Origin of the sequence: Arthrobacter sp. NyZ413 (genome assembly GCF_049390645.1) — a bacterium.
GTDB lineage: Bacteria > Actinomycetota > Actinomycetes > Actinomycetales > Micrococcaceae > Arthrobacter.
Genome location: NZ_CP155434.1, coordinates 3,544,735 through 3,773,504 on the forward strand (window position 1 = coordinate 3,544,735; position 228,770 = coordinate 3,773,504).

210 protein-coding genes, 1 tRNA gene and 1 pseudogene (2 of these 212 only partly in view) are annotated in these 228,770 nt (G+C 63.2%); 97 read left to right on the forward strand and 115 right to left on the reverse strand.

Going from position 1 to position 228,770, the window contains the following annotated elements; genetic code table 11:
* The 6 genes from ABCW42_RS16545 to ABCW42_RS16570 form a co-directional block, all read right to left on the reverse strand.
* Window positions 1–65: the 5' end (the start) of a hypothetical protein gene (locus ABCW42_RS16545; RefSeq protein WP_423182210.1), read on the reverse strand. 685 nt of this gene lie to the left of the window's left edge; only the first 65 of its 750 coding nucleotides appear in the window; its start codon is at window positions 63–65; the stop codon falls past the left edge of the window.
* Window positions 66–95: 30 nt separating this feature from the next.
* Window positions 96–728 (reverse strand): hypothetical protein, encoded by a 633-nt coding sequence (locus ABCW42_RS16550; protein WP_423182211.1) that lies wholly within the window; start codon window positions 726–728, stop codon window positions 96–98.
* Between the two features lie 2,300 nt (window positions 729–3,028).
* Window positions 3,029–3,451: a hypothetical protein gene (locus ABCW42_RS16555; protein WP_423182212.1), complete on the reverse strand. Its 423-nt coding sequence runs from the start codon at window positions 3,449–3,451 to the stop codon at window positions 3,029–3,031.
* A gap of 60 nt (window positions 3,452–3,511) precedes the next feature.
* A complete protein-coding gene (locus tag ABCW42_RS16560) occupies window positions 3,512–4,489 on the reverse strand; it encodes a beta-ketoacyl-ACP synthase III (protein WP_423182213.1) in 978 nt (325 codons plus the stop codon).
* A 150-nt stretch (window positions 4,490–4,639) separates the two neighbouring features.
* Complete coding sequence (locus ABCW42_RS16565) at window positions 4,640–6,283, reverse strand: SulP family inorganic anion transporter (protein ID WP_423182214.1); 1,644 nt, start codon at window positions 6,281–6,283, stop codon at window positions 4,640–4,642.
* Between the two features lie 11 nt (window positions 6,284–6,294).
* Window positions 6,295–6,705 carry an ArsR/SmtB family transcription factor gene (locus tag ABCW42_RS16570; RefSeq protein ID WP_423182215.1) on the reverse strand — a complete coding sequence of 137 codons (411 nt, stop codon included), beginning with the start codon at window positions 6,703–6,705 and terminating at the stop codon, window positions 6,295–6,297.
* A gap of 207 nt (window positions 6,706–6,912) precedes the next feature.
* On the opposite strand from ABCW42_RS16570, the gene ABCW42_RS16575 reads away from it, so the two are divergent.
* The 4 genes from ABCW42_RS16575 to ABCW42_RS16590 all read left to right on the forward strand — a co-directional run bounded on the left by ABCW42_RS16575 (window position 6,913) and on the right by ABCW42_RS16590 (window position 11,744).
* Window positions 6,913–7,056 carry a hypothetical protein gene (locus ABCW42_RS16575; protein WP_423182216.1) on the forward strand — a complete coding sequence of 48 codons (144 nt, stop codon included), beginning with the start codon at window positions 6,913–6,915 and terminating at the stop codon, window positions 7,054–7,056.
* A gap of 164 nt (window positions 7,057–7,220) precedes the next feature.
* Window positions 7,221–7,826: a DNA-binding response regulator gene (locus ABCW42_RS16580; protein WP_423182217.1), complete on the forward strand. Its 606-nt coding sequence runs from the start codon at window positions 7,221–7,223 to the stop codon at window positions 7,824–7,826.
* Window positions 7,823–9,574 carry a hypothetical protein gene (locus ABCW42_RS16585; protein ID WP_423182218.1) on the forward strand — a complete coding sequence of 584 codons (1,752 nt, stop codon included), beginning with the start codon at window positions 7,823–7,825 and terminating at the stop codon, window positions 9,572–9,574. Before ABCW42_RS16580 ends, ABCW42_RS16585 begins: the two co-directional genes overlap by 4 nt.
* Window positions 9,575–10,223: 649 nt before the next feature.
* Window positions 10,224–11,744, forward strand: coding sequence for a hypothetical protein (locus ABCW42_RS16590; protein ID WP_423182219.1), 1,521 nt, complete (start codon window positions 10,224–10,226; stop codon window positions 11,742–11,744).
* 255 nt (window positions 11,745–11,999) lie between these two features.
* Here ABCW42_RS16590 and ABCW42_RS16595 read toward each other — a convergent pair whose 3' ends face one another.
* From ABCW42_RS16595 to ABCW42_RS16605, 3 genes are read right to left on the reverse strand one after another with little or no spacing between them, the layout of a single operon-like run.
* Entirely contained in the window at window positions 12,000–13,463 is a 1,464-nt protein-coding gene (locus ABCW42_RS16595) for a dihydrolipoamide acetyltransferase family protein (RefSeq protein ID WP_423182220.1), read from the reverse strand.
* A gap of 2 nt (window positions 13,464–13,465) precedes the next feature.
* Window positions 13,466–14,590: an alpha-ketoacid dehydrogenase subunit beta gene (locus ABCW42_RS16600; protein WP_423182221.1), complete on the reverse strand. Its 1,125-nt coding sequence runs from the start codon at window positions 14,588–14,590 to the stop codon at window positions 13,466–13,468.
* Complete coding sequence (locus ABCW42_RS16605; protein WP_423182222.1) at window positions 14,587–15,816, reverse strand: thiamine pyrophosphate-dependent dehydrogenase E1 component subunit alpha; 1,230 nt, start codon at window positions 15,814–15,816, stop codon at window positions 14,587–14,589. The genes ABCW42_RS16600 and ABCW42_RS16605 overlap by 4 nt, the downstream gene beginning before the upstream one ends.
* A gap of 170 nt (window positions 15,817–15,986) precedes the next feature.
* Between ABCW42_RS16605 and ABCW42_RS16610 the strand changes: the two genes are divergently transcribed.
* On the forward strand, window positions 15,987–16,451 hold the full coding sequence (locus tag ABCW42_RS16610; protein ID WP_423182223.1) for an Lrp/AsnC family transcriptional regulator: 465 nt from the start codon (window positions 15,987–15,989) through the stop codon (window positions 16,449–16,451).
* A 215-nt stretch (window positions 16,452–16,666) separates the two neighbouring features.
* On the opposite strand, the gene ABCW42_RS16615 is transcribed toward ABCW42_RS16610, so the two are convergent.
* Window positions 16,667–16,798, reverse strand: coding sequence for a hypothetical protein (locus ABCW42_RS16615; protein WP_423182224.1), 132 nt, complete (start codon window positions 16,796–16,798; stop codon window positions 16,667–16,669).
* Window positions 16,799–17,123: 325 nt separating this feature from the next.
* Between ABCW42_RS16615 and ABCW42_RS16620 the strand changes: the two genes are divergently transcribed.
* Complete coding sequence (locus ABCW42_RS16620) at window positions 17,124–18,623, forward strand: polysaccharide biosynthesis tyrosine autokinase (protein WP_423182225.1); 1,500 nt, start codon at window positions 17,124–17,126, stop codon at window positions 18,621–18,623.
* 125 nt (window positions 18,624–18,748) lie between these two features.
* On the opposite strand, the gene ABCW42_RS16625 is transcribed toward ABCW42_RS16620, so the two are convergent.
* The 6 genes from ABCW42_RS16625 to ABCW42_RS16650 all read right to left on the reverse strand — a co-directional run bounded on the left by ABCW42_RS16625 (window position 18,749) and on the right by ABCW42_RS16650 (window position 26,735).
* Window positions 18,749–19,837 carry a glycosyltransferase family 4 protein gene (locus ABCW42_RS16625; RefSeq protein WP_423182226.1) on the reverse strand — a complete coding sequence of 363 codons (1,089 nt, stop codon included), beginning with the start codon at window positions 19,835–19,837 and terminating at the stop codon, window positions 18,749–18,751.
* On the reverse strand, window positions 19,834–21,033 hold the full coding sequence (locus ABCW42_RS16630) for a glycosyltransferase family 4 protein (RefSeq protein WP_423182227.1): 1,200 nt from the start codon (window positions 21,031–21,033) through the stop codon (window positions 19,834–19,836). The genes ABCW42_RS16625 and ABCW42_RS16630 overlap by 4 nt, the downstream gene beginning before the upstream one ends.
* Complete coding sequence (locus tag ABCW42_RS16635) at window positions 21,034–22,230, reverse strand: polysaccharide pyruvyl transferase family protein (protein ID WP_423182228.1); 1,197 nt, start codon at window positions 22,228–22,230, stop codon at window positions 21,034–21,036.
* Between the two features lie 859 nt (window positions 22,231–23,089).
* Window positions 23,090–24,037 carry a hypothetical protein gene (locus ABCW42_RS16640; protein WP_423182229.1) on the reverse strand — a complete coding sequence of 316 codons (948 nt, stop codon included), beginning with the start codon at window positions 24,035–24,037 and terminating at the stop codon, window positions 23,090–23,092.
* Between the two features lie 48 nt (window positions 24,038–24,085).
* Entirely contained in the window at window positions 24,086–25,360 is a 1,275-nt protein-coding gene (locus tag ABCW42_RS16645) for a hypothetical protein (protein WP_423182230.1), read from the reverse strand.
* Window positions 25,361–25,376: 16 nt separating this feature from the next.
* Window positions 25,377–26,735, reverse strand: coding sequence for a hypothetical protein (locus ABCW42_RS16650; RefSeq protein WP_423182231.1), 1,359 nt, complete (start codon window positions 26,733–26,735; stop codon window positions 25,377–25,379).
* Window positions 26,736–27,277: 542 nt separating this feature from the next.
* Here ABCW42_RS16650 and ABCW42_RS16655 point away from each other — a divergent pair.
* From ABCW42_RS16655 to ABCW42_RS16670, 4 genes are all read left to right on the forward strand, one after another.
* Window positions 27,278–28,705, forward strand: a complete 1,428-nt coding sequence (locus ABCW42_RS16655) for a sugar transferase (protein ID WP_423182232.1) — start codon at window positions 27,278–27,280, stop codon at window positions 28,703–28,705.
* A gap of 38 nt (window positions 28,706–28,743) precedes the next feature.
* Window positions 28,744–30,624 (forward strand): DUF4012 domain-containing protein, encoded by a 1,881-nt coding sequence (locus ABCW42_RS16660; protein WP_423182233.1) that lies wholly within the window; start codon window positions 28,744–28,746, stop codon window positions 30,622–30,624.
* A 185-nt stretch (window positions 30,625–30,809) separates the two neighbouring features.
* On the forward strand, window positions 30,810–31,412 hold the full coding sequence (locus ABCW42_RS16665; RefSeq protein WP_423182234.1) for an LPXTG cell wall anchor domain-containing protein: 603 nt from the start codon (window positions 30,810–30,812) through the stop codon (window positions 31,410–31,412).
* A gap of 345 nt (window positions 31,413–31,757) precedes the next feature.
* Window positions 31,758–32,357, forward strand: a complete 600-nt coding sequence (locus tag ABCW42_RS16670) for a low molecular weight phosphatase family protein (protein ID WP_423182235.1) — start codon at window positions 31,758–31,760, stop codon at window positions 32,355–32,357.
* 20 nt (window positions 32,358–32,377) lie between these two features.
* Here the strand turns inward: ABCW42_RS16670 and galU are convergent, their stop codons facing one another.
* The 3 genes from galU to ABCW42_RS16685 form a co-directional block, all read right to left on the reverse strand.
* A complete protein-coding gene (gene galU / locus ABCW42_RS16675; protein WP_423182236.1) occupies window positions 32,378–33,268 on the reverse strand; it encodes a UTP--glucose-1-phosphate uridylyltransferase GalU in 891 nt (296 codons plus the stop codon).
* Between the two features lie 107 nt (window positions 33,269–33,375).
* Window positions 33,376–33,852 (reverse strand): carboxymuconolactone decarboxylase family protein, encoded by a 477-nt coding sequence (locus ABCW42_RS16680; protein WP_423182237.1) that lies wholly within the window; start codon window positions 33,850–33,852, stop codon window positions 33,376–33,378.
* Window positions 33,853–33,953: 101 nt separating this feature from the next.
* Window positions 33,954–34,931 (reverse strand): alpha/beta hydrolase family protein, encoded by a 978-nt coding sequence (locus ABCW42_RS16685; RefSeq protein ID WP_423182238.1) that lies wholly within the window; start codon window positions 34,929–34,931, stop codon window positions 33,954–33,956.
* Between the two features lie 145 nt (window positions 34,932–35,076).
* On the opposite strand from ABCW42_RS16685, the gene ABCW42_RS16690 reads away from it, so the two are divergent.
* The 4 genes from ABCW42_RS16690 to ABCW42_RS16705 all read left to right on the forward strand — a co-directional run bounded on the left by ABCW42_RS16690 (window position 35,077) and on the right by ABCW42_RS16705 (window position 37,671).
* Complete coding sequence (locus tag ABCW42_RS16690; protein WP_423182239.1) at window positions 35,077–35,412, forward strand: YciI family protein; 336 nt, start codon at window positions 35,077–35,079, stop codon at window positions 35,410–35,412.
* A 30-nt stretch (window positions 35,413–35,442) separates the two neighbouring features.
* A complete protein-coding gene (locus ABCW42_RS16695; protein ID WP_423182240.1) occupies window positions 35,443–36,729 on the forward strand; it encodes an RNA polymerase sigma factor in 1,287 nt (428 codons plus the stop codon).
* Entirely contained in the window at window positions 36,726–37,064 is a 339-nt protein-coding gene (locus ABCW42_RS16700) for a YciI family protein (RefSeq protein ID WP_423182241.1), read from the forward strand. The genes ABCW42_RS16695 and ABCW42_RS16700 overlap by 4 nt, the downstream gene beginning before the upstream one ends.
* Window positions 37,065–37,128: 64 nt before the next feature.
* Complete coding sequence (locus tag ABCW42_RS16705; protein WP_423182242.1) at window positions 37,129–37,671, forward strand: sugar O-acetyltransferase; 543 nt, start codon at window positions 37,129–37,131, stop codon at window positions 37,669–37,671.
* Between the two features lie 7 nt (window positions 37,672–37,678).
* On the opposite strand, the gene ABCW42_RS16710 is transcribed toward ABCW42_RS16705, so the two are convergent.
* The gene (locus ABCW42_RS16710) at window positions 37,679–38,413 is read right to left on the reverse strand and encodes a TetR/AcrR family transcriptional regulator (protein ID WP_423182243.1); all 735 of its coding nucleotides are present in this window, start codon (window positions 38,411–38,413) and stop codon (window positions 37,679–37,681) included.
* A 73-nt stretch (window positions 38,414–38,486) separates the two neighbouring features.
* On the opposite strand from ABCW42_RS16710, the gene ABCW42_RS16715 reads away from it, so the two are divergent.
* Together ABCW42_RS16715 and ABCW42_RS16720 are read left to right on the forward strand one after the other, a co-directional pair.
* Window positions 38,487–39,197, forward strand: coding sequence for a DUF4386 domain-containing protein (locus tag ABCW42_RS16715; RefSeq protein WP_423182244.1), 711 nt, complete (start codon window positions 38,487–38,489; stop codon window positions 39,195–39,197).
* A gap of 186 nt (window positions 39,198–39,383) precedes the next feature.
* Window positions 39,384–39,941, forward strand: a complete 558-nt coding sequence (locus ABCW42_RS16720) for a DUF1326 domain-containing protein (RefSeq protein ID WP_423182245.1) — start codon at window positions 39,384–39,386, stop codon at window positions 39,939–39,941.
* A gap of 86 nt (window positions 39,942–40,027) precedes the next feature.
* Here the strand turns inward: ABCW42_RS16720 and ABCW42_RS16725 are convergent, their stop codons facing one another.
* From ABCW42_RS16725 to ABCW42_RS16760, 8 genes are all read right to left on the reverse strand, one after another.
* A complete protein-coding gene (locus ABCW42_RS16725) occupies window positions 40,028–40,807 on the reverse strand; it encodes an enoyl-CoA hydratase/isomerase family protein (protein ID WP_423182246.1) in 780 nt (259 codons plus the stop codon).
* A gap of 11 nt (window positions 40,808–40,818) precedes the next feature.
* Window positions 40,819–42,054 (reverse strand): 1,2-phenylacetyl-CoA epoxidase subunit PaaE, encoded by a 1,236-nt coding sequence (gene paaE / locus ABCW42_RS16730; protein ID WP_423182247.1) that lies wholly within the window; start codon window positions 42,052–42,054, stop codon window positions 40,819–40,821.
* 10 nt (window positions 42,055–42,064) lie between these two features.
* Window positions 42,065–42,613, reverse strand: coding sequence for a 1,2-phenylacetyl-CoA epoxidase subunit PaaD (gene paaD, locus ABCW42_RS16735; protein WP_423182248.1), 549 nt, complete (start codon window positions 42,611–42,613; stop codon window positions 42,065–42,067).
* Window positions 42,610–43,557, reverse strand: a complete 948-nt coding sequence (gene paaC, locus ABCW42_RS16740; RefSeq protein WP_423182249.1) for a 1,2-phenylacetyl-CoA epoxidase subunit PaaC — start codon at window positions 43,555–43,557, stop codon at window positions 42,610–42,612. The genes paaD and paaC overlap by 4 nt, the downstream gene beginning before the upstream one ends.
* Window positions 43,554–43,847: a 1,2-phenylacetyl-CoA epoxidase subunit PaaB gene (paaB, locus tag ABCW42_RS16745; RefSeq protein ID WP_423182250.1), complete on the reverse strand. Its 294-nt coding sequence runs from the start codon at window positions 43,845–43,847 to the stop codon at window positions 43,554–43,556. The genes paaC and paaB overlap by 4 nt, the downstream gene beginning before the upstream one ends.
* Window positions 43,844–44,839, reverse strand: a complete 996-nt coding sequence (gene paaA, locus ABCW42_RS16750; RefSeq protein WP_423182251.1) for a 1,2-phenylacetyl-CoA epoxidase subunit PaaA — start codon at window positions 44,837–44,839, stop codon at window positions 43,844–43,846. Before paaA ends, paaB begins: the two co-directional genes overlap by 4 nt.
* Before the next feature lie 241 nt (window positions 44,840–45,080).
* Complete coding sequence (locus ABCW42_RS16755) at window positions 45,081–45,551, reverse strand: DUF805 domain-containing protein (protein ID WP_423182252.1); 471 nt, start codon at window positions 45,549–45,551, stop codon at window positions 45,081–45,083.
* A 106-nt stretch (window positions 45,552–45,657) separates the two neighbouring features.
* Complete coding sequence (locus ABCW42_RS16760) at window positions 45,658–46,293, reverse strand: PAS and ANTAR domain-containing protein (protein WP_423182253.1); 636 nt, start codon at window positions 46,291–46,293, stop codon at window positions 45,658–45,660.
* A 245-nt stretch (window positions 46,294–46,538) separates the two neighbouring features.
* On the opposite strand from ABCW42_RS16760, the gene ABCW42_RS16765 reads away from it, so the two are divergent.
* The gene (locus tag ABCW42_RS16765; RefSeq protein WP_423182254.1) at window positions 46,539–47,585 is read left to right on the forward strand and encodes an LCP family protein; all 1,047 of its coding nucleotides are present in this window, start codon (window positions 46,539–46,541) and stop codon (window positions 47,583–47,585) included.
* Window positions 47,586–47,819: 234 nt separating this feature from the next.
* Here ABCW42_RS16765 and ABCW42_RS16770 read toward each other — a convergent pair whose 3' ends face one another.
* Complete coding sequence (locus tag ABCW42_RS16770; protein ID WP_423182255.1) at window positions 47,820–48,782, reverse strand: plastocyanin/azurin family copper-binding protein; 963 nt, start codon at window positions 48,780–48,782, stop codon at window positions 47,820–47,822.
* 561 nt (window positions 48,783–49,343) lie between these two features.
* Between ABCW42_RS16770 and ABCW42_RS16775 the strand changes: the two genes are divergently transcribed.
* The 4 genes from ABCW42_RS16775 (at window position 49,344) to ABCW42_RS16790 (ending at window position 53,792) form a co-directional block, all read left to right on the forward strand.
* Window positions 49,344–49,964, forward strand: coding sequence for a TasA family protein (locus ABCW42_RS16775; protein WP_423182256.1), 621 nt, complete (start codon window positions 49,344–49,346; stop codon window positions 49,962–49,964).
* Window positions 49,965–50,056: 92 nt separating this feature from the next.
* Entirely contained in the window at window positions 50,057–51,028 is a 972-nt protein-coding gene (locus tag ABCW42_RS16780) for a signal peptidase I (RefSeq protein ID WP_423182257.1), read from the forward strand.
* Between the two features lie 188 nt (window positions 51,029–51,216).
* Window positions 51,217–52,332, forward strand: coding sequence for a histidinol-phosphate transaminase (hisC, locus tag ABCW42_RS16785; RefSeq protein WP_423182258.1), 1,116 nt, complete (start codon window positions 51,217–51,219; stop codon window positions 52,330–52,332).
* Window positions 52,333–52,424: 92 nt separating this feature from the next.
* Window positions 52,425–53,792: an amino acid permease gene (locus tag ABCW42_RS16790; RefSeq protein WP_423184928.1), complete on the forward strand. Its 1,368-nt coding sequence runs from the start codon at window positions 52,425–52,427 to the stop codon at window positions 53,790–53,792.
* 26 nt (window positions 53,793–53,818) lie between these two features.
* Here ABCW42_RS16790 and ABCW42_RS16795 read toward each other — a convergent pair whose 3' ends face one another.
* The 3 genes from ABCW42_RS16795 to ABCW42_RS16805 all read right to left on the reverse strand — a co-directional run bounded on the left by ABCW42_RS16795 (window position 53,819) and on the right by ABCW42_RS16805 (window position 55,692).
* On the reverse strand, window positions 53,819–54,577 hold the full coding sequence (locus tag ABCW42_RS16795; RefSeq protein WP_423182259.1) for an ABC transporter permease: 759 nt from the start codon (window positions 54,575–54,577) through the stop codon (window positions 53,819–53,821).
* Window positions 54,570–55,349: an ABC transporter ATP-binding protein gene (locus ABCW42_RS16800; protein WP_423182260.1), complete on the reverse strand. Its 780-nt coding sequence runs from the start codon at window positions 55,347–55,349 to the stop codon at window positions 54,570–54,572. Before ABCW42_RS16800 ends, ABCW42_RS16795 begins: the two co-directional genes overlap by 8 nt.
* 163 nt (window positions 55,350–55,512) lie before the next feature.
* Complete coding sequence (locus ABCW42_RS16805) at window positions 55,513–55,692, reverse strand: hypothetical protein (protein WP_423182261.1); 180 nt, start codon at window positions 55,690–55,692, stop codon at window positions 55,513–55,515.
* A gap of 305 nt (window positions 55,693–55,997) precedes the next feature.
* Here ABCW42_RS16805 and ABCW42_RS16810 point away from each other — a divergent pair, with 305 nt between their 5' ends.
* The 4 genes from ABCW42_RS16810 to ABCW42_RS16825 all read left to right on the forward strand — a co-directional run bounded on the left by ABCW42_RS16810 (window position 55,998) and on the right by ABCW42_RS16825 (window position 61,184).
* The gene (locus ABCW42_RS16810) at window positions 55,998–56,618 is read left to right on the forward strand and encodes a TasA family protein (RefSeq protein ID WP_423182262.1); all 621 of its coding nucleotides are present in this window, start codon (window positions 55,998–56,000) and stop codon (window positions 56,616–56,618) included.
* A gap of 97 nt (window positions 56,619–56,715) precedes the next feature.
* Window positions 56,716–57,168 (forward strand): hypothetical protein, encoded by a 453-nt coding sequence (locus tag ABCW42_RS16815; RefSeq protein WP_423182263.1) that lies wholly within the window; start codon window positions 56,716–56,718, stop codon window positions 57,166–57,168.
* Window positions 57,169–57,296: 128 nt separating this feature from the next.
* Window positions 57,297–59,525 carry a S9 family peptidase gene (locus tag ABCW42_RS16820; protein ID WP_423182264.1) on the forward strand — a complete coding sequence of 743 codons (2,229 nt, stop codon included), beginning with the start codon at window positions 57,297–57,299 and terminating at the stop codon, window positions 59,523–59,525.
* A gap of 39 nt (window positions 59,526–59,564) precedes the next feature.
* A complete protein-coding gene (locus tag ABCW42_RS16825; protein ID WP_423182265.1) occupies window positions 59,565–61,184 on the forward strand; it encodes an ATP-binding protein in 1,620 nt (539 codons plus the stop codon).
* Window positions 61,185–61,288: 104 nt separating this feature from the next.
* On the opposite strand, the gene ABCW42_RS16830 is transcribed toward ABCW42_RS16825, so the two are convergent.
* The 3 genes from ABCW42_RS16830 to ABCW42_RS16840 form a co-directional block, all read right to left on the reverse strand.
* Window positions 61,289–61,465, reverse strand: coding sequence for a hypothetical protein (locus tag ABCW42_RS16830; RefSeq protein ID WP_423182266.1), 177 nt, complete (start codon window positions 61,463–61,465; stop codon window positions 61,289–61,291).
* Window positions 61,466–61,549: 84 nt separating this feature from the next.
* On the reverse strand, window positions 61,550–62,488 hold the full coding sequence (locus tag ABCW42_RS16835; RefSeq protein ID WP_423182267.1) for a response regulator transcription factor: 939 nt from the start codon (window positions 62,486–62,488) through the stop codon (window positions 61,550–61,552).
* A gap of 56 nt (window positions 62,489–62,544) precedes the next feature.
* Entirely contained in the window at window positions 62,545–63,120 is a 576-nt protein-coding gene (locus tag ABCW42_RS16840; protein WP_423182268.1) for a GNAT family N-acetyltransferase, read from the reverse strand.
* 255 nt (window positions 63,121–63,375) lie between these two features.
* On the opposite strand from ABCW42_RS16840, the gene ABCW42_RS16845 reads away from it, so the two are divergent.
* Genes ABCW42_RS16845 through ABCW42_RS16855 form a run of 3 tightly spaced genes read left to right on the forward strand, consistent with a single transcriptional unit; the run spans window position 63,376 to window position 65,873 of the window.
* The gene (locus tag ABCW42_RS16845; protein WP_423182269.1) at window positions 63,376–63,858 is read left to right on the forward strand and encodes a hotdog fold thioesterase; all 483 of its coding nucleotides are present in this window, start codon (window positions 63,376–63,378) and stop codon (window positions 63,856–63,858) included.
* 7 nt (window positions 63,859–63,865) lie between these two features.
* Window positions 63,866–65,218 (forward strand): phenylacetate--CoA ligase PaaK, encoded by a 1,353-nt coding sequence (paaK, locus tag ABCW42_RS16850; RefSeq protein WP_423182270.1) that lies wholly within the window; start codon window positions 63,866–63,868, stop codon window positions 65,216–65,218.
* A gap of 52 nt (window positions 65,219–65,270) precedes the next feature.
* A complete protein-coding gene (locus tag ABCW42_RS16855) occupies window positions 65,271–65,873 on the forward strand; it encodes a TetR/AcrR family transcriptional regulator (RefSeq protein WP_423182271.1) in 603 nt (200 codons plus the stop codon).
* A 173-nt stretch (window positions 65,874–66,046) separates the two neighbouring features.
* Here ABCW42_RS16855 and ABCW42_RS16860 read toward each other — a convergent pair whose 3' ends face one another.
* The 3 genes from ABCW42_RS16860 to ABCW42_RS16870 form a co-directional block, all read right to left on the reverse strand.
* Complete coding sequence (locus ABCW42_RS16860) at window positions 66,047–66,454, reverse strand: VOC family protein (protein ID WP_423182272.1); 408 nt, start codon at window positions 66,452–66,454, stop codon at window positions 66,047–66,049.
* A gap of 175 nt (window positions 66,455–66,629) precedes the next feature.
* On the reverse strand, window positions 66,630–68,726 hold the full coding sequence (gene paaZ, locus ABCW42_RS16865) for a phenylacetic acid degradation bifunctional protein PaaZ (protein WP_423182273.1): 2,097 nt from the start codon (window positions 68,724–68,726) through the stop codon (window positions 66,630–66,632).
* Window positions 68,727–68,836: 110 nt separating this feature from the next.
* The gene (locus tag ABCW42_RS16870) at window positions 68,837–69,607 is read right to left on the reverse strand and encodes a tyrosine-protein phosphatase (RefSeq protein WP_423182274.1); all 771 of its coding nucleotides are present in this window, start codon (window positions 69,605–69,607) and stop codon (window positions 68,837–68,839) included.
* Between the two features lie 153 nt (window positions 69,608–69,760).
* Between ABCW42_RS16870 and ABCW42_RS16875 the strand changes: the two genes are divergently transcribed.
* The 7 genes from ABCW42_RS16875 to ABCW42_RS16905 all read left to right on the forward strand — a co-directional run bounded on the left by ABCW42_RS16875 (window position 69,761) and on the right by ABCW42_RS16905 (window position 77,259).
* Window positions 69,761–70,774, forward strand: coding sequence for a LacI family DNA-binding transcriptional regulator (locus ABCW42_RS16875; RefSeq protein WP_423182275.1), 1,014 nt, complete (start codon window positions 69,761–69,763; stop codon window positions 70,772–70,774).
* Between the two features lie 149 nt (window positions 70,775–70,923).
* On the forward strand, window positions 70,924–72,159 hold the full coding sequence (locus ABCW42_RS16880; protein WP_423182276.1) for a sugar ABC transporter substrate-binding protein: 1,236 nt from the start codon (window positions 70,924–70,926) through the stop codon (window positions 72,157–72,159).
* Window positions 72,160–72,169: 10 nt separating this feature from the next.
* The gene (locus tag ABCW42_RS16885) at window positions 72,170–73,159 is read left to right on the forward strand and encodes a carbohydrate ABC transporter permease (RefSeq protein WP_423182277.1); all 990 of its coding nucleotides are present in this window, start codon (window positions 72,170–72,172) and stop codon (window positions 73,157–73,159) included.
* A gap of 133 nt (window positions 73,160–73,292) precedes the next feature.
* A complete protein-coding gene (locus ABCW42_RS16890; protein ID WP_423184929.1) occupies window positions 73,293–74,045 on the forward strand; it encodes a carbohydrate ABC transporter permease in 753 nt (250 codons plus the stop codon).
* Between the two features lie 114 nt (window positions 74,046–74,159).
* Window positions 74,160–74,927 carry a ThuA domain-containing protein gene (locus ABCW42_RS16895; RefSeq protein WP_423182278.1) on the forward strand — a complete coding sequence of 256 codons (768 nt, stop codon included), beginning with the start codon at window positions 74,160–74,162 and terminating at the stop codon, window positions 74,925–74,927.
* Entirely contained in the window at window positions 74,924–76,075 is a 1,152-nt protein-coding gene (locus tag ABCW42_RS16900; protein ID WP_423182279.1) for a Gfo/Idh/MocA family protein, read from the forward strand. Before ABCW42_RS16895 ends, ABCW42_RS16900 begins: the two co-directional genes overlap by 4 nt.
* 38 nt (window positions 76,076–76,113) lie before the next feature.
* Entirely contained in the window at window positions 76,114–77,259 is a 1,146-nt protein-coding gene (locus ABCW42_RS16905; protein ID WP_423184930.1) for a Gfo/Idh/MocA family protein, read from the forward strand.
* 48 nt (window positions 77,260–77,307) lie between these two features.
* On the opposite strand, the gene ABCW42_RS16910 is transcribed toward ABCW42_RS16905, so the two are convergent.
* The 6 genes from ABCW42_RS16910 to ABCW42_RS16935 all read right to left on the reverse strand — a co-directional run bounded on the left by ABCW42_RS16910 (window position 77,308) and on the right by ABCW42_RS16935 (window position 82,976).
* On the reverse strand, window positions 77,308–77,901 hold the full coding sequence (locus tag ABCW42_RS16910; RefSeq protein WP_423182280.1) for a GNAT family N-acetyltransferase: 594 nt from the start codon (window positions 77,899–77,901) through the stop codon (window positions 77,308–77,310).
* A gap of 114 nt (window positions 77,902–78,015) precedes the next feature.
* Window positions 78,016–79,230, reverse strand: coding sequence for an FAD-dependent monooxygenase (locus ABCW42_RS16915; RefSeq protein ID WP_423182281.1), 1,215 nt, complete (start codon window positions 79,228–79,230; stop codon window positions 78,016–78,018).
* Between the two features lie 90 nt (window positions 79,231–79,320).
* Window positions 79,321–80,184 carry a 3-hydroxyacyl-CoA dehydrogenase family protein gene (locus ABCW42_RS16920; RefSeq protein WP_423182282.1) on the reverse strand — a complete coding sequence of 288 codons (864 nt, stop codon included), beginning with the start codon at window positions 80,182–80,184 and terminating at the stop codon, window positions 79,321–79,323.
* On the reverse strand, window positions 80,181–80,978 hold the full coding sequence (locus tag ABCW42_RS16925) for an enoyl-CoA hydratase/isomerase family protein (protein WP_423182283.1): 798 nt from the start codon (window positions 80,976–80,978) through the stop codon (window positions 80,181–80,183). The genes ABCW42_RS16920 and ABCW42_RS16925 overlap by 4 nt, the downstream gene beginning before the upstream one ends.
* A complete protein-coding gene (locus tag ABCW42_RS16930) occupies window positions 80,978–82,201 on the reverse strand; it encodes a thiolase family protein (protein WP_423182284.1) in 1,224 nt (407 codons plus the stop codon). Before ABCW42_RS16930 ends, ABCW42_RS16925 begins: the two co-directional genes overlap by 1 nt.
* Window positions 82,202–82,319: 118 nt before the next feature.
* The gene (locus tag ABCW42_RS16935; RefSeq protein ID WP_423184931.1) at window positions 82,320–82,976 is read right to left on the reverse strand and encodes a pentapeptide repeat-containing protein; all 657 of its coding nucleotides are present in this window, start codon (window positions 82,974–82,976) and stop codon (window positions 82,320–82,322) included.
* A 209-nt stretch (window positions 82,977–83,185) separates the two neighbouring features.
* Between ABCW42_RS16935 and ABCW42_RS16940 the strand changes: the two genes are divergently transcribed.
* Complete coding sequence (locus tag ABCW42_RS16940; RefSeq protein WP_423182285.1) at window positions 83,186–83,911, forward strand: dienelactone hydrolase family protein; 726 nt, start codon at window positions 83,186–83,188, stop codon at window positions 83,909–83,911.
* Window positions 83,912–84,014: 103 nt separating this feature from the next.
* On the opposite strand, the gene ABCW42_RS16945 is transcribed toward ABCW42_RS16940, so the two are convergent.
* Window positions 84,015–85,511, reverse strand: coding sequence for an amino acid permease (locus ABCW42_RS16945; RefSeq protein ID WP_423182286.1), 1,497 nt, complete (start codon window positions 85,509–85,511; stop codon window positions 84,015–84,017).
* A 209-nt stretch (window positions 85,512–85,720) separates the two neighbouring features.
* Between ABCW42_RS16945 and ABCW42_RS16950 the strand changes: the two genes are divergently transcribed.
* The 5 genes from ABCW42_RS16950 (at window position 85,721) to ABCW42_RS16970 (ending at window position 90,123) form a co-directional block, all read left to right on the forward strand.
* Entirely contained in the window at window positions 85,721–86,449 is a 729-nt protein-coding gene (locus ABCW42_RS16950; RefSeq protein WP_423182287.1) for a lysostaphin resistance A-like protein, read from the forward strand.
* A gap of 162 nt (window positions 86,450–86,611) precedes the next feature.
* Window positions 86,612–87,049, forward strand: a complete 438-nt coding sequence (locus tag ABCW42_RS16955) for a VOC family protein (RefSeq protein WP_423182288.1) — start codon at window positions 86,612–86,614, stop codon at window positions 87,047–87,049.
* 21 nt (window positions 87,050–87,070) lie between these two features.
* The gene (locus ABCW42_RS16960; protein WP_423182289.1) at window positions 87,071–88,024 is read left to right on the forward strand and encodes a 1,4-dihydroxy-2-naphthoyl-CoA synthase; all 954 of its coding nucleotides are present in this window, start codon (window positions 87,071–87,073) and stop codon (window positions 88,022–88,024) included.
* Window positions 88,025–88,034: 10 nt separating this feature from the next.
* On the forward strand, window positions 88,035–89,168 hold the full coding sequence (locus tag ABCW42_RS16965) for an AMP-binding protein (protein ID WP_423182290.1): 1,134 nt from the start codon (window positions 88,035–88,037) through the stop codon (window positions 89,166–89,168).
* Window positions 89,169–89,241: 73 nt separating this feature from the next.
* A complete protein-coding gene (locus ABCW42_RS16970; RefSeq protein ID WP_423182291.1) occupies window positions 89,242–90,123 on the forward strand; it encodes a 1,4-dihydroxy-2-naphthoate polyprenyltransferase in 882 nt (293 codons plus the stop codon).
* Between the two features lie 64 nt (window positions 90,124–90,187).
* Here the strand turns inward: ABCW42_RS16970 and ABCW42_RS16975 are convergent, their stop codons facing one another.
* On the reverse strand, window positions 90,188–90,499 hold the full coding sequence (locus tag ABCW42_RS16975) for a DUF4229 domain-containing protein (RefSeq protein WP_423184932.1): 312 nt from the start codon (window positions 90,497–90,499) through the stop codon (window positions 90,188–90,190).
* Window positions 90,500–90,577: 78 nt separating this feature from the next.
* Between ABCW42_RS16975 and ABCW42_RS16980 the strand changes: the two genes are divergently transcribed.
* On the forward strand, window positions 90,578–90,955 hold the full coding sequence (locus ABCW42_RS16980) for a PLD nuclease N-terminal domain-containing protein (protein WP_423182292.1): 378 nt from the start codon (window positions 90,578–90,580) through the stop codon (window positions 90,953–90,955).
* 134 nt (window positions 90,956–91,089) lie between these two features.
* Here the strand turns inward: ABCW42_RS16980 and ccsB are convergent, their stop codons facing one another.
* From ccsB to ABCW42_RS17005, 5 genes are all read right to left on the reverse strand, one after another.
* Entirely contained in the window at window positions 91,090–92,163 is a 1,074-nt protein-coding gene (gene ccsB / locus ABCW42_RS16985) for a c-type cytochrome biogenesis protein CcsB (protein ID WP_423182293.1), read from the reverse strand.
* Window positions 92,163–93,761, reverse strand: coding sequence for a cytochrome c biogenesis protein ResB (resB, locus tag ABCW42_RS16990; RefSeq protein WP_423184933.1), 1,599 nt, complete (start codon window positions 93,759–93,761; stop codon window positions 92,163–92,165). The genes ccsB and resB overlap by 1 nt, the downstream gene beginning before the upstream one ends.
* A 197-nt stretch (window positions 93,762–93,958) precedes the next feature.
* Window positions 93,959–94,714, reverse strand: a complete 756-nt coding sequence (locus ABCW42_RS16995) for a cytochrome c biogenesis CcdA family protein (protein ID WP_423182294.1) — start codon at window positions 94,712–94,714, stop codon at window positions 93,959–93,961.
* A gap of 13 nt (window positions 94,715–94,727) precedes the next feature.
* Window positions 94,728–95,363 (reverse strand): TlpA family protein disulfide reductase, encoded by a 636-nt coding sequence (locus tag ABCW42_RS17000; protein WP_423184934.1) that lies wholly within the window; start codon window positions 95,361–95,363, stop codon window positions 94,728–94,730.
* A 2-nt stretch (window positions 95,364–95,365) separates the two neighbouring features.
* On the reverse strand, window positions 95,366–96,031 hold the full coding sequence (locus ABCW42_RS17005; RefSeq protein WP_423182295.1) for a histidine phosphatase family protein: 666 nt from the start codon (window positions 96,029–96,031) through the stop codon (window positions 95,366–95,368).
* Window positions 96,032–96,235: 204 nt separating this feature from the next.
* On the opposite strand from ABCW42_RS17005, the gene ABCW42_RS17010 reads away from it, so the two are divergent.
* The 3 genes from ABCW42_RS17010 (at window position 96,236) to ABCW42_RS17020 (ending at window position 98,843) form a co-directional block, all read left to right on the forward strand.
* Window positions 96,236–96,784, forward strand: a complete 549-nt coding sequence (locus tag ABCW42_RS17010; RefSeq protein WP_423182296.1) for a YceI family protein — start codon at window positions 96,236–96,238, stop codon at window positions 96,782–96,784.
* Between the two features lie 202 nt (window positions 96,785–96,986).
* On the forward strand, window positions 96,987–97,640 hold the full coding sequence (locus tag ABCW42_RS17015) for a hypothetical protein (RefSeq protein ID WP_423182297.1): 654 nt from the start codon (window positions 96,987–96,989) through the stop codon (window positions 97,638–97,640).
* Between the two features lie 303 nt (window positions 97,641–97,943).
* A complete protein-coding gene (locus ABCW42_RS17020) occupies window positions 97,944–98,843 on the forward strand; it encodes a hypothetical protein (RefSeq protein WP_423182298.1) in 900 nt (299 codons plus the stop codon).
* Between the two features lie 53 nt (window positions 98,844–98,896).
* On the opposite strand, the gene ABCW42_RS17025 is transcribed toward ABCW42_RS17020, so the two are convergent.
* Both ABCW42_RS17025 and ABCW42_RS17030 read right to left on the reverse strand, forming a co-directional pair.
* Window positions 98,897–99,604 (reverse strand): redox-sensing transcriptional repressor Rex, encoded by a 708-nt coding sequence (locus ABCW42_RS17025; protein WP_133205043.1) that lies wholly within the window; start codon window positions 99,602–99,604, stop codon window positions 98,897–98,899.
* A 50-nt stretch (window positions 99,605–99,654) separates the two neighbouring features.
* Entirely contained in the window at window positions 99,655–99,909 is a 255-nt protein-coding gene (locus tag ABCW42_RS17030; protein ID WP_133205044.1) for a glutaredoxin family protein, read from the reverse strand.
* Window positions 99,910–100,050: 141 nt separating this feature from the next.
* Here ABCW42_RS17030 and ABCW42_RS17035 point away from each other — a divergent pair, with 141 nt between their 5' ends.
* Window positions 100,051–100,869, forward strand: a complete 819-nt coding sequence (locus tag ABCW42_RS17035) for an HAD family hydrolase (RefSeq protein WP_423182299.1) — start codon at window positions 100,051–100,053, stop codon at window positions 100,867–100,869.
* A gap of 205 nt (window positions 100,870–101,074) precedes the next feature.
* Here ABCW42_RS17035 and ABCW42_RS17040 read toward each other — a convergent pair whose 3' ends face one another.
* From ABCW42_RS17040 to ABCW42_RS17050, 3 genes are all read right to left on the reverse strand, one after another.
* Entirely contained in the window at window positions 101,075–101,173 is a 99-nt protein-coding gene (locus tag ABCW42_RS17040) for a 30S ribosomal protein bS22 (RefSeq protein ID WP_003792170.1), read from the reverse strand.
* Window positions 101,174–101,346: 173 nt separating this feature from the next.
* Window positions 101,347–101,559: a helix-turn-helix domain-containing protein gene (locus ABCW42_RS17045; RefSeq protein WP_133205046.1), complete on the reverse strand. Its 213-nt coding sequence runs from the start codon at window positions 101,557–101,559 to the stop codon at window positions 101,347–101,349.
* Window positions 101,560–101,718: 159 nt separating this feature from the next.
* Window positions 101,719–102,858: a 3-deoxy-7-phosphoheptulonate synthase gene (locus ABCW42_RS17050; protein ID WP_423182300.1), complete on the reverse strand. Its 1,140-nt coding sequence runs from the start codon at window positions 102,856–102,858 to the stop codon at window positions 101,719–101,721.
* A gap of 402 nt (window positions 102,859–103,260) precedes the next feature.
* Between ABCW42_RS17050 and ABCW42_RS17055 the strand changes: the two genes are divergently transcribed.
* Entirely contained in the window at window positions 103,261–104,277 is a 1,017-nt protein-coding gene (locus tag ABCW42_RS17055; RefSeq protein WP_423182301.1) for a LacI family DNA-binding transcriptional regulator, read from the forward strand.
* On the opposite strand, the gene ABCW42_RS17060 is transcribed toward ABCW42_RS17055, so the two are convergent.
* Window positions 104,267–105,025, reverse strand: a complete 759-nt coding sequence (locus tag ABCW42_RS17060) for a FadR/GntR family transcriptional regulator (protein WP_423182302.1) — start codon at window positions 105,023–105,025, stop codon at window positions 104,267–104,269. The genes ABCW42_RS17055 and ABCW42_RS17060 overlap by 11 nt on opposite strands.
* A gap of 79 nt (window positions 105,026–105,104) precedes the next feature.
* Here ABCW42_RS17060 and ABCW42_RS17065 point away from each other — a divergent pair, with 79 nt between their 5' ends.
* Window positions 105,105–106,424 (forward strand): alpha-hydroxy acid oxidase, encoded by a 1,320-nt coding sequence (locus tag ABCW42_RS17065; RefSeq protein ID WP_423184935.1) that lies wholly within the window; start codon window positions 105,105–105,107, stop codon window positions 106,422–106,424.
* Between the two features lie 29 nt (window positions 106,425–106,453).
* Here the strand turns inward: ABCW42_RS17065 and gdhA are convergent, their stop codons facing one another.
* Both gdhA and ABCW42_RS17075 read right to left on the reverse strand, forming a co-directional pair.
* Window positions 106,454–107,791: an NADP-specific glutamate dehydrogenase gene (gene gdhA / locus ABCW42_RS17070; RefSeq protein ID WP_423182303.1), complete on the reverse strand. Its 1,338-nt coding sequence runs from the start codon at window positions 107,789–107,791 to the stop codon at window positions 106,454–106,456.
* A 1,149-nt stretch (window positions 107,792–108,940) separates the two neighbouring features.
* On the reverse strand, window positions 108,941–109,531 hold the full coding sequence (locus ABCW42_RS17075; protein ID WP_423182304.1) for an ArsR/SmtB family transcription factor: 591 nt from the start codon (window positions 109,529–109,531) through the stop codon (window positions 108,941–108,943).
* Window positions 109,532–109,732: 201 nt separating this feature from the next.
* Between ABCW42_RS17075 and ABCW42_RS17080 the strand changes: the two genes are divergently transcribed.
* Window positions 109,733–110,311, forward strand: a complete 579-nt coding sequence (locus ABCW42_RS17080; protein ID WP_423182305.1) for a hypothetical protein — start codon at window positions 109,733–109,735, stop codon at window positions 110,309–110,311.
* A gap of 1 nt (window position 110,312) precedes the next feature.
* Here the strand turns inward: ABCW42_RS17080 and ABCW42_RS17085 are convergent, their stop codons facing one another.
* On the reverse strand, window positions 110,313–111,524 hold the full coding sequence (locus tag ABCW42_RS17085; RefSeq protein WP_423182306.1) for an acetoin utilization protein AcuC: 1,212 nt from the start codon (window positions 111,522–111,524) through the stop codon (window positions 110,313–110,315).
* Between the two features lie 111 nt (window positions 111,525–111,635).
* Here ABCW42_RS17085 and ABCW42_RS17090 point away from each other — a divergent pair, with 111 nt between their 5' ends.
* Window positions 111,636–113,066 carry a TrkH family potassium uptake protein gene (locus ABCW42_RS17090; RefSeq protein ID WP_423182307.1) on the forward strand — a complete coding sequence of 477 codons (1,431 nt, stop codon included), beginning with the start codon at window positions 111,636–111,638 and terminating at the stop codon, window positions 113,064–113,066.
* A gap of 40 nt (window positions 113,067–113,106) precedes the next feature.
* Window positions 113,107–113,745, forward strand: coding sequence for a potassium channel family protein (locus tag ABCW42_RS17095; protein WP_423184936.1), 639 nt, complete (start codon window positions 113,107–113,109; stop codon window positions 113,743–113,745).
* Window positions 113,746–113,758: 13 nt separating this feature from the next.
* Here the strand turns inward: ABCW42_RS17095 and proC are convergent, their stop codons facing one another.
* The 7 genes from proC to ABCW42_RS17130 form a co-directional block, all read right to left on the reverse strand.
* Window positions 113,759–114,589 carry a pyrroline-5-carboxylate reductase gene (proC, locus tag ABCW42_RS17100; RefSeq protein ID WP_423182308.1) on the reverse strand — a complete coding sequence of 277 codons (831 nt, stop codon included), beginning with the start codon at window positions 114,587–114,589 and terminating at the stop codon, window positions 113,759–113,761.
* Window positions 114,590–114,866: 277 nt separating this feature from the next.
* Window positions 114,867–115,703 (reverse strand): sugar phosphate isomerase/epimerase family protein, encoded by an 837-nt coding sequence (locus ABCW42_RS17105; RefSeq protein ID WP_423182309.1) that lies wholly within the window; start codon window positions 115,701–115,703, stop codon window positions 114,867–114,869.
* 1 nt (window position 115,704) lies between these two features.
* Window positions 115,705–116,772 carry a Ppx/GppA phosphatase family protein gene (locus ABCW42_RS17110; protein ID WP_423182310.1) on the reverse strand — a complete coding sequence of 356 codons (1,068 nt, stop codon included), beginning with the start codon at window positions 116,770–116,772 and terminating at the stop codon, window positions 115,705–115,707.
* Window positions 116,773–116,842: 70 nt separating this feature from the next.
* The gene (locus tag ABCW42_RS17115) at window positions 116,843–117,307 is read right to left on the reverse strand and encodes an SseB family protein (RefSeq protein ID WP_423182311.1); all 465 of its coding nucleotides are present in this window, start codon (window positions 117,305–117,307) and stop codon (window positions 116,843–116,845) included.
* Window positions 117,308–117,416: 109 nt separating this feature from the next.
* Entirely contained in the window at window positions 117,417–120,140 is a 2,724-nt protein-coding gene (gene topA, locus ABCW42_RS17120) for a type I DNA topoisomerase (RefSeq protein WP_423182312.1), read from the reverse strand.
* Window positions 120,141–120,226: 86 nt separating this feature from the next.
* Window positions 120,227–120,856, reverse strand: a complete 630-nt coding sequence (locus ABCW42_RS17125) for an ArsR/SmtB family transcription factor (RefSeq protein ID WP_423182313.1) — start codon at window positions 120,854–120,856, stop codon at window positions 120,227–120,229.
* 16 nt (window positions 120,857–120,872) lie between these two features.
* Window positions 120,873–122,573 carry a DUF7059 domain-containing protein gene (locus ABCW42_RS17130; RefSeq protein ID WP_423182314.1) on the reverse strand — a complete coding sequence of 567 codons (1,701 nt, stop codon included), beginning with the start codon at window positions 122,571–122,573 and terminating at the stop codon, window positions 120,873–120,875.
* A gap of 313 nt (window positions 122,574–122,886) precedes the next feature.
* On the opposite strand from ABCW42_RS17130, the gene ABCW42_RS17135 reads away from it, so the two are divergent.
* Complete coding sequence (locus ABCW42_RS17135; protein WP_423182315.1) at window positions 122,887–123,132, forward strand: hypothetical protein; 246 nt, start codon at window positions 122,887–122,889, stop codon at window positions 123,130–123,132.
* A 12-nt stretch (window positions 123,133–123,144) separates the two neighbouring features.
* On the opposite strand, the gene ABCW42_RS17140 is transcribed toward ABCW42_RS17135, so the two are convergent.
* Window positions 123,145–124,038 carry a rhodanese-related sulfurtransferase gene (locus tag ABCW42_RS17140; RefSeq protein WP_423182316.1) on the reverse strand — a complete coding sequence of 298 codons (894 nt, stop codon included), beginning with the start codon at window positions 124,036–124,038 and terminating at the stop codon, window positions 123,145–123,147.
* Window positions 124,039–124,161: 123 nt separating this feature from the next.
* Here ABCW42_RS17140 and ABCW42_RS17145 point away from each other — a divergent pair, with 123 nt between their 5' ends.
* Both ABCW42_RS17145 and ABCW42_RS17150 read left to right on the forward strand, forming a co-directional pair.
* Window positions 124,162–124,857, forward strand: coding sequence for a GNAT family N-acetyltransferase (locus ABCW42_RS17145; RefSeq protein WP_423182317.1), 696 nt, complete (start codon window positions 124,162–124,164; stop codon window positions 124,855–124,857).
* 102 nt (window positions 124,858–124,959) lie between these two features.
* The gene (locus tag ABCW42_RS17150; RefSeq protein WP_423184937.1) at window positions 124,960–127,284 is read left to right on the forward strand and encodes a DEAD/DEAH box helicase; all 2,325 of its coding nucleotides are present in this window, start codon (window positions 124,960–124,962) and stop codon (window positions 127,282–127,284) included.
* Between the two features lie 163 nt (window positions 127,285–127,447).
* Here ABCW42_RS17150 and ABCW42_RS17155 read toward each other — a convergent pair whose 3' ends face one another.
* The 7 genes and pseudogenes from ABCW42_RS17155 to ssd all read right to left on the reverse strand — a co-directional run bounded on the left by ABCW42_RS17155 (window position 127,448) and on the right by ssd (window position 132,869).
* The gene (locus tag ABCW42_RS17155; RefSeq protein WP_423182318.1) at window positions 127,448–127,837 is read right to left on the reverse strand and encodes an Rv3654c family TadE-like protein; all 390 of its coding nucleotides are present in this window, start codon (window positions 127,835–127,837) and stop codon (window positions 127,448–127,450) included.
* Complete coding sequence (locus tag ABCW42_RS17160) at window positions 127,834–128,418, reverse strand: TadE family type IV pilus minor pilin (RefSeq protein WP_423182319.1); 585 nt, start codon at window positions 128,416–128,418, stop codon at window positions 127,834–127,836. Before ABCW42_RS17160 ends, ABCW42_RS17155 begins: the two co-directional genes overlap by 4 nt.
* A gap of 89 nt (window positions 128,419–128,507) precedes the next feature.
* Window positions 128,508–128,666, reverse strand: a pseudogene (locus ABCW42_RS17165) (DUF4244 domain-containing protein); the annotation flags it as partial.
* Between the two features lie 501 nt (window positions 128,667–129,167).
* Complete coding sequence (locus ABCW42_RS17170) at window positions 129,168–129,800, reverse strand: type II secretion system F family protein (RefSeq protein WP_423182320.1); 633 nt, start codon at window positions 129,798–129,800, stop codon at window positions 129,168–129,170.
* Window positions 129,800–130,564 carry a type II secretion system F family protein gene (locus ABCW42_RS17175; protein WP_423182321.1) on the reverse strand — a complete coding sequence of 255 codons (765 nt, stop codon included), beginning with the start codon at window positions 130,562–130,564 and terminating at the stop codon, window positions 129,800–129,802. Before ABCW42_RS17175 ends, ABCW42_RS17170 begins: the two co-directional genes overlap by 1 nt.
* Entirely contained in the window at window positions 130,561–131,853 is a 1,293-nt protein-coding gene (locus ABCW42_RS17180) for a TadA family conjugal transfer-associated ATPase (protein WP_423182322.1), read from the reverse strand. Before ABCW42_RS17180 ends, ABCW42_RS17175 begins: the two co-directional genes overlap by 4 nt.
* On the reverse strand, window positions 131,850–132,869 hold the full coding sequence (ssd, locus tag ABCW42_RS17185; protein WP_423182323.1) for a septum site-determining protein Ssd: 1,020 nt from the start codon (window positions 132,867–132,869) through the stop codon (window positions 131,850–131,852). Before ssd ends, ABCW42_RS17180 begins: the two co-directional genes overlap by 4 nt.
* A 462-nt stretch (window positions 132,870–133,331) precedes the next feature.
* On the opposite strand from ssd, the gene ABCW42_RS17190 reads away from it, so the two are divergent.
* Together ABCW42_RS17190 and ABCW42_RS17195 are read left to right on the forward strand one after the other, a co-directional pair.
* Window positions 133,332–135,026, forward strand: coding sequence for a bifunctional 3'-5' exonuclease/DNA polymerase (locus ABCW42_RS17190; protein WP_423184938.1), 1,695 nt, complete (start codon window positions 133,332–133,334; stop codon window positions 135,024–135,026).
* Between the two features lie 245 nt (window positions 135,027–135,271).
* Complete coding sequence (locus tag ABCW42_RS17195; protein WP_423182324.1) at window positions 135,272–135,469, forward strand: YegP family protein; 198 nt, start codon at window positions 135,272–135,274, stop codon at window positions 135,467–135,469.
* 110 nt (window positions 135,470–135,579) lie between these two features.
* On the opposite strand, the gene ABCW42_RS17200 is transcribed toward ABCW42_RS17195, so the two are convergent.
* From ABCW42_RS17200 to ABCW42_RS17210, 3 genes are read right to left on the reverse strand one after another with little or no spacing between them, the layout of a single operon-like run.
* The gene (locus tag ABCW42_RS17200) at window positions 135,580–136,260 is read right to left on the reverse strand and encodes an NUDIX hydrolase (protein ID WP_423182325.1); all 681 of its coding nucleotides are present in this window, start codon (window positions 136,258–136,260) and stop codon (window positions 135,580–135,582) included.
* A complete protein-coding gene (nth, locus tag ABCW42_RS17205; protein ID WP_423184939.1) occupies window positions 136,257–137,051 on the reverse strand; it encodes an endonuclease III in 795 nt (264 codons plus the stop codon). Before nth ends, ABCW42_RS17200 begins: the two co-directional genes overlap by 4 nt.
* Window positions 137,052–137,056: 5 nt before the next feature.
* Complete coding sequence (locus ABCW42_RS17210; RefSeq protein ID WP_423182326.1) at window positions 137,057–138,235, reverse strand: hypothetical protein; 1,179 nt, start codon at window positions 138,233–138,235, stop codon at window positions 137,057–137,059.
* A 449-nt stretch (window positions 138,236–138,684) separates the two neighbouring features.
* Here ABCW42_RS17210 and acs point away from each other — a divergent pair, with 449 nt between their 5' ends.
* The 6 genes from acs to ABCW42_RS17240 all read left to right on the forward strand — a co-directional run bounded on the left by acs (window position 138,685) and on the right by ABCW42_RS17240 (window position 147,167).
* Window positions 138,685–140,721 (forward strand): acetate--CoA ligase, encoded by a 2,037-nt coding sequence (gene acs, locus ABCW42_RS17215; protein WP_423182327.1) that lies wholly within the window; start codon window positions 138,685–138,687, stop codon window positions 140,719–140,721.
* Between the two features lie 173 nt (window positions 140,722–140,894).
* Entirely contained in the window at window positions 140,895–142,211 is a 1,317-nt protein-coding gene (locus tag ABCW42_RS17220) for an ABC transporter substrate-binding protein (RefSeq protein WP_423182328.1), read from the forward strand.
* Window positions 142,212–142,336: 125 nt separating this feature from the next.
* Window positions 142,337–143,341, forward strand: a complete 1,005-nt coding sequence (locus ABCW42_RS17225) for a carbohydrate ABC transporter permease (RefSeq protein ID WP_423182329.1) — start codon at window positions 142,337–142,339, stop codon at window positions 143,339–143,341.
* On the forward strand, window positions 143,338–144,246 hold the full coding sequence (locus tag ABCW42_RS17230; protein WP_423182330.1) for a carbohydrate ABC transporter permease: 909 nt from the start codon (window positions 143,338–143,340) through the stop codon (window positions 144,244–144,246). Before ABCW42_RS17225 ends, ABCW42_RS17230 begins: the two co-directional genes overlap by 4 nt.
* A gap of 6 nt (window positions 144,247–144,252) precedes the next feature.
* On the forward strand, window positions 144,253–146,358 hold the full coding sequence (locus ABCW42_RS17235; RefSeq protein ID WP_423182331.1) for a beta-galactosidase: 2,106 nt from the start codon (window positions 144,253–144,255) through the stop codon (window positions 146,356–146,358).
* Between the two features lie 29 nt (window positions 146,359–146,387).
* Window positions 146,388–147,167, forward strand: a complete 780-nt coding sequence (locus ABCW42_RS17240) for a DeoR/GlpR family DNA-binding transcription regulator (RefSeq protein WP_133205076.1) — start codon at window positions 146,388–146,390, stop codon at window positions 147,165–147,167.
* 36 nt (window positions 147,168–147,203) lie between these two features.
* Here ABCW42_RS17240 and ABCW42_RS17245 read toward each other — a convergent pair whose 3' ends face one another.
* Both ABCW42_RS17245 and ABCW42_RS17250 read right to left on the reverse strand, forming a co-directional pair.
* A complete protein-coding gene (locus ABCW42_RS17245; protein ID WP_423182332.1) occupies window positions 147,204–148,223 on the reverse strand; it encodes a LacI family DNA-binding transcriptional regulator in 1,020 nt (339 codons plus the stop codon).
* A 13-nt stretch (window positions 148,224–148,236) separates the two neighbouring features.
* The gene (locus ABCW42_RS17250) at window positions 148,237–149,439 is read right to left on the reverse strand and encodes a Gfo/Idh/MocA family protein (protein ID WP_423182333.1); all 1,203 of its coding nucleotides are present in this window, start codon (window positions 149,437–149,439) and stop codon (window positions 148,237–148,239) included.
* A gap of 239 nt (window positions 149,440–149,678) precedes the next feature.
* On the opposite strand from ABCW42_RS17250, the gene ABCW42_RS17255 reads away from it, so the two are divergent.
* From ABCW42_RS17255 to ABCW42_RS17270, 4 genes are all read left to right on the forward strand, one after another.
* The gene (locus tag ABCW42_RS17255; RefSeq protein ID WP_423182334.1) at window positions 149,679–150,635 is read left to right on the forward strand and encodes a carbohydrate ABC transporter permease; all 957 of its coding nucleotides are present in this window, start codon (window positions 149,679–149,681) and stop codon (window positions 150,633–150,635) included.
* Window positions 150,636–150,647: 12 nt separating this feature from the next.
* Window positions 150,648–151,598 (forward strand): carbohydrate ABC transporter permease, encoded by a 951-nt coding sequence (locus ABCW42_RS17260; RefSeq protein ID WP_423182335.1) that lies wholly within the window; start codon window positions 150,648–150,650, stop codon window positions 151,596–151,598.
* Between the two features lie 99 nt (window positions 151,599–151,697).
* Window positions 151,698–153,050: an ABC transporter substrate-binding protein gene (locus ABCW42_RS17265; RefSeq protein WP_423182336.1), complete on the forward strand. Its 1,353-nt coding sequence runs from the start codon at window positions 151,698–151,700 to the stop codon at window positions 153,048–153,050.
* Between the two features lie 184 nt (window positions 153,051–153,234).
* A complete protein-coding gene (locus ABCW42_RS17270; RefSeq protein ID WP_423182337.1) occupies window positions 153,235–155,424 on the forward strand; it encodes an alpha-galactosidase in 2,190 nt (729 codons plus the stop codon).
* Window positions 155,425–155,592: 168 nt separating this feature from the next.
* Here ABCW42_RS17270 and aroQ read toward each other — a convergent pair whose 3' ends face one another.
* Both aroQ and ABCW42_RS17280 read right to left on the reverse strand, forming a co-directional pair.
* A complete protein-coding gene (gene aroQ, locus ABCW42_RS17275) occupies window positions 155,593–156,057 on the reverse strand; it encodes a type II 3-dehydroquinate dehydratase (protein WP_423182338.1) in 465 nt (154 codons plus the stop codon).
* A 176-nt stretch (window positions 156,058–156,233) separates the two neighbouring features.
* Window positions 156,234–157,418 carry a MarP family serine protease gene (locus tag ABCW42_RS17280; RefSeq protein WP_423182339.1) on the reverse strand — a complete coding sequence of 395 codons (1,185 nt, stop codon included), beginning with the start codon at window positions 157,416–157,418 and terminating at the stop codon, window positions 156,234–156,236.
* Window positions 157,419–157,666: 248 nt separating this feature from the next.
* Between ABCW42_RS17280 and ABCW42_RS17285 the strand changes: the two genes are divergently transcribed.
* On the forward strand, window positions 157,667–158,344 hold the full coding sequence (locus tag ABCW42_RS17285; protein ID WP_011775987.1) for a Crp/Fnr family transcriptional regulator: 678 nt from the start codon (window positions 157,667–157,669) through the stop codon (window positions 158,342–158,344).
* Between the two features lie 187 nt (window positions 158,345–158,531).
* Here ABCW42_RS17285 and ABCW42_RS17290 read toward each other — a convergent pair whose 3' ends face one another.
* From ABCW42_RS17290 to ABCW42_RS17300, 3 genes are read right to left on the reverse strand one after another with little or no spacing between them, the layout of a single operon-like run.
* Complete coding sequence (locus ABCW42_RS17290; protein WP_423182340.1) at window positions 158,532–159,443, reverse strand: NUDIX hydrolase; 912 nt, start codon at window positions 159,441–159,443, stop codon at window positions 158,532–158,534.
* 17 nt (window positions 159,444–159,460) lie between these two features.
* Entirely contained in the window at window positions 159,461–159,997 is a 537-nt protein-coding gene (locus ABCW42_RS17295) for a RidA family protein (RefSeq protein ID WP_423182341.1), read from the reverse strand.
* 2 nt (window positions 159,998–159,999) lie between these two features.
* Entirely contained in the window at window positions 160,000–160,155 is a 156-nt protein-coding gene (locus ABCW42_RS17300; RefSeq protein WP_009359196.1) for a DUF4177 domain-containing protein, read from the reverse strand.
* A 37-nt stretch (window positions 160,156–160,192) separates the two neighbouring features.
* Between ABCW42_RS17300 and ABCW42_RS17305 the strand changes: the two genes are divergently transcribed.
* The 5 genes from ABCW42_RS17305 (at window position 160,193) to ABCW42_RS17325 (ending at window position 167,585) form a co-directional block, all read left to right on the forward strand.
* Window positions 160,193–162,499 (forward strand): transglycosylase domain-containing protein, encoded by a 2,307-nt coding sequence (locus ABCW42_RS17305; protein ID WP_423182342.1) that lies wholly within the window; start codon window positions 160,193–160,195, stop codon window positions 162,497–162,499.
* Window positions 162,492–163,454: a metallophosphoesterase gene (locus tag ABCW42_RS17310; RefSeq protein ID WP_423182343.1), complete on the forward strand. Its 963-nt coding sequence runs from the start codon at window positions 162,492–162,494 to the stop codon at window positions 163,452–163,454. Before ABCW42_RS17305 ends, ABCW42_RS17310 begins: the two co-directional genes overlap by 8 nt.
* A 334-nt stretch (window positions 163,455–163,788) precedes the next feature.
* Window positions 163,789–165,618 carry an ABC transporter ATP-binding protein gene (locus tag ABCW42_RS17315; protein ID WP_423182344.1) on the forward strand — a complete coding sequence of 610 codons (1,830 nt, stop codon included), beginning with the start codon at window positions 163,789–163,791 and terminating at the stop codon, window positions 165,616–165,618.
* The gene (locus tag ABCW42_RS17320) at window positions 165,615–167,432 is read left to right on the forward strand and encodes an ABC transporter ATP-binding protein (protein WP_423182345.1); all 1,818 of its coding nucleotides are present in this window, start codon (window positions 165,615–165,617) and stop codon (window positions 167,430–167,432) included. Before ABCW42_RS17315 ends, ABCW42_RS17320 begins: the two co-directional genes overlap by 4 nt.
* A 76-nt stretch (window positions 167,433–167,508) precedes the next feature.
* Window positions 167,509–167,585 (forward strand) — tRNA-Pro (locus ABCW42_RS17325).
* A gap of 280 nt (window positions 167,586–167,865) precedes the next feature.
* On the opposite strand, the gene ABCW42_RS17330 is transcribed toward ABCW42_RS17325, so the two are convergent.
* Window positions 167,866–168,087, reverse strand: a complete 222-nt coding sequence (locus tag ABCW42_RS17330; RefSeq protein WP_133205090.1) for a hypothetical protein — start codon at window positions 168,085–168,087, stop codon at window positions 167,866–167,868.
* Between the two features lie 138 nt (window positions 168,088–168,225).
* On the opposite strand from ABCW42_RS17330, the gene ABCW42_RS17335 reads away from it, so the two are divergent.
* Entirely contained in the window at window positions 168,226–169,653 is a 1,428-nt protein-coding gene (locus ABCW42_RS17335; protein WP_423182346.1) for a helix-turn-helix domain-containing protein, read from the forward strand.
* Between the two features lie 24 nt (window positions 169,654–169,677).
* On the opposite strand, the gene ABCW42_RS17340 is transcribed toward ABCW42_RS17335, so the two are convergent.
* Both ABCW42_RS17340 and purD read right to left on the reverse strand, forming a co-directional pair.
* The gene (locus ABCW42_RS17340; RefSeq protein ID WP_423182347.1) at window positions 169,678–170,613 is read right to left on the reverse strand and encodes a phosphoribosylaminoimidazolesuccinocarboxamide synthase; all 936 of its coding nucleotides are present in this window, start codon (window positions 170,611–170,613) and stop codon (window positions 169,678–169,680) included.
* Between the two features lie 3 nt (window positions 170,614–170,616).
* On the reverse strand, window positions 170,617–171,927 hold the full coding sequence (gene purD, locus ABCW42_RS17345) for a phosphoribosylamine--glycine ligase (protein ID WP_423184940.1): 1,311 nt from the start codon (window positions 171,925–171,927) through the stop codon (window positions 170,617–170,619).
* A 199-nt stretch (window positions 171,928–172,126) separates the two neighbouring features.
* On the opposite strand from purD, the gene ABCW42_RS17350 reads away from it, so the two are divergent.
* Both ABCW42_RS17350 and ABCW42_RS17355 read left to right on the forward strand, forming a co-directional pair.
* Complete coding sequence (locus tag ABCW42_RS17350) at window positions 172,127–173,143, forward strand: asparaginase (protein WP_423182348.1); 1,017 nt, start codon at window positions 172,127–172,129, stop codon at window positions 173,141–173,143.
* 33 nt (window positions 173,144–173,176) lie between these two features.
* Window positions 173,177–173,545: a sterol carrier family protein gene (locus ABCW42_RS17355; RefSeq protein WP_423182349.1), complete on the forward strand. Its 369-nt coding sequence runs from the start codon at window positions 173,177–173,179 to the stop codon at window positions 173,543–173,545.
* A gap of 62 nt (window positions 173,546–173,607) precedes the next feature.
* Here the strand turns inward: ABCW42_RS17355 and ABCW42_RS17360 are convergent, their stop codons facing one another.
* The 4 genes from ABCW42_RS17360 to ABCW42_RS17375 form a co-directional block, all read right to left on the reverse strand.
* A complete protein-coding gene (locus tag ABCW42_RS17360) occupies window positions 173,608–174,621 on the reverse strand; it encodes an endonuclease domain-containing protein (RefSeq protein ID WP_423182350.1) in 1,014 nt (337 codons plus the stop codon).
* A 133-nt stretch (window positions 174,622–174,754) separates the two neighbouring features.
* Window positions 174,755–175,519: an SDR family oxidoreductase gene (locus ABCW42_RS17365; protein ID WP_423182351.1), complete on the reverse strand. Its 765-nt coding sequence runs from the start codon at window positions 175,517–175,519 to the stop codon at window positions 174,755–174,757.
* A gap of 16 nt (window positions 175,520–175,535) precedes the next feature.
* Entirely contained in the window at window positions 175,536–176,291 is a 756-nt protein-coding gene (locus tag ABCW42_RS17370; protein WP_423182352.1) for an aspartate/glutamate racemase family protein, read from the reverse strand.
* An 86-nt stretch (window positions 176,292–176,377) separates the two neighbouring features.
* Window positions 176,378–177,946, reverse strand: a complete 1,569-nt coding sequence (locus tag ABCW42_RS17375; protein ID WP_423182353.1) for an NCS1 family nucleobase:cation symporter-1 — start codon at window positions 177,944–177,946, stop codon at window positions 176,378–176,380.
* A 350-nt stretch (window positions 177,947–178,296) separates the two neighbouring features.
* On the opposite strand from ABCW42_RS17375, the gene aceE reads away from it, so the two are divergent.
* Window positions 178,297–181,044 carry a pyruvate dehydrogenase (acetyl-transferring), homodimeric type gene (gene aceE, locus ABCW42_RS17380; protein ID WP_423182354.1) on the forward strand — a complete coding sequence of 916 codons (2,748 nt, stop codon included), beginning with the start codon at window positions 178,297–178,299 and terminating at the stop codon, window positions 181,042–181,044.
* 70 nt (window positions 181,045–181,114) lie between these two features.
* On the opposite strand, the gene ABCW42_RS17385 is transcribed toward aceE, so the two are convergent.
* Complete coding sequence (locus ABCW42_RS17385; RefSeq protein ID WP_423182355.1) at window positions 181,115–181,312, reverse strand: YegP family protein; 198 nt, start codon at window positions 181,310–181,312, stop codon at window positions 181,115–181,117.
* A gap of 198 nt (window positions 181,313–181,510) precedes the next feature.
* Between ABCW42_RS17385 and nboR the strand changes: the two genes are divergently transcribed.
* The gene (gene nboR / locus ABCW42_RS17390; protein ID WP_423182356.1) at window positions 181,511–182,188 is read left to right on the forward strand and encodes a nicotine blue oxidoreductase; all 678 of its coding nucleotides are present in this window, start codon (window positions 181,511–181,513) and stop codon (window positions 182,186–182,188) included.
* On the opposite strand, the gene ABCW42_RS17395 is transcribed toward nboR, so the two are convergent.
* From ABCW42_RS17395 to ABCW42_RS17415, 5 genes are all read right to left on the reverse strand, one after another.
* On the reverse strand, window positions 182,185–184,986 hold the full coding sequence (locus ABCW42_RS17395) for a molybdopterin-dependent oxidoreductase (RefSeq protein WP_423182357.1): 2,802 nt from the start codon (window positions 184,984–184,986) through the stop codon (window positions 182,185–182,187). The two genes, nboR and ABCW42_RS17395, sit on opposite strands and share 4 nt — an antisense overlap.
* Complete coding sequence (locus ABCW42_RS17400; protein WP_423182358.1) at window positions 184,976–185,938, reverse strand: FAD binding domain-containing protein; 963 nt, start codon at window positions 185,936–185,938, stop codon at window positions 184,976–184,978. The genes ABCW42_RS17395 and ABCW42_RS17400 overlap by 11 nt, the downstream gene beginning before the upstream one ends.
* Window positions 185,929–187,146, reverse strand: coding sequence for an XdhC family protein (locus ABCW42_RS17405; RefSeq protein WP_423182359.1), 1,218 nt, complete (start codon window positions 187,144–187,146; stop codon window positions 185,929–185,931). The genes ABCW42_RS17400 and ABCW42_RS17405 overlap by 10 nt, the downstream gene beginning before the upstream one ends.
* Before the next feature lie 317 nt (window positions 187,147–187,463).
* On the reverse strand, window positions 187,464–189,044 hold the full coding sequence (locus ABCW42_RS17410) for an NCS2 family permease (RefSeq protein WP_423182360.1): 1,581 nt from the start codon (window positions 189,042–189,044) through the stop codon (window positions 187,464–187,466).
* Window positions 189,045–189,050: 6 nt separating this feature from the next.
* Window positions 189,051–189,545: a nucleoside deaminase gene (locus ABCW42_RS17415; RefSeq protein ID WP_133203680.1), complete on the reverse strand. Its 495-nt coding sequence runs from the start codon at window positions 189,543–189,545 to the stop codon at window positions 189,051–189,053.
* A 389-nt stretch (window positions 189,546–189,934) separates the two neighbouring features.
* On the opposite strand from ABCW42_RS17415, the gene ABCW42_RS17420 reads away from it, so the two are divergent.
* Both ABCW42_RS17420 and ABCW42_RS17425 read left to right on the forward strand, forming a co-directional pair.
* Window positions 189,935–191,335: an 8-oxoguanine deaminase gene (locus ABCW42_RS17420; RefSeq protein WP_423182361.1), complete on the forward strand. Its 1,401-nt coding sequence runs from the start codon at window positions 189,935–189,937 to the stop codon at window positions 191,333–191,335.
* 33 nt (window positions 191,336–191,368) lie between these two features.
* A complete protein-coding gene (locus tag ABCW42_RS17425) occupies window positions 191,369–192,100 on the forward strand; it encodes a DUF2510 domain-containing protein (RefSeq protein WP_423182362.1) in 732 nt (243 codons plus the stop codon).
* 115 nt (window positions 192,101–192,215) lie between these two features.
* On the opposite strand, the gene ABCW42_RS17430 is transcribed toward ABCW42_RS17425, so the two are convergent.
* Window positions 192,216–192,392, reverse strand: a complete 177-nt coding sequence (locus ABCW42_RS17430; protein ID WP_423182363.1) for a hypothetical protein — start codon at window positions 192,390–192,392, stop codon at window positions 192,216–192,218.
* A gap of 411 nt (window positions 192,393–192,803) precedes the next feature.
* Between ABCW42_RS17430 and pucL the strand changes: the two genes are divergently transcribed.
* Window positions 192,804–193,718: a factor-independent urate hydroxylase gene (pucL, locus tag ABCW42_RS17435; protein ID WP_423182364.1), complete on the forward strand. Its 915-nt coding sequence runs from the start codon at window positions 192,804–192,806 to the stop codon at window positions 193,716–193,718.
* Window positions 193,719–193,885: 167 nt separating this feature from the next.
* Complete coding sequence (locus ABCW42_RS17440) at window positions 193,886–195,373, forward strand: nucleobase:cation symporter-2 family protein (protein ID WP_423182365.1); 1,488 nt, start codon at window positions 193,886–193,888, stop codon at window positions 195,371–195,373.
* 104 nt (window positions 195,374–195,477) lie between these two features.
* On the opposite strand, the gene ABCW42_RS17445 is transcribed toward ABCW42_RS17440, so the two are convergent.
* Entirely contained in the window at window positions 195,478–196,233 is a 756-nt protein-coding gene (locus ABCW42_RS17445; RefSeq protein ID WP_423182366.1) for an IclR family transcriptional regulator, read from the reverse strand.
* 232 nt (window positions 196,234–196,465) lie between these two features.
* On the opposite strand from ABCW42_RS17445, the gene ABCW42_RS17450 reads away from it, so the two are divergent.
* From ABCW42_RS17450 to ABCW42_RS17470, 5 genes are all read left to right on the forward strand, one after another.
* Window positions 196,466–197,872, forward strand: coding sequence for an NAD-dependent malic enzyme (locus ABCW42_RS17450; RefSeq protein WP_423182367.1), 1,407 nt, complete (start codon window positions 196,466–196,468; stop codon window positions 197,870–197,872).
* Window positions 197,873–197,895: 23 nt separating this feature from the next.
* Entirely contained in the window at window positions 197,896–199,506 is a 1,611-nt protein-coding gene (aceB, locus tag ABCW42_RS17455) for a malate synthase A (RefSeq protein WP_423182368.1), read from the forward strand.
* A 2-nt stretch (window positions 199,507–199,508) separates the two neighbouring features.
* The gene (locus ABCW42_RS17460) at window positions 199,509–200,774 is read left to right on the forward strand and encodes a DUF6986 family protein (protein ID WP_423182369.1); all 1,266 of its coding nucleotides are present in this window, start codon (window positions 199,509–199,511) and stop codon (window positions 200,772–200,774) included.
* Between the two features lie 10 nt (window positions 200,775–200,784).
* On the forward strand, window positions 200,785–201,597 hold the full coding sequence (locus ABCW42_RS17465) for a bifunctional allantoicase/(S)-ureidoglycine aminohydrolase (protein WP_133203671.1): 813 nt from the start codon (window positions 200,785–200,787) through the stop codon (window positions 201,595–201,597).
* A gap of 183 nt (window positions 201,598–201,780) precedes the next feature.
* On the forward strand, window positions 201,781–202,980 hold the full coding sequence (locus ABCW42_RS17470) for a serine hydrolase domain-containing protein (protein ID WP_423182370.1): 1,200 nt from the start codon (window positions 201,781–201,783) through the stop codon (window positions 202,978–202,980).
* 83 nt (window positions 202,981–203,063) lie between these two features.
* Here ABCW42_RS17470 and ABCW42_RS17475 read toward each other — a convergent pair whose 3' ends face one another.
* The 3 genes from ABCW42_RS17475 to ABCW42_RS17485 all read right to left on the reverse strand — a co-directional run bounded on the left by ABCW42_RS17475 (window position 203,064) and on the right by ABCW42_RS17485 (window position 205,155).
* Entirely contained in the window at window positions 203,064–203,297 is a 234-nt protein-coding gene (locus ABCW42_RS17475) for a hypothetical protein (protein WP_133203669.1), read from the reverse strand.
* A gap of 71 nt (window positions 203,298–203,368) precedes the next feature.
* Window positions 203,369–204,241, reverse strand: coding sequence for an NAD-dependent epimerase/dehydratase family protein (locus ABCW42_RS17480; protein ID WP_423182371.1), 873 nt, complete (start codon window positions 204,239–204,241; stop codon window positions 203,369–203,371).
* A 74-nt stretch (window positions 204,242–204,315) separates the two neighbouring features.
* Window positions 204,316–205,155, reverse strand: coding sequence for an SGNH/GDSL hydrolase family protein (locus ABCW42_RS17485; protein WP_423182372.1), 840 nt, complete (start codon window positions 205,153–205,155; stop codon window positions 204,316–204,318).
* 239 nt (window positions 205,156–205,394) lie between these two features.
* On the opposite strand from ABCW42_RS17485, the gene ABCW42_RS17490 reads away from it, so the two are divergent.
* Entirely contained in the window at window positions 205,395–207,977 is a 2,583-nt protein-coding gene (locus ABCW42_RS17490; protein WP_423182373.1) for a bifunctional lysylphosphatidylglycerol flippase/synthetase MprF, read from the forward strand.
* A gap of 5 nt (window positions 207,978–207,982) precedes the next feature.
* Here ABCW42_RS17490 and ABCW42_RS17495 read toward each other — a convergent pair whose 3' ends face one another.
* The 4 genes from ABCW42_RS17495 to ABCW42_RS17510 all read right to left on the reverse strand — a co-directional run bounded on the left by ABCW42_RS17495 (window position 207,983) and on the right by ABCW42_RS17510 (window position 211,797).
* The gene (locus ABCW42_RS17495) at window positions 207,983–209,869 is read right to left on the reverse strand and encodes a glycoside hydrolase family 15 protein (protein WP_423182374.1); all 1,887 of its coding nucleotides are present in this window, start codon (window positions 209,867–209,869) and stop codon (window positions 207,983–207,985) included.
* Window positions 209,866–210,450 (reverse strand): adenylate kinase, encoded by a 585-nt coding sequence (locus ABCW42_RS17500; RefSeq protein WP_423182375.1) that lies wholly within the window; start codon window positions 210,448–210,450, stop codon window positions 209,866–209,868. The genes ABCW42_RS17495 and ABCW42_RS17500 overlap by 4 nt, the downstream gene beginning before the upstream one ends.
* A 127-nt stretch (window positions 210,451–210,577) precedes the next feature.
* Entirely contained in the window at window positions 210,578–211,510 is a 933-nt protein-coding gene (locus ABCW42_RS17505; RefSeq protein ID WP_423182376.1) for a threonine/serine dehydratase, read from the reverse strand.
* Between the two features lie 2 nt (window positions 211,511–211,512).
* The gene (locus ABCW42_RS17510) at window positions 211,513–211,797 is read right to left on the reverse strand and encodes a hypothetical protein (protein ID WP_423182377.1); all 285 of its coding nucleotides are present in this window, start codon (window positions 211,795–211,797) and stop codon (window positions 211,513–211,515) included.
* A gap of 261 nt (window positions 211,798–212,058) precedes the next feature.
* On the opposite strand from ABCW42_RS17510, the gene ABCW42_RS17515 reads away from it, so the two are divergent.
* From ABCW42_RS17515 to ABCW42_RS17525, 3 genes are all read left to right on the forward strand, one after another.
* Entirely contained in the window at window positions 212,059–214,227 is a 2,169-nt protein-coding gene (locus ABCW42_RS17515) for a transglycosylase domain-containing protein (RefSeq protein ID WP_423182378.1), read from the forward strand.
* A 295-nt stretch (window positions 214,228–214,522) separates the two neighbouring features.
* Window positions 214,523–216,223, forward strand: a complete 1,701-nt coding sequence (locus ABCW42_RS17520; protein ID WP_423182379.1) for an alkaline phosphatase family protein — start codon at window positions 214,523–214,525, stop codon at window positions 216,221–216,223.
* Between the two features lie 240 nt (window positions 216,224–216,463).
* Complete coding sequence (locus ABCW42_RS17525) at window positions 216,464–216,808, forward strand: hypothetical protein (RefSeq protein WP_423182380.1); 345 nt, start codon at window positions 216,464–216,466, stop codon at window positions 216,806–216,808.
* A 58-nt stretch (window positions 216,809–216,866) separates the two neighbouring features.
* Here ABCW42_RS17525 and ABCW42_RS17530 read toward each other — a convergent pair whose 3' ends face one another.
* Complete coding sequence (locus tag ABCW42_RS17530; RefSeq protein ID WP_423182381.1) at window positions 216,867–217,163, reverse strand: hypothetical protein; 297 nt, start codon at window positions 217,161–217,163, stop codon at window positions 216,867–216,869.
* 108 nt (window positions 217,164–217,271) lie between these two features.
* Window positions 217,272–217,940, reverse strand: coding sequence for an alpha/beta fold hydrolase (locus tag ABCW42_RS17535; RefSeq protein ID WP_423182382.1), 669 nt, complete (start codon window positions 217,938–217,940; stop codon window positions 217,272–217,274).
* Window positions 217,941–218,142: 202 nt separating this feature from the next.
* Between ABCW42_RS17535 and ABCW42_RS17540 the strand changes: the two genes are divergently transcribed.
* Window positions 218,143–219,648: a CHAD domain-containing protein gene (locus ABCW42_RS17540; RefSeq protein ID WP_423182383.1), complete on the forward strand. Its 1,506-nt coding sequence runs from the start codon at window positions 218,143–218,145 to the stop codon at window positions 219,646–219,648.
* A 21-nt stretch (window positions 219,649–219,669) separates the two neighbouring features.
* On the opposite strand, the gene ABCW42_RS17545 is transcribed toward ABCW42_RS17540, so the two are convergent.
* A complete protein-coding gene (locus ABCW42_RS17545) occupies window positions 219,670–219,972 on the reverse strand; it encodes a DUF4193 domain-containing protein (RefSeq protein ID WP_423182384.1) in 303 nt (100 codons plus the stop codon).
* Between the two features lie 94 nt (window positions 219,973–220,066).
* Window positions 220,067–220,567, reverse strand: a complete 501-nt coding sequence (locus ABCW42_RS17550; RefSeq protein WP_423182385.1) for a MarR family winged helix-turn-helix transcriptional regulator — start codon at window positions 220,565–220,567, stop codon at window positions 220,067–220,069.
* A gap of 110 nt (window positions 220,568–220,677) precedes the next feature.
* Between ABCW42_RS17550 and ABCW42_RS17555 the strand changes: the two genes are divergently transcribed.
* The 3 genes from ABCW42_RS17555 to ABCW42_RS17565 are packed head-to-tail and all read left to right on the forward strand — an operon-like array spanning window position 220,678 to window position 222,664.
* Window positions 220,678–221,454, forward strand: a complete 777-nt coding sequence (locus ABCW42_RS17555) for a hypothetical protein (RefSeq protein WP_423182386.1) — start codon at window positions 220,678–220,680, stop codon at window positions 221,452–221,454.
* Window positions 221,451–222,281 (forward strand): SDR family NAD(P)-dependent oxidoreductase, encoded by an 831-nt coding sequence (locus ABCW42_RS17560; protein WP_423182387.1) that lies wholly within the window; start codon window positions 221,451–221,453, stop codon window positions 222,279–222,281. The genes ABCW42_RS17555 and ABCW42_RS17560 overlap by 4 nt, the downstream gene beginning before the upstream one ends.
* A complete protein-coding gene (locus ABCW42_RS17565; RefSeq protein ID WP_423182388.1) occupies window positions 222,278–222,664 on the forward strand; it encodes a nuclear transport factor 2 family protein in 387 nt (128 codons plus the stop codon). The genes ABCW42_RS17560 and ABCW42_RS17565 overlap by 4 nt, the downstream gene beginning before the upstream one ends.
* A 23-nt stretch (window positions 222,665–222,687) precedes the next feature.
* On the opposite strand, the gene ABCW42_RS17570 is transcribed toward ABCW42_RS17565, so the two are convergent.
* Window positions 222,688–223,290, reverse strand: coding sequence for a DUF1992 domain-containing protein (locus ABCW42_RS17570; RefSeq protein ID WP_423182389.1), 603 nt, complete (start codon window positions 223,288–223,290; stop codon window positions 222,688–222,690).
* A gap of 136 nt (window positions 223,291–223,426) precedes the next feature.
* On the opposite strand from ABCW42_RS17570, the gene ABCW42_RS17575 reads away from it, so the two are divergent.
* The 3 genes from ABCW42_RS17575 (at window position 223,427) to ABCW42_RS17585 (ending at window position 226,673) form a co-directional block, all read left to right on the forward strand.
* A complete protein-coding gene (locus ABCW42_RS17575; protein WP_133203656.1) occupies window positions 223,427–223,678 on the forward strand; it encodes a DUF2630 family protein in 252 nt (83 codons plus the stop codon).
* A gap of 3 nt (window positions 223,679–223,681) precedes the next feature.
* The gene (locus ABCW42_RS17580; protein WP_423182390.1) at window positions 223,682–224,167 is read left to right on the forward strand and encodes an NUDIX domain-containing protein; all 486 of its coding nucleotides are present in this window, start codon (window positions 223,682–223,684) and stop codon (window positions 224,165–224,167) included.
* A gap of 121 nt (window positions 224,168–224,288) precedes the next feature.
* Window positions 224,289–226,673 (forward strand): ATP-binding cassette domain-containing protein, encoded by a 2,385-nt coding sequence (locus ABCW42_RS17585; RefSeq protein ID WP_423182391.1) that lies wholly within the window; start codon window positions 224,289–224,291, stop codon window positions 226,671–226,673.
* Between the two features lie 11 nt (window positions 226,674–226,684).
* Here the strand turns inward: ABCW42_RS17585 and ABCW42_RS17590 are convergent, their stop codons facing one another.
* From ABCW42_RS17590 to ABCW42_RS17600, 3 genes are all read right to left on the reverse strand, one after another.
* Window positions 226,685–227,341: a GntR family transcriptional regulator gene (locus ABCW42_RS17590; protein WP_423182392.1), complete on the reverse strand. Its 657-nt coding sequence runs from the start codon at window positions 227,339–227,341 to the stop codon at window positions 226,685–226,687.
* A gap of 132 nt (window positions 227,342–227,473) precedes the next feature.
* Complete coding sequence (locus ABCW42_RS17595; protein ID WP_423182393.1) at window positions 227,474–228,469, reverse strand: transketolase family protein; 996 nt, start codon at window positions 228,467–228,469, stop codon at window positions 227,474–227,476.
* A protein-coding gene (locus ABCW42_RS17600) for a transketolase (protein WP_423182394.1) crosses the window boundary here: on the reverse strand, window positions 228,466–228,770 show its end. 601 nt of this gene lie beyond the right edge of the window; 305 of the gene's 906 nt are visible here — the last part of the coding sequence; its start codon lies beyond the right edge, outside the window; its stop codon occupies window positions 228,466–228,468. Before ABCW42_RS17600 ends, ABCW42_RS17595 begins: the two co-directional genes overlap by 4 nt.

Genomic DNA, 228,770 nt, shown 5'->3' on the forward strand with positions numbered 1-228,770 from the left:
GAGAGTACACACATAATCAATCCGGCAACGATCCGGATCCTTTTCTCCCGCGCCGTTGGTTTCATTCCCGAATCATCGTCCCGTCACCCCTGATCTCACGGTTTAGCATCCTCAGCAGTAAGCTCCAGGAACTTGCCCGCGCGCCGGAAGTCACGTAGGGCATAGGCTTGGCCAGCCATCGCTGTAACCAACGCAGCTGCCATCAGCCACCAAAATACGATATGGCCGCCGCTGTCCTGAGCAAACAAGAACAATGGAACTGTCGGCGAGTAGATCAGCTGGGTTGCGAGGCGTCTTCGGAGTTGTACCGCGGCGGCCCGCTTGACGACAAGGTGTTCCGGCTCAATGCCTGCCTTCCCAGTGATCTGCCGCCGGAGGTGCTTTTTCTCCTGACGCTCAAGCGAAGTCAGGACATCGATCTTGTCATTTTCGACGGCGGTGTCGATTCTCTTCGCGATGTAGCCAAAGCTTCCGACTAGTGAACAAACGCCCGCAAGAAGCCAGCCAAGTGTCAGAAAGTTGAGTCCATCTCGGTACGTACCGCCGGTGAGAACAACCTCGCCCCAGGCCACGAGTGCCAGAAGAACCACAGGCCCTATCGGGAAATAGATCGTGTAATAAGCCTTCAGTGCACGCTCCAGGCCTTTGTCCCGCACACCTCGGGCACTTCGGGTAGCTCTTGCCCACCGATCATCGGATTTGGCCATGAGATCATCAAGCCCGCTCATGCTCCCCCCATCGACTGCTTCGACGCCGACAGCCGCCCCTGTCCCTGAGCCTGCCAACAGGTTCGTCGTCAAAAAAGAGTGTCGAATACCTGTTTGCAGAGCTGTAGCTACCGGAACATCGACCGTTAGCCCCCGGCAACGGCAGCGGAGCATGCTCCGCCTTGTTAACTTTGCGGCCCTGCGATTGCCTTGTAGCCTGCCCTAAAATTGCGAATACGAAAACATGAATATTGGGGGATATAACAGGATGACGGAATCAAGAGAGGCCACTCGTGCCTTTACCGCGCACAGGGAACACGAAGAAGAGCCAAAAGAAGCACCGACAGGGCCCGTGGCAGCGGAATTTCCGTTCTTTAGCTCGATGGTGAGCCACGACTGGGAAGCACTCGGTTACCCGAGCCAGAAAGTGGCACGGTTCTGGGACACCAGCAGGAGTGGATCACGACAAGGTGTGGATCCACCGACCTTCAAGCCACCATCCCGCCGAAGGACGAAACATCCGCCTTGACCTAGCAACGTTCTGGGACCACTTTTCAGGACGGGCAATTCACTTTAGGAATCCGCTGCCGCCGACAACTTCAAAGGAAGCATCGCCGGCCGTGAGCCAGCGGACTTAATACTCAATTTCGTCAAAGTGACCACTCAATTTGACTAGATCTCACACTCATTGACATTGGCTCGACCTTACGATACCCCCAGGGCGGCACCGATCCTGATAATTCCACATTCATAGAAGACAGGACCTCTAGCCGGACCTTCAGTTGAAATCTATATTTGGGGAGTCGATTTTCGATGAAGAAGATATCAACCTTGGCTCAATCCGCGATGGTTGCGGCTTTGGTATTAGGTGTGACGGTTACCGGTGTAGGAGCCGCAAATGCGGCATCGCCTCAAACCGTGGCAACGTCATCCCATAATGGAGAGCCGCCTTCGAGCGAGTCTGGAGTCATCAGCACCGTTGAGCCCGGGACCACCACCATACGGTCACAGTCGGGCACTCAGGTAATTGGAATTTCGGTACCGGGTAGCTCCGCCGAGGCCACTCCGGCTGAGCTGAAGGGCGTTCCGGACGGCCATTTCGTCGGCGAAGGTGCCCCTATCTTGTCCACCCGCCTATCGGAAGCGGCGACAACAACCTACGAGACCCAAAGCGGCTCGCAAACACTGATTACTATCGAGTCACCCAAGGCTTCTCGGGATTACCGTTTCCCTTTGGCACTGCCGCCCGGCGCCTCAGCCAAGGTTGAGGCTGACGGCTCGGTCTTGATTCGAGACGACTCAGGACGAGTCACGGGTGCATTTGTCGCCCCCTGGGCATTCGATGCGAACGGGAACTCCGTGCCCACATCATTCTCCATCAACGAGGGCTCACTTGTTCAGCATGTTGAATTCAATCCGGCAACGGCATTTCCTGTAACGGCCGACCCAACGAGCATTCAGTGGGTCCCGTGGCCAGTGCTCGCCATCAGTGGCGCCGAATTGAGAGTCCTTGTTGGCCTGTCCACAGCAGTATTCGTTGGCGGTGCTTGGTCGGGTTGCACATTCAGCAAACTGACAGGCCCGGCGGCAAAGATCGTAAGCATGATTTGCAAGGTGACCGGTGCAGGGGGAGTCGCATCTGCCGTCGCTATCATCAGCAATTCCTACAGAAATGCAAACCTCATTGGCGGAAAATGCTACGGCGTGAGTCTCACTAACCCCTCCGCCCCTCTCCGGGACATGCCGTCAAGAGACTGCGGACTCTGAGGGAGGTCACCATGAATTGGTTTCGTTGCGCTCATCCACCGATTTTCACTGCATCGTTGGCGCCCCTCTTTATGAGCAATTGGGATGTTTGGATCCGAATCCTCCTGCCCCTCCTGGCTCTGGCCTCGTACGTGATCAATGAAATAGTCCTACACCGAAAAGAGAAAGCCGCACTCGCGCGTGCGGCGGAACTCGATAAAAGGGACGCGATGATGCACGCGTATCGCGAACCACATCCGTAATCGTTCCCTATCCCGTGTGACTTACAAGTGGGGTGGCGCACTCTGGTGCGGCACCCCACATGTAATTAAGTTCTCGGCGAGAGCTGGTGCGGAACACATGCTCAAGATCGACTCTGGGTCCGTCCGTCGTACCATCAATCGCGGGGTCACGTACGGCCCATTTGAGGGCCTCAAATGGGCCGTACGTGACCCCGCGTTGCGCCGTTGCCATCGTCTTTGGGACGGGTTAGCCGAGCTGTGCGCCCTTGTTCTCGTGCTTCTGGACGGTGGTGCCCGCGAGGGTGGCCCAGTCCTTGACGTAGCTCGGCTTCATTATTGGCGGGCGGGTTTCTCTGCCGGGGAGGTGGTGGCACCGGACAGGTAGCTCAGGCATGCGGTGTATTCGGCCATGACGTCGTCGAAGTCCCGCAACCGGGGCGCTGCGGCAGGATCGGTGACCGGGTGGATGAGCTGTGGCTGGCAGCTGCGTTTTCCCGTGGTCAAAGTGGCGATGCCCCAGTCCGTCGTGGCGGGACTGGTGGTGATCCCTACTCCTTCGAAGGGATCCGCGAGGAGGTTCCGCGCGACGGATGCCCAAGCCAGGAGGTGGAACTTCCGGGCGGCGTCGTGGTGGATTTCCTCCCCGTGCGTGAGTGCCTCGTGCGCTTTGGCGGCGAGGTTGTCCCATTCCTTGGCGGAACGCACGAGCAAGTGCGCGGCGAGGGTTTTTTCCTGAAGTTCTTCTAGCAGGGTCAAAGGTTTGGTCCTTCTTCGAGTCAATGAATGCGCGGTATGGATGTGTCCCGGTTGCGCGGCTCAGGCGGCGGGGGTGTGGATGACCTGTCCGGCATAGGCGAAGCCTCCACCGAAGCCAAAGAGCAGAACGGGGGCGTTGGGCGGAAGGTCGCCGTTGCGGATGAGTTTGGCCAGGGCGATCGGGATGCTGGCCGAGGACGTGTTCCCGGAAGTCACGACGTCACACGCGGTGATTTCCGCCGGGATGCCCAGTTGCTTGGCGAGGGGCTCGATGATGCGAAGGTTGGCCTGGTGGGGGACGAACCCTGCGAGCTCTTCAGGCCGGACGCCGGCAACCTCGCACGCAGCCAGGGCGTGTTTGGCTGCCTCGCTGATGGCCCAGCGGAACACGGACATGCCTTCTTGCTGGAAACGCATGCCGGGCTCCTCGATCCGGACCGCGCTGGACAGGGCAGGCACTGAACCCCAATGGACCGGCCCGACCCCGGACGTGGAGGATGCGGTGAGAACGAGCGCGCCCGCGCCGTCGCCGACCAAGACGCAGGTGGTGCGGTCGGTCCAGTCGGTGAAGTCACTGAGTTTCTCGGCGCCGATCACCAGCGCGGTTGTTGCCGCGCCTGAGCGGATGGCTTGGTCTGCGACGGCGAGGGCATGGGTGAATCCCGAGCAGGCGGCGTTCAGATCAAACACGGCTGGACTGTTTGCCCCGAGCGCTGCCGAGACCCGCCCCGCAGTGCTGGGCGAACGGTCCTGGGCCGTGGTGGTGGCCACGACGATCAGGTCAAGGTCTTCGGCGCTGATTCCGGCGTGGCCAAGCGCGTCCTGCCCTGCACGGATGGCCATGTCCGCAACGGTTTCGGTGTCGGCGATCCGGCGTTCCCGGATACCAACCCGGGTGCGGATCCATTCATCGCTGGTCTCCACCAGCCCGCTCAGCTCTTCATTGTCCAGGATCCTGGAGGGCTGGTACGAGCCGGCTCCGAGAAGACGGGAACCTCCGGCGGTGCGGGATGGTCGGGGGTGGATCGGTGCTTTCATCGTGACTCCTGAATCTGGCAGATGGCGTGGGGGTTCGCGGCAAATCGGCCGAGCGGTGCCGTTTCGTGGGCCGTGGCAGCCGCGCCCCGGTGTTCAAGGGGTTGCCCTGGTGTCTTCATTCCCGGGGCTTTCTTCCAGGGCGAGGATGTTTCATCCGCCCGTAACGGTGCCAGGGCGCGGTCCTGGACGGTTGACGTGGCTGCGGGCGTGTTCGACGGCCCGTGCGAGGTCCGTGAAGAGGTGTTTGTGGTGGCGCAGGGAATCGATGACGCCAACCTTGGTGACCAGCCGCAGGTGACGGTCTTGGACACCCTTGATCAGAACCGTGATACCGCGCCGTTCCAGCGCTTGAACCATCTCGGTGATGACCCGGGCGCCGGTCGCGTCCAGGATCTGCAGCTGGGACATCCGGATGATCACAACATCGACGTTGCTGATCTCATTGACCCGGTCCAGGACGCGTTCGGCGGCGGCGAAAAACAAGGCGCCGTCGAGGCGGAACACCGCAATGTGTTCATCCCCGTCCAGGGCAGGGCCAGGAATTTCTTCACGGTGCACTCCGGACGAACGCACCAGGGAACGCAGAGCGAAGAACGCCGACACGGCGATTCCGATTTCCACGGCCTCGATCAGATCGAACGAGACCGTGATTACGGCGGTAGTAAAGAACACGACGGTATCGGCACGGGTGGAACCGATCACGGCCCGCAGCGCGGGCAGGGACACCATTCGGATGGCGGTGACCATGAGAACGCCGGCGAGTGCTGCCAGAGGGATCCGGGAAACCACGGTGGTGGCAAGATAAACCACTGCCAGCAGTACGAGGGCGTGGGTCAGGGCAGCGAGTCGGGTCCTGCCCCCGGATCGGATGTTCACCGCGGTCCGGGCAATCGCACCGGTGGCCGGCATGCCGCCGAAAAATCCGGACGCGATGGACGCCAAGCCTTGGCCTAGCAGTTCCCGGTCCGCATCGTATGGGCCGGTATCGGAGATCGAGGCCGCGACACGGGCCGAAAGGAGCGACTCGATCGCAGCAAGCGCGGCAATCGTTGCGGCCGGCCCGGCCAGTGCCGTCACCGTACCCGGATCCAAGACGGGCAGGAGCGGTGTCGGCAGGGAGCCAGGTAGCGCTCCGATCCGTGCCACCGGAAGGGAAAACACCTCAGCGATGAGGCCGGCAAGAACGATTGCCACCAGGGAAGCCGGAATGCGCGGATGGATCCGGGGAGCGGCGACCATGACCGCCGCGACCACCCCCACCAGCGCCAGGGCCGGCACGGCGCCACCCCAATCCACCCCGTCCAGGGCCTGAAGAGCGAAAACTGCGGCGTTCGTTGACCTCCCCGCGCTCGAGGCAAACGCCGCCGGGATCTGTTGCAGGAAAATGATCACCGCGATCCCGACCGTAAAACCCTCGATCACCGGCCAGGGAATGAAGGACACCACCCTGCCAAGCTTCAACACACCGGCGATGAGCACGATCACCCCGGCCAGGACCGTGACCGCGGCCAACGCTCCCGGCCCATGGGCGGCGATGATCGGGGCCAGGACCACCACCATGGCTCCGGTCGGGCCCGAGACCTGCACATGAGAGCCGCCGAACACGGCGGCGACCAGCCCGGCGACCACCGCCGTGATCAGGCCGCTGGCAGCGCCGGCACCGGAACTGACTCCGAACGCCAATGCCAACGGCAGCGCCACGATGCCCACCGTCATACCGGCCAGCAAATCCACCCGCCACGAGACGGGCAAGAGGGCGTAATCCGCGCGGCCAGGCAACAGCGCCCGGGCCACGGAAAGTACTTTCACTTCGAACCGGCCGGCGCAGCGATCGCGTCAGAGGATTCCAGTTGGTCCCGCGTCGTGCGCAAAATCTCACCCAGCAGAGAACGGGCCACCGTCAACAGCTCGGCAACCTGCGGATACGCCAAGGAATAAAACATCTGCAAGGCCCGGCGCTCGGAAACGACCAAGTGGTAGCGGCGCAGCACCGACAAGTGCTGAGACAGGTGCGACGCCTCCAGACCCGTGGCGGACAACAAGTCCGTTACCGACACCTCGGGTGCTTCCGAAAGGAGCTCCAGCACCCGGATGCGCACCGGATGCGCCAGGCCCTTGAACAGGTTCGCCTTGACCTCGTACAACGGGGCTCGAAAATCCGAAAACACCACCCCACCGTCACCACCCTTCAATTTACTATTTGATGGATCCATCATCCAATATATCCAGGGAAGAGCAAAAGCGTCTAGGAAACGGGCGCAAGCGGGGCATGAGCGGCGCCTGATCGTGGGCCGGGCCACGAAGTATCGTTGTCCGGCGTTCATGCCGTCGCCTCGTTAGCCCCAACCCCACCCACCACCCCCAAGTCGCGTTACCCGAACCCCACCCAGCCAACTGAAATCAGCGGGAGCTATGATCCCGGCATGGGGAACTACAAAGCGGGATACCTGGCTCGGGATGAACGCCGCGAGCGCCGGAAGCGGTTCCAGCAGAAGCTGGCCTACGTGGGGCTGGGCATCCTGGCCGCCGCCACCGTCGTGGTGGTCACGTTCGCGCTGCGCCACTGAGCCAAGGGACACCTGAAGCCAAAGCACCAACTCAACCACCCGCCGTCGTGATCCATTCGGAAACGTAACCTACTTGCCCGTCAAGAACCCGTTCGGGATAGCCTTAAATGGTGGGGGATACTGGGTGGGTTCGCCGGGTGCTTGTTGTCGAAGATCAACCGCTCATGCGCGCGCTCGTTGCCGAGGCCCTCAAGGGCGCTGAATTCGAAGTTCACCCCTGCGCGTCCGCGGCTGACGCTATCTCTGCCTTCTCCACCATTGATCCCGATGTCCTTGTCACGGACATCGATCTGGGTTCCCGGCCGAATGGTGTGGAGCTGGCGCAGATCGCGAAGGCGCTTTCGCCTGGGTGCGCGGTGGTTTTCCTCACCAATTACCCGTCGGACGCTGCTTTTCCTGATTTGCCGCCTGGCTCGACGTTCGTGAACAAGTCGTCACTCGATTCGGTGGACGGACTTGTCGGCGCGGTGAGGTCGACACTTCAGGACCACGCGGTGACCGTGACGCCGCCTTCGACCACCGAGGCCGCGAAGATCGGCGAGCTGACAACCGTGCAAATGGATATCCTGCGCCTGATTTCGGAGGGCTGGTCCAATGCGGAAATCGCCAATCAGCGCGGCAGCAGTGTCCGCGCTGTGGAGAAGGCGGTATCGCGCACGTTCGAGGCCCTCGGCGTGAACCGGAGTCCGAGCGTCAATCCGCGGGTTGCCGCGGCGGCGTTGTACGCGCGGGTTTTCGGGTGGCCGGCCCCGGACGATCGTTCCACATGAGCGGCCGCTCCCCCGCACGCTGGGTTCGTGCGATCGGCAGCAGGAATGCGTTGAGCCTGTGGTCGTGGCTGCTGACTTTGCCCATTGCGCTGACGGTGATGAACATGTTCCTCGGGACGAACACGGCGGTGGAGGAGGGAGCCGGGACGGCGCTCATCTTTGCTGCGCACCTGGTGCTCGGGCTTCTGGGCATCCTCCTCCGCCCTTTGATCGCGGCGCGCTTCAGCCTGGAAGGCAGGGTGACGACGTCGTTCGTCGCCTTCGCGTTCTTGGGCGCCTGCCGCCCGCTCCTGGTAGCCGGTGCTGCGCGGGGTTTGAACATCGCCGACCTCAGCGAGGACCTGTGGGCGCGTGTCCTCATCAATGCGGCGGCGGCCATGGTGGTTCTCCCGGTGATCGCGGTCCTGGTGGATTCCGTCCGCGGGCACGCCGTGCTCGAACGCCGCCTCCGGAAGGCGCGCGCAACTATCCAGGCGCAGCTCGGGTTCGACGAGGACCAGTTGCGCTCAATTCGCAGCAGCTATGTCGGCGAACTTTCAGGGCGCCTCGAGGCGGCTTTTTCGGAGAGTACGACGGCGGCCCTCGACCGTTCGGGGGCTTCTCATCTTTTGCGGACAATCGCCGACGAGGTGGTCCGGCCCATGAGCCATCGACTCTTCCACGACGATACGCCGTGGCCGGTCCAAGCAGCCGCTCCCCATTCACCTTCCCGTGCTGAGAGCCTGCGCGGCTTGGTGAGTTCCATCAGGCCTGCGCCTGTTGGATTGCCGGTCTTGCTTTTCGCCATTCTTATCGGAGTGCGTCTCCTGACGATCTACAGCTTCCAGTTCCTGCTGGTCCAGTGGGCCGCAGCTGGGGTGTTACTCCTCGCCGGCAACATCGCCGCTGCCCGGATGACGCGGAGAATCACGAGTACTGTGCGGCGGCTTTCCGTCATGGTTCTTTGCTACGCCGGTTCGACTGCTGTTTCAGCGTCGTTGTCCTGCCTGCTGCAGGACATGTTCGGTTTTGCACCGGTCTTTTACTGGAATGCCCTGTGGGCCTACCCGCTGACCGCGTTCACGGTGGCGGTTCTTCAAGCTGCCGACCGGCAGCGAAGAAGGCATGAGCTCAGGTTGGCGAACTCCCTGAACCAGCAACTCAAGCTCGCCGACAGAACCCACCAACAACTGCTACATACACGGCGAAGGGTGGCCCGGATCCTGCATAACAGCGTGCAGGGAAACCTGATCGCGAATGCCCTTGCATTGACTGGGCCCTCCAGGGGTTTTAGCGGCGACGATCTTTCCTCTGTCAGGGATATCCTGTCCCAGGCGGTGAACAATGCGCAGGACGAGATCCTCGCGGAGCCTACCGAAACAACAGCAAACTCCGTTTTCCGGATCCAGGAGCTTCTCGGTACCTGGGAGCGGGTTCTAAGCCTGACGTGCGAGGTCGAGCCCGAAGTCTGGGCCCTGTGCGACGACGACCCCGCCAGGGCCGACGCGATCATCGAGGTGTTGTCTGAAGGCTTCACGAACGCCATCCGACACGGCGAAGGCAACAGCGTCCGGGTGTCGATGTCGACGCCCGATTCAGGCCAGTCTCCTCGGACTGCAGGCAGGATCCTGGTAACCATCAGCTCGCCGGGCCGGCTCCAACCCCAGCCCGGCCTGAGCCTCGGGATGACGACACTTCAGACCCTGGTTCCGGAGCTGACGCTGAGCGAGGAAGACAACAACGTGGTGCTGCGGGTTGTTGTTCCGTGAGGTGGAGGCACGGAGTCCATGGCGACGGCGGGAAGGCCGATCCCTGTCGGGCTCATCGGGTTCTCTCAAAATAGAAAAATAATCAATTACAAAGCAGGCTGATGATTTCCTCAGGCAAGGAATTCGACTCACCACACCATCAAATCGCCGGTGATAGCCCCTGGAAAATGCAAGCTTTTCTCTAAGGTTCCCTTAATTCCAGCGTCTTTCCTTTTGTCGCCAAGATGAGGTTTTTGGGTACTTGGTTCCAGACCTGACATTCGGCCCGACTAGCCCGAACTCATGAGCCTTGCTTCGCCGACACCTCTATAGTTGCCCGTCATTACCGGCGTCTAAGCTCGATCCACCACTCGCACGGCCCGGCCACACTGATCGGCAATTGCTTGGATTTATTGGCGTATTGGCGAGTAAGGAGGGAATTGGCAGCGTACGAAAGTGCGTACCTAAATGCAAGCGAGCAAGTACCGAGGGCGAAAAGTCGCGTACTACCTACTGTGGTTTAGGCACTTCCAGACATTTAGCGTTCTACACGTACTGATTAACCAGTGAGGATCCGGAAGGAACCGTCGACTTCTAGGGCGAGTGCCACTGCAACCAGCCTGGCTAATCAACTGGTCTTGTGATGTCTTCTGGGATTTGGTGGTGAACCATGTATAAGGAATCTGGGGTAGAAGAGACGCCGCTGACGGACGGCCGGCGCATAAGGCGGCGAGGACTCTTCCTTGGCGCTCTGGCAACCGCGACAACGGGAGCTTTGGCTGTATCAGGCTTCGATGCGACTCCTGCTGAGGCCATGGAACCGTCAGCATCGATCAGCAGTCTGCCTGACCTTTCTTCGACTATTGAGACAGAGGTGGCAACTCCGGGCAAGCTTGCAAGGGACGCTCTCGACACGGTATTTTCGCCGGTCAACGGTGGAAACACGACGAACGGTCGTGCCCTCTCCCTGGACACGCCAACTTTCGATGGGTCGTTTGCGTTTTCAAAAATCAGCAACAATCAGGACGGGCTTATCGCCGTCCGAAACTTGTCAGTCTCTGGGGGATTCGGAGGCCAAGTGGGCCAAGGTGGCAACATCTCCTACTTCAAGGCTATTGGCATAGCAGCACACCACGATGGACCTGGCAACTACGACCATTTTTGGGGATCGGTGCAACACGACGGAACCCGAGAGGCTGGGATGTTCATAGGCGACATCACCGGTCGGCGGGGCGGCAACGTGTATGGCGGCCATTTTCGGGTCCAGTCAGAGACGACCGCGCCCCCATACTTGGTCGGATTGGCATTGGAACTGATCCCGAATGTGCCAAAATCAAGTCAATTAATGAAAATACTGGGGGCGGGGATACCTGCAAATTCACCGACTACGTCGGTCACTCTCACGACGGCAGAGCAGTTGACTTCTGGGACAAACTTATCATTTGTCGCAGCTGACTCCTCAGTCGTAGTGGCTTACGTTTCCTCGACCATGTCCGCGCCTTCAAATGCTATACCCGTAACCAGTTTCACTACTGCATCGCCAATCTTAAGCGGGAGCAAGGTCACTGTTGGTGTCAACTCAACCTACCTAGGACTAGATATCCAGAATAATGGTTCCCAGGCGACTTCGGCTGCCGTCTCAGTGTCACACCACGGGACAGCGACCACTCCGTTCGTGTTCGGTCTGAACTTCGATTCATCAGCTGCATCAGCGAACGGCACGGCGATTATGATCGGCGGTTCATGGGGCAGCGGGGTCAACATGAACGCGAACACAATCACGCAGGCTAGCTCCATTGTCGCCGTCGGCTCCTCGCCAAACAGAGACGTCCGCCTGGTTGACAACCTGCTTCTCGACAACGCGCGGCACATCAAATTCAAGGACTCCAACGGCGTTGGCCAAAAGGCGATTGGAGCAACATCGTCAAACAACCTGCGATTCAAGCTCATCTCCGGCGGCACACAATTTGAGTTTTACGACTCGTCCGAAACTATTCTTTTAGCGCGAATTGCTAGTTCGGGACGCGCGGATTTTTCACTTGCGGGCGTCACAACGAAGTACACCTCTAGTGCAACGCAACCGGCATACCTTACCGACGGTCAAGTTGAAGTCTGGCACGACACCGGCTCAGGCACTGACTACTTGGTCGTGAATGTCCACGGTGTTTCAAAGAAAGTAGCACTCTCATGAACAAGCTCAGAATTTCGCACCTCGTCGTCCAGCCCGTGCTAGTTCTCGACGATGGAGAGGAGTTAACATCTGGCCCTCAACTTGAGGCCGCACCAGTTTCCATCTCACAGATTGAGGACTATGTCGCCCGGCTGAGGGAATTTGTATCCCAGCAGAACGCGACTAGCGGCCTCAATATGTAGCAAATTCCGCACATGTCGAGCTATGACTGCGTGGCTAGCACGCTACCCCGGTGCCCTTCAAAAGAGCACACCCCTACATATCCGCCAACGCCGTCCCCGGATTCTCGATCGCATCCGCTACGTACCTGAGGAATCCTGCGGCGGTCTCGCCGTCGCACACCCTGTGGTCGAACGCCAACGTCAGCTCAGTCACCTTACGGACGGCCAACTGACCATCGACCACCCACGGCTTATCGATGATTCGGCCGAGGCCGAGCATCGCGACCTCAGGGTAGTTGATGATCGCCGCCGAACCGTCAACTCCGAACACTCCGTAGTTGTTCAGGGTGAACGTTCCGCTGGCCAATTCCGTTGGTGTAGCTTTACCGTCCCGCGCGACGGCGGTCAGCCTGCGGATTTCCGCGTCGAGTTCCCGTGCGCTCATCAAGTGAGCATTCCGGACGGAAGGCACCACGAGGCCTCGATCTGTTTGGGCGGCAAAACCGAGATTGATTCCGTCGAAGGCTACGATCTCCTGTGTCTCTCCGCCGGCAGCGTCTTCAGTGGTGACGATTCGAGTGTTGAGTTCTGGGAATTTTTTTAGCCCGGCTGTGACGAAACGAGCGATGAAGGCAAGCAGCCCGGGAGTCGTCTGGGCATCCTTCTTCTTGAGTTCGGCGCGCATGTCCAGAAGGGCAGTAGCATCGACATCTACCCAAACGGTCGCCTCGGGGATCTCCGACCGGCTGCGGGTCATGTTCGCCGCAACAGCCTTCCGTACGCCGCGGACAGGCGTACGGGATGCGACAACCAAGCCCGTTCTTGCGTCCAGCGTCGAATCTTCGGTTCGGGATTCAACCTCCGGGCGCGGTGGTGTAGGCGACGCGACCGCCGGTTCGGCGATAGCGGCCTCGACGTCGCGGCGAAGAATGAGCCCGCTCTCCCCCGAGCCAGCTACGGAGTCGAGAGAAACACCGTGATCCCGTGCCATTTTCCGGACCAGCGGTGAGATCACTGCCGAGAGCTTCCCCGGAATCCGCGTCCGCGCCAAGGACAAGTCGGCAAAGTCAGGAGTCGCGGCCACAGCCACGGCAGAAGCGCTAACCTTCCGTGGCCGGGTGCGCCGAGCCTCACCACTGCCGGAGGTTCCGTACCCGATAAGGACGTTTCCGGACCCAGCCTTCTCCTCGGTCCTGTAAGCCTCCGCTTCCACCGAAGCTGCAGATGGGGCAGGCGCCGGGGCGGCGGGCGCCTGTGTATCAGCCGGCAACGCGGCCTCCGGAGAAGAGGACCCAGCCGGAACCAGGGCACCAACCGGAGCCACCGAGATCAGCGGTTTGCCAACTTCGAGCGTTTGACCGGTTTCACCGTGCAGCGTGGCGACAATGCCCGCATAGGGCGACGGCACTTCCACCATGGACTTCGCGGTTTCCACTTCGGCGATCGGCTGATCTACCCGGATCTCGTCGCCGACTGCCACAAGCCAGTTCACGAGCTCGGCTTCAGTGAGTCCCTCGCCCAGGTCCGGAAGGCGGAATACCTGCAAATCTGCGCTCATAGTCAGTTCTCCCACTGAAGGTCGTCAACGGCGTCGAGAATACGGTCGACGCTCGGAAGGTAGTAGTGCTCCAGTTTGGGAGCAGGGTATGGAACATCGAAACCAGTGACTCGGCGGATAGGCGCAGCCAGGTAGTGGAAGCAGCGCTCCTGCACACGGGCAACGATTTCAGAGGACACTGATGCGAAACCGTGGGCTTCGGCGATGACGACGGCGCGGCCCGTTTTACGCACGGACGCGGACACCGTTTCGTCGTCAAACGGCACGATTGAGCGAATGTCGATCACTTCAAGCGAACGGCCTTCTTCGGCAGCTGCCGCTGCTGCGGCGAGTGCCGTTGGAACGGACGGTCCGTAGGCAATGAGCGTCGCGTCGCTGCCCTGGCGTGCGACGGCGGCACGCCCCTCGCTGCTGGACCTCTCGGAACGGTGGGCGTCGTGCTCGGCACGAAGGGCATCCAGGTCCACTTGGTCCTTGGACCAGTAGAGCTTCTTGGGTTCCATGAACATCACGGGATCGTCGGAGTCGATGGCTTCGCGGAGCATGCGATAGCCGTCAGCGACGGTGGCCGGCGTGTAGACCTTGAGGCCGGCGGTGTGGGCGTAATAGGACTCTGAAGAGTCGCAGTGGTGCTCCACCCCGCCAATCCCACCGGCGTAGGGAACACGGATGACGATGGGCAGCTTGATGGCGCCTCGGGTTCGATTGTGCATCTTGGCTACGTGGCTGACGATCTGTTCAAAGGCCGGGTAAGCAAAAGCGTCGAACTGCATTTCAATGACAGGACGCATTCCATTCATGGCCATGCCGACCGCCATGCCGACAATTCCCGATTCTGCCAAAGGGGTGTCGAAACAGCGTTGTTCGCCGAAGGTTGCCATGAGTCCGTCGGTGATTCTGAAGACGCCACCTAAGCGGCCCACGTCTTCACCGAATACCAACACCGAGGAGTCTGCCTCCATCGCATGGACCATGGCCGTATTGAGTGCCTTTGCCATCGTGATGGTCTGCGGGCCGGAAGCTTCGGCGATCGCTGCAGCGCTTGCTGCTGCGCTGGCGGTAGCGGAGCTGACGTCACCGGTAGCAGCATGCTCAGTGGCGGCGGATGTGCTGACGGCGGGGCTCATTTGCCTGCCTCCTTCTGGCTTGCGTCACGGGCGAGTTCATCGGCGAGCAGGGCGGACTGCTCCAGGAGTTGCGGGGTCGGTTTTGAGAAGACGTACCGGAAGAGGTTCTGCGGATCCACCGGGACGTCCTCCCCCAAGCCTTCGCGAAGTTGGGTCGCAACGGCCTCGGCTTTCGCTGCGATGCGGCTGGCTTCATCGTCGTCGAGCAGTCCACGGCCGCTGAGGTAGGCAGTCATGCGCGTGATCGGGTCTTTCGCCGTCCACGCTGCGACTTCGCTGTCTTCGCGGTAGCGGGTGGCGTCATCGGCGTTGGTGTGCGCTTGCATTCGGTATGTGTGGGCTTCGACCAGGAGCGGGCCGGATCCTTCGCGGGCCAACTTCACGGCCCGGTCCAGGACGGCGAGCAGCGCCACGAGGTCGTTCCCATCCACACGTTCGCCCGCCATGCCGTAACCGACAGCCTTGTGTGCAAGCGAGGGCGCAACTGATTGGTGGCTCAGCGGCACGGAAATGGCGTATTTGTTGTTTTGGACGAAGAAGATGACTGGCAAATGGAAGACGGCGGCGAAGTTAAGTGCTTCATGGAAGTCGCCTTCACTGGTTGCACCGTCGCCGCACATCGCGAGTACTACGGTGTCTTCGCCGCGCAGTTTGGCGGCATGGGCGACGCCGACAGCGTGCAACAACTGGGTGGTCAGCGGCGTGCACTGGATACCGACTTTGTGTTTGGCCGGGTCGTAGCCACCATGCCAATCGCCGCGGAAAATCGTCATGGCCTCTACCGGATCTACGCCACGGGACATGACAGCGACAGCATCTCGGTAAGTAGGAAAGAGCCAATCGCCTTCGCGAAGGCACAGCGCGGCAGCAACCTGGCATGCTTCCTGACCGTGGCTGGACGGATAGACGGCCATTCGACCTTGGCGGACCAAGGCCGAGTTCTGATCGTTAACTCGGCGCCCAACGACGAGTTGTTCATACGCTGCCATGAGTTCGGTGTCACCCGGAATCGGGTACTCATGGCCAGGTTCAGCGCCTTGTTCGCCTTGCGAGTTGAGTGCGCCGGAAGGGTCCACCATTTGGATCTGGTGGCGGGCCGGCAGCATGTAGTCTTCCACGCTGATTCCGAACTTGCGCCGAACTTCGGACGCCTGCTCGTTCTCATCCATTTCGTCCGGCCGAGCGTCAGCCAGACCTTGTTCCTTGTGGTCTGCGGAGATCGTCATTGGTCCGTCCTTCTGTTTCCACTATTTCACTCCAGTATGTTCCTTGGAGAAGTTTCGTATCCAGCCCCGGCCGGAATCGTGGAAAGGTATGCTGGAAAGCACTGCATTGAAAGACAAATTGCAAATGTGAGCTGGGTAACGGACTCAGCTGTGGACGAATTGGAGGCGCGATGGCCGAGTCCGAAACGGATCAGGTGGAGGTTCCCCTTGACCAGGTAGACCGGGACATCATCGCGGAACTGACCCGGGACGGGCGCATGTCGGTGACCCAGGTAGCGGAGAACGTGCACATCAGCCGGGCGCACGCGTACACACGAATCTCGCGCCTAACGAGCGAAGGTGTCCTTACGAAGTTCACGGCGCTGGTGGATCCCATCAAGGCGGGCCTGAAGTCGTCGGCTTACGTCACGCTCAAGGTCCAACAGCATTCCTGGCGAGAACTCCGTGAAGAACTACGGCTTATTCCCGAGGTTCAGCACATCGCCCTTGTGGGTGGCGACTTCGATGTGATCCTCTTGGTCCGAGCCACAGACAACATCCACTTACGCCGCGTCATCTTCGACCGGCTTCAGTCAATGCCCGGCGTTCAGGACACCCAGACGTTCCTGGTATTTGAGGATCTGGATACGAGGTAGGTCCGAGCTTCTGAAGGTGACAACCCGTTCCTAGTCGTGCCTACGCCACAGGACAAACGCAAATAGTAGCGGGGGCGCAACAAGCGGGTTGAGTCATCTTTGCCTTCACTCGCATTCGGAGCCGAAAGCTCAGGAGGCCAGCACCTGCAGGGACACCCAAGGCCGACAACATGATTGCGAGGCCCGCAACGTAGTGGGTAAGGGACACGGGATGGTTATCGAGATAGAGCCAGGTAGACGACGGCAGCCGTAACCAGGAGCAAGACGATCAATCCGCCGATCTTGAACCGCCTCCGGGTCGGTTTCCGATACGGGTTGATGTCGACGTAAGGCAAAGCGTCCTCCATTTTCTTCGTATTCCTGAAAGATCCCTGAATAAGTATCGGCCATTTCGCGCCGCATGTAACTGCGATTGCGACTCCCCCTCGACTCAACGCGGTATCAGCGTTCTTGTCGTGGAGCCCGGCATAGTATCGAGAACCATTATCAGTGGCCGCCAAGCCTTCAGGGCAAGCGATGAAGCATGCGAAGAACGAACTTCAAACCGTAACCGTGACGTCGAGACCGATGGTACCGACGGCCCGCGGGTACACTCGTAGCAACCGCACTTATCTAGCTTTCCTAAGCCCGTCGTTCAACTCGCTTGGGAATTCGACACAGGGGGAACCGAGTTTGGATCTACGCGACTACTTGCGCGTCTTGCGGCGCAACTGGATTCTGATTGTAGCGGTCGCACTCATTGGAGTCCTGGCCGGCGGAACAGCTTCCATCGTAGTGAAGCCGACATACACTTCCGACACCCAGTTGTTTGTCGCAATACAGAGCTCTGGATCAGTGCTGGAACTTCAGCAAGGTAACACCTTTAGCCAGGCCCGAGTGCAGTCATATGTTAAGACGGTCGGAACTCCAGTGGTTCTTCAGCCCGTCATCGATAGTCTGGGCCTGAACGAATCGGCGGACGATCTAGCCAAAAATGTCAAGGCAACGTCAGACGTCAACACTGTCCTCATCACAATTTCCGTCAGCGATAATTCGCCAGTACAAGCCGCAGCAATCGCTGAAGCCGTGGCAAACAGTCTCATCAAAGCGGTCGACACGCTGGAGAAGCCCAAGGCTGGCGGAACGTCCCCCGTCGGGCTGTCAATAATTAAACCGGCAAAAGCACCCGTCTCGCCCTCGGCGCCGAACACGCGACTCAACTTGATTATTGGCCTTTTGATTGGCCTGACCCTCGGGGCGACGGCTGCCGTTCTTCGCACTGTCCTGGACAACCGCATCCGCAGTGAGGTTGACCTTCGCAAAGTGACGGACTCCCCACTGCTTGGCGGAATCGCATTCGATCAAGACGCGGCGAAAAGGCCTCTTCTTACTCAGGCCGCTCCGCAAAGCCCGAGGGCAGAGTCATACCGACAATTACGTACTAACCTTCAATTCGCGAATGTCGCGGGACACGCTAAAACGGTTCTGGTTACGTCCTCGGTGCCGGGTGAGGGAAAGAGCACGACGGCAACTAACCTTGCAATTGCTCTCGCTCAATCCGGGCAATCGGTCTGCCTAGTGGATGCGGACCTCCGCCGGCCAATGGTCAATGAATACCTCGGTTTGGATCGGAGTGCAGGCCTGACAACTGCTCTCGTTGGCGCAGCAGATCTCAACGAGCTCCTCCAGCCGTGGGGCACCGAGAACCTATACGTGCTCGTGTCGGGCCAGGTGCCACCGAATCCAAGTGAGCTGTTAGGTTCCGACGAAATGCGGGACCTTCTCAGCCGACTCGAAGAAGCATTTGATTGCGTCGTCGTCGACACCCCGCCATTGCTGCCCGTAACGGATGCTGCGGTGCTGTCACAGCACGTGGGCGGTGTGGTTGTAGTAGCCGGGTCAAACAAGCTCAAGCAGCACGACCTCCAGAAGTCGCTCGCCGCTCTAAAAATGGTCGGTTCAAACGTCTTGGGTATCGTCTTGAATCGCTTGCCCGCAAAGGGACCAGATTCCTATGCTTACAGCAACTACAGTTATGAGTCAGCGGATCGTTCGCATGGCCGAAAAGGACGCTCGTCCGTCCGTCGTTCCCGCAGCACGACCAGCGAAGATCACTACGAAGACGATCGCAATACAGAAGACGAATTGCGTCCGGCGAGTCTGTTCCCAGTGGACCGCGTGGGAAGGCAGTAAGGGCTGCTACGCCTAAAACCGTAAGACGAGGTTGACGCGTCCCTAAGTGGGGAATCAATAAAGCACTGGAGGACTGCTCCCAAGCAATCCTCCAGTGCTTTTAATTCATTTACGCAGTCAAACCGTCATGACGGGTGAGATTGATACCACGATTCATACAAGTCAATCGAACGCTCCCAAGTCATGCCTGCCACCCGCTCCTGGGCTAGCACAGCCCGCCTTTTGCTAGCCTCGTTGTCTGGGGACAGAAGAGCACGCCTAAGTCCAGCTTGGTCGTCCGCAGAAACATATCGGGCTGATTCACCACACAATTCCTGATGCGGTTCGATGTCGCTGAGAAGAAGTGGAACACCTAGCGACATAGCCTCTAACACAGCCATCGGCTGCGCCTCCAGCTTTGAAAGTGACAGGTACAGAGACGCGCCTTTCAGTATGGAAAGTGCCGAGGGGCGTTCTTGATGGCCAACGAAGACTATTTCTTTGCCAGTCGCCAGTCGGCGAAGTTGGTCCTCATACTCCCCCGAGTAGGAGCCTCCGCCCCCACCCACTACGACCAGCGGCCCAAGAGTATTAGCGATTTCCTTGCTGTAAGCATTAATAATCGTTTCAATATTCTTCTCGGGAGTCAGCCTGGACATTACTACTGAATACTTATCCGGTAGTTCAATATCAATATCGGCAGAAGAATCGTGGAAACTAAACCCATTAGGAGTGAACTGAACTTCACAGCCAAGCATACGACCCAATTCAGTACCGACCGATTCGGAAACGCACGACACTGAACTGGCGTTCTTTAGTGATCGGACTGCTATCTTGCGGAAGATCCAACGAGCGGGCGCTGGCCATTTTCGCCTTTCCCAATCGAGGCCATGCGCAGTCACCAATGTCGGAGCATCACCGAAGGCTCGTTTGGATAGGGCTAGCGGGAACGCAGGACCGACCCCATGAATATTTACTATATCCGGCTTAAGCCGGCGGATCTCGACAAGTCCCGACAAGATCTGTGAGGCGGTGTGCCAGTACTTTCCCTTAACGGTCCTCGTTTCATGAACCTGGAAGCGATTGCCATTACCAGCATCCTCACCTAATTCACCGACGAAGACGTGCACCTTCATCTCACGGGCAGCCAATCCATCCGCGACATTTTCAACAACGACTTCCAGCCCGCCGTGCCGGGCCGGAAAATTGCGTGATCCAACGAGAGCAACTTTCAAGATACACACCTCATAGCGTTGATTTGACCAGTGTAGACGCGATCGAGTTCATCCATATGCCTATCCCACGAGGTTTCCGTCCGAAATCTTTCTAGATCTCCGTCGATATACTGGATCGCATCGATTGCCCGAGAAAGCTCAACGGAACTTAGGTCAGCAAGGACGACCGTTCTGGCGCCGATAGTTGAAAGTTCGGGCAGTCCGCCCCGCGCAGTGACGAGTAGAGGCACCCCGTCAGCAGCAGCTTCCAAAGCCGACAGCGGAGCGTTTTCGGGCCATGTACTCGATACGACTTGCGCGAGGCAATCGCGACGTAAAGCAGCCAAGGTGCTTTGGTCTGCGTGCCCAACAAACTTCACATCCGAACGTTTTGAACGACCGATCTCTTCGAGCTCGGTCCTTATGGGTCCATCCCCCGCAACTACCAAGGGGACACCCAGGGAACCTGCTGCTGAAATCAATTCCCCAACTCCCTTCTCCCTTGAGAGCCGGCCCACATAAAGGAGGTATCCGCCAGAACCTACCCAGTCTTGACCGCTTGGCTCCACAGGATTTCTAACAAGATCAATATCGACTAAAGGTCCAATCCAACTCGACCTTAGAGCGTCTGCCATAAACTTCGACGGACCTATAACTCGGTCCGGAATCATACGGCGGGACCTTACTAACAGCGCTTCCAGGCCAACCACCGACGACCAGGCCAGACTGTCATGGTGGCATTTTTCCCGGAGAAGCCTCGGAGATACTTTGATCGTGCAGGAGAAGCAATCCGCGTTGTTGACATTAGCGACGTACGCTGGGCAGATAAGCTTATAATCATGCGCCGTGCATACTGACGGTATTTGATGCGATCGAATAGCCGAAATTATAGAAGAACTAAGCTGGTGTGCGTAATTATGGAGGTGCACAATATCAGGACTAAATGCCGCCAATGCTTTATCCACTGCATCGGCCGCAAAGCGAGACCATAAAACGTCCTTCGCAGCCTTTAACTTTGCCACGCCCTCAAGCTTATGATAGTCGGGCACGTCAAGACCAAACGTTCTGATATCTTCAGAAAGCATTGATGTATCCGGATCGGCCCCCAAGACAGCGACATGATGACCGGCACTGTTTTGATGAGAGGCAGTCCGTAGCATGTAGTTCTCGGCCCCACCTTTCGGGTACGCGAACTTGTTTACATGCAGAATTCGCATCTAAGCCTCCATAACGGACTGCCGAGTAAGCACTGCTTGCTCTGCGCCTTTTTCCGCAATAAACTCGGACGTTATACGCGTTTGAATTGAATTAATCGATTCATCTACAAGAGTATGCAGACCCGCCAACTCTAGTACCCCCCTGTGTTTTGGCTCATACCCCACCACCTTCGTCTGTGTTCCAACCGCAAGACCAGCCAACGCTGCGTGTAGCCGTTCACAGACGGCAAAACGCGCACCGCTCATATGAGTTAGGACTTCAGAATATTTTCGCAGCTTATGGATACTTACCTTGAGCTGCGGATTAACACCACGAATGAGCTCGGCAACACGCTCACACTCTTGGTCGTCCCGTCCATCTTGAAGCCGGTTGTCCCAATAGTGCATGGCGATTAGCGATACTCGAGCACCAGGATCAAGGGTGGAAACGTAGTCCCTCATGTGTGGCCATATTTTGGGTTCCTTCGGTCGGTCATTGCCATAGAAGTCGCTGCCGAGCGGAGCCACGACCAACGCGGTGATACGTTGAGGGTCTGTTCGGTCAACAGACACATTCAACCAAGCCAAATCGGGAACACAATCAGAATGCAATCCAAGTCCCAACAAGATATTCTGTGTGGTCATCTCCCGACTTCTCCAACGAACGCCGCGACCAAAAAATCTAAGGGCAAGACTAAGCGAAGTTCTCTTGGCTGAACTGATGCTGATTGGCATCGTCTCTACGTCGATCTTTAGGCCGATTGCAACTCGATAGAGCGCAAGTGTAATCAGAGACTCTCGCAAATACTTATCGCCCAAATATCCGCCACCGACACCGACAACTCGATCAGCTCTGACGATCTCGCTAAGCCATGCCGTGCGAAGGGTTCGCGAACACGCCCTAAGAAGCGATTTTCGAGTGCTGGTCGGGATAGGCAGTATGCTCGTAACCAGTGCAAGAAGTATTCCTGATACATCCCTGAAGAGCATGGACAAACGTCCGGCGGCATCGAACGTGCGCCACCGAACCCTGCTCAGAGGCTTGAAGCAAAACTCTGTTCCTGAAAATTCCGGGTCGGCTTCAAAACCCGCCTTGTCGGTGCATAAAACAACCGGTAAAACGCCGTAACGGCTCCGAACTGACTCAATCGAAAGACGGACAAGTTCACCGTCTCCTACGTTTGTGGGACTGTAGGCATCTGATATCAGGATTCTCATCTATTGACCCTCCAGTCTGCTTTCCCCATGACTACCTTTACAAGAAAAATTCCGTTCGTAAGACTGCGAGTCCTAACGCTGAAACGAATCGATCGAAGCAGCACAGCCAAAGGAATCAGCAGGCGGAACCAAGCGTGACCGTACTCTGTTATGAAGTTAACCTTTGATTGCAGCTGGCTCGCGGCAACACTAACTGGATACCGCAGCGATGTGGAAGCTCCAGTGTGGGTAGCAACCGAGGGGAGAACGGAAATCTCAAATGCCCCAGCCCGCTGCGAATATCGATATACCCAATCAGATTGTTCCAGCCAAAAGAACTCATCTCGCAGAGGGACCGAGCGCAAATAATCCAACGGAACAGACAAGACTGAGCCCGACGGTGCGAACGGTGGACATTGCACAGTTTGAGTCTCCTGTCCCAAGGTAGCGATGCTCCTACGTGTCACACCTTCACCAAAGAGGAGAGCGCAAAGCTGTTCCCCGCCCGTCGTCGCTCGACGGACGTTTTCCAACATTCCACGCGAATCAAGTACCCGTGGTACAGCCATGCCACTTTCGACTGAAAGTAATGCTCCTACTGATTCTTTAGCAAGGCTCGCGTCGGGGTTAATCAGAAGAAGCCGACCTGAGAACTTCGGGTGAAGTCCCACAACATATGAGACAACTCCGGCAAACCCTCGGCGGGAGGGAGTTTCTGACACTGTCACACCACCGATGTCTGAAGGTGCGTTCCCGCTGCAATCATCCACAGCAAGAACCAAGGTGTCCGGGTTCTCGCTGGCATAAGCGACTGCGCCTTGAAGAGCCAGACGAACCTGAGCAGATGCGTGGCCGAAGGTAATACAAAGAATGATATCTTTCACTTTAAGCCCCTCTTTATACAAGAATGAAACATGTAAGAATTCCTTACCTTGGCCACTAATTCCGAATTGACGGACTGAATTCGCTCGTCCAAAAGCAAATCCTGGTCCAAAAAACTGCGGTCTTGCGACAAGGAATCCAATCCAAGCCGATAAGTAAATATGTCATCTGCATGAACGACGACCTGGGGAATGCCGGCTGCTGCAAAGTCATAAAACTGAGGGTTTAGTCCACGATCGAACTGGTCGTGATGGACATTCACCACAAGTTCACGATTGGCCCGAATTTGCTCTAAAGTCGCGAGTCGCGAGGCTGATGGACGCAAGATCACGCCCGGTATATTCGGCCAGCCTGTTCCTTGGAGAATGAGCTTCGATCTCCCGACCAATTGTTTAGCCAGTTCAATTCGCTCAGGATACGGGGAACCAACCATTACAACCGAACTCGGTTCATATGTATCAGAGCTCAACAGCGCCGGATCGATCAATGTCGATCCCCAGGGCATGATTCCCTTAACACTACAACCATCAGGAATCAGACGAAGCCAAGACTCATCGGCTGAGAGTACCCTGTCAAAAATACTCCAGTTCGTGGTTTCGACCCTGCGCGCTCCTAGCGGAGCATCACCGATCAATGCGACTAACTCCGCACATCGTGACTTGAGGGACCTCAGCATCCGCAAACTAAATCGGTGAGGCGAAACGACAAAAATCGCCCTGTAGCTTTCGTGACGAGATAGGCAAGAAGCGTTCAAACGTCTAAGCCCTTCGATGCCTGAGAATGGTGAACTCATCAAAAGACGGTCCAATCGACGGCGTATATTCCAAAGAATGACCGAATCACAGGTATCACCGTTACGCGTCATTGCTTGAGCCATTTCGACGGGCCCAACGCCCCACCAACCGAGCCCGGCGACCGCAAATCTGTCCGGCAAGACTTCCCCCATTCAACGCAAAAAACATTAGGCCAATTTAGGCGGTGACGTAGCAAAAAATTAAGTAAAGACCACAGAAATACCGGCGATCAGAATCCCGGCAATAGAAGGAAGCCACACAGTTCGACTGGATGCCCAGCTGCGCGCATTTTCCCAATATAGTAAATAGAAAACTAGACAGCTGAGCAATTCCACGAGGCCAATAGCAAAGATAGCTCCCGCTAAATTGCCCACACTAATCAAAAGCCACTTAATACCAACGCTCCCCGCGCACGTTATAACACTACCGATGAGTAGCCGGTGAGTTCTTCTGTCGGAATAGATCATCGTTGTTGTCGGTAAATGGCTAAAGAACAGCGGTATGGCCGAAAACAACATAGCCATTTCAATGAAGGTAGCTTCAAACGGTAGCAAAACATGGGCTGCTTCGAGGCCCAGGAGAATAACGACCCCACAAAAACTTGCCGGAAAGACTATGGCTTGGGTGCGAGTTGAGAGAGCACGCAACCGCCGGGCCTTTGTCCTTAAGCGCAGCGAAGATATGTCTCGCGCTTCGTACTGCGCCAATGAGCCCCGCACTAGCGCAAGGGCGTCAAATATTCGAGTCACAACGCCGTAAAATGCTACCGATGGGAGTGGAGCACCAAATGCCGCTAGGATCACCAAATCGACCCGACCGTAGACGATTGCCAGTAGCAGACTTCCCGAAATACCTTGAGATTCACGAACCAGGCCCGGCAGCAGGGCATTTGATAATGGAAGCCTACTGCGAGAGAGTAGGATTCCAAGTGCAATCACATTTCCGAGGGAAGAAAACGCGATCATTGCCGCCGAACTGTAAAACGAGCCGAGGATAATGCCGGCGCCGGTCAAGATACCGTTTGTCACTAAAGCAACAAAGAGTGACCTATCCCCCAGTTTTGCGCCGACCCAGACAGCCTCCATGTCCGCGTAGAATAGTCGGCTAACGATGAAGAAGGCCACCGACCCGAATACAGCGAGTTGGCCGATGAATATTCCGATTCCGATACTTAACGTGACCAGTAGTATTGCCAATAAAATTCGGAATTTCAGGACTACCTGAGGGAAGCCTAACCGCAGTTCACCAGAAGAGATCCTTCGGGCCAGGATCCGGTCCAGCCCTAGGCCGGCAACCGTTGCCGCAGCGGAAGCATATCCGACCTGATATACATATTCACCGACTACTGTCAGGTCAGAAGCAAATTGTGTTGCGACCAGCAAGCTAAATCCTGAAGCAGCAGCATAAACCAACCGTCCAAAAGGCAGATAAGACTTGTGGATAGCGGTCCTGATGCTCGAAGAGACATTGTTCATTGAGTACTTCAAAACGTCAAACCTTTGAAGCTAGGGGTAACTTGCTGGCATCACTATCTCTGGAAAGCCTCGCATTATTCCAAAGGACAACACCGGTGATCACAACCGATGCCGCTAGGAACTGCATTGACACTAGGTAACTTCCGTAAAACGAAAGCAAAATCCCAAAAGCGAACCAATTGCGAAGGTTAGGCACCCAGCGAAGCACAAAAGCCATCAAGGCGCCCATTATCGCGGCCACGAGCAATCCTCCGATGGATCCAAAATCTGCGTTTGCTCCAGCCCAGACCGGTGTGGCGACGGCACCGACCGACGTTGCAGAGAATCCGACGGCTGTTGTCATCCACAATTCAGGATCTGGTGCCAAGTTGATGGCATGAAGTAGACCGCCAAAAATAAAACCGTTTGGCGGTCGGCTGTCATAATTCTGTAAGACTTCGTGAACTACCAGGCCATTACGTGCAGCATAGAAGATGCTGGGCCCAAGGATGTCTGAAATCCATCCTGCTACACCCCCAATATCCTGCAGTCGGTTTTCATAGACCTGTTGAATACCTTCAGCTGTTCTAGCGGTGTAGATCTTGATAATCGACACAATAGCAAGAACGCCGCCCAGTACGATATAAAACCGCTGGCGTTTGCCCACTCTTCCGGTGCTCATCAGGGAGGATGACGTGGCGAGCCCTACCAGATATCCACCTAGGAGCAGCCTGCTGGCCGTACCTAACACTAGAATCGCCACGATTACTTTTAAGGTGACCGTTAGTTTCGATTTTTTGCTGGTTAGGAAGGCTGCAGTAATTGGAAGTACGCCGCTGAGCAATCCCAGATATGGATTTACAGTGAGCAGCCCATTTAGCCTACTAGCATCTCCCTGAAGAAGGGGAATGCCTGATGTGAAGCGCGCAAGTAACACAACCGCCGATCCAATCAGCAGAAAAGCGTGAAGAGACAGAGGGACAATCTGTGTTGCCTTGTCGCGGCTTACTGAGAAACTACGATTACTGATCGTCGCTATCGAAATGGCGAAAACATTGGAAAAGGCGATGGCGAATGCGGATGTGGAAGAGTCGATAGTTAGATAGCCAAGGTATTCGACTTCACCCGCAGCTCCGAAAAGCATGAGCATGTTTCCGGCAAAGCAGGCAGCTAGGAGTGGTCGCACACTCTTGCTTGTGACGCACAATAATAGCGGCGCAATCGCAGCAACGGGACCTGCATCAGGACTGAGGATAACTAGTAGGGTCGATATTGCCGAAAGTGCAATTAGAAACGGAAAACCGATCAGAAGGGATGTCGACAGCGAGGTGTGCCTCGCTTGGATCTCATCGGAGAAATCCCTCCGATTGCTAGGACCAAGGGTTTTAGGATCCATTGTGGTCCCCGTGATGGGCTTGGCGGGAGAAATGCAGACTGCAAGCCTGTTCGCCGAATGTAGACAGGTCCGGGGGAACCGTCAGATCGGCGAGGACAGCGGGTACCACGCCTATCAGTCGGCGATCGCCAGAACACATCAGATCAGGCTGATCCAAGTTCGTTCCCCCTATACGATGTTTGGATGTGGAGGCCGAGCCGCCTTTGCACCACCCCGATTGTAGCGGGACTATCCAGATGCTCTCGTCTCCCAACCGGAGCAAGTCTCGAGATGACATGGACGCACCAATCGAATCGGGCAACTGGTGCGCACGTGTGACACCGAGCGGACGGAACCCGCAGCCACCTGCGACGGCCAGGTCTGGCATAAGTGCCACCTGAAGAAATTTTCCGACACTCGATGGCAGATTCCGGTTGTCCAGTAACTGAACGAACGATTTGCCAGTTCTTGCAACATTACCTTGATGTGCTGCGCCGATGTATTCTGTCGGCGGGGTCACCCATAGATGAATACGATGCGGCTATTGGGGATGAGTGGGGGCAATGCCTGATTGGCGATTAAGAACTTCGCGCGTTCTTCGGGTTCTCGATGCGTTCGTTGTTGTCTGGGCCGTGGCGGGTGCGTACGTCATTCGGTTTGGCGTCGAACCAAGCTTCGAAATAACTCACGACTCACCGAACTATGTTTGGCTTTCGATAGCGATTGTCGTCGCATGGTGGCTGATGCTGGGCGCCTGGAACAGCCGGCATAGTCGAATCCTTGGAGCGGGCCAAGACGAATACAAGCGTGTTGCAGCCGCCTCTCTTTGGTTGTTTGGCCTGATAGCTATCTTCTCCTACGTGTTTCGGATCGAAACCGCAAGAGGATATGTAGGCGTTGCTCTTCCCGTTGGACTCTGCGGCCTGCTTCTCGGTAGGTGGTTGTATCGACAGCACCTCAGCGTTGATAGACAGCATGGCGCGAGCATGTCACGTTTGTTACTGCTCGGCGGTCCGAGCGCTGTCGCGCACTTGGCGGCGTCACTCCGGCATGCCAAGCATGCTGGATACCTGCCGGTCGCCGCCTATATGCCTGGTACTTCGGGTAGCCCTGAGATCGAAAAAGATTCAGGACTTCGGGTTCTGGGTCACGAAGCCGACACCAAATCAATACTCATCGCCATTGAGGAATGCGGCGCAGACGCTGTGGCAGTTTCGGCCGGCGTCCAGCTACATCCGCAGACGATCCGGCAGTTGGGTTGGGAGTTGGCATCGAGAAACATCGGTCTGATTATGGCTCCTGCTCTGACAGACATCGCGGGCCCGAGAATTCATACTCAGCAGGTATCTGGACTCCCTTTGATCCACGTCACTACGCCGACTTTAGAGGGAGGACAACGCGTAGCGAAGCGACTGTTTGATGTGGTCGTTTCAGGTCTCCTGATCGTTCTGACCCTCCCTCTGATGGCGGTACTTTCGCTCTTTGTGAAGATCGACAGTCGCGGCCCGGTCCTATTCAGGCAGGAACGAGTCGGAATAGAGGGCGCTACTTTCGATATGTTGAAATTCAGGTCGATGGTCGTCGACGCTGAGGCTCGACGTGCCGAACTTGAGCAGCGCAATGAAGGAAATGGCCTGCTCTTTAAGATCAAGGATGACCCGAGAATCACTCGCATAGGCGGCGTCCTCAGGCGTTACAGCCTTGATGAGCTGCCACAACTCTTCAACGTTCTGACAGGTTCCATGAGCCTTGTAGGTCCTCGTCCACCGTTGCGACGCGAGGTCGACGCCTATGAACAAGACGTGCGACGACGACTCTTGGTGAAGCCGGGACTTACCGGCCTCTGGCAGGTGAGCGGTCGCTCCAACCTGTCCTGGGAGGATTCGGTGCGTCTAGATCTCTATTACGTCGAAAACTGGTCACTCGCGGGTGATCTCGTAATTATGCTACGAACGGCTCGTGCGGTCTTTGGCAAAAGCGGCGCCTACTAGATGGGATTTCTTCATGACCTCAAAACGATTAGGAACCAATGACTGACGATCCCAATCTGAATTTGATTTCTGACGGTACCAAGTCGAATCAACCACGGAAGCCCGTGCGAGACCGACGACGTCGATTCCTCCTGTCGACCGGCATTCCTTTAGCCGCGGCGCTTTTAGTATCCGGAGCTTGCGTTCTTTGGCTCGGCGCAAAAGCCACGACAATCAAGTCGGAGCTTGAGGCGTCTACGCAGTTGGTGCCCAAACTCAAAGAGAGCATGCTGCAGAACCGTTCTGCCGAGGCATCATCAATCGCCAACGAACTGCAACAACACACAGCAGCAGCCCGCGAAGCCGCGTCTGACCCGCTTTGGTCACTCGCCTCGGCAGTACCATGGCTCGGCGCAAATTTTTCTGCTACTGCTGAAGTGGCCAGATCGGCAGACGACGTCGCTACTCGGGGTGTCGCTCCTTTGGTGGGAATCTATGATTCGATCAATTGGGACAAACTGATGCCAAGCAGTAACGGCAGCGATCTGGAGCCAATTCGGAAAGCGGCTCCAGCAGTTGCTTCCGCTGCTCAGGCCGTGCGGGCTTCGGCTGAGCGTCTAAATGGAATCAACGCCGACAATTTGCTCCCGCAGATCTCAGGACCGCTTGTCCAGGCTCGGCAACAGCTAGGCTCTGTCGTCGATGAACTTGACACGGCCGCAGATGCTGCCCGGCTTGCCCCAAGCATGCTGGGGGCGGACGGTCCTAGACACTATCTACTCCTTGTCCAGAACAGCGCCGAGGCGCGCGCTACCGGCGGTATTCCAGGGGCTTTGGTTGTTCTCACTGCTGACAAGGGCAAAGTAAGTCTTTCAGCTGAAAGTAGCGCCACCGAGCTGGGGACGTTCAGCCCCCCAGTCCCAGTCGACACCGAGCAAGAGCGTATATTTAGCAATCGCCTGGGCACTTTTATGCAGGACGTCAACTTCACGCCCGATTTCCCTACCGCTGCGAGCACAGCCATAAAAATGTGGAAGCAAAAGAAGGGCGAACAGCTCGACGGTGCCGTCTCGATCGACCCGGTGGCTCTGGGCTACATATTGGACGCCACGGGCCCTGTCAGCCTTCAAGATCCAGCTGTTAGGGCCATCGCCGATGGTAAGCTCCCGAGCCAACTTACCGGGGCTAATGTGGTAAAGACCCTTCTTTCAGACGTATACGCCGGTATAAAGGAGCCGAAGGCTCAAGACGCGTATTTCGCAGTCGTAGCTAAGGAAGTCTTTGGCGCCCTCACATCCGGCAAAGGCGAAGCCAAGAAGCTTCTGGCTGGAGTTGGAAAAGGTGTTGAAGAGCGAAGAGTTCTTCTTTGGTCAGCCGACGCGACAGAGCAGTCCGTCCTTGCTAGATACACGCTTAGCGGTTCGATTTCTGGGCCCAGCGTGCCCGGAGCCCAGTTTGGCGCCTACTTTAACGATGGCACGGGTGCAAAGATGGACTTTTACATCAAGCAAAAGGTTCAACTGATCACACAGTGCCCAAGCGGCGGTTACGGGACCGTCAAGGTACGGATCACCATGACCAACACGGCGCCGCTAGATGCAGCGACAACGTTGCCGGCATACGTCACGGCAGCAGGAGCGTATGGCGTGCCAGCAGGGTCCGTTCAGACCAACGTGATCGCCTACGGTCCAGCCCAAGCCCAAGTCGAGACTGCAACGCAGAACGATAAACAGGTCCCGTTCGGAGCCCAGCGTCACGATGACCGTCCCGTCGGCACGCTTTCCGTCCGTTTGGCTCCAGGCGAAAGCAGCACGTTAGAATTCACATTCAGTAAGATCGTCCAGCAGAGCCAGCCCACAGTAGTTGTCACGCCTTCCGTCGAACCCGTTAGCGAAGTAGTACTCCCGACCCAAACGGAGAGTTGCAGTACCACCAGGTAGACAGCGTGTAAACCCTTTGTAACAGCTTTGGATTTACTTTGCGGAACCCGCTCGGGGGATGATAGCTTCTTTCTCGGGTAGGTCTCAGATTTCAGTTCACGTGTCCGTGGTGGATGAAATCACGCATCAACACAATTGGAATGCGTACTAATCTCAAGTACGTACCAGGTCTCAGGGGGACAAAATTGAAGAAATCACTTGCAGTGCTCGCGCTCGCGGGCAGTATCGCACTCGCCGCATCCGCTCCGGCCATGGCCGTTGATTACCCGGCACCGGCCCAGCAGGGCACCGTATCCAGCGCCACAGTAACCGTTGGCGGAACCGTCGTGTTCTCCGGAGCTGGCTTCACGCCCGGCGAAACCATCAACGTCACGATCACCTTTACCGCTGCTCCTCAGGGCGCGGCAGCACCCGGCACGGGCGGCGGCATCGCCTTGGCTGTACCGGGAGCCCTTTCCCTCGCACCGACAACGGTAACGGCCGTTGCTGACGGCTCGGGCGCTTTCTCCACCAACGTCACGCTATCTGCAGCCGGAACTTACCAGCTGACCGCAGTAGGCGCTACGTCCGGCCACACGGTCACCGCAACGGTGGTCGCCGCCGGCGTCAGCCCCGCAGGCCTCGCCAACACCGGGTCTGGCGCTACCAGCACCGGTACGGGTCTGGCTAACACGGGTGTCGACTCCAGCCTGGTTCTCTGGGGCTTGGTCGGCGCCGGTGCGCTGGTAGCCGGTACCGCCTCGGTAGTTGTGGTTCGTCGCCGCGCGAAGGCCGAAACCGCAGCCTAAAGTGCTACTAAAGGAGGGGTTGTTTCCGATTATCCGGAAACAACCCCTCTTTGCTTTGCGCATGCTGTAATTTATGACCATGGGGAGACACTGGCGAAAGCGGAAAAGGCTGAGCTTGAATTTTGATGCACTTTCGCTTCCACCGATTCCTTACATAAGTAAGCAGACGTGGTCAATCGCTTTGCTGATCGTCCTCGCCCTTATTTCTTTCGCTGTGGCGGCAATCGCCCTCGCGCGGGGCTGATGCCAGCCGTTCAGCGCCTAGGTCAAAGCTCGATCACATATAAATTTTTAAAAACATCTGCACTACCCTGCACACACCAGTCAAGTAAGAGAGCACTACCCGTGGATTTGCCCCGCCCCGTTCGGATCCTCACCGTTTGCACCGGCAACATCTGCCGCTCCCCCGTCGCTGAACGGCTACTTCAAGCGGGGCTCGACCAAGTCCTCGCCGGTGGGTTCGAAGTCAGAAGTGCCGGCACTCGGGCAATGGTCGGCGAGCCGATTCAACCCCTCTCGGCGGATGTTATCCAAACATATGGCGGCTCTCCGGGTCATTTTGCGGCCCGCCAGCTCACGCAGAAGATCCTGAAGGAACAGGACCTGGTGCTCACCATGGCATCCAGCCACAGAGGTGAAGTCCTCCAGCTTGACCCTTCCCTTCTCAAGCGAACCTTCACGATCCGCGAATTTGCCCGGATGGTAAGTGCCCTTGAAGAACGTGACGACGACACCTCCGGCGTCGACCACCTGACATTCTGGCGAGACCTACCGGCACGGGCGTCGTCCGTGCGACACCTTGTCCTCGCCGCACAAGCCTCAGACAATGACGTAGCGGACCCCTACAAGCAAGGCGCCGACGCATACCTCAGGATGGAGGACGAGCTTGCACCAGCCATCCTGAGGATCCTCCGCTTCGCGCGCCTCTCCATGCAACGCGCATAACAAATCCGCTACTAGGGTCCCTAGCCCAAGAATTCCTTCATCCAGGACTTCAGGTCTTCGCCAAACTCGGCCCGTTCTGAAGCGATCGTGATAACGGCCTTCAGGTAGCTGAGCTTGTCGCCGGTGTCGTACCGGCGCCCGCGGAAGACCACACCGTAAACACCGACGCCCTCGCCTTCGCCCGCCGCGAGGGTCTGGAGTGCATCGGTCAGCTGAATTTCGCCGCCGCGCCCGGGCCCCGTCTCTTCGAGGACATCGAAAACGGCAGGGTGCAGCACATATCGTCCGATAACAGCCAGGTTCGATGGTGCTTCTTCAACCGAAGGCTTCTCGACCAGGCTATTCACACGGACATAGTCCCCGCCAGGGACAACTGAAACATCAGCGCACCCGTAGGCGCTGATCTGGGACGGTTCAACCTCGATAAGAGCAATTACCGACCCGCCAGTCTTGGACTGGACGTCAATCATGATGGAGAGAAGCTCGTCATCCTCATCAATGAGATCGTCACCCAGCAGCACCGCAAAGGGCTCATTCCCTACGTGCTGCCTGGCACAAAGTACGGCATGGCCCAAACCCTTAGGTTCGCCCTGACGGACATAATGAATCGGGCCGAGACCGGACGCGTGCTGCACGGTGGCGAGACGAGTCTCGTCGCCCTTCAATTCCAAAGTGCGTTCGAGTGCAGGCGCACGATCGAAATGGTCTTCCAACGAACGCTTGTTGCGCCCGGTGATCATCAGGATGTCATCGAGACCCGCCTTAACGGCTTCCTCCACCACATACTGAATGGCCGGCTGATCAACTACCGGCAGCATTTCCTTCGGCATAGCCTTAGTGGCAGGCAAGAATCGAGTACCCAACCCGGCCGCAGGAATAACAGCTTTGCGAACTAATCCCCCCATATTCATGGGGTAATCATACGAATTGGTGTTTCTAAGCGCGAATAGACGTTTCGAACACGGGTAATCTAGCTCAAGATGACGCAAATTACCGCAGAGTAACCAGCAAAGATGCTCTAACTCCGGGCTTTCCGCACCGGATGCCCGCTGAGGATCGACAGCCGATTGAAAGCATTGATTCCGATCCCGGCCATACAAAGCACGCTGATCTGCTCCTCCGTGTAAACCTGACGCGCCCGTGCGAATAGTTCCGGGGTTGGATGCTCGACACTCATGCGTGTGATCTGTTCAGCGAGTTCGAGGGCCACCTTTTCAGCCTCATTGAAGAGTTCCACCTCTTCATACACCGGGATCAGGGACAGTCGCTGCTCCGTCTCGCCATAGCTGAGAGCGCGACGATGATGGAGGTCCAAGCAGAACGCGCAACCGTTGATCTGCGAGGCACGGTAATTCACCAACTCCAAGGTGGTCCGCGGAATCCCTGCCCTATCCGCGGCCGCATTCACCTGCTCGGCATATGCGTTGAGCGCTTGATAGGCCCCTGGCAACTGCTTATCCAAATAACTTGCAAGGCGCGGCGTGTTTTCACTCATCCAGCGAGCCTATCTGAGGAAACCGGACACCCTCGCCCCGCCCCACTCACCCCCACCCCCGCAACCGACGCCGCCCAGCCCGCGCCAGCCCGCCGTCGTCGTTATTTCACCGTATCCGCCAGCCAGGTGAGGATCGTGTCCAGGCTCTCGGGGTCCAGGTGGGTGCCGGGCTCGTTGTAGCCCGTGCCGGGTGACGCGAGGACCTCGGCCTTGCTGCGCGTATCTTCCTTGAAGACGTGGTTGGCGTTGGGCGGGAACGCGAAGGTCACGTTCGGCATCCCGGTAGCGGCTTCCTGCAGGGGGTGCCCATCGGCGTGGAAGTCGATCTGCAGGTCCTTTCCACCGATCAACACGAGGGTAGGAATCCGCACCATTCCCAACGAGTCCAGGCTGGACTCCACCCACAGCTCGCGTGCGAGCGGCAGGTTCATCGGGGCCTCGAAACTCGCGAGCACCATCTTCACGCTGTCCGGAATGCCGGGATCCGGGTTCATCGGCAGCCCCTCCGCGTATCGCGACGCTGCCTCCTCCACCTTGGCCATCATCTCGGCACCCCCAGGAACCTGGGCAGACTGAAGGGCCAGCTGGGACAGCAACACGGCCTGGATCGGCCGGCCAGGCGGCGCCGCAAGGATGATCCCGACGAACGGAAACTCCTGCTGGCTCGTGGCGTAATGCAGCACGTGAAGCGTGCCCTCGCTGTTTCCGAGCCCCACAATCCGTGCGGAATCAACGAAATCCTTGCCGGCGAGCACCCCAACGGCGGCGACCAACTCGTCCAGGTGGGACTGCATGCTCACGGATCCCAAAAGCTTCGTGACGTTTTCTATCGCCCGCGGACCCGACGCCCGTTTGTCGTAGCGGATAGACGCGAAACCGGCATCAGCGAACGCCTCCGCGAAGAGCTTGGCGCTCCCGTTCCCGCCCGGGATCAACGGCGAGCACCAATCCCTATCCGTCGGGCCACTGCCGGCAACCAGAACCACCGCCGGAAACGGACCATCGCCGTCGGGCCGGACAACCGTGCCCTCCATGGTGATGCCGTCCAACTCCCAGGACACCTCGATAGAACTCGCCATGCCCACAGTCTCACAGCGGACTACTATCGGGACAAGCGTCCTCACGCAGGCCCGCCGATACATTCCAGAAAGAAATTCTTCCCCGGGTGTCCTTTTGGGGCGGGCACATCCGTCGTAGGGGTATCGACAAGAAATAGGAGTGAACATGGAATACATGCTTTTCATCTGCACCGATCCCACCGCGCCGAAGTACGTGGCCGAGGAGGACAACATTGAGGAATGGGTAGCCGAAATGGAAGGACGCGGCGTCACCCGGCACGGGGACCGCTTGCGTCCCGTCCAAGACGCCACCACCGTAACCGTACGCGGGGGTGAAGTGCTGGTGTCCGACGGGCCGTTCGCCGAGACGAAAGAATGGATCGCAGGGTACGACGTCATCTCCTGCGCAGACCTCGACGAAGCCGTGGAAATCGCCTCCAAACACCCCATGGCCAAATTCGGCAAGATCGAAATCCGGCCCGTATGGCCACTCGGCCTGTAAGCGACAGGTGCTACGTGAAAGGATGCAGGCGTGCCCGAGCTGACGGAGGTCCAATCAGCCATCACGGCAGCCTCGGCCTCGGAGAGCGCACGGATCAACGCAACGCTGATCCGCGTAACGGGCGACTGGAGCCTGGCCGAAGACTGCGTACAAGACGCCTTCGCCCGCGCCATGGCTGACTGGCCCATCCGGGGCATCCCGAAAAACCCCGGCGCCTGGATCACCACCGTAGCCAAGAACCGCGCGATCGACCGCCTCCGCAGCGCGGCCAGCGAAAAACGGGCACTCAGTGAGCTCGCCATCCTCTCGGAACTCAAGGAACTGCCCGAAGAGCCCGACGGCGGACCAACACTCGACGACGACCGCTTACGGCTCATCTACACCTGTTGCCATCCGGCCCTCCCCATGGAAGGCCGGGTGGCGCTCACCCTACGAACAGTCGCAGGCTTGGGGACCAACGAGATCGCCCGCGCGTTCCTCGTCTCCGAATCCACCATGTCCAAGCGGCTGGTCCGTGCCCGGGCCAAGATCAAGGAAGCAGGAATCCCCTACCGGGTGCCACCGCCGGAGCTTCTCGGCGAGCGCACCGCCGGCGTCCTGGCCGTGCTGTACCTCATGTTCAACGAAGGCTACTCCGCCACCGGCGCCGACTCCTTGACCCGTGACCCGCTCGTCAAGGAAGCAATCCGGCTGGCGCGCTTGCTTGTCAGCCTGCTCCGCAGTTCCCCTCAACAACCGGAGGCACTCGGGCTGCTGGCGCTCATGCTGTTCCACCACGCACGCCGGCGCTCGCGACTCGACGACTACGGAGACATCGTCACGCTCGAGGACCAGGACCGCACCCTCTGGGACACGGCCTCGGTCACCGAAGCGAGCGGTTTGCTCACGACGGCGGAGCGAACCGCCGTCGAGCACGGCACCCCGCCGGGGAGCTACCGTATCCAGGCCGCTATCGCGGCCTGCCACATGGCGGCGCCCGAATTCGACCGCACCGATTTTGGCCGCGTTGCGTCGCTCTACGAGGCGCTTTCCCGCGTTGCGCCCTCGCCCGTCGTCGAACTTAACCGGGCTGTCGCCGTCGCGATGTCCCAAGGGCCCGAAGCGGGACTTGGCCTCATCGAGGAACTGGACCACAAGCGGTCACTCGACGGGTACTACCTGCTGCCGGCCGCCAAAGCCGACCTCCTCCGACGCCTCGGACGGACCACCGAGGCCAACCTCGAATACCAACGCGCCCAGGCACTCGCACCGAGCGACACCGAACGCCGCTACCTCAGCAAGCGGCTGGCAGAGACCACCCTCAAGGAGCAGAAATGAAGCACCTCCTCTTGATCCCCAACAACTTCGACACCTGGAACGCGCTCCCGCAGGACGAGGTGGACGCGATCATGCAAGCCCACGCCACGCTGCAGGCCGAGCTCCGCGCCAACGGAGAATTTGTCGAGGCGCACGAATTGGGCGAAGAAGCCACCTACGTCACAACGAACGGCGGCGAGCGCACCGTCACCGACGGGCCGTTCATGGAGACGAAGGAAATCGCGGCCGGGTTCTACATTGTTGACTGCGCCGATACCGCCCGGGCCGTGGAGATCGCGGGCAAGCTGGGCGAAGCGCGGTTGTGGCCGATCGAGGTCCGCCGCATGGACCCATAGCTATTCCCTCCCCGCCCACGGGGCTTTCTTGATCCATGCGGCGGGGGCGCGAGAGGATCGGGGAATGTCCCGCGACCGTTTCATGCGTATCCACAGTCCCGAGTTCACTGCCATGAGCGAGCGGGTCCTGCAAGTCACCCAACTGACCTCACGGCTCAACGTCTTGCCGTTCGACGACGAAGCGGGAAAAGCGGAGCTGTTCGAGCAAATCCTCGGGCGGCCGCTTCCTCCGCGCGTCACGATCTATCCGCCCTTCTACACGGACCACGGCCTTCGCCTCGACCTCGCCGAGCGCGTGTTCATCAACCAGGGCTGCACTTTCCTGGACTATGCGGGGATCCGGATCGGCGAGCGGACCATGATCGGCCCGAAGGTCACCTTCATCACCAACGGCCACCCGGTAGACCCGAAAGAACGGCGGCTTTGGCTGACGGGCGCGCCCATCGACGTTGCGGAGAATGTGTGGATCGGTGCCGGGGCCACGATTCTGCCGGGCGTGAGCATCGGCCGCGACGCCGTGATCGCCGCCGGTTCGGTGGTCGCCGACGACGTTCCGGCCGCCACCCTGGTGACCGGCACCAAAGCCAGCGTCCGCCGGCAATGGTGACAATTCCCTAGCTGTGGGCGCGGCCCGCTGAGCTCCAGCCCCGTTGGTGGAGCCGTTCGACGCCGTCGAGAAGGACGTCCAAGGCGAATTCGAACTCGAATTGGTCGTCGCATCCTCCACCGAGGGCGGTGCCGTCATCATGTGAGCCGATGGTCGCGATCGTGACGATGTGCGGATACCGCTGCGCGACCTCGCGGAACATCATGGCCTGCATTTCGGGATCGGCGGGCGGTGCCGGCGTCGGGAAAACCTCCTGGGTGAATCCCCACATCCTGCTGCCGAGTGCATGCATTGCATGGTGCGTGAGGTCCGCGGAAAGCCCGCCAGCCAGGAACATTCCGATCAACGAATTCATGTAGTCCAGCACGATCGGCGGAGCCTGCGTGCGCGACTCGATCACCTGCGGCGCCCAAGGATGCCGCAGCAGCGCACGACGAGCCGAAAGAACCCTCTCCCGCACACCGCACTTCCAGTCAGGCCCGGTGGCCGGTGGATCAATCTCGGCCACCACCACGCTGACCATACCGTCAAGGAGTTCCTCCTTGTTGGCCACGTGCTTGTACAGAGCCATGGGAGCCACACCCAGTTCCTGCGCCAGGTTGCGCATGCTCAGTGAGTCGATTCCCGCCTCGTCAGCCAGTACGACGGCGGCACGCAGCACGCGCTCGCGGCTCAGCGGGGCGCGGCGCAGGACAGCCGTCCCTCCGGCGCCGTTGCCGGTCTGGTTGTGACTCCTTGACATGGTGTACAGCGTACACCTACTATCTCAAATATCGAAGGTGTACGCCGTACACCTCACCCCCTCGGAGGCTCCAATGACAGCAGCAGCGAATCCCGCCCGCATGGATCGAAACCGGAAAACAGCACTCCTTGCCGGCGCGCTTTACCTGGCAACTTTTGTCTCCATCCCCACCCTTACGCTCTACGCGCCGGTCCACGAGCGCGGCTACGTCACGGGCTCCGGCCCGGACACAGGCGTCATGGTGGGCGGCGTCCTGGAGATGGTTGTCGCCTTCGCCTGCATCGGAACGGCCGTAGTGCTCTATCCGGTGGTCAAGAGGCAAAACCAGTCGCTCGCGATGGGGTTCGTAGCGGCACGTACCTTGGAAGCCTCAACGATCGTCGCCGGCGTCGCCTGCTTGCTGGCCGTCGTCAGCCTGCGGGAGGCCGGAGCCGGAGCGGACGCAGTTGTCAGCGGCCAAGCCTTGGTGGCGCTGTACGACCGCTTCTTCCTCCTGGGCCAAAGCCTCATCCCGGCCATGAACGCGTTGTTGCTGGGCTCTTTGCTCTACAAGTCCCGCTTGGTTCCGCGGGTCCTTCCCGTGCTGGGCTTCATCGGCGCCCCGCTGCTGCTCGCCTCCAACGGGGCAACCATGTTCGGCCTGATCGATCGCATCTCGCCGGTTTCAGGCATCGCCACTCTGCCGATCGCGGTGTGGGAACTCTCCCTGGGCGTATGGCTCGTGGTCAAGGGATTCAAGCCCTCCCCCATCATCAGCAACGCCCAAGCTCCAGTCGTTGCGTGACGGCTCAGCCCTTCTCCTGCTGGCCTTGTCCCGCTGAACCTGGCCATCGTTGACACCCTCCAGCGGCCATCGTTGACACCCTCCAGCGCCGCGAGGAGACTTTCGATTGGGGGTGCCTCGCTTCGAAAGGAGCCCGAAATGCCGTGGCATTTAGAGGGTACTTATTTTGAGAATTGCAATTGCGATATGGTCTGTCCGTGCTCGACTTCCGGGCTGACCGCACCGGCGGATAACGACCGCTGCAACGTGGCGCTGGCCTTCCACGTGGAATCGGGTGATGTGAACGGAGTGGACGTCGGTGGCCTGACGGTCTGCATCGTTGCCGACACTCCCGCACTGATGAGCGACGGGGGTTGGAAGGTCGGAGTTTTGGTAGATTCCGCCGCTTCGAGCGAACAGGCCGAAGCCCTCGGAGCAGTCTTCGGCGGCCAGCTCGGCGGACCCATGGAGGGCTTGACCCCGTTGATCGGGGAGATGGCAGGGATGGAGTCCCTCGAAATGGCCTACGCCGACGATGGGCGTGTGCACCGCGTCAGCATCGGAAGTGCCGTAGACATGGCAGTCGAAGACTTCGTGTCCCCGCTGGATTCCACGGGGCAAGGAGTGAAAATCAGCGGCGTCGGATTCCCAGCCGACACCCTGGCAGCGGGAACCTCCAGCACCGCCCGGGTGGACGTCTTCGGAATGACGTGGGATAACTCCGGGAAGAACTCGTTCTCCGCCCCGTTTGCCTGGTCCGCCTAGCGGCCGAACATAGCCGCCGAACCGCAAGGGTGCACGCCACGGTAGGATCCCTCATCTGCTTTGGGTCCTACCGTGGCCCCCTGCATCTACCCCTTGAAGACCGGGGCGCGTTTCTCCTGGAAGGCCCTGAAACCTTCGGCATAGTCCTCGGTCTTGCACAGCCGGGCCTGCTCGCTGTTTTCCTCTGACATGGAAGCCCACAGGCCAAGGCGCTTGTCGCGGATATCGGCCACCAGCTGCTTGCTGGCCAGGAACGCGCCGGTAGCACCCTCGGCCACCCGCTCCACCACAGCCCGCGTTCCGGGCAACAGATCCTCGTCAACCATCACGCGGCTGAACATGCCCAGCGCAACGGCCTCTGTCCCGCTGATCAGGTCCGCGGTGTAGATGAGGTCCAAGGTGCGGTGCATGCCAAGACGCTCAGTGAAGTACCAGTGCCCGCCCGAATCCAAGGTGGCGCCCAGCTTCGCGAACGGCGAGCCGAACTTCGCCGACTCCGCCACGTACACCACGTCCGTGGCCAGCAGAAGCCCGAGTCCGACGCCCAGGCACGCACCATGCGCCGCCGCGAACGTCGGAGCCGGGAAGGCAGCCATCTTCTTCAACAACGGCTCCACCAAGCCATTGAGGTAAGCCTTCGCGTCGTCACTTTCCGGATCGACGCCCGCGATGTCCCGGCCGGCGCAAAAGGCGCGGCCCTCTCCGCGAAGCAGCAGCGCCCGGACCAGACCGCTCGAGGCGGCGGCAGCAGCGTCGTCGTACGCTTTGTCCAGTTCCTTGAGCCCCGCCTCGTCAAGCGAGTTCAGCTTTTCCGGGGCATTGAGGACAATTTCGGCGATGCCGTTGGCGATGGAGAGCTCGATCATTCGTTTCTTCCTTAGACGTCGAAATCGACCGTGACGGATTCACTGGTGGGGTGTGCCTGGCACGTCAGGACGTATCCCTTGTCCAGCTCATCCTGCTCCAGCGCGTAATTCTCGTCCATGCTGACCGTGCCCGTAATGAGCTTCGCGCGGCACGTTCCGCAGACGCCCCCGGCACACGCGAACGGCACATCCGGACGCACACGCAAAGCAGCGTTGAGGATGGATTCCCGGGCGTGCGTGGGGCTCGCGACATCGCCCGTCAGGCCATCGAGCTTGAAGGTGATCTTGAACGTCTCCTGCGACTCGTCCTCCACAACGGGTCGGCCGGCGTTGCCCTCGGGACGATCCGGCCGACCCGTGGTGAACAGCTCGAACCGCACCCGGTCAGGCTCAACGCCGCGTGCCGCGAGGGTATCCCGGCACAATTGCACCAGCTCGAACGGGCCACACAGGAACCACTCGTCCACATCCTCCGCATGGATGGCCGTGCCCAGCAATTGCTGGAGCTTCTCGGCGTCGATACGGCCGGTCATGAGCGGTGCGATGCGCTGCTCACGGGACAAAACATGGTGCAACGCCAGGCGCGACGGGTACTTGTCCTTCAAGTCCGCCAATTCCTCCAGGAACATGACGTCCATTGCGGCTTTGTTCGCGTAAATCAGGTCGAATCGGGTCTCCGGGTTCGCCGCCAACAGCGTGCGGGCGATCGCGATCACGGGTGTGATGCCGGAACCGGCCGCTATCGCGACGAACGAACCGGCGTCGCCGAATTCGCCGGCCATGTCCTGCGGATTGTTCATGGAATTCATGACGTTCCGCTCAACGGCTTTGCCGTCCTTGCCATGCTTGGAGACGAACGCACCCATGGGACTCATGACGTCGAGCGCGTCGCCAGCCTTGAGCTCCGCGTTCGCCCACGTGGAGAACACGCCGCCCAGGTCCTTCTTGACGGCCACGCGGATCTCGCTGCTGCCATCCGCGAAACTCTTCGGTTCGGCGCAAATCGAATAACTGCGCCGGACTTCCTTCGGCTCGCCCTTCTCATCCGGGAGCGTGGTCCGGAGCGCAACATACTGACCCGGAAGGTAGTCATACTGGCCGGCAAGCTCTGCGGGAACACCGAACGTGACTTCGATGGCGTCTTCGGTGAGCCGCCGGACTTCCGAGACGATCAGCGAATGAAAAGACGCACGACGGCGGCCTGTGGCCTCAGCCTCTTCGGCGGCGGTTTGGCGGACAACGGGCATGTCAGATTCCTTACAGGACTTTGAAGTAGTCGAACGGTTCCTGGCAGTCCTGGCAAACGTAAAGCGCCTTGCAGGACGTGGAACCGAAACGGGTGAGTTCCTTGGTGTTCAGCGACGAACACCGCGGGCATTTCACGGCGAGCTTGAGCCGGATAGGACCGGAATGGCCACCGGCCGCCGCCTTGCCGGAGGGCGGGGCGATGCCATACTCCTGCAGCTTGGCCTTGCCCGAATCCGTCATCCAGTCCGTGGTCCACGCCGGGGCCAGGACCAGTTCCACGTGGACGCTCGGGTAGCCCTCTTTGCGGAAGACCGCTTTGAGGTCGTCACGAATGGCGTCCATCGCCGGGCAGCCCGAGTAGGTCGGCGTGATGGTGACCTGGACCGCAGGGACCAGTCCGCCGTCGTCGAACAGCTTCACGCTGCGAAGGATCCCCAAATCCTCAATGGTGAGCACCGGGATTTCCGGATCGCAGACCGTGGCGGCAATGGCCCACGCCTTCTGCTCGGCCGTCTTTTGCGTCTTGGCGCTCGACTCCTGCACGAACACGACGGTCACCAGCTTGCCCCGGGATGCTCGCGGGCGAGCACCTGCATCTCGGCGAGCAAGTAACCCAAGTGCTCGGAATGCTTGCCCCGCCGGCCACCGCCCAACGACTGCGGAATGCCAGCAAGGTTGAGTTCCTGCTCGAGCCCGGCTTCGGTGAGAATCTCACCGGTGAGCTGATCGAACTCGGCGCGGAGGCTCGAGGGCAGGACTCCCGTGTTGGATTCCGCGAGGCGTTGCGTGAGTGAATCGTCCTCGAAGAGTTCGTCCACGTACGGCCACACGAGCTTGAAGGCCCGGACCATACGACGGCGGGACTCTTCCGTTCCACCCGCGAGCCGCAACACCCACTGGGCACTGTGATCGCGGTGGTAGTCCACCTCTTTGAGCGCCTTCGCAGCGATGGCCGCCAAGGTTTCGTCTGCCGAGCCGGACAGCCGCTTATACAGTTCGAACTGGTAGTGGCTCACGATGAACTGCCGGGCGATGGTCACCGCGAAGTCCCCATTGGGCTGCTCGAACAAATGGGCCGAACGGAATTCGTGCTCCCTGCGGAAGTACGCGAGATCGTCTTCGGACTTACCCCAAGCCGCACCCGCGTAGGTGAGGAACGAACGGGCATGTCCCAACTGGTCGAGGGCGATATTGCCCAGGGCAACGTCTTCCTCGAGCTCGGGAGCGCGGGAAATCCAATGTCCCAGGCGCTGGGCGAGGATCAGGGCGTCGTCGCCCAGGCGGAGTGCATACTCCGCGGTGTCCTCGCTTGGCTTTACCTGTCCCCTGCGGATTTCGAGGGCAATGTCCTCCGGACGAAGGGCATTCCCCGGCGTGATGCGGGTAGCGCTCGCTGAACCGTCGCCTGAAGCACCGGCTCCGCTCACGCCGACGGAGATATCCCCGTGGCCTTCGATGGCGAAGTCTGTTGTGTTTTCGACTGCGTTTTCCGGGGCCGTCACAGGTGCTTCACGCCTTCGCTCTTGGTGTAGTACGTCGCGTGGCGGTAATCCTTGCCCTGCGGAGACTCGAAGAACGAACCCTTGGAATCGGGGTCGCTCGAGGAAATGGCGTCGGCCGGAACCACCCAGATGGACACGCCTTCATTGCGCCGCGTGTACAGGTCGCGGGCATTGCGCAGCGCCATCGCCGCGTCAGGCGCGTGCAAGGATCCGGCGTGGACATGCGAAAGACCACGGCTCGAGCGGACGAAAACTTCCCACAAGGGCCAGGCGTTGGTTTGGTCGCTCATGCTGCGTATTCCTTCTCTGCTTGCTTGCGCGCGTATTCGGCCGCTGCCTCGCGGACCCACGCGCCGTCGTCGTGCGCTTCACGGCGGCGCTCAAGCCGCTGCGCGTTGCACGGACCGCGGCCGGCGAGAACGTCTTTGAACTCGTTCCAGTCCAGCGGGCCATGCTCCCACTTCTTGGTTTCCTCGTTGAAGCGGACCTGGTCATCCGGGAGCGTGAGGCCCAGGACCTTGACCTGCTCCACCATCATGCCGACGAAGCGGCTGCGCAGTTCGTCGTTGCTGAAGCGCTTGATGTTCCAGGCCATGGACTGCTTGGAGTTGGGCGAATCGTCGTCCGGCGGACCGAACATCATCAGCGCCGGCGCGTACCAGCGGTTGACGGCGTCCTGCGCCATCTGCTTCTGGGCTTCCGTGCCGTTGGACAATTCGAGGAGGATTTCGAAACCCTGCCGCTGGTGGAACGACTCTTCCTTGCAGATGCGCACCATCGCGCGTCCGTAGGGGCCGTAGCTCGCGCGGCACAGGGGAACCTGGTTACAAATGGCGGCACCGTCCACCAGCCAGCCGATCGCGCCCATGTCCGCCCAGGAAACCGCGGGGTAGTTGAAGATGGACGAGTACCGGGCCTTGCCGGCGATCAGGTCATCCATCATTTTGTCGCGGGACTGGCCAAGCGTTTCCGCCGCCGAGTACAGGTACAGGCCGTGGCCTGCCTCGTCCTGAACCTTGGCCATGAGGATGGCCTTGCGCTTGAGGCTCGGAGCCCGGGTGATCCAGTTTGCTTCGGGCTGCATGCCGATGATCTCCGAGTGCGCATGCTGCGAAATCTGGCGAAGCAAAGTCTTGCGGTAAGCCTCCGGCATCCAGTCGCGGGGTTCGATCCGCGAGTCCTCGGAGATGATGCGGTCAAAGTACGCCTGACCTGCTTGCTCCCGCTCCCGCTCTTCGGGGGACAGCTCAGGGGGCACAGACTGCAGATTCTGCGATGCCATGATTGCTCCTAAATATTTACCGACCGTTCGTTCAGAATATGCGGAAGGCGCGAGATGCGTCAAGCGTTCGGACGGGTCACCAAAAGGAGCACGACGGCGGGCGGGCGGGCTTCCGTAAGCCACCCACCCGTCATCGGGGCGTTGCCCCCTCAGGGTGAGTACCGGCGTCGGGGGCTCACCCACATGGGTGAGTACCGGCGTCGGCAGCTCACCCACATGGGTGAGTACCGGCGTCGGCGGCTCAAGCCTGGGGCGGATACGGCTGTTGTGGGTACGGCGGATATGCCTGCATGGGCCGGTCGAAGCGCTGGCCCCTCGGATTGGGCGGCAGGATCATGAGGATGAGCAGCGCAATCCAACCGAGCACGGGAACAACAATGAGGAGCAAGAACCAGGCTCCAAGATTGACGTCGTGCAGGCGCCGCGCCCCCACGGCGAGCGAGGGCACCACGGTGGCCAGGAACCAGACGCCGCCCAAGGCGGTTGAAGCACCGGTATTGCCGCTTCCGTTTGACCCGATCGCGTTGATGAGGCCGGAGATAATGGCCGACGCGAGGGCCCACCACCAATATTCGCTGCGGCTGGCCCGCCCATGGAAGACGGCATACTTCTTCCAGAAACGTTTGAATGCCTCCACCGGCGGAGCCCCGTAGTACGGCAAGTCGAGGGGTACGCCAGCTGGAGGAAGATTCTGAGGCTGATAATTGGTCATCGTTCAAGCCCTTCCACGCAGAGGATTCGACACCCGTATGGTAGGCGCGTTCAGGCCACGGGAACAGGGCATTTTGCTTGCCTCGGCTGCTGCACCAGGCCCCGCCTCAACCGCGGAGCGCGCGGATGAACTCCTCCACGGCTTTGGGCCCTTCATTGCTGTCGGCGAGGCGGATCAATTGGTTCGCGAGCACCGCGACCTTGACGTTCGCGCGACTGCTGGCACTGACGAGCAACTGGAAGGCTTCGTCCGAATTGATCATCAACCAGCCCATGAGGATGCCTCGCGCCTGGTTGATCGCGCCGCGGGTGGCATGGGCACCTGCGACCGCATCCCGCGCGGCTTGCGAGGTTTCGCGATGGATTGTGGACGTCAGGTCCATCGTTGTGCCGTCCAGGCGCGAGACGATTCCCTCATCGTTGAGGCGTCCCACGCCGGCCGTCATGACGCGGCGAATGTGTTGCCGAGCATCGACGATTCGATGGTAGATACAGAAATGGCCACCGTCCCGGAACACTTCCTCGAGAATCGCCCGGATCCGCGGCCGATCCTCCGGATGCTTGTGGGACATCAGCAGCTCGAACGAAGGTACCACTTCCCCACGTTCGTAGCCGTGTAGATTGAAAAGGCCGTCGGACCACTCGGCTTTCCCGGTGAGCGGATCGAAGTGGAAACTGCCCGCCATGAGTCCAACGGCGCCCAACGCACTGGAATACGCATGGGGGCCGTCTAGAATGGCCATGACTACCTCCTTCTGGGGATGAGGTTCCGGCGATTGATTCGCGTCGGCAACCGAATTACTAAGTAAGCTTACTAATTTCCGTAGTCCCCAGAATACACAGGATTCCCGCCGTTCCGGCTATTCGAACGGCCCGTGACACGGCCTCCGATCCGTCAGGAAAATGCGCGTCCTTCGCAACCGATTTGTATCCGAAATGAAGCCTTCCCTGCCCGTTTTTAACCCACCCGAGTGGTAGCGTCCGGGTCATGAACGGACGACGGCGACTGTGGCTGGCATCGGGATTGGCAGTTCTGCTTGTGATAGGCGTGGTTTTGGCCGTGGTCCTCACCCGCAGCGGCCAGACCACGGCCGGCCCCACGCCGTCGAGCGTTTCCGCCTCCGCAACCGCCACCCCGTCCGCCACCAAGAAGGCCTCAACGCCGCCTCCGGCACCGGCTGCGCCCGCGCCACCTACAATAGCCAACCTTCCCGCGGCGCCCATGAACATCCTGGTGATTGGCAGTGACAGCCGGGAAAACGCCCACCAGGAAGCCGATCAGACAGCCACCACCGGAGTGGCTTCCGATCAGCGCTCGGACTGCCTCATGCTCATCCATGTCCCGGCCGACCGGCACCTGGTCTACGGGATCTCGATCATGCGGGACACCTGGATCAATGTCCCGGGCTACGGCACAACCAAGGTCAATGCCGGCCTGGGACTCGGTGGAATCGACCTCACCACACGAACGGTCGAATCGATGTTCGGAATCCACATCGACCACACTGTGATGCTTGATTTCCATGGCTTCAAGTTGCTCACGGACGGACTCGGCGGGATCGACGTCAATGTTCCGCAGGACTTCACGTCCACCATCGAAACCCAGCACCATTTCACGGCCGGCGTGAACCACCTCGACGGCCAAGCAGCCCTCGAATTCGTCCGTGAACGCCACGCCTTCGCCGACGGCGACTACACCCGGGTGCGCGACCAGCAGATCTTCATGCGAGCCCTCTTGAGCAAGCTCTCCACTTCGCTCAAGGAACCGGCAACCGTCCTGGCGCTCGTCAACTTCGCTGCCAACGACCTCACGGTGGACGGCGGCTTCAACCCGGTGTCGGTGGCGATCCTGGCCTACGGAATGCGGACCATCGACCCCGCCGCTTCGGTGTTCTTCACCTTGCCCAATGCGGGTCCCGGAACGTCGTCCGACGGGCAGTCAATCATCATCCCGGACTATGGCGCCATCGCAGCCGTGGGCGCCGCGGTTCGCGACGACACACTCGCCCAATACGCAGCCGCCCACGGCTTCTGACACACCCCCTCCCCGAGACGCCCGCTCACATCTGGCCGCTTTCGACCAGACGCCCGCTCACATGACGTGAGCAGGCGTCGGGGAAAAGACCGCCATACCCGAGCGAGCGTCGGGGAAAAGACCGCCATAGCCGAGCGAGCGTCGGGAATCACCCCCCTAATCTCAGACGCCCGCTCACATCTGGCCGCTTTCGACCAGACGCCCGCTCACTGGAGACCTAATGATCTGCGACCACTATTCCTCCACAACCACCGTGCCGATCATGCCCAAGTAGTCGTGCAATGCACAGATGTAGTCGTACTCCCCGGCCTTGTTGAAGGTCACGGTGAACGTGGAGTTCGGTGCCAAGATGCCGGAATTGAGTTGTCCGCCGGTGTAGTTACCCGGATCGCCCAGCGGCGGGAACGGATTGGCCGGCTCGGTGCCGAAGGTTACCGTGTGCGGCTCGCCCATGCCGGTGTTCTGGAACGTCACGCTCTCGCCAACGTGCACCACAACGTTGTCCTCGATGAACCGCATGATCATGGAAGTTCCGTTGTCGCCACCCAAGATGACTGTGTGGTTGTCAGCTTGGTCGCGGGCTTCGTTCCATTGCTGGTAGCCATCACGGATGATTGCCTGCTCCGCGCGGCTCACCCGGTTGTCATACTGCGACTGCGTGTATGGGTAGTCCGTGCCCTTATCCCGCACGTGGACGGTCCCCTTCATCGCCATGCCGTGCACCAGGCAGTAATACGTGAAGTCACCGGTGTTCGGGAACGTCAGGGTATATGTCTCCACCGCTGGGAGGCCGCTATCCGAAACGTTGGACATCACTCCGGAGTTGTAATAGGAGTGCCCGTCATAGCTCGTGCCACCTTGGGGTAGCGCGTAAACAGGGTTGAACGGATCAAACGGTTGCGTGGATTCGATTGTTTGCCCGGCAGCGAGGAAAGTGACGGTGTGTATTTCGCCTGCATTGGCCTCCCACGTCACGCTGTCATCGGCATTGATGAAGATGTTCTTCGGGAGGAAGGACATTCCTTGGATTGCCTGGTCCGGCGATTCGGAACCGACCTGGACGGTCCAATTCCGGGGCGACTTCCCGCCGTCGGCCGCTGCAGTACCGCTCAGGGCGACAGGCAGGACGAGGGCAGCGAGTAAAGCGATCAGCACGCGAAAGCGCGGCTTTTTCAGGGGTTGTGGATGAGCAGTCATAAGACTCATTCCTTTGGAAACTAGCTGAGCGGCTGATATCCAGCCTGGAAATTTGTAGGCGCCGGAGACCATGGCGTCGTGTGACGGTGACTCGGTTCCTTGATTTTCCGTATGAACTTCAGCTCGTGGCTGCTGCCCATCCCCCGCATACGGTGCGGCGCCACGACATTGGTGCCAAGCAGGATCCTCCCTTACTCGAAAGGGACAACCAGCCAGTTCCGTAGGCAGGGCAAACCCCATTGCGGAGCGGTGACGACACGGCAAAAACCGGTCGGAATTGGGCGCGAGATTTAAAAACCATCGTGCTCCGGGGAGGGGAATTTGTCGAGACGCTCATGCATCAGACGTGAGCCGGCGTCGGGAAAAACCCCGCAAGACGTGAGCCGGCGTCGGGAGTTTGGGGGCTTGGGAGGGCCTTGAGCGGATCTTTAAGCAATCTTGAACCAAGCCTCACCAGACCCTTGCACTGTCCTAAACCACCTCCACCACACTAAAACCAACAACAACAAAGGCAGCACAGCCACCACAAACCACAACAAGAACAGAAACGGAAAACCGACCATGGGCCTGAACCTGAAAACCACCACCGGCAAAGTCATCGCCTCCCTGGCCCTCGTCGGCACCGCCGCCGGCGTCGCAGGACTAGGCACCTACGGCGCCTTCACCTCCTCCACCTCCGCCAGCGCCGCCGTCGGATCCGGAACCGTCAACATCGCCCTCGGCGCCTCCGGAGCCACCAACCGGCTCTCCGTCGCCGCCACCAACATCGTCCCCGGCGACACCATCCAGCGAGTGGCCACCCTCACCAACGCCGCCGGCAACCAGAACCTCTCCGCCATCACCCTCACCGCCGCGGCCACCACCAGCTCGAAGCTGGACACCGACGCCACCAACGGCCTGCAGGTGGTCGTCGACAAGTGCTCCACCACCTGGACCGAAGCCGGCACCGCCCCGGCCTACACCTACACCTGCTCCGGAACCACCACCCAGGTCCTCGCTACCCGGGCCGTCGTCGGAGCGAACCTCGCCCTGGCCAACCTGTCCTCCCTGACCGCGGGCAACACCGACAACCTGCGCGTCACCCTCACCCTGCCCACCGCCGCGGACAACACCTTCCAAGGCCTGAACAGCGTGGTCGGCTTCACCTTCACCGGCACCCAGCGCACCGCCACCAACCAGTAACACCCCGCAAGCCAGCCCTCCGCCGTCTCCCCCCTGACGGCGGAGGGCTTCCCACCGAACAGCACCAAAGCACATCGATCGGAGCCATCGCCATGACCGCGCCCCTCGTCCGCAACGCGCAACGGATTGATCGGACTGCTGAGAGCCCGGATGGCCCGGAACCACGGCAGAAGCGGTTTATCGCCAAGGCAGCGTCGGTCGCAGCCCGGGTGATCACAACAACTATGATGATCGCGGCAGTTGCAGGGTTCTTGTTCCTCGCGGTCGGACCCCGCGTCCTGGGCTACCAGACCTCCACCATGCTCACGGGCTCCATGTCTCCACTGATCAACCCTGGCGACGTCGTCGTGACCGTACCCGTTCCGGTCTCCGATCTGAAGGTCGGGGACATCATCACGTACCACATCCCTGTACAGGACCAACGCGTCGAAACGCACCGGATCGTGAAACTGGATGTCAACAGCCAGGGCACCGCGACGGTGCAGACCAAAGGCGATGCCAACAACGGCGCCGACCCCTGGACCGCCACCCTCGCCACCCCGACGGTCGACCGCGAAATCTTCACCATCCCCCACCTCGGCAACGCCATCCGCGCCCTCCGCGACCCCCTGGTCCTGAAGGTCCTGATGTACGGCGCCCCCGCCGCCGTCGTGATCATGCTCCTGGCCTCCATCTGGCGCAAAAAGCCTGAAAACACCCCCACCGAACCAAACCAGCCCACCCTGGATCGTCGCCCGCTCAAGCGTTTGGCCAAGGAATTGCGGAGCAAGGAAGCGGCCAACAAGTTCGCGGCAACATACACCCGCATGCTGCCGGTCCGCGTCGGGCGCATCGGCGAGGCCTTGGGCACCGGTGACGATACCCGCGCCATGGACGCCGTCCTCAGCCTGAAGGCAAGTTCCGCGATGGTCGGGGCGCTCGGAATGGAAGAGCGCTGCGTCCGCCTCGAACGCGCACTGATTGCGAGGGACCGCGCCGCGGCCGCGACCGCAGGCGAAGGGATCGAGCGGCACCGTCCGCAATTGGAAAAGGCGCTTGGCACTACTGCCCGGCACACCGCCTGAACGTGCCCTGTTCGATCACCCCGTTTTTCTGCCTCTCCGCTCAAATGGCGTACAAAATGTAAGCCTTTTGACGTGCCGACCGGCAAGATTTGTACACAAAGCACAGATGCCGCCTGACCGGTTGTCAGGGCGCGTTTCGGACTGTCAACGTGAGTCATCCCACTGTTCTTCGTGAAGGAGATCACTTTATGACCACCAACAGGCCCCACGCGTCCACCGTTGAACGTGTGCCCCTGCGGTCCGCACTGCACAACCTTCCCGCATACAAGCCCGGCAAGGTTGCCGCGGTTTCCGGAACCACCCAGTACAAGTTGTCGTCGAACGAGAACCCGTATCCGCCATTGCCGTCGGTCCGGGACGTCGTTGCCGAAGCCGCGGCAGGCATCAACCTTTATCCGGACATGGCGTGTGCGGAAATCACCGAAGCTATCGCGAAGCGCTGGGACGTCCCCGCGGCCTCCGTGAGTTTCGGCGCCGGTTCAGTCGAGGTGGCCTCCCAGATCATCCGCGCGGTTGCCGGCGAGGGTGACGAGGTGGTCTTCGCTTGGAGGTCGTTCGAGGCGTATCCCATCCTGACGGGCCTGGCCGGGGCGAAGGCCGTCCACGTTCCCCTGACGGCTGACGAACGCCACGACCTTCCGGCGATGGCGGCGGCGGTCACGGAACGGACCCGGCTCATCTTCGTGTGCACACCCAACAATCCAACCGGCACCTCCGTGACGGCCGACGAGCTGCACGCATTCATGGCGGCCGTCCCGGAAGATGTCCTGGTTGTCATCGACGAGGCCTACGTACATTTCAACGTGGATGCGGCGGCGGCCCAGGGAATCGACTTCTTCCGCACGTATCCGAACGTAGTTGTCCTCCACACCTTCTCCAAGGCCTACGGACTGGCCGGATTGCGCATCGGTTACGCGATCGCGCCGGACTACATCTCCACTGCCCTGCGCGCCGTTGCCATTCCATTCGGCGTCTCCGCCCTCGCCCAGAAGGCCGCGCTGGCAAGCCTCGATGCCGAGGACGAAATCGAAGCCAGGATCACTTCGCTGGTCACCGAACGCGAAATGCTCCATGCCGAACTGCTCAGCATCGGTTGGGACGTCTGTCCTTCCGAAGCCAACTTCGTGTGGCTCCGCACGGGCGAGGCCACACAGGAACTCGAAACGGTCTTCACCGAGGCTGGCGTCATCGTCCGCGCCTATCCGGGTGACGGTATCCGGATCAGCGTCGGAACCCCCGAAGCGAACCGGCAAGCCGTCCAAGCGGCCAAGGCCGCCTTCAACCGACTCGCAGCGGAAAGGTAAGAACGTTGAACTCGACAGTAACCACCGATTCGCCCCGATCCAGCACTCCTTCAACCGGGACCGTCCGGGGACTGAAGCCCCGCCAACTAACCATGATGGGCCTGGGCGGAGCCATCGGCGCAGGCTTGTTCCTCGGCAGCGGCAAAGGCGTCGCGGCCGCAGGTCCGGCCATCCTCATCTCGTACATCGTGGCCGGAGCGTTGGTTGTCCTCATCATGTGGATGATCGGCGAACTCTCCGCAGCCAACCCTGCCAGCGGCGCATTCTCGACCCACGCGGAAACCGCCTTCGGACCCGTCGCCGGATACACCATCGGGTGGTTGTACTGGGTCCAGTTGGCCGTTGTTGTGGCGGCGGAAGCCGGAGGGGCGGCAGCGATCCTGACCGGCGTCCTTCAATCCGCCCCGGCCGGGACGCCCATCCCGCCCACCTGGCTCCTGGCCACCGTGTTCATGGCGGTACTCACAGCAGTGAACATGTTCGCAGTGTCCAAGTATGGCGAGTTTGAATTCTGGTTCGCTTTCATCAAGGTCGCCGTCATCCTTGCCTTCCTCATTGTCGGCGCGCTGCTTCTTTTGGGCGTCCTCAACGGAAACAGCCCGGGATTCTCCCACTTCACCGATTTCGCCCCGAAGGGCGCAGCCGGGATCGGCGCAGGATTGCTGATTGTGATCTTCGCTTTCGGCGGGACGGAGATTGTGGCGATTGCCGCGGGCGAGACGAGGAACCCCGAAAAGAGCGTGGCCACCGCCATCCGCACAGTAGCTTGGCGGATTTGCGTCTTCTATGTCGGCTCGGTGTTCATCATCGTTTCGATCCTCACCCCGGAGGCAGCCAACTCCCCCGAAGGCCCGTTCGCCGCCTTGCTGAATGTCGCCGGAATGCCCGCAGCCGGAACTGTAATGGCCTTGGTTGCTGTATTCGCCCTGCTCAGTGCCCTGAACGCCAACATTTACGGCGCTTCACGCATGCTGCATTCCCTCGCCCAGCGGCGGCATGCCCCGGCGCATTTGAAGAAGACCGGCACCAACAACGTTCCCCGTGCCGCAGTGCTGTGGACCGTGGTCTTCGGTTTCATCGCTGCCATGCTCGAAGCGATCTTCCCCGGAAAGGTCCTTGAGACCCTCCTGGCCATCGTCGGCTCAACCATCATCGTCATCTGGGCCGCCATCGCCGCATCCCAGATCAAGCTCCGGCGCAGCAGGGATCTAGCCACAACGCCGTCGGCGGCCCCTACGACCTACCGGATGCCGCTCTTCCCGTACTTGTCCTACACCGCCGTCGGACTTTTGGTGCTGATCGTCATCGTGGCAATGCTCGACGACGGAACGCGCACCCAGCTGCTGCTCACCTTTGCTGCCACCGCGCTTATCGCCGCCAGCGGGGCTGTTGTAACCCGCCGTACGAATAAAACCCCGGCACATCAGGAGGAACCAGAACTCCAGGAGGACCTCGCATGACCTCCGAAATCCTCGACGGCTGAGTGTTACTGCGGCTCCCAACGGAACCAGCGAATACCGATTACGGCAAACACCACGATGTAGCCGAAGCACACCAGGAGGGCGCCCGTCTCGGTTGCTCCCCACGTCGAAAGGCTCAGCACACCGCTGAACAGGTTGATCAAGGCGCCCACAGGCGTCCAGGCGGCGAAGTTCTTGAAGTCATCGCCCAGGATGCCTGTGGAGCCGAGGATTCCCACGAGGATCAGCAGGATGAACAAGACCCGGCCGATCGCGTTGATGGCGGTGGCCGATTTGACCAGCCCGACGAGCGCCTGCCCGATGCTGAGGAACACCGCCCCGCCAAGCACGGCGACGGCGAGCAGCAAAAGGTATTCGCCCGGCGTGTAGTACGTGCTGTGCATGATGCTGCCCACCACCAGGACGACGATCCCGACAACCAGGTTCGTCACGAGCTGCACGCCGAGCCGGCTCGCCATGATGGCCCACGTGGGTGTTGGCGTGACCCTTAGCCGCTGGAACACGCCGGCTTCGCGGTCACGCGCCACGGTGATCGAGTACCCGATGAGCGCCGAGGACAGCAGGCCATACGTGATCGCCATACCGATGAGGAAGCCGGTATTTCCCAGCTTGCCGCGATTGGTGGTCACGAGGATGACGATGGGGAGAACGAAGTTGAGGATCAGCGCTTGCCTGCTGCGCAGCATGACGGTGGTGTCTGCCCGCACGAGCGAACGCAGCGTCAGCCCGATCGGCGGCCTAAGCGGAGCAACGGTTTCAGTCACGGATGGCACTTCCTGTCAGTCCGATGAAGACATCTTCCAAAGTGACGTCGCCGCGGGAAACGGCCACTACGCGTGGATCGTCGCGGTGCATCGCCACGAGCTCATTTGGCGCACCCAAAGCCTGGAGGCGGCCACGGTCAATGATCGCAACGCGGTCACAGACCGCTTGTGCCTCCTCCATGGAATGGGTGGTCAACAGAATGCTCCCGCCCCTTCGGCGTGAGCCCTCGATCCGGTCCCACAACTGGCGGCGGGATTGTGGATCAAGGCCCGACGTCGGTTCATCAAGCAAGAGGATGGGCGGATCATGGATGGTGGCCACCATGAGCGAAAACCGTTGCTGTTGGCCGCCCGACAGCTTCTTGAACGGCTTCGCCGCTTCCTGCGCCAGCCCCGCATCTGCAAGCCGCTCGCGCAGTTGCCGCCGCTGGAGGTTCAAACCATACAGTCCCGAGTACAAGCGGGCGAGTTGCTCGATGGTCAGCTCCGATTGGAAGCTCGACGCCTGGAGTTGCACGCCCAGTTTCGCTTTGACGGAAAGCGCCGAGCGCTCAGTGTCGGCACCATCAACGGTGACGCGTCCGCCGTCGGGCTTCCTGAGCCCTTCAATGACGCTCAACGTGGTGGTCTTTCCGGCCCCGTTGGGACCGAGGAGGCCGAAGATCTCGCCCCGCCTGATGGAAAAGCTCAAGCCGTCGACGGCGGTCTGCACCCCGTAGCGCGCAACGAGGTCCTGAACCTCAAGAATCAAGGGGCCTTCTGCATCACTCACCCGGGCTACCTCCATCGTCGGGACGCTCCAACACGAGCATAAGCACGCCCCTTCTGGATGCGAGGTACCCGCCCGCTGGGAATGTGCTGTGAATCGGCACGTGAGATCTCGGCCCTTTGGACGCTCCAAAGGGCCGAGATCCCACGTCTGGATGAGCGGGTGCCTAGCGTGCCTTGCTGTGCATCACGTGCTTTGTGCGCGAGTAGTCGTCCAAGGCGTACGCGGAGAGGTCGCGGCCATTGTTCGCCGCCCTGGCGATGGTGGCGCCGAAGCACAGGATCGACGGCGAAGAGACCGTCCAGCGCAACCTCGGGATGCTTTCCGACGCGGCCAAAACACTCACGGAGCAATTGACAAGCACGATGCCGGCGAGCGCCTAAGCATCCTTTCGGCGTACTGACTTCGGGCCCCAACGCCCGCACAGATATGACACCCCATCGGGGAACCCCCGCGCTCATGACGTGAGCGGGGGTTTTTCGTGGGCGTTGGAGCTTTAGAACGCCTTGAGCGGATCTTTAAGCAATCTTGAACCAAGCCTCACCAGACCCTTGCACCGTCCTAAAACACCTCCACCACACTAAAACCAACAGCAACAACGGCAGCACAGCCACCACAAACCACAACAAGAACAGAAACGGAAAACCGACCATGGGCCTGAACCTGAAAACCACCACCGGCAAAGTCATCGCCTCCCTGGCCCTCGTCGGCACCGCCGCCGGCGTCGCAGGACTAGGCACCTACGGCGCCTTCACCTCCTCCACCTCCGCCAGCGCCGCCGTCGGATCCGGAACCGTCAACATCGCCCTCGGCGCCTCCGGAGCCACCAACCGGCTCTCCGTCGCCGCCACCAACATCGTCCCCGGCGACACCATCCAGCGAGTGGCCACCCTCACCAACGCCGCCGGCAACCAGAACCTCTCCGCCATCACCCTCACCGCCGCGGCCACCACCAGCTCGAAGCTGGACACCGACGCCACCAACGGCCTGCAGGTGGTCGTCGACAAGTGCTCCACCACCTGGACCGAAGCCGGCACCGCCCCGGCCTACACCTACACCTGCTCCGGAACCACCACCCAGGTCCTCGCAACCCGGGCCGTCGTCGGAGCGAACCTCGCCCTGGCCAACCTGTCCTCCACCACCGCGGGCAACACCGACAACCTGCGCGTCACCCTCACCCTGCCCACCACCGCGGACAACACCTTCCAAGGCCTGAACAGCGTGGTCGGCTTCACCTTCACCGGCACCCAGCGCACCGCCACCAACCAGTAGCACCCCGCAAGCCAGCCCTCCGCCGTCGAACACTGGGAAACGACGGCGGAGGGCACCCTGTTTGCTGGCATAATGCCCCGAGTGAAAGCCGTGGACCTTGCGTAGAAGCCGAACCACCGCCGACGCCGCGAAGACGAGTGTCTTCGCGCGCATCGCAGCTGTGCTCGCGGCCGCCACGGTCCTTGTCTTTGCACCCGGCATCGCACAAGCCGCCTTCAACACCTCCACGGGATCGGCCCTCCCGGTCGGCACCGCCTCCATGGCATCTACGGCCACGGTCAGCGCCAGCTGCACCGGCTCAGGCCTTGCCATCACCGTCACGTCGTGGGGACTCGCCGATCCGCGTTTCCTCGGCCAGATCACCATCACCAGCGGCGGAAGCACCGTTTTCACGGGCACCAGCAACCAGGCCGGCGGCGGCAGCTACACGGCCAAGATCACGCCCCACGCCGGAACCTGGAACTGGTCGGTGAGCAACGTATACGCCATCCCCAACAGCAGCAACGCCTGGACCGGGCCGGGCGTCACCGGTTCCTTCACCTGCACCTGAGGCCGCCCGCGCCGCCGAGGCCCAAAGGCCGCCGGGCCACCGCAGGCGGAGGCCGCCGCCCAACCCCGGAATGTACCCTTCCAGCGAAACGGCCGCTCAATGTCGGACAGGCTTTATATATTGAGAGCATGACCCAGATTTCCGGCGCCACCCAGCCGTCCACGCCTTTGGTTCCCCCCGTCGCCAAGAAGGTGCCCACCACTCGTGAGCACCATGGCGATGTGTTCGTGGACAACTACGAATGGCTGCGGGACAAGGAATCGGTTGAGGTCATCGAGCATCTCAAGGCCGAGAACTCTTACCAAGAGGCGGTCACGGCGCACCAGGAACCGCTGCGGGAAGCGATTTTCCAGGAAATCAAGGGCCGCACCCTCGAGACCGACCTCTCCGTCCCCCACCGCAAGGACGATTGGTGGTACTACGCCCGCTCGGTTGAGGGTCAGGAGTACGGGATCCACTGCAGGATCCGCGCCGCGAACTCGGGCGACGCCGTTGCCGACTGGACCCCTCCGGCGGTGGAGCCTGGCGTCGAACTTCCCGGCAAGGTGGTCCTCCTGGACGGCAACGTCGAGGCTGAAGGCAAGCCGTTCTTCGCGGTCGGCGGGACGGCGGTCACGAAGGACGGCAACCTCTTTGCCTACGCGGTAGACAACGCCGGCGACGAACGGTTCACGCTACGCATCAAGGACTTGCGGACGGGCGAGTTGTTGCCCGACGTCGTGGAGAACATCTTCTACGGCGTGGCCTTCTCCCCCGACGGCACGCGGATCTTCTACACCGTGGTGGACGATTCCTGGCGGCCCTACCAAGTGAAATCGCACGTCCTGGGGACTCCGGTCAGCGCGGACGAGGTCATCTACCAAGAGGACGACGTCGCCATGTGGCTCGGCTTCGAGCTCTCGGCCGACCGCCGGCATTTGGTGCTCAGCATCGGGTGCTCGGAATTCAGCGAGACGCGCCTCATGCGCTTGGACGAGCCCGACGCCGGATTGGTCACCGTGATCCCGCGCGACGAGCGTATCCTCTACGAAGCCGAGCCGTTCCTCCTGACGGGCCCCGATGGTCAAGAGACCGAAACCATCCTGCTCACCCACAACAAGGACGCCATCAACTCGATGGTGTCCATTGTCGACGCCGACGAATTCATCAAGCCGCTCGCTGAGCAGCGTTGGCGGACAGTCGTGGAGCATTCCGACGCCGTTCGCGTCAATGGCGCGGGCGTCACCTCGACGCACTTGGTGGTTTCCGTGCGGCAGGACACGATCGAACGCGTGCAGGTACTGCCGCTCGAGGGGCTGGGGACGGCCGCGCAAGGTTCCGCCGTCGAGCCCTTCTTCGACGAAGAACTGTACACAGCCGGGGTTTCGGGTTCGGATTACTCCGCGCCGGTGATCCGGATCGGCTACACCTCCTACTTCACGCCGTCGCGGGTTTACGACTTCGTGCTTCCGACCCCCGAACTGCCCGGCGGCGAACTCTTGCTCCGCAAGGAAAGCCCTGTGCTGGGCGGCTACTCCGCCTCCGATTACGTCGCCACCAGGGAATGGGCGACGGCGGCCGACGGCACGCGCGTGCCGCTGTCCGTCCTGCGGCACGTTTCCGTCCAAAAGGACTCCACGGCAGCTGGCTTGGTGTACGGCTACGGTTCTTATGAGGTCAGCATGGATCCGGGCTTCGGGATCGCCCGGTTGTCCTTGCTGGACCGCGGAATCGTAATGGTCATCGCGCACGTGCGCGGCGGCGGGGAACTAGGCCGGCGCTGGTACGACGACGGCAAGAAACTCAACAAGAAGAACACCTTCACGGACTTCATCGCGGCAACCGATTGGCTAGCAAATTCAGGTTGGGTGGCACCGGACCGGATCGCCGCTATGGGTGGATCCGCCGGCGGACTCCTGATGGGTGCGGTGGCGAACCTCGCTCCCGAAAAGTACGCCGCGATCGTGGCCGCGGTCCCGTTCGTGGACGCGCTCAACACCATCCTTGATCCGGAACTTCCGCTCTCCGCCTTGGAATGGGAGGAGTGGGGCAACCCGATCACGGACCCCGAAGTGTACGAATACATGAAGTCCTACACCCCGTACGAGAACATCCGTGCCGTGGACTACCCGAAGATCGCTGCGGTCACATCGTTCAACGACACCCGCGTGCTGTACGTGGAACCCGCCAAATGGGTGCAATTGCTACGCGCGGAAACCACGGGTTCGGAACCGATTGTCATGAAGATCGAAATGGACGGCGGCCACGGCGGCGCCTCGGGCCGTTACGTGCAATGGCGTGAGCGCGCGTGGGATTACGCGTTCGTCGCGGATTCACTTGGCGCAATTGACCTGCTTCCGGGGGCCGGCCTGAAGTAACCTTCTCCATTGGAAGCCAAACGGACCGTAGGAGTTGCAGTGGATAGTCCCGTGTCGAAAGAAACGCCGCTCCACGCATTGGTCGCGGACCTTGATCCGGTTCGCCTGGCGGAGACGTCCGAGGCGCTCACCGCGGCGGGTTTCCTGGTGGATTCAGCGTCCGACGCCGGTTCGCTCGCCGCTGCGTTGGAGACGTCGCCACACGATCTGGTGGTGTTGGACAACGGGCTTCGCGAAACCGTTGGCAGCCGTGACGTGCCGGTCCTTTTGATGGTGGATCCCGAAGACGAATTCGATGTGGCCGCCTTGGACATCTGGACGTCCGCCGATTACGTCTACAAGGCGCAGTCTCCGGATTTCAGGGCCCACAGGGCGTTGGTCCTGGTCGCTCGTGCGTCCGAGCGGATGCGTCGCCATGCCGAGACTGAGTCACTGCGCGGAAAGCTGCGGAACGTGTCCGCGGCCATGCGGTCCACGATCGACCCCGACCGGATTGCCCGGCACCTGGTGGACGGAATCGGCGAGGCCTTGAGCGCGGAGCATGTCTGGTTCACGACCTTCCCGGATGCCCGCGTCACCCAAGTCAGCGCAGAGTGGAACGCTCCGGGACTATCGAGTGCAATCCTGCCGCCGGAACTCAGGGACCCCGTGTCGACGTTCGACCTCGCGGCACACTTATGGGCCGAAACCGAGGTACAGCACCCAGCAACGCGGACCGGCGGGGCCGGTACGGATGGCGACGAACCGCCGTCGAACTCCCTTGTTGTGCCGTTTGGCGAGGGTGACCTGGTGCTCGGAGTCATGTGGATCGAACGCCCGGCCACGTTCCGCGAATGGACCCGCGCCGAGATCGGCCTGATCCAGCACGTGTCCGGGAACTTGGCGTACGCGCTCATGCAAAGCCACTTGATCGGGGCGCAACAGCAAGTCATGCTCAAGCTCCAGGAATTGGACCAAGCCAAGACCGACTTCCTCCATACGGTCAACCACGAGCTCCGGACACCGCTGACATCCATCACGGCCTACGTGGACATGATCCTCAACGGCGCGGGCGGGGAGATCCCGCCGGGGGCCAGGCGGATGGTGGAGGTTATTTCGCGGAACACCGAGCGGCTCCGGCGATTGATTGAGGACATGCTCACTGTTTCGCACCAGGACAGCTCAAGCGACCTCAAGTTCAGCAGGGTGAACGTGGCCACCATGCTCAAGCTCGTGGTCGCCGCGCTGCAACCCCTTGCCGACGCCCGCTCGCTGTCCCTGAGCGTGGAGAACGCGCCCGGAACCGTCACCGTCCAGGCGGACGAGGCGAAGCTCGAACAGGTCTTTTCCAACATCGTGAGCAACGCCATCAAGTTCACGCCCGACGGCGGCTATGTGGCCGTGAGCAGCGGGATCGCCTCCGAACCGGGTGAATCTCCAAGCGTGGTGGTGCGGGTTGAAGACACTGGCGTGGGCATCCCCGAAAAGGAACTCAGCCAGGTGTTTACGCGTTTCTTCCGCGCGTCGAACGCCTCCACTGCGGCTATTCCCGGCAGCGGACTCGGCCTGGCGATCGCGCACGACATCGTCAAGCGCCATTCAGGCGAGCTGGATATCGAATCCGGGCTGGGCGTGGGAACCACGGTCTTGGTCAAACTTCCGCTGGACACAGAAGACTAGGCTAAGCCGCACCGTTTGGGTGCAAGCCGCCGGGCCGCACAAAAATCAACACCGCCCCTCGCTGAGGCCAGGGGCGGTGTTGAAGCTGAAGTTGCCGCGTGGGCTTAGTTCGGCCACCAGCCGATCTGCGTGGAGTAGACCGTTGTGGTGGTGCCGGTGGAAATGGTAGTTCCGGTGGTGACGGTGTCATGGCTGGTCTTGGGCGCGGCGTTGGCCGGGGTGACAAACCCGCCAAGGGCCAGCAAGCCCGCCATGAGAAGTGTGGCGGCAAATTTTTTCATGCAGTGCTCCTTCGAGCCGTTGACGAAGTGGAGGGTGACACTTTCAGCTTAGGAACGGTACTTAAAGGTTCCCTTAAGATCCCCTCAGTTTTCAGCAGTCTTTGCCGCCAGCCGATATCCCACCCCACGGACCGTCTCCACCCAGCGCGGCGACATGGCCGAATCTCCGAGTTTCCGGCGGAGATTGGCGATGTGCACCTGGATGGCGCGTTCCTCGGATTCGCTGACGTACGCTCCGGTTTCGTACTCGCGGGCGTGGAGCCAGCGGGCCAGCCCCTGGGTGCTGCGGACCACACGGCCCGTCTCCATCAGCGCCTGGAGGATGTCGAACTCGGTGCGGGTCAATTGCACCTCCACGTTGCCGATCCGGGTTGTGCGCGTAGCCACGTCCAGGTGGAGGCCGTTGTGTTCCATCCCGGAGACTTCCGGGCCTGGTGCACTGGCGGCTTCCGGTGCGGGCGCCCCGGCGATTGCCTGCGCGGTTACTTGCTGGACCGTGCTTCCTCGCTCGGCAGGGCTTACTTGCTTGGCAGGGCTTCCTTGGTGGAAAGCGGCCGTTTGCGGGACAGCGCCCGACGGCGGCAGCTCCGCCGTCGCAATCGCTCCACTTTGGTTGGTCAACAGCTTGCTGCCACGGGGCCTCCGCAGGAGGGTTTCGACCCGGGCTTGAAGCTCGCGCGGACGGAATGGCTTGGTGACGAAATCGTCCGCGCCAACAGCCAATCCTTGGAGTGTGTCGACCTCGCGTGCGCGGGCGGTCAGCATCAGGATGTAAGCATCGCTGAATTCGCGGACGCGGCGGGTGACTTCGATCCCGTCGATATCGGGCAGTCCGAGATCCAGGGTAATGACGTCCGGGTTATGGCGGCGGACCGCGTCCACTCCGTCAAGTCCGTTCCCGGCTGCGTAAACCTCAAGTCCCGACGCCTCGAGGACGGCATGGACTACTTCACGGATGTCGTCGTCATCCTCAATTACTACGGCAACGCCCGGTGCGCTCACGTTAAGATCCCCATCTCTCATGCTCAGCCCACCTTAACCCCAGGCATGCCTGGCTTGGCCACGTATTTCAGAGTACGTCATGTGGCAGGTTCAGGGCTTGTTTTGCGGGCCCGCCACTCGGAGTCGAGCATGGCGTAGATGACTTCACTGGACCATTGGCCCTTGTAGTGCCAGTTGTCCACGAGTTCGGCTTCGCGGCGCATGCCCAGCCGCTCGCACAGGCCGGACGATGATGTGTTCCGCGCATCCAGCTTGGCGTCGATCCGATGGAACATGAGCGTCTCGAAGCCAAGCTCGAGCACGGCTTCGGCAGCTTCCGAGGCGTACCCGTGTCCGCGGCTTTCCGGAGCGAGAATCCAACCGATCTCGGCCTGGCCCGTGCCCGGAAGCCATTTGAGGACGATTTCTCCGAGCAGTCCTGGCATGTCCGCACGCTCGATGGCCAGGCATACCCAATCGCCTTCCTGCTCGAACGTGAAGTTGGCGTAGCGTCCCAGGGCCTCCATGGCTTGGGTGAGGCTCAATTCCTGCCGGAGGAGGAAACGCGCCGTCTCCGGCAAGGACTGGTAGGCGTGGAATCGCTCCAGGTCGGTGGCTTCGAATCGGCGGAGGATAAGCCTCGGCGTCCGGAGGGGAAGTTCGATGAGCGGCATGGTTCGAGGCTACTACCCCTTCCTATCCCCATCGATTGCTGAGCAAGTGTCGCTTTTTGTCGCCCCAAAACGGCACTTACGTGGGCCCACGCCGGCGAGGGCCCACGCCGGCGAGGGCGCCGGCCTGAGCGTGCGAAGGCTGGGAGCCGGTGGGGACCGTGGATGGAGGCTACAAACCCGGCCCCCTCTTGACAGTTCAAGCAAACTGGGATTACCTAATGAACATTCGGTAAATAAAGCTGGAGGCAATGACGCATGGTTGAGACCACCCTTTCTGGCGCAACGCAGCACCAGATCCTCAAGAACGACTACGCCTCCGAGTGGATGGGCCTTGAGGTGCTCAAAGTCAGCGACGGGCACGCCACCGTCCGCATGACCCTGCGGCAGGAAATGCTCAACGGCTTCGGCATGGCCCACGGCGGAATGATCTTCGCCTTCGCCGACTCCGCTTTCGCCCTCGCCTGCAACCCGGCCAACCCCACGCCGTCGGAAGCCGACACCATCACTGTGGCGGCCGGCGTCGACATCAACTTCCTCAAGCCGGCCTATCAAGGCCAGGTGATCACCGCCGTCGCAGACCGCCGCGCCAACAGCGGACGCAGCGGACTGTACGACATCCAGATCTTCGCGATCGACAAAACGGAACTGGCGGCCTCCGGCTCACCCCAGGATCCGGGCAGCTACGGCGAGCTCATCGCCGAGTTCCGTGGCCGCAGCCGCACCATCTCCAAGAAGTAGGAAGACCATGACACAGAACACCGTCACCGCTCCTGACGCCCCGCTTAACACCCCGCAGCTGGACCGCGAAGAAACCATCTCCCGCGACGAACTCGAGGCCCTCCAGCTCAGCCGCCTCCAGCACACTGTGGCCTATGCCTACGACCGCGTCCCCCTGTACAAGCGCAAGTTCGACGACGCCGGCATCCATCCGAGCGATCTTCGCGAACTGTCCGACCTCGGCAAGTTCCCCTTCACCACCAAGGAAGACCTCCGCCAGGAATACCCCTTTGGCATGTTCGCCGTTCCCCAGAACGAAGTAGCCCGCGTCCACGCGAGCTCGGGCACCACGGGCCGGCCCACCGTCGTCGGGTACACGAAGAACGACCTCGCCAACTGGGCTGGCCTCGTTGCGCGTTCACTCCGGGCTTCCGGCGTGCGGCCCGGAATGAAGGTCCACAACGCCTACGGCTACGGACTGTTCACCGGCGGCCTTGGCGCGCACGCGGGAGCCGAAGCCCTCGGCTGCACCGTCATCCCGATGTCCGGCGGGCAGACCGAACGCCAGATCCAGCTCATCCAGGACTTCAAGCCGGACGCCATCCTCGCGACACCCACCTACCTGCTCACCATCGCCGACGCCATGGCGCACATGGGAGTCGATCCGGCGTCGACCTCGCTCAAATACGCCGTGCTAGGCGCCGAACCGTGGACCGAAGAAATGCGCCACGAACTCGAAACCACCATGAACATCAAGGCCTGCGACATTTACGGCCTCTCCGAAGTCATGGGTCCCGGCGTCGCTGGCGAAGCCGTGGAAACACAGGACGGTTGTCACATCTGGGAAGACCACTTCCGCCCGGAAATCATCGACGCGTTCAACCCCGTAGTAGGTACCGACGCGGTACTGCCCGACGGCGAACCCGGCGAGCTGGTCTTCACCTCGCTCACCAAGGAAGCCCTGCCGATCATCCGCTACCGCACCAAGGACCTCACGCGCCTACTCCCCGGAACCGCCCGCCCGGCGCACCGCCGCATGGGCCGCATCACCGGCCGTAGCGACGACATGATCATCCTCCGCGGCGTGAACCTCTTCCCCTCGCAGATCGAGGAAATCGCCCTGCGCATCCCCGAGCTCAGCCCGCACTTCCAGCTCGAACTCACGCGCCCGGAAGGCAAGCGCATGGATTCGATGACGGTCCGGATCGAACGGCGTGAGACCGTATCAATCGAGCAGAGCGCGACGGCGGCACGCGCCTTGCAGGAGCAGATCAAGATCCACGTGGGTTCTTCGTGCACGGTGGACGTCGTGGAGCCGGGCTCGCTTGAGCGGTCCAACGGCAAGCTGCGGCGCGTCTACGACCTGCGTCCGAAGAGGTAACCTACCCGTCGCGTGGCGGGTCCAACCGACCGTTCATGAGAAAATGGCCAGCATGCCTAGCGAAACAGCAACCAAGCGGGGACGCCCCGGATACGACCAGCAATCGGTGCTGCTCATCGCCGTCGACGTTTTCAACCGCCACGGTTACGACGCGACGTCGATGGGCATCCTGGCCGAAAACCTCGGGATCTCAAAGTCTGCCATTTACCATCACGTACCGTCCAAGGGCGACCTCCTGAAGCTCGCCCTTGAGCACGCTTTGGGTGGGCTCGAGGCCATCCTGGAGCAGCCGGAGGCGGTCACTGGTGCGGCCGACGCGCGGCTTGAATTCGTGTTGCGGCAGACAATCGCGGTGCTGGTGGAGAGGTTGCCGTTCGTTACGCTGCTCCTGCGTCTGCGGGGCAACACGGACATCGAACGCGACGCGTTGGAACGGCGTCGGGCTTTCGACCACAAGGTGGCCGCGCTCATCTCGGATGCCCGGGAAGAAGGCACGCTGCGCCAGGACATCGACCCCCGCACCGTGACCCGGCTGCTGTTCGGAACAATCAACTCGATTGTGGAGTGGTACAAGCCAGGCGGATCCCTGTCCCCCGAGCGCCTCGCCGACGACGTCATCACCATGGCGTTCGACGGCCTCCACGCCTCGGCTTAGCTCCCGGCGCCCTACCCCCGCACGCCCGCTCACATCCGGCGCCCTACCCCCGCACGCCCGCTCACATCCGGCGCCCTACCCCCGCACGCCCGCTCACATCCGGGCCCAAATCACGGAACGCTCCTGCAGATGATGATCTGCAGGAGCGTTCAGAGTGCTGTTCGAGAATGATTTTAGAGCTGGTATTCGGCCTGGACGCCCAAGCTTTCATGAACGCACAGAACGTTGTTTTCCGTGTCCATGAACCAAGCGCACCTATCGGCGTCCGTTGTGCAAATGTGGTGTTCGGTCTTGAGGTCCGGGAGGTCGTAGTCCCGGAATTCGACGCCGTTCGCCTCCATTTCCGCGACTGTCCGCTCGATGTCACTGACTTCAAAGGAAAGGGCCGTGTGCGTTGAGTGCATACCGTCCTTGATAGGCATCAACTGCAGCATGGTCCCGCCGTCGATGCCAAACAAATCGCTTCCATCCCATGTCATGCCGCGGTGCGGGAGGCCGAGCTTTTCCGCATAAAAGCTGCGGGCTCGAGCTACGTCGTCAACGGGCAAGACGGTTGTGGCTGTTCTGAGTGCTAGGTTCACTTCGCCACCTCCTACGCTGAAAATCTTACGCCGGGCGGCCGCGGAAAGAACTTGTGAGCGAGCGCCTGGCCCAACCCCCGCATACGTGAGCGAGCGTCGGGCCCAACCCCCACACACGTGAGCGAGCGTCGGGCCAAACCCCCGCATACCTGAGCGAGCGCCGGGAAGAGCCAGGCTACTTCTCCACGAGGGTCAGCACGTCGTAGGTGGCCACGATTTCGTCATTCTGATTGGTGAGCACGGCGTCCCAAGCAACCTCTCCATACGCGTCGGTCTCGCGCGGCGTGATCTTCTTGGCGGTCAGGGTGACCCGGATGGAATCCCCCGCAGCCACAGGCGTGATGAATCGCAGGTTCTCAAGCCCGTAGTTGGCCAGGACAGGACCCGGGGCTGGCTCTACGAACAGTCCGGCCGCCCAGCTCAGCAAAAGGTACCCGTGGGCGACGATGCCCGGGAAGAACGGATTGGCTTCCGCGGCTTCCTGGTTGGTGTGGGCATAGAAGGTGTCGCCGGTGGAATTGGCGAAGGCCGTGATGTCGTCCAGCGTGACTTGCCGCAGCTCGGAGCGCACGGCGTCGCCGATCCGCAAAGTAGCCAAAGACTTCCGGAACGGGTGCGTGCCTTCGGTTTCCACCGTGAAGTTACGGTCGGCGCCGGTGTGCCAGACGCCTGTCACCGCGGTGAGCATGTTAGGAGATCCCTGGATGGCGGTGCGCTGCATGTGGTGCATGACGGAGCGGATACCGCCAAGCTCCTCGCCACCGCCCGCACGTCCGGGGCCGCCGTGAACAAGGTGCGGCACGGGTGAGCCGTGGCCGGTCGACGAGCGGGCGTCCTCGCGATTGAGCATCAGGACGCGGCCGTGGTGTGCGGCAATCCCGGTAACCAACGCCGCAGCGACTGCGGGATCATTTGTGCAAACGGATGCGACCAGCGAACCGCCGCCGCGGGCGGCGAGGCGTACGGCGTCGTCGAGGTCCGAATACCCGATCACGGACGAAACCGGACCAAAGGCCTCCAACGAGTGGACGGCTTCAGCTTCCACATCGGCCCAGCTCAGGACGACAGGCGACATGAACGCGCCTCCCTCGACGACGCCCACAGCGCCGCCTTGCGAGGTGACCGACGGCGAATCGAGGGTTCCGTACGCAAGCTCACCGCCGGCGTCGAGCATTGACTGGACGGCGGCACGGACGTCGGCGAGTTGCTCGAGCGACGCGAGGGCACCCATGGTGACGCCGTCCGCGCGGGGATCGCCGAGCACGACGCGTTCGTCAACCCGCGCACCGATGGCGGCAACGACGTCGGACACCAACTCCCGGGGCACGATTGTGCGGCGGATCGAGGTGCACTTCTGGCCGGCCTTGACCGTCATTTCGGTCACGACAGACTTGATGAAGGCGTCGAATTCGGGGGTGCCGGGAACGGCGTCGGGCCCGAGGATCGCGGCGTTGAGCGAGTCGGTTTCCGAGGTGAATCGGACGCCGCCGCGGACCACGTTGGGGTGGGATTTCAGGGAGTTGGCCGTCGACGCCGAACCCGTGAACGCGAGCAGGTCCCGGTAATCGAGGTGGTCCAGCAGCTCGCGGGCCGAGCCCGAAATGAGCTGCAGCGAACCTTCGGGAAGGATCCCGGATTCGACAATTGCCCGCACGACTGCCGCGGAGACGTAGCCCGTGGGGGTGGCCGGCTTCACGATGGTGGGGACGCCGGCGATGAACGCGGGCGCGAACTTCTCAAGCATGCCCCACACGGGGAAGTTGAACGCGTTGATCTGCGCCGCGACGCCGGGGATTCGGGTGTAGATGTGCTCGCCGGCGAATGATCCGTCACGCGAGAGGATTTCCATGGGCCCGTCGACCACCACCTGCGAGTTCGGCAGTTCGCGGCGGCCCTTGGAGCCGAAGGTGAACAGCACGCCGATGCCGCCGTCGATGTCCACCATCGAGTCGATCTTGGTGGCCCCGGTCTTGAAGGACCACTCGTAGAACTCCTCGCGGCGGCCGTTGAGGTACTGGGCAAGTTCCTTGAGCTTGAGCGCGCGCTGGTGGAACGTCAGCTTGCCGAGTTCCCGCTGGCCGACGGTTCGGCCGTAATTGACGACGCCGGCCAGGTCCAGCCCGTCGGTGTTGACCGTTGCGAGGACCTCGCCGGTGCTGGCATCGCGGACGGGGATGCCCGCGCCGCCGCTTGGGGTCCACCATGCGCCTTGGACAAAACTGGGCACGGTTTCAACAGCTGTGGCTTCCGGAGCGACTGCGGTACTGGTCATCGTCGACGGGTCCTTCCAAGGCACGGGCACGATACGGATTGAACGGCCGCAAATTACTGACCGGCCGTTCGGTAATATTCCCAGAATACATGAGAGCCCCGGTCTGCACACTAGTTCCGCAGCGTACGACGACGGCGCGCGGCCGGCTTGGGCGCCACAGGCACCGCAGGTGCGGACAGCTTCGCCCGAAGTGCCGCGATCTGTTCGGCGGACAGCGAGTTCTCCGCCAGGAAGGCGGCAGCGTCCAGGCTGCCCACGAACTCCAACAAGCTAGAGGTCCGCGACGCCAGCATTCTTTCCAACGCATCGTCTTCCAGGAATCCATCATGAGCATGCGGGGCGGGGTGGTTGCGGTGCCGTTCATTGATCCCGCGCATCCCTTGCTGGTATCCGCGGACGATTTCCTGGTCGTCGATGCCCGCCAAATTCTGCAGCATCACCGCAATGATCCCGCTGCGATCCCGCCCCGCCGCGCAATGGATAACCACGCCGGCCGGCGCCATGGCAATTGCTTGGAACACGGCCGCGAGCTTGTCCGGGAAGAGGCGAAGGTAGTCGGCATAGTGCGCGGGGTCTTTGAGATAGGGGCCGAAAAGTTCGGTGAATTCTTCGCTGTCCGGGTCCTCGGTGGGGCAATGAACGATGTCGAACCGCGACGTCGCTTCCGTGGAAACCTGCGGGTCCGTGTCGCGCGGCTGCTGTTCCCGCAAGGTGCGCAAATCGATTACGGTGCGGACGCCGTCGTCGTACATTTGCCGCCAACCGACCTCGGTGAGCCACTCCCGCCGGCCCATCCGATAAACGCTGCCCGCAATATGCCAAGCGTTCACGGCGCCATCCCAGCGGACCTCCGACTGCGCGACCGAAACCATCCGATCCATACCGCACAGCTAACCACAGGAGGCAGCAAGAAGTGAGGGGGTGGTTGCGCGGAATTCGTGATCCATGTCATACTCTTTCTCGATACGCATCGACGATACGTATCGACAGATATGATTCACCGAGAACGCGTGAGCGACGAGGAGGCCCGGAACATGCCTACGAGCAAGGATGTCGCCCTGGCAGCCGGCGTCGCGCAGAGCACGGTTTCGTACGTGCTGAGCGGCAAGCGACCCATTTCCGAGAAGACCCGGAAAAAGGTCGAGGCCGCCATCGAGCAGCTCACCTACCAACCCAACGCCGGTGCCCGTGCTTTGGCAGGGCGCAGGACCCACGTGATCGGCTTGGTCATTCCGTTCATCCCCGAGCTGGAAATGGGATCGATCATGGAATTCGTCTCCGTGATCGCAAGCACGGCGCGGCAATTCGACCACGACATTCTCCTGGTCACGGACGACGAAGGTGCTGCCGGATTGCACCGGGTCGTCGGGCAGCAGATTTGCGACGGCCTGATCCTCATGCAGATCGAGGACGAGGACGAACGCCTCCCTGTGGCCCGAAGCCTGAACGTCCCGGTGGTGCTGATCGGCATCCCCCGCGATCCCTCCGGCCTGGTCTGCATCGACGCCGACTTCGAAATGGCAGGTGAGCACTCCGTCCGGGATCTCGCGGCGGCCGGCCATTCCGTGATTTCGGTCATTGACTGGCAGCCCGCAGTGATGGCCCGGCACGTGAACTACGTCGACCGATTCATGCACGGCACGGATGTCGCGGCGGAAGCACTGGGCGTAACCGTGCTCCATCTCCCAGGCGGGACCGACCGCGCCACCATTTCCGAATCGGTCCACAAGGCCCTCGCCAGCACCACCGGCAAGCCCGCATTCATCGCCCCAGATCGCACCATTCAGGACATTCTGCGCCGGATCCTGGGCAACCGGGGATTGACTCCGGGCGTCGACGTTTCCGTCATCGGCAGCGCCTCACCCACGCTCGCCGAACTCCAACCCATTCCGCTTTCCACTATCGACCTGCGGCCGGCAGAAGTATCCCGGCGGGCAGTCAAAATCATGTGCGAACTCCTCGAAAATGACTCCCAGGGACCACACGAATCCCTTGAGCTGGTGCCAACGGTCATAACGCACCGTTCCAGCACGCTCCGCCCGCAGTGACTCGCCACCCCTGACCCACACTCCGGCAACAAGCACGCCCCAGCAACAGTCATCGAACCACTATCGATACGCATCGTCGATACGCATCGACAAAATGACAATCGACACCCTGCACCCCACCCACCCACAACCCACCAAAGGACCAGACAATGAAGTCAGCTATCAGGACTCGCCGCCCGCTCGCCTTGGCCGTAGCAGCGCTGGTTGGGCTGCCGCTCGCCATCTCCGGTTGCGGCACCAACGCCTCCGCTTCTTCCTCGGAAGCCGTGAAGGAAATCTCCGTGATGGACTACTACAACAACGAGCCGGACAAGAGCTTCATCGGCGATGCCCTGACGGCCTGCGGTACCAAGGCCGGCGTCACCATCAAGCGGGAAACCGTTCCGGGCAAGTCGCTCATCTCCAAGGTGCTGCAGCAGTCCTCCTCCAAGACATTGCCGGACGTCCTCATGCTCGACAATCCGGACCTGCAGCAGATTGCCGCCACCGGCGCACTGGCGCCCCTCAGCGACTTCAACATCAGCACCGCCGACTTCGCCCCGGGCGTACTTAGCGCCGGTACCTACAAGGACAAGGTGTACGGCCTTGCACCCACGGTGAACACGATCGCGCTCTTCTACAACAAGGACATCCTGGCGAAGGCCGGAGTCACCCCGCCCACCACGTGGGACGAACTGAAGACCACGGCAACCAAGCTCACTTCAGGCGAGCAGTATGGCCTGGCCTTCAACGCCAACCCGACGTACGAAGGTACGTGGCAGTTCCTCCCTGTCATGTGGTCGAACGGCGGTGACGAGAAAAACATCGACTCTCCCGAAACCGCGCAGGCCCTCCAGCTGTGGACGGACCTGGTCAAGGACGGATCGGTGTCTTCCTCCGCGCTGAACTGGACCCAAGCGGATGTCAAGGACCAGTTCATGGCCGGCAAGGCTGCCATGATGGTCAACGGCCCGTGGCAAATCCCCGCCTTGGACAAGAACACCGCACTGCATTACGGCGTCGTAAAGATTCCGGTCCGTGAAGCCAGCCAGACGGAGATCGCGCCGCTCGGTGGAGAAGTGTGGACGGTTCCGCAGACCGGCAACAAAGCCCGCCAAGCGAAGGCCGCGGAAATCGTGGCGTGCATGAACAGCGACGAAAACCAGATGTCCATGGCCAAGGCCCGCAACACCATTCCATCGAAGACCAGCCTTGCGGCGAAGTTCGCCAGTGAGAACCCGAAGCTTGCCACCTTCACGGACCTCATCAAGACCGCCCGAGCCCGCACCGGTGAACTCGGCGAAGGATGGCCCGCCCAGGCAACCAAGATCTACACCGCCATCCAGACCGCACTGACGGGGAAGGCCTCGCCGGCCGACGCCCTCAAGCAAGCCCAAGGCCAGTAAGCAGGCGGACATGTCCCTTAGTACAGACGTTTCGCTCACCAACTCGGGCCTGAGAAAACCGGGGCCCAGGCAGGAAGGGTCCCAGTCCCCCTCCCAGCCTGCCCGCCGCCGCAGCCGCCAACGCCGCGAGCGCATCTTCCAATGGCTGTTCCTCGTCCCCGCCGTGATCTACATGGCCCTGTTCTTCGGCTACCCCGTGGTCAAGAACGTCATGATGAGCTTCCAGGACTACACCACCGCCACTTTCTTCACCGGGGAGGCACCCTGGGTGGGGTTGGCGAACTACGCGACGGTGCTGTCGTCGTCGTTGTTTTCAACGTCGCTGACCAACACGGCGCTGTTCACGATCGGTTCGATCGTTGGCCAGTTCGTGATCGGCTTGGCGCTGGCGATCTTCTTCCAGCGCAAGTTCCCGCTCAACGGCATCCTACGTTCGTTGCTCCTGCTCCCCTGGCTGCTCCCACTCATCGTCTCGAGCGCCGTGTGGCGGTGGATCCTGGACAAGGACAGTGGCGCGTTGAACCGATTCCTGGGCCAGTTGCACATCGTGGACACGGGCATTCCGTGGCTTACCAGCACGTCCCTGGCACTGATCGCAGTGGTGGGCGTGAACATCTGGATTGGTATCCCGTTCAACCTGACCATCCTCTATGGCGGCCTCCAGGAAATCCCCGATGAGCTCTACGAGGCAGGTTCGTTGGACGGCGCCACCGGGTGGAAGGCATTCCGGCACATCACGTGGCCCATGCTGCGTCCCGTGGTGAGCGTGGTCCTGGTGCTTGGCGTCGTGTACACGCTCAAGGTGCTGGACATCATCCTGGGCCTGACAAACGGCGGTCCCGCCAATTCGACCCAGACCATCGCCACCCAGTCCTACGCCTTGTCCTTCCAAGAATTCAAGTTCGGCGAGGGCGCTGCGCTGGGCAACGTCCTGGTGATCATTTCCCTCGTGTTCGCGGTCCTGTACTTGCGTGCCAGCCGCCGGTCCGTCGATGAGTGAGGAAACCATGACGACGACGAAAATCACCACCCGCCGTTCGGCGCCTGCGAGCGCGTCCCAGCACGCGAAAACCAGTGCGCCCGAGCGCAAGAAGTGGGGCTACGCGGTCCTGGCCATCGTTTTCCTGGCCATCATGTTGTTTCCGGTTTACTGGATGATCAACGCCTCGCTGCAGCCAAACGGCACCACGCTGGAGACCTCGTGGTTGCCCTTGAAACCGGACTTTTCGGGCTACGCCACGGCCATCAGCGAGCAGGGCGGGAACCTGGGAACCAGCCTGATCATCTCCTTGGGGAGCGTGGCACTCTGCCTGGCCATCGCGGCACCCGCGGCTTACGCTTTGGCCTATTTCAAGGTCCGGGGCGCGGGCGTGGTCCTGTTCGCGATCCTGATCAGCCAAATGATTCCGGGCATCGTGGTGGCCAACGCGCTCTACGCGGCCTATAACGACCTCGGCCTCCTCAACTCCATCCCGGGCCTGATCCTGGCCGACTCGTCCCACGGCATCCCGTTCGCGATCCTCATCATCAGGGCGTTCATGAACGGCATGCCGGCCTCGGTCATCGAAGCGGCCCGCGTGGACGGCGCTGGGCATGTGAGGGCTTTCTGGTCCATCGTGGTGCCGCTGAGCAGGAATTCGCTCATCACGGCGGGGCTCTTCACCTTCCTGTTCACGTGGAGCGATTTCCTCTTCGCCCTGACCCTGACCACCACTGAGGCCGTGCGTCCCGTGACCCTGGGCATCTTCCAGTACATCGGCGCCTACGTGAACGACTGGAGCTCGGTTATGGCCACCGCGGTCCTCGCATCCATCCCCGCGATCATCCTGCTGGTCGCCGCGCAAAAGTACATCGCGGCGGGCACAACCGGCGGAGCTGTCAAGTAGCGGCGGTCAAGTAAGCAGCTCACGACGGCGGCACGCACCGCAGGTGCCGAACCCGCCGCCCCGGCAACGCACCGCCGTCGGGCCCCAAACCACCAACCTTCCAAGGAGAAAACCATGTCTGAACCCATCCGCGTCACAGTGTGGAGCGAAAACCGGCACGAGAAGCGCGACGAACTGGTCGCCCGCCTGTATCCCGAGGGAATGCACGGCGCCGTGAAGGCCGGCATCGAGGAAAACCTCGGCGCCAACGCGGTTGTCCGCACGGCCACGCTCGACGAGCCCGAACACGGACTCACCGAGGACGTCCTTGCCAACACGGACGTCCTGACCTGGTGGGGGCACATGTCCCACGCCGACGTCGACGACGAAATCGTTGAGCGCGTCCACCGGCATGTCTTGTCCGGAATGGGCTTGATCGTGCTGCACTCGGGCCATTGGTCCAAGATCTTCACCAAGCTCATGGGTACCTCGTGCACGCTCCGCTGGCGTTCGGAACAGGACCGCGAACTGGTGTGGACAGTTGATCCCACGCACCCCATCGCGAAGGGCGTTCCGCACCCGATCGTGATCGACCAGCAGGAAATGTACGGCGAATTCTTCGACATTCCCACGCCCGAGGAACTCGTTTTCATCAGTTCCTTCAGCGGCGGCGAAGTCTTCCGTTCCGGCTGCACTTTCCGCCGCGGCCACGGCAAGATCTTCTTCTTCAGCCCGGGCGACCAGGACTACCCGGTCTACCACCACAAGGACGTCCGCCGCGTCATCTCCAACGCCGTCGAATGGGCCGTCACGGACCGCCCGGAACGCGCGTACCCGGAACTGCTCCGCTACGAAACCAACGACTTCTTCAACGGCAAGAGCTACCAGGGAGCCAACGCATGAGCACCCCGTTCGCAACGATTCCCGACGACGGCACCCCGCTTCGCGTCGTCGTCGTCGGTGCCGGGGGCATGGGCCGCGCCTGGCTGCGGACCGTCGAGGAGTCGCGCCTGGTCGAGTTGGCGGGCATCGTGGACTTGGACCTCGACGCGGCCCGCGCCGGTGCGGCGTCGATCGGGCGCCCCGACCTTCCGGTAGGCACCGGGACCGCCCAGTTGGCGTCCGACGTCGGAGCCCAAGCTGTCATCAACGTCACCGTCCCGGTGGCCCACCACCCGGTCACCACCGAAGCGCTGGCGGCGGGACTGCCGGTCCTGGGCGAAAAGCCCGTAGCATCCACCGTGGCCCAGGGCCTGTCCTTGGCGGCTGCGTCGGAACTCACGGGGCAGTTGTTCATGGTCAGCCAATCCCGACGCTACAACCGGCACCTTTTCGAGGCGAAGCGGCTGGCTTCTGGTTCCTTGGGCGCGGTGGGAATCGTTTCGGCCGAGTTCTTCAAGGCTCCGCAATTCGGCGGCTTCCGCGACGCCATGGACCACCCTCTGCTTTTGGACATGGCCATCCATCAGTTCGACATGGCCCGGTTCCTCCTCGACGCCGATCCGGTCTCAGTATTTTGCGAGGAATACAACCCGTCCTGGAGCTGGTACCGCGGCGACGCCGGGGCCACGGCAATCTTCGAGATGACGGGCGGCGAGCGCTTCGTGTTCACCGGGAGCTGGTGCAGCCCGGGCCGGGAGACGTCGTGGAATGCTGCGTGGCGGATCAGCGGCGAGCACGGCACGGTCCTGTGGGACGGCGACAACGAGCCGATCGTGGACATTGCCCCGGGCACCGGCGCTTCCGTCGCAAGTGCCCCCGCCGCCGAGGACCCCGGGCAGGAAATCGCCGGATCCCTGCGTGATTTCGTCGCGGCCTTGCGCAGCGGGAGCACTCCGATGGGCCAGGTTCACCAGAACATCATGAGCCTCGCCATGGTGGAAGCTGCCATCCTGAGCGCTTCCACCGGCACCCGGGTTTCCGTGGATGCCCTGCTGGAGGAATCGTATGCGGAGGCTGTCCTCGCCGAGCGCGACCCCGCCGTCCTCGAAGTGCTGAAGTCCTGGACCTCCGTCCGCGGCGCCTTGGCTGGCGAAAGCGTGGCGCTGTGAGCAAGAAGTTGAGGGTCGGGCTGGTGGGTTACTCCTTCATGGGAGCCGCGCACTCGCAAGCCTGGCGGACCGCGCCGCGGTTCTTCGACCTCCCGCTCGCGCCGCAACTGACCGCGTTGGTCGGGCGGAACGAGTCGGCGGCCCGTGCGGCCGCAGCGAAACTCGGTTGGGACTCAGTCCACACCGACTGGCGCGAGCTGATCGAGCGGGACGATATCGACGTCGTCGACATTTGCTCGCCCGGGAACACGCACGCAAAGATCGCGATCGCGGCCCTCGAAGCCGGAAAGCACGTGCTGTGCGAAAAGCCGCTGGCCAACACCGTGGCGGAAGCCGAGCGGATGACCGAAGTTGCATCCGACGCCGCGGCCCGCGGCGTGTACTCGATGTGCGGCTTCACCTACCGGCGCACCCCGGCGCTCGCGCTGGCCAAGCGGATGGTCGACGACGGCCGGCTCGGCACCATCCGCCACGTCCGGGCGCAGTACCTGCAGGATTGGCTCAGCGACGAAAACGCACCCATGACCTGGCGGCTGGACAAGTCAAAATCCGGTTCCGGATCACTCGGCGACATCGGCGCCCACAGCATCGACGCCGCCCAGTGGATCACGGGACGCACCATCAGCGGCGTCTCGGCGATGCTCGAAACGTTCGTGAAGGAACGTCCGATCGGCGGCGAGATGGTCGGCTTGGGCGGGCATGGCGCCGTCGGCCATGACGTGCCGCGCGGGACGGTGACAGTGGACGACGCGGCGATCTTCAGCGCACGCTTCGGCGGGCCGGCTGCCGACGGCGGGCCGATCGGCGTCTTCGAGGCCACCCGTTTCGCGCTCGGACGCAAGAATGCCATGCGCCTTGAGCTGAATGGAACCCTCGGTTCGGTGGCCTTCGACTTCGAGGACATGAACGTGCTGCAGTACTACGGCGCAGCGGACGGGCCGGACGCCGGTTTCCGGCGGATCATGGTTACGGAGCCGTCCCATCCTTACGTGGGAAACTGGTGGCCAACCGGCCACGGGCTTGGCTACGAGCACGGCTTCACGCACCAAGTGGTGGATTTCGTGACTGCGATCGCCGAAGGCCGGCAGCCCGAGCCTTCCTTCGCCGACGCGCTCCAAGTCCAGAAAGTGCTCGAAGCGGTCGAAGCCAGCGCGGCAGCCGAGAGCCGCTGGCAGAGCGTGTGAGCGAAGGCCCGGTCGAAACTCCCGCCGACCGGGCCTCCGCCGTCTACCCTAAAAACGTTTGGCGAGCCGGAATTCCAGGCCGTTACGGACGGCCGGCCATTCATGTTCGAGGATCGAAAACACGACGGTGTCCCTCAGGACGCCGTCCAATGTGCGCGAGTGGTTGCGGAGCACGCCGTCCTGCTTGGCCCCGAGGCGGGCGATAGCCTCCCGGGACTGGTGGTTGAGCCAGTGGGTACGGAATTCGACGGCGGGACAGCCCAAGGTCTCGAACGCGTGGCGAAGGAGCAGAAGCTTGGAATCGGGGTTGCTGCCGCTGCCGTGCGCCGAAGCGGCGTTCCACGTGGAACCGATCTCGACCCGTGGCGTGACGACGTCGATGTTCATGTACGTTGTCATGCCGATCAGCCTGCCGTCGGCTTTCAAGCGCGTGGCGAAAGGCAGCATGGTGCCTTTGTCCTGCAAGGCGAGGCGGCGGTCGATCTCGGCGGCCATGCCTTCCGGCGCCGGCACTGAGGTGTACCAGAGCTTCCACAGTTCGCCGTCCTTGGCCGCGTCCACCAAGCCGTCATGGTGTTCCTGGCTCAAGGGCTCCAACGTCACGAACCGGCCATCGAGGGTCACGGGTGCAAAAGGGGTCACCCCGCCAGCCTAACCGACCCGAGTTTGTGTACAGGTAATGCCCTTAAAAAGGCCTCTTAAGGGCATTACCTGTACACAAACTCCAAGGGGTTAGTCGGTCCAAACGGACATCTACTACGAGCTACTCGGCGGTACTTCCGGGGGCACCCAGCCGCTTATCCGTTCGAGCGGACGCATGGCGGCTCGCGGAGGGGTCAGCCGGATCAAGGCGTTGCGCAGGGCCACCGTCACTGGGTTGGTTATCTGGCTGAAGCGTCCCATTTGGCGGGCTGAACGGGCAATGGCTTGGGTGCGTGGCCGGCGGTCACGGTCGTAGCGAAGGAGCGCCTCCCGAACATCGTCCGACGCCGCGAGGTGCGCCGCCAATACTGCGGCATCCTCAATCGCCTGGCATCCGCCTTGGCCAAGGTCCGGGGTCATGGCATGGGCGGCGTCACCCAAGAGGACCGCCGTTCCGCGCACATAACTTGGAAGATCGGGCAGATACTCGACGTCGAGCCGGAGGATCTGCTCGGCGGGAGTTGCCTTGATGAGCGCCTCGATGGGCTCGTGCCAACCCGCCAGGAGCTTCAACAACAACTCTTGCTCGTTCGCGTTCCGTAATCCAAAGGCGGCAGGAAGCTCGGCAAACCAGTAAGTCCGGCCACCGGTCAGGGGAAGATAGCCGAATTTCACGCCGCGGCCCCACGTCTCTCCCCCACCGGTCGTGGGCACAGTGCCCGGCGGAGTGACTCCGCGCCACGTGGTGTGGCCGCTGTAGACGGGCGGCAGCGCACCAGGCGAAATGTGAGGCCTAAGAGTGCTGTTCACACCATCCGCGGCCACGACGACGTCGGCGCTCATCTCAAGCTGCCCGTCCGGTCCCCGGGCAAGCAGCTTAGCCCGCCCACCGCCGTCGGACGCCAACCATTCCAACGCCACGGCCTCCACTCCGGTCCGGACGCAATCAGCCGGGAGGGCGCCGAGCAGGATCGAGTGCAGATCGGCGCGGTGCAAGAGGACCACGTCGATCAGCGGCGCCTCGCCCGGTTTCGCCCGCGTGACCCAGCGGCCGTTCGGAAGCCGCAATCCGCCGTCGGAGCTCAATGGCGCGGCGACGGAACGGATTTCCTCCGCCACACCCAACCTCTCGAGCACGCGCATAGCGTTCGGCCACAAGGAAATCCCCGCACCGCCGTCGCCCGCCTGGGAACGACGCTCAAGCACAGTGACGGGCCACCCGAGCTGCCGCAACGATATTGCCGCGCAAAGGCCACCAATGCCGGCGCCGACAACCACCGCCGAGCGCGCGGTTCCGGCACCCGCCGGCACAGGCTCGTTCAAGCTCACTCCGCCAGCCTAACCGACCAGAGTTTGTGTACAGATAACGCCTTTAAGAAGGCCTTTTAAGGGCATTATCCGTACACAAACTCCAGGGGGTTAGTCGGTCCAGTCGAAGAATCCCTTGCCGGTCTTACGTCCGAGCTCGCGGCGGGCCACTTTGTCGCGCAGGATCTGAGGCGGGGCGAACCGCTCCCCCAGCGTCGAGTGCAAATATTCAGCGATGCCCAGGCGCACGTCCAAGCCAACGATGTCCGTGGTCCTGAGCGGCCCGGTGGGGTGCTTGTAGCCCAGGACCATCGCGGCATCGATGTCCTCCGCGGAGGCCACGCCTTCTTCCACCATGCGCATCGCCTCGAGCGCGATCGCGACGCCCAGCCTCGAGGACGCGAAACCCGGAGCGTCATTAACGACGACGGCGGTCTTGCCGAGTGCCTCGGTCCAGCTTTTCGCCGTGGTCGCCAACTCGGAAGAAGTTTCCTTGGCCAGGACAACCTCGATGAGCGTTGACGCGGGCACCGGGTTGAAGAAGTGCAGGCCCAGGAAATTCGCCGGCCTGCGGAGCTCGGAGGCGAGGCCTGAGACGGAGAGCGACGACGTGTTGGAGGCCAGGAAGGCATCCGCGGACAGGTGCTCCTCCACAGCTTTGAGGGCGGCGACCTTGAGTTCGTAATCCTCGGGAACGGCCTCGACTACCAGACCGCAATGCACGAAGGATTCGTAATCGGTGGACGTGCTGAACCGTGCCAACGCCGCTTCCGCGGTTTCGTTCAGGGTGCCGCGTGCTGCTGACTTGGCGACGGCGTCGGCAACCCTGCCGTGCGCACCGGCCGCGGCTTCGTGGTCGCGTTCAACCACGATCACGGTGGCGCCTTTCACCAGGAAGGCATGGGCAATGCCGGCGCCCATGCGGCCACCGCCGAGGACACCTACAACATGCGGGATGGCAAGGTTTGTGGTCATTTCCGGGTCCTGTCTGCGGTGTCTGGCTTGTTGGACTTTTTCTCTGCTTTCTTGTCCAGGAACGCCTGCATGCGGTCGAACTTGGCTTGCGATTCGAAGAGCATCCCTTGCGCCAACGTGTCGATTACGGGGTGCGCCTCAGCCGGAGCATGGAAGACCGATTTGGTGATCCGGACGGCGAGGGGATCCTGCTTGGCGATCCGGTCCGCGAGGTTGTGGGCGGCTTCCATGAGCACGGGTGCTTCGTGGATTTGGGTGATGAGGTTGATCCGGAGGGCTTCCTCGGCACGGAGTACGGCCCCGGCCAAGAGGATTTCCTTGGCCATCGGCTCGCCGACGAGTTCCTTCAGCCGCCACGTGGCCCCGGCTGCCGCCATGATGCCGAGCCCGGTTTCCGGGTTGCCGATCCGCAGGTTGGGCGTCGCGATGCGGAAATCCGCCGCGTAGGCCAGCTCGGCTCCGCCGCCCAGGCAGTAGCCGTCCAAAGCTGCGATGACCGGCATCGGGAGCTTCGCGATGCGCACGAAGATGCTGGAGTTGATCCCGCGCAGGGCGTCGTCCCGGCGGCGTTCCCGCAGTTGGCCGATGTCCGCGCCGGAGGCAAAAACCCCTTCGACGCCGGCGATGATCAGGATTTTCGGCTCGCGCTCAAGGTGGTCGCAGACCCGATGGAGTTCGTCCACCATCTGCTGGTCGATCGCGTTCCGGACCTCGGGACGGTTCAGGAGTACCGTGACGCGGTCCTCGCGTTCCTCGACGATCAGGGTCCCGAACTTTTCGGAAGTCAGTGCCATTACACGCCTTCCAGGAGGAGCGCCGCGCCCTGCCCGACGCCGATGCACATCGTTGCAAGCCCGATCTTCCGGTCAGTGACTCCGAGCTCACGCTCCATGCGGCCGAGCAACGTGATCGCGATCCGCGAACCGCTGGAACCGAGCGGATGCCCCAAAGCGATGGCGCCGCCGTCGTTGTTGACGATGCCCGCGTCCAGGCCCAACCGCCGCATGGTCGCTAGCGATTGCGTCGCGAAGGCTTCGTTGAGTTCGACGGCGCCAAGGTCGCCGACCGTGAGGCCGGACCTGGCCAGGATCTTCTGCGTGGCCGGAACCGGGCCGATGCCCATGATTTCCGGTTCACAACCTGCCGAGCCGCCGTCGATTATCCGTGCACGCGGCACGAGGCCGAATTTCTCGATAGCGGCCTCGGAGGCGACGATAATGGCGGACGCGCCGTCATTGAGCGAAGACGAATTGCCTGCCGTGACAACAGAACCGCCCGGAACGACGGGCCGGAGTCCGGCGAGGACCTCCAACGTGGTGCCTTCCCGCGGCCCTTCGTCCGTGTCCACCACCGTTTCGCCCTTCCGCGTTTTCACGGTGACGGGCACGATTTCGTCCTTGAAGCGGCCCGCTGCGATCGCGGCGAGGGCCCGTTCGTGTGAGCGAACCGCGAAGGCATCGGCGTCCTCGCGGGTTATTCCGTCCACCTTCGCCACTTCTTCGGCGGTTTCAGGCATTGAGTAGGTCATCTTGCCGTCGCGGGAAAGCTCGCCCTTGGTGAAGAGCGGATTGGCGAACCGCCATCCGATGGAGGTATCGAAAATCTGGCCGGGCTTGGCGAAGGCCGTGGCAGGCTTCTCCTGGACCCACGGCGCACGGCTCATGGACTCAACGCCGCCGGCGACGACGATGTCCGCGGCACCGGCCTTGATCATGTGGCCGGCCATGGTGATGGCGCTCATGCCCGAGGCACAGAGCCGGTTGACCGTGATGCCCGGGATGTGGAGGGGTAGTCCGGCAAGGAGGGTTGCCATGCGGGCAACGTTGCGGTTTTCCTCACCGGCGCCGTTTGCGTTGCCGAGGATGACTTCGTCGATGGCATCGGGATCAATGCCCGCCCGTTCCACGGCTTCACGGACTACGAGCGCTGCGAGGTCGTCCGGCCTGACGGCTGAGAGCGCGCCGCCGTAACGGCCTACAGGGGTGCGGGCACCGCCAACAAGAAAAGCCTCGACCATGGGAACATCCTTCGCGAAGGGAATGGGGCCGGCTGAATAATTTACCGACCGTTCGTTCTATAAAGATTACACGGAGCCGCCCGGTGGTCAACAGTGCCAGGCGGCTCCGGCAATCCGCTCACACCACCCGGATTCCCAAATGGCCGGCCAACAGGGGTGCCAACAAGCTGAGCTGGTAGTCGTCGACCACAACCCCGGACAGGCCGCCGATCCCGTTGATCGTCCGGAAATCCGAGCCGCGCAGGTCCACATCCTTGAGCTTTGCCCCGGTGACATCCAGGGTGCCTATGGTGCATTCCTTCAGCACGACGCGCGTGGCCGTGCAGGCCCCCAGGTCGAGTTCGTTGATGATGCAGCCCGTGATCTGGACGTCCATCATCTTGGATCCGCGGAGGTTGAGGAAGTCCAGCTTGCCGCCGTCGATCCTCACCGAGTGCCAGGCGCCCTCATACATTTCCGCCGAGCCCCAACGCGGATTGCTGATCTCCACTTCGCGCCAGGACGTGCGCGCGGCCGGGAACACCGGGGCGTAGGGCTCGTTCAGGATGCAGTCGCGGAACGTGGCACCCCGCAACTGGGCCTCATTGAAGGAAACGCCGTTGAAATCGCATTCGATGAAGTCGGCGCCGCTCAACTCCGCCCCGTCCGCGGCGGCATGGTTGAACCGAATGCCGTCGTAACGTTCGCCGCGCTGGAAATCCGGCGAGGGTTCGTCACGAAGTCCGTCGAGTGTGAGGGGCGAAATCCGGGGCGCGGCTACCTTCGCGGCCGCCATCAGAGCACCCGCGATTTCGCTGTGGCAGCCGGAGTGGCTGGCCTGTCCGATTCCATACGCGGGCTGACGTGCTTGCTGGGTGTGGCGCTGAAGTACATGCATCGAGCCTAACCGCGACCCCCGACAACGGCAGCCGCCCCTTGCGTACCCGGGCTGGATGGCAAAAACTGGCCCTGACCAGCAAGCGGACCCGCCACCGAAAGGATCCCATGGCGAACATCGACCTCAGCACGGAAAGCAAGGCCGCCGGCGGCTCACTGGCACTCCAGGGGTACTTGGCCGAGCCCCGCGGCGACGGGCCTTTTCCCGGCGTCGTGCTTGTCCATGAAGCATTCGGGCTGGACGACGTCATGCGCCGCCACGCAGACAGGCTTGCCGATGCCGGTTACCTGACACTCGCCGTCGACCTCTTCAGCGACGGCGGCGCGAGGCGCTGCCTCGTGGCGACCATGCGGTCCATGGCGACGGGGACCGGCCGCGCATTCACGGATATCTCGACGGCGCAGGCCTGGCTGCGGAGCAACCCCAAATGCACGGGCAAACTGGGCGTGATCGGCTTTTGCATGGGAGGCGGATTCGCGCTGCTCACGGCCCGCGACGACTTCGATGCCGCCTCGGTGAACTACGGCCGCCTCCCGCAGGATCCCGAGGAGGCACTGGCAGGGGCCTGCCCGGTGGTGGGCAACTACGGGGGTATGGACAAGACCCTCGCCGGCGCGGCCGGGAAGCTGGAAGGCATCCTCACGAAACTCGGGATCGAGAACGACATCAAGGAATTCCCGACGGCGGGCCACGCCTTCATGAACGACGTCCCGGTTGGCCCCCGGGCACTGCGACCGCTCATGCGGGTGATGGGCATTAAGCCCGATCCGACCGCCGCCCCCGAAGCCTGGCACCGGATCGAGGAGCACTTCGCGAAGTACTTGAAGGGCTAAGCAGAGCGCCGTCGTCGAGATCGCCGGAACGCGACCGAGTCGCCGAAAGGTTCGGGCGAGCTGGCACCGTTCCGGCGAGTTCGCGTCCGGGAGACCGTGAACGCTAGCTGAACAGTTCGCTCTTGGGTTCGTTGTTTTTGACTTTCTGCCAGCCGAGCCAGAGGACCAGGGCGAAGAACGGGATGGTCGCGAGCGTCCACAGGCCCAGGAGGAACACCTCGCCGGTGGCCTTGTCCGTCATGGTGTCCATGCCGATCAGCACGGTGATGGCCAACAGGGCGACCAGGCCGGCCCAGCTGGTCCACGGGGAACCGGGCATGGGCAGGGACGAGACTTTGCCTTTCTTCTTCCGCAACGCGATCTGGCTCGCGAAGATCGAACCCCAGGTGAAGATCACCCCGATCGATGCCGTGTTCAGTGCCAGGTCGAACGCGTGCGAGCCGCCCAGCCAGATGTTGAGCAGGATCCCCACCAGGTACACCGCGCCGATGGCCAGGATCGCCGCGTACGGCACGTGCCGGGAGGACATCTTCGTCAGCCACTGCGGAGCATGCCCATTGTTCGCCATGGTGCGGAAAATCCGCCCGATCGAGTACAGCCCCGAATTGCACGAGGACAACGCCGCCGTGATCACGATCATGTTCATCACATCACCCATCCAGCCCAGGCCCATCTGCCCGAACACCGTCACGAACGGCGAGGTGCCCGCGTGGTACTGGTCCGAAGGCAGCAGCATCGCCAACAGCGTCACCGAACCGACGTAGAACACCACAATGCGGATCACGACGGCGCGGATCGCCTTGGGCACTTCACGTTCCGGATTCTGCATCTCACCGGCCGTGATGCCCACCAGCTCGATCGCGTTGTACGCGAAGATCACCGCGTTCAACACCAGGATCATCACCAGCCCGCCCTTGGGGAACATCCCCCCGTCCGCGGCGAACAAGTTGGCCGGGGAGGCGTGCCCGGCACCGACCTGCGCGTTGGTGACCACCATGAACGTGCCCACCACCAAAAAGACCAGGATCGCCGCGACCTTCAGGCACGAGGCCCAGAACTCGAACTCACCGAACGCCTTGACGCTGAACAGGTTCACGGCCACCAGCAGCACCAGCGCGGCCACCGCGGACGCCTCCACGGGCACGTTCGGGAAGAAGAACTGGAAGTACAAGCCGATCGCGATCAGCTCGGCAATGCCCGTCATGGCCCAGTTGATGAAATACATCCACCCGGACAGGTACGCGCCCTTCCTGCCGAACATCTCCCCCGCGTAGCTGACAAAGGAGCCCGAGGTCTGGCGGTACATGATCAGCTCACCGAGCGCCCGCATCAGCAAATAAGCGATCACCCCGGCAATGGCATAAGAGAAAATCAACGCCGGCCCCGTCGAGGCCAGCCGCCCGCCGGCACCCATGAACAAGCCGACGCCGATCGCGCCGCCCATCGCGATCATGGTCACATGACGACGGCTCAGAGTCTTCTGATAACCCTCGGCGCTGAGGTTCTCGGAAGTGCTGAGGTTTTCGGAAGTTGTGATTGTGCTGGGCGCTGCCAGGGTTCCCGGCTCGCGCTGAAGGTCGGTTGTGTTGTTTTGAGGCACAGCTGTTCCTTGTGGGTTGAGGAGATGCCGGCTCCCGGCTTCGCGGGGATCGATGCAATTCGAGCTATTGGCCTTTTGGCGCGTCGAATAAATAGCGAAACCACGGAAGCGTCGAAGGTAAATCCGGCAGATCCATTCTAGCCGGTGATTTGACTGTGACGTGACGGGGGCAACAGGAGCACCCCGCGCCGGGGATTAGGCTGGACCTCATGGGCACCATTCCGCCAGCCGGAAGGCTGTACCGTTTCTCGGCCCTGGACGCCGTGGCGTTCGGGCTCTACGTCGTTTTGGCGGCCGTCCTCACTGCGGCGCCGGCGCCGGTCACCAACCTGGTACGCCAAGCCATTCCCGACGCCGCCACGGCCGTTTTCGCCGTCAACGTCGCCTTTTACGTCCTGGTCGGGCTGTTCGCGGTTACCGCCGCGTGGCGCGTGATCGCAAGGGACATGCGCATTCTTGCCACGAGGCCGTGGTTCACCGTGGCCATGATTCCCGTATCGATCGTGGCGATGCTGGTTCTGAGCGCCATCCTGGTGAGCTTGACCGGCTCAGCGGCGGCCTCGCAAAACCAACTAGGCCTTCAGTCACTCGTCCAACAATTGCCGCCATGGTACGTGGTGCCCCTCCTGGTGGTGCTGGGACCCTTCGTCGAGGAATACCTGTTCCGGCATTTGCTCATCGGCAAGTTGTCGCGGCACGTCAACATCTGGCTCTGCTGCGCGTTGTCCGTGGCGTGCTTCGCAGCCGTCCACGTGGTGGGGCGGGAAGGGCTGGCCCTCCCCGCCCTCGCCCCATACTTGGGCATGGGCGGGATCCTCGTGGCCGCGTACGTCTGGACAGGCAAGAACGTGATGTTCTCCTACTTCATCCATGCTTCCAAGAACCTGCTGGCCGTCATCCTCATCTACGTGGTGCCGCAACAGCTCTTGGGCGGCTGACTCCGGCGGTGCAGCTAACTCCGGCGGTGCGGCTAACTCCGGCGGTGCGGCTAACTCCGGCGGTGCGGCTAACTCCTGCAACGCCGTCAACTCCAGCAACCCGGACAAAACCTGGCCGCAAGGCACTTCCGTGGCTGCGCGCCGTCGTCGTACGTTCGGTGCATGGCACTGAACTTTCAGGTAGTAGTCGACTGCACGGATCCCCACATGCTCGCCGATTGGTGGGCCGAAACGCTCGAGTGGGTGGTGGAGCCGCAGGACGAGGCGTTCATCCGGTCCATGGTCGAGCAAGGCTTCGCCACTGACGAAGAGACCACCACGCACAACGGCAAGCTCGTGTGGAGAACAGGGGCGGCCATCATCCCCTCGGAAGACCAGGACAAGGCCACCGGCAAGCGGGTGCTGTTCCAGGCCGTTCCGGAAGGCAAGTCCACCAAGAACCGCGTCCATTTGGACGTCCGGCTCGCAGGGCGGGACAAGGACGTGGTCCGTGCGGCGCTCGAAGAACGCGGCGCGGCTTTCCTTTGGACCGCGGGCCAGGGGCCGCACGAATGGCACACCATGGCCGACCCCGAGGGCAATGAGTTCTGCATCAGCTGAGCGGATTACTAGACTCGGAGGGTGAACACCGACTTCCCCGCCAAGGTCTCCGACGTCTTCGACCCCTCGCGCTGGCGAACAGTATCCGGCTTCGACGACTTCCAGGACATGACCTACCACCGGCAAGTGGAACGCTACGCCGACGGCTCCGTGAAGCGTGACCTTCCCACGGTCCGGATCGCGTTCAACCGCCCGGAAGTCCGCAATGCCTTCCGTCCGGGCACCGTGGACGAGCTCTACCGCGCCATGGACCACGCCCGGATGACTCCGGACGTGGCAACGGTCCTCCTGACGGGCAACGGCCCCTCCCCCAAGGACGGCGGCCATTCGTTCTGTTCGGGCGGAGACCAGCGGATCCGCGGGCGGGACGGGTACCGCTATGCCGACGGCGAGACACAGGAAACCATCGACCCCGCCCGCGCCGGCCGACTACACATCCTGGAGGTCCAGCGGCTCATGCGGACCATGCCCAAGGTGGTCATCGCCGTCGTCAACGGTTGGGCCGCGGGCGGCGGGCACTCGCTGCACGTCGTCTCGGACCTCACCATCGCCTCCCGCGAGTATGGCAAGTTCAAGCAGACGGACGCCACCGTGGGAAGTTTCGACGCCGGATACGGCTCGGCGTTGCTCGCGCGCCAGATCGGGCAGAAAGCCGCGCGCGAAATCTTCTTCCTCGCCCGCGAATATTCCGCGGAGGACATGGTCCGCATGGGCGCGGTCAACGAAGCGGTGGACCACGAACGGCTCGAGGAAGTCGCCTTGGAGTACGCCGCCGATATCGCCCGCCAGTCTCCCCAGGCCATCCGGATGCTGAAATTCGCCTTCAACCTGGCCGACGACGGCCTGGCCGGCCAACAGGTTTTCGCGGGCGAGGCGACGCGCCTGGCTTACATGACGGACGAAGCCGTGGAGGGCAAGGAAGCCTTCCTCGAAAAGCGCGATCCGGACTGGTCCAGCTTCCCCTACTACTTCTAGGAGATCCGCCATGGACATCGATCCCGTCCTCAAAGCCCTCGCCGCAGCCCTCCACGGTGAGGGTCCCGCCGTCGAAATCATCGTCTCCGCGGACGGCGCACCGCACGCCATCGCGGTGCCGACGCCCGGTTTCGAAGACGCCGCGGTAGTGGTCCGCACCTCCGGTTCCACCGGCACGCCCAAGGCCACGGTGCTTGGCGTGGAGGAGCTTGCCGCCTCGTCGATGGCCACCGCCATGGCACTCCGGGGCGAAGGGCAGTGGCTGCTCGCCCTCCCGTTGCAGTTCGTCGCAGGGGTCCAGGTGCTGGTGCGTTCACTTTTCGCCGGCACGCGGCCGTGGGTCATGGACCTTTCGGGCGGCTTCACCCCGGAAGCTTTCACCACGGCGGCGGAAGAACTCACGGACACCACCCGTTTCACGGCATTGGTACCCACCCAATTGCAGCGGCTCCTCGACTCGCCCTCACCCGAAACGCTCGCGGTCCTCCGCCGTTTCAACGGCATCCTCCTCGGCGGCGCGCCCGCGTCAGCGGCCCTTCTGGGCGCCGCCAAGGATGCTGGACTCAAGGTGGTGAGCACCTACGGCTCCGCCGAGACGTGCGGCGGCTGCGTGTACGATGGCACTCCGCTGGAAGGCGTCCAAGTGCGGATCGACGACGACGGCCGAATCCTTTTGGGTGGCGATACCGTGGCTTCGGGCTATTTGGACGCGCCTGAGGCGAGTGCAGGCGCCTTCTTCGAGGAAGACGGCGTCCGCTGGTACCGGACCAACGACCTCGGCGAGCTCAGCGCCGACGGCACCCTCACCGTGCTCGGCCGCGCCGACGACGTCATCGTCACCGGCGGCGTCAAAGCCTCCGCCGCGTTCATCCAGGCAGAGCTGGAAAAGCTCGACGGCGTCACGGCGGCTTTCGTGGCAGGCGTGCCTTCGCGTGAATGGGGCCAGGCTGTGGCGGCTTACGTCGCGGTCGAGGACAGCTCTGCCGAAAGCATCGAAAGCTACAAGGCCCGCAGCCAGGACGTGCTTGGCACCCTCGCCCCCAAGACCATCCTGACCACCGACGGGCTCATCATGCTTCCCAACGGCAAGCCCGACCGCCTGGCCATGATCGAACTTCTCACCGAGGTGCATCAGGGAGAATAGATAAGTTCTCTCCTGCGTCAACAACTTTCGCCCCCAACGCGAACACCCTGCGAATCAACACGAGGTACTCAACGTGGCAACAGCTGCACAATGGATCCAAGGCGCCCGATTGCGCACACTGCCGGCCGCGATCGCGCCGGTGCTGATCGGCACCGCGGCCGCCTATGAACTGCAGTCCTTCAGAGTCCTGAACGCCATCCTCGCCGCGTTGGTGGCCCTTCTCCTCCAAATCGGCGTCAACTACGCCAACGACTACTCCGACGGCATCCGTGGCACCGATGAGGACCGCGTGGGGCCGCTGCGGCTGGTCGGTTCGGGTGTGGCCCGTCCGGAACACGTCAAATGGGCCGCGTTCGGCGCCTTTGGCCTGGCGATGGCATTCGGGTTGGTCTTGGTGATCATCACCCAGGCGTGGTGGCTGATCCTGGTGGGCGTCGGCTGCGTCCTGGCCGCCTGGGGGTACACCGGCGGGAAGAACCCGTACGGCTACATGGGCCTCGGCGACCTCTTCGTATTCGTTTTCTTCGGCCTCGTGGCAACGCTCGGCACCACCTACACCCAGGCCGGGCAGGTGAGCCTCCCGGCCGTCATCGGTGCGATCGGAACCGGGCTGATCGCCTGCGCCTTGCTCATGGCCAACAACGTCCGCGACATCCCGACCGATACAGCCGCAGGTAAACGGACCCTGGCTGTCCGGCTCGGCGATCGTCACGCTCGCGAAAGCTACGTCCTGATGCTGGCAGTTGCGATCTTGCTGGTGGTGGTCCTGGCACCCACCAGGCCGTGGATGCTGATCGTGCTCCTGCTGATCCCGGCCTGCCTCATGCCGGCATGGCTCATGGTCAACGGTCGCAAGCGCAAGAGCCTCATCCCGGTACTCAAGCAGACCGGCTTGATCAACCTTGGATTCAGCGTGCTGTTCTCGCTCGGCCTGGTGCTGAGCCACGGCTTCTAGAACGCCCGCTGCCCGGTCCCAGGGAATACGGGCCTAGGCTTCCTTGGGACGGCGGTCGTCGGGCCTAGGCTTCCTTGGGCCGGCGGTCGTTTTCCACCTTGACCTCGGGGTTTTCATCCACGATCCGGTCTTCGATATCGGCGTCTTCGATCTCCAGCGCAGAGCGGATGGGCTTGGCGCGGCCGGAGAAGCGCTCGCGCATTGATGCCGTGGCGTCGTCGCGCTGCTTCTTGAAGAACAGGAAGCTGATGGCGAAAGCTATCAGCCCGGCATAGATCGCCGCCAGCAACAAACCGATGTGGAGGAGGGCGAACACCACGAAGAGCGGCAGGAAGAGCCCAAGGCGGATCAAGGAGTACTTAATGAAAGGCACCAGGCAAGTTTACCGTCACAGCCTGATTGCACCCTGATGGTGGAACTACCGCCATCAGCTCCGACGACTAGACTTGACGTTATGCTCCGCGTAGTTGCCGTTGTGGTCGTCTTGCTCGTGTACGTCTATGGCCTGGTGGACGTCATCCGCACGGACCGCCGCGAGACTCGCGCAATTTCCAAAACAGCCTGGTTCCTCGTCGTTTTCCTGCTGCCGATCCTCGGCACGGTCTTGTGGTTCCTCCTGGGCCGCCCCTACGCCAACCGCGCTTACACCCAGCCGGTGAGCCATACAACGGCTCCCGACGACGACCCCGAGTTCCTGCGGAACCTTGAGGCCCGCCGTCGCAACCAGGCCGAAGCCGAGCGCCTCAAGAAGCTCAAGGCCGAACTCGACGCCAAGGAACGCAAGCTCAAGGACGGCAAGAACGCCGAGGACAGCGGCGACGTCAGCAACTAACGCTTCTTCCTGACCTCTTGTGAAACGGGAACGACGGCGGCACGCCCACCGAAGCGGGGTGTCGCCGTCGTTCTTTGCTCAAAAAGGGTCAGGAACAGCTCAAAACGGGTCAGGAACACGGGAGACCTGGAAACTTAGGACGGCAGCCCCGAGTATGAGTGCAGTCCGTTGAAGAACACGTTCACCACCGTGAAGTTGAAGATCACGCACAGGTAGCCCGTAATCGACAGCCATGCCGCGCGGGTTCCCGTCCAGCCGCGGGTGGCACGGGCGTGCAGGTAGCCCGCGTAGACCACCCAGATCACGAAGGTCCAGACTTCCTTGGTGTCCCAGCCCCAGAAGCGACCCCAGGCTTTCTCGGCCCAGATGGCGCCGAACATGAGGGTGAAGGTCCAGCCCACGAATCCCACGGTGTTGATGCGGTAGGACAGGTTTTCGAGGCTCAGCGCATTCGGTACGAGCCGCATGAAGCCAAGCTTGTCCACCCCGCCGGCCGCCAAGGTTTTCTGCCGATGCGATTGCAGCAACTGCAGGGCTGACATGGCAAATGTCAAAGTGAACAGGGACGCGGACATCACGGCGATGGAGACGTGGATGACCAACCAGTAGCTTTGCAGTGCCGGAACAAGGTGACCTACCGGGGTCCAGTAGGTCACGGACGCGGCCACCATCATGATCACGGCGAGGCCCAGCACGAAGGTGCCCAGGAACCGCAGGTCGCGGCGGATGAGCGAAAGAAGGAAGACCGCGACCACCAGGAACGCACCCGTGGTCAGGAACTCGTACATGTTCCCCCACGGCACACGGCCCGCGCCGATAGCGCGGGTGATCACACCGGCCGCATGGATCGCCACACCGATGATGGCGACTGCCACGGCCGCACGGGCCGGAACGCGGCGCTCAGCGGCGTACTTCATGTCGCCGCCCGCGGTCTGGCTGACGGACTCAACGGCCGACGTCGGACGCTCGGCACGGCCGGCCGGCCCACCGACGTCGTTGCCACCGGCCCGGCCAGCCGCAACCCGAACCTTGGCCTCGGCGGCGACCGACGAAGCGGCCGAGGCCGCCTTGAGGTCTACCGCCCGCAGCGTCTTGCTGCTCTTGGCGAGGTCCCACGCGAACGCGATGAACGCCACCGTATACGTGCCGGCCGCGAGCAGCATGAACAGCTCGCTGTATTGGCCCATGGTTTCGTTGATGGGGAACATTACTGGTCCTTCGAGGTTGAGGAAGAAACGGTGTCGGTGGGTTGCTCGTCGGAGGAGAACCATTCACGGTGGAGCTGTTCGCGGATCGCGGCCGCCTCTCCAGCAAGCCTATGGTCTTCACCGCGGGCAAGGAGGCCGTACTCCACCATTGTGCGCCCATCCTCGTGGGTTCCGGTCCGCACCCAAACGCGTCGGCGGTTGAGGAACAGCGAAAGCAGCAGGCCTGCGACGGCGAGCAGGGCGAACACCAAGGCGCCGGACTGGCCAGGGTTGTGGTGGATGTCGATACCTATGTACTTCTTGACGCCGTCGAACGTGATGCTTCCCTTGCCGCCCGGCAGGGTGTAGGTGCCGCCCGGAGCGAGCGCGATGGCCTTCTGGGCCAGGCCGCGGCCATTGAGCGGAGTCAGCTTGGACACATCGAGCTCGAAGACGTTCTGCGGGGCACCCTTGTTCAGCCCGAGGTCGCCATAGTACGAGTTGAGGTTCAACTGCGGGTTGACGAGTTCGGGATCGCCGCTGTAGGACACACCCTGGTCTGTCTCCATCGCCGTGGGCAGGAAGAAGCCCGCGAAGCCGAGCTGATCGGGCTTCGCGTCGGGAACCTTAATGACCACCGAAGAGTAGTAGTTGTCACCCTGCAGCTTGGCCACCACGGGACCTTGCAACGCAACGTTTCCCGCACCATCGCGGACGGTGACCACCGGGGCGTACCCGTTGCCGGTGAGGTAGATGCTGGTGTCGCCGAGCATCACGGGATCGTTGACCTTGAGGGTTTGCTGCTTGGCCTGCGCGTTCGGAGATTCCTTCGTGGTGACCGCGGCGGTGTAGTCGATCGGTTGGCCGAAGTGGGACGGCGATTCGCGGTCGAACGTAGCATCGAACTTGTTCAGCTGGATGGAGTAGGGCTCCAGCCAGCTGCTTTGGAAGTTGGTTCCGGGGCTGAACTGGTCATAGCCGACCAGTGTGTTCACGAACGTGTCGCCTTCCACCAGGATGCGCTGGCCGCTGTACCCGAACAGCCCGCCGATCGCCACGGAAACCAGTACACCGATCAACGACGTGTGGAAGACCAGGTTTCCCACTTCCTTGAGGAAGCCGCGTTCGGCACCCAGGGACGGCAGCGCGCCGTCGAGGTCGCGTACTTCCACCCGGTAGCCGCGCTTCTTCAGTACGGCGGCGGCGTCCTGGATAGCCTTCGACGCCGGGATCCCGGCTTCGGCGGGGAGCACAAGGGTTCCGTACTCCGGGAGTCGCGACAACCGCTTGGGCGTCCGCGGCGGCTGGGAGCGCATGGCCTTGTAGTGCGCGATTGCCCGGGGCGTCACGCAACCGATCAAGGAGATGAACAGCAGGATGTAGATCGCCGAGAACCAGACCGACGAGTAGACGTCGTACAGCTGCACGGAATCCAGGATCTTGCCGTAGTCCGGGTGGTCCTGGATGTACTGCGTGACGATTGCGGGGTTCGCGGGCCGCTGCGGGAACAGCGAACCCGGAACGGCGGCGACGGCCAGCAGGAGCAGGAGGAACAACGCAGTGCGCATGCTGGTCAGCTGGGTCCACGCCCAACGCAGCATGCCCTTGATGCCGAGCATCGGCAGTGCCGCCTCGGCTTTGGCCTTGTCCACTGCCTTCGCCGCGGCTTTGTCGGCCTTGGCTTTCGCCTTGTCCTTGGCGGGTTTGCCGGCGGTTTTGCCAGCGGTTTTGCCGTCGGTTTTGGCAGCGGCTTCGCCGCCGTCCAGTTTCGTGGCGGACGTGGGGGAATTCTCTTTACCTTGCACAGGCTCGCTCATCAGATCGGCAACTTCACATCGGTTTGGAACCAGTACTGCAATTCGGTGACCCAGGCGCTCCACAGTCCGGTGGCCATCAAGAGTCCCAGAAGGATCAGGATGCCCCCGCCTGCCCTCTGGATGGCCAGGCGGTGCTTGCGGAAGAAGGACAGGACGCCTATCCCCCTGCGGACTGCGATGGCGATCAGGAGGAACGGAATGCCCAGGCCGAGGCTGTAGACAAACGCCAGCAGGGCCCCTTTCGTGGCGGAGGACCCGCCCGAGAGGCTCAGCAACTGGACGGCTGAATAGGTGGGGCCGATACATGGCGCCCAGCCGAGGCCGAAGGTGATCCCCAGCAAAGGCGCACCCCACAGGCCGGCCGGCGGCTTGGCGTGGATCTTGGCGTCACGCTGCAACCACCCGAAACCGCCCAGGAAAACCACGCCCATGATGATCACCAAGAGGCCCAGTATTTGGGTGATCCACGTATTTTGGCGGCCCGTGATGAGGGTGCCCAGCTGGCCGAACGCGCCGCCGAACAGGACGAAGACCACGGAGAAACCGAGGACGAAGAGTCCGATTCCGGCGAGCATGCGCCCGCGCTTCTGTTTCTGGAGGTCGACGCCGGTCAGCCCGGTCACGTAGCCGAGGTAACCGGGAACCAAGGGAAGGACGCAGGGCGAGAGGAACGAGACGAAGCCCGCCAGCAAGGCCACGGGGATGGCCAGCAGCAAGGATCCGCTCAGGATGGTCTCGGCGAAGGGGCTATTCACGTTGTCCGGGCACCTACTCGGCAACCGCTGAGGTAATGAGCGCCTTCAAGGTGCCCTTTTCGATTTCACCCAGCACGCGGGAGGCAACCTTGCCTTCCTTGTCGAGCACCAAAGTAGTGGGCACCGCTCCCGGCGGGACGATGCCGGACACGGACAACAGCACGGCTCCGTCCTGGTCATTGAAGCTCGGGTAGCTGAGGTTGAAGGTCTTGTCGAACGCGTCAGCCGTGGCTTTCTCGTCCCGGAGGTTGACGCCGTAGAACTGGACGCCCTGAGGCTTGAACTCTTGGTGGAGCTCCTCGAGGATGGGCGCCTCGACCCGGCACGGTGCGCACGCGGCAAACCAGAAGTTCAGGACGGTCACCTTGCCCACGAAGTCCTGCGGAGTCACCGCGGTTCCGTCGAATAGCGTGCCCTTGATGTTCACCGGCGCCTTGCGGTCTGCCTTGGCGAACTCCGTCACTGAACCGTCTCCTGCGACGTAGTTCTTGTTGTCGCCGGCTTTTGCCTGCTTCGCGAGGTCGTCCTGCTGGGCGCACCCGGACAGCCCGACGGTGAGCGCGGCGATCGCCGCTCCCCCGGCGGCGAGGATGCTTCGGCGCGATGCCAGGGCGGAATTCATGGTCTTGCGGTTGGCGTTTCGGTCCATCGTCATGCTCCGGGCGTACTCGCGGCGCCGGGCAGCAGCACAGCGGCCGGTTCGGTGTAGTCGACCCGCGCAACCTTGCCGCCGTCGTCGAACACCAACGACGTCAAAGAGGTGAGGGTGCATTGGCGCCTGCGGGGGTCATGCCAAAGCGGCCGGCCTTCGGCGGCGAGCCGGGTGGCGTAAATGGGAAGCTGGTGGCTCACCAGGATGGCTTCGGCGCCATCGCCGCCAAGCTCAATCGCCTTCAGGCGGGCGTCGTCGACGGCGGCACGCACCCGGGCGGCCTGCTCCTTGTACGGTTCGCCCCAGGACGGGCGGAGCGGATTGCGGTATTCGAACCAGTGCTTGGGCTTGATGAACTCGGAAATGGTGGCGTGCAGTCCTTGGAAGTGGTTTTCGGCCTCGATGATCCTCGGCTCCGTGTGGATCCTGAGGCTCAGCGCCTGGGACGTAGGCAGCGCGGTTTCCTGCGCCCGCGTGAGCGGCGAGGAAGCGAGGTAGACGATGTTGGCACCCTGCGCGGCCCGTGCGGCGAAGTGGTCCGCGAGCATCTGCGCCATTTGACGGCCGCGGTCGGAGAGGTGGAACTCAGGCAACCGACCGTACAAAATGGCGTCGGGATTGAAGACCTCGCCATGGCGGAGCAGATGGACAGTTGCTTGGGGCATGTTTACCAGTTTCTCAAAGAAGGCGGTCGATCTGAAATCTTCTACATTTCGTAGAACCGAAACTTTCACGTAAAAGTTCCCTGAAGGTGGAATAAAAGATGCATTTGCATGTTTATACTGGACACAAGGTTCGGTTGACACTTCAACCAAAGCGAGGCCGAACGTCCGACGAAGCTACAACCACACCTTCCTTAGGAGAACGCCATGACTCTTCCCGCCAACGTCACCACCGGAACCTGGACCCTCGACAACTCCCACAGCGAGATCGGCTTCACCGTCCGCCACGCCGGCATCAGCAAGGTCCGCGGCCAGTTCACCGAAGCCGAAGCCACCCTTGAACTTGGCGGCAGCCTCGCCGATTCGAAGGTCAACGCCAGCATCCAGACCAACAGCTTCAACTCGGGCGACGTCAACCGCGACGGCCACGTCAAGGGCGAGGACTTCTTCGACGTGGAGAAGTTCCCCGAGATCACGTTCGTCTCCCGCCACGTCAAGGCCAACGGCGACAGCTTCGACCTCGTCGGCGACCTGACCATCAAGGGCGTTACCAAAGAGGTCGCCATCGAGACCGAATTCAACGGCGTGGCCGTTGACCCCTTCGGCAACACCCGCGCGGGCGTTTCCGGCGAAACCACCATCAGCCGCAAGGAATTCGGCCTCACCTGGAACGCAGTACTCGAAGCCGGCGGCGTGCTGGTCAGCGACAAGGTTGTCATCAACCTCGAACTGGCCTTCATCGCACCCGCCGCCTAAGTCCCGCACGACCGGCCGGCTAGCCAAAGCCACCGCTGAATGGCACCTTCGGGGCAGCACACCAAGCAGTGTGCAGCCTCGAAGGCGCCATTTCGTCTCTTGCGGAATCACCCGCCAATTGTTCGCCTAAAACCCGATGCTTAGCAGCGAATTGGCCAAGAATTTCCTAGGAATCCTTAAACCTCAGGTCTACAGTGAAGCCATGAGTAACCCAAACGAAGCTCCACAGCCTCAGCAGCCCGGCAATGTCCCTCCTGCGGGTTACCAACCTCCGCAGGAATACCAAGCACCTCCGTCATACCAGGCTCCACCGTCCTACCAGGCACCGCCGTCGTACCAGCAACCGGCACCCGGTAGTGCGCAGGCAGCTTATGGCGTCCCCCTCTCGGGCCGTGACAACACGCCTCCCGCGGGACTCGGGTACGCAGCACCTGCGAGGAACACTTTCGGCCTCGACTTCAACAACATCGCCCAGCGCTTCCGCGACACCACCGGCGTCCCGCAGCAATTGACCATTTCCTACTGGCTTTGGATTGCGGCGGCCGTCCTGGGCATCCTGCTCAGCATCGTGAACGTCGGCATCATTTCCAGCCAACTCGGCGGAGTCTTCATCGGGGCCGCGATCACTGGCCTGGTCTTCGGAATCATCTTCGCCGCGTTTTACGTCTTCTGCGCCATCCGGCTGAAGGAAGGTGCCCGCTGGGCCCGGATCGTCCTCACCGTGCTTGGCGCCTTCGCCCTCATCGGACTTTTCGGCCAAATGATCACGGGCAACCTGAGCTTCATTGGATCGGCTGCCGCCGTTGCGGCCGCCGTCCTCATGTGGCTCCCCGAGTCCCGGAAGCACTTCCTGTAGCAAGCACATCCTTTTAGCAAGCACGGCACTCAAGCTGAAGGCCGCGGTGTCCCCGGGGGGACGCCGCGGCCTTCCTTATTCCTACATACCGTTGGGGCCTTTGACCCCCTGCGGGGCGCGGCCGGGCGTAGTCAGGCGCCTGCAGACCGCGCCTTATCCGGCACCTTCCCCACGCAGGCAGAATTCTTTGCACGAATCCGCCCGCGTGCTCTGCCCCCGGGGTACGGTGGACTTAAGCCGAGCTGGGGGCAGGGCACGTTGCACCCGGCAGCCGTATCTGCAGTCGACATGCAAAGGAATGCCATGAGCACCCCTCCGTATCCGCCGTCCACTCCGGGCGAGAACCCCGAGCCCGAGCAGCCGAAGTACGGCCAACAGGCACCGCAGAATGGGCAACAGACTCCGCAGAACGGGCAACCTTCCGCCCCGCAGTACGGTCAGCAGGCTCCCCAGTACGGGCAACAAGCACCCCAGTACGGCCAGCAAGCTCCCCAGTACGGCCAGCAATCGCCATACGGACAGCAGTCCTCGGGCCAGCCCCAGTACGGACAACAGGCTCCCCAATACGGACAACCGTCCGCTCCCCAATACGGCCAGAATGCCCCATTTGGCCAGAATGCCCCATACGGCCAAGGTAGTCAGTACGGCCAAGGCGGGCAGCCGTCCGCGCCGCAGTACGGCCAAGGTGCCCAATACGGCCAGGGCGCCCCGTGGCCGAGCCAATTGCCGGCCCGGACGTCCGGCGTGCCCCAGCTCGTGAACATCTCCTTCTGGCTCATCATCGCGGCCGGCGTCCTGACCCTGATCGGAATTCCGTTCGAGATCGCGGTGTTCAACTCCCCCGAGGGCAAGAGCATGATCGACCAAGCCCTGTCCGCCCGGGGCACCAGTACCTCCGGCGTGGACACCAACAGCATCATCGGCGTCATCACCACTGTCACCGTCATTTTCTCGGTGATCTTCGCCGGGCTCTACGCCTTGGTTGCGTTCAAGGTGCGCAAGGGCAAGAACTGGGCCCGCATCCTGGGGACCGTTTTCGCCGCTCTTTCGCTGTTTGGACTAACTCAGCTCGGCTTGGGCACCATCACGATCCTCTTGGGCGTCGCCGCGATCGTCCTGTTGTACCTGCCGGGCTCGGCACCGTACTTCCGGAAGGCGCAACCATTCGCCAACCCCTACGGACAGGGTCCGTACGGCCGCTAGGCATCCTCGAAGCCTGACAAGAACGCGAACACGGGCGCAGTCCCGGCTTGGCCCTAGAGCGCCTGGCCCGGGGTCTGCGCCCGTTGTGCGTGATAGGCGAGGATCTGCAGTTCGGTGGCCATGTCCACTTTGCGCAGGTTCACGTGCGGCGGGACTTGCAAGAGCACGGGGGCGAAACTGAGGATGCTGCGGATGCCGGCATTGATGACCCTGTCACAAACGTCCTGGGCAACCGCGGCGGGCAACGCCAGAACCACCATGTTGGTGCCGGTCCGCTGCAGGACCAATTCGAGGTTCGCGGCGTCGCTGACCCGCAACCATCCGACTTCGTTCCCGATGACCATGGGGTCCGCGTCAAGGATCGCGACGACGTCGAAACCCCGCGACTCGAATCCCCCGTACCGGGCCAGGGCCTTGCCCAGGTTACCGGCGCCTACGATTGCGACCTTCCAGTCGTGCGTCAGGCCGAGCGCGGCCGCGATGTGCCGGCTCAGGTACTGGACCTCGTATCCCACGCCGCGGGTTCCATACGATCCGACATACGAGAGGTCCTTGCGAAGAGTGGACGAACTCACGCCGGACGCTTCCGCCAACGCATCGGAAGAAACACGTTCAACACCTTCGGCAAGGAGCGAATTCAGCGCGCGCAAATAGAGCGTCATCCGGGCCACGGCCGCGGGCGGTATCTGCTTGGAAGCAGAGTCCTTGTCCCCGGGCACAGCCTCGGCGGACGGTTCCAGCGCAGTCACGTTCTTCTCCATTGCGTTGCTTTGTTTCCCACTCTATTGCCAACAAAGCACCGGGCGCATGTTCAGGCGGCCAAGGCCTTCTTGAGCACCCTCTCCAATCGCGCCTCATCGATTTTCCAAAAATCGCGCTGGATTCCATCCACGAAAACCACCGGAATCTCTTCCGCATACTGCTCGCGAAGTGCCGGGTCTGCGTCGATGGACTGTTCAGTCCACCCAAGCCCGAGGCTGGATGTGACGCGCTCGACGGCGGCACGCGCCGCGGTGCACAGGTGGCAGTCAGCTTTGGTGAGGAGTACGACGTCGGGATGTGGCATGTTTCAAAGGTAACCGGGCGTTGCGCCAGCGTCGAACACGGCCGCGGGCCAGGCGGCCAGGCCGCCGTCGGGCTCTGTCCAAAAAGTCCGACGCGACCACGCTGGACGGCAGCGGGCCAGGCAAGTGACTAGACTCGTGGCATGCCCGACGAGAAGAACGCCGCTGTGGCCACCGCGCCGGCTGCCACGCAGCAACACGGCGAAGCCGCATTCTTCGACGTCGATAACACGCTGATGAAGGGCGCCAGCCTCTTCCATGTGGCCCGGAAGATGTACGAACGGAAGGCGTTCACACTCACCCAGGCCGCCGGCTTCGCATGGAAACAATTCAAGTTCGTCTTGCGCGGCGAAAACATGGAGGACGTCCATGCCGTTCGGGATTCTGCCCTGACCCTCGCGGCCGGGATCAAAGTTTCCGAAATTACGGCGCTGGGCGAAGAAGTCTACGACGAAATGATCGAGTCCCGGATCTGGCCGGGAACCAAGGCCTTGGCCGAACAGCACCTGCGCGTCGGGCGGAAAGTCTGGCTGGTGACCGCCACTCCAATCGAGGTTGCCAGCGTGATTTCCACCCGCCTTGGCCTGACGGGCGCCCTGGGTACCGTGGGTGAAATCAAGGACGGCGCCTTTACCGGCAAGCTTGTGGGCGAAATCCTGCACGGAACCGCCAAGGCAGTCGCGGTGCAGGGCGTCGCGGACCGGGATGGCCTGGACCTCAGCCGCTGCTGGGCATACAGCGATTCGCACAACGACATCCCCCTGCTGACCCTGGTAGGCCACCCTGTGTGCATCAATCCGGATGCCCGGCTGCGCCGCCATGCCAGGGAGAACAACTGGCCCGTCTACGACTTCCGCTCAGGCCGACGCGCTGCCACCTTCGGCCTCAAGGCTGCCACCGTGGGCGGCGCAGTGTATGGATTGTGGCGCGGATTCTCGAAATTCCGCGGGCCGCGCCTCTAGCCTTCGCCCCTCCCGCGACGCGCATCCGGTTTCCCGACGCCAAGAATGCCTTTCGCACTAGGAATTCCCGTGTCGAAAGTCATTCCCCGCGTCGCCAACCAAGTCCCGCGTCGCCAGCCAAGACCCGCCATCGCCAGCCCGGCCCCCACGCAAAAATGCCCGCCACCTCAAAAGGCGACGGGCATTTACGCTTTGTGAAGTATTTCTACTTCTTGTTGCGGCGCTGGTGGCGAGTCTTGCGAAGCAGCTTGCGGTGCTTCTTCTTGGCCATACGCTTGCGGCGCTTCTTAATAACTGAACCCACGAAAGTTCCTTACCAACTAGATGAAAGGTCCTGTCTGTTGGAAAAGGTCCGCGGACAGAGCAGCAGACTAAACAACTGACAGATTCTTACAATGACGTAAAACGTTCCTTAACAGGGTACCGCCTATCGAGGGCACCCAATGACCGTTGGCCCCGGCCGGGAACCAGCAGGACCTAAGCGGTCTCCGAGTTTCCATCGACCACTGCACCCTTGAGGTACTGGTCAACTGCTTCTTCGGGGACACGGAATGACCGCCCGAAACGGACGGCCGGCATGTCACCCGAGTGGACCAGGCGGTACACGGTCATTTTGGAAACCCGGAGGACTTCGGCAACCTCAGCCACGGTCATGAACCGCGCGTTCGAGAAGTTGGTCTCTGCGGACATTCTCCATATTCCTTTGCTCTCAGCGATAGACGGCGAACCCCAGCATTCATAACCTGGTGTGCCGATGCTGAGCCATCAAACAACCATGTGCTAGATACTCTAGAGGCTGCTGGTACCAAAGTGAAAGTCTTTCGGCTGAGAGTCCGCAGATCAGAACCGCTAGGCCGCGGCTCCCAAACGGCGTTTCCGCGAGGATGCCGCGAGCTGGTCCAGGACGGACACCGTCACGTCCCATTCCATGCAGGCGTCGGTGACGCTTTGGCCGTACACGAGCGGCTGGTCGCCCAGCGCCTGCCGCTCGACGTCGAGGTTCTGCGCCCCGCCCACAAGGAAACTCTCCAGCATGACGCCGGCAATCGCCGTCGTCGGATCCGCTTCCAGCTGGGCGCCGATTTCCAAGGCGACTTCCGCTTGGCGGTGGTGGCTCTTGCCGCTGTTGGCGTGGCTCGCATCAACGATCAGCCGCGGGTTCAGCCCCTTCGCGGAGAGCTTCTCCGTGGCCGCTGCGACGTCGTCGGCAGAGTAGTTGGGGCCTTTGCGTCCGCCACGCAGGATCACGTGGGTATCCGGGTTGCCGGCGGTCGCCACGAGGGCGGCCCGGCCGTCACCGTCGATCCCGAGGAACGCCTGCGGCGCCGCGGACGCACCGCAAGCATCGATCGCTACCTGGAGGTCGCCGTCGGTCCCGTTCTTGAAGCCGATCGGCATGGAAAGCCCGGAAGCGAGCTGGCGGTGGATCTGGCTTTCGGTGGTACGGGCTCCGATGGCGCCCCAGGCCACGAGGTCCGCCATGTATTGGGGACTGATGGGCTCAAGGAATTCAGTAGCCGTCGGCAAGCCGAGGGCCGTGACCTGCCGGAGGAAGCCGCGGGCGGCACGGAGTCCCGCGGCGATGTCGTGGCTGCCGTCCAAGTGGGGATCGTTGATGAGGCCCTTCCAGCCGACTGTGGTGCGCGGCTTCTCGAAGTAGGCCCTCATGACGACCAGGAGGTCTTCCTTGTGCCGTTCGGCCTGGCTGACCAACCGGCGGGCGTATTCCAGGCCGGCCTTCGGATCGTGGATGGAGCATGGGCCCACGATGACCAGGAGGCGGTCATCCACGCCGTCCATGATGGCCCGCACTCCGTCACGTCCGCGTTCGACGACGGCAGAAGACTTCGCGTCCAGCGGCAGTTCGGCGATGAGCTCCTGCGGGGACGGCAGCGGTTCGAAGCGGCTGACGCGCAGGTTCGACGTCGATTGTGCTGCCGGGTTTTCGTCGAGGCGGTGTGTGTCGGGCTCTGCGGCGATGCTGGTCATGAAAGGGGTCCTGTCCTGAAGAGGAGCGGACCCTGCTCAGAGCCCGCCTGGAAATGGCGAAGGGCAGAGAATCATCTCTGCCCTGTTGGCTCTGGAGGATTGTTGGATGCGTGTCAGTTAGACGCGGGCCCCTCCAGAGCCAACGAAAAATACGCATACCAACGCTTAGTCATAGGCACACCATAGCGCCCGGCATTGCTCCCGGCAAAATCGCGTCCGCGTGGCCGATGCGCGACGGCGGGTGGCCGGCCGCCGTCGCTATCTTCCACATGAGCGTCCGGCGCCGGGTCCGAAATGCAACGACATCAAGGGAAAACGTTTCCCGGCTCGCTATAAACTCATGTCAGAACAAAAGTCGCCGCCCCGACCCGGGCGCGGCAACGGCCTTCCGGAAAGGAAACCATGGCAGGCAGGGCAACGACGCGGCGGGTGGGCATCGCCGATGTGGCATCCATGGCCGGCGTCTCGCATGCCACCGTTTCCCGCGTCATGAACGGTAACACCACGGTGGACGCCGTTATCGCCGAGCGCGTCCGCGCCGCGGCCAAGGAACTGAAGTACAAGCCGAATCCCGTGGGCCGAAGCCTCGCCCTGGGAAAGACGGACACCATCGGCATCGTGGTTCCGGACTTGTCCAACCCAACGTTCCAAGCCATCCTCCGTGGGCTCAGCATCGCCGCAGCCCGCGACGGGTACCGTGTCCTGATCGCAGATTCTTCCGAGGTCAGGAGCGAAGAGGCCATCCTCGCGAGCGAAGCCAGGCGTCGGTGCGACGGCGTGGTGCTTTGCGCTCCCCGCATGAGCGACGCCGAACTTGAGGAACTTGCCCCCACGCTCCATCCGCTCGTCCTCATCAACCGGACCACCGATTCCGTCCCCACGCCAAGCCTCGTGGTGGACTACGGCAAGGGAATCCAGGAGCTCGCTGCCCACCTTGTTGAGCTCGGCCACCGCAAACTCGCTTACCTGACCGGCCCGGACCGCAGCGCCTCCAACGTCCAGCGGCTCCGGGGCCTTGAAAAGTTCAAGCTCGAATATCCAGGCATCGACCTCCAGTACTTGCCGGGAGGAAACACGTACGACGCCGGATTCGAGTCAAGCGACGTTGTCGCCGCGTGCGGGGCCACAGGAATCCTCGTGTTCAACGACGTCGCAGCGATGGGCCTCCTCAGCGGGCTCAATGAACGCGGAATCCGGGTGCCGGAAGACCTGTCCCTCACAGGCTTCGACGACATGCCTTTTGCCCGGTACACGATGCCGCCCTTGACCACCGCCGCGGTGCCCATCTCGGACCTCGGCGACCTTGCATGGCGCCGAATGCGTGACCAGATCCAGAGCAATGACGCCGCGACCCCCACCAACTACTTCCCGCCGCGGATCGAACTCAGGGGCAGCACGGCCCCACCGGTCACGCGGTAGTTTCCGCGCGGCTCGTTGAACCGGCGGCGCTCGTTGAACCGGCGCGGGCCGGGGCTTCCGCAGGATTCTGTCCCAGCCCCGCCTCCCGGTAGTACCCCTCGATGTGGGCCGCCACCAGCCCAGCCGCCCGGCCGCCGTCGTGATGGTTCACGGCCGCCAGGATGGCGCGGTGCTCGCGCCGCAAGCGGTCCGCAGTGGTGTCCCAGTCCGGCAGGTTTGAGGTGAGGGCAGCCGCGTAGCCCTCGATCGCTTCCCGCAACGACCCCATGATGGCGCTCACCACTGCATTCCCCGCGGCTTCGGCCAGCGACAAATGGAAGGCGACGTCCAGGGCGAGGAAGTCGTCGACGGCGGTGCTCGCGTCCATCCGGTCCAGGAGCCTTCCGGCTTCCAACAGTTCCGGGGCGTCGGCGCGGGCACGGGACACCGCCCAGGATTCGAGCAGGATCCGGGTCTGGACGATGTCCGCCACCGGCAAATGCTGCGTGGCGACGTGCAGGCGCAGCGCCGAACCAAGGGCCGTGGCCGGTTCCGCGATCACTACCGTTCCGGCATCCTTCCCGGAGCCGACGCCTGCCCGCACCACGCCCATTGCCTCGAGGATCCTGATGGCCTCGCGCACCGAAGTCCGCGAGACTTCCAGTTTTTCGGCCAGCGCCCGCTCCGCGGGAAGGCGTCCGCCGAGGACCAAGTGGCCATCGGACAGTTGCTTCTCGATCCACGCCAGGACGAGCTCGTGCGTTCTCATGGATAAATAGTAGTTGATGTGGTTGGACCACATGGAATAGAGTGTGGTCCAACCACACGTTGCGACTCCGGAGACCACCATGACGCAGACCGCCCAGCCCACCTCCACTCCCCCTGGCGGCACCCCTGCCGCGCCGAACGCGCAGCCCCGCGCCGCCGTCGCCGGGCTCCCTCCCGCGCTCAAGCGCCGGATCCCCAAATACTCGGACCTCGCCCCGCTCATGAAATTCAAGAAGCCGGAATTCAGCAACGCCGCCAGGCTTCGCCGCGCTTCCACCATTTGGGAACTCCGCGACCTTGCAAAGCGCCGCACGCCGCAGGCACCGTTCGACTACACCGACGGCGCCGCCGAAGCGGAAATCACCCTGCGACGCGCACGCCGGGCCTTCGAGGACATCGAATTCCGCCCGGGCATCCTGCGGGACGTCTCCAACATCGATCTCCGCACCAAGATCCTGGACAAGGAATCCGCCCTCCCGTTCGGAATCGCGCCCACGGGCTTCACGCGTATGATGCAGTCCGAAGGTGAGTACGCGGGCTCGCAAGCCGCCGAGGCCGCCGGCATTCCGTACACGTTGTCCACCATGGGGACCGCTTCCATCGAGGACGTGGCGGCAGCCGCGCCGAACGGGCGGAACTGGTTCCAGCTGTACTTGTGGACGGACCGGGACCGCTCGCTGGAACTCATCGAGCGCGCCGCCAAGGCCGGAAACGATACCCTCATGGTCACGGTGGACACCGCCGTCGCGGGCGCCCGCCTGCGGGACGTGCGCAACGGCATGACCATTCCCCCGGCACTGACCGTGAAGACCGTACTGGACGCGTCGTACCGTCCCGCCTGGTGGTTCAACTTCCTCACGCACGAGCCACTGACCTTCGCCTCGCTCTCGCGTTACACCGGCACAGTGGCAGACCTCATCAACTCGATGTTCGATCCCACCCTGACCTTCGACGACCTCGACTGGCTGCGCGAAACATGGAAGGGAAAGCTCGTGGTCAAAGGCATCCAGACGGTCGAGGACGCGCGCAAGGTAGTGGATCACGGGGCGGACGGCGTGGTCATTTCCAATCATGGCGGCCGCCAACTGGACCGGGCACCGATCCCCTTGCACCTCGTCCCCGACGTCGCTGCCGCGCTGGCTGCGGACAACAGCAACGCCGCGATCATCCTCGACACGGGCATCATGAGCGGGGCCGACATCATCGCTGGTTTGGCCCTCGGCGCTGACTTCGCGCTGATCGGCCGCGCCTACCTCTATGGGCTCATGGCAGGTGGCCGGGCCGGCGTGGACCGCACTATCCAGATCCTGGAAAAGGACATGGCCCGCACCATGGCCTTGCTGGGGGTTACCAAGCTTTCGGAACTCAACCCGGACCACGTGCGGCTCCTGCAGCACTAGCTCGGGTGGGCGCGCGTGCGATGGGTGGGCTAGATGAGGCCCTGCGCCAACATGGCGTCGGCGACCTTCACGAAGCCGCCGATGTTCGCACCCAGGACATAATTGCCCGGCGCGCCATATTCCTCCGCGGTTTCGGCACAACGATCGTGGATGCCCACCATGATTTCCGTAAGGCGTGCTTCTGTGTATTCGAAGGACCAGGAATCGCGGCTGGCGTTCTGCTGCATTTCCAACGCCGACGTCGCCACACCACCGGCGTTGGCTGCCTTGCCCGGGGCAAACAGGATGCCCGCGTCCTGGAAAACGGCAACGGCTTCACGGGTGGAGGGCATGTTGGCGCCTTCGGCGACTGCCAGCAGACCGTTGCTGACCAGCTTCGCCGCCGCGTCGCCGTCGAGCTCGTTTTGCGTCGCGCATGGCAACGCAACGGTGCCGTTGACGTCCCAGACCGAGCCGCCGGCCACATGGCTGGCGCCCCGGCGGCGCTCTGCGTATTCAGTGAGGCGCCCCCGTTCGACTTCCTTGATCTGGCGGAGCAGCGCGACGTCGATGCCGGCCTCGTCAATCACGTAGCCCGCGGAGTCGGAGCAGGCCACCACGGTCGCGCCAAGCGCCTGGGCTTTGGCGATGGCGTAGATGGCCACATTGCCCGAACCGGAGATCACGACGCGTTGGCCATCGAAGGACTGGCCCCTGGTTTTGAGCATCTCCTGCGCAAAGATGACCGTGCCGAAACCGGTGGCTTCCGGACGGACCAAGGAGCCGCCCCAAGAGATTCCCTTGCCAGTCAGCACGCCCGACTCGTAGCGGTTGGTGATGCGCTTGTACTGGCCGAACAGGTAGCCGATCTCGCGGCCTCCCACGCCGATGTCGCCGGCAGGAACGTCCGTGTATTCGCCGATATGGCGGTACAGCTCGGTCATGAAGGACTGGCAAAAGCGCATGATTTCAGCGTCGGAGCGGCCCCGCGGATCGAAGTCCGAGCCACCCTTGCCGCCACCGATCGGCATGCCCGTCAGCGCATTCTTGAAGATCTGTTCGAAGCCGAGGAACTTGACGATCCCCAAGTAGACCGAGGGGTGGAAGCGCAGTCCGCCCTTGTACGGGCCCAAGGCTGAATTGAACTCGACGCGGAAACCACGGTTGACGTGAACGCGTCCGGCGTCATCGGTCCACGGGACGCGGAAGATGATTTGGCGTTCCGGTTCGCACAGGCGCTCAAGGACAGCGCCTTCCAGGAATTCCGGGTGCCTGTCATGCACCGGGCCGAGGCTTTCAAAGACCTCGGTAACGGCCTGGTGAAATTCCAGCTCGCCCGGGTTCCGCGCCAAAACGGTGTCCCGGACTGCTTCCAGCCTCGAATCCATGTGACTCCCTACAACTTCTGCGCCGGACGGCGGGTCTGCGTACAATCCCGTCATGCTCGCATTAGTCGCGCGGCAGTTTCCATTCGAACCGATTACGACCAATCAGCCCCGGAGCGCATCCTCATGATCCGAAGGACCCCCTACGCGGGCCTCCGGCCGGGGCCCATTCACATTATTGCTTCCGGGATGTCGAATCGCCTCCCAATGAGTACGCGAATGGCCCAGACTAAAGGCTGATCTTCTAGCTCAACGCCCTTGTCCCCGTAAACTATGCCCGTTTCGCTGCCCACTGCATCGATGTCAAAAAGCCTGAGGATCTCGCTCACACGAAACTGATACTCGGTCGAGGTCATTTGGCGAGACGCGCGTACTGGAATTGTGCTGAGTTTACGCTCGACCTCAGCCTGGATGGATTCATTCACTTGGGCGGTTCACATTACTTCCGCACCAGTCGCTCACCGTCTCGATGTTTCCACTGCTTTCCACTCTCCAGTTCACCGTCCTGGTTCCATAGTTGAAGCCATGATTATATCCGCCGCCGTCCGTGTTGCGCAGGGCGGTGCCGGAATAGAACAGGACCGGTGCGCTGTACTGAGTCGTCAGGGATACCCATGCGACCTGACCCGTAGGGCAGCTGGGCGAGCCGCTGGCCCTCGTGGTTGCTGCCTGCGCGGGCATCGCGGATGCGGCTAGCAATGCCGTTGCCGCACAAATGCCAATCGTGCCGACTTTTCGAGTTTTCAATGCTTCCCCCTGAGCGTCCGGATGGGAATTTTCGATTCAAGCCCACCACTTGGTCTAAACGGTCCTGGAACTTCGAAAATGCCAAAACGTCATTCTCGCCTCCCGATAGTAAAGACGAATGGGACTTGGAAGAATAGACGATTTCGCAAGCGCGAACAAGATCTTTTGACAAACAGGTCAGAGGACTTTTTTGGAAATCCCTCAATCGATTTCTACTGGCCTCCTAGTGTCTTCGTGACATCGCGGCAAAGGGTCTGATGTATTTGTCAGCACTCAATTCACGCTCGAGACCACTCAAAACGTAGTTTCTACGTACTCAATTTCGGCTTTTTACCACTCAGCAGGTCCGGGAAATACCTCAGCAGAAGCCAATCGCGGCGCGACCGGGATCACCCCCGCTTGCCGCTACTTCTTCCGCCCGAACTTCGGCAGGTTGGGCAGGTTCGGCAGGTTCGCCAGGAGGTCGGCGGCTTTCGTGGCGGCGCGGCCCACGGTGCGGCCGATCTGTTGCGGAACGGTATCGTCAGCTCCCGCGGGAAGCTCGATGGCGACAGGGGCCGCATCAGCCAAGCGCCCGACGGCGGCGGCCGCCGGAAGCGCGACCAGCGGTTCGGCGTCGGGCTGGGTCAGCGCCTTCCGGGCCGGGGCGTGCGCGGAAACGCCGGTCTGCGCGGAAACACTCCGTGAGCGGGAGGTGGACTCCGGGGCGATTGCTTCGACGGCAGGCTTGGCCGGGCCGACGTCAAACGTCGCCAACCAGCTTGCGACGCCGGCAAGCGGCTTCGGATTCAAGGTGTAGTAGCGTTTTTGCCCTTGGGCCCGCATGCTGACGAGGTCTGCCTCGCGGAGTACTTTCAAATGCTTCGAAATGGTGGGCTGGCTCGCTGCGAGCTCCTCCACCAGTTCCCCCACAGCTTTGTCGCCGGAGCGGAGGGATACCAGGATTTCTCGCCGGGTTGCCTCCGCAATGACGGCAAATACGTCGTCAGTCACCATGACAACCACCCTAGCGACATATACGTCAAAAGGCATCAACTATTTCGAGTAGGTACCCGTAAGTGAATACACCGGTTCCGCGCATGCGTTGACCGGCTCGCTGCCCGGTGCTAGAACGAATGCACGCCCCCCTCCTCAAGCGGCGGGCCGCCAGGCGAAGGCCCTGGACAGCTTGCCTTGGACAGCACGGAACGGGATGCCATGACCGATTATTTCCGCCGGCAATTGTTCAACGTGATTGCCGCTGTATTCCTGCTTCTTTTCGTGGCCGTCTGGATCGCCGTTCTTTTCCGTGTCCTCACTTGGATACCGGAAGGAGACGCCACCGCACCCAGCCTCAACGGCGCCCTGGTCACAGCGGCCGGCGTCCTGGCGACCTCACTCAGTTCCCTGACGGCTTCGGCTTTGGGCTTCACCATTTCCGAAGTGCGCCGGGACCGGGCAGCCGAACCCGGCCCGACCCAGGCCGCGGGAGCCCCGACCGCGGGAGCCCAAACCTCGGGATCCCCGACCCCAAGGCCCCAAGCAGCGGGCGCCCAAGCCCCGGGGCCCCTAGCCCCGGGCGAGGCTTCGTACCCGAGCGAAGTTGCGGAGCGGCTGTCCGGGCGGATCATCGCGGCGATCATGGTCTACATGGTCATCGGCCTGTTGGTCCTGGTGATCTGGCTCTTCAAAGGCACGGCATCAACGGACCTCATCGGCGCGTTCGCGCTGTCCTTGCTTGGCTGGCTCGTTGGTGCGGCCGGCGTCGTATTCCAATCGGAGAAACCGAGCCAATGAGCTAGTCGAACCACGGATCGAGCCCGTAATACGGGAAGATTTCCTTTCGGGTGGCGATGACCGTGCGGTCCACGGCGTCGGCGGGGTCGTACCCGACTTCCCACGAACGCCACCACGTATCCACGCCATCGCCCATCAACTCGGGCGCCGATTCCCCGTACCGCTCACGGACATAGCTCCGGAATTCCTGCGGTACCGGGGCGGACAACTGTACGGGACGCTGGGCGACGATGCCGATCAGGTGGCTCCACGTCCGCGGCACCACTCCGGTGATGTCGTAACCGCCTCCCCCGGTGGCGATCCAGCGGTTCCCGCAGAACCTGGCAGCCAGGCCCGCGACGGCGTTGGCGGCTTCGCGCTGACCGTCCACGCTGAGGTTGAGGTGCGTGAGGGGATCCAGCTTGTGGGAGTCGCAACCGTGCTGGCTCACGATCACCTCGGGTTCGAAGGCCTGCACGAGCTGTGGCACCACCGCATGGAACGCACGCAGCCACCCCGCGTCACCGGTCCACGCAGGCAGTGCCACGTTCACGGCTGTACCCAGGGCGTCCGGACCTCCGGTCTCGTTGGCGAAGCCCGTTCCGGGAAACAGCGAGATCCCGCTTTCATGCAGGGAAATGGTCAAGACCCTGGGGTCGTTCCAGAAAATGCTCTGGGTGCCGTCGCCATGGTGGGCGTCCACGTCGATGTACGCGACTCTCGCGACGCCGCCGTCGAGCAGCCTCTGGACGGCGAGGGCGGCGTCGTTATAAATGCAGAAGCCGCTGGCCCGGTCACGCGCGGCATGATGCAGGCCGCCGCCGAAATTGACTGCTCTCACGGCCATCCCGGACAGGACCGCTTCGGCGGCCAGCAGCGAACCGCCCGCGAGCCGGGCACTGGCCTCGTGCATTCCCGCGAATGCGGGGTCGTCCTCGGTGCCCAGCCCGCGGTCCGGATCCGGCGTCGCGGGGTCCGCACTGACGCGCCGCACCGCGGCAACGTATTCGGCGCTGTGCACGGCCTGGAGTTCGACGTCGGACGCGAGGCTTGGTGCCTCAACGGACACATGTGCCAAATCGAACAGTCCGAGCGCCTTTGCGAGCCTCGCGGTCAGTTCGAGGCGCTCGGGGGCCATGGGGTGCGAAGGCCCGAAATTATAGGCAGTCATGGCGGGATCCCACGCAACCGTCGTTGGCAGCGCGGACGGATGGAGGCCGGACCGGGAAGTCATCAATGACAGGCTACCCGAGCGACAAGGGCTGTCGGCCCCGTCCCGGCTGTACTTTAGTGGTTTACTACTCAAGAAAGCAGAATCAATCGACCAGAAGCGAACAGCACTGCCATGACTCAGAGCCAGTCGAGGTCCGCGGGCCCGGCCAGCTGGCAATCCGTCCAGCCGGAACGGGGAGGCCTGTGGATCTTCACGGGCATCCGTGACTTCATCGACAACATCGCCAACTCCTCACCGGCGCGCCTGGCGCTTACGGCGTTCGGCCTCGCGATCTTCCTGTTCACTGGATTGCTCTCGCTTCCCGCGGCCTCGGTGGACGGATCAGTCACACCGCTCCACCAAGCCTTGTTCACCGCCGTCTCGTCGGTGTGCGTCACCGGCCTGACGGTAGTTTCGACGGCGGCCCACTGGACGTTCTTCGGCCAACTCGTCATCCTCGTGGGCATCTTCGTGGGCGGTTTGGGAACCCTGACCCTCGCCTCGATCCTGGCGCTCATGGTCAGCAAGCGGCTCGGCGTCCGGGGCAAGCTCATCGCCCAGGAAGCCATGAATGCCGGCCGGCTCGGCGAAGTGGGTACCCTGCTCCGCATCGTCATCACAACATCCGTGGTGATCGAAGCCATCCTCGCCCTGGCCCTGATACCGCGGTTCATCACCCTGGGCGAAAACTTCTGGCTTGCCGTCTGGCACGGCGTCTTCTACTCGATTTCCTCGTTCAACAACGCCGGATTCACCCCGCACTCCGACGGAATCGTGCCCTACGAGACAGACCTGTGGATCCTCGTCCCCCTCATGGTCGGCGTGTTCCTGGGAAGCCTGGGCTTCCCCGTCGTGCTCGTGCTGCGGCAGAACGGCCTGAACTGGAAAAAGTGGAACCTGCACGCCAAGCTGACCATCCAGGTTTCCCTGATCCTCCTGGTTGCCGGCGCTGCCCTCTGGGGCCTGATGGAGTGGGACAACACCCGCACCATTGCCAACATGAGCCTTGGCGACAAGATCACCCATTCCATCTTCGCCTCTGTCATGACGCGGTCCGGCGGCTTCAACCTGGTTGACCAAGGCCACATGGAACCCACCACCAGGCTCCTGTCCGACGCCTTGATGTTCGCCGGCGGCGGTTCGGCGTCGACGGCGGGCGGCATCAAGGTGACAACGGTAGCCGTCATGTTCCTCGCCATCGCGGCCGAGGCCCGGGGTGACTCCGACGTGAAGGTCTACGGGCGCACCATCCCCCAAGGCACCATGCGGGTGGCGATCTCCGTGATCGTTGCCGGCGCAACGCTTGTTGCCGTTTCGGCCCTCCTGCTCCTCCAGATCAGCGGCGCTTCCCTTGACCGGGTCCTGTTCGAAACCATTTCCGCCTTCGCCACGGTCGGCCTCAGCACGAACCTCAGTGCCGAGCTACCGCCGTCGGGCGTTTATGTCCTCGCGGTCCTCATGTTCGCGGGCCGCATCGGCACCATCACCCTCGCATCCGCCTTGGCCCTCCGCCAACGCAGCCAGCTCTATCACTACCCCGAAGAAAGGCCGATCATTGGCTAACACATCAGGCGCCCCCAACCGGCCGGCGCACAACGCGCCCGTGCTGGTCATCGGCCTGGGCCGCTTCGGTTCAGCCACCGCGGAACAGCTCGTGAAGCAGGGCCGCGAAGTCCTGGCGATCGAACGCGACCGGAGCCTGGTCCAGACCTGGGCATCCGTCCTGACTCACGTCGTGGAAGCGGATGCCACGAACATCGACGCACTCCGCCAGTTGGGCGCCCAGGAATTCAGCTCCGCCGTGGTGGGCGTGGGAACATCGATCGAGTCCTCGGTGCTGATCACGGTGAACCTCGTGGACCTGGGGATCGAGCACCTCTGGGTCAAGGCGATCACGCCTTCGCACGGAAAGATCCTCACCCGGATCGGCGCCAACCACGTCATCTACCCCGAGGCCGACGCCGGCGTTCGCGCCGCCCACCTCGTGTCCGGACGCATGCTGGACTTCATCGAGTTCGACGACGACTTCGCCATCGTGAAAATGTACCCGCCCAAGGAGACTGTGGGCTTCACCTTGGACGAATCCAAGGTCCGGTCCAAGTATGGTGTGACGATCGTGGGCGTGAAGTCCCCTGGTGAGGACTTCACGTATGCCCGGCCCGAGACGAAGGTCTCCGGCCGCGACATGCTGATCGTGTCCGGCCACGTGGACCTGCTGGAGCGCTTCGCGGCGCGGCCGTAGCCCGCCAGGCGGGCTAGCCCAGTTGCCGGGTGATTTCCGCGGCCCGGGCCGCTGCCGCGCGGGCGCCATCGGCGATGATCGAAGGGATGCCGCCTTCGTTGAAGGCCGCGATGGCACGCTCGGTGGTGCCGTTCGGACTCGTCACGGCAATGCGGAGGGCTGTGGGGTCCGCCCCCGGCTCGGCGAGCATGAAACCGGCACCTGCCACCGTCTCGCGCGAAATCTTGAGGGAAAGATCCGGATCCAAGCCGAGTTCGACGCCGGCAGCCGCCATGGCCTCGGCGAGGTAGAACGCGTAGGCGGGGCCGGAACCGCTGATGGCGGACAAGGCATCCACTTGTTCTTCCGGGATCTCCACGACAGTGCCTGCTGCCGCGAGGATGTCCTTCGCCTGCTGGAGTTGTGCATCCGTGCAATTGGTTCCAGGAGAGACCGAGACCACGCCGCGGCCAAGCTTGGCAGGGGTGTTGGGCATGGTGCGGATAACGGGCTGCCCCTCCGGCAAGGCCGCCTCCAACTGGGCAATGGACACGGCTGCGGCAACACTGATCACGATGGTGTTCTGGCTAAGAACCGGGGAAATCTCGCGCGCGAGGTCGGCGATTCCCACAGGCTTGACGCCGAGGATGACAATGGACGCACCCTTGGTGGCAAGTTTGTTGTTGTCCGGTTCCTCGACGCCGGCGATGGCCATGACGCCGTGCCGTTCAGCCAGTTCGGCGGCCCGTTCAGCGCGGCGCACGGTGGCGACGACGTCCGAAGGATCCGTGCCGGCAGCGAGGAGGCCACCCAAAATGGCCTCGTTCATGGACCCACAGCCAAGGAATGCGATTCGGTTGCTCATGGCTCCATGATGCCAGTTCAACGCGGCCGCCGCAGTCGGACCAGGATTCCCAGCTTGTTCACAAGGTTATTGCAGCCTGCGCCCAACATTGATCCGTAATTTGGTTATTACCTCATTGAGGGTGCGAGTGATGAGGCGGGCATGGGGATGTCCGCCCACAAAGCACCGGTGTCGAACGGGTTTCCCCCCATTTTCCCGATTCGACACCGGTGCTTTCGCGTTTAACGCAAGCGTTCGACGGCGGCACGCGGCCGCCGTCGTCAGCTTGCTTGGGTACCTAAATCTCGAAGGCACCCACGAGCGGGGCGCCCAAATGCTGGCGCGCGAAACGGAGGGTCTCGGCAAGCCACTCTTCGCGCTCCCCCGCGGCCTTCGCCTTGCGCGTGGAGATCTCGGCCACCACGGCTCCCTCGAAGCCGCTCAGTGCCAAGTGTTGCAGGACCTCGGCGCACCGCTGGGTCCCGTAGCCCGGGATCAAGTGCTCGTCTTTGCCCGAGCCGGAGCCATCCGTGAGGTGCACGTGCCGGAGCTTGCTTCCCAGCGCACGGACCGCCTCAAGGCTGTTCGCCCCGGCAGTGGCGGCATGCGAGAAATCCCACGTGACGTCGTCGTAATCCTGCCCCACCGGATCCCAGTGCGGAAGGTAGGCGAGGGCCTCCCGGCCGCGCACGCGCCACGGGTACATGTTCTCGACGGCGATGTGCACTTGGTACATCGCGGCGATCTCGCGGACGCCGGCAGCGAAGTTCTCCGCGTAATTCGATTGCCAGCGGAACGGCGGATGGACCACTACCGTGTTGCAGCCGACCTCGCGGGCCATCTGGCAGGACATCTCGATCTTGTTCCACGCCGGACCCCAGACCTGCTGCGTGAGCAACAACGTGGGAGCGTGGATGGACACGATCTGCTGGTCGTACCGGTGGCTCAACTGGATGAGCGCATCCGGGTTTTGGCTGGTGGCGTTATTGGTCACCATCACTTCGACGCCGTCGTAGCCCAGGTCCTGGGCCACGGCAAAAGCGTCATGGACGCTGAGCGGATAGACAGAAGCGCTGGATAGCGCCACCGGGATGGTCGGTATGTCTTCTTGGGAGTGCTCGACGTCGGTGCTCATCTTAGTTGGCCTGCCTCCCTGCGGCGGGGATCGGGACGGACATGGCAGCTTCAGGGGCCGCCGCGCCGAGGTTGGCGCCCACGCGGGGCACCGGTACCGCGCCGCCGAGGCCGACGTGCGGGGCCGGTTCCAACGGGCCGTCGAAGATCAATTGGTCCAATCGGCGAAGGATCAAGCCTTCGCGCAAGGCCCACGGACAAATTTCCATGCTTGGGTGTTCGAACAGTTCCAATGCGGTTTCGGCCACCACGGATCCGGCGAAGACTTGTCTGGCGCGCGCGTCCGAGACTCCGGGAAGATACAAGCGGTCCTCCACAGTCATGGCCGACATCCGTTGCGCCCACAGCCCCAGGTCCGTGGCGTGGAGTTCGCGCTTGACGTACGGGCCGGCCGCGCTCGGTGCGGCACCGGCGATGCGCGCCAGCGAACGGAAGGACTTGGACGTTCCCGCCACCAAATTGGCCCGGCCCAATTGCTTGAACTCCCGCACCACCGGCTTGAGGGTTTGGCGGACGTACTTGCGCAATTCCTTGACGCTTTTGGCCGAGGGCGGATCGTCGGGCAGCCAGTCCCTGGTCAACCTGCTGGCCCCGAGCGGGACCGAGACGGCGAGCTCGGGAAGTTCGTCCTGGCCGAACGCCATTTCGAACGAACCGCCGCCAATGTCCAGGTTAAGGATCGGGCCGGCACCCCAGCCGTACCAACGCCGGACCGCAAAGAAGGTCATTGACGCCTCTTCGCTGCCGGTCAGTTCCTGCAGGGTGACGGTGGTCTCGTGCTTGACCCGGGCCAGGACCTCGGCTCCGTTGGTGGCTTCGCGGATGGCCGACGTACAAAACGCCAGGAGGTCCTCGGCCTTGTGGCGGGCCGCGAATTCCCATGCTTCGAGCACGAACTCGATCAACTCATGCTGGCCGGCGTCGTTGATATTGCCTTCAGGGTCGAGGAACTGGACCAGCGACAGGGGCCGCTTGTGGGAAGCAAACGCCACCGGGCGTGCGCCCGGGTGCGCATCCACCAAAAGCAAATGGACGGTGTTGGAACCGATGTCTAGGACGCCAAGACGCATTCTGCCATTATTCCCCGATTCGAAGCATGTGAAGCAAGTACGACTCCCGATTCGTGCTGCGGGTTGCCGGTTATTCCTGGGGGCCGTCGGCGGCGGTGTCCGTAGCGGACTCGGCGCCGGCTTCATCGGCGCGCTTGAAGTCGCGCCGGACTTTGGCGATGCCTTCCGGCCCCATTTCGAAGCCGTGCTGGCTGCCCGGGTTGATCACCAGGCCAAGCTGATCGCCGATGCTGTCCAGGATCGCCGCGCCACGGGTGCCGAGGACGTTCGGAGCAGCTTCGAGGAACTGCGCCTCAACCCGGCTCGGGTGGCTGAACACGGCAAGGACGGGCTCGTCGTCGGCGTTTGCCAGGATGAGCGGTTCAACGGCGGCATCCGGCGCATCCAAAGAGTCTGCGCTGAGGATATAGACCTCGTTGTTCAAGAAGGACAAGATGACGTCCACCGGGTTCGCTTCGGGGAGCCCGGCCTTGGCAAGTTGGGTTTCGAGGTCGTTCAACGGCTGCGATTCCTGGGCGGTTGGCTGTTCAGTCATGTTTCCACGAGATCACGTCTGCCACACCGGATGCAATTCGCGACACCTGAGTTTGTGTACAGCTAACACCCCCTAAACGCTCGTTTAAGGGGTGCCAGGTGTACACAAACTACTTCTTGGCGGGTGCCTTCTTGGCCGGCGCCTTGCGGGTGGCAGTGCGCTTGACAGGGCCCTTGGCACGCTTCTCGGCCAACAATTCGATGGCTTGCTCGCGGGTCAGTTCCTCCAAGGACGTTGCGCGCGGAACCGTGATGTTCGTGACGCCGTCGGTGATGTACGGACCGAAGCGGCCTTCCTTCACCACGATGTTCTTCTCCGACACAGGATCCGGCCCGAACTCAGCCAGAGGCGGAACGGCTGCACGGGCACCGCGCTGCTTCGGCTGGGAGTAGATCTCCAAGGCCTGTTCCAGGGTGATCGTGAAGATCTCCTCTTCCGTGGCGATCGAGCGCGAATCGGTGCCCTTCTTCAAGTAGGGACCGAAGCGTCCGTTCTGCACCGTAATCGGGTTGCCTTCGGCGTCCTCGCCCAGCACGCGCGGGAGGCTCATGAGCTGCAGGGCGTCGTCAAGCGTAATGGTGTCGACGGACATGGACTTGAACAACGAGCCGGTGCGTGGTTTGGCCTTGACGGGCTTCTTCGGCGGCTTGGGCTTGCCGTTCTTGTAATACTCCACCGGCAGGGCGGCCAGCTGTTCGTCGGTCATCTCAGGGATGATCTCGGTGACGTAGGCGCCATAGCGGCCGTTCTTCGCGACGACGGTGTGGCCGGTGTGCGGATCCACGCCCAGGACGCGTTCCTCGGGAGCTGCCGTTTCCATCAGCTCCACGGCTTTGGCGGCCGTGAGCTCGTCGGGCGCGAGGTCTTCCGGGACGTTGGCCCGCGCCGACTCAACCAGTTCACCGGTCTTGGGGTCGACGGTGGGAATGGAGCTTTCCAGGTATGGGCCGAACTTGCCGACGCGCAGCGTAATGCCCTCGGCGATCGGCACGGAGTTGATCTCGCGCGCATCGATCTCACCCAAGTTGTTGACGATGCTCAACAGGCCGGGATCGGCGTCTTCGCCGTAGTAGAAGTGCTTGAGCCACGCGGCGCCGATAGCCTGGCCGTTGGCGATCTTGTCCAGGTCGCCTTCCATGTCCGCCGTGAACTCGTAGTCCACGTAGTCATGGAAGTGCTGCTCGAGGAGCCGGATCACCGAGAAAGCGATCCAGCTTGGCACCAGCGCGGAGCCTTGCTTCCGGACGTAGCCGCGGTCCTGGATCGTCGAGATCGTCGAAGCGTACGTGGACGGGCGGCCAATCCCGCGTTTCTCCAGTTCCGCCGTGAGCGACGCTTCCGTGTACCGGGGCGGTGGTGAAGTTTCGTGTCCGACGGCGACAATCTCCGAAGCGGTCAGCGAATCGTCCTTTGCCACGTTGGGCAGGCGACGCGCCTCATCGGAGTCGTCGTCCCCGCGGCTTTCGTCCTTGCCCTCTTCATAGGCGGCGAGGAAGCCCGGGAAAGTAATGACGGTGCCCGAGGCCGAGAATTCGGCGTCGCGTCCATCGCTCGCCACAGCGCCCAGGCGGATGGTGGCGGTGGAGCCCTTGGCGTCGGCCATCTGCGAGGCGATGGTGCGTTTCCAGATCAATTCGTAGAGCCGGAAAGCATCGCCGCTGAGCTGGCTCGCCACCTGGGCGGGAGTACGGAACGAGTCACCGGCGGGACGGATGGCCTCGTGGGCTTCCTGCGCGTTGGCCGCCTTGTTCGCGTAAACCCGCGGGGACTGCGGCACGTACTCGGGGCCATACAGCTCCGCGGCCTGCCGCCGAGCTGCGGTGAGGGCTTCATCGCTCAGCGCCGACGAGTCGGTACGCATATAAGTGATGTAGCCGTTTTCATACAGGCGCTGGGCGATCTGCATGGTGCTCTTGGAGGAGAAGCGCAGCTTGCGGCCGGCTTCCTGCTGGAGCGTCGACGTCGTGAACGGCGCCGCCGGGCGGCGCGTGTACGGCTTGGTGTCCACCGAGCGGACGCGGAAGTCCGAGTTTTCCAGCCCGGCTGCCAACGACGTCGCGAGTTCCTCATTAAGGTGAACCACGTTCGAGGAGGTAAGGACGCCGTCGTCGTTGAAGTCACGGCCGGTGGCCACCTTGGCGCCGTCCACGGCAGCCAGTTTCGCTTTGAAGCTCGCGGATTCGGTGCCGAACTGGCCCGTCAAGTCCCAATAGGAAGCAGCCTTGAACGCCATGCGTTCGCGTTCGCGGTCCACCACCATGCGGGTCACCACGGACTGCACGCGTCCGGCCGAAAGGCCCCTGGCCACCTTGCGCCACAGGACGGGCGAGATCTCGTAACCGTAGAGGCGGTCCAGGATACGACGGGTTTCCTGGGCATCCACGAGAGCGCTGTCGACGTCGCGCAGGTTGCCCATGGCGCGGTGGATGGCTTCCTTCGTGATTTCGCCGAAGGTCATGCGGTAGACGGGAACCTTGGGCTTCAGGACCTCCAAGAGGTGCCACGCGATGGCTTCGCCCTCGCGGTCCCCATCTGTTGCGAGGTAAAGTTCGTCGGCGTCCTTCAGCTGGGCCTTGAGTTCGGCAACCTTTTTCTTCTTGTCCGGGGACACCACGTAATACGGCTTGAAATCGTTTTCGATGTCCACGGCGAACTTGCCCACCGAGGTCTTCTTCAGTTCTGCAGGAAGGTCCGAGGGCTGCGGGAGATCGCGGATATGACCGATCGAGGCCTCGACAATGAAGCCTTCGCCAAGGTACTTGGCAATGGTCTTGCTCTTGGCCGGAGACTCCACGATCACGAGTTTCTTGCCGGTTTTTGCCTTGCTGGGCACGGTGCTCCTACAGAAAAAAGAAATGCTTGGGCTGGTGCCCATACTGGCCTAGTTCACCATATTTTGCAGAATCGTGCTCTTGGGGACTAGCTGGTGGTGGGCGTCCGATCATCCGGAATCATCGACCACATAGTAGCGATCCGCACAGCGCCGTCAGGAATCCGGGTGGGATCTTCGAGCTCGTATGACCTGATGAGATCTTGGAATTTTGCCTTGAGGTCCGCCCTCTGGTCCGGGGTCAGGTACAGCAAATCGCTCGACAGGACCATGGCGGCCGCTTCGTTCGCGGCTTCGCCGCGCTGCCGCCGCTCGCCGCGGGCCCGGGTGAACGCCGTCGCCCTCCGACGGAAGGCGTCCAGTTCGAGTTCGACGACGGCGATCTCCGGGCTGGGCGCGTTGCCGCCGGACTTGATGGTGAAGTCCGAACCTGCGGCCTTCCAACGCCTTTCGCGTGCGTCGCCTTCATTGTCCGCCGCGGTGACGATCCCCCACTTCTGCAGGGCCCGCAAGTGGTAGCTCATGGCGCTCGGGGTGAGGCCCGTCTGGGCTGCCAGCTCAGTGGCCGTGCGGCTGAGTTGCGTGGAGTAGAGCTCGGTAATGACCTCGAGCCGTGCCGCATGGGCAAGCGCACGGATGGCTTTGGGGTCGGTGATCTCCACCGTCTTCCCGGGCCGTCGCCGGCGTTTCGGGGTGGCCAGCCCGTTTGATTCGTTCACTGGATCAGCTTATCCGTCAGTCGGCGTCCGTTACCTCGGGCAACAGGAAACCGTCCCGAACCAGGTTGGCTACGTCTGAAAGCAGCCCGGCGCGGAAAACGTCGTCGTCGAAATCGTCCCCGCCACCCAGCAACGCGGACAAGGCGCCGATCAGCTGCCCAACCGACAACTCGCCGTCGCACGCTGATACGAAACCGGCCAGCTCGGTGCTCAGCAGGTTCGTCCGGCGCAGTCCCGCGCCTTGGCGCAGCAGGATGACGCCGGGATGTTCGGCGCCCGGGCGCTGGTGGCGTTCCTCGGTGACGTCGTCGGCCACCACCAAATGGGCCTCGACGAGATCGTGGGCGTCCAGCCAATCGGCGCGCTCGATCGCCCCGGCAAGGTGCGGACCGATCGGTTGCTCGATCGGGTAGGTGATCTCCTCGAAACGCGTCGACCCCTCCCTTGAATCGTCCGCATCGTCCGCCGGCCGGCGCAGCCAGATCATGCCAAAACCGACAGCCTCGACGTCTCGCGACGCGAAATCACTCAAGTACGCTCCGTACGCATGCCGGTACAGCTCGCGGTCGCGGCCCTCCGAAGCGTCCTGCAGCCACGTCTCGGCGTAAAACTCAGGGCTCACCTGTTCCCGCTGGATGAACCAAGCGTCGGTGCGGGACTGGCCGGTGCGCGACTGGGCGAGCCAGGACGCCGGCCGCTCGCTCCATGCACTGCCCGCTCGAACTTCCCAATTTCCGAGCATCTGCGCAGTGCCTCCCGGCGCAAGCACGTCAGGCAAGGTACGGACCAGCTGGGCGACGATCTCATCACCCGGCAGTCCGCCGTCGCGATAGGTGAACTGATCCGACGCTTTCTCGCCCTCCGTCCGTGGAGTGATGACGAACGGCGGATTGGACACCACCAGATCGAACGTCTCACCCGCCACCGGCTCCAGAAGTGAGCCCAGCCTGAGGCTCACGCGGGATTCGAGGTCCGTTGGATCGAGGCGCAGGGCATCCGCGTTGAGCAACAAGTTGAAGCGGGTGAACGCGAGGGCGCGCTCGGAAATGTCCGTCGCCGTCACGTGCTCGCTGTGATGGAGGAGATGGAAAGCCTGGATTCCACAGCCGGTCCCGAGGTCCAGCGCACGCTTCGACGGCCTTCGAATGGTGGTTTGCACGAGTGTGGTGGACGCCTGCCCGATGCCGAGGACGTGGTCGTGCCGGAGCACGCCGGGCTGCTGGTGCGCGGCCAAGTCGCTCGCGACCCACAGTTCGACCCCTTCTGCTTCGTCGTCTTCCGGGACCCCGCCCCAACCGTAGGGGCGCAGGTCCACTTTGGCGGCGACAGCACCGCCGTCGTTCCTCACCGCCAGGCCGAGCTCGACGAGTCCCGCCGTACGGGTCCGCGGCAAAGCGGCGTCGACGTCGCCATCGCTTTGCGGGACGGCTAGGAGCCACAAGCGCACGACGACGGCGAGCGCGGCTTTCGCCCGGTCCGTCGCCGCGCCGGGGGTGAAGTTGTGCGGTTCGGTGGCGATCAATGCCGGGATGATCTGGTCCCTGGCCAGCGCGGCGTTCGCGGACTCCCCGAGCAGTTCAGCGACTCCGTCCAAGGTGTACCCGACATTCCGCAGGTCGTCCGCAAGCGCACTGAGCAGTTCGGGGAGGTCGCTGCGGGGCGCATCGACGGCGGCGGGAGTATTTCCCGGGATGGTGGGCGTTGCGGGTTCGGTCACTGTGCAAGTCTATGGTGCCGGTCCGACGGTATTAATGCGGGGACCGGCGATCAATGTGGGGACCGGCGCCACCGGCCGGCCGACGGCTCGGCGACCTGCTCCGAGCGGGTAGCGTTGAACCATGGCTTTTCACCTTTCCACTTGGCGCCGCGCTGCGCTGGTTGCTGTCGGCGCGGGATCTCTTGCGTTGACAGCATGCGCTCCGTCAGTTTCGGTCGACAACGCAGATATCCCCGCCTGGAAGGCGACAACCATCCCCTCCGCTCCAGGAGTCGTCTTTGAAGACTCGGGAAAAATCCCGAACCGTGATCCCGTGAGCAAGGAGGTGCCGAGCATCGCCGCCGGTACCTACACCTTGACTGTCGCATGCGATGGCGGCGGCAAGGCCTTCTTCGACGTGTCCGTTTCCGGCAAGCAATTGACCGAGGCCGGAGCTGCCTGCAACGGAAGCCGGGAAACAGCCCGGATCAAGATCGCCGCGGCCGGCCCGCTGAGCATCAGCGCGAGCAGCGTGGATGCCCCGCTGATCTACGCATACCAGCTGGTCCCTACTCCCTAGGGCAGGGCGGGCCTAAGCTGCGCAACCTTCAGGGCAGCGCAAGGTTTCAGGGCTCGACGCGCAATCAGCGCAGTACAGCGTGAGGTTGCGGCAGCTCGGGTTGGAGCAGTTCTCGAACTTGTTCGTGGGCGCTTGGCACCGGACGCAGGCGCCGATGGCCTTGGCGTCTTCGCTGAATTCCATGTGCATGCGCTTATCGAAGACATACAGGGACCCCTCCCACAGGCCTTGGTCCTTGTAGGTTTCGCCGTAGCGGACAATACCGCCGTCGAGCTGGTAAACCTCCTTGAACCCCCGGTTCACCATGAGGCTCGAGAGGACCTCGCAACGGATACCACCCGTGCAGTAGGTGACCACCGGCTGGTCCTTGAGGTCGTCGTACTTTCCGGAGTCGAGTTCCTTGATGAAGTCGTGAGTGGTGGCGACGTCAGGAACAATTGCGTCCTTGAACTTGCCGATCTGTGCTTCAAAGGCGTTACGGCCGTCGAAGAACTTGACCTCTTGACCGGCGGATTTCTTGGCCTCGAGGAGGTCATGCAGTTCGTTTGGCTTGAGGTGTTTTCCGCCACCGACCACGCCGTTTTCGTCTACCTTCAATTCACCGGGTGCACCGAAGGATACGATCTCGTCGCGGACCTTCACGCTGAGCCGCGGGAAGTCTTCGGCGCCGCCTTCGGACCATTTGAAATCAATGCCGTGGAAGCCTTTGTATTCCTTGGTGGTCTTTACGTATTGCTTGACCTTGTTAAGCTCGCCGCCCACTGTGGCATTGATGCCATCCCGGGAAATCAGGATTCTTCCGGTCAAACCCAGCTTCTCGCACAGGGCACGCTGCCAGAGCCGCACCGCGTCCGGGTCCGCGATCGGAGTAAAGCCGTAGAAGAGAACTATCCTGTTTAAAGCCACGAATCAAGGGTACTTGGTGGCTCCAAACCGGCATGTTGAACGGACGTTCGCCCCTCTAAGTGTTAATGGAGCTGTTACTGAGGCCCACTGTTGAATCCGAGACTGCTGGCATAGTCTCTCTACATGAGCCATGACGCCTTGGTTGAAGACATCACTCAGCTGTTGGACGTATGGGTTGCCGGCTGGGCCGGCTCCCGCGGTTACGAAACGCAAAGGGAAGGCCGCTTCCCTGCCGCGCTGCGCGCGGACAAGACAGGCGAATGGGAATACTTCGCCCACGACCCCTCGGAAGCCGAATTCGCTGCCTTGGCTGCGAAGACTGCCGAGGCGGAAAGCCGGATCCTGACCATCCTGACTAACGACGTTGCACGCTATACGGAACTGGCACGCCAACACCGACTTAACATCACCTCCGATTCCCAAACCATGATGATCGTGGACATGCGTACGCAAGATGCGGAAGACCCGTGGCTTTCGGACGATGACCTCAAGCTCAAGACGTCATCCAAGAAGGGCGTCCACTACGCGGTGGTACGTGCGGGAGATGAAGTAGCGGCCAGCGGCCAGGTATTCGTGGTCAAGCAGACAGCCGTGTTCGACAAGATCGTCACGGAGCCCAACTTCCAGCGCCGCGGCCTGGGAAGCTTCATCATGAAGGCCCTCGCCGCCAAGGCTTTTGAGCACGACGTCGAAAGCGGGCTCCTCCTTGCATCCTTGGACGGGCAGCACTTGTACTCGCACCTGGGGTGGAAAGACGTGAGCCAGGTCCTGATGATGTCCACCAAGCCGATCGAGGAAACCGACCTGTCCTTGGCCTAGGGCACACCTGCGTCGCCCTTAGAGGCTTGGCTTTGGCACTGCGCCGATGACCGTCGGTTTCGCGTGCGATGACAGAATGTTCTGGTGAACGCGACTGAATCCATGATCTCCCTGCTGGGCAACAGCCCGGACCCGGAGCAGTTGCGGCACGTCCACACCATCCCTGCACGGCAAGCGGTCCACGAAGCGTGGCCGGAGTGGGTTCACACGGACATCGTGGACGCCTACGGCAACCTGGGCATCCAGGAACCGTACCGTCACCAGATTGAAGCAGCCGACATCGCCCACTCAGGGCAGCACGTGGTTATCGCGACAGGCACAGCCTCCGGAAAGTCGCTCGCCTACCAGCTGCCCGCGATCGACGCGATCCACCGTTCGGAATTGCGGGTGCTGTCCGAACCGGGCAAGATCCACGACGACGGCGCGGTCACGCTCTACCTCTCCCCCACCAAGGCGCTTGCCGCCGACCAGTTGGCGGCGATCCGGGCTCTGAAGCTTCCTACCGTCCGGGCGGAAACTTACGACGGCGATACCGATCAGTCCCAGCGCCGTTGGATCCGTGATCACGCCAATTTCATCCTTGCCAATCCCGACATGCTGCACTTCGGAATACTGCCGAACCACGCGTGGTGGGCGCGGTTCTTCCGTCGGCTGCGGTATGTCATCGTGGACGAAGCACACAGCTACCGCGGGGTGTTCGGATCCCATGTGGCAAACCTGATGCGCCGCCTCCGGCGGATCTGTGCTTACTACGGAGCTGGAACCTCGTTTCCTGAGCCTGTATTTATCGCTGCTTCTGCGACAGCTTCAGATCCTGGCGCATCGTTTTCCCGGCTTATCGGTGCCCCCGCACGCGAAGTTTCCCAGGACTGCTCGCCGCACGGCTCCACCACCGTAGCCTTTTGGGAACCAGCCCTGACGGACCTCAAAGGCGAAAACGGGGCCAAATCCCGGCGGACGGCTGTAGCGGAGACGGCTGACCTCCTGGCAAACTTGGTCTCTTCCCGCGTGCGGACCATTGCGTTCATCAAGTCCAGGCGCGGCGCCGAGACGATTTCCTCAATTGCCAAGAGGCTCCTCGACGAAGTGGACCCCAGCCTCCCGCAGCGGATTGCAGCCTACCGTTCGGGTTATCTTCCCGAAGAACGGCGGGCACTCGAAAAGGCTTTGCGCTCGGGTCAACTGCTTGGCGTCTCCAGTACCTCCGCGTTGGAGTTGGGGATCGATATTTCGGGGCTCGACGCAGTTTTAGTGGCGGGCTGGCCCGGAACAAGGGCTTCCCTCTTCCAGCAGATCGGCCGCGCAGGCAGGGCCGGACAGGATGCCGTTGCGGCATTCGTCGCAAGCGACGACCCCTTGGACACATACCTTGTCAACCATCCGGAGGCGATCTTCGACGTATCGGTTGAGGCGACCGTCTTTGACCCGGGCAACCCGTATGTCCTTGGCCCGCATTTGTGCGCGGCGGCCGCCGAGCTCCCGATCGGTCCCGGCGAGCTTGAACTGTTCGGCCCCACAGCCGAGGGCATCCTGAACCAGCTGGTGGATCAGGGATATTTGCGGAAACGGCCAGCAGGCTGGTTTTGGACGCACCCGGAGAGCGCCGCCTCGATGGTGAACCTTCGTGCGGACGGCGGCGGCCCAGTAAGCATCGTTGACTCCGAAACAGGATCATTGCTTGGCACGATGGATTCTCCGCAGACGCACTACCAGGCGCACACGGGAGCCATCTACGTCCACCAAGGTGACAGCTACCTGGTTGAAGACCTGAACGAACAAGACCACTGTGTGATCGTCCGCAGAACCAATCCCGACTATTACACGACAGCGCGGGACGTAACCCAGATCGAGGTCCTGCAGACCCTCCGTTCCGTGGAATGGGGCGATGTCTCCGTCCACTTCGGAGAGGTGAAAGTAACAACACAGGTGGTCTCCTTTCAACGGAAGGCTTTGATATCGAATGAGGTCCTTGGAGAAGAGCCACTCGAACTGGGAGCGAGGGATCTGTTCACCAAGGCCGTGTGGTTCGTGGTCCACAACCGATCGCTGACAAACGCCGGTTTGGTCGAGGCACAATTCCCCGGCGCGCTCCATGCCGCCGAACACGCCGCCATCGGCCTCCTCCCCCTCGTGGCGTCAAGTGACCGCTGGGACATCGGCGGCGTCTCAACAGCACTCCACGCCGACACGGGAGTCCCCACGATCTTTGTATATGACGGCCACCCTGGCGGTGCTGGTTTTGCCGAGCGTGGGTTCGAGAAGGCCAAAGTATGGTTGACCGCCACAAGGGATGCGATCAAAGCCTGCGAATGCGACAACGGCTGCCCCTCCTGCGTTCAGTCCCCCAAATGCGGCAACAAGAACAACCCCTTGGACAAAGCCGCTGCTGTCACCCTGATCGATGTGCTGCTTCGGGACGCCATGTAGGAATCGGGCCCCGAGCCAGGTTCGGCGGCAGGTTGTGGGGACTCGGTATGGATGCGTGATCCGGATGGGCCGAGCCCCGCGAGCGGTGCATGACGGATGGAGCTCCGCCAATTCATCGTGGCTCTGCAGAACGGTATCGGTAGCCGCGAATGGTAGTCCCGGCCTAGGGCGGCGGGCCGGCCCGTGCACGGCCCGTAGCTGTTCCGACCATGCCCCGGTCCACGCGGGTTGTGACGTCCACAATCTCACCCCCGCTCACGGCGCAGTTCGCCAGCGACGCTCCGTGCCGCACCGCTGTTTCGCCGGCGGTAGTGCAAGGATCTCCGGCTGTCAGCCCGCGGGCGGCGTCAGCTCCGGCGAGAGCTGCTAGATCCGCGGCTGAGGCTGCGCGGTGGGCGACGATCGCAGCTTGGGCAAGCAGGAGAGCTGCTCCCATGCAAATCATGACCACAAGGCCCAAGGCGAGAGCCAAGACCGTGCCCGCCCCGACCTCCTGGCCGCGGGTGTGGGCAAGTTGGCCGCGAGAGTGGGCGCGGGCGATACCGGCCCTCACGCGGCACTCTCTTTGACGAGTGATTGGAGACCTGCGACGGGCCCTGGGCCATTGAAGTCAACAGCTCCGGCACCTTTACGAGACATAGAGCCTGCAGCCTCCTGCGGCATCTCGACTTTTGCCGACGCCACGGCAGAAAGCTTCCACGGAATAAGCGAGCCGAGCGGACCAGCCACTTTGGCGGAGACGGTGACTACGATCCATCCTCCGTCCTCCGCGACGATCGTCGAGGCCGCATCGCCCGCAAGCTTTCGGACAATGCCTTCCACAGCCGTACTTCCGTCCCCGCGGGCAAGTGCCCTAGCACCGGCTTTGGCTGCTTCCTCCAATCGAAGCTGCGTAATTCCCGCAGAAGAACCCGCCAAGAGCAGCGCCAGAAGGAGCAACACTGCCGGCAAGGTAACAGCGAACTCCGCGGTCACGGCCCCGAGGTCCGGCGTGGCGCGTGACTTGCGCCGCCGAACCAGGTTCCAGCGCGCGAGGCTCGGGCTATTCGGACTTCGCTTGGCTGCGAGCCACGTGAACTGGCGAGGCCACACATCTTGCGCTGCTCGTTCCACCGGATGTGCCGCTGATTTCACGGGTTGGTCCACTAGTGTCGCCGGCTGCCCAGCCAGTCTCACAGGGCGGGGCGCGACCGCGACCCAGTCCGCATGTCTGTTCGTTTGGGTCATGGCAACGAGAGCGCGCTACGAATGAGATTGAGGAGGAATCCACGTACTTCCTCGGAGCGAAGGATGACTACCAGGAGGCCGGCAAAGCCCACCGCGGCGAGGGTGGCGATGGCATATTCCGCCGTTGCCATTCCAAGCTCGGATCCTGTGAGGCGCTCCTTCTTTGGCTTCGGGCCCCTAGCCTTCCGATCCTGCGGCTTCCCGTTCTTCGACCCCCGTGAGCGGGCAGAGTCTCCGTGGAAGGCAGCGCCACCGGCGTCATCACCTGAATGAGAACCGCTGGGCGGCATCCCGTCGGTCATGTTCATAGGTTCCGGAAATAGCTCGTGAACCTGAGCAAGCGCGGGGCTGCCGGGTTCAGCGCTACCACGGCCGGGGCTGAGAGCCTCGCCACGGGCTTCCGGCCCCGTTTTTGTCCGATGAAGAAGAGGACGAGGACCTTGGAGTAGAGCATCCATTGTGCTGTTCATGTCAGTTCCTTTCGCTGGCTCCGGGCTTGGTTGCCGGGCGTACTTCGACTCTTCCGTTCTGGCTCGGCCTCCAAAAGGACCCAGCTTCCGTAAGTGGAAAACTCGTCATCGATGCGCTGTGTGGAGGACGACTCACGCTCCCGCAAGATGAGACCCCGGCACGTGAGCGGTCAACAAAAAGGGCGTCTACCCGTCCGGAAGCAATGCCAGGAGGACCGGAACCACGCCAAGACAAATGAATGCCGGCAAGGAACAGAGGCCAAGAGGGACAACAAGCTTCACTCCAAGGGCAGCAGCCCGCTTTTCCGCCGCCCTGAATTGTTCCCGGCGGAGGCGTGCTGCCTGGGCGTAGAGGATCGCCGACGAGGGCGCACCCGTCAGTGCAGCGAAAGTGAGCGCTTCCTTCAGTTTGCTTGCCTCCACGCTTTGTTGCGCGGAACTCCGCCATGCGGTCTCCCAGTCGGTTCCTATGTCCAGGGCGGATACGACTGCCCGGAGGGGACCGCCGACCTGTTTGGGCGCGCAGTGGGCAATCAAGTCGAGCGCACGTCCGAGGCTTGCCCCCGAATCGAGCATTGCGGCCACGAGTTCGAGCATCATGGGGACGTTTCGCAGCTCTCCCGAAGCAGCTGGCGACTCCCGGGCTTGACCCGGTCCCGGATGCCTGGAGTTCCCCGCTTCCAAACTGCGTCCCTCCGGCGGGGAGGCCAGTCTCCGGAGGGCCGTTCGGCGTCGGATCCTTCCGGGGTTTGCGGACACGAGAATTACCGCGGCAGCCAAGACAACGGACAGTCCAAAAGCGGCAGATACAGCATCCATTACCGACCACCTGCAGCTGCACGCACCAAACGCGAAGACCACACCCTGCCCGCTATAGTCAGGACGATCCCGCCCGCAAGGGCCGCCCACCCGACGCCGTTGGCCAGCAAAATGCTGAACGGGTCCACGCCTAGCAGCAGTCCGAGCGCAAGTCCGAAAATCGGCAACCAGGTCAACAAACGCACAGTGGCTTTGGGACCTGCGAGCGCTGTTTGGCGTGCGTCGTCGGCATCGTCCTCTGCTTCGAGTTGGGAGGCGAAACGCGTCAGGACATCCGCCAAGGGACAACCGCTCGCCTCAGCAACATCCAAGCACGCGGCGAGCTCCCCCCAAACCCTTCGATCCACCGGGCACGGCTGCAGAAGATCACCGCCGGCAGATGTCCTGATGGCTTCCGCAACGGATGTGCCCATCATGGATGCCGCCCTTGCTGCTGCGAGGACCTGGAGCGATCCCGGCCCCAGCGCGGCCGCTTCCGGTCCTCCTCCGCGCGTGCCGTGAGCCGGCTTCGCACCGTGCACCATCCACAATTCGTCCCACAGTTTCGACGCCGAGCGGCCGCCACGCAGCAATGCCGACAATTGCTGGACGAGCACTGTCAGCGGCAACGGTTCGACGCGGTCGCGCCTCCGGAACCCCATCGCTTGCGAACCTGCCTCGACAGCGGGCTGCAAGGCCCGCACAATTCTTATCCGGAGCTGGCCTGAAGGCAGGAAGGCCACCCACACCGCAGCGACAAGGGTGAGCGTGAGCAAGCCGGTCATGCAGCAGCCCCCAACGGGCCGCTGCGTGCACTCAAATCCTGCAGATCGCCTTCGCCATGATGCCCGGATCCGTGCGACCGGCTGGATGGTTCCGGCACCAACTCGGGATCGATCTCAAGGCGACTTGCAAGATCCCGCCATGCCGGACCTGCGACGGCAACATCGGAGCGCACTTCAACGGCGGGCACCACGGTTTGGTCCTTTGTGCCTTCGGCCAACAATCCAATGCAGGACACACGCCTGCCAGTTGGAGTCCGTTCCACGTGGACCACGGCGTCCAGCGCTGTTGAAATCTGCAGTCGGATAGCTTCCGGGCTGAGGCCGGCAAGTGCGCCCAAGGAAACAAGCCTTGCCGGGACGGCGGCCGCCGTGTTGGCGTGGATCGTCCCTCCGCCACCGGTATGGCCGGTATTGAGTGCGGTCAATAGCTCACGGACCTCGGCTCCACGGCATTCGCCGACAATCAGCCTGTCCGGACGCATCCGAAGCGCTTGCCGAACGAGCTCGCCGAGGTCGAGGATGCCACCGCCTTCAAGGTTCCCATGCCTGGATTCGAGGCAAACCACGTGGGGATGCACGGGATTCAGTTCCGCGGCGTCTTCTATCAAGACAAGCCGCTCTTTGGGATTACTCAATCCCAGGAGCGTGGACAAAAGTGTGGTCTTCCCAGAGCCCGTGGCACCGCTGATGAGGAAGCTCAGCCTCAGCCGGACCATGGATTCGAGAATCTGCTGCACCGGTGCCCCGAACATGCCGCTGACTCGAAGCTCGTCCATGGTGAACACCTCTTCACGCCGGATACGCACGGACAAGAGAGTTCCGGCCGTGGATATCGGCGGAAGCACCGCATGCACCCGGTAGCCGCCGTCGAGGCGGACATCGACGCAAGGCGAACCGTCGTCAAGCCGCCGACCACCTGCCGCGACCAGCCTGCCAGCGAGTGCCCGGACTTGGGATTCCCCCTCAAAATGGATGGGGGCGCGTTCCAGGCCCTGCCCCCGGTCGACCCACACGGAATCAGGACCGTTCACGAAGATGTCAGTCACCGCGACGTCCCGAACCAATTGTTGGAGCGGTCCCAGTCCGCTGAGTTCGGCGCTGATTGATTCCACGGCTGCAAGGGCGCCTGCGGTTCCGAGCAGGCGCCCGGTGGCATGGACCGCTTCGGCAACCCGCGACGGGGTAACCGGACGGGCATCGGACATGATTTCCTCCCTGACAGTCTCAAGGAGTGCGGCGTCCAGTTGCCGGGGACGGCGTCGGCGTCCCGGGAATCCCTGGCTGCTCATTTCGTTCCGTCGTCGAGCAGTTGGAGGACCGAAGCCGCAAAGCGACGCACTGCTTTGCGTTTCCCGAATTCGAGAAGTTGGCCAAGCTCGGCTGCCCTTGGGGCCCCTCGGAGTTCAGGGAGCACACCGAGGAGAGGCAGGCCCAGGGATTCAGCCACCAAGGTCCCGTCAAGGGCAGACTCGGCGTCCCCTCGAATGACCAAGGACAAATCCACCGGCGGCAGTTCGTGGAGGAGGCGTGCTGATGCGACAGCCGCGCGGAGTTGGGCACGGGCTACCACGAGGATCTTGTCGCAGTCCCACGCGAAACCGCCGATCGATTCGGTTCCACGGCCGATATCCACAATGACGAGCTCAAAGCCGCGCCTGGCTGAATCCAGCATTGCTGTGACGGCGTCGGGGTCCGCGTCGAGGGGACCGTCCCTGCTGCCTGGCCACGACAGGAAGGAAAAGCCACCGGCGACCGGCAAGGAATCGCTGAGCCTGGCGGAGCCGATGCTGCCGCTCGCACCGGCGAGGTCGGGCCAGCGCAGCCCGGGGACGTCTTCCGCAGCGAGGCAAAGCTCAAGGCCCCCGCCCCGTGCGTCGCCGTCCACGAGCAAAGTGCGGATCCCGTGAACTGCCGCTTCCTGTGCCAACCACACCGCAGCAGTGGAAGCCCCGGCTCCGCCACATCCTCCGACGACGCCGAGGACCAGGCCTCCCGGGTCAGGGGTTTGCGAGGCATTGAGGAACTCGGCCAGCCACGCCGAGGCATCCGGCAGTACAGCGACGCGTTCCGCGCCGGTGGACGCGGCTAATTGCCACAAGGAATCGCCTTCTCCGTTGAGGCCAAGCAGCACGGAAGGTGCACGACGACGCGGTGGAACCTCGAGGACATCGCTCCCCAGGAGAACCATGCGCGCGGAATCCCATGCCGGCAAGGCTTCGGAAGAGTCGGGAACCGTCCGGAGTCCCGTCCCGACCGCTGCCGCAACTCTTTCCGTCTCCGCTTTCAACCGGGGATTCGCAGTCACAAGCAAGACTTCACCGGAATCGACCGGGACCCAGGATTCCTCCGATCCGGCTTCCTGTCCACGACCGGGGGATCTGCTCCGACGCTTGCCGCGGTCATGGACCGGTGGCGTCCGGACTGACCTGTCCGCCCGCGGAGGCGAGGTTCCGTCGCGGCTATGCCGGGACCGGGATTCTTCAGGAGTGGGACCGTCCCCTCGGGATTCGACGTCTCCCGCGACGCGAAGTTGGTTCCGAAGGTGATCACTCTGCTTTAGATGTTGGCCGCTCATGAAGCCACTGTGGACGAGCGCGCCATGCGCTTGAAGGCCCGATCTCACGTATGTGGACAAGTAACCTGAAGTTTCGGTGTGGAGGAACTGTTAACCAAGCACGCCGCCCCCGGGCAAACGCCCTCAGAAACCCGGACCGCATCCGTCCGCAACGTGCAGGATTCCGCCTAACGGCAAGGCACAATTGTGACCATGTATTTGCTGCTCGCCGCCCATCCCGACGGCGCAGCCATACAGGAAATCACCGCCGCCGGATTAGCCGCCGGAGAGCCGCGCGTCGTAGCGCTGGCCGGTCTGGCCGACGTCGTACGCGTTCTGGAGGAAAGGCGCCCCCGCTGGGTTTGGAGCCGGACGCAGGACTGGTACCCGGCGCTGCTCAACGCGGGAGTCGAAGTGGAGCGTTGCCACGATCTCGCGCTGTGCCGGGCCATCCTGGTCCATTCGGAATTCACGGCCCACACCGCCTACGCCCGCAACGCCGAAAAACTGACCCAGGACGACGACGTCGTCCCTCCGCAGCGGGCTCTTCAGGCTCCGCCGGCCCCGGCCGACCAGGACGCGCTCTTTGACGACCTCGCTCCACGCGCCGCCCGGCCCGGCCTCGACGACGTCCGTGACGAGTTCGCCGCGCAGCAGCAGGCACTTGGCCAAGCGTCCCTGGAGGACCGCCGTCGGCACAGATTGAAACTGTTGTTGGCAGCAGAGTCGGCGGCTGCCATTATTGCCGCCGAAATGCAGTTCACCGGGGTGCCGTGGCGGGAACAGTTACATGAAGGGATCCTGGCAGCCTACCTTGGTCCGCGCCCGCCGCTCGGCCACCGTCCCGCCAGGCTCGAGGCATTGTGCAACGAACTCCGGACTATGCTCAACACCCCCGCATTGAACCCGGATTCACCGCAGGATCTCATCCGCGCCCTGCACCGGAACGGCATCGAAGTGAAGTCAACGCGTCAGTGGGAACTCAAGGAATCGAAGCATCCGGCAATCGGGCCGCTGTTGGAGTACAAGAAGCTTTCCCGCCTGTTCACTGCGAACGGTTGGTCCTGGCTCGACGCTTGGGTCAGCGGCGGGCGTTTCCGCCCCGAATACGTGGTGGGCGGCGTGGTTTCCGGCCGTTGGGCGTCCAGGGGCGGAGGGGCGTTGCAGATCCCTCGCCAAATCCGGGGTGCCGTCCACGCCGATCCGGGATACAAGTTGATCGTCGCGGACGCGTCGCAGCTTGAGCCGCGGGTTTTGGTTGCGCTGGCGCAAGACACGAAGATGGCCGAGGCCGCGCGGGACAAGGACCTCTACGCGGGTATCGCAGCCCAAGGCTTCGGCGGCGACCGCTCGAAAGCGAAAATTGCGCTCCTCGGCGCGATCTACGGCGCTACGACGGGCGAATCCGGCCGGCTCATGCCCCAGCTCACCCGGACTTATCCGCGCGCCGTCGGCTTTGTTGAGCAGGCAGCCCGCGACGGCGAAGCCGGCCGGACGGTGACGTCGCGGTTGGGCCGTAGCAGCCCGCCGCCGTCGGAACGCTGGATACGGAGCCAGCAGTCGACGACGGCGGAGGAGCAGCGCCGGGCGGACGCCATCGCGCGTTCGCGCGGCCGTTTCACGCGGAACTTTGTGGTCCAGGGTTCCGCCGCGGACTGGGCCTCCTGCTGGCTGGCCGAACTCCGACGGCGGCTCCGCGGCATGCGGGCGAACGGCTCGGGCACAGGGGAACTTGTGTTTTTCCTGCACGACGAGGTGATGGTCCATGCGCCTACGGACTCGGTGGAGCGATGTGTCAAGGCGATCGAAGAGGCTGCCGCCGCCGCGAAGGAGTTGCTGTTCGGACGGATCCCCGTGGAGTTCCCGGTGAGCGTCGCTGTGGTCGATTCGTACGACAAGGCAAAATAGGCGCTTTTGACCACGAGGACCATAGCGTCGGGTGCCGCGGAATGCGAGTCATATGGCGGAATCGAAGCTCGTATGACCGGAAAGGGTCACATACCCCAAAGTAACTTCAGCCAGCCCCATCGTTCTGGATAGTCTCGACTCATGGCGTTCAAAGTGAGGGACGCCACATTCTAGGACACAATACTTCTAGGACACAGTGCAAAGACGCACTCACCGTGCGGGCAAGATATGAGGGGGACAGCACAATGGCCGGAAAATTCGAAATTCTCAAAGACGGCGAACACAGCTACCGTTTCCGACTGATGTCGGCGGACGGTACGGTGGTAGCCGAATCTCCCGAGTTCCAACACTTGGAGGCCGTAGTGGCAGGGATCAAAGCCGTGCGGGAAAATGCGGCGACGGGCCTCGTGGTGGACCACTCGAAGCAGCGCCGGGCCGCGTAGCGCGGCCGAGCCGTAGCGCGCTCCGGGCGCCGGGCCGCGTAGCGCGGCCCGGACCACCGCAATAAGCCCGGACCACCGCAATAAGCCCCGGCCACCGCGGTAAACGCAGCCTAGATCTCGATCTCCAGCAACCGTTCCGTATCCCAGGGAACGGTCCACCCGAGCGCGTCGAAAAGGCCGTTGAGCACCATCCCGGTAAAGCCCCAGACCACGAGTCCGTTGATCTTGAAGACCGGGCTCGAAAAGGTCCGGCCGGTTCGTGTCAGGGTTCCCGTGAAGCGGTTTTCCGGGTCAAGGAGGTCCCGGACCGGCACGCGGAATACTTGTGCCGATTCGGCGTAATCCACTACCCGTACTGGAGACGGCGAAGCCCACCACGCCAGCACCGGGGTGACGACGAAGTTGCTGCGCGCGAGTCCGAGTTCGGGCATGACACCCAGGATCTGGACGCCGCTGCTGTCCAGTCCGGTCTCCTCCTCGGCTTCCCTGATGGCGGCCGCGATGGGAGATTCGTCCCCGGGATCGATGCTGCCTCCGGGGAACGCGACTTGGCCGGGGTGGTCGTCCAAGGTGTGCGCGCGTTCGAGGAGCAAGACATCGAGGTCGGCAGGAGCAACTGGTTTCTGCGAATGCGCCGGGATGTTGTCCAGCACCCCGAACAGCATGAGCACAGCCGCTTTCCGGGCCTTGTCCGGGTCGACGGCGCCGGCAGCGATCCGCGGATCCGGACCGGGATGCTCGCCTAGATCGACCTTGGTAATGAGGCTGACCAGGTCCTCAAGCGCCGTCATCCCGGCCTCCTTTGGGATTCCATCCGGATTTCTGCCGCGCGGTGGGTCTCGGCGAGTAGTTGGGCCAGGAGTGCCTCTTTTCCTGGCGCGAGTTCGTATTTGAGCAGTTTGGCGGCCTTCACGGGGTCGGTTTCGCCTTCGCCGTAGCTGGGGCACCAATTCGCCACCGCGCATGCTCCGCACGCCGGCCTGCGGGCGTGGCAGACCCTGCGTCCGTGGAACACCACCCGGTGCGAAAGCATGGTCCAGTCCCGGGGCTCGAACAGTTCCGCGACATCGAACTCGATCTTTACCGGATCTTCGGACGTCGTCCACGCGAACCTGCGCGCCAAGCGGCCGAAGTGCGTGTCAACGGTGATGCCGGGAATGCCGAAAGCGTTGCCCAGCACCACGTTCGCGGTTTTACGCCCGACCCCGGGAAGCGTCACCAGGTCCTCCAACCGTCCCGGCACCTCGCCGTCGAACTCGTCCACCAGGCGCGTGCTCAGTGCCAGGACGTTCTTCGCCTTGGCCCGGAAAAACCCGGTGGGCTGCAGGATGGCTTCCAGCTCCGCGAGTTCCGCCTCGGCCATGCTCCGGGCATCCGGGTAGCGCGCGAACAAGACCTTGGTGACCTGGTTGACCAGCACATCGGTGGTCTGTGCGGACAACACCGTTGCCACGACAAGCTCGAATGGATTGCGGAAATCGAGCTCGGCATGTGCGTACGGATACAGCTCGGCGAGGGCCTTATTGATCCGGCGGGCCCGGCGCTTCCGGGCCAGCGGGGTTTCGAGGGTGTCCACGGCCAGCCTGGTTACCCGCGTTCGATGTTGCTGAGGTCGCGGAGGACGCCCACTCTGCCGTCGGCGTCCTGCACGAGGAATTCGTTGCCGCGGTCCTCGAGGGCCAGGATCCACGTGCCGGGTTCGATGGTGAAAGCGGTCATCCCTGTGTGTTCGTCAATCACGCTCCGGGGGTGGGCGACGGCGAACCAGAATGCCTCATAGTCGCTCCCGTGTTCGTCGTGGTCCCGGCGCGTCGCGGGATCGACCGTGGCACCGATCGTCTGGTGGGCTTGGGTGGCCGGCGTGGCTGGCGCCTCAGGTTTGCTCGCCTCGGTTTTGGTTATGGTGCCGATGTGCTGGGTGGCAGCGTTGCTCGCCGCGGCGTCGACAAGCGGCGTTGCCATGGTGGCGGCAGGCGTGAGCGGTCCTGCCGGAGCCGCCTCTTCCGCAGCAGCGGGGTGCTCGTCCGCGGGCAGGTGGGCTTCGCTATTGGCAGTCGCCGTGGTTCCGGCGCCCGCTCCTACCGGCGCGCCCGCGGGAGTTACCACGGGGGTAACGACGGCGGCAGGTGCGGCAAAGTTCGGCTCGCTCGCTGCCGGGGTGGCCGGCTTGGGAGTTGCCGGCTTTGGCGTGGCCGGTTTCCGAGTGGGAACGGCCGCCTCACGGGCAACGATGTGGGCCGGCAGCTCCACCCGGCCCTCGAAATCCCTCTTGAGGACCGGCAAATGCGGGGCCAGGACGGTAGCGACAAGGAGGCCGAGCGAACCAATCAGGCCCACAAAGACAAAGGGATTGAATGCGCCCGCGGTAGTCAGGAAGAAGAACGCCACGGAGAACGATGCGATCACCGAGGCGAATTGGTCGATTGACAGCGAACCAATCCTCAGGACGTTCCCGGGCTGCAGGCGCCGTGCCGCAAACAGTGCGGCAACTACGAGGGGAAGGATGATGCCCAGCGCGAGGAAGAAGAGGTTGTTCAGGTTCCACAGGTTGTACTGCCTGCCAACCATCGGAAGCAGGGATCCGACAAAGAGGATCAAAGTGGAACCGAAAACGGTCAGGTCCCGGATGGTGAAAGGACCCAGCACCGCTTGGTACTTCGTGGAGTCCTGGTTGCCGGGTTTTGGCGTTTCGCTTCCAGGTGATGCTTCCGAGGCCGATTCCGGCGCCTTCGCACCGCTCGTCGGACCTAGGCTCGTCTGGTTCATCTGCAAATCTCCTTTAATACAGCGGCGCCCGGGACGCGGCCACCCCAAGTTGCACCCGGTGCTCTCCGGACCAGGAGGGGCGCCAAGTTCTCGCGTCTCGAGTCCACTTCAGCCTATTCCAACCGTCTGACAGTCCACTAGTTGAAAGGTGACCCCCGGCTGGGACGATTACGCGTCCGACGGCGGGCGGCAATCCGGCGTGTTCGCTGACAGCGAGTGCCAGAAAGGCGTGATTCACCGCCGTTCGTCGCGAATCAGGTGCCGCTCACGGTCCTCATTGTGACGGCAGACACTTCTTCCCAGCTCATGGCGCTAAGGTGGGTTCCGGAAAAGCACTTTGCGGAATTCCGTGAGGCGCCGCAACCCCGTGCCGTGCATCGCTCGCTCGGGGAAACGCGGCCTACAACGGCTTTCCGCGCGGGCAGAGATCGATGAATGATGAGGTTCACATGTCCCAGGACACCAATGGATCGACGACCACCGCTGCAACCGGTTCCGACGGGGCAGGCAATGGCGATGCCCTTGAAAATCTTCTTCATGAGGGGCGGCAGTTCCCTCCTTCCGCGGAGTTTGCCGCTGATGCGGTAGTAAGCACCGGGGAATACGCGGAGGCAAACACCGACCGGCCCGCGTTTTGGGCGAAGCAGGCCCGGGAATTGCTGACCTGGGACAAGGACTTCAGCCAGGCCCTTGACTGGTCGGATCCGCCGTTCGCGAAGTGGTTCGTCGGCGGGCAGGTCAACGCGGCGTACAACGCACTGGACCGGCACGTGGAGAACGGGCTCGGGGACCGGGTGGCGATCTATTTCGAGGGCGAGCCCGGCGACACCCGCAGCTACACGTATGCCGAACTCGCCCAGGAGGTCCGCAAGGCCGCGAACGCCTTCGAATCCCTGGGCGTGGCCAAGGGCGACCGGGTGGCCGTGTACCTGCCGATGATCCCGGAAGCCGTGATCACCATGCTCGCCTGCGCCCGGATCGGCGCTGTGCACTCGGTAGTGTTCGGCGGGTTCTCCGCCGACGCGTTGCGGTCCCGGATCGACGATGCCGAAGCCAAGCTGGTGGTCACCGCGGACGGCACGTTCCGGCGCGGCAAGCCCTCCCCGCTGAAGCCCGCCGTGGACGAAGCCCTCACCAAACCCGGCCACACCGTGACCAACGTCGTGGTCGTCAAACGCAACGGCGAGGACGTCAACTGGGTCGAGGGCCGGGACCACTGGTGGGACGACACCGTCGGCACCGCACCCGGCGACCACACCGCCGTCGGGCATAATGCCGAGCACCCGCTGTTCATCCTCTACACCTCCGGGACCACGGGCAAGCCCAAGGGCATCCTGCACACCACCGGTGGGTACCTGACCCAGACCGCGTACACGCACAAGGCCGTGTTCGACCTGCACCCGGAGACGGACGTGTTCTGGTGCACCGCCGACGTCGGATGGGTCACCGGGCACTCGTACGTCGCCTACGCGCCGCTCATCAACGGAGCCACCCAGGTCATGTACGAAGGAACCCCGGACTCCCCGCACCAGGGCCGCTGGTGGGAAATCGTGGAGAAGTACAAGGTCTCCATCCTCTACACCGCCCCCACCGCGATCCGGACCTTCATGAAATGGGGACGGGACATCCCGGCCAAATACGATCTGTCCTCCATCCGGGTCCTGGGCTCGGTGGGCGAACCGATCAACCCCGAAGCCTGGATGTGGTACCGGGAAGTCATCGGCGCCAACGCGGGCAAGAACGGCGAAACCAAGGAACACCCCGCCCCGATCGTGGACACCTGGTGGCAGACCGAAACAGGCGCCCAGATGATCGCGCCCCTGCCCGGAGTCACGGCCACCAAGCCCGGCTCGGCGCAGGTCCCGCTGCCGGGCATCGCGATCGACGTCGTGGACGAAACGGGCGAATCCGTTCCGGACGGGCACGGCGGCTACCTCGTGGTCCGCGAACCCTGGCCCGCCATGCTCCGCGGGATCTGGGGCGACCCCGAACGGTTCAAAGACACCTACTGGTCCCGTTTCGAGGCCATGTACTTCGCCGGAGACGGCGCCAAGAAGGACGAAGACGGGGACATCTGGCTCCTGGGCCGGGTGGATGACGTCATGAACGTCTCCGGCCACCGGCTCTCGACGACGGAGATCGAGTCCGCGCTCGTCTCCCACCCCGCCGTGGCCGAAGCAGCCGTCGTCGGCGCCGCCGACGAAACCACCGGCCAGGCCGTCGTCGCGTTCGTCATCCTCCGCGGCGACGCACAAAACAACGGCGACGAAACCGTGCTGGAACTGCGCAACCACGTCGGCAAGGAAATCGGCCCCATCGCCAAACCCAAGCACATCCTCATCGTCCCCGAACTACCCAAGACCCGCTCCGGCAAGATCATGCGCCGCCTCCTCAAGGACGTCGCCGAAGGCCGTGAGGTCGGTGACGCCACCACGCTCTCCGACCCCACGATCATGTCCCAGATCGCCGAATCCCTCCGGAAGTAGGCCTAAGCAAACAAAAAAGGCGGCGGTTCTCCCCTTCGGGAGGGCCGCCGCCTTCGTCATGAAACGCCCGAAGCAAGAATGTTATATTTAGTTCTTTCATGTTCCCTTTTGAGCGGTTATAGTCGGAGTTACGTGAGATAACTCACAAGCACCACGCTTTCAAGGGAGAGAACATGGCAGCGAACTTTGACCCGTCCCAAGCAGCAAGCAACGCCGGACCTGGACGGCGCACCATCCTGAAAACGCTCGGCCTCGGTGCAGCCGGGCTGGCCGGAATCCCCCTCCTGGCCGCGTGCACTGGCGGATCCGGTCCCGCCCCGGGAGCGTCCTCGAACAGCCTGACGTTCGGCTCCGGTTCCTCGGACGACGTCCCCAAGGCCGCCTACAAGGCCGTCACCGACGCTTTCACCAAGAAGACCGGAATTACCGTTTCCACCAACGTCGTTCCGCACAACGACTTCCAGAACAAGATCAACTCCTATCTCCAGGGCAGCCCGGACGATGCCTTCACATGGTTCGCCGGATACCGCATGCAGTACTACGCGAGCAAGGGCCTCCTGGCTCCGGTGGACGACGTGTGGTCGACCATCGGCAGCAATTTCTCCGACGCCATCAAGAAGGCCTCCACGGGAGCCGACGGCAAAATGTACCTCGTCCCGAACTACAACTACCCTTGGGGCTTCTTCTACCGGAAGAGCTTCTGGGCAGAAAAGGGATACGCGGTTCCCAACACCTTCGATGACCTGAAGACGCTTGCCACGAAGATGAAAGCCGATGGCATCATCCCCATCGGCTTCGCGGACAAGGACGGCTGGCCCGCCATGGGCACGTTCGACTACATCAACATGCGCCTCAACGGCTACCAGTTCCACATCGACCTGACCGCCCACAAGGAAAGCTGGGACCAGAAGAAAGTCAGCGACGTCTTCGACACCTGGAAAGCGCTCCTGCCGTTCCAGGATCCCGCGGCACTCGGCCAGACCTGGCAGGACGCGGCCAAGGCACTCGAAGCCAAGAAGACCGGCATGTATCTCCTCGGGTCCTTCGTGACCCAGCAATTCACCGATCCCACGGTGCTGGCGGACATCGACTTCTTCCCGTTCCCGGAAATCGCGATGGAAGGCACGGATGCCGTCGAAGCCCCCATCGACGGCCTGCTCCTGTCCAAGAAGGGCGGCGACAACAAGGCAGCCCACGATTTCCTGGGCTTCATGGGAACCGCGGAAGGCCAGAACGCCTACGCAGCCGTGGACACTTCCAACATCGCCACCGTCAAGGGCGCGGACACCTCGAAGTTCACCCCGCTGAACAAGAAGTGTGCGGACACCATCGCCAACGCCAAGTACATCAGCCAGTTCTTCGACCGCGATGCCCTCCCAGCCATGGCAAACAACGTGATGATCCCGGCGCTGCAGTCCTTCATCAAGGACGGAACCGTGGATGTCAAGAACCTTGAAGCACAGGCCAAGGCCCTTTACGCCGCCCAGTAGCGATCGTGCCAGTTACGCGTCCCCGCCGGACGGGCCACATCGCGCATCGGCGCCCCAAAGACAGGTACGACGACGGCGGACCCACCCGCCGTCGTCGGGCCCTGCCGCAAACTGAAGGAAACCCCATGAGTACTACCGCCGAAAAACCGGCAGCACCGGACAGCGAGCCCGGCGCCGCCGGGCGAAACACGGCCGGCAAGGGCCGGCCAAGCGCCGGGAGGCGGCCCGGCAAGTCAGGCAAGGTCCGCCGGCTCACCAGACGGGACAAACTGGTCCTGGCGATCATGGTCGGGCTGCCCACCCTCATCCAGCTATTGCTCGTCTGGCTGCCCACCCTCTTTTCGATCGCGCTGAGCTTCACGCGCTGGAACGGCCTGGACCTCACGGACATCAAACCTGCCGGAACGGACAACTACAGCTTCGTTTTCCAGGACTACCCGCCGTTCTGGCCCGCCGTACAACACAACATCCTGTGGCTCGTCTTCCTGGCCCTCATCGCCACGCCCCTCGGCCTCCTGCTCGCCGTCCTCCTGGACCAGAAGATCCGCGGCAGCAAGATCTACCAGAGCATCTTCTTCACGCCGGTCATGCTGTCCTTGGCCCTGATCGGCATCATCTGGCAACTGTTCTACAACCGGGACAGCGGCCTGCTGAACTACCTCCTGGGCACGGCCGGCAAACCCCAGGCCGTCGACTGGTTCGGCGATTCGAACGTCAACATCTGGGCCGCCATGGTCGCCGCGACGTGGCGGCACGCCGGCTACGTCATGATCCTGTACTTGGCCGGCCTCAAAGGCGTGGACCCCTCGCTCAGGGAAGCAGCCGCCATTGACGGAGCCAACGCCGTGCAGACCTTCTTCCGGGTGGTGTTCCCCGCCATGCGTCCAGTGAACATCGTGATCGTGGTGATCACGATCATCGAATCCCTCAGGGCCTTCGACATTGTGTACGTCATCAACCGCGGCACGAACGGCCTTGAGCTGTTGAGCGCCTTGGTCATCCAAAACCTGGTGGGCGAAGGCCAAGTAATCGGCGTGGGTTCGTCCCTCGCGGTCATCCTCCTGGTCATTTCCCTCATCCCGATCGTCTTCTACCTCATCCGCACCTTCGGCAAGGAGGGCAAAGCATGAGCACGCTTGCCAACCCCATTCCCAACACCACCGTCACCGTGGTGGGCCAAAACGCCCGCCGACGCCACTACGGAACCCACATCTTCCTTACTGTCATGGCCGTCATGTGGCTCATTCCCCTTGCCTGGGCCCTGTTCACGGCGCTGCGGCCCAAAGCGGACACGGACAAATACGGCTACTTCAGCCTCGGCGGCACATTCAATTTCGACAACTTCATCACGGCCTGGAACCAAGGCGGGTTTTCGAAATACCTCATGAACTCCGTGATCATCACCGTCCCCGCGGTCTTGGCGACATTGCTCTTCGCGTCCATGATGGCGTTCGCCGTATCCCGGGTGAGCTGGAAGTTCAACATCACGCTGCTGATCATGTTCACGGCCGGCAACCTCCTGCCCCCGCAGGTCCTCGCCGCGCCCCTGTTCGAAATGTTCAAGCACCTCACCCTGCCGTACTCCTTCAGCGATTCGGGCAACCTGCTGAACACCTACATTTCGGTGATCGCCGTGGACACGGCCTTCCAGATCGGATTCTGCACCTTCGTGCTGTCCAACTACATGAAGGCCCTCTCCTCGGACCTGACCGAAGCCGCGTTGGTGGACGGCGCCGGGATCTGGCGGCAGTACTGGAACATCATCCTGCCCCTGTGCCGCCCGGCCCTAGCAGCCCTGGGCACCCTGGAAGTCATCTTCATCTACAACGACTTCTTCTGGCCGCTGCTCTTCATCCAAAGCGGTGACCGGCTTCCCATCACCACCGCCATCAACAACCTGCAGGGCGAGTTCCTGAGCAACTACAACCTGCTGGCGGCGGGCGCCACTATCACCGTCATACCCACCCTGATCATCTACCTCGTGCTGCAGCGCCAATTCGTGGCCGGTCTCACACTCGGTTCCAGCAAAGGATAAGAACGCATGGCCATGGACTACATCGTGGACAAACTCGGCGGCAGGATCGCCTTCGGCGGGGACTACAACCCTGAACAGTGGCCTGAGGAGGTCTGGAAGCACGACGTCGCCCTCATGAAGGAAGCGGGCGTGAACCTGGTGAGTGTCGGGATCTTCAGCTGGGCCTTGCTCGAACCGGAGGAAGGCCGGTACGAATTCGGCTGGCTGGACAGTGTCCTCGACCTCCTCCATGCCAATGGCATCAGCGTAGACCTCGCGAACGCGAGCGCCTCTCCCCCACCGTGGTTCAGCCGGAAGTACCCGGATTCCCTCCCGGTCGATGCCGACGGCGTGCGGCAAAGCTACGGTTCACGCCAAGCCTTCGCCGCGTGCTCACCGGACTACCGCCGCGCCGCAGCAGCCCTGACGACGGCGATCGTCGAGCGTTACGCGGGGCACCCCGCCGTCGTGATGTGGCATGTCCACAACGAATACGGTTGCCACAACCAGCCGGACTTCGGTCCGCACGCAGAACGCGGTTTCCAGGAATGGCTGCAGTCCAAGTACGGCAGCCTGGACGCGCTGAACGACGCCTGGGGCACGGCGTTCTGGTCGCAGCACTACTACGACTGGTCCGAGATCCTGCCGCCGCGCCGCTCCGGCACCTGGGTGAACCCCACCCAGCAACTGGATTTCGCGCGGTTCTCCTCCGATTCGCTCCTTGAGTGCTTCACGGCCGAAGCGGACATCATCCGGGCGCACTCCAAGCATCCGGTCACCACCAACTTCATGGGCTTCAACATGGGCTTGAACGCTCCGGTCGACTACTGGCGCTGGGCCAAACACATGGACGTTGTGTCCAACGACCACTACCTGATCGCGGCGGACGAACGGAACTTCCAGGACCTCGCCATGACCGCGGACTTGACTCGTGGATGGGCGGACGGCAAACCGTGGCTGCTCATGGAACACTCCACCTCGGCGGTGAACTGGCAGCCGCGCAACGTGGCCAAAGCGCCCGGCGAAATGCTGCGGAACTCGATGCAGCACGTGGCCCGCGGAACGGACGGGGTGTTGTTCTTCCAGTGGCGCGCGTCCCGGGCCGGGGCCGAAAAATACCATTCGGGTCTTGTCCCGCACGCGGGCCGCGACACCAAGGTGTGGCGCGAAGTGGTGGAGCTTGGACGCGCATTGGCGAGCATTTCGGAAGTCGCCGGTTCCACCGTCCAGGCCGAGGCGTGCATCATCCACGACACCGACGCCCGCTGGGGCACCGAACTGGACTCCCACCCGAGCGAGGACGCCCGGAACATCCCGGAAACGCGGCGCTGGCACGATGCCTTCTTCCGGGCCGGGGTCACCACGGACATCCGGCAAAGCACGGACGACCTTTCCGGTTACAAACTTGTGGTCGCGCCGATGCTGTACCTCGTCACCGACGAAGGTGCCGCGAAGCTGCACGAGTACGTGGAGGCCGGCGGCACCCTGGTGCTCACGTATTTCTCCGGCATCGTGGACGAGAACGACCACATCCGGATGGATCCCGTCAACGGCGGCGGCTATCCGGGGGCTTTCTCCGAGCTGCTCGGCGTGAGCATGGAGGAGTTCTTCCCCTTGCGGTCCGGGGATTCAGTGGACTTGAGCCGTTTCGGTTCCGGGACGGTGTGGAGCGAGCTCGGCAAGCCGACCGGCGCGGAAGTCCTGGCAACGTTCGACGGCGGTGCGGGCACCAGCACGGAAGGTACCAGCGCGGAAGGTACCGGTGCGGGAGGTACCGGTGCGGGAGGTACCGGCGTCGGCGGCTCGCCCGCTGTGACCCGACGCGCGGGTTCGACCGGCTGGGGTGCCGCATATTACGTGGCCACGAGCCTCGGGCGCGACGGCCTTGCCGAGCTGGTGGACGTGCTCTGTTCCGACGCGGGTGTGCAGCCGGTGTTGGGCGTCCGGCCTCCGGAGGACGTGGAAATCGTCAGAAGGAGCAGCGACGACAAGGACTGGACGTTCGTCATCAACCACAGCGCGGAAGACGTGGATATCGCGCTCGATGGCGTCGACCTCCTGAGCGGAACGTCCACCGAGGGTACGCTAAAACTTACTGCCGGAGGCGTCGCCGTCGTCGAGTCTTCCCGCTAACCCATCACCGACCGTCCAGAAAGGCTCCGATGCTCCAGGCAGCGCGCCACACCGCCATTGTCGACGCCGTCCAGCGCGAGCGGGTAGTCCGTGTTTCGGACCTCGCCCAACAGCTGGGTGTCTCCGCCATGACTGTGCGGCGGGACATCGAGGCGCTTGAGGAATCGGGCCTCGTCGAGAGGATCCACGGCGGGGCCAAGATTCCCGGCGACGCCCGGGCCCACGAACCCGGATTCGAATTGAAGTCCACGCAATTGACGGCGGAAAAGCACGCCATCGCGGTAGAGGCCGCAACCCTCGTCCACGAAGGCATGGCCGTCGGGCTGAGTGCCGGAACCACCACCTACGAACTCGCGAAGGTGCTCCTGGACGGTCCGCGGATCACTGTTGTGACGAACTCGATCAGGATCGCGGACTTGTTCCACAACGCCACCGGCTCGCGCCAGGGCTTCCCGGTGATCGTCACGGGCGGCGAGCGCACGCCGTCGGACGCTTTGGTGGGTCCGATCGCCACGGCAGCGTTGAAACAACTGCATCTGGACATGCTCTTCCTTGGTGTCCACGGCATGGACGCAGACGCGGGATTCACTACCCCGAACCTCCAGGAAGCCGAAACGAACCGGGCTTTCATCAGCGCCGCCCGCAACGTAGTGGTCCTGGCGGACAACAGCAAATGGGGCACTGTGGGCATCGCGTCGATCGCGGGCCTGGAAGAAGCGGATGTGCTGGTGACCGATTCCCACCTCGGCGAGGACGCGCGGCGCATCCTCGCCGAGGGGGTCGGGAAGCTTAAGATCGCGGTTCCCTGAGCGGAGCCGGGTAGGGCCATCTTGCCGGGAGCGCTCCTAGGGGCACCCGCACGATTGCCGTACACGCAATTGGGTGGGGAAGATCCGGTGCTGTGGCGCTTCGTCGCGGGTTTCGCCCACGAGCGCGGAGACCGCGGCTTCGGCCATTTCCCACACGGGTTGTTCCACGGTGGTCAGGGCCGGCCAGCAGTATTCGGCTTCGATCGAGCCGTCGAAGGACGCCACGGCGATGTCCTCCGGGACGGAAAGCCCTGCCTCACGGATCGCGCGGAGCAGTCCGATCGCCTGCATGTCCGAGCTCGCGAAGATAGCCGTTGGACGCTCCGGCTCCGCGAGGAGCCGCTGCCCCGCCGCGTATCCGCCTGCACGGTCGAAAACGTCGCGGGCGAGTGGTCCTTCGGGAAGGCCCGCGGCTTCGAGCGCTTTCCGCCACCCGGCCTCGCGGCCGTCCGCATTGTTGTCCGCCGTGATGCCCATGGCAAGGCCGATCCTGGTATGTCCGTGACCGATCAAATGCTCAACGGCCAGGCGGGCTCCGGCTTCCAAGTCCACGCCCACGCTGTTGAAGCCCGGCGCGACCGCCGAGTGGTTGAGCAGCACCGGCCGGATTTCCGCGCCTTCAAGCTCCACGAGGTCCGGTTCAAATACGACGCTCGCCAGCACCACGCCGTCCACCTGCCGGGCAGCGAAGTTCCGGATGTGGCGCATTTCAGTATCGAGTTCGTTGTCCGAGTTCGTCAGGAGCAAAGCGTATCCGCGCCTCGCCGCGGCCCCCTCGACGGCGTGCCCCAAGAGGGCCCAGAACGGGTTGCTGGAGTCGGGGATCACCAGGCCGAGGGTCCGGTTCGAGCCCATCTTGAGCGCGCGGGCCGTGGCGTTCGGCCGATAGCCCAGGACGCGGATGGCGTCCCGGACTTTCGTTTCCGTTGCCGGCGCCACTTTCTTCGGCCCGCCGTTCACAACATAGCTGACGACGGCGGTGCTCACCCCGGCGTGCCGGGCCACGTCCTTTCGGGTCACCGGTCCGCGCGGGGTGTGCACTTCCGAAGTAGTCATTGGATCATGCTAGCTACAAAGATTCGGGCGCATCTCCAAAGTCCCTGATAGCCAGTCGTTCGCCGCCACGGAGTGCCGACTCGTGGGCGACGACGCCCGGGAGGGTGTAGCGGGCGGCCACCCAGGCGTTGACGGGAGGAAGGCTTCCTTCGTTCACGGCCGTCACAAAGTCGTCCACCAGGAACTGGTGGCTGCCCTCGTGGCCGTTCGGCGCACCATGGAACTCGGCGGGCAGCCGGGCGGCGTCGTGCACCGGAGCGAGGCCGGAGATGAACGCGTCCCGCAGTTCCGGCGCGACATCCGCGAGCGAAGGGTCATCCAGCGACATGCTCGGCTTGGTCTCCAGCTGCTCGGAAACGTCCAGGACGCCCTGCTTGTCCTGCCACAGCGTGGTGGTGGCGAGCTGCTCAAAGCTCGCTTCTGTGCCGAAGTAGCGGAACCGGGATTCGCGGATGTGCGAGGGATAGCCCACGCGGCGCATCTCGTTGGTCCGCATCGCGCCGCCGTCGTTCATTTCGAAGAGCGCCGTGGCGTTGGAGAAATCGTTATTGAACATGCTGACGTCCTTGTCGAAGACGCCGTCACCGCGTTCGTCCTTGACGCCGATGCAGCTGACGCTCACGGCGTGGCCCGGCACGGCGCCCAGGACTCCGCCGATGGCGTGCGTGGGGTACAGCATGGGCGGGTAGCTGGCCGTTTCCTTCCAATTCTCACCGCCGCTGTACTGGTAGGCCTCGTAGAAGCCGAGGTCCATATCGTGCACATAGTCACCTTCCGTGTAGAAGATGCGCCCGAACTTGCCCGAGGCTTGCTGTTCCCGGGCATAGACGGTGGCGGGGTTGTAGTAGGAGGTCTCCCCCATTTGGTACACAAGCTTGGTCTCGCGGACGGCCTCGATGATATTGGCGATTTCCTCCTCGGTCACGGCCATGGGCACCGCGGAGTACACGTGCTTTCCCGCGCGGAGGGCGCGCACCACCAACGGTCCGTGGGTCCAGCGCTGCGTAAAGATGGCAACGGCGTCGACGTCGGAAGCCAGCAGTTCATCGAAGTCCGCCATCGTGCCGTCGAGGCCCAGTGCCTCGACGGCTTTGCCGGCACGTTCCGGGAGCTCGTCCACCGCGTAGACCTCGGAGACGCCGGGGTGGAGCTTGAAGAGGTGGGCGAATTGGCTGCCGAACTGGCCAAGGCCTACTACTCCAATTGAAAACGTCATTGTTAACCCTTCGCTTTTGGGTGTGATTGATGGTGGTGCCCTCGCCATAGCCTAAAGCGCCGGTTTTCGCGCTCCCATGAGGGTTAACCCAGTGAATCACTGCGATCTACTCGAGTCAACAAAACGCAATAAATCCAAAATTTACGAACAAAAATGCACACTCGATCTTGACCCCTGCGAATCTACTCGTGTAGATTCGATCCAGATGTTAGCCAAGTCACACCAAGGAAGGGTCGAAGATGACCACGCTCACCAAACAGCCTGACCCTGGGCTTTCAGCCGGGGAACCGCGGAAAACCAGGAAGCGGAAACCCGCCGCCGCCTTCCGCGGCGTCGGGGACCTCAAAGTCGCGTTGCTCTTCATCGCCCCGGCCTTGATCGGTTTTGTGCTTTTCTACCTCGTCCCCACCATCCGGGGGATCTACCTCAGCTTCACCGAGTACAGCATCCTCGGCGACCCCGACTGGATCGGGACCAAGAACTACGAGCAGATCGCCAAGGACCCGCTTTTCTGGAACGCCCTGGGGGTCACGACCGAATACGTCGTGATCAACATCGTGCTCCAGACAGTCCTCGCCCTCGGGCTGGCGCTCCTCATGCATCGGGTCGCGAAGTCCATGCTTGTCCGCGGAGCCCTGCTCCTGCCCTACCTCATGGCGAATGTCATCGCCGCCCTGCTGTGGTTCTGGATGCTCGACTACCAGATCGGCATCGTCAACCAAGTCATCGAATGGCTCGGACTCCCCCGGGTGGCCTTCTTCGGAAGCGAGGAATGGGCCATCCCCACCCAAGCCCTCATCAACACCTGGCGCCACATGGGCTATACGGCGCTGCTGATCTTCGCCGGCCTGCAGGCAATCCCCAACAACGTCTATGAGGCCGCCAGCATCGATGGTTCAAAGGGATTCAGCACGTTCTGGCGGATCACCCTTCCACTCCTGCGGCCCGTGCTCGTCCTTGTGCTCGTGGTAACCGTCATCGGTTCGTTCCAGGTCTTCGACACAGTCGCAGTCACCACCCAGGGCGGACCGGTCAACGCAACCCGGGTGCTCCAGTACTACATCTACCAGCGGGCCTTCGCAGAGCAAGACTTCGGCTACGGCTCCGCACTAGCCGTCATCCTCTTCCTCATCCTCGCGATCGTGGCCTTCATCCAGATGAAGTTCCTCCGCGGCAACCAGTCCGACCTGGATTAAGGACACCCCGCCATGACCACCGTTTCCTCCCCCAAGGCGGCCACCCGCCGTCGTCCTTTCACCGGGAACCGCCCCGCCGCCCGGAAGCGTCCCCTCACCTGGGGCCGCGCCTGCGCCTGGGTCCTCCTCGCACTCGCGATCGCAGTGAGCGTCCTGCCCTTCTACTGGGTCCTCCGGACAGCCCTCTCCACCAACGGCTCCCTGGCCGCCAACTCAGCCAGCCTGTTGCCCGCCGACTTCAACCTCGGCGCCTTCGAGCGGGTCTTCGGCCTCCAGAGCCCGTCCCAAGCCATTGCCGAGGGCGGATCGGGAGCCTCGATCAACTTTTGGCAATACCTGCTGAACTCATTCCTCTTCGCCAGCATCACCACGGCGGGAGCGGTGTTCTTCAGCTCGATGGCCGCCTACGCCTTCTCCCGCTTGCGCTGGAAGGGCCGCGACGGCGTCTTCTCCCTCTTCCTTGGCACCATGCTGGTCCCGCCGATCTTCACGGCGCTGCCGAACTTCCTCCTCATCAAGAACCTCGGCCTGCTCAACACGATGCTCGGGCTCGTACTGCCGTACCTGTTCATGACCCCCTTCGCGATCTTCTTCATGCGCCAGTTCTTCCTCAACATGTCCCGCGAGGTCGAAGAAGCCGCGATGCTCGACGGCGCGAAGCACTTCCGGATCTTCTTCCAAGTGGTCATGCCGAACGCGGCCGCTCCCATCGCAACCCTCGCCCTCCTCACGTTCATGGGCCAGTGGAACGAGTACTTCTGGCCGCTCCTGGTCGGGTCCTCGGAAGAATCGCGCGTTCTGACAGTGGGCTTGGGTGTCTTCAAGTCCCAGTCGCCGCAAGGCGCTCCCGACTGGTCCGGCCTCATGGCGGCAACCCTCGTCTCGGCCACGCCTGTCCTGATCCTCTTCGCGATTTTCGGCAAGAAGATCGTCAACTCCATCGGCTTCAACGGATCCAAGTAACCCCCGCGGCGCTTCACGTCCGCCCCCCTCATTACCCACCCCCATCACGGCCCGGCACCCGCCCGGACCCCACCCCACCATGTCCCGAAAGGACAAACCATGAAGAAGAAAGCACTCGGCGCCGTCGCGGCCGCCGCTGTGGCCGCCATCGCCCTCTCCGCATGTGGGAGCGGAGGCGGAAGCAGCGCGGACTCGGGCAAGGGCGAAATCAGCTACTGGCTCTGGGACGCCAACCAACTCCCGGCCTACCAGCAATGCGCCGACGACTTCCACAAGGCCAACCCGGACATCACGGTCAAGATCACCCAGACAGGCTGGGACGACTACTGGGGCAAGATCACCAACGGCATGGCCTCCGGCACAGCGCCCGACGTGTTTACCGACCACTTGTCCAAGTACCCGGACTTCATCAAGACCAAGCAGCTCGTTCCCTTGGATGACGCCGTCACCAACGACAAGATCGACCTGACCCAGTACAACCCGGGCCTCGCGGACCTCTGGGTCGGCCAGGACGGCAAGCGTTATGGCCTTCCCAAGGACTGGGATACCGTGGCCCTGTTCTACAACAAGAAGATGGCTTCCGACGCCGGCATCACGCCGGAGCAGATGGCTTCCCTCACCTGGAACCCGCAGGATGGTGGAACCTACGAGAAAGCCATCGCCCACCTGACAGTGGACAAAAACGGCAAGCGCGGCGACGAGGCCGGCTTCGACAAGAACAACGTCGCAGTCTACGGCCTCGGCCTGCCAGGTTCCGACGCCGAAAACGCCGGACAGACCCAGTGGAGCTTCCTTTCCGCCACCACGGGTTGGACCACCACGGACAAAACTCCTTGGGGTTCGCACTTCAACTACGACGACAAGCGCCTCCAGGACACCATCGCCTGGTGGGCCAGCCTGGCCCAGAAGGGCTACATGCCCAAGCTCGAGACCACGGTGGGCGCAAACGCCGCGGACAGCTTCGGCGCAGGCAAGGCCGCGATCAACTCCAACGGTGACTGGATGATCGGCCAGTACACCAGCTACAAGGGCGTTGACGTCGGAATCGCCCCGACCCCGACCGGCGTGGACGGCAAGAACGCGTCCATGACCAACGGCCTGGCCGACTCCATCTGGGCAGGCACCAAGAAGAAGGATGCCTCCATCAAGTGGGTTGAATACCTCGCTTCCTCCAAGTGCCAGGACGTGGTGGCCTCGAAGGGCGTGGTGTTCCCCGCCATCAAGACCGCCAGCGACAAGGCCGCCGCGGCTTTCAAGGCCAAGGGCATCGACGTCACGCCGTTCACCGAACACGTCAAGAACGGCACCACCTTCCTGCTCCCCATCACCGACAACGCGGCAAAGGTCTCAGGCATCATGAAGCCCGCAATGGACGCGGTCATCGCAGGCAAGGCCCCGGCGAGCTCCCTCACGGCAGCAAACGACCAAGTCAACGCACTGTTCTCGAAATAGGACCGTTTTCCACATAGGCCCTGGCGGGAGTCCCGCCGCCGCCAGGTCCCCGCTATCCTGACAGCAAGTTCTTCACGCTGCAGGCACCGTACCGGTCCGGGTGTCGCCGCTTCCCTCCTTTGACCGCGGCACCCGGACTTTCCATTCCTCCACAACGCAACGACTCCTCGAAAGTGATTAACCCATGGAACCGCTCCACCTCCGTTCCGCCGGCACAAGCCTGGTGGTCAGCTTCAACAACGGAGAGGCCGAGGTCATCCATTGGGGAGCGGACCTCGGCAGCGAGCTCCCGGACCTTGCCATCCTGGGTGCGCCCATTCCCAACTCCGCCGTCGACGTAACCGTCCCGGCCGGCCTCATCCCGCAGGCTTCTTCCGCCTGGCTGGGACGTCCCGGCTTGCGCGGACACAGGATTTCCGACGGCGTCTCCGGACTCGACTTCTCCGTCCGCCTCCGCGTGGTGGACGTCCAGCACGACCCCCGTTCCGCCGTCGCCTCTGCAGCGATTGTCCAGAAAGATCCCGACGCCGGGATCACCGTGACCTCAACGCTCACCTTGCATCCTGACGGGCTCCTCGAAATGCGGCACTCAGCCGTCAACGACGGCACGACCCCGTTCCAGCTCGACGAACTGGCGACCGCCCTCCCGGTGGGTCGCGCCGCCGTCGAGCTCCTCGACCTCACCGGACGGTGGTGCCGCGAACGCCACCCGCAATGCCGTCCCGTACAGCAAGGCACCTGGGTCCGCACCGGCCGCCACGGCCGCACCGGGCACGATTCCTCCTTGCTGTTCGCCGCCGGGACCGCCGGATTCGGCAACCGCCACGGGAAGGTCTGGGCCACGCACCTCGCCTGGAGCGGCAACCACGAACAATTTGCCGACACCATCGGCGACGGGCGCACGATGATCGGCGGCTCCGAACTCCTGGGCCCGGCCGAAGTGGTGCTGCAGCCCGGCGAAAGCTACACCACACCCGCATTGTTTGCCGCTTACTCCGAGCGCGGACTGGACGGCATCAGCGAGGCCTTCTACAGCTGGTTCCGTTCCCGGCCGCACCACGTCCTCCCCGCAGCCTCGACGGGACTCCCGGCAGGCAAACCCCGCCCAGTGGTCCTCAACACTTGGGAAGCGGTGTACTTCGACCACAAGCTGGACACCCTCATCGAGCTCGCGGAATCGGCCGCCGAACTGGGCGTGGAACGATTCGTGCTCGACGACGGCTGGTTCCGCGGGCGCCGCAACGACCACGCGGGGCTGGGCGACTGGTACGTCGATGAAACGCTGTGGCCCGAGGGATTGACGCCACTCATCGAATCGGTCAACTCCCACGGCATGGAATTCGGGCTGTGGGTGGAACCGGAGATGATCAACCTGGATTCCGATGTTGCTCGCGCGCATCCGGAATGGGTGGTGGGTCCGGCGGTCCAATCGCACAAGGACGGCGGCCGACTGCCCCTCGAATGGCGCCAACAGCACGTCATCGACCTCGTCAATCCCGCGGCGTGGCAATACATCTACGACCGCATGGACACGCTCCTGCGGGAAAACAACATCAAGTACCTCAAGTGGGACCAGAACCGGGACCTCGCCGAACACGGCCACACGGGCCGCGCCTCCGTGCACGAACAGACCCTCGCCGCATACCGCCTCTTCGACGAGCTCCGCAAGGCACACCCCGGCGTGGAGATCGAAAGCTGCTCCTCCGGCGGTGCGCGGGTGGACCTCGGCATCCTCGAGCGGACGGACAGGATCTGGGCATCGGACTGCAACGACGCCCTTGAGCGCCAGACCATCCAGCGCTGGACCGGCGTCGTGGTCCCACCGGAACTCGTGGGTGGGCATATCGGCCCCACCACTTCGCACACCACGGCGCGCACGCACGATCTGTCCTTCCGTGCCATCACCGCGTTGTTCGGGCACTTCGGCATGGAATGGGACATCCGGGAAGTCCAGGGAGCCGAGCGTGCGGAGCTCAAGCGGTTCATCGGCCTCTATAAGGTGCACCGGGGACTCATCCACAGTGGACGCATGGTCCGCGCCGACGTCCCCGACGACTCTTTGATGCTGCACGGCGTGGTGGCCCAGGATGACGCATCGGCCTTGTTTGCGATCGTCCGGACCCGGACCGCGTTTGCCGAACAACCGGGGCGCGTCGCCATACCGGGGCTCGATCCGGAACGTTCGTACCGGGTGGAGGCCATCTTCCCGGCTCCGGGCGACGCCGACTATGCGCACACGTTCACGCAGGTCCACCCGCCGGCATGGCTCGAATCCGGGGCCGAAGCGAGTGGCCGTTTCCTGGCAGAGGTCGGGCTCCCGATGCCGCTCTTGAACCCGGAGCACGCGCTGCTGCTCAGGCTTCGCGCCCTCTAACCCACCCCACGGAGCATGCCCATTCTTCCCTCCAACCAGGGAGCATGCTCATCTTGCCCTGCACCCGCGGAGCATGCTCATTTTTCGGCGTGAGCAGTGGACATAATGCGTATATGTCCACTGCATGCCGTGAAAAATGGGCATGCTCCTAAGCGTTGGGGCGTATTTCTAGACTGAGCTCGCCAAGTAGTCGATAGCCAGCTTGTAGCCTTGGACACCCGCGCCGATGATGATTGCCGTGCAGACAGGTGAGAGGTACGAGTGGTGGCGGAATTCCTCGCGCTGGTGCACGTTGGTGATGTGGACCTCGACGGCGGGAAGTTCCACGGCTGCGATCGCGTCACGCAGTGCCACTGAAGTGTGAGTGTATGCCCCGGCGTTAATGACGATACCCACGGACGTTCCACGCGCCCCGTGGATGGCATCCACAAGGTCGCCCTCATGGTTGGACTGGACGCAGTCCACCGTGAAGCCGTGTGCCTCGGCCGCGGTTATGGCAAGGTGTTCGACGTCGGCAAGGGTGGAAGTGCCGTACTTTTCCGGCTCACGCGTGCCCAAAAGGTTCAAGTTAGGTCCGTTGAGGACAAGGATCGTGCCGCGACCGGCGTCATTGGCAGTGAGAGCTTCAGTCATGCTCCCCAATCTATCGGGCTACATGCCGGCCCGGCGTTTCTTACGCCCCACCGAGCATGCCCATCCCTTAACGCGACGAGTGGACATAAACGCACTATGTCCACTCCATACGCCCAACAATGAGCATGCTCCTCAGCCGAAACTAATGCACCGATGAGCATGCTCCTTGGAGGATGCTATTTCTTGGTGCACTGCCCGGGTGATACCGGCGCGCTGAGGGAGCCGGCTTGGGCAGCCACGGGAGAGAGCTCGTCCATGGTCAGGGCATAGCCCACCTGGACGTTGGAAGTCGTCTTCGCGAACACGACGCCGGCAACCTGGCCTTGCGTCGTCAGGAGCGGCCCGCCGGAATTTCCTGGCTGCACATCGCCTGCCAGTTTATAGACCGACTCCGGCGAAGGGTTCGCGCCGTAAATATCGGGGACCAACAGTGTCGAGATGCCCTCCACCGCGGCCGGTTTGGACTGGAATGGCCCACCATGCGGATAACCGGCGAAAGCCGCCTGCGAACCAGCCGGAAGGTCGCCGCTTAAGGACAGGGGCGCCGTCGGGAGTCCGTCAACGGCGAGCACTGCGAGGTCCCGCTGGCTGTCGAAGTAAACCACACGGCCAGGCAGCGCACCGCCGTCGGGGATTTCGACGACGGGTTGCGGCACGCCGGCGACGACGTGCGCATTGGTGATCACACGGCCCGGCGAAACCACGAAGCCGGAGCCGGTCTGGTTCTGGCCGCACTGATACGCGGTGCCGGCGATCTTCAAGACCGATCGGGCCGCCGTATTGAGGGCGGGAGTGTCTGTATCGGTGTTCGGGACCTGCACTGGACCGACCGGTCCGATGCCTTCGATGAGCTGCGGAATCCCGTTGCCCATGAAGGTGGACCGCAATTGCGCCACGCCTGCCTTGACCTGCGTGGGGGTAAGGGCGTCGATGAAGCGGATCACCTTCGAATCGGCGAGCTGCTGTGAAACGAACGGCACGCCCAAAGAGCCCACGCTGAAGGCGAGCATGGACATGACGAGCGCCGCGACCACCAGGCTGACTACGCCGCCGAGAATGCGGTCGAGGGCATTCAACGGCTGGATGCGTACGGCTTTGCGGACTTTTTGGCCGATCCATGTGCCAAGGCCGTGTCCCAGGACGATGAGGAGCACGGCTGAACCGATGATGGCCGTCAGGCGCCAGTCGCTGTCTTTTACCCAGTCGCCGACGAGGGGCACCGCGATAAACGCCGCCACGGCACCGGCGACGAAGCCTGCAATGCCGCCAAGGGTCACCAAGAAGCCGTTGCGCAGTCCGTAGATCAGGTAGGAAAGCAGCGTCAAAATCAACGCCAGGTCCAGTATGGTCAAGCCGAACACCAAAGCTCCTCACAGCCGGGTAAGCCCCAATTGTAAGTGCAGAGTCTGACAGCTTCCCTTGCGGGAGGAGTCGACCCCGAGCCGGGAGCACGCCGGCCTGAACAGCGGCTCCAGGCCCTGTCACTGCACAAATTTGGGCTGATACCGCGTGTTTTCGGGCGTTTCAGCTGCCAAGTACGTCACAGACTCGACAAAATTCTGAAACAATGGCTGAAGCGCCACAGCCGAACTTTTACTCAGGAGATTACATGGACATCGAGGTATTGCGCCGCGCACCCCTCTTCGCCACCCTTGACGACGACGCTTTCCGCTTGCTGACGGACGAACTCACAGAGGTGGACCTCTCACGCGGAGCATCTGTTTTCCGCGAAGGCGACCAGGGTGACCAGCTCTACTTCATCGTGTCCGGCAAAGTTAAGCTTGGCCGTACGTCGCCGGACGGCCGCGAGTCCCTCCTTGCCATCCTCGGCCCGGGCGAGCTCTTCGGCGAAATGGCCCTCTTCGACCCCAGCCCCCGTACCGCGACGGCCACGGCCGTTTCGGAGACGCGCCTCGCCGGCCTGAAGAACGAAAGCCTCAACGCCCTGCTGCGCACCCGCCCCGAGGTTTCCGCGCAGCTGCTGCAAGCACTTGCCCGCCGCCTGCGCCGCACCAACGATTCCCTCTCGGACCTCGTCTTCTCGGACGTTCCGGGCCGCGTTGCGAAGGCACTCCTGGACCTCGCCGACCGCTTCGGCCGTCCCGCGACCGACGGCGTCCTGGTCGCCCACGAGCTCACCCAGGAAGAACTCGCCCAGTTGGTCGGCGCTTCGCGCGAAACCGTCAATAAGGCCCTCGCCGAGTTCGTCCAGCGCGGCTGGCTCCGCCTGGAAGCCCGCGCCGTCGTGATCCTGGATATGCAGCGCCTCCGCCAGCGCTCGCGCTAGGGATTTTTCCCAGCGACGCAGAAAAGGCCTGGCGACACCGGAATTCCGGTGTCGCCAGGCCTTTCTCGCGTCGCCAGGCGGTTTGCGCGTCGCCGGGCAGCTCACGCGTCGCCGGGCGGTTTGCGCGTCGCCGGGCAGCTCACGCGTCGCGGAGCGGCTCACCCGTCGCCGGGCAGTTTCCGTGTCGTCAGCGTTCGCGCTGCGGCTCCCCTGACACGGTCCGGGCAGCTTCGACTTCGAGCATGAGCGTCCCGTCCTCTTCGACAAGCCGTGGCTGGTACACGTGCGGCTTGCGCTTGTAGCTGAGGTACGCGATGCAGCCTTGGGCCGCGGCCATCTTTTCGAGCATGATCTCGGAGCCTGGCACCAGGAGCTGGCCCAAAGGCAGGCCCACGGTGTTTTCCTGGCCGATTTCGTCGCCAAGGGCCGTGGTTCCGCGCTCGGCGATGATCGTTGAAACGCTGACCCAGCGGCCCCACACACCTTTGCTTTCCAAGAGCGTCGGCTGCTGGTTCACGGGAACCGTCGCAGCAAAATAGCGGGTGTTGAAGCGCCGGTGCGAGAAATCGGGACTGAGCCAGTTCACGAGCGGCTTGAGCAGGTCCGTCCGGAGTGACAGGCCGCGCTTGGCCAAGACGTCGGTGAGGGACTTGTCCTGGGCAGCAATAGCTTCGCGGACTTTCATCCATTCGGGCGTAGACGTCGCTTCAACTGTGGAGGAGAGGTCCGGTCCGGCCAACAAAATGCCGGTTTCCTCGAACAGTTCGCGGATGGCGCCCACGACGTGGCGGCGGGCGAGTCCGACGTCGGGCGTTCCCAAGGCCTCAGCCCAATGCTGCGGCGACGGGCCCAACCAGCCGAGGGCGTCGTCGTCGGACGCGTCCAGCGAGCCGCCTGGGAAAGCGACCACGCCCAACGGCGAGGACCCGGGACGGTAACCCATCCACGTCTCCAAGCCGGCGGGCGAATCGCGGAGAAGAACTACAGACGATGCAAAACGCGCGGCGCTGGGAGTCCCCTCGCCGAGCTTAAGCCAGTTCCGTGCCGCACCTTCAAGTTCAGGGGGCAACGCGAAGAGGCGTCGGGCTAGCTGTGGCAATTGAGTGAACCGGTTCCTTAGCTGAATTCAGCGATCAGCTCGACCTCGACGGGCGAATCGAGCGGAAGGACTGCAACTCCGACGGCGGAACGGGCGTGCTGGCCTTTGTCACCAAAGACACGCCCGAGGAGCTCGGAGGCACCATTAATGACACCGGGCTGGCCGGTGAAGGACGCATCGGAGGCCACGAAACCTACGACCTTGACGATGCGTGTGATGCGGTCGAGGTCGCCGATGACGCTCTTGACCGCTGCCAGGGCGTTCACGGCGCAGATGGCCGCATACTTCTGGGCGTCTTCCGGAGACACAGTGGGCTCGTCCGAGAGCCCTTCGTCGCCGCTCGAGACCTTGCCCGTTGATTCGAGCTTGCCGTTAATGAACGGCAATTGTCCGGAGGTGTACACGTGGTTGCCCGTGACAACGGCCGGAACGTACGCGGCTACCGGTGCGGCGACGCCGGGCAGGGTCAGTCCGAGCTCGGCGAGGCGCTGCTCGACGGCGGACGCGGGGGCGGTGGTTTCCGCGCCGGCGGTGGCTTCTGCGGGGGTTGTCATTGTTACTGCTTCTCCCTCTTCAAATATGCAACTAGTCCGTTTCCATCGGGTCCCGGCACGACCTGGACGAGTTCCCAGCCGTCCTCTCCCCACTGGTCGAGGATCTGCTTTGTGGCATGAATGATGAGCGGAATCGTCGCGTACTCCCATTTGGTCATGAAAGAAAGCCTAGCCCTTGCCGGTAAAGTGGAGAACATGGTGACTCGTAGGAACCCCATATTCGACACTGCCACCACCCTCGGAAAGATCCTCGGATTCCTTGGCGTGAGCGCTATTTGTGGTGTCCTCGTGGCGGGCTTGCTCGTCCCCGCGGCCGCCGTCTCAGGCAGTGCCGCGAGTGGGTCGATCCAGTTCTTTGACACGCTGCCGGCGGAACTCACGGTGAACCCGCCCAGCCAGGCAACCACCATCCTCGCGGCGGATGGAAGCCAGATCGCTTCCATCTATTCGGAGAACCGCACGCGGGTCTCCCTCGACCAGATGAGTCCGTACATCAAGGACGCGATCGTCTCGGTTGAGGACAGCCGCTTCTACGAGCACGGCGGCATCGACGCTACCGGCATCATGCGTGCAATCGTCAGCACTGCGCGCGGCCAGAAGCAGGGTGCTTCCACCATTACCCAGCAGTACGTGAACAACGTCATCAACGAGTCCCTGGTTTCCCAGGACAAGGCCGCTGACGTCAAGCTCAATGGCGTCAACAAGGGCGTGGGCGACAAGCTCCGTGAAATGAAGCTGGCCATCGCCTTGGAGAAGAAATACTCCAAGCAGCAGATCCTTGAGGGCTACCTCAACATCGTCTTCTTCAATAAGGACGCCTACGGCATCGAAGCGGCCTCGCGGTTCTTCTTCAGCACCACCGCCAAGGACCTGACCCTCCCGCAGGCTGCCCTGCTGGCCGGCGTCGTCAACAGCCCGTCCTACTACGACCCCATCGCCAACCCGGACCACGCGAAGCAGCGCCGCGACCTCGTACTCGGTCTCATGCTGGACCAGGGAAAGATCAAGAAGGCGGACTACGACGCCGCCATCGCGACGCCGGTGACCACGAAGGTCACGCAGCCGCTCCAGGGTTGTGCCTACGCCACGACTGCCCCGTACTTCTGTGACTACGTGCTGCACTTGCTGTACAACAACCCGGCCTATGGCGCCACGCAGGACGAGCGGATCAACCGCGTCTCCCGCGGCGGCCTCACCATCCAGACCACCCTTGACCCCAAGGCGCAGAACGCAGCGCAGGCGCAGGTCAATGGCACAACAGGAGACAACCCGGACAAATGGGGTGCCACGATCGTCTCGGTGCAACCTGGAAGCGGCAAGATCGTTTCCATGGCACAGAACACCGTGTGGCTGCCACAAGCCGGGAAGTTCGACCAGACACAAAACTTCAACGTCGACGTCCTTGATTCCAAGGGCAACGACCTCAACGGCTTGGGCGGTTTCCAGCCGGGATCCACGATGAAACCCTTCACGTTTGCCGAATGGCTCAATGAGGGCAAGTCGATGAACACGACCATCAATGCGGCCGTTCGCCGCTACCCGCAAAACTTCCCTTGGCGGAACACCTGCTCTACCCCCGTCAACGGTTGGTACGACAGCAGCAACGGAACATTCGACCTGCAGAACTCCGATGCCGGCTACTACCGTCCCATGACTGTGCTGTATGGCCTCATGAACTCCATTAACACGGCCACGTTCGCCTCGGCTTCCCAGCTGGACCTGTGCGGCATCCAAAAGGTCGTGGACGCCGTCGGAATCCACGGTGGCAATCCCGCGCGGGACGGCAGCGGACAGATCACTGATCCCAATCCCAAGGTTCAAATGACCACGCTGGGTAACCTGATCGGTTCCACCCAGACGGCTCCGCTCACCATGGCGAGCGCAATGGCCACCTTCGCCAACAACGGCACGTACTGCGAGCCCATCGCGATTACCTCGGTGACGGACCAGACGGGCGCGAAGCTGCCGGCACAGTCCCCCAACTGCAAGAGTGCCGTCACCCCGGAGGTTGCCCACGGTGTCGCTTACGCGATGCAGGAAGTCCTGAACCAGGGTTCGGGTTCGTTGATCCAACCTAGGATCTCCACCAAGACCTCCTTCCCCATCGCCGCCAAGACGGGTACCAACGACAGCAACGGTTCCACTTGGGTTGTCGGCTACACCAGCGGCCTCGCGACCGCCAGCTGGTTCGGTGACCCCTTGGGCAGCCAGCTCCGTCCGGGACGAAACATCACGGTCAATGGCAAGTTCTACCCCAGCATCGACGGTTACATGATCGCCGGTCCGCAGTTCTCGAGGTACATGTCCGAGATCGCACCCGCTTACGGAACCAACCCGTTCCCGGCACCGCCGTCGAACTTGCTGGATCCGCCCGGGTACCGGACAACCACGCCGAATAACAACACACCGGCCACCACGCAGCCGACCCAGCCGAGCACCCAACCCACCAGCGGGAACGGGAATGGGAATGGCGACAATGGCAATGGCAAGAAGAATGGCTAACGTCCTCGTGCCCGCCCTCGATTCACTGGCAAGCCGCGTCCGAAGCGTCGGACGCGGCTTTGCCGTCGCCGCAGGACTCGGCGCGGCCGCCGGAACGGCGGGCCTTGCCTACGGCCTTTGGGAGAAGAACCAGTTCGTCCTGCGCGAAGAGTCGCTGGCGATCCTCCCTGAGGGCTCCGCCCCGCTGCGGCTGCTGCACCTGAGTGACATCCATTTCGTTCCAGGCCAGAAAAAGAAGGCCGACTGGCTGCGTTCGCTCGCCTTGCTGGAGCCGGATCTCGTGGTGAACACGGGCGACAACCTCAGCCACCCCCACGCCGTGATTCCGGTCCTGGATGCGCTCAAGCCGTTGTTCGAGTTCCCGGGGGTTTTCGTCCCGGGATCGAACGACTACTTCGCACCGCGTTTCAAGAATCCTGCCGCCTACTTCCGCGGCCCTTCACGAGTCAGTGATAATCCTGTGCCCCTCGATTGGCCGCGCCTGCGTTCCGGGTTCGGCATGTCCGGTTGGATCGACCTCACCAACAGGCATCAGTCCTTGCCGATCAACGGAATCCGTTTCGATTTCTCCGGCGTGGACGATCCCCACCTCAATCGCGAACGATACTCAGGCTGGCCCCGGGGCACAGCGGGCCAGGACTCCCGCCCGCACGTGCGGGTGGCCGTCATTCACGCCCCGTACCAGCGGGTCCTCGACCATTTCACCAACGATGCCGCGGACCTCATCCTCGCCGGCCACACCCACGGCGGCCAGATCTGCATCCCCGGCTATGGTGCACTCGTCTCCAATTGCGACCTCCCCACCTGGCGCGCCAAGGGCCTCCACGATTGGGAAAACGATGGACGTACGACGCCGGTAAACGTCTCGGGCGGCATCGGCACCTCGCGCTTCGCGCCCGTCAGGATCGCGTGCAAGCCGGAAGCCGTGTTGCTGACGCTGACGGCCCGGACGTAGTGGGCGCGTAGCCGGGCGTTCCTTCCCGCACCACTGGACATGCTCCTCATCGTGCACCCCGCACCACGCACCCCGCACCACTGGACATGCTCCGCGCCCGAGCCAACGAGTGGACATAACCCGGTTATGTCCACTGCTCACGGCTAAAAATGAGCATGCTCCTCTGGGGGCGGCGAAGTGAACGCCCGAACCCACCCCCACCCCAATGCCTCCCATCACACAACGCAATGCTGCTGTCCGCTGGCTCACGGGATGGCATAAGGTAGTTGCTACAGGAAACTAACACCCGGGCGTCACACGAAGCACGCCGGGACAATGCTGTTGAGAAGCGGGCATGGCCAAACAGACCTCATTTTTCACTTCCATAAGACGTCTCTATCCGCACGTCAGAACAATCCTTCCGCGGCTGTTCATGGGGCTGCTCAGCGCGCTACTGGCCAGCATTATGGCGCTTGCTGTCCCCCAAGTGCTCCGGGTCCTGATCAACGGTTCGCTTCATCCGGGCGGTCCGAGCAGCGCCGTCTGGGTCGCCGCTGGAGTTGTCCTCTTGCTGGGCATAGCCGAGGCGGGCCTCGTCGCCCTGCGCCGGCAATTCGTCATCAATCCCGCAACAACAGTGGAAGCGAAGATGCGGGTTTCCCTGTACGGACACTTGCAGGACCTCACCGTCGCGTTCCACGATCGTTGGGGTTCCGGGCAGCTCTTGTCCCGGGCGATGACCGACCTGAATTTCCTACGCCGGTGGATGGCGTTCGGTGCCATCATGCTGGTGGTCACGACGCTCACGGTGGTGATCGGCGTCGTCGTGATGTTCACGATGAGCTGGCAGCTCGCCCTGATCTTCCTCGCCGCCGCGGTGCCGATCATGATCAATTCCTTCCGCTTCCGCCGGCGGTTCAGCCTTGTCACCAGGCTCAGCCAGGACCAGGCCGGGGACCTCGCCACCACGGTTGAGGAGTCCGTCCACGGCATCCGTGTGCTGAAAGCATTCGGTCGCAGCCGCGAGGCGCTTGAGAACTTCAACGAGCAAGCCGAGGGGCTGCGGCGGACCGAGATCGCCAAGGCCAAGCACCAAGCCACCTTCACGCTCGTGGTGACGCTGCTCCCGGAACTCGCCCTCGGCGTCGGGCTCGTTGCGGGTGTGCTGCTCGTGTCGGCGGGCGAACTCAGCGTGGGTTCGCTTGTCGCGTTTTTCGCGACGGCGGCGGTTGTCGCGGCACCCGTGGAAGTCTCGGGCGCCCTCGTCGCCATGGCGTTGACGGCGAAAACAGCGCTTGACCGCCACTTCGAGGTCATGGACATTCCCAACACCATCACCAGCCCGGAGCAGCCGAAGTCGCCGGCCGAAGTGCGCGGAGCCCTCAGCTTCAGGGGCGCGGCTTTCGCGTTCGACGACGGTGCCCGGCTCCTGCACGATATCAACCTGGACATCGAGCCCAGCGAGACGATGGCCCTCGTGGGCATCACCGGCAGCGGCAAGAGCGCCCTGCTCCAACTGGTCCCCCGGCTCTACGACGTGTCCGACGGATCTGTCAGCATCGATGGCGTAGACGTGCGCGACTTTAACATCGAGGAGCTGCGGACCGCCGTCGCGATCGCTTTCGAGGACACGACGTTGTTTTCCAGTTCGGTCCGGGACAACGTCCTGCTCGGCGCGCCGGACACCTCCGAAGCGGCCCTCGACGAAGCACTTGACGTCGCGCAGGCACACTTCGCGTATTCGCTCCCCGAAGGCGTCGAGACGCTCATCGGCGAAGAAGGACTGAGTCTTTCCGGCGGCCAGCGGCAACGCATTGCCCTGGCCCGGGCCATCGCGGCCAAACCGAAGGTCCTGGTGCTCGACGATCCTCTGTCTGCTTTGGACGTCAACACCGAGGAACTCGTCGAAGCCAGGTTGCGTAACGTCCTCCGGGATACCACCACGCTCATCGTCGCCCACCGCCCATCGACCGTAGCCCTCGCCGACCGTGTGGCGCTCCTTGAGCACGGCCGCATCACCGCCGTCGGGACCCATACTGAGCTGCTCGCGAGCAACGCCCACTACCGTTACGTGATCGCGAGCCTCGACTCCGGTCCGAAGGACCTGGACAGCGAGCTCGACGAACTCGAGCACGAGTTGAAATCCGAACAGCGCCTGAACCAAGCCGGGGAGGCCCGCCGATGACCACCTTCGGAACCGCCAACGAAGAAAACTCGAACCTGAGCCGCAGCGAAAGCAAGGCAGTACGACGGCGGTCGGTCGCCTTGCTGGGGTCGCTCATCCGTCCCGTTCGCTTGCGTTTCTGGCTGACGCTCGGCATGGTGGTGCTTTCGCAGGCCACACGTGTAGCGGGACCGGCGATCATCGCCTTCGGCATCGACCACGCCCTGCCTTCCCTGGCAGCGGGGAACGGTTTCCCGCTGGTGCTCGCCGGCGTCCTGTACGTGGCAGCCGCGATCGCGACCGCGCTGCTGACCGCCGTCTACGTGACGTCGACGGCGAAGTTGAGCCAGTCCATGCTCCTGGACCTGCGGATCAGGGTCTTCCGGCACACGCAGCGCCTCAGCCTTGAGTTCCACGAAAAGTACACATCGGGACGCATCATCGCTCGGCAAACCTCTGACCTCGAAGCGCTTCGCGACCTGCTGGATTCCGGCGTCAGCTCCTTGGCATCAGGGCTGCTGTTCATGCTCTTCACGGCCTTCACCGTCTTCGCCCTCGACTGGGTCAGCGGACTCATCATGCTCGCCACGGGCGTCCCGGCATACTTCCTGGCCCGCTGGTACCAGAAGCACTCCCAGATCGCCTTCCGCGAATCCCGGGTGGCATCGGCAAGCCTCATCGTTCACTTCGTGGAAACCATGACGGGCATCCGCGCCATCAAGGCATTCCGCCGGGAGCCGAAGAACGCCGAGCGGTACGGGGAACTCTCGGAGCACTACCGCAAAGTCACGGTCCGCTCCATCAACCTGAACGGCATCTTCCAGCCCGGACTGGTCCTGATCGGGAACGTGTGCGTCGCTGTGGTGCTGCTGGTCGGCGGCTTCCGCGTGCTGTCCGGTGGCCTGGCTGTGGGCGTGCTCCTGGCACTCATCCTTTCCACCAAGCGCTTCTTCCAGCCCGTGGACCAGATGGCCATGTTCTACAACTCCTTCCAAAGCGCACAGGCAGCGTTGGAGAAGGTCTCCGGCCTGCTCGAAGAGGTTCCCACCGTGCGGCCCCCCAAGACCCCTGTGCCGTTGCCGGAGGCCCGGGGCGAGATCGACTTCCACGGCGTCGAGTTCGGGTACGGCAACGGCAAAGTGGTGGTTCCCGAGCTCAACCTGCACATTCCAGCAGGGCAAACCGTGGCATTGGTCGGTCAGACCGGAGCCGGCAAGTCCACCCTCGCGAAGCTGATCGCCCGCTTCTACGATGTCACCGAGGGATCCTTGACGCTCGACGGCGTCGACCTCCGGGAGCTCTCGACGGCGGACCTGCGCCGCGCGGTGGTCATGGTCACCCAGGAAGCGTTCCTGTTCAGCGGCACGGTGGCCGACAACATTGCCCTGGGACGGCCGGACGCCACGCGCGAAAAGATCGAGACCGCGGCCCGGGCCGTGGGTGCGCACGATTTCATCGCGGCGTTGCCTGACGGTTACGACACCGACGTCAACAAGCGCGGCGGACGGGTTTCCGCGGGCCAGCGGCAGTTGATCGGCTTCGCGCGGGCCTTCATCGCGGCTCCCGCGGTCCTGATCCTCGACGAGGCGACCTCGTCCTTGGACATCCCGTCAGAGCGGCTTGTCCAGGCCGGCCTTTCCAATCTTCTGTCGGGATCGGATTCGGGCAGGACGGCGATCATCATCGCCCACCGCCTCTCCACCGTGGAAACCGCGGACAGGGTTCTCGTGGTGCATGACGGGCGAATCGTGGAAGACGGCTCTCCCGCGGAACTGATCAGCGGCGGCGGGCGTTTCGCGCGCCTGCACGGCTCGTGGAAGGAATCGCTGGTGTGACGCTGGAGGCGAACGGACTCGATTTCGTATCCGGGCGGGCATCGGCTATTCTTGAACAGTTGCTTTCGCAGCGGATCGGGATGTAGCGCAGCTTGGTAGCGCGCTTCGTTCGGGACGAAGAGGTCGCAGGTTCAAATCCTGTCATCCCGACCAATTGATAGAAGGCCCTACTCTAGAAGGGCCTTCTATCGTTATTTAACGAGCGTTTCGCTATCGCTGGAAAAACGCTAAAACATTCCTTTGCCCGGTTTTAGTTAGCCACTCTTCGTTTTGAGACAAGTGTTGTTAACAACGGTCGCGAGCCTCCTCAGAGTATCCGGAGGGACGCGTCCGGGCGACGCACAAAAAAATCCCCGGACGTCCAGTTCGACGTCCGGGGATTTTTCAATTCATTCGAATTAAGCGGCGGCTGGGGGCCGTCGTGTAACCTCGCCTACATGGGATCCGGCCAGTTGCCGATAGCTTGGGGGACCACCATGGGGTCGGGCCAGTTACCGATCGCCTGGGAGACCCGCATGGGATCCGGCCAGTTACCAATGCTGAGCACCGTGCTGACGGTGTTTGCCACAGGGGCTGCGGCTACCACGGCCGGAGCCGCGGCGGAGAATGCAAGAGCGCCGGCCAAGGCGACTGCTGCAGCGATCTTCTTCAACATAATTTGTCCTCAATGCGAGCCGGATTCGTTACGGAAATTACGCGGTCCCTGTTGACATTCATTGTAAAATGTTTTCCACAGCGACTGTCAAGGTGTCCGCGTAAAGACAACGCATAGACCAGCCTCTAGGAGGAACCTGTGGGGAACGGATTCGGAGAAAAGCTCCGCGCCGAGCGGCTCGAACGTGGGCTGACCCAGGCCGAATTAGGCCGCGACCTTTACTCACCCAGCTACATTTCGCTTCTTGAAACAGGACGTCGCGAACCTACCGCCGAGGTCATCGAAGAACTCGCAAGGCGCCTCGAGTTGGCGCCAAAGGCCTTGGAGGCTTGGAGCCAGCCGGTGTCTGTCAGCGACGCGGAATACGTGCTCGCCGGACTCTACGCCCGGCAAGCATGGGACCTAAGGGACTACCCACTCGCTGCGAGCCACGCGTCAACCGCCGCCCAGATCGCCCTTGAGGCCAAGAACACCAGCGCCTGGTGGAACATGACGTACATGCAGGCCGAGTGCCTCATGAAACAAGGGCAATTGAAGGAATGCCAGCAGATCATCCAGCACCTGCTTGAGCATCCCATGGCCACCGAATCCGTCGGCCTCGGGGTTCGTGCCCGTCAGATGCTCGCAGCGGTCTGCCACGGACAAGGCCAACTGTCCACCGCCGTCGAGCACGCTTTGGAAGCCGTGAGGCTGTCCGCGCAGCTGCCCAAGGGCTCCACGCTGATCATCGGTGCGCACCGGGCACTCATAGGAGCGCTTGCCGAAAGCGGCCGGCTCGACGAAGCCTGGACCTATTGCCAGGCCATGAACGAGCAGATGGACAACTACTCGATGTCCCAGCTCGCCGGCGAAGTTGCTTGGGTCATCGGAAACGTCGCCTTCATGCGCCACGACTACGTGGAGGGCATCAAGCACCACGAGCGCGCGGCCAAGCTGCTCTCCCCCGCGAACGATATTGAGCTGTGGGCCCGCTTCAACAAGGCTTCGGCGGCGGTCAGGTTGTCGTCGGGCATCGTGGAGCCGGAGACGCTCTCCGCGATCGAACGTGCAGAACTCGCGCTGTCCATTGTCGGCGGCAACAAGACGGACCAGCTCGAGGTCGCTTTCATCCGTTCCCGCTGGCTGTACTTGACGGGCGACATCCCCGCGGCAATCACCAAGCTGCGCGAAATCCACGCCGACCGCGAAGTCCTGGCCCGCCACACAGCCGGCGAGGTCGCGCTGCTCCTCGGCAAGGCGCTCAAGGCCGCTGGCGAGAACGCCGATGCTTTGCTCCATCTCGAGGAAGCCCAACGCGACTTTTCCGCCGCCGGCGCGGCCGACCGGGTCCAGCAGGCCATGGACTCAGCTTTGGAAATCCGGCTCGCGGAGCGCCGCGCGGCCGCCGGGAGCGGCACCCCCCCGGCGAGCAACGCTCCTACGGAACCGGCCGCCGTCGAGCACGACGCGACGCCCCAACAGCGCGGCTCAGCCACGCACCACAAGGGAGCGGCACCTCACAACGGAGCGGACCCTCACGGAACAGCTCAGCACAGTGGGACGGCGAAGTCGGCCCGGGCCGGCTGACCTCCGAGCTGGCGCGGGCCCCGGCTAGGCGAAAGTCCGGCCGGTCAGCTTCTCGTAGGCTTCCACGTAACGGGCGCGGGTCTTGTCCACGACGTCTGCCGGCAGCGCGGGCGGCGGGGTGTCGCTCGCGCGGTCCCAACCGGATTCTGCCGAGGTCAGCCAGTCGCGCACGAACTGCTTGTCGTAGGAGGGCTGCGCCTTGCCCGGCTCGTAGGTGGCGGCGTCCCAGAATCGCGACGAGTCCGGCGTCAGGACTTCGTCGCCCAAGGTAATGACTCCCGTGGCGGCGTCGATGCCGAACTCCACCTTGGTGTCGGCCAGGATGATGCCGCGCTCGCGCGCGATCTCTTCGGCCCGGGTGTAGATCTTCACCGTCAGCTCGCTCAAGCGGGCGGCGATGTCGTCACCCACCATGGCAACGACGTCGTCATACGTGATGTTCTCGTCGTGCTCGCCAACCTCGGCTTTCGCGGACGGCGTGAAGATCGCATGCTCCAGGCGCGAGCCGTCAACCAAACCGGCCGGCAACGGAATCTCGCATACGGTGCCGGACTTGCGGTACTCGAGGAGCCCGGAACCCGTGAGGTATCCGCGGGCGATGCATTCAACGGGGAACATGTCCAGTCGCTTGCAGATCATCGCACGGCCCTCGACCTCCGCCGGAACGCCTCCCGCCGCCGTCGACGCCAACACGTGGTGCTCCACGCCCAACTGATCGAACCACCACAGGCTCAATTGCGTCAGCACGCGGCCCTTGTCCGGGATTTCGCTGCTCAGCACGTGGTCGAAGGCGCTGATACGGTCGCTGGCCACCACCAAGACGCAATCCTGGCCGACGAGTTCCTTCACGGAATCTTCGGCGGGAACGTAGAGGTCGCGGACCTTGCCGGAGTAGACATGCTGCCAGCCGGGAAGGTCGAGGGTTTGCGTCTGCAGTCCTTGAGTGTTGCTCTCAGTCATGGCTCAGGCCTTTACGTTCGGGATGGATCCGGTGGCGGTGGAGGAAACGTGGATCTCTCCCCTGGCCGCCTTACCAGCGATGTCCGTACGGAACTGTCCGCCGTCGAGCTGAACCAGCTCAACGCCGTCGTAAGCCCGCTCACGGGCCTCCACGAGGTCGGTTCCGAGCGCCACAACCGCAAGCACGCGGCCGCCGGCGGAAATGATCCGGCCTTCATCGTCCAGCTTGGTGCCGGCGTGGATGACGTGGACGCCTTCCAGCGCGTCAACCTTGTTCAACCCGCGGATGCGGTCGCCCGTGCGGGGCGTGTCCGGGTAGTTTTCGGCGGCGACGACGACGGCGACGGCCGAGTCCTTCGACCAGCGCAGCTCTTCGGCCTGGTCCAGTTCGCCCTTGGCGGCTGCCAGCATGAGGGCGCCGAGGGGGGTCTTGAGGCGGGCGAGGACGGCCTGGGTTTCGGGGTCGCCGAAACGGGCGTTGAACTCGATGACGCGCGTGCCGCGGGAAGTCAGGGCCAGGCCGCAGTAGAGGACGCCGACGAACGGGGTCCCTCGGCTTGCCATTTCGTCCACGGTGGGCTGGGCTACGCGGTCGATGACTTCCTGCACGAGGCCTTCCGGCGCCCAGTCAAGCGGAGTGTAGGCGCCCATGCCACCGGTGTTGGGGCCTTCGTCGTTGTCGTAGATCCGCTTGAAGTCCTGGGCCGGGGACAGCGGGACGGTAGTCCGGCCGTCGCACAGGACGAACAGGGAAACCTCGGGGCCGTCCAGGTACTCCTCGATCACCACGGAACCACCGGCGTCGAAGCAGGCCTGCGCGTGGGCGAGGGCTTCCTCGCGGTTGTTGGTGACAACAACACCCTTGCCGGCGGCCAGGCCGTCATCCTTGACGACGTGCGGAGCGCCGAAGGTGTCCAGGGCGTCGGCGGCTTCCTCTGCGTTGGTGGCCACGCGGGCCATGGCGGTGGGCACACCGGCTTCGGCCATAACCTCTTTGGCGAAGGCCTTGGATGCCTCAAGCTGCGCGGCGGCCTTGCTGGGTCCGAAGACCGGAATGCCGGCTTCACGGACGGCATCGGAGACTCCCGCTGCGAGGGGAGCCTCGGGGCCAACGACCACCAGGTCAACCGCGAGCTTCGTGGCCAGCGCGGTGACTGCGGCGGGATCGTTGCCGTCGATCGCGTACGTGGGGACCAACTTGGCAATGCCGGCGTTCCCCGGTGCCGAATGGACCTCGGAAACGTTGGGATCTTTGAGCAATGAGCGGACAATGGCGTGTTCGCGGCCCCCGGGGCCAATGACGAGTACCTTCACAGTCCTCAAGGGTACTTTGTGCCGGCGCCGGAGTCCTAAGCTGTTTCCTCGACCGAGCATGCGCTCCCCTCGCCACGAGCAAAGGACATAACACCACTATGCCCACTCCACAGCACCAAAAATGAGCATGCTCCTCGTCAGACCCATACACACCGTGGGCTAGCCGGAAAACGGGGATTCCGAGCCATAGACTTGGCTCATGCCCTTGAGTTCGCATGAGACTTTCAGCGTTGAGTCCGCGGTTGAGTTGGCCGTTGTTGAGCGCAGCGGATTCATCGAATCGCGGCATATCGGCTCGGCCGTGGTCCTTTCCGGCGATGGCACGGTGGTAGCCCAACTCGGGGACGTCACCACACCCATTTACGCCCGTTCTGCCCTCAAGCCATTCCAGGCCCTCGCTGCGATGCAGTCTGGCGTCCCGTTGCGCGGCGCGCAGGTGGCCTTGGCCTGCGCCAGCCACATTGGATCCCTGGACCACATGGACGTCGTGGAAGGCATGCTCAAAGCAGCAGGAGTCCGGGAGGAACAGCTTCAGTGCCCGCCTGCGTGGCCAGAGGACGAAATCGCCCGCAATTGGCTGGTCCGTTCGGAGAAAGGGAGGTCGAAGCTCGCGTTCAATTGCTCAGGCAAACATGCCGCGTTCCTTTGGGCATGCACCGAGAACGGCTGGGACACCCACAGCTACCTTGAGCCGAACCATCCCCTCCAGCAGCGTGTGCGTTCCGTGATCGAGGAGTACAGCGGCGAAAAGATCGCCCACCTGGGCATCGACGGCTGCGGGGCCCCGGTGGCGGCAATCTCATTGACTGGACTTGCGCGGGCTTATTCGCGGCTCGCACGGGCTCCCCGGGACCGGAACTCCAACGCCCGGGCCGCAACCATCGCGACGTCCATGTTGGATTACCCTTGGGCCGTCCAGGGGCGGGGCGAAGCGAACACGATTGTCATGGACGAACTCGATGTCATTGCCAAGGGCGGCGCGGAAGGGGTCTTGGTCATGGCGACGCCGACCGGTGCGTCTGTCGCGGTGAAGATCCTTGACGGAAACCCCCGGGCGGCCACCTTGGTTGGGCTTACCCTGCTCGCAGTTGTGGGGGCGGTCGATATCCCGGGTGTTTCCAGCGTGCTTGAAAAGGTGGTTGAGCCCGTCCTCGGCGGCGGCCACGCCGTGGGCAAGATCCGCCTGGGTCACGCGGTCTCAGCGATGCTGGACTGATTGAAGCGGCTGGACTGATTGGAGAACCGGAGAATGGCAACTGCACGGCGCCGGATCGACGTCGAACAAGGCCGGGCGGCACTGGCTGAATGGCAGGGCACCCAGCCCGAGTCGCCGCCGTCGCGCTCTGTCCTGGCCACCGCGGTGCGGTACTCCTTGGAGGAACTCACCGCACGCGCACCGGGCAACTCCGTGGAGGTCCGCGTGCCGCCGTTTGGCGTCACGCAGTGCGTCGAGGGTCCCCGGCATACGCGCGGCACTCCGCCGAACGTCATTGAGTGCGACGCCGCCACCTGGCTGGAAATGGTGACCGGCCGCATGTCGTGGGCGGACGCGGTGGACGCCGGACGCGTCGCGGCTTCGGGCCTGCGCGCGGACCTGTCGGAGCTACTCCCCCTGTAGAGAGTTTGTGTACACCTAACACCCTTTAACAGGCGCTTTAAGGGCATCATCTGTACACAAACTCAACGGGACCAACCCGCCTTCCGCAGCGCCAGGGCGACGCGCGACACCACCCACACCGGACCACGCTGCATATCGACTTTGTTGATTTTCACCTGACGCCAGCCGGCCTCCGCGACGCGCTGGTCCCGATAGGCATCCAGTGCTTGTTGCTCGGGCGACAAATGGTGGGGGCCTTCGTATTCCAAGCACGTCCGGTACTCGGGACACCCGAGGTCGGTCCAGACAGGACGGCCAAGGATGTCCAATACGGGATAGTTCGGCGTGAACTCCGGCAAGCCTGCGTCGTCGAGCAGAAGCCTAAGTTCGGTCTCGGGCGGGGAATCCACGCCAACGCGCAAAAAATCGATGGCGATCCTTGCCTTCCGTACTCCGTGGACGCCGTTGGCTTTCTCGACGAACTCCTGCAGTTCCGCGAGACTCACCAAAGGAATCCTGGGCGGTCCGAAGGTACGTTCGTGCTCGCTGACAATCGCATCCCCGGCCACGATCAGGTCATTCATCGGCAGCATGGTGGCGAGGTCCACCCACGTTCGCGCCGGGGACGTCAAGACGACTCCGTGCCTCTCCACCAAGTCGCCGTCGCGAATCTTGAGCCGGTGCCCTGCCACGCCCCTGCGCCGCGGCAGGGAAGCGTGGCGCGCCCGCGAAAGGTGCAGGAAGCGCCCGGGCTCGCGAAAGTGGGCACCGCTTTTGGGTCCCCACGGAACAGGTTCGACGAGCGCGGTCACCGGCCCGCCGTCGTCGGGCTTGAACTGCGCCCAAGGCGGCAGGGGGATGCCAAGTATCTCGGCAGAACTCACGTGGCTGAAGAAGTCGCCGTCGTGCAGGGCCAAGTGGGGGCGGGCCAGGTCCAGGATCGACTGCACGCTACCAATCGGAACCCGGAGGCCCCGGCTCGGGCACAGGAGGTCCGCCGCCAACAACCGCTTGGAGGGCACTCCGAGCCCCAGGGCGGCCTCCACGCTGAACGCGCGACGGGACATTTCGCCGGGGAGTTCGGACAATTTGCGCATGCCCTATTGAGGCATAAATCGGCCCGCAGAAATCCGTTATCCACAGGCCAGCCCGGCAACCGGCGAGTTTGTGTACACCTGACACCCTTTAAGAGGTGTTTTAGGGGGTGTTAGGTGTACACAAACTCCGGGGTTAGCCGCGCCCGACGAAAGGCATTCCCGCGGCGGTGACCACCACGGAACCGACGTTGGCCGAAGCCGGCATGTTGGCCATCATAAGGACTGCCCGGGCCGCGTCCTGCACGGGGAACATCGGCTCGACGCGCCTGCTGCCGTCGGCCTGGAGCGCCCCGGAACCGACGCCGATGGTGTCCATGATCTCGGTCCGGGTGTTGCCGATGTCGATCTGGCCGCAGGTGATCCCATAGGGGCGCCCGTCAAGCTCAATGCTCTTGGTGAGTCCGCTCATCGCGTGCTTGCTGACGGTGTACGCGACGGACAGCGGCCGCGGCGAATGGGCCGAAATGGAGCCGTTGTTGATGATGCGCCCGCCTTGCGGCTCCTGCGCCTTCATGGTCCGCACGGCCTCGGCGGCGCACAGCATGGAACCTGTGACGTTGACCGCGAGGGTAGCGTTCCAATCGTCCACGCCGATCTCGTCCACCGCGCCCGACGGGCCGAAAATGCCGGCGTTGTTGAACAGCACGTCCACCCTCCCCCAGCGCTCGCGGGCAGCGGCGAAAAGGCGCTCGACGTCGTCGGGCACTGTCACGTCGCACGGCACCACGAGCGCCTCGGAGTGGCCGTCGGCGGTTTCCGTGAGCTGCGCCTCGCGGCGTCCCGCGAGGGCCACCCGGTACCCCTCGGACAGCAGGAGCCGGGCAACCGCCCGCCCGATGCCGGAACCGGCTCCGGTGACGACGGCGACCCGGGGCTGGGCGGGACTGGTTTCGCTCACGCGGTACTCCTGGAGGTTAGTGTGCGGCGGGCGCTTCGGCGGCGGCGTCCGTGATGTTCAGGGGCCAGCCTATGACGGTTTTGGGGCGCGGCGCGGCGTAAGTGCGGACCTTCGACGTCGAAAGCCCGAGGCGGACCAACGACTCGGCGATGGTCACCGCGGCGGCTACGCCGTCCACCACCGGAACACCGCAACGCTGGCGGATCTGCTCGTCGAGCCCGGCCATGCCGCCGCAACCGAGGACAATCACTTCGGCTTTGTCGTCCCGCACTGCCCGCTCGGCCTGCTCGACAATCGCTTCCACTGCCCGCTCCGGGTATTCCTCGAGTTCCAGCACGGCCATGCCGCTCGCCCGGACTGACGCGCAACGGGCCTCGAGGCCGGCAAGCTTGAGGCGGTCCTCGATGAGCGGAACCGCGCGGTCCAGGGTGGTGACAACCGAATATTTGTGGCCAAGGAACATCGCGGTGCTGGCGGCTGCTTCGGTGATGTCCACGACCGGTACATCGAGGAGTTCCTGGAGTCCTTCGCGGCCGTGTTCGCCGTAGCCGGCCTGGATGACGGCGTCGAACGGTTCGGGGTAGTTGACTACCTTGTCCATCACCGCGATGGCGGCGAGGTAGCTTTCGAAGTTCCCTTCGCAGGAGTCCGCGCCGAAGCGTGGCGTGATGCCGACGATCTCGGTGCCGGGAGCGGCGGCCGCCCGCGCCTGCGCTGCGATCGAGTCCGTCATGGTCTGGGTGGTGTTGACGTTTGCGACGAGGATTCGCATGGTTTTCCTTCCGGGGCTGCCAGCGCGCGCCCCCTGTCGAAGGCGCGCGCTGGCTCTTGTTGCTGGTTGTCGCTGGGGTTCTGCTGTCAGTGGTTGCTGACGACGGCGATCGGCTCGCCGGAGACGTCCTGGTGCTGCTGCTTCTTGTCCGCCATGAAGTAGTAGCAGAGGGCTCCGATGCCGGCACCGAAGAACCAGGCGAAGGGGGCGATCACTTCGAGGGCGGGAATGAAGGCGATGAGGATCGCGACGGTGGCTGCCGGAATCATTGCCGTGATGGCCCGCGGGTTCACGCCACGCTTGTAGAAGTAGGTTCCGGTCGGGGTGTCCGTGTAGAGGTCAAGGACGTTGACCTTACCGCGGCGGATCAACCAGTAGTCGGCCATGACGACGCCGAACAGCGGCCCGAGCAGCGCACCGAGTCCACCGAGGAAGTAAACGATGACCACGGGGTTGTTGTAGAGGTTCCACGGCAGGATGATGAGGCCGATGGTTCCGCTGACCCAGGCTGCCCGGCGGAAGTTCAGGTGCTTCGGGAAGAGGTTGGTCAGGGCGTACACCGGTGCCACGAAGTTGGCCATGAGGTTCACCGCGATGGTCAGGATCAGCAGCGCGAGGCAAGCCAGGACCAGGAAGAGCGTGTTGGGAATGCTCTGGACGATGTCCGAGGGGCTCTCGATGATCCGGCCGTTGATCTTGTACTGGCCGCCGGCCATGATGACCACGATTGCGCCGAAGAGGAGCATGTTGATGGGAATGCCCCAGAAGTTGCCGCGGACAATCGACTTCTTGGAGACCGAAGAACGGGTGAAGTCGCAGAAGTTCAGGACGAACGTGCCGTAGATGGAAACCCACAGGGCTCCGCCGGCGAAGATCGTGCGCCACATCTCGCCGCCTTCGAGGCCCTTGATGCCGGACCACTGGATGGCTCCGCCGGCTTCCACGAAGACCCAAATGGCGATTGCGAGCATGGTGGCGAGGATGATGGGGCCGGCGAAGGCCTCATACTTGCGGATCATCTCCATGCCGAAGCTGACAATGACGAGCTGCACGATCCAGAGCGAAACGAACGCGATCCAGCCCAGCGTGGACAGGCCGAGGATGGAGTTGGAATCCAGGTCTTTGAGTCCCGGGAACATCGCGACGACCATGACCCGGAGTACCACCGAGGCGAGGTAGGTTTGGATCCCGAACCAGGCGACGGCCACGGCTCCACGGATCAAGCTGGCCAGCTGGGCTCCCCTGATGCCGAAGCTGATCCTGCTCATGACGGGGAACGGGACGCCCGTCTTTTGGCCCATGAAGCCGGAGAACGTCAGGAGGGTGAAAAGCAGGACGGCGCCGATTCCCAAGGCGACGAGGATTTGCCAGCCGCCGAGTCCAAGGGAGAAGAGGCCGATGGCGAAAGCATAGTTACCCAGGCTGTGGACGTCATTGGCCCAGAGGGTGAAGATGCTGTAGCTCGTCCAGCGCCGCCCTTCCTTCTTGGTGGGAGCGAGGTCGAGGTTGTAGAGGGTGGGGCTGATGGTGCGGCCTGCCGAAGCGGACGCTACCTCACAGAGGACTTCGTTTCCTGCTGCGGGATGTAGCGAACTTTCAGTGAGCGAGGCCTGCTCCGGAGTCGATGTGACGCCGACCGGGGAAGTCGATTGCATCGTGGATCTCCACTTCTTTGTGGTGCTGCAACTAGGTTCCGGGACGCTTTGGGAGAGTTTTTCGCATCGTGGAATCTAGTTATTGAATAGTGAAATAACTGTATGAGCTAGGTCACCTCAGGTCAAGGGGTCGGGAGTGAAGGCTTCGGTCACAAACCACTCGGCAGGAGCTCTTCGGACTTCCGCAGCCTAGGCGCAGGGGCCTCGGATTGACGCCCGGCAGGCGTCTAGCTAATCTCGAATTACAGAATTTTATTCTCACACTACGAAATTTCTTGCTAGATTTTCTTGCCAAGTACAAGTGCGCACTACAGTGCAGCGCCCAGGCATTCAATGAAGAGAGGTTGGACGTGGCTGCAGGAGAAGAGACCTCACACATCCTTAGCGGGTTGACTTCCCAGTTGCCTGATCGTGATCCCCAGGAGACGGCCGAGTGGGTTGAGTCTTTGGATGCGTTGATCAGGGAGCAGGGTACGGAGCGGGCGCAGTTCATCATGCGCAGCCTGCTTCAGCGGGCGGGGTCCCAGTCGGTGGGGGTGCCGATGGTGACCACGACCGATTACGTGAACACGATCCCGGCGGACCAGGAGCCGGTGTTCCCGGGCAACGAGGAGTTCGAGCGCCGGTACCGGGCGTACATGCGCTGGAACGCCGCGGTCATGGTCCACCGGGCGCAGCGGGCCGATATCGGGGTGGGCGGGCATATTTCCACCTATGCCGGGGCCGCGACGTTGTACGAGGTCGGGTTCAATCATTTCTTCCGCGGCAAGGACCACCCCTCGGGCGGTGACCAGGTCTTCTTCCAGGGCCACGCGTCCCCGGGCATGTATGCCCGGGCGTTCATGGAAGGCCGCCTCACGGAGGAGGACCTGGACGGGTTCCGGCAGGAAAAGTCCAAGGCCGGCCATGCCCTGTCCTCCTACCCGCACCCGCGCCTGATGCCCGGGTTCTGGGAATTCCCGACCGTGTCGATGGGCATCGGCCCGATGAACGCGATCTACCAGGCCCAGTCCAACCGGTACCTGCACGGCCGGGGCATCAAGGACACCTCCGAACAGCAGGTCTGGGCGTTCCTGGGCGACGGGGAAATGGACGAGCCCGAGTCGAGGGGCCTGCTGCAGCTGGCAGCGAACGAGAACCTGGACAACCTGAACTTCGTGATCAACTGCAACCTCCAGCGCCTGGACGGTCCCGTGCGCGGGAACGGGAAGATCATGCAGGAACTCGAAGCGTTCTTCCGCGGCGCGGGCTGGAACGTGATCAAGGTCGTCTGGGGCCGGGAATGGGACGAACTGCTCGCCCGCGACACCGACGGCGCCCTGGTGAACATCATGAACGAAACCGTCGACGGGGACTACCAGACCTACAAGGCCGAGTCCGGCGGGTTCGTCCGCGAACACTTCTTCGGCAAGTCCCCGGCCACCAAGGACCTCGTCGCGGACCTCTCCGATGACCAGATCTGGAACCTCAAACGCGGCGGCCACGACTACCGCAAGGTCTACGCCGCGTACAAGGCCGCGACCGAATTCAAGGGCAAACCCACCGTGATCCTGGCCAAAACCGTCAAGGGCTACGGACTCGGACCCCACTTCGAGGGCCGCAACGCGACCCACCAGATGAAGAAACTGACCCTGGAGGACCTGAAGTCCTTCCGCGACCACCTGCGCATCCCCATCCCGGACGAAGCCCTGGAAAACGACCTCTACCGGCCCCCGTACTACCACCCCGGCACCGACGCCCCGGAAATCCGCTACATGCTCGACCGCCGCGCCGCCCTGGGCGGGTCCCTGCCCGAACGCCGCACCGCCCACACCCCGGTCACCCTGCCCGAGGACAAATCCTACGACGTCGCCAAACGCGGCTCCGGCAAACAAAAAGCCGCGACCACCATGGCCTTCGTCCGCCTCCTGAAAGACCTCATGCGGGACAAAAACTTCGGCCACCGCTTCGTGCCCGTCGTCCCGGACGAATCCCGCACCTTCGGCATGGACGCGTTCTTCCCCACCGCGAAAATCTACAACCCCAAAGGCCAGAACTACCTCTCCGTGGACCGCGACCTCGTCCTGGCCTACAAGGAATCACCCGCCGGCCAACTCATCCACCCCGGCATCAACGAAGCCGGCGCCGTGGCCGCGTTCACCGCCGCCGGAACCTCCTACGCCACCCACGGCGAACCCCTCTTGCCCATCTACGTCTTCTACTCCATGTTCGGCTTCCAACGCACCGGAGACTCCTTCTGGGCCGCCGCGGACCAAATGACCCGCGGCTTCATCATCGGCGCCACCGCAGGACGGACCACCCTCACCGGCGAAGGACTCCAACACGCCGACGGACACTCCCCCCTGCTCGCCTCCACCAACCCCGCCGTACGCACCTACGACCCCGCCTACGGCTACGAAATCGCCCACATCTTCCACGACGGCCTCAACAACATGTACGGACCGGACTCCCAAGACCGGAACCTGATGTACTACCTCACCGTCTACAACGAACCCATCACCCAACCCGCCGAACCAGCCAACCTCGACACCACCGGCATCATCAAAGGCATCTACAAACTCTCCGACGCCCCCGAACCCGGCACCAAACCCCGCGCCCAGATCCTCGCCTCCGGCGTCTCCGTCCCCTGGGCCCTCGAAGCCCAGCACATCCTCGACCAGGACTGGAACATCGCAGCCGACGTCTGGTCCGTGACCTCCTGGAACGAACTCCGACGCGACGGCCTCGCCGCCGAAGAACACCACTTCCTCAACCCCGGCGAACCCGCACCCACCCCCTTCATCACCCAACAACTCGCCGGAGCCCACGGCCCCGTCATCGCCGTCTCGGACTACATGAAAGCCGTCCCCGACCAAATCCGACAATTCATCCCCAACGACTTCGCCTCCCTCGGCGCCGACGGCTTCGGCTTCTCCGACACCCGCCAAGCCGCCCGACGCTACTTCAAAAACGACACCCACTCCATCGTCACCAAAACCCTCCAACTCCTCGCCCAACGCGGCGAAATCGATCCAGGCGCGCCCTTGTACGCGATTGACCGATACAAATTGTTGGATGTGACCGCCGGCACCACCGGTGGGGCAGGCGGCGAAAGCTAAGAAAAAAGTCGGCGGCAGTGCTCATGAGCACTGCCGCCGACTTTCTTTTGGCCCCTTGCGGGAAAAAATTCTATTGAGCTGCCCCTAAGGCCCGATGATCCACCACGAATCCCGTTGCTGCATTCTCCCTGACCGCCGATATTCCGGCCACCAAGGCCTGGATATCCGGGAACTTGGGCGACACTGCCACTACAGTTCCATCATCGGCCGTCAGCCTGAACCGGAAGGATCGTTCCCCTGCTGTCAAGATTTCAAAAATGCCAGACATAAACCCTCTTTCCACCGTGGATGCCACTCTGCATCCCCTCCGATGTCCTTGGACTCCGTGAAGTCCCTAAAGAGAATATCCGCCCGGGAAGCCTTCCAGAAGGCCTACCGGCGGGTAATTTAAACCTCTTTCGGTAGACCGAAATCCGCCGCCGACCTGCATGGAAACCTTGGAATAAACCGTAGAAAGGGTGAATAAATGGAAAACACGGTGATCGCACCTGTCACTGGCGTGCTTTTGGCCGCGGGTGCGGGCACTCGCCTTGGGCTGGGCCCGAAGGCACTCCTGCCCTTCCGCGGACGCACCTTGGTGGAAGTGCTCGCCAAGGAGTTGCTCGACGGCGGTTGCCGCGACGTGGTGGTGGTCCTCGGTGCCGATTCCGACGGCGTCCGACGCGCCACCGGGCTGGGTAACACAGGGCTGGATAACAGCCGGCAGGAGACCTGCCGCGTCATCGACAACCCGGACTGGTCCTCGGGCATGGGGTCGTCGTTCCGCGCCGGGCTTGCCGCGGCGGACCCCGGTCACCATGTGCTGGTGGCATTGGTGGACCAGCCCGGGCTCACCTCCGCCGTCGTTGCCCGGTTGCTGGCGGCGCACCGGCCGGGACGCGTGACGGCCGCCGGTTACGCGGAGCCGGCGCCCGGCACCGCACAAGTCGCGAGCATCGCGAGCATCGCGAGCCTTCGCCGCGGACACCCTTTGGTCATCGACTCCACCCTCCGCGCCGCGGCCGCGGGGACGGCGGAGGGCGACGCCGGAGCGCGCCGCTTCCTCAAGGCCCATCCGGAGCTCGTGGACCTGGTGGACTGCAGCGACCTCGCCGACGGGGCGGACCTGGACACCAAGGACCAGCTCCACCTCCTCAGCGACTAGCTGCGGGCCAGCTCAGCGGCAGGAGCGCTTGGCGCGGCGGCATCCTTGAGCCCAAGGTAGATCTTGTCCCTCGAGATCGGCAATGATGTGAACCTGACTCCGGTGGCGTTCCGGATGGCGTTCGCCAACGCGGGCGCCACGGGGTTGAACGGGCTTTCGCTCATGGATTTGGCCCCCAACGGACCCATTTCGTCGTTGGTTGCCGCAAAGTAGACCTCGCTGCGTGGCACGTCCGCGAAGGACGGAATGTGGTACTGGCGCAGGATGTCGGTGGTGACGCGTCCGGCGTCGTTCACGCGGACTTCTTCGTACAGGGCGACGCCCAGCGCCTGGGCAATCCCGCCTTCCACCTGGCCACGGCATTGCCGCGGATTGACCACCACGCCGGCGTCCGCCGCCTGCACGCTTTGCAGGATCCGCAGCTCGCCGGTACCGGTGTTCACGGCGACCCGGAATCCGTGGACGTTGAACGCGACCGAGCGCGGTGTTCCGCCCCAGCGGCCCTCGGTGGCGAGTTCCACGCCCTGCTGCCGCGCGGCGTCGTACACTTCCGCGAACGGAACCACCCTGTCACCGCAACGCACCGCGCCGTCCTCAAGGACACATCCCGGAACGCCGGTGAGCGAGGCGGCAACAGCGCGGATGCGCAGGGCGAGCTCCTGGGCCGCGAGGAGGGTTGCCTGGCCCGCAACAACAGTTCCCGCCGAGCCAAAGGCGCCGGTATCGTGCTCAACGAGGTCGGTATCGGACTGCCGCACCGCCACGTTCGACGCCGTCGTGGACAACGCCGTCGCGGCCAGCTGGGCGTGGACGGTGGTGGTGCCGTTTCCGAATTCGGCGGTCCCGACGGCGGCATCGAACGTTCCGTCCGGAAGGAGCCTCAGGCGTGTGTGGGCGTAGTGGCCGCGGGGCGGGACGGTGTCGATCATCGACAGGGCAGCACCCTCACCGGTGACCCAGCCCGGGCCCAACTCGTCCAGCCCGGCGTCCCGGTAGCGCTGGGCACCCCGTTCCAAGGCATCCCGGACCAAAGCCACGCACTGGTCCAGGCCGTAGCTCCCGTAGAAGACGTCCTCCTCGGGTTCCGGATTCGTCGAGAGCATGTGGTCTCCCGGCCTGACCATGTTCTTGAGACGGAATTCCAAGGGATCCATGCCGATACCCACCGCGAGTTCATCCATGGCGGATTCGATCGCGAAGATCATTTGGCTCAAACCGTAGCCGCGGAAGGCGCCCGCGGGAATGGTGTTGGTGTAGACGGCCTGGGCGTCCACTTTCTTGTTGGCACAGTTGTAAACCGCCAACGATTCGCCGCAACCGTGGAACATCACCCCGGGTGCGTGGTTTCCGTAGGCGCCCGTGTTCGTGACGACGTCCAGTTGCAACGCTGTGAGGTGCCCGTCCCGGCTTGCGCCGGCCTTGACGTTGATGGTGAACGGGTGCCTCGTGGTGGTGGCGGTGAATTGTTCCGTCCGGGTGAATTCGAGCTGTACGGGCCGCCGCAAGGCCAAGGCTGCCATGGCCACGAGGTCCTCGGTCAGCACTTCCTGCTTGCCGCCGAAGCCGCCGCCTACCCGCCCGGCCACCACGCGGACGCGATCTTCGGGGAGGTCGAAAATACGCGCCAGGGAACGTCGCGCAAGGAAAGGCACTTGGGTTGACGAGCGCACCACCAAGCGGTCCTCCCCCGGCGTTTCGGTGGGTTCGAGCCAAGCGATGGACGCATGGGTTTCCATCGCGACGTGCTGCACGCGCTGGGTCTGGTAAGTGTTCTCATGGATGAAATCGGCGGACGCGAAACCGGCGTCGACGTCTCCGAGCTCGGAATGGACCTCCGCCACGACGTTGCTGAACGGCCGGGAAATCCGCGCAGTCTCGCCGTCCTTGTCGCCGTGGATCGCCGGCGCGCCCGGGAGCAAGGCCTCGTGCGGGGAAAAAACGGCGTCGAGGATTTCATATTCCACCTTGAGGGCGCGCGCTCCTGCTTCCGCGGCACCCACCGATTCGGCAACGACGGCGGCAACCCGCTGCCCGATGAACCTCACTACGTCGTCGAGGACCCTGGTGTCGTCGGGATCGTCGGTGTAAAGCTCGTGCTGGGCGGTCGAGAACAACTGCGCCGGTGCGTCTTCGTCCGTGAAGACAGCCACGACCCCCGGTATGCGGAGGGCCGCCGTCGTATCTATCGAGACGATCCGGGCGTGCGCGTGCGGCGAGCGCAGCAGCTTGAGGTGCAGGAGTCCGGGGAGTTGTTCCGCGGGGACGTCGAGCGTGTAGCGGGCGGTTCCCGTGACGACGGCGCGGCCCGCGGGCGCGGGGACGTCGTCACCGAGCCGGCCCGCACCGGCGTCGTGCGCTTTGTGTCCGTCAGCGCCGGTTCCGCAGACGGCCTCCGCGATGGAGCGGTAGCCGGTGCAGCGGCACAGGTTTCCCTTGAGGTTGCGGGGAAGGTTGGCCTTTTGTTCGTCGTCGAAAGTTGCCGCGGTCATCATCATTCCGGCAGTGCAGAACCCGCATTGGAAGCCTTGGTGCTCCAGGAATTGCTGCTGAACGGGGTGGAGTTCGTCGCCGTTCGCCAGGCCCTCCACGGTGGTGACGGAGTGGCCTTCTGCGCGGACGGCTGGGTAGATGCAGCTGTGCACTGGGGTGCCGTCGACGTGGACGGTGCACGCGCCGCAGTCACCGCCGTCGCAGCCTTTCTTGACTCCGAAATTGCCTTGTTCGCGGAGGAACGTGCGCAGGCACTGGCCCGGCCGGGGTGTGGCCTCAGTGGCGGTTCCGTTGATTTCAATTGCCATTCGGGGCCCCCTTCTGGGTGGATGCGGGTTGCGTGGACGGTTGCGGCGAAGTGGCGTGGGGCGGCCAGAAGTCGCCTGAGACCGCGGGCGGCCGGGCGGGGTCGAGAAGTTCTGCGCGGATTTCCTCGGCGAGCCGGAACGTCATGTCGCGCCGCCATTCGGGCAGCCCGTGGATGTCGTCGTGGTACAGCTCGTCCGGGATGGAGAGCGCGACGGCGGCAGCCAGTTGGCCGGCGTCGGGCAGGTCAGCGGCGGCGAACCGGAGTTGGACGGGCCGCTTGGTGGCGGCGGTGACTGTGAGGACGAAGCCGCCGTCGGCGTCGAGCCTTCCGATGAGCAGGACGCCCGAGCGGCCGAGGTTGCTGAGCGAGAGCCGGCGGAAGGCGACCTTGGCGGAAAGGGACGACGCCGGCACGCGGACGCTGCGGAGGAGTTCACCGGGTGCCAGGCAGTTCCTTGCTTCGCCGGTGATGAATTCGGTGACCGGAACGGTGCGGCTGCTGCCGTGCCGGCCGTGGATGGTGGCGATGGCGTCGAGGCCGGCACAGAGCGAGATGATGGGGCCGGCGGGGAGGGAAGTGCAGAGGTTGCCGCCAACAGTGGACATGTTCCACACCTTGAAGGAGGCCACGAAAGAGTCGCAGCACGGACGGAACAGGTCCAGGCCCGGCCAGTCACGCCGCGCCACAGCATCCGAAACAGCGTCGGAATCCGGAAGCGCGTAGAGTTCCGCGATGGTGCAGGTGGCGCCTATCCCGATGCCTTCGTTCGTCACGGTGATCGCTGGCCAGCCGGCCTGGCCCAGGTCAAGCAGGCGCTTCAGCGGCTCTTCGGTCCCCACGGGACTTCCGTAGGAGAACAAGACCGTTCCGCCGGCCAGCCACGCGTCGCCGGGACGCCATTGCGTGGGATCCGTGGTGGGGACCACGGACTCGATGGTGTTCATGTCCATGGGAGCTCCTTGGCGTATGTGGGGTCAGGGGTGTGGTGAATGGGTCCGGTGCCGTCCTTGAGCGAGCCCCAGCCAGTGGCCGGGCGGGGCGTACGGCCGGTGGCGGGGCGGGGAGCGCGGGAGGCGAGGATCTCGGCGGTGATCGAAACGGCCACTTCGGCGGGGGTGACCGCGCCCAGATCCAGGCCAATGGGCGAATGCAGCCGTTCGAGGGCCTCGACGGGAGTACCGCATGCCAAGAGCGCATCGACCCTTTGGCGGTGGCTGCGCCTCGAACCCATCGCGCCAACGTAGGCGAGACCGAGGCCCAGGGCGGTTTCGAGCAGGGGGATATCGAACTTGGGGTCGTGCGTCATGACGCACACCACGGTGCGGGAATCGATGCGCCCTGCAGCGGCCTCGCCAGCGAGGTAGCGGTGCGGCCACTCGGTGGCGAGCCGGTCGGCGGCAAGGAAGCGTCCTTGGCTTGAAAACGCCGGGCGCGCATCGCACAGGGTGACGTCGTAGCCCAGGAGCTTTCCGGCTGGCAGCAACGCGGCGCCGAAGTCGTTGGCGCCGAAGATCAGCATGCGCGGAGCGGGCAGGCGGCTTTCCACAAAAAGCGTGATGGGTTCGGTTTGGGTCGCTCCACTGCAGCCGTCTGCCGGCGCAAGTCGGAGAAGGCCCGCGCGCCCTCCGCGCAGCAAGGGATCGAGTTGGGCCGCGGCGGCGCGGATCACGTCCGCGTCCTCGCCGAGGAGGATGGAAAGCTCCCGCGAACCCTCGGCGGAAAACGACGCCGGATCGGGAACCACCATGGTGCCGCCGCCGGCGTCGAGCCTGCGGATAAGCGCCATGGAGGACAGTTCTCCCCCGGCTGCGGCGCGCAGTACGGCGAGGTCCAGGCCGGTGGCGCTTGTGGGTTCGATGTGCACTTCCAGCTCGCCGCCGCACGTGAGCCCGACGGCGAACGCGTCCTCGGCGCTGTAGCCGAACGACTCAAGGCGACTGCCGCCGTCGCGCATTGCCTCCAGCGCCGCCTCCACGACGGCACCTTCGACGCATCCTCCGGAGAGGCTGCCGAGGACGTCGCCGTGCTCGGAGACGAGCATTGACGTGCCGAGGGGCCGGGGCACGGAACCGCCAGCCGCCACGATGGTGGCCACGGCACAGCGCTGGCCGGAGACCGCGGGCCGCCAACTGCCCAGCGAAGGCATCAAATCCAGCATGGCCACACTCCCTGTAGCGAGGTCCCGGAGCGGAAACCGTTCCGGGGCAGTGTGCGATCTTGCCTCATATTCTCATTCCTTGCGTCAATGCGGGGAAGCTTCACCTTCCGGGCTTGGTGGCCCGGAGAGGACCGGGGCGGTCTCTCCTCCGCCCCGGTCCCTGACGGCGCGGCCGCGCGTCGCCGCCGCCCGCCGTCGTCGTCCCCCTGAAAGTGAGGGCTCGACGACGGCGGACGCCTATTCATTGCGGTGACGCGGGGCCGGACCGCCGTCTCGTGCCGGTCTGATATTGGCCGGCTGGCCTCCGCTACGTTCCGTCAGGCTCCCAGGAGCGCGCTGATCGGTCCGCGGGCGAAGTAGACCAGGAAGCCCGCGGTCACCACCCACATGAGCGGATGGACCTTCTTGGCCTTGCCCGATGCCGCGCTGATGACGGACCAAGTGATGAACCCGACGCCGATTCCGTTCGCGATGGAGTACGTCAGCGGCATCGTGACGATGGTCAGGAAGGCCGGCAGGGCCACGGAGAACTTGGAGAACTTGATCTCCCGGATCTGGGCCATCATCATGGCACCGACAACCACCAGGGCGGCCGCGGCAACTTCCAACGGGACAACGCTGGTGAGCGGTGTCAGGAACATCGAACCGAGGAACAGCAAGCCCGTGACCACCGATGCCAGGCCGGTGCGGGCGCCTTCGCCGATCCCGGCCGCCGAGTCGATGTACACCGTGTTGGACGAACCGGACGTGGCTCCGCCCGCTACCGCGCCGAGGCCTTCCACGATGAAGGCCGACTTCAGCTTGGGGAATGTGCCGTCCTTATGCGCTACTCCAGCGCTCTTGGCCAGGCCCGTCATGGTGCCCATGGCGTCGAAGAAGTTGGTGAACACCAGGGTGAACACCAGCATGGTGGCCGCCAGGCCGCCGATCCGGGAGAACGAGCCGAAGAGGTCGAAGTGGCCAACCAGGCTCAAGTCCGGAGCGGAAACCAACTGGCCGGACAGGACCGGGGTGTTGAGGTGCCAGCCACCGGGGTTGGCGTCGCTACCCGGCCCGATGTGCATGACGGCCTCGACGACGGCGGCGAGGACCGTGGTGGCGACGATTCCGATCAGGAGGCCGCCTTGGATCTTGCGGGCCACGAGGATTCCCATGACCAGCAGACCGACGATGAAGACGAGGGTGGGGATGGAAGTGATGGAACCGTCCGTGCCGAGCTGTACCGGCGGACCGCCTTTTGTGGGGCGGACGAAACCGGAGTCGACGAAGCCGATGAAGGCGATGAACAGGCCGATGCCAACGGTGATGGCGGCCTTGAGTTCCTTGGGGACTGCCTTGAAGATCGCTGTCCGGGCACCTGTGGCACCGAACAGGACGATCAGGATGCCGTTGATGACCACAAGGCCCATGGCTTCAGGCCAGGTGACTTCATGGATGACGGCCACGGCCAGGAACGAGTTGATGCCCAGGCCCGCCGCGATCCCGAACGGCAGGTTCGCGATGAGGCCGAAAAGGATCGTCATGACGCCGGCAGTCAGGCCGGTGACGGCACCCACCTGCGCTGCCGGCAACCATCCGCCCGCGACGTCCGTGGGAGCGTTCCGGGCCGAGAATCCGCCCAGGATCAAGGGGTTGAGGACCACGATGTAAGCCATCGTGAAGAACGTGACAATGCCGCCGCGGAATTCGCGGGCCAGCGTGGAGCCACGCTTGCTGATCTGGAAGAAACGATCCAGGAAGGAGTCCGACGCCGGGGGCTTGGGGCCGCTGCCCCGCGTGGCCAGTCCGGTTGCCGCGTGCTTTTCGCGTGCCACAGTCTGCCCTGCGCCGGAGGACGCAGCCTGCTTTTCAGTGGCCGTCTGCATTTCTGCTGGGTCCAGGATTGTCATTTCAGCCACCCGGCCCTAGTAGTCAATCCTGGAGTCGAGCGTGTTCCAGGTGTTGAACGGTTGCAGGATGGCCGGAGCCTGGGGATCGCCCAGTTCAAGCTTCTTGACCGGCATGAGCTTGTCCCGGTCGGCGTTCTCGAAGTACTCGTAAAAGACGGCGTCGTCGAAGCCGACGGATGCGGCGTCGTGCCGGTCCGCGGCGAAGACCACGTTGCTGATGCGGGCCCAGAGGGCTGAGGCCAGGCACATGGGGCATGGCTCGCAGCTTGTGTAGAGGGTGGCTCCGCTCAGGTCGAAGGTGCCGAGCTCGCGGCACGCGTTGCGGATGGCTGTGACTTCGGCGTGCGCCGTGGGGTCGTTGCTCGCGGTGACCCGGTTGACGCCTTCGAAGGCCTGACCGTCCGCGGTGACAATAACGGCGCCGAACGGCCCGCCGCTGTTGAGGACATTGGCTGTTGCCAGCTCAATGGAGGTGGCCAAGAAGTGTTCGGCCGTGACGGTGGTACTCATGTGCGACTTCCTTAGTGCTGAGGAAGCCTGGGCCCAGGGGCATCTGAACACGGCAGACGGGTGCTGCGGTTACCAGGCTTCAGCATGTGCTTTTGAAGGTTTCGCCTGGTAGATAGCTTCCCGGAGTCCGGGTGCCCGCCTTTGGCAGAATGAGATTAGCACCGAGCGTGTGAGCCGCGCCATAGTTTCCGGAAAAAAAGTTTCGAGATGCGAAAACTTATTCTCATTAGCGGCTCGGGACGGGCCTCTGCCGGTCACATTGACCCGATTCCACCCGACGCTTACGCTGGGTCCACCGGCGCACATGAGCAAGCCGGAAAACCTGGATCAGCAGACAGGACCTCACTGAGCTGGAAAGCACCAACAACGCCGACCAGACAAGGAATCCAGTGTCTCCTCAATCAGAATCCCGGTTCCCCCTTTCCTCCGGGCCAGCACCCTTAAGGCTTTGGATCAAGAATCCCCTCGCGGTATTCACCGCGAACGGCCTCGACGCCCGCGGCGGAATCGTCATCAGCGGAACAACGATTTCCGAGCTTGTCCCGGCGGGCGGGCGGCCTTCAGCTCCGTGCGACCAGACGTTCGACGCCGGCCGCCACGTCCTCCTTCCCGGGCTCATCAACACGCACCACCACTTCTACCAAACGCTGACCCGTGCGTGGGGGCCCGTGGCGAACGCTCCGCTCTTCCCCTGGCTGCAAAACCTCTACCCCGTGTGGGCGCGGCTGACTCCGGACAGCCTGGAACTCGCGGTCAAGGTTGCCCTTGCGGAACTGCTCCTCTCCGGCTGCACCACGGCAGCCGACCACCACTACCTCTTCCCCGCGGGACTTGAGGACGCGATCGATCTTGAGGTCGGCGTCGTCCGCGAACTCGGGATGCGTGCCACGCTCACCAGGGGGTCCATGTGCTTGGGCGAGGACGACGGCGGCCTGCCGCCGCGTTCAACCGTGCAGCGCCCCGAGGTGATCCTCGCGGACAGCGAACGCCTGATCGGCAAGTACCACGAAGCCGGCGACGGCGCGGTCATCCAGATAGCCCTGGCCCCGTGCTCGCCGTTCTCCGTGACGAAGGAAGTCATGGCGGAGAGCGCGGCCATGGCCGAACGGCTCGACGTCAGGCTCCACACCCACCTCGCCGAAACCATAGACGAAGAGAACTTCTGCCGCGAAAAGTTCGGACTGCGCACCGTGGACTACCTGGACAGCGTCGGCTGGCTCGGCAACCGCACCTGGCTGGGCCACGGCATCCATTTCGACGACGACGAGATCGCCAGGCTGGGTGCCGCGGGCACCGCCGTCGCGCACTGCCCGACGTCGAACATGAGGCTCGCGTCCGGAACGGCACGGGTGGTGGAACTTGAGGCAGCCGGGGTTCCTGTGGGGCTGGGCGTGGACGGTTCGGCGTCGAACGACGCCTCCAACATGATCCTGGAAGCACGGCAGGCGCTCTACCTCCAGCGCTTGCGCTACGGCGCCGACCTCCCGGTGGAACGCGCGCTCGGTTGGGCGACCCGGGGATCCGCGGCGGCGCTCGGCCGGACGGACATCGGCCAATTGGCGCCCGGAATGCAAGCGGACCTGGCCATGTTCACGCTCGATGAGCTCCGCTTCTCCGGCAGCCACGATCCCGTTGCGGCCCTCTTGCTGTGCGCCGCGGACAGGGCAGACCGGGTGATGGTGGGCGGGCAATGGCGCGTGGTGGACGGGCAGATTCCCGGACTTGACGTACGGGAACTCATTGCCGAACATTCAGGCGCCGCACAGAAAATCGTCAGGGGAACGGAGTAGCCTCTCAATCAGTAGGCAACCAGGAGGCGCACCATGACAGTTCCTCAGCACAGCACTCCGGCCCCTCCGGGCTGGTATCCCGATCCTTCCGGCTCGGGGCAGCTACAGTGGTGGGACGGTTCCGCATGGACCGGATCGGCATGGACGCCGGGGCAGCAGGGTTCTGGTCAGCAGGGTTCTGGTCAGCAGGTTCCCGGGCAGCAGGGCGCTGCGCAGGGCTGGCCCGGCCAGCAGGTTCCCGGCCAGGGATGGCCCGCACAGCAAGGGCAATACGTGAGGCCAATGCCTCCCGCTCCCCGGCCGGAAATCAGCCGCCAAACCCCGGTCTACAATCCGTTCATCTGGCTTGTCACGCTCTTGCCGTTGATCTCGCTGGCCATCCTGATGGTCTGGAATCCGGTGTTCCACGTGCGCTACTCGGGCGGCAGGCGTGTGCCGGTCCTGGATCCAAGCTCGTTCACCGTCCCGTACTTCCTGCTCATCACCATCGGATGGCTTATCTACGGGGTAACGGTGTTCTTGTCCTACCTCGACTGGCAAAAGCTGCAGCGCGACGGAGTGGTCCGGCCCTTCCATTGGGCATGGGCCTTCCTGGGCGCCGGGGTCTACGTGGTGGGCCGCTCGATCATCGTGCACAAGGTTGCCAAGGACCGCGGGCTCGTCCCGGTGTGGGTTCTCATTGGAGTGACAGGGCTGACGTTCATCCTGGTGGGCATCAAATTCGGCATCATCGTTTCGGGGCTGGCCAGGACCTTGACGATGTAGCCTGCCGGGCCGGGCAGTATCCGGAAAAGGCGAAAGGCGGGCAGCACCTCCCCAGGTGCTGCCCGCCTTTCCGGCTCTGTTGCGCAGAGTCCTTCATCCCCAGGGGCAGGAAACCCTAGGAACGCTGCCGGCCGAAGACCGGGAGCGCGCGTAGCCAGCGGGACAGCGTCCCGTTCGCGCGGTCACAGTCGGCCGGAATGTAGAAGTCTGGATCCGTAGCGCCGAACGGCAGGTACAGCTCCTGGCCGGGCGCGGGGAATTCCACGACGTTGTTCTTGTCCTGCGAGTCCATCTGTCCTCCTGTTTCATACGCTCAAGTCTTCCAAGGTTTCGTCTATTTCCGCATCTTGGAAAACATTTTTTGTTGTATGGAAATCGTAAGATGTGTGGCCAGCACCGTCAAGGGCTGTCCGCCGAGCACCTAAGGAGCGGCCTAGCTGCCAGCCCTGCCGGTCCGGTCACATTTGGAAAGTACGTAACGATTCCTCGGAAGTGATTTACACCACTGGCAATCGTGGTCTACGCTTTTTCCAATTCGTGGCACAGGTCACGTAACCTGGGAGCAGCAGGCAGGGTCGTAATGAGCTGGCATCAATGGATGCCGGCTCTTTTTTGTTGGGTCGGCTCCACCAGAAACGCGTACGAAACACGCGCTTAATTTCATTGGTGGACCTTAGGGGTTCCACCTCGAAGAAGTTGGGATATGACCATGAGCAACAACATCGTCCTCGGCGACAACCAATACGGCAAGGCAGAAGTCCGCATCGTCAAAGTCACCCGCGACACCGACCGCCACCAGATCGAAGACTTGAACGTTACTTCACAGCTTCGTGGCGACTTCCAGGCTGCCCACCTCGAAGGCGACAACGGACACGTCGTTGCCACCGACACCCAGAAGAACACCATCTACGCCTTCGCCCGTGACGGCATCGGCTCCCCCGAAGCCTTCCTCCTCCGCCTGAGCGAACACTTCACCTCGGGCTTCGAGTGGGTTACCGGCGGCCGCTGGGAAGCCGAAGCCTACAGCTGGGACCGCATCCAGGCGCACGGCTCGGAACACGACCACAGCTTTGTCCGCAACGGGCAGGAAGTCCGTACCGCCGTCGTCGTCCGCGAAGGCGCCACCACGCACGTCATTTCCGGCCTCAAGGACCTGACCGTCCTGAAGACCACCCAATCCGGCTTCGTCGGCTACCCCCGCGACCGGTACACCACGCTGCCCGAGACCACGGACCGCATCCTCGCCACGGACGTCTCCGCACGCTGGCGTTACAACACCGCCCTGGACGTCGCGGGTACCGACTTCAACAAGAGCTACGAGGACATCAAGGCCCTCCTCCTCGAGGGGTTCACCGAGAACTACTCGCACGCCCTGCAGCAGACCCTGTTCGACATGGGCAAGAAGGTCCTCGAGGCCCACAGCGAAGTGGATGAGATCAAGTTCTCCATGCCCAACAAGCACCACTTCCTGGTGGACCTCACCCCGTTCGGCCTCGACAACCCCAACGAGGTCTTCTTCGCGGCGGACCGTCCGTACGGCTTGATCGAAGCCACGGTCCAGCGCGACAACACCGCCCCCGCACCGATCGCCTGGAGCGGCATCGCCGGCTTCTGCTAAGCCACCCCACCCTAGGAGTTTGTGTACAGGTCACACCCTTTAAGCCTCGCCTTAAGGGTGTTGATCTGTACACAAACTCCTCCCCAAACGTCACCTGAACAGCAAGACCCGTTAGCCAGACCTGTTAGCCAGACAAAGACGTCTGCCATGAACCAAGAAAGTCTGCCATGAACACCAAGAAGAAACTCCGCTCCGCCGACCCCAAAATCGAGCGGCCGGAGGACAAACGCCTCTCGATCGGAAGCACCTTCGCCTACGGCTTCCAGCACGTCCTGACCATGTATGGCGGAATCATCGCCCCGCCGCTCATTATTGGAGCCGCCGCCGGAATGTCCTCGCAGGACATCGGCCTCCTGATCGCAGCCTGCCTCTTCGTCGGCGGCCTTGCCACCATCCTGCAAACCGTCGGCATTCCGTTCTTCGGATCGCAGCTTCCACTGGTCCAAGGCGTGTCCTTCGCCGGCGTGTCCACCATGGTGGCCATCGTCAACGGCGGCGGCGGAATCCAGGCGGTGTTCGGCTCGGTCATGGTTGCGTCCTTGATCGGCCTGGTCATCACGCCGCTCTTCTCCAAGATCATCAAGTTCTTTCCGCCCGTGGTCACCGGCACGGTCATCACGACGATCGGCCTGACCCTCATGCCCGTCGCGGCCAACTGGGCCATGGGCGGCAACAGCGCCGCGCCCAACTACGGCAGCATGGCGAACATCGGCCTCGCCGCGCTCACCATGGGAATCGTCCTGCTCCTCAGCAAGATCGGCAACGCAGCCATCTCACGCCTGTCCATCCTCCTGGCCATGGTGATCGGCACAGTGATTGCCGTCGCCACAGGCATGGCGGACTTCTCCAAGGTCGGGCAGGGACCGGTGGTGGCTTTCCCCACTCCGTTTGCCTTCGGAGCCCCCACCTTCGAAATCGCTTCGATCGTTTCCATGCTGATCGTCATCCTGGTCACCCTGACCGAAACCTCGGCGGACATCATCGCCGTGGGTGAAATCGTCGGTACCAAGGTTGATTCACGCCGTATCGGCAACGGCCTGCGGGCGGACATGCTCTCCAGCGCGATTTCCCCGATGTTCAACTCCTTCACCCAGAGCGCGTTCGCCCAGAACGTCGGCCTCGTGGCCATCACCGGAATCAAGAGCCGCTTCGTGGTCAGCGCCGGCGGTTTCATCCTGGTGGTCCTCGGCTTGCTGCCCGTCCTCGGCCGGGTTGTCGCAGCGGTTCCCACCCCCGTCTTGGGAGGTGCCGGCGTCGTACTCTTCGGGACTGTTGCCGCAAGCGGCATCCGGACCCTCTCCAAGGTGGAATACCGCAACAACATGAACCTGATCATCGTGGCAGCCTCGATCGGCTTCGGCATGATTCCGATCGCCGCCCCGAAGTTCTATGACCAGTTCCCGTCCTGGTTCTCCACGATCTTCCACTCGGGCATCAGCTCGGCCGCGCTCATGGCGATCGTGCTGAACATCCTCTTCAACCACTTCAAGGCCGGCAACTCGGACAACCAATCGGTATTCGTGGCAGGCACGGAACGCGTGGTGAGCGAGGCGGACATCGCGTGCCTCGCTCATGGCGACCGCTTCGAGAACGGCAAGCTGATCGACGCTGAGGGCAAGGAAGTGCCGCTCAGGTCCTCCGCCGTCGAACACTAGCAACAGGCAAAGCAACGGTCCCTCCTGCACATGATGTGCAGGAGGGACCGTCGTTTTTGTGCCAAAAGTGAGCGGGCGTGCGGACGCCTGGTTCCGGTTGAGCCCTAGTTCTGGTTGAGCTCCGCCGAGATCGCGAGGGCTGCTTCACGGAGGAGCGGGACGGCGCGGTCGGCGAAGTGCTGGTCCACGCGGGAAACCGGACCGGAGACGGAGATCGCCGTAGGAGTGGGGGCATTCGGGACGGCCATCGCGAAGCAACGGACGCCGATCTCCTGCTCTTCCTCGTCGATCGAGTAACCCCGTTCGCGAATGCGGTTGAGGTCGGCAATGAGGGCGTCGATGTCCCCGATGCTCTTGGCCGTGGGCGTCGGCATGCCGGTGCGGGCCACGATGCCGCGTACAACCTCGTCGTCGAGCTGGGCGAGGATCGCCTTGCCCACGCCGGTATCGTGCGTGTGCGCGCGGCGTCCCACCTCGGTGAACATGCGCATCGAGTGCAGCGACGGAACCTGGGCGACATAGATGACCATGTCCGAATCGAGCACAGCCATGTTGGAAGTCTCCCCCAGCCGGTCCACCAGGGACTTCAGTTGGGGCCGCGCCAAGGCGCCGAGTTGCTTGTTGGCGCCCTCTCCGAGGCGGATAAGGCGGGGTCCCAGGGCGTAGCGCCGGTTGGGCAGTTGCCGGATGTAGCCGAGGGCCACCAAGGTGCGCAGCAAACGGTGGATGGTGGGAAGCGGCAAGTCGGTCGACGACGACAACTCGCTCAGCGTGACGTCTCCGCCGGCGTCGGTGATGAGTTCCAGCAATTCGAAGACGCGCTCGACGGACTGCACGCCTCCCGAAGGCTTTTCAGCCATTCCGTTGTCTCCTATGGCTCGGAATCCGACAACTCTTATCCGCATCGTGAAAAGAATTGCTTAGAACACTCAAGATACAGCACGCAAGGCCAACTTGCTCGGCCCTCGCGCCATGCGGGCAATGCGACCGAGAAGGGCTTGTGTTTCCACTTTGTAGATAATAATATCCATAATACGAAAACATTCGGTTTGAGCGGAGGCCCGTCACGGGCCTGTACGAGGAGGAAATTCAATGGCGAACCCGAGCCCCGGAAATTCGATCACCCTGCGCGTCGCCGCGCCGTCGAGCTTCACTGCCACGAGCGAACTGGCCGCTGCTGTCGCCGCCGCCGGTGCAGCCGTCACCGCACTGGATGTGAGCGAGTCGCACCATGACGCCCTGGTTGTCGACGTCACCTGCAACACCACGGATGAGGACCACGCCAACCGCGTCAAGGACGCCCTCAACGCGCTCGACGGCGTCACGGTCCAGCACGTCTCGGACCGCACCTTCCTGATGCACCTCGGCGGCAAGCTCGAGGTCGTCCCCAAGGTAGCCCTGCGCAACCGCGACGACCTCTCGCGCGCCTACACGCCCGGCGTCGCACGCGTCTGCCTCGCCATCGCCGAGGACCCGGCGGCCGCCCGCAACCTGACCGTCAAGCGCAACACGATCGCCGTCGTCACGGACGGTTCCGCCGTCCTGGGCCTCGGCAACATCGGCCCCGCGGCGGCCCTGCCCGTCATGGAAGGCAAGGCGGCGCTCTTCAAGCAGTTCGCCAACGTCGACGCTTGGCCGGTCTGCCTGGACACCCAGGACACCGAGGAAATCATCAAGATCGTCAAGGCTTTGGCTCCGGTCTACGGCGGCGTCAACCTCGAGGACATCGCGGCCCCGCGCTGCTTCGAAATCGAAAACCGCCTCCGCGAAGAACTCGACATCCCGGTCTTCCACGACGACCAGCACGGAACGGCCATCGTCACCCTCGCGGCCCTTGTCAACGCCCTGCGCGTCGTGGACAAGAAGCTCTCCGAGGTCAAGATCGTGGTCTCCGGCGTCGGCGCCGCGGGCTCGGCCATCATCCAGCTCCTCAAGGCCCAGGGCGCGCAGCACATCATCGCGGCCGGCCGCTCGGGCGCCATCCACTCGGGCGAAAAGTACGACGACGAACACCGCACCTGGATTGCCGCGAACACCAACGAAGCAGGATTCTCCGGGACGCTGCACGAAGCATTGGCAGGCGCGGACGTCTTCATCGGCGTGAGCGCCCCGCACGTGATCGGCGAAGAGCAGGTTGCCTCGATGGCCGAGAACGCAATCGTCTTCGCGATGGCCAACCCGACCCCGGAAATCGATCCCGTCATCGCTTCCAAGCACGCCGCCGTGGTGGCCACGGGCCGCAGCGACTTCCCCAACCAGATCAACAACGTGCTGGCTTTCCCGGGCTTCTTCCGCGGCCTGCTCGACGCCGGAGCATCGGACATCATCCCTGAAATGCTCGTGGCTGCCGCCGAGGCTATCGCCAACCGGGTCGCGGATGATGAACTGAATGCGAGCTACATCATTCCGAGCGTCTTCGACCCGCATGTTGCCGCCGACGTCGCAAGTGCGGTAGCCCAGGCCGCAGCAAACGCAGCCGCCGCATCCACAGCCCGCTAGCGTCCCAGGAAAGGACCATCCCCATGGCTCTCACAGTGACAGACCCTCGGCCGATCGAACGTGCCGAAGAGATCCTGACCCCCAAGGCGCTGGCCTTCGTGGAGGAACTGCACCGCCGCTTCGCCGGCACGCGCACGGAACTCCTGGCGGCCCGCGTTGCCAAGCGCGAGGAAGTGGCGCGCACAGGCCGCCTCGATTTCCTCCCGGAAACCCGGGAAATCCGCGACGGCGACTGGAAAGTCGCCGAGGCACCCGCGGCTTTGCGGGACCGCCGTGTTGAAATGACCGGACCGGCCTCCCCCGCCAAGATGGCCATCAACGCCCTGAACTCCGGCGCCAAGGTGTGGCTTGCCGACCTCGAGGACGCCAGCACGCCCACCTGGGCCAACGTCATCGACGCCATCCTCAACCTCCGCGACGCCGCACAGGGCACCTTGAGCTACACCTCGCCCGAGGGCAAGGAATACCGGCTTCGCACCGACGCGCCGCTCGCCGTCGTCGTTGCCCGCCCGCGTGGCTGGCACATGGAGGAACGCCACCTCCTGATCGACGGCGAACCCACCGTGGGCGCGCTGGTGGACTTCGGCCTGCACTTCTTCCACATCGCCAAGCAGCTGCTCCTCAACGGCCAGGGTCCGTACTACTACCTGCCGAAGATGGAAAGCCACCTCGAAGCCCGGCTCTGGAACGAGATCTTCGTCTTCGCCCAGGACTACCTTGGTGTCCCGCAAGGCAGCATCCGCGCCACGATGCTCATCGAGACCATCCCCGCGGCGTTCGAGATGGAAGAGATCCTCTACGAACTGCGCGACCACGCCTCCGGCCTCAACGCCGGCCGCTGGGACTACCTGTTCAGCATCGTGAAGTACTTCCGCGACGCCGGCGAGTCCTTCATCCTTCCGGACCGCGCGTCCGTGGTGATGACGGCTCCGTTCATGCGCGCCTACACCGAATTGCTCGTCAAGACCTGCCACAAGCGCGGCGCTTTCGCGATGGGCGGCATGGCGGCAGTCATCCCGAACCGACGCGAGCCCGAAGTCACAGCAGCAGCCTTCGAGAAGGTGCGCGCGGACAAGACCCGCGAGGCGAACGACGGCTTCGACGGTTCCTGGGTTGCGCACCCGGACCTCGTCTCCACCTGCATGGACGTCTTCGATTCCGTGCTCGGCGACCCCGCCAACGGCGGCAAGCAGAACCAGCTGGACAAGCAGCGCCCGGAGGTTTCCGTGACCGCCGAGCAACTGCTGGACATCACCTCCGCTGGCGGCCAGGTGACCGAGGCCGGGCTCCGCCTGAACCTCTACGTCGCCGTCGCCTACACCGCCGTGTGGCTTTCCGGCAGCGGTGCCGTGGCGATCCACAACCTCATGGAAGACGCCGCGACGGCGGAAATCTCCCGTTCCCAGGTCTGGCAGCAGATCCGCAACAAGTCCGTCCTGGCCGATACCGGCAACACGGTCACGCGCGAACTGGTCACCCGCATCCTGGGCGAAGAAACCGAACGCCTGCGCGGCGAGGTGGACGCCGAATCCTTCGGGAAGTTCTACGAGCCGGCCAGCCGCCTGATCGCCGATATCTGCCTCTCCGAGGACTACACGGACTTCCTCACCACGCCCGCTTACGAGCTGGTGTAGGGATGGCCGCTTCTTCCCTCACCCCGGCGGACCTCGCCGCCATCGACTCCCAGCTGGCCGCCACGGACCAGTTGCTCGATCGCAACTACCCCGGCGACGACGGCACCCGCCAGCCCGTCCACACGGTGTACGTGCCCGCGGACCGGTTCACGCCGTCGCTCCCTGCTGAGTGGGGCGCCCAGGCGATCACGACGGCGGACGCGCACGGCGGCCTCGAAAAGCTTGGTGCGCTGTTGGGCCAGGAACCCGAATTGGCTGCCGCCGTCGCCCACCGCGTCGCCGCGAAGCTGAACCGCGAACCGATCGAAGACCTGCGCCTGGACTTCGAGGACGGCTACGGCGACCGCGGCGACGAAGCGGAAGACGTCGCGGCAGTTGCAGCGGCCCAGTCCGTGAGCGAAGCCGTGGCCGCGGGTTCGGCACCACCGTTCATCGGCATCAGGTTCAAATGCTTCGAAGCTCCCACCCGGGCGCGAGGCCTTCGCACGCTCGATCTGTTCGTCTCCACCTTGGCGTCCGCGGGCGAACTGCCCGAAGGCCTCATCCTGACCCTGCCCAAAGTCACCACCGTGGCGCAGGTGCAGGCGATGGACTTCGCGGTGTCGCGCTTGGAAGAGATCCACTCCCTTCCCGCGGGCCGGTTGCGGTTCGAGGTCCAGGTGGAGACTCCGCAGCTCATCCTCGGACCGGACGGCACCTCGCCCGTGGCCCAGCTTCCGCACGCGGTTCCGGGCCGGATCAGCGCCCTGCACTACGGCACCTACGACTACTCCGCTTCGCTGCAGATCTCGGCGGAGTACCAGTCCATGGAGCACCCGGTGGCCGACTACGCCAAGGAAGTCATGCAATTGGCCGTGGCGGGCACGGGAATCCGGCTCTCCGACGGCTCCACCAACATCATCCCCGTGGGTGACAACGTGGAAAACGCGTGGAAACTGCACGGCCGGTTGGTCCGCCGTTCCCTCGAACGCGGCTACTACCAGGGCTGGGACCTCCACGCCGCCCAGTTGCCCAGCCGGTTCGCGGCAACGTACGCCTTCTACCGCGAAGGCCTCCCCGCAGCCGCGGCGCGCCTGCGGAACTACGTTGAGCGCACCGAAGGCGGCGTCATGGACGAGCCCGCCACCGCCCGCGCCTTGGCCGCCTTCGTCCTGCGCGGCGTCCAATGCGGCGCGGTAGGTTCCGAAGAAGTCCTGGCGCTCACCGGCGTCGAACTCCCCCGGCTGAGCGCGCTGGCGCACCCTCGGCTCACCACAACTTCGAACTAAGGATCCAGACATGGGCAAGTACTACTACCCCGAAGGCGGGCTTCCCCCGCAGACCCACCTCACCACCGAGCGTGCCATCGTCAAGGAGGCCTACACGGTCATCCCGAAGGGTGTGCTGACGGACATTGTGACGAGCAACCTTCCCGGCTTCTCCAACACGCGCTCCTGGATCATCGCCCGCCCGATCTCCGGATTCGCCACCACCTTCTCGCAACTGATCGTGGAAATCGGCCCCGGCGGCGGGGCTCCCAAGGCCGAGTTCGAGGCCGGCGTCGAAGGCGTCGTGTTCGTCACCAAGGGCAAGGTCAACCTGACCCTCGACGGGGAACTACACCAGCTCGAAGAAGGCGGCTACGCCTACCTCGCGGCGGGGTCCACCTGGGGACTCGAGAACGTCTCGGACGACATCGTTTCCTTCCACTGGATCCGCAAGGCGTACGAACGCCTCGAAGGCTACGAGGCCAAGTCCTTCGTCACGAGCGACCAGGAAGTGGAAGCCCGCGAGATGCCCGATGTGGAAGGCGTCTGGAAAACCACCCGCTTCGCCGACCCGGACGACCTCGCGCACGACATGCACGTGAACATCGTGACGTTCCAGCCCGGCGGCGTGATCCCGTTCCCGGAAACCCACGTCATGGAACACGGCCTGTACGTCCTTGAGGGCAAGGCCATGTACCTGCTCAACAACGACTGGGTTGAAGTGGAAGCCGGCGACTTCATGTGGCTCCGTGCCTTCTGCCCGCAGGCCTGCTACGCGGGTGGACCGGGCGAATTCCGGTACCTCCTGTACAAGGACGTCAACCGGCAGATCAAGCTTACGTAGGTCTTTTCCGCCGAGTTCGTGGGTGCGGCCCGTGGACTGCGTTCGGGCACTAGTGCCAAAGCGCTGTCCACGGGCCGCACCCGCGTTTTCAGCGTTGACCCCTTCCTGTCCAAAGAGGACGATCGAAACTACGGGGGCACGGGCGCGCGCCCGTTGCCTCGCATTGTTGCTCAGGAGGCAGTCATGCAGGCTGCGCAGGCGCGCCGGACATCCCTCGGTTTCGGGCCCTTGGTGGCTGCGGTCCTGGCCCTCACCTTGATGGTCGGCGCCTGCACCTACCCGCCCGCCTCAGGACCCACGCCGGCAGCAGCGGCCACGACGACCCCGCCTTTGGACGTTCCGGCAGTGGACTTCTTCGCCCAGGCCATGCTCGCGCAAGGGGCCACCGCGGTGGTCGCGGAAGTTTCCATCCGGGGCAACAAGTGGGTCAAGAGCTACGGCGTGCGCAACCTTAATACGCGTGACGCCGCCGATGCCACGGACCGCATCCCTGCCGGAGGAATCACCAAGTCCATGGTGGCGGTCTCGGTCCTCAAGCTCGTGCAGGAAGGGACCATCAACCTGGACGAGCCTGTCTCGACTTACCTTCCCGAATTCGACAGCCTGGTCCAGGCAACCGGGCCCATCACGGTTCGATCCCTGTTGAACCACACCTCGGGACTGGCTGAGCCCACAGCCCCCATGCTCAAGGCGCAACCCCTGAAACAAGCCATCCAGACCCGGTTCAGCCCGGAAGACCTCCTCAAGCTGGCCGGCAGGGAACCCTGGGTGGAACGGCTGGCACCCCAGTTCATCTATTCGGACGCAAACTACGCCGCCCTCGCCTTGATCATTGAGAAGTACCGTGGCCGCCCCCTCGGCGACGTCCTTGCCACGGACATCTTCGATCCCCTCGGGCTGAGCCGAACGAGCCTGGCCCCGCCCAACCGTCCGGAACAAGGGCTGATCCACGCCTACTCAACTGTTGACGGCCAACTCCTCGACGTGACGGAACCCGAATTCCAAGTGGGCTCAGCGGGCGCAGGCGTGATCTCAAGCGTTGGCGACCTGAACGTGTTCTATGCAGCCCTTATGCGCGGCAGGCTGCTGGGAAGGGCCGCCCTCGCGGAAATGCGGACCACGAATTCCGCCAATTACGGACTGGGCCTGCAACGGTGGAATGACGACTGCACCAACGGCTTCTACTATGGCCATGGCGGATCCACGCTCGGATTCGGCGGAATCACCGTCACGAGCGGAGACGGCACCCGCCAGCTCAGTGTCGGCGTCGCCTACCCTCCCAATACCGAAGCCGAAACCGATGCACTGGACTCAGCCCTTACCCAACCGGTCTCCGGCAAGCTCCGGGACCTCGCCATCACCACCCTGGACGGGCTGTGCTGAAGGCAAGCGGCTAGGCGGCGGCGCCACCGCAAAGGCGGGCGCCGCCGTCGTACTCCAAATGTCGTACTCCAAATCCTGAGCCGCTAGCCTTCTTTGGGTTCCTCGTCTTTCGGTGTCCACGTGAGCTTGACCGTGGCGCCGCCATTGTTCTCGTCGATCCTCATGTGCAGTTCCTCGCCGTAGAGGAACTCGTGTTCAAAATGCCGTCCATCAATGCGGGCCGCATCCAGGAGCTTCGTCATGGCCGTTGCCATCGCCCGGCCCCAGTCATGCGGATTCTTGCTGGACGCTTCTTCAAGGGCTGAATAGCTGACCATGACTCAATTGTTCTCCGGTCCAGGGCGTTCTGCCAGCCCTCGCGGGACGGGCGTGTCGCCGGAACACCGCCCTAGTCCTCGGTGGGGGTGGTGCGGTTCGAGTGGTAATCGCGCCAACTGTGCTCCGGCGAGAAACCCAGGAGGCGGCGGGCTTTGTCGATGGAAAGCATGGTTTCGTGCTCGCCCAGTTCCTTGGTGACCGTGACGTTCGGGAAGACCTCGGCGGCCAGGCCAGCGCTGGAACGGCCCATCACGGAGTCGGCCGCCGCGATGATAAAGGCTTCGAATCCCGGCTTGCCGTTCTCCAGCGCGCGAGCCACGGCCTGGGCGCCGTCGCGCCCGTCGATGTAGGCCCACAGGTTCCATTTGCGGAGCATGGCATCGGCGTCGAAAGACGGGAACCCCTCATAATCCTCCGGGTCCATCACGTTGGAGAACCGCAGGCCGACAATGCTCAATTCGGGGTCCCAGCGCGTGAGCTCGATTGCCATCCGCTCCTCGAGGTGCTTGACCAGCGAATACGTGCTCTCGGGCCGCGCCGGGTACTCCTCGTCCACGGGAATGTAGGGCGGATCGACGTCGAAGGGCAGTCCCAGCACTGTCTCGCTGGAGGCGTAGACGATCTTCTTGATCCCCGCCCGCCGCGCCGCCTGGAAGACGTTGTACGTGGACAGCATGTTGTTCTCGAACGTCGCCGCATCCGGAAGCAAGCCCGGCGCCGGGATGGCTCCGAGGTGCACGATCGCGTCGAATCCCTGGTGGCGGTCATCCAGGCCGAGGATCACGTCGAGGACCTGGCCGTAGTTCCGCAGGTCCACGACGACGGTTCCGGGCTCCCGCTGGCCCACGCGATCCAGGTTCATGACGTCATTGCCGTCGGCCCTAAGCCTGCGGACAACGCTCTTGCCCAGTTTTCCGCTTCCGCCGGTCACTGCGATTCTCATGGAGCACTCCTTCGGATGGTGGTTGTTGGCTGCTGGGTGTGGCAGGGCCGGCCGCGACGCAGCCGGGCGCCGCCTCAGTGGGTCGGGTCGGCCTGTAGCGTGAACCCTGCCGCTGCCATGTCCGCCGCCAGGACACCGGCGAGTTTGGCATGGCCCGCGGCGTTCAAGTGCACGCCGTCCATCAAGTCCCCTGCGACCTGGTATTTGGTAATCCAGTCGCCCACGCTGAAGAACGGAGTTCCGTTCTTCGCCGCGATGCCGCGCAAGAGCGTATCGACTTCCGTGCGTCGACCGCCCCCGGCGTTCGCGCCCCTGGCAAGGGTTCCGATCATCGCGAGGCGCGTTTGCGGGTACCGCTTCTTGAGGGCGGCGATGATCCGGTTGGCGTTCGCCGTGATCTGCTCGTCGCTCGCGTTGCGTGATGCGTCGTTGCCCCCGCCCTCGAGGACAATCAGCGCGGGCGCACCGTAGGGCAAGACCCAGTCGCCACGCTGCAGGGCGTCGATGTAGTTGCCGGCAGCCTTCGTCGCCGCGACATATCCGGTTCCGCCCCGCGCCACCGAATAGACCTTGTAGCCGAGGTCCGCAAGCGCCGTGCGCGGCCAGGACCCGGGCGGTTCGGATTGCGAGTCGCCGATGAGGACGGCGGTGTGCCGCACATCCCCCAGGATCACCTCATTGCGGTTGTTGGCGGGGTTCTTGTACAAGGTCCCCATGGGCAAGGTGGAGGGATCGAATTGCGGAACGGACTTCTTTGGAACCGGCGCCGCGGCGGGACTTCCCGAAGGCGCCACGGGCGCAACCTGCTTACCGTCCCCTGCACTCGGGGCATCGGGCGCCTGCCCGCAGCCGGCCAGGACCACGCCAGCGGCGAGAACGGATGCGGCGAGGGTGAATACGCGGGGTTTGTGCATCGTCCTGTCCCGAACTTGCTTTCTCTGCGGAGTGGATTATGGTCTGAACGCGAAAAACAGCTGCCCGGCAGCCCCGTTTTTTTCCTGCGACTTTCCTGCTAGGGACGGACCGAACAGCGTGCTATGACGGAGTCTATTGGATGAAATGAGGAAAGGACACGAGTAAGTGATACCTGTCTCTTCCTCCTGGCGCATGTGAAAGAATTTTGCTGAACTTTCTGGCTCTTGAGAGGAACCCCGTGCACCAGCCGGCGACCGGGCCGGAATCCATTTCCGGCTCCAAAGCCCGATTCCGCCGCCCATGGCTCGGACGATTACGCTCTGCGTCGGTCACCTTGGGCTTCGTGGTGGTCTTCTGGGCCGTGGGCCTCGTGAGCCTTGCCTTCGGTGCGTTCGGACCCAACGGGATCCTGCGCCTTGACGTCGCCGCGACTACGCACACGTTCCCTGAGCATTGGTGGACCATAGCGTCCTCAGCCCTCTGGGCGAGGGATCCGATCTCCTACATTCTCGAGACCGTCCTGTTGCTTCTGATCGGCATCCCGGCCGAGCGGCGCTTGGGACACCGGGCCTTTGCCCTCGCGGCCGTAGCCAGCCAACTCCTTGGCCTCGTGATCGCACTCGGCTTCCTCGTGGTGGCGAGCGGCTTGCTGGGCAACTGGACGGAAGAGATCGGCAACCACCTCTTCCTCGGTCCGAGTGCGTTCGTCATCGGCGCCGCCATGGCTGGAACGGCGTCGATGGCCACCCTTTGGCGACGGCGCATCAGGTTGGCCGGTTTCGCCTTATTGTTCCTCCTGGCGCTTTACAGCGGGGCATTCGCGGACCTCGTCAGGCTTGCCGCGGCCGCGGTGGGCACGGTCCTCGGTCCCTTGCTGCTTGGCAGGCGTCCGAGGATCGGCCGGCTTGCCAGCACGCGCCACGAAGGCCGCGTCCTGATCGCGCTCCTGATCGGGGCGTCTGCAATCGGGCCGGTGCTTGCCGGACTCATACCGCATGCGGTGGGACCGCTGTCCATCCTGCGCTTCCTTTTCACCAACATCCAGCCGGTCGATCCACAATCCCTCCAGAGCCTGTGCTCGGACCCTGCGCAGGCCAAGGACTGCGCCGTTGCCCAATTGCAGTTGCGCGCCGGGGCCGGCGGGATCTTCATGGCTATCCTTCCGTCCTTCCTCCTGGTGCTCATGGCGGACGGACTTCGCCGCGGGCGACGCTTCGCGTGGGCCGGCGCGCTGCTCATCCAGCTTGGCCTGTCCGTCCTCGCGATCATCGCGATCGCCAACGTCTTCCTATCCTCTCCAGCAGAGACCGGGGCAAGCGAGGGCATTGCCGCCATCGAAGGGTCCGGCTACCCCAACCCGCTCGCCCTCGCACTGCCCCTCCTCTTGCCGTTGGTGCTCTCGACCGTGCTGCTGGGGTCCCGGCGGTTGTTCCAAGTTCCGGCCCCTGCGGGAACCTACAAGCGCCAGGCGAGCAGGATCCTTCCCACCGCCGCCGTACTCAGCGTGGTCTACGTGGGCGTCGGCCTGCTCGTCGCCCAGGACTTCACTCCGGCCCCCGGTTTGGCTAACTTGCTGGCAGACGTGCCGGACCGTTTCCTGCCCCTGGGCTACGTCCTCGACGTGCCTCCGGCGTTCTTCCCGCAAGGTGCCGACGCCGTCCTCTTGTACGAAGGCGTTGGCGTGGTTTTCTGGGCGGTAGCGGGCGCGGTGATTTACCGGACCTTCCTCCGGCAGGCGCACACCCGGCTCGATTCCAGCACCGAGCGGGCCAAGGCCTTGATCATGGCCGGGGAAGGAAGTTCGCTCTCCTGGATGACCACCTGGCCGGGCAACATGTACTGGTTTTCGCCCGGTGGAAGGTCCTTTGTGGCGTATCGGGTGCGCACGGGTATTGCGCTTACCCTCGGTGCGCCCGTGGGCCCGGAATCCGAGGTAGCCACGGCCTTCGCGGAATTCGCGCGCTTCTGCCGCGCCAACGGGTGGACACCCTGCTTCTACTCGGTGCCACAGGAATTGCGTGATCACGCGGACTCCGCCGGTTGGAGCTCGGCCCAGGTGGCGCAGGAAACCGTCCTTCCCCTGCATTCGCTGACGTTCAAGGGGAAGAAGTTCCAGGACATCCGCACGGCCCTCAACAACGCTGCGAAAGAGGGCATCCGGTACGAATGGACGAGCTTCGCCGCGGCCCATTTTTCGGTGCAGGTCCAGATCGAGGAAATCTCCGAAGAATGGGTGGCGGACCGGAACATGCCAGAGATGGGCTTTACCCTGGGCAGCTTGGACGAGCTCGACGACCCCGAGGTCCGCTGCCTGCTCGCGGTGGACCGGCACCGCAAGGTCCACGCAGTGACTTCCTGGCTGCCCATCTACCGCAACGGCCACATTGTGGGCTGGACGCTGGACTTCATGCGTCGCCGCAGCACGGGATTCCGCTCGAGCATCGAGTTCCTCATCGCTTCGGCCGCGCTCAGCCTCAAGGATGAGGGCTGCGAGTTCCTGAGCCTTTCCGGGGCTCCGCTCGCCCGGGCCGAGGAAGCCGCGGACGTCGCGCAGCGGAGGACGCCTTCCCGGCCGCCAAGGAGCGTGGACCGCTTGCTCGACTGGCTGGGGGCCACGCTGGAACCGGTCTACGGTTTCCGTTCGCTCCTGGCCTTCAAGGCGAAATTCCAGCCCACGTACGAACCCCTCTACATGCTTTACCCGGACGCGGCTTCCCTGCCGGCGGTCGGAACAGCGGTTGCCCGCGCCTACCTGCCAACTCTCAACCTCGGTGCCGGGCTCGCGTTGGCGGGCCGCATCTTCCGCAAGCCGAAGCGCTGAACGGGTCAGTCCGGCGTCGCTCCTGTTCCGGGCGCCGGGTCAGATACCGACGCCGGTTCCGTCACCGGGCCCGACGACGGCGCCCCACCGATGGGGGCATCGCTGCGGTGGGCTTTCCCGTGCTGGAGTTGCAGGGCGCTGATGACCAGGCAGAAGTGGCTGAACGCCTGTGGCGTGTTGCCCAGCTGCCAGGAATTCCGGGGGTCCCATTCCTCGCTGAGCAATCCCACGTCGTTGCGCAGGGACAGGAGCCGTTCGAAGAATTCAGTCGCTTCTTCCTGGCGGCCGGCGCCCAAAAGCGCGTCCACCATCCAGAAGGAACACGCGAGGAAGACGCCTTCGTTCCCCGGCAGGCCGTCGTCGCTGGCTTCCGGGCGGTAGCGCAGCACGAATCCGTCCGCCGTGAGTTCGCGCTGGATGGCGTCGATGGTGCCGATCACGCGGGGATCGTCGTGGGGCAGGAAGCCGACCTTTGGAATCATGAGCAGGCTCGCGTCCAGCTCCTTGCCCCCATAGGACTGCACGAAGGTGTTCCGTTCGGCGTCGAAACCGTTGGCCATGACGTCGTCGTGGATTTTGTCCCGCAGTTTCTCCCACTGCTCCACGGGACCCGGGAGTCCCGCCTCCCGGACACCCTTGACCATGCGGTCCACGGCCACCCATGCCATGACTTTCGAATGCACGAAGTGGCGCTTGGGGCCGCGCATCTCCCAGAGTCCGTTGTCCGGTTGGTCCCACGTTTTCTCAAGGTGCCCTATGAGCGCCAGCTGGATGTCCCAGGCCTCATCGCCGTGTCCGAGCAACGAGGAACGGGTCAGGGAGAGACAATCGAGGACTTCCCCCCACACATCGAGCTGGAATTGCTCGGCCGCCGCGTTCCCGATGCGGACCGGCGACGAAGACCGGTATCCCGAAAGCCAGCCCAGCTCCGATTCGGGCAGCCTCCGTTCGCCGTGGATGCTGTACATGATCTGGAGGTCGGCGGGGTCGCCCGCAACGGCGCGCAAGAGCCAATCCCGCCAGGCCGCGGCTTCCTCGGTATAACCGGCGGCCAGGAACGCCTGGAGAGTGAGCGTGGCGTCCCGTAGCCAGCAATAGCGGTAGTCCCAGTTCCGCGGGCCGCCGATTTGTTCGGGGAGGGACGTGGTGGCCGCGGCGACGATGCCTCCCGTGGGGGCGTAAGTGAGTGCCTTCAGGGTGATCAGCGAGCGCTGGATGGCTTTCCTATAGGGTCCGCGGACGGTGGACCGCTTGCACCAGTCCCGCCAGAAGGACGTGGTGTCCTCCAAGGCGTTGTCCGCATCGACGCTGCGGGGCCGCCGTTCGTGGCTCGGTGCCCAGGTGAGGACGAAGGGAACGTGGTCGCCGGCGTTCACGGTGAACTCGCTGACCGTGGTGAAGTCCTCGCCCTTGGTGGGCGCCGTGGTCTTGAGGTAGACGGAGTCCGGGCCGGCGATGGCGTGCACACCGTGCCTGTCGCGGCGGACCCACGGCACAACATGCCCGTAGTCGAACCGGAGGACCAGTTCTCCGCGCATCTTGACGGTCCCGCGGATGCCTTCGACCACGCGCACGATGTCCGCCACCTCATCCCGCGGGGGCATGAAATCGATGACACGGACATGCCCCTCGTCGGTTTCCCATTCCGTTTCCAGGATAAGCGTGCGGTCCCTGTATTGGCGCCGGGTGCAAGTGCCGCCTGATTCGGGGGCGAGGAGCCAGCGTCCGGCATCAGGGGAATCCAGGAGGGCGGCGAAGCAAGCGGGGGAATCAAAGCGCGGAAGGCACATCCAATCGATGGACCCCGTGGTGCTGACCAGGGCCGCGGTATGCAGGTCCCCGATCATGGCGTAGTCCTCGATCTTCTGGCTCGTTCCCGCGGAAGTGTTCATTTTGCCTCCCTTAGTGCTGATTCGATGGCTGCGATGGCCTTGGCCGTGATGTCTTCCCTGTTCCCCGATCCATCCACGCCAATCACGATTCCGCGCGCGGTATATTGCGCCACCACAGCCTGCGTCTGCTCGCGGTACAACTCAAGTCGACGGCGGAACACAGGTGCAGTGTCGTCGCTTCGGCCTTGTTCCTGCGCCCTGTGGAGCATGCGGGCCACCAGGATGTCGTCCTCCACCGCCAGTTCGAGGACGACGTCCAGCCGCTGCCGGTTGCCGGACAGCATGGTGTCCAGCGCATGGATCTGGGCCGTCGTGCGCGGGTAACCGTCCAGGAGGAATCCGGACTTGGCGTCGTCGTCGCGCAACCGCTCCTGGACCATGGCGTTGGTGACGTGGTCCGGTACGAATTCGCCGTTGTCCATGTATTTGCTTGCTTCGGTGCCGAGGGCTGTCTTCCCTCCGACGTGCGCCCGGAAGATTTCGCCCGTGGAGATGGCCGGAATGCGGAAATGGCGCGCGATGTGTTCGGCCTGGGTGCCCTTGCCCGATCCCGGAGGGCCCATGATGATCAATCGCGCCATGTCGCTGTCCGTTCCTGAAGCGGTAGTTGCCCGTGAAGCGGTTTTGCCTGTCCCGGCATTTTCGCTAGAGCTTAGCAACTCGCGGCTGGCGACGGCAGGACCGCGCCCGCTGCTTCAAACAGTGGCTTCAAACAGTGGCTGGGTCGGTGTTTGCGCCGCACAGGATCACGGCTACGCGTTCGCCCTCCGCGGGAACATAGGCGCCGGAATTCAAGGCCGCGAAAGCCGTGGCAGCCCCGTGCTCCACCACGATCCTGTATTGCTCCCACAGGAGGGAGCGCGCGGCGGCGATGTCGTCGTCGGACACTAGAACGGGGCGGACGCCTGTGCGGACGGCTACCGCGAAACCGATGCGGCCGATCTGCCGGGCACCCAAGGAATCGGCGGCGATACCCGAAACGGCAACGTCCACTGGCGCGCCGGCGGCCATGGCCGAGTAGAGCGTGGGCGCATTGTCCGGTTCAACGCCCACCACGGTGGCATGGCCTTCGACGGCGGCCGCGATTCCCGCCATGAGGCCGCCACCGCCGACGGCAACAACAACGGTGTCTACTCCGTCCAGTTGCTCCAAGAGCTCGGAGCCAACCGTTCCGGCTCCGGCCGCGATCTCGGGCTGGTCGTAGGCGTGGCAGAGGACCGCGCCCGTTTCCTCGGCGTAGGCGAGCGCGGCTTCAAAAGCTTCCGCGTACTCGGCTCCATGCTGGACAACCGTGGCCCCGATGTCCCTCAGCTTCTTTACCTTGACGGCCGGCGCGGTTTCCGGGACGAAGACGGTGGCGGGCACGCCGACGTGCGCTGCCGCATAGGCGTTCGCCAGGCCCGCGTTGCCGCCCGACGCGACTACGATGCCGACGTCGTCCTTGAGCTCGCCGCGCTCCCGGGCGGCGAGGACACGGTTGAAGGCGCCCCGCGCCTTGAAGGTCCCGGTGTGTTGCATGAACTCGCACTTGAACCACAACTGCCCGGGCACGGTTCCGGCGTCGGCCTCGAAAACCGGTGTGCGGCGGGCCCTCCCGGCAATGCGGGCGGCGGCTTCATCGACGTCGGCGCGTGTGATCATGGCTAGAGCGACTCGGCGTCGGTCTCCGCGGGCTGCTGGAGGCGCGCCTGCCGGTTCCGGAGCCAACGGCGGACGAGGTCGACGGCGGCAAGGATCCCGGCGAGGGGGGATAGGACGACGACGCCGTAGATGAAGATCATCCAGGTCAGGATGGCCAAGGGCGGCTGCCCTCCGCTCAACCAGGACAGGCCGCCAAGCAGGCCGATCGTCCAGAACAGAACCACTGACACGAGCACCGCTCCCGCGGGAAAATACTCGCTCCGCACCACAGCCATGAGAGTCTCCACGGCCGCCCCACCTGCCTTCCTCAACAGCACCGCAACACCATCAGTATGCATCCGGAAATTCGCCGTTTCGTGCCAGCGCGCGGGCGAAGTGACGAACATAACCACCCGGGCGTGTCGCAATCGAGTTTGTGTACACCTCACACCCGTTAAAAGCCTTCTTAAGGGGTGTGAGGTGTACACAAACTCGAGAGGTGGCGGGGCCTAGTTGCTCCCAGGGTTGCGGCGTAATGTGGAAAACACACGAGGTCGATAGCTGGAAACATGGCGTTGAAAAACGAACCGAAGACTTCCTTGTCGCGGGTCATGCTCAGGATCTTCGGATTCCTGGTCACCAGTACTGTTTGCGGAGTTCTCGCAGCCAGCCTGGTAGCTCCCGCCGTGGCTTCCGTGGGCTTCGCCGTCAGCGGTTCCGTCCAGTACTTTGACGCACTCCCGAGCCAGCTGGATATCACTCCACTTCAACAGGCCACCACGGTGCTCAGCTCGGACGGGAAGACGATCGCCACCTTCTACGACGAAAACCGCGTCAAGGTCAGCCTCGACCAGATGTCCCCCTACATCAAAGAGGGAATCGTGGCCATCGAGGACAGCCGTTTCTACCAGCACGGCGGGGTTGACCCTCGGGGAATCATCCGCGCACTCTTTTCCGACCTGAGCGGCGGTGCCAAGGAAGGCGCCTCCACCATTACCCAGCAGTATGTGGCCAACGTCCTCAACGAGACCCTTCTGGCTGCCGGACAAGGCAACGAAGTTGTGCTTAACGGCCAAAAGACCTTGGGCGACAAAGTGCGCGAAATGAAGCTCGCCGTCGAGCTGGAAAAGCGGTATACGAAGGACCAGATCCTCGAGGGCTACCTCAACATCGTGTTCTTCAACCGGGACGCGTACGGCATTGAAGCCGCGGCACAGCACTACTTCAGCGTCTCCGCGAAGGACCTCAGCCTCCCCCAGGCCGCCCTGCTGGCCGGACTAGTGAACAGCCCCAGCTATTACGATCCCACCGTCTATCCGGACCATGCCATCCAACGGCGCAACCTGGTCCTCTCCGAAATGCTCAAGCAAGGCATGATCCAGCAAGCCCAGTATGCGGCGGCCGTGGCCACCCCGGTCCAGCTCAAGATCTCGGCCGGCGGGCAAGGCTGCGGCTCCGCGGAAATGGCACCCTACTTCTGCGACTACATCTCCCATCTGATCCTCAACAACCCGGCGTACGGCGCCACTCCAGCGGACCGTGAGAACCTCCTCTACCGCGGCGGGTTGACCATCACCACCACCTTGGACAGCCGGCTCCAGGGAGCGGCCCAGACGCAAGTGGACGCCACAGCCGGAGCCAACCCGGATAAATGGGGCGCTTCCTTGGTGACCATCCAGCCCGGGACCGGCAGGATCCTGGCCATGGCCCAGAACACCGTATGGCTGCCGACTCCCGGAAAGTTCGACTCGCAACTGAATTTCAATGTCGATGCCAAGGACGCCAACGGCAATGACCTCAATGGCGACGGAGGTTTCCAACCCGGGTCAACCATGAAGCCGTTCACCTTCACGGAATGGCTCAACGAGGGCAAATCCCCCACCCAGGTTGTGGACGCTTCCAAGCAGGTCTATCCCCTGGGTTTCCCCTGGCGGGCTTCCTGCGGCAAGGTGCTGGGAGCTTACGACAGCGCTGAAAAGAGCCTCGGTGCCGCTGACGATCTTCGCAACAACGACGCCGGCTACTACCGTCCGATGCCCGTCAATTACGGACTCTACAACTCCATCAACACCGCAACCTTCGCCGAGGCCACCCAGCTGGACTTCTGCGGAATCCAGCATGTAGTGGACGCCGTCGGCCTTCACAGCGGCGTTGACGGCTCGCCAGTGAACATGCTCCAACTCGGCAATCTCCTGGGCGGCACCGAAGTCTCGCCGCTTGTACTCGCCGACGCCTTTGCCACCTACGCCAATGACGGTTCATACTGCGCACCCATCGCCTTGTTGAGCGTGACCACCCCGAGCGGGGCCAAGCTCCCGGCGCAGGCGGCTTCCTGCCGGGCCGCCGTCAAGCCCGAGGTTGCCCGTGGCGTCACCTCCGTCCTCCAGGATGTCCTCAAAAAGGGCTCGGGCGTGTACATCCAGCCGAAGGTCCAGGATTTGTTCCCCACCGCCGCGAAAACGGGCACCAGCAACACCAATGGCGCAACGTGGGTGGTCGGCTACACCACCGGTCTCGCCACGGCGTCCTTCTTCGGCGACACCTCCGCGGGCCAGTCCCGCCCCGGGCAGAACGTGACCATCAACGGCAAGTTCTATCCCGCGCTGGACGGTTACATGCTGGCAGGCCCGCAATGGGCGAACTACATGTCCCAAGTAGGCCGCCTGTACCCGGCGGGCGCTTTCCCCGCGCCTCCCGCGCCGCCTTCCCCGTCCCCCTCCCCGTCGCCCTCCCACTGAGCGGCCCGCCTGCTAAAGCGGCCCGGCCACTGGACGCGTCCGACGTCGGGCCCTCCCCCGGTAGGCCACGCTGGCTGGCGCCGGGCGTACGACGGCGGCACGCGCCTCGGGCGGCCGCCTCGCCAGCCCATTCCTGAGAGTTTCCAAGGAATTCCGATACCCGCAATTGAACCTGCGGTGAATGTTTATGCCCGAGGGCCGATTCCGGGAAAATGCGGCCGTTTTCCCAGCCAGAATCATGCGGGGACAAACTTTCAGACGATAAGGCAACGCAATAGCGAAGGGTCTCATTCACATGAAGACAGCCAAGAAAACCGGCCTGGCCGCAGCAGCGGTCCTCGGGGCCGTATTGATGGGCGGATCCGCAATAGCGCCCGCACTGGCGGACGACGCCCAAGGCACACACAACCCGCAGGGGCAGAACTCGCAGCAGGGCCAGGGCGGCAAGGGCGAAACCGCCAAGCACGTCCTGCTGCTTTCCGTCGACGGCCTCCACCAGAAGGACCTGGACACCTACGTCAAGAACCACCCGACGTCGGCCCTGGCATCTCTCGTCAACCACGGCACCAGCTACACCAACGCCCAGACCCCTGTTCCCTCGGATTCGTTCCCGGGCATGGTGGGCCAGCTGACCGGCGGCAACCCGGGCACCACGGGCATCTACTACGACGACACCTACAACAGGGCCCTCCTGCCCGCAGGCACCACGGATTGCAAGAACACTGCGCCCGGCGCCGAAGTGGCCTTCACCGAAGCCGCGGACAAGGACCAGACCGCGCTCGACGCCGGGCAAGGCCTCAGCGGGCTTCCGTCCAGCATCCTCTCGATGACCGGTCAGCCCGGATCCCTCCTGAACCCGGCGGCGCTTCCGGTAGACCCGGCAAGCTGCAAGCCGGTCTATCCGCACCAGTACTTGAAGGTCAACACGGTGTTCGAGGTGGCCAAGAGCGCCGGTCTGACCACGGCGTGGTCGGACAAACACCCCGCCTACGAAATCCTGAACGGGCCGTCCGGCAAGGGCATTGACGATCTCTTCACGCCGGAAATCAACAGCAATGCCGCGGCTCCCTTCACGGGCGACTGGACCAAGGACAACGCCGCCACCCAGCAATACGACGGCTACAAGGTCCAGGCAGTGCTGAACGAAATCGCCGGCAAGGACCACTCGGGCACCATCGCGGCCGCCGTGCCCGCGATCTTCGGGATGAACTTCCAGTCCGTTTCCACTGCCCAGAAGCTCCCGACGTCGGACGGCCTGACCGGCGGCTACCTTCCGGGCGGCACCGTCCCCGGCCCGCTCCTCGCCAAGGCGCTGGACTTCGTCGACGCCTCCGTGGGCAAGTTCGAGGCCGCGCTCGCCGCGTCCGGCCAGGCGAAGGACACCACGGTGATCCTTTCGGCCAAGCACGGACAGTCCCCGATGGACCCCACCGCACTCACAAGGGTTCCCGACGGCACAATCATCGACGGCCTGAACGCAGCCTGGAAGGCAGCCCACCCCGGCACGGCGGACCTCGTCGCGTTCTCCACGGACGACGACATCATGCAGTTGTGGCTCTCGGACCACTCCCAGGCGGCAGCACAGTTCGCGAAGGACTACTTGGCCTCGCACACCGCCGCGGGCAATGACATCAACGGCGCGGCGAAGACCGTGACGTCGTCCGGCCTGGACAAGATCTATGCCGGTAGCGAGGTTGCCGGCTACTTCGGCACCCAGGCCAGCGATTCCCGCTACCCGGATATCCTCGGTATCGCCCAGGCCGGGGTCGTCTACACGGGCGGCAAGTCGAAGATCGCCGAACACGGCGGTGCCGGTGCGGAGGACCGCGATGTACCGCTCGTGGTCTCCGGTGCAAACGATGAGCATGCCCGGACGGTGGGTGCCGCCGTCGAGACGACGCAGATCGCACCGACCATCCTGAAGACCCTTGGCCTGGACCCGAACAAGCTCCAAGCCGTGCAGATCGAGGGAACCAAGGTGCTCCCCGGTCGCTGACCGGTATCAGGAGCCCGGTTTTAGCAGCCCGGTTTTAGCAGCCCGGACGGCCGCCCAGCTTTGGCCGAAAACAAGCCGACCCTTGTGCGAATCGTGCACAAGGGTCGGCCGTTTTGCGGCCATAAGTGAGCGGGGATCGGGGTGCCGGGCGCGCGTTCCGGAGCGTTCGCAAAGCCGGCCCGCCTTGGGTGCCGTGCGCGGTCTGCTTACAATCGAACGTCAGCAACTACTGAGGGAACCATGAAGAAAATCACCACAGCCCTGCTCGCGGCCGGGCTCGTCCTCTCCGCTTCAGCGTGCTCCGCATCGCAGCAGTTGAGCACTGCGGACACCTGCGCCCGGGTCAAGACCGTCATCTCGAACCCCACGAATACCTCGGACAAGACTGGAACCATCCGGGTGGCGAACCAATTGCGTCCCATCGCCGTGGTGTCCTCGGACGAACTGAAGCCCACCTTGAAGACCCTCGTGGACTACCTTGACGAGACGTCGAAGGACAACCCGGACAAGGCAAAGCTCGCCTCGATGCAGACGGACTACCAGAACGCCGGCGCCAACTTCACCAAGTACTGCGGCCAGCAGTAATCCTCGCCATTCCCCGGGGCCGGTCACCGCTGACCGGCCCCGGGTGGTTTGGGCCAGCCTAAAGGGCCGTGTGCTTTCCGAACGGATGATGGCCCGCAGGCTGCCCGTGGCTGCCCAGCCATTCTGCCAAGGCCTCGCGCAATATCTCGCTGGGCGTGAGGCTGAGCGTTTGCGATGCCGATTCCAGTGCCCGATCCAACTCATCGGGGATTTGGAAGTCCAAGGGCTCAGGACTGCCTTTCCGCGGCAGTCCGGAAGGCACGTCGTCGCCCCGCAAAAGCTTGCCGACGGCCGGCTTAATGTCATTTTCGGTCCACGCTGAAAGGCGTTCGAAATGACTCACATCTCGTGTCATTGAAAATCCCCTCCCGACTTTAAGCATCCTCCGTTGTCGGGTCGCCGTCATCCTTTCGGAGCGAACTGGGCGCGCACTCTCGCTGCTTCATGCGAACTGTTGGACCATTCAGCGCCGCAAGAGGTAGTCCACCACTCCCCGTGGGTTCGATAACGCGAGGAGGTGGCCGCCCGGCAGGACATCCGGCTTCACGCCGAGCCGTTCGCGCGCCAGCCTGCGCTGGAACTCGAGCGGGAAGAACCTGTCCTCCGTTCCGCTGAGGACCCGGAGGGGAATGTCCGGCCAGTCCGTGAAATCGCAATGCGATCCGAAAACAGCATCGGCCTCCGCACGCTGGTACGGTTCCCCCTCCGCCGCCACGTCCGGTGGCACATCGTGCAGGAAGTACTCGTCCAGGTCGAACTCGGTACTGTAGCCGCCCGCAATCGCGGCACTCAGTCGCGCTTGTTCCCAGCCAGTCTCCTGCCACCAGCTGCCCGGAGTCCCTCCCGGCGCCGGGATCATCGCGTTCACGAAAACCAGTTCGCCGAGTCGGACACGCGCGCTCACCATGGCTGCCGTGAATCCGCCCAGCGATTGCGCCACGAGCACCACTCCGTCACGCCGGTCAATGGCTGTTTCGACGAGCCCGGCATATTCAGGCAGCCCGGCGTTTTCGTCGTCGCCGGGCAGGTCCACCGCGACGACGTCGTGCCCGGCCTCCCGGAGGAGGGGAACAACGCGACTCCAGTACCAGGCCGTGCCGCCAGCGCCCGGAATCAGGACGAAAGCGCTCATCGGAGGTCCCCTTCGGGCCGGGGAACAAGGCAATCGAGATACGTCGTCGACGTCATTCCCACATTCTTCCCCAGATCGAGCTGCCCGCAAGGCCCATGGGCGAAACGCACGGGTTGGGACAGGCAAAGGGCTTTCCCATGGGGTGGCGTAGTGGGACGATTCGTACGTGAGAGGCAAGAGACGCGAGAGGCCGTGAACAAGCATGTCGAACCAGGAATCCCTGGAAACAGAACGCAAGTACGAAGCAACGCTTGAAATGCCAGTGCCCGATTTCCGCTCGATAGAAGGCGTCGAATCGGTTGCGGCTCCCGTCGAACACGAACTTGAGGCCGTGTATTTCGATACGGATGACCTCGCCCTCGCGAGGCACCGGGTGACCCTGCGACGCCGGACGGGCGGCGAGGATTCCGGTTGGCACGTGAAGCTCCCCGCGGGAACGGACAGCCGTCTGGAAATCCACGCGCCGCTCGGCCAGCCCGAGACCGTTCCCGAGGAACTCTCTGAAAGACTGCTCGTGTTCACCCGCCTAGCCACGCTCAGGCCTGTGGCCCGGGTCCATACGCGGCGGACGGTGTACCGGCTGCGAGGAGCCGACCACGCCACGCTGGCCGACTTCGCGGACGACTTCGTGACGGCCACCGCCCTGCATCCGGCCCAGTTGGAAAGGCAGTGGCGGGAGTGGGAAGTCGAGCTGCTCCACGGCGATCAGGCTCTGTTTGACAGCGTCGAAGGCCTTTTGTCCGAATCCGGCGCAAAGCCGTCGGCCTATGCCTCCAAGCTGGCGCACACGTTCGGGACCGCCTGGCCACCGGCAGTGCCCACGCCGCCCAAGGTCCGGAAGAAGGGGCCGGCGGGAGACACCGTGATGTCGTATGTCGCCGAACGGATCGCGGAAATCACGGCGCTGGACTCGGCCGTCCGGCAAGGAACGGACGACTCCGTGCACCAAATGCGATCGGCAACGCGCCGCCTGCGCTCGATCTTGTCCGTGTACGGAAAGCTCTTCGATGCCGACGTCGTTGCCCCGCTTAAGACCGAGTTGAAATGGCTAAGCGGAATACTCGGCAGGGCTCGGGACGCCGAGGTGCTGCGGGCACGCATAGCGGACGTCCTCAACGCGCAGCCGGACGAGCTGCTACCTGGTCCTGCCGCGGCCAAGGTCACGGAAGAGCTCGATTCCTCCTACAACTTCGGATACCGCGAGCTTCTCCGCACCATGGGAAACAGCCGCTATTTCCGGTTGCTCGACGCACTTGAAACCTTCCGCGACGATCCCCCGCTCAAGGCCAAAGCGAAAAAGAAGGCCCGCCCGGTCACCGCGAAATTGAGCGCCAACGCAATCAAGCGGCTCCGCCGGTCCCAAAAGGCGGCAAACAAGAGCAGCGGCGCCAAACATGATCCGGCGCTTCACCGGGTGCGCAAGGACGCCAAACGGCTGCGGCACGCGGCGGAGGTGCTTGAAACCGTGCACGGCAAGCCTGCGGCAAAGCTGGCCCGGCGTGCCCAGGAGATGCAGAAGGTCCTGGGCGAGCACCAGGACAGCGTCATCGCCCAGTTGGTGCTGCGCCGGCTCGCAAGGGAGACGGGCGGATCGATGGCGGACGGCTCCACCTTCGGCCGGCTGCTCGCTGCGGAAGAGCAGCGAGCAGCAGACTCCGGAGCGCGCTATGAAAAGCTGGCCAAGAAGAGCCGCCTGAAGCCCCTGTGAGGGGCGGGTGCTGCGAGGGATCTAGCCTTCGCACTCCACGCAGTAGGCGTGGCCGTCCTTCTCGAGGGCAATCTGTGAGCGGTGGCGCACCAGGAAGCACGAGTAGCACGTGAACTCGTCGTCCTTCTGCGGGACCACTGCGATGACCAGTTCTTCGGCCACGAACTCGCCGCCGGGAACGTCGCTGCCTTCAAAGGCGTCGGCTTCGTCGAGCTCGCGCACCACGCTGCGGGCGTCCGGTGCGTTAGCGGACTGCAGCGCCTGGAGTGACGTATTTTGGGATTCCGCGACGTCGGAGCGGAGTTCGTCGTAATCGGTTGCCACCTGGGGTTTTCTCTTCTCTTCGGTGTTGTCTTGCGAAAGTGCAACATACACCATGTTGCTGCTATTCCCCACAATGTGAGGTTCTTCACGCCGGTCAGGAGCCTACCCGCGACTCCCTCGCGACCGGTTCCCGCGCGACATCCCGGTGGAGGTCCGCGTCGAGTCCGTGGCCTGCGGCGAGCTGCGCGAGGAGGAAACCAAGTTGCGCGATTTGTTCACGATTGAGCGGCGCCAGAAGTTCCGCTTCGTGCTTTTCGGCGATCTCCCGCAGTTCGCGCAGGACCGCGGTTCCGGCGTCGGTGAGGTGGAGTTCGTAGTTCCGGCGGTCCGCATTGCTGCGGGTCCTCTCCACCAGCCCGCGTTCCTGCAGGGAGTCAATGAGCGAAACAACCCGGCTGGGGACGGCACCCAGCCGGTCCGCGAGGGAACGTTGGCTTAGCCCGGGTTCACGGCCCAGCAAACGGATGACTCCGGCGTCGCTCGGTGAAAGGCCGATCTCCCGCGTGCGCGCGGCAAAACGGGACGATGCGACGGCGCCGAGTTGCGACAAGAGAAAGGCGGCGCGGCTCGGCCTGCCCGGCGATGCTGGTTCCATGACTCCAGAATACCCGCTTGACAGAATAATTCTGCAGGTGAACGATTTGAGTAGTGATGCAATTGTCAAGGTAAGAAGAAAGAGCCAAACCACAGTAGAAGGGTCCAGCCATGAGCATTCCCCCTCCTCCCGACGGTCGCCGGAAATCAGGCGGCCCGCACCCGGGCATCCTCGCCCTTGTCAGCCTGGGGATCTTCCTCCTCGGCCTCATCGCCTCAGCAATCATGACCAGAGGGGCAACGTTCGTGTCCCCGTTCGCTTCCGAAGCCCAAGTGGCGGCGTTCTTCCAGCAAAACGTCTCGGCAACCCGGGTCAACGGCATGCTCCAGTTCGGTTCCGCCGTGCCTTTGGGGATTTACGCGGCCACCGTCTACGCCCGGCAGCTCCGGCTGGGAGTCCGTGTCCCAGGTCCCGCCATCGGCCTCTTCGGCGGTACGACGGCGGCAATCTTCCTCATGCTTTCGGGCTCCGTAACGTGGCTGTTGAGCCGGCCCGAGATCACGACGGAAGCCACACTCACCCACGCACTCGCGTTCCTGGCGTTCATCACCGGAGGCGTGGGCTTCGTCGTCGGAATCGGCTTGTTGGTGGCGGGGCTGGCGGTTCCGTCGCTGATCTTGCGCTTCATGCCGCGCTGGCTTGCGTGGGCCGGGCTCGTCCTCGCCGCGCTGAGCGAACTGAGCTTCCTCTCCATGGCGATCGAACCGCTGCAGTTCCTGCTACCCATCGGGCGCTTCGGAGGGCTCGCGTGGCTGGTGGCGGCAGGCTTCCTGTTGCCGCGCAACCGGGCTGCCGCCAACGAGGATCCGCGAGCACGCGCCCACGGCGCCCCGGCCGACAGAGCGGACGGCAGAACAGCCGGCACTAGCGGAACGGCACGGGCATGACGACGGCGGAACCCACCTCGCTGCTGTCCGGGCGGGTCGCTCTCGTGGTCGGTGCCAGCCGCGGCATCGGCGCCACCATCGCCGCCACCTTGGCCGGTGCGGGCGCCCAGGTTGTCCTCGCCGCGCGCAACGCCGCGGACCTGGACCGCCAGGTTTCGGCGATTGCCGAATCATCCGGCCGCCCGGGGTCCGCCGTCGCCATGCCCGTCGACGTGACCCGGGAGGACTCCGTGAAGTCCTTGCTGGACGGGATACGGGACCGCTTTGGCCGCCTCGACGCCGCAGTCAACAACGCCGCCGGCGGAGGCCGGACACCAGCCCCGCTGGCCGATTGGGACAGTGAAGAATTCGACACCGCAATCTCGGCCAACCTGCGCGGAGTATTTCTCTGCCTGAAGTACGAAATCGGACTCATGCTGTCCGGCGGCGCGGGACGTTCCGGCGGCGCGGTCGTGAACATGTCCTCCACAGCAGGAGAACAGGGCGTCTCCGGCATGAGCGGCTATGTGGCGAGCAAGTTCGGCGTCGGAGGCCTCACCCGGGTGGCCGCGCTCGACTATGCCGCGCAGGGAATCCGGGTCAACGCCATCGCGCCAGGGCCCATCCTCACGGAGCGCCTCGCTGCTGCCGGGCAAGCTGCTCAAGACCGCGTGGCGGCAGCTGTGCCCCTTGGACGGATCGGGTCCACGTCGGACATCGCCGCGGCGGCCCTGTGGCTGTGTTCGGATCAGTCATCATTCGTCACGGGCACGGTCTTGGCGGTCGACGGCGGACGCCTGGCAGGAACGCCTGCCTTCAACACAAGCAGAAAGGAAACCCAGCCATGAATGAAACCCGTTCCAACATTGAAGAACTCAGCCTGATCTGGGCAGAGGCCGAACGGAACAATGACGCCGCCACATTGGACAAGCTGCTGGCGGAAGACTTCACAGCCGTCGGACCACGCGGATTCGTCCTCACGCGGGCCGAGTGGCTCCAGCGATACCAGGAAGGAACCTTCATCAACGACAAGCTCGAGTGGAATATCAACAGCGTCCGCACCTACAGCGACTCGGCGGTCCTCATCGGGATCCAGAACCAACAGTCCGCCTACCGTGGGCAACCTTCCAACGGCCAGTTCCGCGTGACGCAGATCCTGGTCCGGAACGACGGGCGATGGCAAATAGCCGGCCTTCACTTGTCACCCACGGCGCAGCCCGAGGCGCACTAGGACGGAGCCGGCTCCGGGGCTGCCTAGCCGGGTCCGTTCCAGATGCGGCGCCACCACCGTTTCTTGACAGGCTCCTCAGGCGCCTCCGCAGCGGGAGCTTGCGCAGCCGCTGCCCGGCGCTGGCGCCAGCGTTCCAGTTCGACGTCGACGTCGCGGGTTTTCGTGATCACCGGCGGGCCGCCTTGGAGTTGGCGCCGCGCGTCGATGACCCGGGCGTTGAAGTCCTCCAGGGTCTCGCGCACTTGCTTCTCCGAGTACATTGCGTCGAGTTTGGCGTCCAGCCCGGCGTCTTCCGTGCGGAGCAGGATGGCTTTCGGACCCAGGCCGCTCAGCTGCTCCCGCTGGATGAGTCCTTTGACCCACCAATCGGGATCGTAGCGTTCCCCCAGCCCGGGAATCGGTTTGCCGGAGTACTTCAAATTGTCGAATTTCCCCTGCGCCATGGCATCGCGGACGAGGTAGTCCACCCGCGCGGCGTCGCCCACTTTCCGGCGCCCCTGGCGTTCCGTTTCCTCAGCGGCGGCGAGTTCGGCCTCTTCCTGGGCCGTCATGCCGGTAGTGCGCACCTTCCGCAGTTCGAGGGCACGCTCCAAGCGGCGCCTGAACGCACTGTTTTCATGGTTCACGGTCCACCGCCTTCGCCCGCGGAAATCCTGCTCCTCCTCCCAGTATTCCGCACACCGGGATTCCACGGGCACTGGCCACCCTCCGCGCACGTCACTACCCTGACTGGTAACGACCACCACAAGGAAGAAGGACACCATGGACGAACAAGGGATTCTCCAGCGCATCAAGTCCCTCGTGGATGAGGAACGGGAACTGCGGGAAAAGGCCGAGTCCGCACCTCCCGGACCTGACCACGCCCCGAACCGCGCACGCCTGGAGCGCCTCGAACAGGACCTCGACCAGTGCTGGGACCTCTTGCGGCAGCGGCGCGCCAAGAAACAGTACGGGGAAAACCCGAATGAGGCCTCGGTGCGGCCAGCGCAGCAGGTGGAAGGCTACAACGGCTGAACCATGACAATTCGAAGCGCCGGACTCTTGTTGTACCGCCGCGGCGCGACCGGCACTACGGCCGGACAAGACCTCGAGGTGTGGATCGCCCACATGGGCGGCCCCTTCTGGGCGCGGAAGGATGAGCACGCGTGGTCCGTCCCCAAGGGCGAATACCTTGAGCACGAGGATCCCTTGGTGGCGGCAAAGCGCGAATTCGCCGAAGAAATCGGCACCGAGCCACCCGCCGTCGAATACTTCCCGCTGGGCACGTTCCGGCAGCCGTCGAGCAAGCTCATCACGGTCTTCGCCGCGGAGACGGATTTCCGGCCCGAACAGATCGTGAGCAACACGTTCGAGCTGGAGTGGCCCAAGGGATCCGGGTTGGTGAAGAGCTACCCCGAGATCGACGACGCCGTGTGGACCGGCGAATCCGTTGCCCGCACCAAGCTGGTCAAAGGACAAATCCCGATCCTCGACGCGCTTGTCCAGCACCTGACTTCTAGATGATGGACTCGGCCGGTCGCATCCACTGGCAGGGCAAGCCCGCGCCTAGAATGGCCGTCATGGGCAACAAGGTCCGCCTCGGCCCGGCCGCGACGACGGCCCGCGCACAACAGATGGAGACACGATGAGCACGGCCACGGAAGCGCAGACTCCAGGGACGCACATTGCCGACAGCCACGAGCTGATCCGGGTACAGGGCGCTCGCGAGAACAACCTCAAGGACGTCAGCATCGACATTCCCAAGCGGCGGCTGACGGTGTTCACGGGGGTGTCCGGTTCGGGCAAGAGTTCGCTCGTGTTCAGCACCATCGCGGCTGAGTCGCAGCGCATGATCAACGAAACCTACAGCACCTTCGTGCAGGGCTTCATGCCCACCATGGCCAGGCCCGACGTCGACGTCCTCGAAGGCCTCACGACGGCGATCATCGTGGACCAGGAGCGCATGGGTGCGAACCCCCGCTCCACGGTGGGCACCGCGACGGACGCCAACGCGATGTTGCGGATGCTCTTCAGCCGGCTTGGACAACCGCACATCGGTTCTCCGCAGGCATTCTCGTTCAACGTCGCTTCGGTTTCCGGAGCGGGCGCCGTGACCATGGAACGCGGTGGGACCACCACCAAGGAGCGGCGCAGCTTCAGCATCACGGGCGGCATGTGCCCGCGCTGCGAAGGCCGCGGCTCCGTCACCGATTTCGACTTGACCGCGCTGTACGACGCCAGCAAGTCGCTCAGCGAAGGCGCCCTCACAATCCCCGGGTACAGCATGGACGGCTGGTTCGGCCGCATCTTCTCCGGATCCGGTTTCTTCGACATGGACAAGCCGATCGGCAAGTACACCAAGAAGGAACTCCACGACCTCCTCCACAAGGAACCCGTCAAGATCAAGGTCGAAGGCATCAACCTCACCTTCGAAGGCCTCATCCCGAGGATCCAGAAGTCCATGCTGTCCAAGGATCCGGAGGGCATGCAGCCGCACATCCGCGCCTTCGTGGAGCGGGCCATAACCTTCACCACGTGCCCTGACTGCGAGGGCACCCGGCTCACCGCAGCGGCACGCTCATCCAAGATCAACGGAATCAGCATCGCCGATGCGTGTTCGATGCAGATTACCGACCTCGCCCGGTGGGTAAGGGTACTGGACGAACCATCCGTGCAGCCCCTGATCAACGGCCTCCAGCACCTCCTGGACTCGTTCGCGGAAATCGGCCTCGGCTACCTCTCCCTCGACCGTCCGGCGGGCACGTTGTCCGGCGGAGAGGCCCAGCGCACCAAGATGATCCGCCACCTGGGCTCCTCGCTCACCGACGTCACCTACGTCTTCGACGAGCCCACCATCGGCCTGCATCCGCATGACATCGAGCGCATGAACAAGCTCCTGCTCCAGCTGCGGGACAAGGGAAACACTGTGCTCGTTGTCGAGCACAAGCCGGAAGCCATCTCGATCGCCGACCACGTGGTGGACCTCGGCCCGGGCGCCGGCACCGCGGGCGGCCAGGTGGTCTTCGAGGGCTCCTTGGAAGGACTGCGTACCAGCGGCACCCTCACGGGGCGCCACCTCGAAGACAGGGCCGCGCTCAAGGGCTCGGTGCGAAGCTCCAATGCCGCGTTGGAAATCCGCGGCGCCACGGCCAACAACCTCCGCAACGTGGACATCGACATTCCGCTGGGCGTCCTGGTGGTGGTGACGGGTGTGGCCGGCTCGGGAAAGAGCTCGCTCATCCATGCTTCGATCCCTGCCGACGAAGGCGTGATCTCGGTGGACCAAGGAGCCATCAGGGGTTCGCGGCGGAGCAACCCCGCGACCTACACCGGTCTCCTTGAGCCAATCCGGAAGGCGTTCGCGAAGGCAAACGGGGTGAAGCCGGCGCTGTTCAGCGCGAACTCCGAGGGCGCATGTCCCACGTGCAACGGCGCCGGCGTCATCTACACGGACTTGGGATTCATGGACACCGTGTCCACCCCGTGCGAAGAGTGCGAGGGCAAGAGGTTCCAGGCATCGGTCCTCGAATACCACCTCGGCGGCCGGAACATCGCGGAAGTGCTCGCGATGTCCGTCAAGGAGGCCGAGGAGTTCTTCTCGGCGGGCGAGGCGCGCATCCCGGCGGCGCACGCGATCCTTCAGCGGCTGTCCGACGTCGGGCTCGGTTACCTCAGCCTGGGGCAGCCGCTCACCACGCTCTCCGGCGGTGAGCGCCAGCGCCTTAAGCTCGCGAGCCACATGGGCGGCAAGGGCGGCGTCTACGTCCTGGACGAGCCCACGACGGGACTGCACCTGGCCGACGTCGAACAATTGCTTGGCTTGCTCGACCGGCTCGTGGATGCCGGCAAGTCGGTGATCGTGATCGAGCACCACCAAGCGGTGATGGCGCACGCCGACTGGATCATCGACCTCGGACCGGGCGCCGGGCACGACGGCGGGCGGGTGGTTTTCGAGGGCACTCCGGCCGATCTCGTGGCCGCGCGATCAACCCTGACGGGAGAGCACTTGGCGGCGTACGTAGGCAGGTAAGTTAGCTGCGCCTAGGCCACGAGTTCCGCGGCGGCGCTGTCCATGTGCTGGAGGATCGTGTTCCGGGCCAGGTTGACGTCCCCCGTCTCAATGGCGGCCACGATGTCGTTGTGCCGCGCGACGCTCATGTTCTTCACGCCCTTTTCGAGCCCGGCGAACATGATGGACATCCGGATCGATCCTTCCAAGGACTCCCACGAATGGAGCAGCGTCTCGTTGCCGGTCAGGCGGCACATGGTGCGGTGGAATTCGAGATCCGATTCGATCCGCTCCTCGAGGGTTTCCTCGGCGGCAGCGGCCATCGCATCGATCGCGGTACGCAGCGTCGCGATTGCGTGCTTCCGGTCCGCCATTTCGCATAGCGTGCGCGCGGCGAGGGATTCCAGGGCTGCCCGAACGGAGTAGATATCGCGGATTTCCTTGGCGTCGAGGTGGCGGACGGAGAGGCGGCCGCGCGGCCCGGCGGACAGGAGTCCTTCTTGCTCGAGTTGCCGCAATGCCTCGCGGAGGGTGCCGCGGCTGATTTGCAGCATGTCGGACAGCTCGGTCTCCACGAGGTGCCTGCCCGGTGCCAGCTCGCCGCTGGTGATGGCGGTGCGCAGCGCGGAGAGCGCCTGCTCACGGAGGCTCTTCTTTTCCAGCCCCAAAAGGGGTGCTGTTACGGCCATCGTGCCCGTCCTTCAATGTCAGTGGTTGACTGTTTACAGTCGAACTTCTATGTGTCGATGTTACGGCAGAAGCGCGGCACCGGCACTTGCCGGTGCCGCGCTCCCGCCATTTAATGGTGGGATTCCGGGGAATCAGCCCAGTTCTGCGAGGACCTTCGCGACGATCCGCTGGACGGACAATCCGTACTTCTCGTGCAGCGTCGGAAGGGCGCCGGCGTCGAGGAACTCGTCCGGGAGCGCCACCGGAACCACCCGCTTGCCGACGCCGGAGGAGACGAGCGCCGAGGCGACGGTCTCGAACAAGCCGCCGACCACGCTGTGGTTCTCCAAGGTGACCGCGAGGCGGTCGGTGTTGATTTCCGCGAGGACGGTCCCGGCGTCGAACGGCTTGATGGTTGGTGCGTGCACGACGGCGACATCCACGTTGTGCGCGGCCAGCGCCTCCGCTGCCTGCAAGGCGCGCATGGTCATGAGGCCGCTGGAGACAAACACGACGTCGTTGCCGCCGCGCAGGACCTTGGCCTTGCCGAGTTCGAACGTGTAGTCGTATTCGTCCAGGACCGTGGGCACGTTGCCACGCAACAGGCGAAGGTAGGTGGGTCCTTCGCTGGCCGCCAGTTGCGGTACGGCCTGCTCGATGTCCACGGAGTCGCAAGGATCCACGATGGTCAGGTTCGGCATGCCGCGGAAGATCGCCATGTCCTCGGTGGCCTGGTGGCTGGGACCATAGCCGGTGGTCAGGCCGGGGAGTCCGCCCACGATGTTCACGTTCAGGTTCGGTTCGGCGATGTCGAGGCACAGGAAGTCGTAGGCGCGCCGCGCGGCGAACACCGAATACGTGGAAGCGAACGGCACCAGTCCGGTTTCGGCCATCCCGGCGGCCGCGCCGAAGAGCAACTGCTCGGCCATGCCCATCTGGAAGAAGCGCTCCGGGAAGGCCTTGGCGAAGATGTGCATGTCCGTGTACTTGCCAAGGTCGGCCGTGAGCCCGACGATCCGTGGGTCGGCTTCGGCCGCCTTCACGAGCGCGTGTCCGAAGGGTGCGGACGCTGTCTTCTGGCCCGGATCAGCGAACGAGGCGATCATCGCGGACGTCTTCAGCTTGGGCGCTTTCAAAGTGGTGCTCATCGCTCGGCCTTCCCGTTGAATCCTGCGCTCAGTTGTTCGCGGCAGAGCTGCCATTCGTGTTCTTCGATGCGCATGAAGTGCGCTTTTTCGCGTTCTTCGAGCAGCGGCACGCCGCGTCCCACCTTCGTGTCGCACAGGATCACGGAAGGACGCCCGACGGCGGCGGCCTGGGCGGCTGCGTTGTCGAACGCGGCAAGCAACGCACCGACGTCGTTCCCGTCCACCCGCTGCGTGTACCAGCCGAAGGCTTCCCACTTTTCGGTCACGGGCTCGGTCCGGAGGACCGTGTCCGTCTTCCCGT

Bases quoted from the DNA above. Each gene is read 5' to 3' on its own strand.
- ABCW42_RS16550 (WP_423182211.1), bottom strand. From the start codon at position 728: ATGAGCGGGCTTGATGATCTCATGGCCAAATCCGATGATCGGTGGGCA.
- ABCW42_RS16560 (WP_423182213.1), bottom strand. From the start codon at position 4,489: ATGAAAGCACCGATCCACCCCCGACCATCCCGCACCGCCGGAGGTTCC.
- ABCW42_RS16570 (WP_423182215.1), bottom strand. From the start codon at position 6,705: ATGATGGATCCATCAAATAGTAAATTGAAGGGTGGTGACGGTGGGGTG.
- ABCW42_RS16575 (WP_423182216.1), top strand. From the start codon at position 6,913: ATGGGGAACTACAAAGCGGGATACCTGGCTCGGGATGAACGCCGCGAG.
- ABCW42_RS16580 (WP_423182217.1), top strand. From the start codon at position 7,221: ATGCGCGCGCTCGTTGCCGAGGCCCTCAAGGGCGCTGAATTCGAAGTT.
- ABCW42_RS16585 (WP_423182218.1), top strand. From the start codon at position 7,823: ATGAGCGGCCGCTCCCCCGCACGCTGGGTTCGTGCGATCGGCAGCAGG.
- ABCW42_RS16590 (WP_423182219.1), top strand. From the start codon at position 10,224: ATGTATAAGGAATCTGGGGTAGAAGAGACGCCGCTGACGGACGGCCGG.
- ABCW42_RS16595 (WP_423182220.1), bottom strand. From the start codon at position 13,463: ATGAGCGCAGATTTGCAGGTATTCCGCCTTCCGGACCTGGGCGAGGGA.
- ABCW42_RS16600 (WP_423182221.1), bottom strand. From the start codon at position 14,590: ATGAGCCCCGCCGTCAGCACATCCGCCGCCACTGAGCATGCTGCTACC.
- ABCW42_RS16605 (WP_423182222.1), bottom strand. From the start codon at position 15,816: ATGACGATCTCCGCAGACCACAAGGAACAAGGTCTGGCTGACGCTCGG.
- ABCW42_RS16610 (WP_423182223.1), top strand. From the start codon at position 15,987: ATGGCCGAGTCCGAAACGGATCAGGTGGAGGTTCCCCTTGACCAGGTA.
- ABCW42_RS16615 (WP_423182224.1), bottom strand. From the start codon at position 16,798: ATGGAGGACGCTTTGCCTTACGTCGACATCAACCCGTATCGGAAACCG.
- ABCW42_RS16630 (WP_423182227.1), bottom strand. From the start codon at position 21,033: ATGCGAATTCTGCATGTAAACAAGTTCGCGTACCCGAAAGGTGGGGCC.
- ABCW42_RS16635 (WP_423182228.1), bottom strand. From the start codon at position 22,230: ATGAGAATCCTGATATCAGATGCCTACAGTCCCACAAACGTAGGAGAC.
- ABCW42_RS16640 (WP_423182229.1), bottom strand. From the start codon at position 24,037: ATGGGGGAAGTCTTGCCGGACAGATTTGCGGTCGCCGGGCTCGGTTGG.
- ABCW42_RS16645 (WP_423182230.1), bottom strand. From the start codon at position 25,360: ATGAACAATGTCTCTTCGAGCATCAGGACCGCTATCCACAAGTCTTAT.
- ABCW42_RS16650 (WP_423182231.1), bottom strand. From the start codon at position 26,735: ATGGATCCTAAAACCCTTGGTCCTAGCAATCGGAGGGATTTCTCCGAT.
- ABCW42_RS16655 (WP_423182232.1), top strand. From the start codon at position 27,278: ATGCCTGATTGGCGATTAAGAACTTCGCGCGTTCTTCGGGTTCTCGAT.
- ABCW42_RS16660 (WP_423182233.1), top strand. From the start codon at position 28,744: ATGACTGACGATCCCAATCTGAATTTGATTTCTGACGGTACCAAGTCG.
- galU (WP_423182236.1), bottom strand. From the start codon at position 33,268: ATGAATATGGGGGGATTAGTTCGCAAAGCTGTTATTCCTGCGGCCGGG.
- ABCW42_RS16680 (WP_423182237.1), bottom strand. From the start codon at position 33,852: ATGAGTGAAAACACGCCGCGCCTTGCAAGTTATTTGGATAAGCAGTTG.
- ABCW42_RS16685 (WP_423182238.1), bottom strand. From the start codon at position 34,931: ATGGCGAGTTCTATCGAGGTGTCCTGGGAGTTGGACGGCATCACCATG.
- ABCW42_RS16690 (WP_423182239.1), top strand. From the start codon at position 35,077: ATGGAATACATGCTTTTCATCTGCACCGATCCCACCGCGCCGAAGTAC.
- ABCW42_RS16700 (WP_423182241.1), top strand. From the start codon at position 36,726: ATGAAGCACCTCCTCTTGATCCCCAACAACTTCGACACCTGGAACGCG.
- ABCW42_RS16705 (WP_423182242.1), top strand. From the start codon at position 37,129: ATGTCCCGCGACCGTTTCATGCGTATCCACAGTCCCGAGTTCACTGCC.
- ABCW42_RS16710 (WP_423182243.1), bottom strand. From the start codon at position 38,413: ATGTCAAGGAGTCACAACCAGACCGGCAACGGCGCCGGAGGGACGGCT.
- ABCW42_RS16715 (WP_423182244.1), top strand. From the start codon at position 38,487: ATGACAGCAGCAGCGAATCCCGCCCGCATGGATCGAAACCGGAAAACA.
- ABCW42_RS16720 (WP_423182245.1), top strand. From the start codon at position 39,384: ATGGTCTGTCCGTGCTCGACTTCCGGGCTGACCGCACCGGCGGATAAC.
- ABCW42_RS16725 (WP_423182246.1), bottom strand. From the start codon at position 40,807: ATGATCGAGCTCTCCATCGCCAACGGCATCGCCGAAATTGTCCTCAAT.
- paaE (WP_423182247.1), bottom strand. From the start codon at position 42,054: ATGCCCGTTGTCCGCCAAACCGCCGCCGAAGAGGCTGAGGCCACAGGC.
- paaB (WP_423182250.1), bottom strand. From the start codon at position 43,847: ATGAGCGACCAAACCAACGCCTGGCCCTTGTGGGAAGTTTTCGTCCGC.
- paaA (WP_423182251.1), bottom strand. From the start codon at position 44,839: ATGGCATCGCAGAATCTGCAGTCTGTGCCCCCTGAGCTGTCCCCCGAA.
- ABCW42_RS16755 (WP_423182252.1), bottom strand. From the start codon at position 45,551: ATGACCAATTATCAGCCTCAGAATCTTCCTCCAGCTGGCGTACCCCTC.
- ABCW42_RS16760 (WP_423182253.1), bottom strand. From the start codon at position 46,293: ATGGCCATTCTAGACGGCCCCCATGCGTATTCCAGTGCGTTGGGCGCC.
- ABCW42_RS16765 (WP_423182254.1), top strand. From the start codon at position 46,539: ATGAACGGACGACGGCGACTGTGGCTGGCATCGGGATTGGCAGTTCTG.
- ABCW42_RS16770 (WP_423182255.1), bottom strand. From the start codon at position 48,782: ATGACTGCTCATCCACAACCCCTGAAAAAGCCGCGCTTTCGCGTGCTG.
- ABCW42_RS16775 (WP_423182256.1), top strand. From the start codon at position 49,344: ATGGGCCTGAACCTGAAAACCACCACCGGCAAAGTCATCGCCTCCCTG.
- ABCW42_RS16780 (WP_423182257.1), top strand. From the start codon at position 50,057: ATGACCGCGCCCCTCGTCCGCAACGCGCAACGGATTGATCGGACTGCT.
- hisC (WP_423182258.1), top strand. From the start codon at position 51,217: ATGACCACCAACAGGCCCCACGCGTCCACCGTTGAACGTGTGCCCCTG.
- ABCW42_RS16790 (WP_423184928.1), top strand. From the start codon at position 52,425: ATGATGGGCCTGGGCGGAGCCATCGGCGCAGGCTTGTTCCTCGGCAGC.
- ABCW42_RS16810 (WP_423182262.1), top strand. From the start codon at position 55,998: ATGGGCCTGAACCTGAAAACCACCACCGGCAAAGTCATCGCCTCCCTG.
- ABCW42_RS16820 (WP_423182264.1), top strand. From the start codon at position 57,297: ATGACCCAGATTTCCGGCGCCACCCAGCCGTCCACGCCTTTGGTTCCC.
- ABCW42_RS16830 (WP_423182266.1), bottom strand. From the start codon at position 61,465: ATGAAAAAATTTGCCGCCACACTTCTCATGGCGGGCTTGCTGGCCCTT.
- ABCW42_RS16835 (WP_423182267.1), bottom strand. From the start codon at position 62,488: ATGAGAGATGGGGATCTTAACGTGAGCGCACCGGGCGTTGCCGTAGTA.
- ABCW42_RS16840 (WP_423182268.1), bottom strand. From the start codon at position 63,120: ATGCCGCTCATCGAACTTCCCCTCCGGACGCCGAGGCTTATCCTCCGC.
- ABCW42_RS16845 (WP_423182269.1), top strand. From the start codon at position 63,376: ATGGTTGAGACCACCCTTTCTGGCGCAACGCAGCACCAGATCCTCAAG.
- paaK (WP_423182270.1), top strand. From the start codon at position 63,866: ATGACACAGAACACCGTCACCGCTCCTGACGCCCCGCTTAACACCCCG.
- ABCW42_RS16855 (WP_423182271.1), top strand. From the start codon at position 65,271: ATGCCTAGCGAAACAGCAACCAAGCGGGGACGCCCCGGATACGACCAG.
- paaZ (WP_423182273.1), bottom strand. From the start codon at position 68,726: ATGACCAGTACCGCAGTCGCTCCGGAAGCCACAGCTGTTGAAACCGTG.
- ABCW42_RS16870 (WP_423182274.1), bottom strand. From the start codon at position 69,607: ATGGATCGGATGGTTTCGGTCGCGCAGTCGGAGGTCCGCTGGGATGGC.
- ABCW42_RS16875 (WP_423182275.1), top strand. From the start codon at position 69,761: ATGCCTACGAGCAAGGATGTCGCCCTGGCAGCCGGCGTCGCGCAGAGC.
- ABCW42_RS16880 (WP_423182276.1), top strand. From the start codon at position 70,924: ATGAAGTCAGCTATCAGGACTCGCCGCCCGCTCGCCTTGGCCGTAGCA.
- ABCW42_RS16885 (WP_423182277.1), top strand. From the start codon at position 72,170: ATGTCCCTTAGTACAGACGTTTCGCTCACCAACTCGGGCCTGAGAAAA.
- ABCW42_RS16890 (WP_423184929.1), top strand. From the start codon at position 73,293: ATGTTGTTTCCGGTTTACTGGATGATCAACGCCTCGCTGCAGCCAAAC.
- ABCW42_RS16895 (WP_423182278.1), top strand. From the start codon at position 74,160: ATGTCTGAACCCATCCGCGTCACAGTGTGGAGCGAAAACCGGCACGAG.
- ABCW42_RS16900 (WP_423182279.1), top strand. From the start codon at position 74,924: ATGAGCACCCCGTTCGCAACGATTCCCGACGACGGCACCCCGCTTCGC.
- ABCW42_RS16905 (WP_423184930.1), top strand. From the start codon at position 76,114: ATGGGAGCCGCGCACTCGCAAGCCTGGCGGACCGCGCCGCGGTTCTTC.
- ABCW42_RS16920 (WP_423182282.1), bottom strand. From the start codon at position 80,184: ATGACCACAAACCTTGCCATCCCGCATGTTGTAGGTGTCCTCGGCGGT.
- ABCW42_RS16925 (WP_423182283.1), bottom strand. From the start codon at position 80,978: ATGGCACTGACTTCCGAAAAGTTCGGGACCCTGATCGTCGAGGAACGC.
- ABCW42_RS16930 (WP_423182284.1), bottom strand. From the start codon at position 82,201: ATGGTCGAGGCTTTTCTTGTTGGCGGTGCCCGCACCCCTGTAGGCCGT.
- ABCW42_RS16935 (WP_423184931.1), bottom strand. From the start codon at position 82,976: ATGGCGGCCGCGAAGGTAGCCGCGCCCCGGATTTCGCCCCTCACACTC.
- ABCW42_RS16940 (WP_423182285.1), top strand. From the start codon at position 83,186: ATGGCGAACATCGACCTCAGCACGGAAAGCAAGGCCGCCGGCGGCTCA.
- ABCW42_RS16950 (WP_423182287.1), top strand. From the start codon at position 85,721: ATGGGCACCATTCCGCCAGCCGGAAGGCTGTACCGTTTCTCGGCCCTG.
- ABCW42_RS16955 (WP_423182288.1), top strand. From the start codon at position 86,612: ATGGCACTGAACTTTCAGGTAGTAGTCGACTGCACGGATCCCCACATG.
- ABCW42_RS16965 (WP_423182290.1), top strand. From the start codon at position 88,035: ATGGACATCGATCCCGTCCTCAAAGCCCTCGCCGCAGCCCTCCACGGT.
- ABCW42_RS16980 (WP_423182292.1), top strand. From the start codon at position 90,578: ATGCTCCGCGTAGTTGCCGTTGTGGTCGTCTTGCTCGTGTACGTCTAT.
- ccsB (WP_423182293.1), bottom strand. From the start codon at position 92,163: ATGTTCCCCATCAACGAAACCATGGGCCAATACAGCGAGCTGTTCATG.
- resB (WP_423184933.1), bottom strand. From the start codon at position 93,761: ATGCTCGGCATCAAGGGCATGCTGCGTTGGGCGTGGACCCAGCTGACC.
- ABCW42_RS17000 (WP_423184934.1), bottom strand. From the start codon at position 95,363: ATGGACCGAAACGCCAACCGCAAGACCATGAATTCCGCCCTGGCATCG.
- ABCW42_RS17005 (WP_423182295.1), bottom strand. From the start codon at position 96,031: ATGCCCCAAGCAACTGTCCATCTGCTCCGCCATGGCGAGGTCTTCAAT.
- ABCW42_RS17010 (WP_423182296.1), top strand. From the start codon at position 96,236: ATGACTCTTCCCGCCAACGTCACCACCGGAACCTGGACCCTCGACAAC.
- ABCW42_RS17015 (WP_423182297.1), top strand. From the start codon at position 96,987: ATGAGTAACCCAAACGAAGCTCCACAGCCTCAGCAGCCCGGCAATGTC.
- ABCW42_RS17020 (WP_423182298.1), top strand. From the start codon at position 97,944: ATGAGCACCCCTCCGTATCCGCCGTCCACTCCGGGCGAGAACCCCGAG.
- ABCW42_RS17025 (WP_133205043.1), bottom strand. From the start codon at position 99,604: ATGGAGAAGAACGTGACTGCGCTGGAACCGTCCGCCGAGGCTGTGCCC.
- ABCW42_RS17030 (WP_133205044.1), bottom strand. From the start codon at position 99,909: ATGCCACATCCCGACGTCGTACTCCTCACCAAAGCTGACTGCCACCTG.
- ABCW42_RS17035 (WP_423182299.1), top strand. From the start codon at position 100,051: ATGCCCGACGAGAAGAACGCCGCTGTGGCCACCGCGCCGGCTGCCACG.
- ABCW42_RS17045 (WP_133205046.1), bottom strand. From the start codon at position 101,559: ATGTCCGCAGAGACCAACTTCTCGAACGCGCGGTTCATGACCGTGGCT.
- ABCW42_RS17050 (WP_423182300.1), bottom strand. From the start codon at position 102,858: ATGACCAGCATCGCCGCAGAGCCCGACACACACCGCCTCGACGAAAAC.
- ABCW42_RS17055 (WP_423182301.1), top strand. From the start codon at position 103,261: ATGGCAGGCAGGGCAACGACGCGGCGGGTGGGCATCGCCGATGTGGCA.
- ABCW42_RS17060 (WP_423182302.1), bottom strand. From the start codon at position 105,025: ATGAGAACGCACGAGCTCGTCCTGGCGTGGATCGAGAAGCAACTGTCC.
- ABCW42_RS17065 (WP_423184935.1), top strand. From the start codon at position 105,105: ATGACGCAGACCGCCCAGCCCACCTCCACTCCCCCTGGCGGCACCCCT.
- gdhA (WP_423182303.1), bottom strand. From the start codon at position 107,791: ATGGATTCGAGGCTGGAAGCAGTCCGGGACACCGTTTTGGCGCGGAAC.
- ABCW42_RS17075 (WP_423182304.1), bottom strand. From the start codon at position 109,531: ATGGTGACTGACGACGTATTTGCCGTCATTGCGGAGGCAACCCGGCGA.
- ABCW42_RS17080 (WP_423182305.1), top strand. From the start codon at position 109,733: ATGACCGATTATTTCCGCCGGCAATTGTTCAACGTGATTGCCGCTGTA.
- ABCW42_RS17085 (WP_423182306.1), bottom strand. From the start codon at position 111,524: ATGACTTCCCGGTCCGGCCTCCATCCGTCCGCGCTGCCAACGACGGTT.
- ABCW42_RS17090 (WP_423182307.1), top strand. From the start codon at position 111,636: ATGACTCAGAGCCAGTCGAGGTCCGCGGGCCCGGCCAGCTGGCAATCC.
- proC (WP_423182308.1), bottom strand. From the start codon at position 114,589: ATGAGCAACCGAATCGCATTCCTTGGCTGTGGGTCCATGAACGAGGCC.
- ABCW42_RS17105 (WP_423182309.1), bottom strand. From the start codon at position 115,703: ATGAGCACCGACGTCGAGCACTCCCAAGAAGACATACCGACCATCCCG.
- ABCW42_RS17110 (WP_423182310.1), bottom strand. From the start codon at position 116,772: ATGCGTCTTGGCGTCCTAGACATCGGTTCCAACACCGTCCATTTGCTT.
- ABCW42_RS17115 (WP_423182311.1), bottom strand. From the start codon at position 117,307: ATGACTGAACAGCCAACCGCCCAGGAATCGCAGCCGTTGAACGACCTC.
- ABCW42_RS17145 (WP_423182317.1), top strand. From the start codon at position 124,162: ATGAGCCATGACGCCTTGGTTGAAGACATCACTCAGCTGTTGGACGTA.
- ABCW42_RS17150 (WP_423184937.1), top strand. From the start codon at position 124,960: ATGATCTCCCTGCTGGGCAACAGCCCGGACCCGGAGCAGTTGCGGCAC.
- ABCW42_RS17170 (WP_423182320.1), bottom strand. From the start codon at position 129,800: ATGGATGCTGTATCTGCCGCTTTTGGACTGTCCGTTGTCTTGGCTGCC.
- ABCW42_RS17175 (WP_423182321.1), bottom strand. From the start codon at position 130,564: ATGACCGGCTTGCTCACGCTCACCCTTGTCGCTGCGGTGTGGGTGGCC.
- ABCW42_RS17180 (WP_423182322.1), bottom strand. From the start codon at position 131,853: ATGAGCAGCCAGGGATTCCCGGGACGCCGACGCCGTCCCCGGCAACTG.
- ABCW42_RS17190 (WP_423184938.1), top strand. From the start codon at position 133,332: ATGTATTTGCTGCTCGCCGCCCATCCCGACGGCGCAGCCATACAGGAA.
- ABCW42_RS17195 (WP_423182324.1), top strand. From the start codon at position 135,272: ATGGCCGGAAAATTCGAAATTCTCAAAGACGGCGAACACAGCTACCGT.
- ABCW42_RS17200 (WP_423182325.1), bottom strand. From the start codon at position 136,260: ATGACGGCGCTTGAGGACCTGGTCAGCCTCATTACCAAGGTCGATCTA.
- ABCW42_RS17210 (WP_423182326.1), bottom strand. From the start codon at position 138,235: ATGAACCAGACGAGCCTAGGTCCGACGAGCGGTGCGAAGGCGCCGGAA.
- acs (WP_423182327.1), top strand. From the start codon at position 138,685: ATGTCCCAGGACACCAATGGATCGACGACCACCGCTGCAACCGGTTCC.
- ABCW42_RS17220 (WP_423182328.1), top strand. From the start codon at position 140,895: ATGGCAGCGAACTTTGACCCGTCCCAAGCAGCAAGCAACGCCGGACCT.
- ABCW42_RS17225 (WP_423182329.1), top strand. From the start codon at position 142,337: ATGAGTACTACCGCCGAAAAACCGGCAGCACCGGACAGCGAGCCCGGC.
- ABCW42_RS17230 (WP_423182330.1), top strand. From the start codon at position 143,338: ATGAGCACGCTTGCCAACCCCATTCCCAACACCACCGTCACCGTGGTG.
- ABCW42_RS17235 (WP_423182331.1), top strand. From the start codon at position 144,253: ATGGCCATGGACTACATCGTGGACAAACTCGGCGGCAGGATCGCCTTC.
- ABCW42_RS17240 (WP_133205076.1), top strand. From the start codon at position 146,388: ATGCTCCAGGCAGCGCGCCACACCGCCATTGTCGACGCCGTCCAGCGC.
- ABCW42_RS17245 (WP_423182332.1), bottom strand. From the start codon at position 148,223: ATGACTACTTCGGAAGTGCACACCCCGCGCGGACCGGTGACCCGAAAG.
- ABCW42_RS17250 (WP_423182333.1), bottom strand. From the start codon at position 149,439: ATGACGTTTTCAATTGGAGTAGTAGGCCTTGGCCAGTTCGGCAGCCAA.
- ABCW42_RS17255 (WP_423182334.1), top strand. From the start codon at position 149,679: ATGACCACGCTCACCAAACAGCCTGACCCTGGGCTTTCAGCCGGGGAA.
- ABCW42_RS17260 (WP_423182335.1), top strand. From the start codon at position 150,648: ATGACCACCGTTTCCTCCCCCAAGGCGGCCACCCGCCGTCGTCCTTTC.
- ABCW42_RS17265 (WP_423182336.1), top strand. From the start codon at position 151,698: ATGAAGAAGAAAGCACTCGGCGCCGTCGCGGCCGCCGCTGTGGCCGCC.
- ABCW42_RS17270 (WP_423182337.1), top strand. From the start codon at position 153,235: ATGGAACCGCTCCACCTCCGTTCCGCCGGCACAAGCCTGGTGGTCAGC.
- aroQ (WP_423182338.1), bottom strand. From the start codon at position 156,057: ATGACTGAAGCTCTCACTGCCAATGACGCCGGTCGCGGCACGATCCTT.
- ABCW42_RS17285 (WP_011775987.1), top strand. From the start codon at position 157,667: ATGGACATCGAGGTATTGCGCCGCGCACCCCTCTTCGCCACCCTTGAC.
- ABCW42_RS17295 (WP_423182341.1), bottom strand. From the start codon at position 159,997: ATGACAACCCCCGCAGAAGCCACCGCCGGCGCGGAAACCACCGCCCCC.
- ABCW42_RS17300 (WP_009359196.1), bottom strand. From the start codon at position 160,155: ATGACCAAATGGGAGTACGCGACGATTCCGCTCATCATTCATGCCACA.
- ABCW42_RS17305 (WP_423182342.1), top strand. From the start codon at position 160,193: ATGGTGACTCGTAGGAACCCCATATTCGACACTGCCACCACCCTCGGA.
- ABCW42_RS17310 (WP_423182343.1), top strand. From the start codon at position 162,492: ATGGCTAACGTCCTCGTGCCCGCCCTCGATTCACTGGCAAGCCGCGTC.
- ABCW42_RS17315 (WP_423182344.1), top strand. From the start codon at position 163,789: ATGGCCAAACAGACCTCATTTTTCACTTCCATAAGACGTCTCTATCCG.
- ABCW42_RS17320 (WP_423182345.1), top strand. From the start codon at position 165,615: ATGACCACCTTCGGAACCGCCAACGAAGAAAACTCGAACCTGAGCCGC.
- ABCW42_RS17330 (WP_133205090.1), bottom strand. From the start codon at position 168,087: ATGTTGAAGAAGATCGCTGCAGCAGTCGCCTTGGCCGGCGCTCTTGCA.
- ABCW42_RS17340 (WP_423182347.1), bottom strand. From the start codon at position 170,613: ATGACTGAGAGCAACACTCAAGGACTGCAGACGCAAACCCTCGACCTT.
- ABCW42_RS17350 (WP_423182348.1), top strand. From the start codon at position 172,127: ATGCCCTTGAGTTCGCATGAGACTTTCAGCGTTGAGTCCGCGGTTGAG.
- ABCW42_RS17355 (WP_423182349.1), top strand. From the start codon at position 173,177: ATGGCAACTGCACGGCGCCGGATCGACGTCGAACAAGGCCGGGCGGCA.
- ABCW42_RS17360 (WP_423182350.1), bottom strand. From the start codon at position 174,621: ATGCGCAAATTGTCCGAACTCCCCGGCGAAATGTCCCGTCGCGCGTTC.
- ABCW42_RS17370 (WP_423182352.1), bottom strand. From the start codon at position 176,291: ATGCGAATCCTCGTCGCAAACGTCAACACCACCCAGACCATGACGGAC.
- ABCW42_RS17375 (WP_423182353.1), bottom strand. From the start codon at position 177,946: ATGCAATCGACTTCCCCGGTCGGCGTCACATCGACTCCGGAGCAGGCC.
- ABCW42_RS17385 (WP_423182355.1), bottom strand. From the start codon at position 181,312: ATGTCTGGCATTTTTGAAATCTTGACAGCAGGGGAACGATCCTTCCGG.
- nboR (WP_423182356.1), top strand. From the start codon at position 181,511: ATGGAAAACACGGTGATCGCACCTGTCACTGGCGTGCTTTTGGCCGCG.
- ABCW42_RS17395 (WP_423182357.1), bottom strand. From the start codon at position 184,986: ATGGCAATTGAAATCAACGGAACCGCCACTGAGGCCACACCCCGGCCG.
- ABCW42_RS17400 (WP_423182358.1), bottom strand. From the start codon at position 185,938: ATGGACATGAACACCATCGAGTCCGTGGTCCCCACCACGGATCCCACG.
- ABCW42_RS17405 (WP_423182359.1), bottom strand. From the start codon at position 187,146: ATGCTGGATTTGATGCCTTCGCTGGGCAGTTGGCGGCCCGCGGTCTCC.
- ABCW42_RS17415 (WP_133203680.1), bottom strand. From the start codon at position 189,545: ATGAGTACCACCGTCACGGCCGAACACTTCTTGGCCACCTCCATTGAG.
- ABCW42_RS17425 (WP_423182362.1), top strand. From the start codon at position 191,369: ATGACAGTTCCTCAGCACAGCACTCCGGCCCCTCCGGGCTGGTATCCC.
- ABCW42_RS17430 (WP_423182363.1), bottom strand. From the start codon at position 192,392: ATGGACTCGCAGGACAAGAACAACGTCGTGGAATTCCCCGCGCCCGGC.
- pucL (WP_423182364.1), top strand. From the start codon at position 192,804: ATGACCATGAGCAACAACATCGTCCTCGGCGACAACCAATACGGCAAG.
- ABCW42_RS17440 (WP_423182365.1), top strand. From the start codon at position 193,886: ATGAACACCAAGAAGAAACTCCGCTCCGCCGACCCCAAAATCGAGCGG.
- ABCW42_RS17445 (WP_423182366.1), bottom strand. From the start codon at position 196,233: ATGGCTGAAAAGCCTTCGGGAGGCGTGCAGTCCGTCGAGCGCGTCTTC.
- ABCW42_RS17450 (WP_423182367.1), top strand. From the start codon at position 196,466: ATGGCGAACCCGAGCCCCGGAAATTCGATCACCCTGCGCGTCGCCGCG.
- aceB (WP_423182368.1), top strand. From the start codon at position 197,896: ATGGCTCTCACAGTGACAGACCCTCGGCCGATCGAACGTGCCGAAGAG.
- ABCW42_RS17460 (WP_423182369.1), top strand. From the start codon at position 199,509: ATGGCCGCTTCTTCCCTCACCCCGGCGGACCTCGCCGCCATCGACTCC.
- ABCW42_RS17465 (WP_133203671.1), top strand. From the start codon at position 200,785: ATGGGCAAGTACTACTACCCCGAAGGCGGGCTTCCCCCGCAGACCCAC.
- ABCW42_RS17470 (WP_423182370.1), top strand. From the start codon at position 201,781: ATGCAGGCTGCGCAGGCGCGCCGGACATCCCTCGGTTTCGGGCCCTTG.
- ABCW42_RS17475 (WP_133203669.1), bottom strand. From the start codon at position 203,297: ATGGTCAGCTATTCAGCCCTTGAAGAAGCGTCCAGCAAGAATCCGCAT.
- ABCW42_RS17480 (WP_423182371.1), bottom strand. From the start codon at position 204,241: ATGAGAATCGCAGTGACCGGCGGAAGCGGAAAACTGGGCAAGAGCGTT.
- ABCW42_RS17485 (WP_423182372.1), bottom strand. From the start codon at position 205,155: ATGCACAAACCCCGCGTATTCACCCTCGCCGCATCCGTTCTCGCCGCT.
- ABCW42_RS17495 (WP_423182374.1), bottom strand. From the start codon at position 209,869: ATGAACACTTCCGCGGGAACGAGCCAGAAGATCGAGGACTACGCCATG.
- ABCW42_RS17500 (WP_423182375.1), bottom strand. From the start codon at position 210,450: ATGGCGCGATTGATCATCATGGGCCCTCCGGGATCGGGCAAGGGCACC.
- ABCW42_RS17505 (WP_423182376.1), bottom strand. From the start codon at position 211,510: ATGATCACACGCGCCGACGTCGATGAAGCCGCCGCCCGCATTGCCGGG.
- ABCW42_RS17515 (WP_423182378.1), top strand. From the start codon at position 212,059: ATGGCGTTGAAAAACGAACCGAAGACTTCCTTGTCGCGGGTCATGCTC.
- ABCW42_RS17520 (WP_423182379.1), top strand. From the start codon at position 214,523: ATGAAGACAGCCAAGAAAACCGGCCTGGCCGCAGCAGCGGTCCTCGGG.
- ABCW42_RS17525 (WP_423182380.1), top strand. From the start codon at position 216,464: ATGAAGAAAATCACCACAGCCCTGCTCGCGGCCGGGCTCGTCCTCTCC.
- ABCW42_RS17530 (WP_423182381.1), bottom strand. From the start codon at position 217,163: ATGACACGAGATGTGAGTCATTTCGAACGCCTTTCAGCGTGGACCGAA.
- ABCW42_RS17535 (WP_423182382.1), bottom strand. From the start codon at position 217,940: ATGAGCGCTTTCGTCCTGATTCCGGGCGCTGGCGGCACGGCCTGGTAC.
- ABCW42_RS17540 (WP_423182383.1), top strand. From the start codon at position 218,143: ATGTCGAACCAGGAATCCCTGGAAACAGAACGCAAGTACGAAGCAACG.
- ABCW42_RS17550 (WP_423182385.1), bottom strand. From the start codon at position 220,567: ATGGAACCAGCATCGCCGGGCAGGCCGAGCCGCGCCGCCTTTCTCTTG.
- ABCW42_RS17555 (WP_423182386.1), top strand. From the start codon at position 220,678: ATGAGCATTCCCCCTCCTCCCGACGGTCGCCGGAAATCAGGCGGCCCG.
- ABCW42_RS17560 (WP_423182387.1), top strand. From the start codon at position 221,451: ATGACGACGGCGGAACCCACCTCGCTGCTGTCCGGGCGGGTCGCTCTC.
- ABCW42_RS17565 (WP_423182388.1), top strand. From the start codon at position 222,278: ATGAATGAAACCCGTTCCAACATTGAAGAACTCAGCCTGATCTGGGCA.
- ABCW42_RS17575 (WP_133203656.1), top strand. From the start codon at position 223,427: ATGGACGAACAAGGGATTCTCCAGCGCATCAAGTCCCTCGTGGATGAG.
- ABCW42_RS17580 (WP_423182390.1), top strand. From the start codon at position 223,682: ATGACAATTCGAAGCGCCGGACTCTTGTTGTACCGCCGCGGCGCGACC.
- ABCW42_RS17585 (WP_423182391.1), top strand. From the start codon at position 224,289: ATGAGCACGGCCACGGAAGCGCAGACTCCAGGGACGCACATTGCCGAC.
- ABCW42_RS17590 (WP_423182392.1), bottom strand. From the start codon at position 227,341: ATGGCCGTAACAGCACCCCTTTTGGGGCTGGAAAAGAAGAGCCTCCGT.
- ABCW42_RS17595 (WP_423182393.1), bottom strand. From the start codon at position 228,469: ATGAGCACCACTTTGAAAGCGCCCAAGCTGAAGACGTCCGCGATGATC.